This is a genomic window from Mesorhizobium maamorense (assembly GCF_044998965.1).
GTDB lineage: Bacteria > Pseudomonadota > Alphaproteobacteria > Rhizobiales > Rhizobiaceae > Mesorhizobium.
Genome location: NZ_CP173356.1, coordinates 57,672 through 288,357, shown reverse-complemented (window position 1 = coordinate 288,357; position 230,686 = coordinate 57,672). Strand labels below are relative to the sequence as shown.

Genomic DNA, 230,686 nt, shown 5'->3' with positions numbered 1-230,686 from the left:
CCCCGAGGCCAAGGGTTACATTGATTGGCTCGACCCCAACACGCTTCTGCTTTCCAGTGCGCTTGGTGATGGCATGGCCACCCGCTCCGGTTACGCGCGCACCGTGCGACTGTGGAAGCGTGGCGCGGATCCCCTCGCGGCGCCGGTAATCTTCGAGACCGGTTCCGAAACCCTGGGTGTGTCTGGCCATCTGGACCGTACCGCCGAGAGCGAGCGCCTGTGGTTCATCGAGCAGCTGGCCTGCTTCGAGCAGATAGTCCGCATTGGCGATGAAAGCGGGCCGAAGATTGAGATCGACCTTCCTAAGGACGCCAGGTGGGATACCTTCGGCGATTGGCTCGCGGTAAAGCCGCGCAAAGCATGGACGGTTGGCGGCACAACCTATTGCGCCGACGCGCTGATCGGCATCTCACTTTCCGCTTTCCTGGCCGGCGAGCGCCGTTTCAGTACCCTGTTTGAACCGGACGAGAGACGCTGTCTGCAGTCATTGTTCTGGAATGACGGGAAGCTCATTATCGCCTACTTGGCGAACCTCGTTCCGAGAGTCGAGGTGTTCACGCCGGGCCCGCAGGAATGGACGCGCCGAGCCCTGGACACCGTTCCCGTGCAAGGGACTGTTCACCTCCGGTCACTCGATGCGGCAGTTCACGAGACCAATGGAGAGGTCCTAGTTTCCGCTCAGGACCCGATCACGCCGCGGCAGCTTATCCTGTTCGATCTCAATGCCGCGCCGCCGCTCGGTGCTCCAGTGATCCTGAAGCGCAACCCGGAGACTTTCGACGCATCCGGACTGGTGGTCACGCGCCACGAGGCAGTCTCGATTGATCATGAGATGATCCCCTATACGCAGGTTGGTCCGGCGAAGGGGAACGGAGATGCCCCGGTTCACCTTTCCGCCTATGGCGGGTTCGGCAAATCGCTCCTGCCCTACTACTACCCCTCGCGCGGCAAGCTGTGGCTCGAGCGCGGCGGCACGTGTGGGTGGCGAACATCCGCGGGGGCGGCGAGTTCGGCACCCGCTGGCACGATGCCGGGCGGAGGGAGGGCAAGCGTCTCGCCCATGACGATTTCGCCGCCGTTGCCGCCGACCTCGTGCGAAGGGGCATTACGCTGCCGAGGCGGATTGCCGCCCAGGGCGGCTCAAATGGCGGCCTGCTGATCGCCAACATGCTTACCCGCTATCCTGAGCGTTTCGGCGCGCTGTTCTGCATGGTTCCGCTTATCGACATGCGCCGCTACACCAAACTCCTGGCGGGCGCGAGCTGGACCGACGAATATGGCGATCCCGACAGGGCTGACGATTGGGCTTTCCTGAAGGAAATCTCCGCCTACCACGCTGCAAGACCGGGACAGCCCTACCCGCCTATCCTGTTCGCGAGCATGAGACGCGACGACCGCGTACACCCTGGCCACGCGCGCAAGATGGCCGCAAAACTGCAGGCTCTTGGCTATCCCGCTTACTTCTTCGAACTCAGCTCGGGCGGACACGGCTGCGGCAAGGACAAGAGCGAGCGAGCCGCATTCATCGCCCTAAGCAACAATTTCCTTCGCAGCGCGATCGGCTGGCGAGCGGAGAGCGTTCATTGATGACTGGGACCCGCGACAAAGCAACCACAAACCAATGAGTATAGGTTTTGGCTGGGGCAAAGATGCAGATGCAAACACCACTGCTAACCAGAGGCAATACTCGCAACAATTCACGATTTCTGACGAGCCGAGGAGAGAATAATGGCGACAAAGCTAACCAACGTGGCGCGCGGCGTAATAGCGGCGATCACCCTAATCATGATCGGACAGCAGGCGGTCGCGGCTGACGTTCCAGAGGTCCCGTGCGACCCCGACGAGGGTGCCTGGGTGCGGGAATGGGCTAGCCCCTGGCAGATCCGCCTGCGCGCCTTGGGAGTCATCACTGAGAATTCGGGCTACGTTGATGCGGTGCCCGGCTCCGGTCTTTCCTATTCGAACACCGTGACGCCGGAACTCGACATCTCGTACTTCTTCACCGACAACGTCGCCGCCGAGCTTATCCTCGGCACCACCTATGCCAATATAACGGGCCAGGGTTCGATCAGTGGGTTGCGCAATATCGGCAAGGTTTGGCTGCTGCCGCCGACGCTGACATTGCAGTACCATTTTACCGATTTCGGGGCCTTCAAGCCCTATGTCGGCGCGGGCGTGAATTACACAGTCTTCTATAACCAGGACGCCGGCGGCGCCGACGCTCTCAAGGTGAAGAACACGTTCGGCACCGCGCTGCAGGTCGGGTTCGACTACATGGTGGACCAACACTGGGGCGTCAACTTCGACGTGAAGAAGTTATTTCTCAAGGCGGACTTCGACGTCACGGTGGCCGGCGCGAAGCTGACCGGGAAAGCCGAGCTTGATCCCTGGCTGATCGGCGCAGGTGTCACGTACCGATTCTGATAACGCGGCCTCGTGAGCGCGCTTTGAGCCAACGGGCGCCCTCAGGCGCCCGTTGGCGTTCCCCCTTCCTCGGGTTAGTTTCAGTTTCCCGTGGCGACTTCTGCAAGAACGCCCAGCACAAGGACGCCTGTCGAGGTACGCGATCAGCATGCGTCGCGCCCACCTTTGATCAGAACGTCGTAACCTCGACTGCAACGTCGTAGCGCTGGTTCTCTCAGTTACCTTGCCCGCGAGCCCCGCCGAACACTCATCGGCAATGGGATGGCGACGATAGCTGGTCGCCCCGGGGAAGATCGGACCTCCAGTGAGAGCCAGTGAGCGCCGTCAGGCGCTGGCGCCTAGTAATTACATGAACGGCCACTTCAGGCCTGTTTGTCGGGCCGTACCAGATCCACGTGGCTGACGCCGAGCGCCAACGCCAGTTCATAGATCGTGATGATCGTCGGATTTCTTCGGCCCTTCTCCAAACCGCTGATGTACTGCTGGCTGAAGCCGGAAATGTCGGCAAGCTGCTCCTGGGTCAGACGCTTCCTTTGCCTGATCCGCTGCACATTCCGTCCGATCAACTTGCGCATATCCATGCACGCAAGCCACCGGATCAGGCGACTTGAGTTTATCAACTATAATATGTAATCCACATTTTGCCGGGAGAGGGCTTCGCGGAGGCGATCATCTGGAGCTAGGATCAGCAATGTTACAGCCTAAATCGGACTTGGCGATTGCCGACGAAGTGCCCTGGTCAGACGGCATCACAGCCTACGACAAGGAGCACTTTACAACCTACATGAGGCTCCTCGATGCATCCGGCGACGATGCTACTGAAGAGGAAATGGCAGATCTGATCCTCGGCATTGATCCGAGACGAGAACCGGAGCGTGCGAGGAAGGCTGTTCGCAGTCATCTTGACCGTGCAAACTGGGTGATGACAAGCGGGTACAAGGAATTGTTCGACAGCTGAGAAATTGCGCAGTGCTCGCGCCGTGGCCGCCACTGCTTTGGCTACAGCCCCCTCCTCGGCGCCTGACCAGGCATCCAGGAACTGCCAACGGCAACCTCAATTCGGTTCATAGGCATCGGTTTTGGCCGGTCGGGGGTCTGATGCGACAAAAGGAATCGCGTGCCGTTAGGGTGGGCAGTAGCCAGAGCAGCACGTCATCGAGTGCCGCTCCCCACCCACGAGTAACAAGTGTGTAGGTTTTCGGTGAAGCTGGATATTCAAATAGCCGGCGCCCGCCACGGTTGACGCTCGACGTCAGCAGTATGGGGCGAGCTATCCTCATAACCATGCAACGCGGACTAGCGTCGGAACGAGACGCCGACTGAGCCCTTTGAGTGCAAACTGTGACGGGAATATACGACTGCATCGCGCCTGACCACGCCGGGCGGAACAAAGGGTCTCAGCATCCCTTCGCCGCTGTTAAAATGCTGCGACCGATGGCCCGAGCACAGCGGATCAAAGAGCTACTCAGAGGATCGAGCTCCCTTGGGACCCCAAAAGGGCTATGGCCTGATTTTGCGTGCGCACGCCCAGCTTCTTCTTGGCGTTCTCCAAATGGAATGCGATGGTGCGCGGCTTAATGCCCAAGATGCGGCCGGTTACCCAGGCTGAATTGCCGCGCGCTGCCGACCGCAGGCACACATATTCGCGCGATGTCAGCAAGATCCCATCCACGGTTCGATCGCCCGGCAGTTTGCGGCGAACGCAACGATGAAAGCAGGTGGCCATCAGCTGAAGAGCTTGTTCGTACCGCTCGATGACCCGAAGAAATACTGGACGAGGCTCATCGGCGGCGAAAGTAACCGCGGCAATGCGGCCTCGTAGATCGACGATTGGGATCGTCAATCCGCAGCGGATGCTGAATTGGGCCGCCTCATCAAATAGCTGCTGTTGAGCCGGCGACATCTTACCGCCCCACAAATCCGATCCCCATTGAAACGGGCGGCCGCCCTTTCGAGCACGCAAGATGACAGGATCGAGCTTCTCATACTGATTTTCCAGATACTGCATGGCCCAGCGAGGTGGGTAATTCGAAATTAGCCTTGGCTTGCCGGAAGGCAGTGATGGCAAAGACAGGTACGCAAAAGAGAGTAGGTCAAATCTTGCGGCCGCCTCAGCCAAGGCTTCCCGGAAATCTGCCTCATCGAGACTCCGTGACAGTCTTTCAAGGAATGTCTCGAAAACAAGTGGCATGTCCCTCGTCATAGTCGCGCTCGCTTCTTCCCTTTCTGCACGCCTCCCGGCCGCCGCGTGCATGGCCGGACAACTGTCATTGACTTCGCAGGCCTCGCGGAGCTGATCAGCAGATATGGCCACACTGGGCTTGAGATGTGAGAATTCACCGCCGCGATTGTTCTGCTCCAATAGATGATGGAGGACGATATCTTCGGCGTGGCCGCTCCGTGGAACGGTGGTGATGGCGCGCTGCAATGGCGTAAAGTCGCGTCTAAGTTCGATCTGCATCCCAATACGCAAATCATCTTTGAACGCCCGATTCCCGACGGCCCATTGTGATCCTGATGGGGTGAATCAAAAGCGCGCCCTGCCGGCGGGGAGGTACACCGGCAGGGCGCGCCGCACAAAGGCCCTGGTTGTTGGGGGACAGGACAGTGGCGGCAGAACTGGTTCGGTTACAACTTGCGGGTAAAGTGGTCCGGAGCATGCTCAGGATCAGAAATTCAACTGTTTGGGTTTGCTCGGCGCAACAGAATACAGTCAAGCCCAGCATCACCCAAGGACGGCCTCTGACGCAGCCAGATCTTTACGACTGGTCCGTGCAGAGTTTTTCATGGGATAATATGACAGCATTCTGGCACATGGTCACGCCAGTGCTCACTCCCGCCGAATTTGGAAGTTCATACGGCACCCTCGGTCTTCAGCGCGCGATATGTGGCATCGACCGATTTCGCGGTCGCATCTACAATGATGTCGATCTCTTTTCGGGTAATGATCAGAGGTGGCGCATAGCCGAGGATGTCGCCATGCGGCATGGCCCGTCCGATCACACCATTTTCAAACAGAGCAGCTGCAGTGCGCACCCCGACCTGAAGGTCGGCTTCAAATGGTATCCTTTGCTTTGGGTCCCGCATCATCTCTACTGCGCACAGAATACCCACTCCGCGAACTTCACCGACGATGGGATGTCCCGCCAGCTCAGCCTTCATCCGGTCTTGCCAATACGGTCCAACATCGCGAACATGCTCCAAAACATTTTTTTCTTTAAGCAGTCGAATGTTGGCGAGCGCGGCCGCAGCACACAGCGTGTGCCCCGAATATGTCCAGCCGTGCCCGAGTGCGCCATGCTTTTCAGTCCCTTGTTCCAAAACCGACCAAACACGATCGCCAATGATTGACCCGGATATAGGGAGGTAGGCGGAACTCAACCCCTTGGCGATCGTCACGAAATCCGGGCGCATGTCGTACAGGTGGGAACCGAACTTCTCGCCGGTTCGCGCGAAGCCGCAGACCACTTCATCGGCAATGAGAAGGATATCGTATTTGTCGAGCACCACTTGAATGGCCGTCCAGTACCCTGTAGGGGGCGGGACAATACCTCCTGTCCCAAGTACCGGCTCTCCGATAAAAGCCGCAACCGTCTCGGGACCTTCGGCCAGGATCAACGCTTCAAGCTCATCAGCACAGCGCCGGGAGAACGTTTCCTCGCTCTCCCCGGTATGCGCCTGGCGGTAATGGTGCGGGGTGGTCGTATGGCGCACCAAATCCAGAGGCAAGTCGAAGAAATTGTGAAAGAAGGGAAGCCCCGTCAGGCTACCGGTGACCAATCCAGATCCGTGATAGCCGCGATTTCGTGAGATGATCTTTTTCTTTTCGGGCCGACCGAGGATGTTATTATAGTACCAGACCAGCTTTATGTTGGTTTCGTTGGCATCGGAACCGGATAGGCCGAAATAGACCCGTCGCATGTTCCGTCCGAAATACTCAACTACCGCCTCTGCCAAAAGGGCGACCGGCTCCGTCCCCTGGCTGGCATAGACGTGTGCGAACGGCAGCTCATGCGCTTGCCGGGCGATGGCCTCGGCAATTTCCGTGCATCCATATCCCATATTGACGCAGTAGAGCCCTCCGAAACCGTCGAGGCTCTTCCTGCCTTCGGTGTCCCAGATGTAGACGCCTTCTGCACCGGCCATAATCCGATTTGGCGTCTCGCCTCGGCTGTGCTTGGCCAGATGGGTAGACGGATGAAAGACGAAGCTTCGATCCTTCTCCCGGAGTTGCTCGGTTCCCAGATTGCTCAAGCGCATGTTCCCTCTCCTCCCAACACAATGGCGGAGGCACTCGGCCGGCCAGCTCATTGGCAAGCAGTATACCGGAAAGAGGGCTCGAGTTTCGCGGGAATGGACGTTTTTCGCCGACGATTTCGCGGAATCGGGATCCGATGTCGTGGAAATCAGGCCTGAACGTGACTTTGCCAATCAGCGGACGCCGAGCCACCTTGAAGGTGATCACAGACCTTTCGCGTAGGTCAGTAATGCGTGCGCACGTTCACGAGGTTTTGCACCTGCTGCCCGCCTTAAGAAGATAGCCGCCCCACGGTTCCGGGCCATTCGGTATCAACCGCTCGGTCGCTCGAAACGCGCTGATGTGATATCTTTATGCCGGACCACCGAGCCAAATGATGAAGCTTCATACGCATCCCTGGATCAAATGGTCGACGGCAGCGTCCACGCGCAGTATCTTGAGCCGAGAACAGCGGAGGCGGCTTTCAATTGTGTTGTCGTAACTACATGCGGTGATTCGGAGCATCAACGTGGGACCACGGCAACGGCCGTCGTCACACGCAAAAGCGTCGTTGAGTGCAGGACGTGGTCTAGAGTTTCCTGGCATAAATGTCTGGTCGAGCTCGCCAAGGCTCAACGCCGGTGTCTTCACACCAGTAGACTCTCCCGTCGTCAAGCCAGAAATGGCTTAGGCATCCTTTGGTTCTCCAAATCGAGGGATGCAACGTTGGCCGACCCTCCAGGCTGACCTCGATGCGCCACCTGGGGTTATGTGGCGGATGCGTGGGTAACGAAACCACATCGCCACACCCACAGGGGCACCTAAAGATCGCCCAGTATGGTCGGCCTTTGTGCACAACACTGATGAACTGTCCTGGCGGAACCATGTCATTCGAAGGCGTCTTTTCCACTTCCGCGCAATGGGGGAAAAATACGTCCGCTGACCGTTCCTCGGGAGGACTTTGGGACCTCGGTGTTTTCTGACTGTCTGGACCGAGAATGAGCCGAAGCAGGAGTGATCGCAGCCAAATCCACACGTGATTCAACACGGCTTGCCGAGTGACGGCATGCTGAGCCGGTACCCATTCTCATGCGCTAGCAACAAGCCATCTGGACCGCAGCAAAAACAATCAGCGTTGTCTTTTGGCATATTGCTGTAAATTGCCATGTGCACGAAGTCCCACCATATGTTGTCACGGCGGATATCGCTCGGAAGCCCCCGATAGGGGCGCACCAGATCAAACAATGTCGCTACGGCCATGTCCGCCGTCGCACTGGTGAAGGGCCCGACTCCGGGTGCCCGCTCCCCGCCACCGACCAGATAGTACTCCGCTCGGAGTGTTTCTGGATCCAGCTCTGCCAGTTCCGGACGCGCCTTCAGTGCACTCTCGTAACTGAGCTTTTCCTCCGTAACCACGCCTTGGCATCTTAGGCACCCGCCAGATTCGGGAAGAACAGTGCTAACCCGACCTCTATGGTCACGTAGGTACGGCTGGCGCTCCTGGTCAAGACCAATGTTGCCGGTGAGCCCGCAATCGATAAGCCCTTGACAATAATAGTACACTGCCTGATTGAGAACTTCTCTTCCAGCGACATCGTCGGTGCAGCCGAAAACCAGATCAGCGCTGGAAATGGCATCGACCGCCTCTCCAGATTCATTAACATAAGCCTCAATGGCAGCGACAGTAACCCCCACCCCCAGATCTCGTATGTACTGGGCTAACGTGGCAGCTTTGCTCTCCCCCACATCGGAACGGCGATATCCGCGGACTCGGTTGAGATTGCTGTCTTCGAGCAAATCGCCATCGATGATGATGAGTTCGCCTACCCCCGCACGTGCGATGAGTGTGGCAACTGAAGACCCGGTTCCGCCTCCTCCGACGACTGCCACGCGCAACGATCCGAGCTTCTCGTTGAACGGTTCGCCAAAGGCTGCCTCTTGGCGCCTTAGCACTTCCGGGGGTGCAGCATCGCCGGTCTTGGTCAAATGAACTGCCAGATTCGTCCCGAGCACACAGACGTGCCGGGCGTCAGTCACGCGGTGAGCGGCCGCACCCGGCCGAACTCTCGCACGCCAATGACCGTCGGCCAAAATCAGAGCCACAAGAGATACCTGAGGGCCGTTGCAGCCAGCGTATCCCCTTAGAATGCTGTGTTCGTTCTGATCATCCTTGATCGAGAAATCCAGAACGCCACTTGGGTGACTATGGGCGAATCCCAATTCGAGCCGCTCCTGCTCGCAGCGAAAGTAGACGTCTTGGAACTTGCGCAGATTAATGCGCAAGTGCGCAGGGAGCTTTCCAGCACCCAGTCGCCATCCATCTCAATCACGTCAACAGCCAGGAAACGCGCCGACGGCGGCAGACCCAGTACAGTTCTCTCCATTTTGCGGAAGAGAACCAGCGCGCCGCGCTCGTAACCGTCAGGGTGCCCGGTCAGCCAGCTCTTCAGCCTACCCTCGAGAGAACCTGCAATCGAAATGCGATGTCCGTTCATGAGCGCCTCGCGTCGGGGTATTTCAACGCCCACGAAACCCGGTCCATAATGGTCTGGACGTCGTCGACCTTTGGCTTCCACGGATTATTACCCCAGTGTCTGGACCACCGGCAAAACACCATCCCTTTATGAGTACGGGTATCCTCATTGGGACCAGGACCGCCGGCATTTGGGATCGCCTTACCGTCAGCCCGATGGAGGCGTGGGTGAACCCAGAACATGTCACCCCCCGAACTATTGTAGTTCTGCGGAATGACGTACAAAATATCGGCCGCGTCGACCGGCTTCCCATCGGCCAGATAGATGTCTCTCGGCAGCGGAAAGTTTTTGAAAATAAGAAAGCGGGCCGCCCCTTCTTCTTCAAAGTCGACACCGGCTTTCTTAAGTATCTCGTAGTCAGAATCAACCAATAGGGGGGACATTACCGATTACCCGCCTCCGAACTTGCATCCTGGGCGTAAAACTTTTCGATCCCCGGCTGTCGCAAATCGATTGAGTCGTCACGCCCCACCAGTCGGCCGGGCTGGCCCGGTATTTTCACATACAAGTCCATGCTATCTGGGATGCCAGGACCTACGCCTCTTACCTCAGCGCCGGTTATGGACTGGTTGCCCCACTCGTAATTTTCGTTCTCGATTTTGAATTTGAACTTCTCTTTCGGAGCCACAGGCTTCTATCCTTCTTTCACAATTGCTCGATTTTCGGCTTGATCAGGCGCATCATCCTGTCTCTCCATGTTTGGCTGATGGGAGACATGGTTCAGCTCCCCCTTATAAGGGAGCCGTTCTTTTGTGTTTCACGGGAATGCGCGTGTTTGACCACGGAATTCGCGGAATGGAGATCCAATCCCGCGGAAAACAAGGCTGGGGAGATTAGCGCTGCCGTAGTGAAGACAAGGGAATCGGCCCGTTGGATTTCACAGGTTTCGTAACGACAAGGCTATAGTATTGATCGATCCCCAGGCCCGCCTGCAGCAGCCCCTCCATGAAATCCTGATAGGTAGCCATGGAAAGAGTTGCAACGCGCATCAGATAATCGATCCTCCCGCCGATCGCCCAGCAATCCAGGATTTCCGGGAATTCTTGGATGGCAGTCTCAAAGTGTCTTTGGTCCTCGAGACGATGACGGTCCAGCACGACCTCCACCATCACAAAGACCATGCCACCGATCAGGGCTGGACTGAGCCGCGCGTAGAATCCCTCAATGATTCCTCCAGCTTCGAGTGCACGGAGCCGATCCGAGCACGCCGACGCCGACAGATGGACGCGCTTTGCAAGCTCGCTTTTTGAAATTCTACCGTCTGACTGAATCGCTGAAAGAATCCGGATATCCCACGCGTCGAGGCGCACAGGATTGGGTTTTACCTTCATGACCTCTGCTCTAGTGCTGTTGTCGACGTGGAAGTGATGCGACCTCTCGCCATCGGGCTGGGAAAGGCTCAAACGCCAATATTTCGTGCGATGCTGTCCGCTGCCATGCGCTTACGCCATTCAAGAGGCCCCGAATTGTGAATGGAGTTTCCTTCGACATCGACAGCCATGATGACCGGCATATCTTGCACCTCGAATTCATAGACTGCTTCCATGCCGAGGTCTTCGAAGGAAACGATCCGCGCCGCCTTGATCGATTTTGAAATGAGGTAAGCAGCGCCACCCACTGCAGCAAGATAGGGCGTCTTGTGTCTTACAATCGACTCGATGGCAGCAGGGCCCCTCTCCGCTTTGCCCACCATCGCGAACAGGCCGGTTTCGGCGAGCACCCTTTCCGTAAAATCGTCCAAGCGGCTGGCGGTAGTTGGACCAGCGGGTCCGACGACCTCATTCCTCACTGCCCGAACGGGGCCGACGTAGTAGATCACTCGTCCACGCAAATCGACCGGAAGCGGCTTGCCGGCATCGATCAGCTCGACCATTCGTTTGTGGGCGGCGTCACGGCCCGTCAGCATCTTTCCGGATAAAAGGAGGGTTTCCCCGCAGCGCCACGATGCCGTTTCTTGCTTCGTCAGCGTATCGAGGTTGATCCTTCGTATGCCGGCTGGACTCAATTCGTCGGTTCCAATGTCGGGCCATTCGCGCAAATCGGGCGGCTCCAGCCTGATTGGTCCAGAGCCATCCAAGGTAAACTTCAGGTGCCGGTTCGCGGCGCATTGCGGAATGAGCGCCACGGGCTTGGAAGCGGCATGGGTAGGATAGGTCGCAACCTTGACGTCGACGACTGTCGTTAGGCCGCCAAGGCCCTGGGCGCCGATACCCAGCGCGTTAATCCGTTCATAAAGCTCAATCCGCAGTGCCTCCTCCGCGCCTGAAGGCCCTCTGGTGATCAATTCCGCCATATCGATGGGCTGGTTCATGGCCTCCTTAGCCAGAAGCATCGCCTTTTCAGCGCTACCACCGATGCCAACGGAGATCAGTCCGGGCGGACACCACCCACTGCCAAGCGTCGATACTGTGTCAATCACCCAGTCGGAAACGGAGGCGCTGGGGTTCAAGGTGGTAAAACGTGCCTTGTTTTTCCGACCCGCCGCCTTTTGCGGCAATGGTGATCTCAATCTGGTTACCTTGCACGAGGTCGACGTGGACGACTGCCGGCGTGTTATCACGGGTGTTGACCCGTCCGGCAAGCGGATCGGCAACGATCGATGCCCGAAGGGGGTTGTCCGGGTCGAGATAGGCCTGACGGACGCCCTCATTCACGAGGTCTGCGAAACTGACCGTTGATTTGATGCGGGCGTCCATTCCAACCTTCGCGAAGACCACCACAAGTCCAGTGTCCTGGCAGATCGGCCGCCGCCCAAATGCCGCCATGCGGGAGTTCAGCAGAATCTGCCCGATGGCATTCTTCGCCGCAGGACTCTGTTCGCGCGTGTATGCGTGAGAAAGAGACCGGATATAATCTGGAGGGTGATAGTATGAGATATACTGAAGAGCGTCGGCGACGCTCCTTGTGATGTCCTTGCCAGCAATGGTCCGTGTGCTATTTCCCACCGGATTTCATCCAAATGAACCGAGGCCGTTCACCATTTTCAGGATTTGGAAGCTTCGCACCCCCTGCTCGCCTCCTTCATAGCCATAGCCGCTCTGTTTGACGCCCCCATAAGGCGCGTCCGCGGAAACCCCTTTCAGGTAATTCACACTGACAGCTCCTGCGGAAAGACTGTTGGTCAGCTTTTTTTGCGTATCGGCAGCGCCCGTGAAGAAGTAAGCGGCCAACCCATACTCGGTGGCGTTGGCTTCCTCGATCGCCTCCTCGAGCGTGTCGAACGGCGCCACCGTGAGGATCGGCCCGAACGGCTCTTCATGAAGCACTCTCGCTTCCTTCGGTACGCCCGTCAGGATGGTTGGCGGCCAGTAGAAGCCCGGTCGGTCGAGGCGGGCACCACCGGTCTCGATGCGAGCGCCGCGTTCGACCGCATCCGTGGTCAGGCGTTCCATGGCCTCAATCCGCCGTGCGTTTGCCATCGGCCCCATTTCCGTTACAGGGTCGTCTGGTAGCCCGATCTTGATCTTGCGAGCCGCATCCGTCATCCGGGACAGTAATTCCTCATAGAGAGACCGAGCGACAAGAATCCTGCTCGGCGCATTGCAGCTCTGCCCAGCGCATTCGAACTTGTATTCCGAAATAGCCGGGATGGTCCTTGCCAAGTCGGCATCCTCGCAAACAACAACCGGCGAGTGTCCACCGAGTTCAAGGATGCAACGCTGCAAGTTATTCGCGGCGAGCGTGGCCAGTTGTTTTCCAACCGCGGTTGAGCCCGTGAAAGTCAAGACCTTCACGATTGGTGAACTGAGCAAATGCCGCGATATATTCACTGGCACACCGAAGACCAGATTGACCACGCCGTCGGGGATGCCTGCTTGGCGCAATGATTCAACGATATGGACCGCAACGCTCGGGGTCTCTTCAGCCCCTTTGAGGATCACCGGGCAGCCTGCCGCAAGCGCGGGGGCGAGCTTGCGGGCGATGAGAACGGCTGGATAGTTCCACGGCGTAAAGGCAGCAACGACACCGAGCGGCTCCGGGACGACCATCCGGTTCGGCCCCATCGAAATCGGGGCCGACAGCTCGTCGGCATGCCTGCCGTTCCATTCCAGCGTTTCGACGGCGCGTGCGTATTCACCTTTCGCTTCGGCAATCGTCTTTCCTTGTTCGGCCGACAGGTCTCTGGCTGCCGCTTCAATCTTCGTTGCCAAGATTCTTGCGGCTGCTACCAGGATTTCGGCTCGTTCTTTTGCAGGCCGTGAAGACCAAGCCTTGCGGCTGCGTTCTGCCGAAGCGAGAGCCTCATCCAGATCCGGCACCGTCGCCGAGGCCACCGAGGCAAATACCTCCTCCGTGGCTGGATTAATCACCGGCAATGTGGCTTTGCTACCACCGGCTCGCCATTTGCCGTTTATAAAGAGCTCGTTGCTCCTAGTGTCGGACATGCGCGCTCCACTGCACTGAATTGCCAGGCGAGCACCGTTCGATGTCGAAACCGCTGAACTGTCGCCTGAGCTAGTTTCATCGTGACGGTCGGGCGGGTCAAATATCGATTAGTGCCAAAATCCATCTGGAATCCAGATCGATCTGATCCGATGGCAAAAAAAGGCCGCGTTTTATAAGAACGACGGCCGTCAGGCCGCGTCAGGAACGGATGCTGCCCAGCGGCGGCTCTCTATCAACTCTCTGGCGACCTTCGGAATGAGCTTGCGTATCGCGGAAACGGCCGCAGAACGCTCGTCTTTCGGATTTACCGCAAGCACAACGGAGCGGGGGATCACCGGATCGACAATCTTGACCGTCCGAACCAGCCCTTGAGAAGCCTCTTTCTGAACCGCAGACGGGGCGAGAATAGAATGGGCTTTCCCCTCCATCACCATGTTGATGATCGTTGAAAGCGAATCCACTTCAAACTTGACGTCCAGCGCGCAACCGTGTTGTGCGACGACGTCAGCCACAGAACGCCTGACATTGTTGTTGCGCATGGGAACAGCCAGCGGGAATGCATGCAGGTCAGCCAGAGATATCGCATCTTCGAAAGGCGGCTCACCGGACGGGACCACCAAACAAAGGTTTTCGCGCGCTAGCACCGTCATTCGCCCTACACTGTCTGCGGTGCGGTAGAGAACCGCCAGATTGAAGCGCCCGGCAGCCATCCACTCCTCTAGCGGTCCAGTCATACCCTCGACCATCTTGAGGGACACCTTGGGCAGTTCGTTTCTTACCGACTCAAGCAGCGGACCGCTTAGGACTCGAGCAGCTCCAGACGGAATGCCAATAGTCACCTCCCCTGCCGGGGAAGCAGTTGTGTTGGTCAATTCCACCTCGGTAAGTCGAATTTCCCTGAGAATCGCCCGCGCCCGCTCGAGGAGCTTGGCTCCCGACACCGTGACACTCACGCCGGTCCTATCGCGTATTAGCAACTGGGTACCGAAACCTTCCTCCAGTTGACGCACATGTAGGCTCAGCGCACTCTGGGCGACATTGAGGAAGCCTGCGGCCTTCGTAAAACTGCCTGCTTCAACCACGCCGACGAAATATCTTAACTGCCTGATTTCCACCGGTACTCTTCCGAGGGCCAACTCCAATTTATATAATCTATCTCGAAATGCGATGGCGCGATAGCAATAATTGTGCCACGCCGCAGAGACCCGCTGGCGACGCAATTGGAGGCCCGCGACTTTCTTGTGATGTCTCGTCCGGTCTCATCAGTTGGCGAAGGTCTCAAAGTTCCAGCTCAGCTTGCGCGTCCAGGGCAAGGATTTCACGGGCCCTTCGAATGATCGGTGCATCGACCATCTTTCCATCCAAGGCGAAAGCACCTCTGCCCAGCGCCGAGGAATCGTTTTCCGCCGCGACGACACGATGAGCCCACGCGAGTTCTTGTACGCTTGGCGAGAAAGCCTCATTGAATATGGCCACTTGTGTCGGATGGATCGCCAATGCTCCAACAAAGCCAAGCCGCCGCGCACGCGTCGCGGCTTCACGAAGTTTATCACCATCGGAGAACTCGCCGATGCTCCCGACGAAGCCCAGTGGGAGCAAGCCGGCCGCACGGGCGGCAAACAAAACGGAAAGGTTCGGAGCCAACAGAAGGTCGAACTCAGGAGAGCCGCCGACAGCGGCACTGAAGTCTTCGGGACCGAGCGCCATTGCGACCATCCTAGGATGGGCCGACGCAATGGCCGCCAGCCTTTGCAAGGCACCCGGGGTCTCGATCTGGGCAAGGAACCGGATGCGTCCCAGCGGAAGATTTCTTTCCCGTTCAAGGTCTGAAACGGCATTCGCGATCTCTAGAACCCACTCCGCCGAATCCGTCTTCGGAAGTACAAGCGCATGGACGCCTGCCATGACGGCTGCATCGAGATCGGCCGCCAGCGCGCGGAAACCACGATTCACGCGGACTAAAACAGATGCGCCCTTGCGGGACACTTTTGCCACGGAATCACGAAGCTGCCGCCGTGCCTCTCCCTTCTGATCTTGCGGAACGGAATCCTCAAGGTCGAGTATGACGCCATCCGCACCCCGCTCATGGGCCATCTCCACGAAGCGCGGTACGTGAGCGGGTACGAAAAGCAGCGATCTCCAGCGCGGTACAGATTTCTCGCTTCCAATGGCCGCGCAGGTGTCTTTGATCATGAAGTCCCCTCTGCGCCCGGTTAAGCGAGGGCGGTGGCAGTGAGTGTTCTTGGCGGCCGATACGCTGAGATGACCGGAGGGACACAGGCTCTTTGGAAATCGCCTGCGCACTCACCTTGCCGGGACACGCTCTCACGCTGATGCGGCTCTGTCGCGCAGAAGCCGCAGGACCTCCCCGCGGACAGCCTGGGTATGAGCGCCAAGAGCCGGAACTGGGCGTAGCGAGGGCTGCTCATAGTTGAAAATTGCCGCCGGCGCGATCGTCTCGACGGTCCCTTCAGGCGTGCCAATCTCCACTCTGCGGACATGTGGGTGTTTTGAAACATCCGCCACTTCGCTCAGTCGGCCATATGCCAAGCCGGCCGCCTCAAGCTCCTGCATTGCTCCCTGGCAGGATAATTCAGAGAACCGCCTTTCAATGATCTTATCAAGCTGCGCACGGTGACTGAGGCGCTCCATATTATCGGCAAAACCAACTGCGCGTGTAAGTTCCGGCTGCTTTAGAAACTTCTCGCAAAAATTCACCCATTCGCGGTCATTCTGAACCGAAAAGATGACGTCCTTGCCATCGGCACAACGATAGGCGCCATATGGCGCCAGTGACGGGTGTTTCACACCGGCGCGTTCCGTGTGGTAGTCGCTATAGTCGTTTTGCAGAACCGGAACATTCATCCAGTCAGCGACAGCATCGAACAATGACACCTGAATGCTGGTCCCTTCGCCGGTGACCTCGCGGTGATACATCGCCTGAAGAATGGCGCTGTGCGCTGTCATGCCCGCTGAGATGTCACAGACCGAGACCCCGACACGCGCGGGCCCTTGTTGGTTGCCGGTGATTGCACATAGACCTGTTTCGGCCTGGACGATGAGATCATAGGCCTTCAGGTGTGAATAAGGCCCTTTGTCACCGAAACCCGAGATGTCACAGGTTATCAGGCGCGGAAATCGGCGACGCAGGTCAGCAGACCCGAAACCTAGCTTTTCGATGCTGCCCGGCTTCAGATTCTGGATAAAGACGTCAGCAGCGGCAATGAGCGTGTCGAGGATCTCGCGGTCTGCCTCCAACCTCAGGTCCAGACACACCGATTCCTTACCCCGATTAAGCCAGACGAAATAAGCACTCTGCCCCCGGACCAACTTGTCGTAGCTTCGGGCAAAGTCACCTTCGGGCCGTTCGATCTTGATCACCCGGGCGCCGGCATCCGCGAGCCTAGACGACGCGTAAGGCGCGGCCACGGCCTGCTCCACGGCTACGACAGTGATCCCCGCAAGAGAGTTCTGCATGCGACACCGCGCCTTTCATCAACGTTCTTGGCTCAAACTCGACGCCGGTTCAGCATAGCCATCAATCGGTTCTGCTCGTTCCCAACGATGGAATATGCCTCGTCGACACCCATTCCGGGCTTCGCAAGCATCATGTCGGCCTGGGTTGCCACCGACACGTGGACAGAAGCCTGGGCGGAGAGATCCGTCTCGGTACAGCTTCCCCCGACATAGGCCCCTACCCCATTCTGCTTGCAGATGAGAACGGCGCGCGCCGTATCGGCGATTGAGCCGACATCGGGTGTCTTGATCTGGACCAGATGGGTCGCTTTGGCTTCGGCAAACAGCCGAATATCCTCAAGCGTATTGCATCTCTCATCCACAACAATGCGTGCGCTGGAACCCCGATTGTCCAAAATCGATACGATCTTGGCATAGCTCTCAACCTGCGCTTGCGTCGACCCAAAATCCGCCGGGGACTCGATGTTGAGCAGAAAATCGGGCACGGTATCTGCAACCTTGCAGATAAAATCGGCAATGCTTTGCGGCTCCAGGCCGATTTCCTTGCCGATCCAGCCGTACACATCGAAATGCAGCACCGGATGATACCCCGGGCGGCCAAGTTGGCGCGTGCGCATTGCAACCCACTTGACGAACTCCATGAAAAGCTGGCCTTCGACGCCGAATTTCTGCCGCGAGTTGATTAGGCCGTGCGGAAGCACATCCACTGCCTTCAGGATCATTTTGTCGACGTTGATTTCGCGAGCGTCACCGCTCTGGCAGTAGATCGGCACTCTGCGCGTCGGCAGCGGTAAGTTAAATTCACTGCATATGATATCCGCCATGGTCGTACGGTGAAGTTGAGCCGCTGCGCGAAGGAGCGCCTGGCTGACGCCATACTCAACCGCGAGAGGTAGCCGCTTGTGTTCGTGGGACTCGAAAACCTTCGCGCAGGCATCAAGGTAGCGAGACGCATCGATATCGAGGAGACGCGGGACTACAACCCGTGACGTCAAATCCGAGATTCGATTGATGTCGAACAGAGGATCGCGTCCGCCAGCTCCGGAGTACTGCACGCCCATCATGTCGCCCCATGCGACTGTTTCGTCCTCAAGGACAAGCCCGACGCTGAGAGACGCCGCTGGAGTTCGGATGGCCGAAAACCCCAATATTAGCGGTCTACCAACGTAAGTGAAACCATCCTGGACGGCGCCAGAGCGGATAGCGTCCTGGTCGTCATAGAAAAACGCGCCGTTGCCCGGCACGAGAATGACATCCTTGATCCGCACTTTCGGTTCGCTCAATTCAATCGCACCACAGTCAGGTCTGTGCAGCCCAATTGCTGCGCACATGTTTATGACCCACCCAGCACCGAGTTCACCAATATAAAGTCCCGTACTGTACCATCGCGTTTTGAGATGGGTCTGCCGCTACGCAACCCAGGTGTCCGGCGGCTTGCCAAGCTTCATCACTGCCCTCAACCGATCGCGCTCAATGACGTGCTTCATCCAAGTCTGAACGGCCTCCCCAACGGGGTCACCTCCTCGCCAGCCGGGACGTATAGACCAGATCGAATAGCGCACACGGTACCTGCGGCTGGCGCGCGAACATCAACGGTTGAAGCCAAGAGAGATTTCAATTGAATATACGGTACCCACCAGCTCTTCCGCCTGAACTTTCATCCAGCAGCGAGCACCGAGGTTCGAAAATCCCTCGTGTGGGAGAGTTCAACCTGTCAGAGACCCGAGTTTCAAGCGCACGGACGGCGCTACCACTACTTGAGGGTGAAGTTCCATGTACGCTTTGGACGAGCCCGAGCGCGTTGATGGCGCTGCGCACGCCAGCTTCGTATACTTCCAAGCCTTGGTAGCTGACTGCCCCTCCTCAGTAAACGCGATACCGCCTCAGCGATGCGTTCGGTTATCGATCCTTCCACGCTACCCGGAAAGCTGCGCTTGAGATTCAATCCATCTATCGGAGTATGGCGACGCCAAGCCCGAATGGAAGGCGGGTTCACCCGATAGAACGATGGTTCTTCCACATGTCTGCTCTTGGCAGCCAGTCGATGAGTCATCGGGCTACGATCGGACCTTCTAGTTCGTCAGAGCCACTAAAGTCTAACTAGTCGGCCGTGAACATTGAGGCTTTTCAGGCCGGGATGGGTTTTGGCCGGCTTTGGAGGGGCGGCGACTGCTGATCCCGCGCATAATCTCGAAGCTCTCCCAACCTCATGCGTGCATGCCGACACGTATAGAGCGGCGCGGGTGCTCGGCACTGGACTCTCCTGCGCTATCTTCGCAATGGACAGAGACATTCCGCAACCCAAACTGGACGACAGCATCGGTTTCAGGAGCCAAGTTGCTCGATGAAGCGGCTGTCACGCGGGGCGGGACGACGACTGATAGTAGGAGCGCCTCTGGTGCCGCACAGATCAGCCGGATTTTCAGTACCATATGTCTTCCTTTCGATGATGGCTCTTCAGGCCGGCGATCTATTCCGGAAACGCAAGTACGGCTCGCCGCAGAGGGTGGTTGGGCGGAAGGGGTGTAGCACCGAGTCTTTTCGCTACCCTCTGGGACGGCAGATCCTCGGGATGGATGAAGCTCATGAGCGGCGGCAGACCGAGGTCAAACGCGGTCCAGACCTGCACGCGCCGCGCGGCTTCCACCGCGGCCATCGAAACCGGCGTAGAGCCTCCAGGCGAGCTCCGGCTCGTCGATGGAGTACGGGTGCCACAGGCCTGCAAGGCCGACGACGGAACCGGTTTCCTTCAGTTGGACGGCAAACATGCCGTAACCGCTCAGCACCCATTCGCCAAGCATGGCGACGAAAGCGTCCACCCCTCCCATTCGCTTTTCGGCCCGCCCATGTCGCGTATGCGTTCCTCGTCGGCGAAGTGGGCCGCTTGGGCGGCGAAGTCCTCCTTCCGCCAGCCACGCAGCACTAGGCGCTCGCTTTCAAGCCTTGGGATCATGCCTGCGCGCCTTGCCCTGGAGTGCTCCACTGCCGTTCTGGGCGACGATCGCCTCTTGAGCGGACAACCTCGCGGATGATGGATTGAGAAACTTCTCCGCGAAATCGAGGTCCGGATGCGTATCGGCCAGCCGTCGAAGGCGGGCGATCTGCGAGCGCTCGCGCTCGACGTCGGCCGGCAGGTTGTGCTCGGCCTGATCTGCTCCATCGCTTTCGTGCAGCGGAAGCGCTCGGCCAGCATGAGGATGAGCGTTGCGTCGATGTTGTCGATAGAAGCGCGCAGCTCCTTCAGCTGTGCCTGAATCGGAAAAGTGGCGGCGCTCATCCCCTCCCCATATTTCTCCGCGGCAGGCCGCCACCGCTCGGCATTCCGGAGCAGCGTCGCCAGGGCGCAAGCGCGACAAGGTCGACGTGCTGAGCAGCCAAGGTGGATTGCCACGGATAAAGAAGCTTGCGTCGGCCGGTCCCGTGGGCGGCCGCCCTACGGCGAACTGCCGACATAAGCCGGTCAGACGCTACGACATTGACGTTAAGTCCACCAGAGAACGAGATCCGGCCGCGCGAACCCGAAAAAGCTGTTCAGCACCAGGCGGCGTTTTCCATTGCCTGATTGACCGGTGACCCCGTGAACGAAACCGCCATCGATCAGGCAGATATCCCCGGGGTTGAGCTGGAACTCGCGACAAGGAACGGCCTCGAGATAAGCTGCCGAGTAGGGATAGCCCGTGGCCTCAACACTCTGCGACTTTCGGTCGGCGACCGTCGGCTTATGGCTCCAGAGCCGCAGATTGCCACCTTCCTCGGGCACGCTGGGATATAAGTTGAGTGCTGCAACGATGTTGTGGGCCACCGCAGAAAGCTCGTAGTCGTTGCCAGCACACAGGACTTGAGCGACGTCGTCGTGGGGGTCTAAGGAAAATGTGCCGCTGCCAGACCAACTGAGAGCGCGACAAACATTAGCCTGACCGTGTTCTGATCGGGCCAGCCGCAATTCAATACCCTGGTTGTGAAGCTCGCGCTTCAATGCGTCGAATATTCCTCGGACCGGATCAACCAAATTCTCAAAAAGGGCGTCGACGAACGGTTTCGCATTTTTCGACTCCGCGAAATAGGTGGCTGCATCCTTCCTGTAGTGGGATGCGCCCACATATTGTCCGGGGACGCCGTCTTTGCGCTCCTTGAGACCGGGACTGCCAACAAAGTTCGTGGTGATCTCCTCGGCCAATTCGGTGCTGAAAGCTGGGCTGATGTGCAGAGCCGTGATCTCGCCTTTCAGGACCGAGATGATCTCCGCAGTGCTGATCGAGCCTGTTCGTTCTTTGATCGTAAGAGGCGAGATTGCCGGTATTTGAGCTACTTGGTTAGTCGCCATTGGTTTTCTCCTGTAGTAGTGCCTGATCGAGGATGGCAATGCCGTGATCGAGTTCGTCATCTGAGATGGTTATCGGCGGAAGGACTTTGATGACGTCGCGATTTGGCCCCGAGGATTCGATCAGGAGGCCGCTTTCGAACGCGACATCGTGCACACGGCCAACAACGGCCTGTGACCGGCACTTGAGGCCGACCATCAGACCACGGCCGCGCTTTTGTTCGATGCACTTGGGGAATTTCGCAACGAGGCGATCAAGGTGTTCTTGCAGTTTGACAGCCGTCCGCTCGACGGCTGTAGTAAACTGCCTATCGGACCACATTGCGCACATAGCCGCGGAAGTCACGAAGGCGAGATTATTGCCTCTGAAGGTCCCGCTATGTTCTCCCGGATTCCATATGTCCATGTCGGGGCGAATCAGAACTATGGACAACGGATTACCTGAACCGCTCAGCGATTTCGAAAGACACACGATGTCTGGCTCGATTTTCGCGAACTCGAACGAGAAGAAATCGCCCGTTCGTCCCGAACCTGCCTGAATGTCATCGACGATGAAAACCACGTCGTGCTTACGGCAAATGCGCTGAATTTCTGAGAGCCAAGGTGCGGATGCGGTGTTCATGCCGCCTTCTGCCTGGATGGGCTCCAGTATGATTGCGGCCGGCTTTTCTATCCCGCTGCCTGGGTCGCCCAACACGTGATCAATGTAACTCGCGGAATCGAAACTTTGGTGCGGATAGTTCTCATAAGGGATACGGATCACATCGTGGCGAGCAACGCCGCCAAGCTGTCTGGTTGACGCTGAACCCGACACCGCCAAGGAGCCGAGCGACATGCCATGGTACGAATTTGTGAAGGCCATGACACTCGAGCGGCCGGTATATTTTCGCGCCAGCGCCAACGCCGCTTCGTTAGCGTTTGTCCCGGTTGGCCCAGGAAACTGTATCTTATAAGACAGGCCCCGAGGCTTCAGGATCGACTCGACAAACACTTCGATGAAATCACGCTTTGCGGCTGTATACATATCAAGAGACAAGACAATATTTTTATCCGTGAGATATTGAATTGCCGGTGCCATAATATCTGGATTGTTATGACCGTAGTTGAGCGCGCCGGACCCTACAAGGAAGTCAATATAGGGTTTGCCGGACTCGTCCCAGATTGTCGCCCCAAGGGACTTGGTAAAGACTGCTGGAAACGACCGTCCATAGCGACGAACGTTAGACTCGTAAGCTGCGAAGATGTCGATATCCATTAAAGGGCCTCTCTGTATGCGGCTCGCGATCAACGCTGCCGGTTCTATGTTCACGCATTCCAAACCATTGAGTTATACAATTAGCTACGGCCAATCTCGGACTTAAACGAACATATCATGGTCAGCAATTTGCATTCGCAAAGAGTCCGTAAATTTGTTTGACAAATCCGTTGCACGCTTTGGGTATCGACAGCGTGGCAGTCAGTACCCGGCTTTGCTAGCAACGCTATCGCGGCGTTGTTGGCGAGGGCGACCGACACAACCGCACCGCTATTTTCCAGCATGACTGCAACCACGATGCTTGGTTATTTCTCTAGGTCGGCCGTGACGGGATCCTTGCCGACGAGTAGCTGGGGCAGATAGCGATTTCTCTCCTCGATGTGTCGGCGAGACCGGTGCTCGCTTGGGGTTTGTTTTGGAACGGAGCGCGCCAGACCGCGAATTGACGACAGAACTGGAACTGAGCGCGGCCTCTAATCGTGGCTGCGGTGGCGGTGATTGCGCTGCTCCCCGGGCGGCGCGGTGGTCCACCTCCTGGCTTCACGGCATATACAATGCCTCAGTCGGCCCTCGCGAGGTGATGGCCGCACTGCAGGCCACGGGCCTAGCACGCGAGTGGTGTTCGGCACCCACGAGCCGACGCAGAATCGACGGCACCTGCTTCGAAAAGGGGCGACGATGCGGCTGTCGACCATCCGGTGTTCGCCATCGCACCGTGTGGTGACGATGGCGCGGCTCTTGGAGCGCAGCACGACTAAGAGACCGTTTTGAAAATCGGTGGCTATGGGTTCCGTCTGAGGCTTGGTTGTGATTCAAGCTTTAGATGTGGACAAAGCAGAGCCGTGGCCGGATGGCCCAGATCGCCAAGAAGACCAAGCCCCCCGTCTGATTTGACGGACGAGGAGTGGGAGCAGTTCGCGCCACCGATGCCCAGGCCTGGGCGTCGCGGCCGTCCGCGCGAGGTTGATTTCCGAGAGATGGTGAACGCCGTGCGCTACCTGGTCCGCTCCGATTGCGGTTGGCGGATGCTGCCGATCCATTTCGGGCCCTGACAAACGGTCTACGGCTGGTTCCGCGGGTTGGCGCGGCGTTTTCTGTTCCAGACCATCCACGAGTGGCGATGATGCTGGATCGCGAGCGCGCCGGGCGCGAGGGCAGTCCCACGGCTGGCGTGATCGACAGCCAGTCGGTCAAAGCTCCGCAAGCTGAACAAGGGGTTACGACGCCGGCAAGAAGATTGTCGGCCGAAAGCGACACATTGCCGTCGATACGATGGGCGGCTCTTGATGGTCAACCTCACCACCGCCGATATCTCCGACAGTGCCGGCGCTCAGGCGATCCTGGACGGCATCCACAAGCGTTGGCCTTGGGTGAAGCATCTGTTCGCCGACGGCCCCTATGACAGGCTGAAACTCATGGACAAAGCCGCATATGTCGACCTCGTGGTCGAGATCATCCGTCGAGCCGACGACCAGAAGGGCTTCCAGATCCGGCCCCGCCGCTGGGTCGTCGAGCGGACCTTCGGCTGGATGACAAGATGGCGCCGCCTCGTGCGCGACTACGAGCAGCGCATCGACGTCTCGCAAGCCATGATCCTTGTCGCAATGGGCGGCAATCTCACCCGCCGAAATGCTCATCCATTTCAAAGCGGACTCTTAGTTCACTGCGATCGAAGTCGCGGTTGTACAGCCCAAAATCAGGCGGCGCTTCGTGGCCAGCAGCGACAGGGATCATGATGGCCCGATCTTCCCCAACCTGACCAGGGACATCGTTCAAACCGGTCCGAACCAGCTCTGGGTCTCCGACATAATTTATGTCGCGCTGCCGGTCCGCTTCGTCTAGTCGCAGTCATTCTCAGCGCCGGTCGCGCTGGATCGTCGGCTGCGCAAATTGGCCGATCGATCCATGCGCGGCTGACGATGGCAGCCTTGAAGGCGGCCGAACGGCGCCACCCGCCGTCCGGCTCCATTCACAATGCGATCGGGGCTCCCAATAGGCCGCGCAGATTTACCGCGAAGCGCTGGAAACAAACGGCTGACGAGCTCGATGGGTCGCAGAGAGCTATCCTTACGACAACGACCAAGGCGGAGAGCTTCATGAAGATGTTGAACGTGGAGGCGGTCCACCCGATGGCCTTCTAAACCGTCGACGACGTCATTGACCACTCTCCCCCGCTTCATCGAGGGGGTCTACAACAAAAACAGGCTCCATTCGGGTGCTTGGAAAGCTGAGCCCGCAGCAGGTCGAGGATCAACACATCCGGCAGACTGGCAAATCAGCAGCCCTGATATCTGTCCACCCCAGGGGTGCACTCCATCAGCCGGAGAATCGGCTCCCAATTTTGACCCACCCTGATGCTTTTTGCGACGGCCTGCACATGCGGCATTCGACAATATGAGACAGCGGAGGAGACGGCGTTTCGTCGGCAAAGACTGGCAATACAATCGCGGCCTCTGCAGATGTGCAGCCACCGTGTCTGCAGCCGGTCGCCTGCACGCCGGCGGTTTAGAAGGGTCAGATCGAGGACCGGTCGGGCTGGTGCGCGAACACTTCTTCACGCCCAGGCTGCGCTTCAAGACCTATGAGGAATTGAACGCATGGCTGCAGAATAAATCTCGTGGCCTACCCCAAGGCGCACGTCGAACAGCCACAACGCTCGACTAGCAAGTGTTCGAGGAAGGCGCGGCAAGCTGGTGGAGTATCGCGGTCCCTTTGACGGCTTCCGCACGGTGCCGGCCTCGATGTCGAAGACCTGCACGGTGCGCTTTGACAACAACAAATACTATGTGCTGAATCCCTGGCATTGGGTTGCGGTGCTCGTCAGTAGCTTGGCACATTGCGCAATGGCACGCCGTGCGAAGGGTGGGTTCTTCCCTCGGCCATGGAGCGGGGTGCGGCGCAAACTCAAGAGCGCACATCACGGAGACCACCAGATGGTGGCGATCCTTAGGGCCGTTCTCAGCGACGGGCTCGATGCCGTCGAGGCGGCGCGCCAGGAGGCGCTCGACCAGAACGTCTGCTCATCCGCCGCCATCATCAACATTCTCGCCCCCGACGTGATCCGGCTCCGGCGGTGACCATCCTTAGCGACCATCATCCCTTGCCTGGCGCTGACTGCGCTGATGCGGTCAGTGAGTAACCGCCGATGCTCCTACTCGCCAAGCGACGGAAATGGTGTAATCGACCAGCTAATTAAGTCGACCGCACGCTGAAGTATCCTCTCGGTCTGAGCGAGGTTGGGTGACGCGGCGGTGACGTATCCCATTTTCTCGCGGTAATCGCCTTTCCTGACGATCGGCGTCTTGGGTTTAATATACATTTTGACCTCGGCAACACCTGGCACAGCAGCCGCCCGACTGACGCCATCAATCCAATCGAGGATGCCGTCGCGATCAGGAAGCAGGGACCTCGTGGCCGCAGTTTGCCAATGCTTTCTGCGCAAATCACATTCATCGCCGGTGGCAAGCTTGATGTGCTCGGTGATGAGATCCACGCCGTAGGCTAGTTGAACCAATTGAGGATCGGGTGCGCCAACAAGACGCGGATTGACTTCAATGACGACTGGGCCACGCTTGGTCCACCGGAGTTCAACGTTGGTTGGCCCCCAGCCAAGGCCGAGAGCTCGCAAACAGCTCCTCGAAACCTCAGCGATATGTTTATGCTCTTCATCGGTTAGCTCGGCCGGATAGGCGACCCCACGAAATACGAAATGCGGTGGAAGGCCGGAGTCACCGGTGGCAATCCCAATAACCTCACTTCCCATTGTGTGGACGGTATAGTAGGGGCCTTCTGCGAATTCTTCAACCAAGATCCTCGGAGACGACCGCCATATGTGCTTCCCGCCCAACAAATAGGCCGTATGTTCGGCTAACTCATCGACGTTGCGGCACAATCGGACCCCGCTGCTGCCGCTGCCGACGGCTGGCTTAAGAACTACTGGAAGCCCGATCTCCGCGGCGGAACTTTCTACGTCCGTCGCATTCGCTGCCAAGCGATAAGCAGGTATTGGAACCCCCTCCCCCGCGAGGAGCTGACGTTGAGTGAATTTGTCGCAGCATTGTTCAACCGCCGCGGGGTTTGGTCCAGGTAGATCGAAATGCCGGCAGAGCTTGCCAACTGTCGCATAGACCGACTCGTCGTCGCCCGAAAAGCCCGTAATGCCAGCAATGTCATAGGTCGCGTGCAGCCGGGAACATTCGTCGATCAGCGCATCGAGATTGTCTGTATCGAGACGGATTGCCTCAACCCCTTCCGCCGCAAGATAGTCGTACTGAGTTGGATCTGCCGACAGGGTAATTGGATGAAGACCAAGACGCTTAGCCCCTTGGACGTATCGCAGACCACTACCCCTATGGCCTTCAACCAGGATAAGCGCTCTTCTTGTCATTGCGTCGACCTCAATTGCGTGTTTTGTGCGGTGGTTTGAGCGGGAACAGGCATCACCTTTTTTCGTGCCCAACCTCAGGCTAGCCGTGACGATATAGCAGTGTTAGCGATTGTGCGGTCGCAAAGGTTCTGTAAACTTGTTTGACGGATCTGTTTCAATCGTTTTGGCTAGCGCCGGTGCGGCAGCTAGCGGCGCGAGGAACTTGAATGGTTGTCGGTGTCGGTCACGCCATCAGCGCGTTTCCTTTATCTTCAGGACGCCGAGGTCGGTGACGATTTGATCGACCACGCGCTGGCCGGTCAGCGGCAGGGTGCACGCGTTTTCGATTCGCCTGCCTTATGATTCATGACGACCACCACCACCCGCTTCACATCGCGACGAGTATCGGTATCCCTAATACGTAGTCCGCCATAGATATGTCTCCAGTGCAGGTGAGTCGTAAGACCGTATGTCCGTCTCTGTCGGTGAGGTGGCTCGCCCTACACTGCGCGTCCGAGGATTGCTCGGACGGGCCGAATGCATTGTGGTCGCCCCGTCGCGCTGATCCCGAGGAAGCCTGGCGATCGTGTGAAGACAAACCGGCGGGATGCCCTTGCGTTGGCTCGACTGCTGCGCGCCGGCGAACTGACGGCGGTATGGGTTCCCGATGAAGGTCATGAAGCCATGCGGGATCTCGTCCGCTCTCGGCGGCCGCGGTCGAGACACTTCGCGTCCACCGGCAGCATGTGAGCGCCTTCATGCTCAAGCACGGACGAGTCTATCCCCGCAAAAAGGGCTGGACGATGCGCTATCTGCGCTGGTTGCAAGAGCAACCGTTCGATCACCCCGCGCACCAGATCGCGCTCCAGGAAATGGTCGAAGCGGTCCGCATCTCGAAAGAACGGGTCGAGCGGCTGGAGCATGTGATCAAGGAGTTCGTTCCGACCTGGTCGCTGGCGCCGGTCGTGAGTGCACTGCAGACATTGCGCGGCGTAGAACTGATCGTCGCCGTAACATTCGCCACCGAAATCGGCGACGTGCAAAGGTTCGAGAGTCCGCGCCAACTCATGGGATATCTCGGTCTCGTTCCCGGCGAACGATCGACCGGCGAGACAGTCAAACGGGGCGGCATCACCAAGGCGGGGAACGGACGCGTTCGCCACATGCTGGTCGAGAGCGCCTGGACCTACAGACATCCGCCGAGGGTCGGTGCGAAAAAGCTCTACCGTCTGGAACAAGCATCGCCAAAGGTGCGAGAGATTGCCTGGAAGGCGCAGACCCGGCTGACGGCCCGCTATCGAATGTTGAGCGGACGAGGCAAGAAGACAACGGTGGTCTGCACAGCGATCGCCCGGGAGCTGGCCGGCTTCATGTGGGCCGTTGCAAGGGAGGCGCAACCAGCCTGATCGGTCGCCGCCGCGGCGACATACATCTTTCGCACATGGGCGGAGGCGGGACCACGGCAGGGGAACGCCCGTCAGACGCTTTGTGGCCGGCAAATCGACCGACGCCCGCAGTAAGATAGGAACAGCCCCGGACGCACAATCGGCAATGCGGTAGCCAACCCGCGCATCAGAGCTTGATCACCGACGTCCTTCAGTTCCGCCTCCACCCATGTGCGATTATCAGAATGAGCAGCCGTTCCTTGGATCGGACGGTCTCCTGCGCTCCAAACCTTGACAGCTGTTCCGGCACCACCTTTCGGGAGTGGTCGCGATCTGTGAGGTTGCCGGTTCTGCATTGGGATCGGAGATCGGCTTGTGTCTGGACTTGACCTTACGTTTGACCCGGAGCGGCAACCTCGACGTTTCGAGGTGATCAACGGTGCTGGCGGTCGGCGGCAGTGGTCGATGGATGACAAGGCGCGGATCATCGCGGAGACGCTGGAGCCGAACGCAATCATTTCCGAGGTCGCCCGCCGGTATGGCCTCAGGCCGCAGCAGGTCTTCGCCTGGCGCCGCGAAGCGCGCAAACAGGTTGCTCGGCGCAGCAAGATTCTCCTGCCTTCGTGCCGGCGGTTGTGGCGGCGCCGGAACCTGTAGCCAGGCATCCATCGAAGCAGCGGAAACGGCAAGCCACCCGAGACGCCGGCGTGATCGAGCTTGAGATCGACGGCATCGCCATGCGCGTTGGCCGGGGTGCGGATGCGAAGACCGTGACCGCAGTGATCCGCGCGCTGAAGGCGACGACGTGATTGGGCCGACAGGTGCGGTCAAGGTCATGGTGGCGACGAAGCCGCTGGACTTCCGAAAGGGCGCGGAGGGGCTGGCGGCGCTGGTGCGCGAGACGATGGGCGCCGATCCGTTCAGCGGCGCGATCTACGTCTTCCGGGCGAAGCGGACTGACCGGATCAAGCTGATCTTCTGGGACGGCACCGGAGTCTGCCTCTATGCCAAGCGTCTGGAGGACGGCGAGTTCCGCTGGCCGAAAGTGCATGACGGCATGATGCGGCTGACGGCCGCGCAGCTCTCGGCGCTATTGGAAGGTCTGGACTGGCGGCGGGTCCACGAGGCGCGCCGGACCCGCGTTCCGGTTCAGGCGGGCTGACCCGCGACGAAGTGAATCAGCCTGGATTCCGCTGTCGCGGGCTGTCGGCGAATATGGTCTGATCCGGTCATGGCGATGACTGCTGACCAGCTTCCCGACGATCCGGACGCGCTGAAGGCGATGGTCCTGGCACGCGACGTCGAGAATGCCCGTCTGGTCCAGATCATCAAGGAATTGCAACGTCACCGCTTCGGCCGAAGAGCTGAGACGCTTCCCGAGGATCAGTTGCTGCTGGGGCTCGAAGAGGCCGAGCAGATCGAGGCCGCCGACGAGGAAGAGAACGAACAAGCATCTCCCGCAGGGCGCCTGGAGCGCGCCAGGAAGCGTCGGACGAACCGCGGCGCGTTGCCACCCCATCTGCCGCGGGTGGAAATGATCGTCGACATCGAGGACCATGCCTGCCCATGCTGCCGCAATGGCTTGCATCGGATCGGCGAGGACGTGAGCGAGCGGCTCGACATCGTGCCAGTGCAGCTGCGTGTAATCGTCGTGCGCCGGCCCAAATATGCCTGCCGCGCCTGCGAGGACGTCGTGGTTCAGGCTCCGGCGCCGGCCCGGCTGATCGAGGGTGGTCTTCCGACCGAGGCGACGGTCGCCCAGATGCTGGTCTCCAAATATGCCGATCATCTGCCGCTCTATGGTCAGGCGCAGATCTACGCCCGGCAGGGCATCAATCTCGATCGCTCCACGCTCGCCGACTGGGTCGGCCGCGCCGCCTGGCATCTGCGTCCGGTACATGAGCGGCTGCTTGGCAAGCTGAAGGCTTCGCCGAAGCTCTTTGCCGACGAAACCACCGCGCCGGTGCTCGATCCCGGCCGCGGCAAGACGAAGACAGGCCAACTCTGGGCCTATGCCCGCGATGACCGACCATGGAATGGCGGCGACCCGCCGGGCGTCGCCTATGTCTATGCGCCGGATCGAAAGGCCGAGCGTCCGATCGCTCATCTCGCAGGCTTCACCGGGATCTTGCAGGTCGACGGCTACGGCGGCTATCGCGTGCTGGCCGAAAAGAGTGGCGTCACGCTCGCCTTCTGCTGGGCACACGTGCGCCGACGCTTTTATGAACTGGCAGCAGCTGGTCCCGCGCCAATTGCCAGCGAGGCGCTGAGACGGATTGCCGAGCTCTACAAGATCGAGGACGCCATCCGCGGCCGATCGGCTGACGAACGCCTCGCCATGCGCCAGGAAAAGAGCGCTTCAGTTATCGCCGACCTCAAACCTTGGCTGCGAGAGAAGCTCGGCCTGATCAGCCAGAAGACAAAGCTCGCTGAGGCGGTCCGCTATACACTCTCGCGCTGGGAAGGTCTCTCGCGCTTCCTTGGCGACGGCCGCATCGAGATCGACAGCAACACCGTCGAACGCTCGACCCGTCCGATCGCGCTCAACCGCGAGAACGCGCTCTTCGCAGGCTCTGACGGCGGCGCCGAGCACTGGGCCTTCATCGCGTCATTGATCGAGACCTGCAAGCTCAATGGTGGCGAACCGCTCCGCTATCTCACTGACGTCCTCACCAGGATCGTCGATGGTCATCCGAACAGCCGGATCGACGACCTGTTGCCTTGGGCCTACATCAACAAGCTCGAGCTCATGGCCGTGGCCTGAGAACAGCGCTTCCGATGAGTCGCTCAAATTCGCAAAAGCAAGCATCCCTTCCTGCTTGGCGGGGACCGAAATTGCGCTCGGGGATAGTCGAGGCCGCGTGCGCATCATTTCCTGAAGGTTTTGGCTCACCCGTTATCAACGGACTCGAACGTCATCCGGAAGACAGTTGCCGTGTCGTAGATTGGCAGCCCCGTCAGACGGCGAATGGCCGGCGTGACCATTGGGAACCCCGTGCATTCGAACAGGATCGCCGCAATATCTGGATGCGCGTTGCGGAGACGCGTCACACAAGTGGCGACATCCGCCTCTATCTCTGGAACAGAGGTATTCTTGTACGGACGCTTCGTCGCGTTCTGCCACATCACGCCGCCTTCAACGCCGCCGATCACCACCCTTGCCCGCTGGGCTGGGTCATCGACCCCGAAAAGATCTTCGCTGCAGTTGGTCGAATCGGCGGTCAGGATAGCCAGCTTGCCCTTGGGTGGAAGTTGACGGAGCAGCATCGGCACCAGGAGCAAGCTCGACATCGCCACCGGGACGTCGACAGCCGCGGCAATCGCTGCCTGATAGCGGATGGTGAAGCCACAGTCGCCGACTATGGCGATGGCCCCTCGGTCGACCAATCGTCGGGCGGCGGCAACATAGGCAGATTCCAGCAAGGGATCGCCGGAGATGACCCTGTCCGCCCACGCTCCCGCTGCCGTTTCCAGAATCAGGGGAAAATCGAAGGTTGCCGGGTTGAAGAGCGAACCCGGTCGAGGATCGGGCGGAAATTCGATAGGCGACCCGCCATATTCTAGGGCCAGTATGCCGAGGGATGGTCGAGGCTTACTGGTCATGAGTGCACCTGTCTCGGTATTCGATGAAGGGGTCGCCTGATCTCCGCAGCGCTCCATTATCATTCAGCGATGTCATCTCGGGCGAGCGGTCAAGCATAGCGTGCGCCTAACTCGCCGCGATTGAAAAGGCATCGAGCGCTCGGCGGTTTGCGCGAATACCAGATGCCACGACCGATATCTGTTTGACGTCAGCATGTCACGCTCGAAACAACGCGCGTGGCGTTTTGCTAAGTATTTCGGCTCCCTTTTCAGTCAACACAAAGCTGTCACTGCAACCAATCTGGCGTCCGACTTCGTCGAAAAGGATCAATGGAATATGAAAACTCATGCCTGTTTCCAGAATGTCTTCGACCTCTGGTTCCAGGCTCAAATCGCCGCGCTCGACCCAATGGATGCCGATTTGATAGCCGGTCCTGGCGCGAAGCGCTTCCGAGCGCCCGTGTCGCTCGAGCACCTTGCGTGCCGCAGCATTCACCGCCCCAGCCGTTGTGCCCGGCTTGATCGCATCGAGCGCCGCCTCCAACGCTTCTTCGGCGATAGCGTGCAAGGATTCGAGACCAGGATGGCGACCTAGGACGGCGGATCGACACAACGGCGAATGATAGGCGTGCTTGGTCCCACTGAGTTCGGTGAATGCCGCTTCATTCATCCCGAGGGGATTTCTCGCCGGCATTCCATGTGGCAGCCGCAGACGATCCCCAAACAGCAAGTTGATAGACCAGCTCAACTCCCCACCAGCAGCTGCAACTGCGCTTCTGATCGCTGCAGCCACCTCGACCTCGGTGACATCTTCCCGGATTGACCCATGAAATGCGGCTATAGCCAAGTCCGTCGTGGCGGCTGCCGCCCTTAACGCTTCGACTTCCAGCTCGCTTTTTACCGCTGCGACTCTTGTGACGAGGGCTGTCGCATCAAAAATCTTCAGTTCAGGCAGCTTGGCTTGAAGAACTGCCACGTCATTTGGCGCGAGACTCCAGCGCCCCAGTTCCAAACCGACTCGTTTGTCATGCAGAGCATTGCGTCGCAGAACATCGGCACAAATTTCAAGCGCGTCATGCTGATGAAGGAAAGGAATGATTTCGTCGATATGACTACAGGCTCTGGCGGCTTCCTCGTCGAATGCCCGAACGATAAACGTGGGCGCCCGTCCTGGTGAAAGGATGAACGGACATGGCGCGAAGTAAACTCCCGAATAGCCTGTCAAGTATTGAAGATGGCTCTGCGAGGCAACCAGAACGGCGTCGAGTCCCATAGCTTCCATCGCATGGAGTACGCGCCGATATCGTTTCACATACTCAAACTTCGGAAAAGATGGTTTCGTAAAGGGAATCCGCTCTCGGGTCGCATTCATTGATGTTCCACCATGGGTGTCGCCCCTTCGCTGATAAGGAAATCAGCATCCAGATTGCAAGGCTGAGCAGCTCCAGGAAAGGAACAGCTATTATGAGCGGCCACTTGTCGTTATGCGCGACCGCCGACTCGGCTGCCCTAGCGAAGTGAGCCGGAACTTAAGAGCCAGTCACTTGAACGCGGCGGACCTTGGCACTCCAAAAGGCAAAGTCTTCGATCTCCATCATTCGGGGCAATGTCTACTCCGACCTCATTCTCTCGACCTTTTACCCTGATTTCTAGCCCTGGGAGCTAAAGGACGAGTTTTCTTTCATGTCGGACCAAGATGTAGTTTCAGCTGTGGCCCTGGATCTCTATATCGCAACCAAGAATTCAGAGCCGCGGCTTGCGGCAATGCGACACTTGACGGACAAAGACTCAGTTACCCAGTCAAGCTTCGAGAAAAGATCGGATCTGAAGATCCTCTTGTCATCTCTGCAACGGTCACCTCGGCATCCGTGTCGGCCCGGAAGTCTTTACCATCGCCACCTTCTGCGATCGATGTACCTGCACCTTCTTCGCAAACTCTGCATCGCAGTTGCCGTCATCTTTTGGCTCTGGTGACTGAATCCTCAGCCTTGGGGATGCCGATTCCGAAGTACCGGGTGTGGGTGACATCGAGGATGCGATTGATCAAGCTCGAGTAGCTGTGCCCGGCGGTGGCTGCGGCAAAGGCATAAGAGGAGCCCATACGGAGCCCCGGCATCGGATTGATCTCCAGGACAAAGGGCTGGCCTGCGCGGTCGATCCGGAGGTCGACGCGGGCATAGTCCCGGCATCGGCAGGCACGGAAGGTCGCAACCGAAATGTCCCGCAGCAAAGTCGCAAGGGTGCTCCCGATTTGCGCCGGGCAAATCCGCGGTAGCCCTGCGCTCGGCAAGTACTTCGCCTCCCAAGTCAAAAGACGCGTTTCGCGGCCGCCGAAGTCGTACTCGAGCAGAGGCAACACCTCAGGCTCTCCATTTCCAAGCAACGGGACTCCGATTTCTCGCCCCTCGATGTATTCTTCCACGAGCGCATCCTGTGCATACTGGGTGACGATCACTTCGACGGCATGCCTCAACTGAGCTGGTTCATGTACCAGCTGCAATCCGAGGCTGTCGTCGACGTGACGCGGCTTCACTACCACCGGGAATCGGAGGTCGCCGGTACTTTCGGTGCCGCGACGCATCACGCGAAAGTTCGGCGTCGGCACGCCGCAATCGCGGATGAGCCTCTTGGTTATGACCTTATCATCTCCCAGCCCATGCCCGAGTGGGCTCGATCCGGTGTACGGAACGCCGGCCATCTCGAGCATGGCCGGAACGTGGGTGGTAGGGCACTCGCCCTGAATGCCAAGCGCCATGTTGAAGACGATTCCTGAAGGGCCGGCCAGCGGATCGGGTGGCATGAACCGCTCGAGCGTGGTGAGCAATCCTTTGTCGCCTTCGCACAGCAGCGTCTCGTGACCACCCTCTTGCAGGGCGGCCGCCACGCCCTCGGCTGTCTCGTTGACTGCCTGTGGCCAAGGCTGCGGCGGCTGAGGATATGAGTGACCGAACCGATTGATCACGCCCGTTAAATCACTGTTCTTCACGACTGCTACCCGCATGAGCTACTCCTTGGATGTTCGCCTGCTGTCACGTTCGTTCGCTCTGCTTGAGGGGAACAGCTCGTCTGGACCCTGCGCGCTTACACGGACTACCAAGCAATCGGCGTGCCACCCAAGGGGTTGTGCGAACAAGGGGGAAACTCCATGTCTTTGGCGCGGCGCCGGCGAAAATACTTGTGCCTCGGTGCGTCGGGTTTCGCACATGGACGTCTTCAATTGGACACACATGAACACGAAAGCGTAGTGTAGCTGCCTTTGATGTTCAGCAGTTCATTTTGGCAACTTAGCGTGCCGCCTTGGGGCGGCCTGTTAGATGTTTGATCCCAGGTTTTGATGGTTCATCATTGTCGTCCGAATCAAAGGATGCGCTATGGGCCAGGTTCTGCATGGGAGCGCCACAACGACAGAGGCGATCCGTCGAGCGATACAGCATAGTCATGTCTGGACGGCGCCCGCTGATCAAGGGTTGTTTTTGGGGATGGGATAGTCGCGGGTGCGGTCATGTCTCCGGCCTGTTGTTGCGGTCTTGTGATCGCTGGCCCTGATGGTATCCGCTGAGCCTTTGGCCTGATCAAGAGAGCGAGCTCGAAGCTCCGACTATGCTGCAGGCTTTCAGGATCTATTCTCGTCTGTTCCCATCACGTCATCGTCACCCTCGATTCCGGTCCCGGCCTAGCCGGTGCTGTGGTTACGCGGGTGTGCCGGCATAGTGTGTCACGTCGCGCATGATTGCGAAGACGATACGGGCGAGCTTGTTGGCCGTTGCCACGGCGACAAGCTTAAAGGGTTTGGCCTCCAAGAGGCGATCTGCCCAGCTTCTCAAAGCATCACTGCTGCGTCTGCGATGGAAGAGGACGGCGTGCGCGCCGACCACGAGCAGCTTGCGTAGATATCGGTTTCCCATCTTGGAGACGCGCCCCAGCCGTTCCTTTCCGCCGGAGGAGTTCTGCCTTGGCGTGAGCCCTAAAAAGGCGGCGAATTCGCGCGGACCCGAGAAGGCGGAGATATCCTGGACACTCGCCACAAGGGCAGACGCAGTGACGGGACCGATGCCAGGAACTGTCATCAGACGGCGGGCTGTCGCATCGGTTTTTGCGAGAGCCAGAATAGCCTGATCGCTTTTCCCGATCTCATGATCGAGTTCATTCAGCCGCCGCACCAGCGGCAACAGCGCCGAACGCACGATCGCTGGGATCATGTCGTTGCCTTCCACGATGAGAACCGCCAACGCGCGGGCATTGCTAGGTCCTTGGGCGGCGATGATCCCGATTTCGGCTAGATGGCTGCGCAGCGCGTTGAGCAGTTGGGTGCGTTGGGCCACCAGAAGTTCGCGTACCTTGTGACGCATGAGCGCCGCCTGGTTCTCGACCGATCGCACCGGCACAAAGCGCATGGAAGGCCGCGTCACCGCCTCGCAGATGGCTGCTGCATCGGCAGCGTCGTTCTTCTGGCGGCGAACGTAAGCCTTCACATATGCTGGCGCCATCAACCTCACATCATGGCCGAACTTCGTCAGCTCCCGAGCCCAGTGGTGGGCCGAACCGCATGCTTCCAAGCCAATGAGGCAGCATGGTAGGGATTCGAAGAATGCCAGAACATCCTTGCGCCGAAGGGCCCGGTTCGTGACGATGTGGCCGGCGACATCGACTGCGTGAACTTGGAAGACGTGCTTAGCCAGATCGAGGCCAACGGTAGCGACAGTGCTGAGGTCGGTGGTAGTGCCCATGGACGGTGCTCCTTCAGATGGGTGCTCGACAGCAGTCATCTTGGCACGCCTCTCGCGAGGATGATGCCGTTGCGGGCGCCGTCCACCCCCTCAAGGAGAGCCTGAGGACGCTGGCCAAGCGCTACGGCATCAATCAGAAGACAGTCGCGAATCGAAGAGGCGCGCTTCGGTTGCCGATCTGCCAACTGGTCCGAAGGAACCGAGATCGACGGTGCTCTCGATTGAGGAGGAGGCGGTCATTGTCGCTTTCCGGCGCTATACGCTGCTGCCGCTCGACGACTGCCTCTATGCCTTACAACCGACGATCCCACACCTCACGCGCTCGGCACTGCATGCCGGCGTTTATGGCTAGGGTCTTCAATTAGGACCTCATTGCGAACCTTGGCGATATCGATCGCTACCAGCACCGCGGCGGCGGGTGTAGAATCTGAAGTGGTCATGATCGGTCTCTCCGGAATGGGTTGTGAACATTCACATTCTAGAGAAACTTGACCGGCCATGGCCGCCTCCAGCGGTGCGCGCCTGCAGCGAAAAGCTGCGCGCACCGCTGTCTCAGCTGCCGCCGCTCCTTCATTCCGTAGGTGCTACGGTATCCAGTTCACGACGCCGGCGCCGGTGGTTCTGCCGTGCCATTGATCAAGGAGGCCATCGCAAACGGCGAACGCTTCTGGGCCCATGCTTTCGAATACGCCTGCACCACGAACGACATCGAGCACCGGACGACCAAGGCAAGACATCCGTGGTCTGATGTGATCGACAAGAGCTTTTTGATCGGATTTGCGATATTCTCCTGTTGCGCATGGGTGACCGCGTGGCGAAGAGCAGGGTCCGAGGTGAGAGCCCTGCCGCGCAGCCTCTACAGTCGCTTCTCATTTGCGGCGCCCGTGCGCACCCTCTTCGGACCTCGTGGGTTCCAGCCGAAGACAAAGCGGGCATAGGCGGTTTCGGCCTGTTCCACCCAGCGCCTCTCCTCGTCCCGGTGACTCTTGATATTGTAGGCGTGCGCGGCCCCTTTTTGGCCGCACACAGCCTTGCTCCCGGCCTTGAGTTCCACATCGCGCAGCTTCTTGGCATGCAGGGAAGGCCGAGCCCAGGCGTAGCTCTCCCCTTCGTCAACAGATGCCAGATCACGACAGCGAGCTTGCGTGCGGTCGCGACGGCCGCGACATGCTGCCCGCGCCTGGCACGTACTCGTAGAAAGAAAGCCCGCAGCGGTCCGGGTGCGCGTGCCGCTGCCCAGGCAGCTTCGACGAGCATACCGCGGGCATGTCCGCGTCCCTGCTTGGTGATCCGTCCGTGGTAGGCAGGCCCTGGCCCTGATTGCCGGACACTCGGGTTCAGGCCAAGATAGCTCACAAGCTTCTGCGGCTCCTCGAAGCGCGACACGTCGCCGATCGCTGCCTTCATTGCAAGCGCGACGGTCATGTCGACGCCGGGAATGGTCATCAGACGCTTCACGCCTTCATCTCCAAGGGTCGAGCGGGCAAGATCGCGCTCGATGATCTGGAGGTCGTCGCCCAATCGGTCGAACTCGCGCAGATGCCGATCGATCGCGAGGCGCTCGTCTTCCGGCACGACCTGTTCGCTCAACCACGACCGGCCCTTGGCGCCGCACAGATCGGCATGCGGGCAGGACGGGATGAGGTGGCTATGAAGGATCGACTGGATAACATTCTTCAAGCGCGATCTTTGCCGAACGATCTGATTGCGCCGCGTCACCTGCCGGCGCAGTGCCTGTGTAGGTTCGTCCGGAATCCAGACTTCCGGCAGGAAGCCGCTGGCATAGAGCTGCGCCAGAACGCCGGCATCAATCGTGTCCGTCTTGATCTTGGCATAGGCAATGATGCGCACCTGCTTCGGGTTTGCGATCACCACTTTCTTCACGTGCGGCGCGACAACTGCGGCGGCCGAGGACGCGTTGCCAGTGGCCTCGATCACGACGATATCGCTCGGCGACAGCTTCGCGGCGAAGGCGTCCAGCAGATCGCGCCGCATGTCGACACGACCCAGCCGCCTGAGCTTGCCGTCCTCCCATGCCACCGCCTCGGCGAAGGCGCGATGGATATCCAGTCCGATGATACGCATGCGTATTCCCTCCTTCCTGGCTCGGTGAAAGACGGGAGCTGACGGGCAACACGACACTTACTGATCCGCGCTCGCAGCGCATCCGGGAAAGTCGCGAGGGGCGGCCATGTAACTAGCTCGGGCTCTCAGCCCACGGTCTAAAGACGGCCTGCCCGCACTTTCGTGCTCCCGGTGCCCCACGTCCCGGATGGGCTCACCATAAGGCCGTTCCAAAACAAGAACAGCAGGACGAAAAGGCACCACCGATCACATACCGGATAACGGTCAGGTCGAGAGAATGAACCGGACCATCAAGGACGCAACCGTCAAGCGCTTTCATTACGACGATCACGACCAACTGCGTCGGCATCTTGCCGACTTCGTTGCGGCCTTCAACTTCGGCCGCAGGCTCAAGACTCTCAACGGCCTCACGCCCTACGAGTTCATCTGCAAGGCATGGGCTTCCCAGCCCGAGCGCTTCAAGCTTAATCCGTTCAGCAAATGTCGGGACTTCTCTATTCGGCGTGTTGAAATCAATCGCTTTCAAGCTTCCTCTAGCACGGGCATTTGATGTCTTCGCGAGGCCTTGGTTCTCTTCGGGATCGGCGCGTTGGCCTCCCAGCATGGGATCAGTAGGAGTGAAGGGGACAATCTAAACAGCGCTGTCACCATGTTGCGGCGGTGGAAACGAGTCCCGGCATATTCTCTCTTCATCCTCCGTCCCGCGAAGGACATTCATCCGCCCCTGGCGGATCTCGTTATCGGATGTTCTCCCTTTCGTTTGGTGGACCCGGCTATATCAACGCCGTCGCTTCCTCTCGCGCCCAGCGGAACTCACCGCCATCGGACCATATTCTGTGAATGATGACAGCTAATCTGCGAGCAAGGGCAACGGTCGCTCTTTGTCGGCCCCGGCGCTTAGCGACGTTCATCGCCCAAGCTTTCAGCCATGACCACTTTTTCACCACCGTCAGCAAGACTTGCGCGGTTTCATAAAGTAGCGTTCGCATCATGGCTTCACCGCACAGGGAAACACGTCCGACGCGATTGTCCTCGCCTGATTGATGCAAGCGCGGCGTCAACCCGAGAGCTGGCCCCACGGCCTTAGAATTCTTGAAGCGGGCAGGAATGTCGACCGTAGTCTGGGAAGCCAGCGCAATGACAGGGCCGACACCAGGGACGGTCATCAACCGCCTGCAAACCGTGTCAGCCTTCACGATCGATAACAGCCTTTCATGCAATACCGTGAACTGCTCCGCGAAGTTTCTGCCGGGCGGCGAGCAACACCTCCATGATGTCACGTAGCTCCGGAATATCGTTGGAAAGGTCCTGGATGCGATCCGCAAATTTGGCAGCGCCGACAATGCCAACCTTGAGACCGAAGTTACGCAACAGGCTCGAATGTCGTTCTCAATTGCGATGGCCTTTTCCTGGAGCAACTTGCGGGCTATCAACAGCGCCCCGAAGTTTCTGGCTCATCAGCGTCTTGACGTGCACCGGCCGGAACAAATTAACCCGCATCAATTGCAGGTAGTCCGGCTCCCGCCAGACCACTGAACAACCATTGTGATAAGGGACCAGCTTCAAGCCCGATCCGGGCCAAATTCCAGGTCGGGTTCTTCAACGCCTCAACAAGATCGTCCGGATGCCTCGCAACCTTCATCTCTCGGCAAATGCGACCTCCTTCATCCACGATGCAAACGGTCGTCTCTTTCACGGAGACGTCCAGCCCGGCATAATGCTTCATGCTGCGCTTCCTTTCCTGATGGTTGTGGCTGTTCACGCAGACCACGTTTTATCATCAGCTCGAAGCGCAGCACCTCAAACATCGTTCAAGACGTGGGGCAAAGCCGAATACCTCATCTAAAAAGGCAAAAAAACCGGTCAGCCTTCACTTGGCCAGCACGCGGACATGTGTCCGGCCTATATTGCTGGGCTGATGATTGACCTTGGGCATCGCAAGAGCGGTGGCGGCGCGCGACGAGGGCGTCAAATATGACCAGCTGCACCACTTGATCGCGAGGGCGTGTGGATACTGCGCCGCTGGAGAAGGTGTTGCTCGCGGAGGCCGACAGCAAGTTGGCGAGGACGGTGCATGGCTGATCGTGGACAACGCGCTGCCCAAGAAGGGGCGCCGCTCGGTCGGCATCGCGCCGCAATATGCCTCGTCGCTTGGCAAGGACGCCAACTGCCAGATGCTGGCGTCGCTGACGCTAGCCGCTGGCGAAGTGCCGGTCACGGCTTAAGCGCCCCCTTCCGGCAGGCGCTCACCGAGCGCGGCCTGATCGTCGGCATCCCGTTCAAGCAGAAGGGCTATGCCGCCGATGTGGCGATGATCTTCCTCGTTGCCGGACGCGGCCGCCGGCGATGCTGGAAAAAGCCCAATGGCGAACGGTCAGTTGGCGGCGTGGCACCAAAGGCCCCCTCTCGGCGCGCTTCGCGGCTGTCCGTGTCCTGGTTGCAGATTGGCCCACCCAACGTATTGCGACATGGGCGCTCGCTAAAAATTCTGCCAAAGTAGTTCTAGTGATCAGGATGGTGGTGAACGGCACCACCGGTGGCCAGTTTGCGCCCGCACATCCTGCGCGTTGAAGGTGAGGCCAGCGAGCGAGATCTTGACACGACAGCGGTGGCCTTGAGCGATTCAATGGCGTTATTGCGGAAGGTAGGCAGCATCACCAAGAAATTCTAGCTAGTTCGACCTCATTTAGCCAGCCAGCACGCGCACATTTGCTGTGGCCCGACTTCGATGGCTGGCGGCTCTTCTTCCCGGCAACGGTCGAAGGCCAGCGGGCAACGCGGATGGAACGGACAGCCCTTCGGCACCCGTGCGAGGCTTGGAACCTCGCCCTGCAGGGCCGGCAGTTCGGCGCGACCTGCGTTGCCCCTAATCTGCGGGGTCGCGTCAAGCAAGGCGACGGTATACGGATGGCGAGGGTTGAATGTGATCTCGTCAGCGGTGCCGATCTCGACCAATCGTCCAAGGTATAAGACTGCGATCCGGTCGGCGATCAACCAGGCGAGCGGCAGATCGTGGGTAATGAACAGCAGCGCCACATTGTGCTCGTCGCGCAGGTCGACCAGGACCTGCAGAATCTGAGCGCGGATCGAGACATCGAGCATCGACACAGGTTCGTCAGCAACGATGAGCTCCGGCCTCACGGCGAGCGCTCCGGCAATCACAGCCCGCTGGCGCTGTCCGCCAGACAGTTCGTGTGGGAAGCGGGCGAAGAAATCACCGGGAGGATTGAGCCCGGCCGCCGCAAGCGCTTCGCTCACCCGCTCGGCGAGTTGGGTGCCGTTCTTGACCAGCCGCAGTGAACGTAGCGGCTCCGCCACAATATCGAACACAGTGTGTCGCGGATTGAGGGCCTGATAAGCGTCTTGGAAGATCATCTGCACGCGATGCCGGTAAGGACGCAGGGCTGAGGTCCCTTGAACTGACGTCATATCGCGGCGTTCGAACAGCATTCTCCCGCCGGTCGGCTGGGTAAGCTTGGCAATGACGCGGCCCACAGTGGTTTTGCCGCTCCCCGATTCCCCGACCAGCGCGACGATCTCACCCCGTCGGACGTTGAGGTCGATCCCGTCTACCGCGCGCACGGCGCCGGCAGGTCGGCCCAGGACACGGTCGAACAGCCCGCCCTGGATAGGAAAATGGACCTGCAGGCTCTCCAGACACAGGAAGTCGGCGGTGTCAAGCATGAGCTGCGACCTTGTCTTCTTGAGAGGACCGGTGGAGGTGACAAGCAACGCGTCCCCGCCCGAACTTATCGAGGCTGGGGACCTCGGTCGCACAAATCTCCATGGCCGACGGGCAACGCGGATGGAAAGCGCAGCCCGAGGGTCGATTCACCAAGTTGGGAGGATCACCGGGTATTGGCCGGATCATCTTTTTACCGTTCGCTGGGTTCGGAATCGATTCGATCAGCAGGCGGGTGTAGGGATGTTTAGGCTGGGCGAAGATCTCGGCGACAGTGCCATCCTCGACGATCCGGCCAGCGTACATGATCATCACGCGATCACAAGTCTCGGCAACAACGGAAAGATCGTGGGTGATCAAAATAAGGGCAAGGTTAAGCTGCGATCGCAACTCACCCAGCAGCTTAAGGATCTGAGCCTGTGTGATAACGTCCAGCGCCGTCGTGGGCTCATCGCCGATGATGAGTGAGGGGCGACACGCTAGCGCCATTGCGATCATAACCCTTTGTCGCATTCCGCCTGACAATTCGTGAGGATAGGCGCCGCCGCGATCCGCCGGAATGCCGACGAGTTCGAGCAGCTCCTTTGCCCGCGCGGTCGCCTCGCCACGCGACATGCCGAGCTTCAGCATACACGGCTCGGCGATCTGCTTGATGATGCGTTGCACAGGATTAAGCGCATTCATCGCGCCCTGAAAGACTACGGAGGTTTCGCTCCAGCGATGTGGCCGCATAGCCGCATCATTGTCGATCGGCAGTCGGTTACCGCGATAGCGGACCTCGCCGCTGCTGACCCGCGCGTTGGGCGACAGCAGACCCGCAATCGCCATTGCAGTCGTGGTCTTCCCGCTGCCCGATTCTCCGACGAGGCCAACGGCCTCTCCGCCCCGGAGCGCGAAGCTTACTCTGTCGATCGCACGCGATGAAACGCCCTTTAGCCCGTAGTCGACAGTGAGCCCGTCAACCTCCAAAAGCGATGCTCTGCCTTGAGAGGAGTCTATCATGGTATCACCCGCCGCCGTGGATTGAACGTGTCGTCGAGTGCATTGCCAATCAGGACGAAGCTAAGCGAAACCGTGAGGACGCACACTCCGGGGGCACCGAGATACCACCACGCTCCAGCACTGGCCGCCCCGGCGCGTTGAGCGAGCGAAAGCAAAGTGCCCCATGAAGGCTGCAACGGATCGCCAAGCCCGAGGAACGAGAGCGACGTTTCGATATAGATTGCGCCGGCGACGACCAGGGCACCATTCGCTGCGATTTGCGGCACGAGATTGGGCAGGATGTGCCGCACCATAATGCTGAAATCACTGCTGCCCACAACACGCGCACGATCAACAAATGTTCGCTCCTTAAGCGAGAGTGTCTGACTGCGAACGATACGCGCGACAAACGCCCAGCTTGTCATCCCGATAACGACAAGGATCACAAAAAGAGAAGGCCGGAAGCCGAGGATTTCTCTGCCCCGCCCCATCACCTCGAGAACTACGGGGGTGATGACCAGCGCCAGCACGAAGGACGGCATGACAAAAAAGAAGTCCGTTAAGCGCATCAGCCAGACGTCCGCCCAGCCACCAAAATAGCCCGCGGTCATTCCGACCGTGGTGCCGACGATGAGGCTGATCACGGTCGCCAGTAGCGCGATTATGAGCGAGATCCGGGCGCCGTGGACGACCAGATTGAGGACGTCGCGCCCCACCTCATCGGTCCCTAGCAGATGCTGGCCTGAGGGTGGCGCGAGGAAATCACCGGTTGCATTGATCGCGGTCTGAAGCGGCCCCACCAGGACATTGGGCATCGCTGCCATAACAAGAAACAATACCAGACACAACAGGCCAAGCTGAGCCCCGCCATAGCCAAGAAACTGGCCTAGAAAGGTTTTGATAGCACGCGCCCAGCCACGCGGAGAATATTGAACATTACTCATTGACGGACCCTCGGGTCAAGAATTCCGTAAGCAATATCAGCTACCAGGTTGGCGACGACAATCGAGGCACCGAGCAACAGAAATACTCCTTGAAGGACTGGATAATCCCGGGCGTTGAGCGCCTGTACCGTCAAACCGCCGATCCCCGGCCAGGCGAAGATGGCCTCGACGGTAATGGCACCCGCCACCACGTAGCCGAGATTGAGGGCAACCAAGGTCACGACCGGGAGCATTGCATTACGAAAGGCATGTTGCATGAGCATCTGTCGCCCAGTTAGCCCCTTGGCTCGCGCTGTCACCATGTAGTCTTCCGTGATGACGTCGCTCATTGCAGCACGGGAGACCACGACGTATTGTCCGATCAGGCCAAGCGCTATCGCAGTCACCGGGAGCACGAGATGGCGGGCGCGGTCCATCAACCAAGCGAAGGGAGCGGTGTCCCCCGCAGTCGGCGAATATGCGCCGTAGCCGGGCAGCAACCCTAATCCTGTGCTGAAGATCGCCATCAGGATCATGCCAAGCCAAAACGATGGTGTGGAATAGAGCGCTAAAGAGGCACCCATAATGATATTATCGACGGCTCTTCCACGACGCCAGCCCGCGTACATGCCAAGCATGACCCCAAAGATTATCGCGACAAGCTGTGCCAGGCCGACCAAAGCAATAGTGGATGGAAGCCGCTCCACGATCAGGTCAGCGACGCGCCTGCCCCTAAACTTGAAACTATACCCCAAATCACCCCGGAGTGTTGTCGATAGGTAGTCGAGAACCTGATCCGGGAATAACGGCCGATCAAGGCCCCAGCTCTCGCGCTGCGCCTCGATTTGCTCAGCGGTCACGCTGATACGTGCTCCGCTAAGCAGAAGTGATGCAGGATCACCCGGAATGACCCTGAACAGGATGAAGTTCAGGCCAGTCACCATTAGAAGCGTGACGACCGCCCTGAGGAGGATTCGCCCGAAGCGCCGGCTCATTTGGTCTCGCTTTCCATCGGGATCCTTTCAGACCGGCTTCAAGCGATCGAATGGAAAGTAGCTCCACATTGACGTAATGTCTTGCGCCCCCCAGCCTTCGAAGCAATCCTTGCGACGGGCGTCGAGCGCGAGGGGGTAAGACAGCATGATGTATGGCGCTTCTGTGTAGATAAGGCGCACCGCTTGATCGACCAGCTCCCGGCTCTTTTTGAGGTCGACGGTAACGTCGATTTCGGACAGGAGCTTCTCGAATTTGTCGTTCTTCCAATACGAGTAGTTCCGCGCACTGCCGCCCATGCCGAGCAGGCCGGGGTTGGGAGACGGCCAGTTTGAGGCAACCAGCAGATCCCACCCTCCGCCGCCCTTCTCCGGCGCTGCCGTGCGGGCGCCGAGCGCACCGGCATCCAGTCGTGTCACCGATACAGGAATGCCGACTTGTCCGAGCCAGCCAGCGATGAGCTGCAGGGCCGCGATCGGTATCTCGAGCATACTCGAAAATGTTCCGGTGATCAGCTCGAGTTGGAAGCTGTTTCCTTCCTTGTCCTCCCGGACGCCGTCGCCGTTCGCATCCCGATAACCGGCGGCATCGAGCCGGCGGCCGGCCTCGGCGAGATCGAAGTGGCGCCTGATGTCGCTCAGGTCCGAGTAATAGTCAGTTACCACCGGCGGGACCAGCCCGACGCCAGGGTCGGCGAGTCCGCGCATAGCTCGATCGACGATGGCCTTCTGGTTGATCGCATAGCCGATCGCATCGCGAAATGCTGAATCCTGCAGGGCCTTGGTGCTGCCCGCCCCCTTCCCGGCGAGAGTGTTGAAGGCCAGGTAATCCCGCTGCTCGATACGCTGCTGGCCAACCGTGATGTTGGGTTCCTTCGAGAGATCCGCCCACTGGGCGGCCGTCAGGTTCATGCCATAATCGAGGCCGCCGCTCTTCAGAGCCTGGGCAATAGGATCGGCCGTGTTAAAGAAGTGGAAAATCATGCCGGCCGTCGCCGGCCGCCCAGCGCGGAAGTACTCGTTCGGCGTGAAGCGCGCAAATTGGCCCTGCTGAAACTCCGAAACGATCATCGGCCCCGTACCCACCAGCGGCGGATCGTTGTGGAAGGTGCTGCGCGCATCGGCATAGCTAACGTTCTTCCAGATGTGTTCGGGAACAATGTGAATGTAATTGTCAATCGGCCAGCGAGTGGGGACCTTGGTCACGATCTGCAAGGTCTCGTCATCGAGGGCCGTGATGGATTCGACGAACTCCAAACCGCTAGTGTTATTGTAGCCGATGTTCAGCTCGTCGGGCTTGCCGATGGAGCCGCGAAGGTAATTATAGTTGAACACGGCGTCCCTGGCCGTGGCGGGCTGGCCGTCCGACCACTTCATGCCGGGCCAGATGTTGAAGGTCCAGGTGAGCCCGTCGTCGGCAACCGACCATTCCTTGGCAAAGCCCTTTCGATCGGAGTGGCGTTGCGCGTCCACGCAAACCAAGTAGTCATAGGTGAAGACCAGCGGCCAGTACGAACTCCAAGTGGCAAAGGGGTTCATCGTGTCGGGGGCAACGATTCCACCGAGGCGCACGACATGATCGTCACATGAGGAGGCGAGCGCCCTTGAGTGCATGACCAAAGGTGCAGCCGACCCCACCAGCATCGCCTTCATGAGCGCACGGCGACTGAGTGGCAAAACGTTCATTCTCTCCTCCCTTCAAGCCTGATCCCGTTCGGCCGGCAACCTATGCTATGTGTACAGCCGATGGGATATTCTCAGATCCATACTTCACTCAAACGGAGGTTCTTGTTAGGCTCGATGTGTTATGCCCGAGCTTCAATTGTTATGACGCGAGCCTCGGTTCCGGCAAAACGATTCTCCTTAGCTTCCGATTCGCATCAAAGCCTCGGACATCGGTGCCCTGGCTGACCTGGTCATTCATGGGCTCCACGGAAAAACTATGTGCTTGATATTTCACATTTTTTCTCGTATTTTCAGGGTGTTAGAACGTGCACACGTTCGCCGTTTGTACGCCACAATATCCCTCGGTTTTCGCGTTTTGTACCGCGCACTGTGCACACAGCGTGCACGAAGATGAGACCAGCATGGCATCCATCAATAAATTGGCTTCCGGCAAGTGGCGTGTCCAGGTCCGCTGCAAGGGCCACTACCTCAGCAACAGCTTCTCGCTCGCAAGGACGCTGAAATGTGGGCGCGTCGAATTGAGCGAGAGATCGACTTGGGCCAGAAGCCCGCCCCTAAGCATATGGACGGGATCAAGACGGTTTCCGACCTCATCGACCTGCATATCGCGGATATGGTGGAAGTTGGCAAGGAAATCGGTCGTTCCAAAGGGGTTCAGCCTCGATTTGCTAAGAGCAAGGCTCGGGAAGCTAAACATAGCGGACCTCAATCGCGAGCAGGTCATCAAGTTTGGCAAGGAACGAGCCGAGGACGACGCTGGGCCGGTTACCGTTGGAATAGACATCGGATACATCCGTACATTGCTTGTGCATGGTGCGGCTGTGCACGGGCTGCCGTATTCGGCGGAGCCGGTGGAACTTGGCCGCGTTGCCCTCTTCCGTCTCGGTCTCGTGGGTAAAGGCAACGAACGGGATCGGCGACCCACTGACGACGAGATCGAGGCGCTCGTTCGCTATTTCATGGGAGCGACGGCTCGATAATGGGGAAGAGTGGTGCTTTGCTTCGGCCATACCTTCCGTGCTCAAGAGTTTGTCCGCAATGCCGCCCAGCCTGTCCGGCGTTGCTACGGGATTGGTGAGAGCTATTGCGACAGCCAACGGCCTCGGTGCTAGCCGACCGTGAACAATCCGGGTCCTAAGGCGTAAGCTGGCTCGGCCGGATGTGAAGTGCAGCGGCGAGAGCCATGAAAATTGCTTCAGCCAAGTGAGAAGGAGGGAGATGTTGTAGCCGGCGGCCGCCAGGATGGCGTTGATCGCGTCTCCCTGCGTATGGGCGAGGTAATTGCGACCCATTTTATGTCGCTCTTGATATAGCCGATCACCGGCTCGACAGCCGATCATCGGCGCATCACCATTACGCTCGACGCGCGCCTTGTACCATTTTGCCAATGCCGGTGTTGGCACCATAGCCAGGACAGTTCAATGAGCGTGGTGCGCAATCTTGGACTGTCAGCCTTCGACACATCTTGTTCTCGGTTGATCGAGCCGCTCTGCCAAGGCGTAGGCGCCAGCGTGGTATAGTCGGCGACCTGACGACGGTTATCAAAATGCCGGAACAACCCTTCGGCCCAGAGGATATTGGCAAATTCCGCGCCGAGCCCTTGATCTCCAGTAACACCGCGTGACCGGCGATGGCTTCGCCTTCTCGGTGCTCTGCGCCGCGATGAGCGCATCGCGTTCACCTTCGATCGCCTTGATCTGCCCCATCACCAGTTCCAGCCGGTCTAGCAGGCTGTTGAAAAAAAAATGGCTCGCAGCGGGACTGTGAGCGTGATTCAGTGTCTCCGGAGAGATTCGGATGCGGATTCCGACGATTTACGGGACGGCATTCCGATCAAAAACCGGACAGTTTTGAAGCCTGGATAGTGCCTTTGGGTCAGCAACCTTGGCATGCATTTCCTCGACGGTAGAGGAGAGATGCATGCCGAAGAGAAGAAGGCTGACCATGAGACAATTGAGACAACTGCTTCGCCTAAACGCGGACGGCATAAGCGTTCGCGACATTGCTACCATGCTTGGGAATGCCCGCAGTACGGTGCAGGACAACATAGAGCGAGCGACTGCCGCCGACCTTTCCTGGCCGTTGCCGGCGGAACTGACTGACGATGTTCTCGAACATCGGCTCTTCTCCCGTCAGGGCGTCAAACAAGGGATACGCCGACGCACCGAGCCTGACTGGGGAAGGCTGGCGGTCGAACTGAAGAAGCCGGGCGTGACGCTGTCGATCCTGTGGGAGGAGTATCGGGCCGTTCATCCCGATGGTTACGCTTACAGCAGATTCTGTGATCTCTTTAGAGGCTTCGAGCGGCGGCTGACGCCGACGATGCGCCAGGTGCATGTCGCCGGAGACAAGGTGTTCGTCGACTATTCCGGCAAGAAGCTGCCGATCGTAGACCGCAAGACCGGCGAGATCCGCGAGGCCGAGATCTTTCTCGGGGTCCTCGGCGCGTCGAGCTATACCTTTGCCGAGGCGACATGGAGCCAGACCCTGCCGGACTGGATTGGCTCGCATGTGCGCATGTTCCGCTTTTTTGGGGCGTCCCGCGCCTGATTGTTCCCGACAACCTGAAGTCCGGTGTGAACCGCGCAAGCTTTTACGATCCGGGGATCAACCGCAGCTTCGGCATGATGGCTTCGCACTACGGTGTCGGCGTTCTGCCGGCGCGACCGAAGCGACCGAAGGATAAAGCCAAGGTCGAAAGTGGAGTCCGTTTTGCGCAGAGCTGCATTCTAGGCCGGCTGCGGAACCAGACCTTCTTTTCCCTGGACGAAGCCAATGCCGCTATCCGGGAGGCTGTCGAGCGGATCAACACCCACGTCATGCGCCGACTGGACCAGTGCCGTCGCGACCTGTTCGAGACGATGGAACGGCCAGCGCTCGCCGCACTACCAGCCGAGGAATACGAGTTCGCCGAGTGGCGGCTGGCGCGGGTATCGACGGACTATCATGTCGAGTTCGAACGCTATTTCTACTCCGTGCCGCACAGCCTCATTCGCCAGCAGGTGGATGTCCGGGCGACGAGCCGAACGATCGAGATCTTCTTCAAGGGCAAGCGCGTCGCTGCCCATCAGCGCCGCTATGGCGGGGCCCGTTTCGGAACCGAGCCGGACCACATGCCCAGTTCGCACCGCCGCTACGCGGAATGGTCGCCGGAGCGCTCCGGCGCTGGGCTCGTTCGATCGGTCCACAGACCGAGGGGCTCGTTCATCGCCATTCTTGCCAGCCGGCCGCATCCGGAACAGGGATTCAGAACATGCCTCGGCGTTCTCAAGCTCTACCAGGCGATCGACACGGCGCAGGCCGAAGCCGTTTCGGGCCCGTGCGCTCGAGATCGGCGGCCTGAACTGCAAAAGCATCAGCGCCCTCATCAAATCCCACAAAGCCTCCAGGCACACCGCCGAACCTGCCGCCGTCGGCGAGCACGCTAATCTTCGCGGCCCAGGCTACTTTCATTAAGGAGATAATCAACAAATGCTGACCAATCCCACCATCGACATGCTGCGCGAACTCGGCCTTTCCGGCATGGCAAACGCGTTCCACGAACTGGAGACGCAGCCGGAGGCAAGAGCCCTCACGCATGGCGAATGGCTTGCCATCCTGCTCGAACGGGAGGCGACAACGCGCCGTCAGAAGCGCTTCGAAGCCAGAGCGGGCCAGATTACGTCATGACGCCCAGATCGAGAACGCCGATTTCCGGGCAACCCGCGGTCTTGATCGCAATCTCTTCATGAGGCTGGCGACATGCGACTGGATCAGACAGCGCCATAGCCTGCTCCTGATCGGACCAGCCGGCGTCGGGAAGAGCTGGCTGGCCTGCGCGCTCGCCTAACTGTGCTTTATGGGACATCGCTTGATGGAGAACCGCCACGGCCTGTTGGTCGACGCCTGCCCGACACTGGCCGACGGACATGTTGAACGGATGGCCGCACTGCACATGATCGAACCTCCAGCGGAGCGGCCCAGGCGATCACGCTTCGCTCCGACAAGGTATATGACGCGGAAGACTTCGTCAATGAGCTGCGCTCGATGAGAGTGACGCCGCATGTAGCGCAGAACACGAGCGGCCGCAGTTCCGCGATCGACGAGCGCACGACGCGACATGGCGGCTATGCCGTCAGCCAGAGCATCAGGAAGCGCATCGAAGAGGCGTTCGGTTCAGGTTCCGCGGCCGCGACCGTATCGGATGGGCCTTCACCTTCGCAGCCGCTGCCTACAATCTGGTGCCACTGCCAAAGCTCATGGCGGAGACCGGCTGATGGCCAAGGTTCCCGACTTCGCCAAGGCCTTCGCCGGCCGCTGGCGCATTATCGAGATGGATGTTTGGGATAACGACTTCCTCGATCTCGTCGAGGAAGCCCATCTGACATTCAAAGGCTCGGCGGATGGCGAGATCGCCTTCGGCGCACTCAAGGGCTTCCTCGATGCCCGCTATGGCACCCGCGATGGTTCAGATGCGCGGCATTCTCGTGGGAGGGGCATCATGAGAACGACCCAGCCTGTGGCCGCGGCTAGGTTGTCTTTGGCACTGCAGGTCGCCTCGTCGGCCACTTCTACATCCACAACGCCGATGATTCCGGCTTCGTTTGCGAAAGAGCCTGACTTCTTCAACGGCCTGCTAGTTCTCGACCGATCTGGGCCCTGAGATGCTTTGGCAGTGTGTGCCCGTCTCCATTCGCAGTTCTTCGAGCCGCTGTCGCCGATCTTTATGAACCGGCTCATAGTCAGTGGTTGCGCTAGGAGAACAGCAGCCCTTGATGCAGTTGACATGGCAGAAACGCTCGACCATCCGCGCTTGCGTTCCCCGGCCGATCCGCCGGCGATCTTCCTCTTCATGAGAAATGGCCTTGCCTGTACCATCGAACATACGCGGTTCACGCCTCTTGAAGGCCAACAAAACCGAAGCAGTACCTCACCATCGACGCGATCGGGCTTTACGTGCCTACGCTGCAGGATCGCAATTGACGCCCCCTCGACGATATGGCTTCGATGCCCTCTTTCGTAAGCACGCGGTGGATTCAGAAGCCGTCGAGACCAGCCTCCTTGGATCGTGATGATCGGATGGGGTCTGCCCGGTCTTGGCTTGGCTTCTCTCCCGCAGCTTCGAAAAGAGAGCGAACAGATCGGCGATGTTACCTGGCAGCCATCGGACACTTCGACATCTTCTCACCGATCCTCGGCAACAGCGACGTAAACAACCCAGATCGAACGGGAGACTTCCATCGACACGTAAGCAGGGCTCCAAATCTTGCGGCGGTCTTGACGGCGACCGCCAAACTTTTCCTGCAACTGGGCTGCAATCCACTCCTCGCCCATGCGGCTCCGCGAGTGCGTCATCGAGGAGCGGGCGAACGGCCGGAAGAACTCCTCGCCGCACGGGTACTGCAAGACAGGTTCTCGATCCAGCGCGCATACGGCACCTCGTGCGACAGGTTGAAGGTGTGCTTGAGGATGGCGAGCCCGGCCATCAGCGGGTCGGCAGCGGCGGCATTCCGGGCCCGTCGCAATAGACGTCGCCGAAGCGCGCTTCCAGCACCGGCCAACCGATGATGCGGGCCCGCCGCACCAACTCGTGGTTCATGTGAGATCTTGATCAAGGCGGGCGCGAAACAGATCCTGTTCTCCCGCCTCGCGCCGTTCACGTGGTCGGCCCATCGTCTGGCGCCGATTCACTGCGATGAAAACAGTGAATCACGCTTCGCCAGGCAGGGAATCGCAAGAAACCGCCCGTTTCCTGCAATTCCGAAATCAGTAATCGGGCGATTCCTAAAGAATATCAGCAGCTCCCCGAGTTCTTTACGGTCGACGGGCTAGCCATTCAACGGGCCGCGCACACATCCCTGATGGCATGGATCGCCGTCACCGCCTCGAGCGTGCGACCCGAGTAGCTGCCGTCATCTGGATAGTACGACAGTTTCACCGCCGCAAAGTCGGTTTGCGGATCCATATAGATCAGCTGGCCGCCCTGCCCAGTGCACACATAGGCGCGCCGCTCAGGGTCCTCGATCCAGAACGTGTTGTGGTAAGCGCCTTTCGGCAAGTATTGTCTGGCGTGCCCGAATATCCGGAATAGATCCCGATTAGCCCTTCGTGTCTTCTCGATCCATTCCGATGGGATGATCTGCTTCCCATATAGCTTTCCGCCGCGCAGGTGCAACAGCGCAAACCGGGCATAGTCACGCAGGGTCGCATTGAAACCGCCATCCGTGCAGGCAAAGCCGCCTTGGTCAATGGTGATATAGGCGTCTTCCTCGGCCCCCATGGGCGCCCACAGCTCGCTGCTGAAAAGCTCCGGAATCCGCTTCCCGGTGACCCGCTGCATGATGAAGCCCAACACATTGTTCTCGGGCGAACGATACTCGAAGCGTGCGCCATGCGGCGCCTCCTGCTCGGTCAGCCTCAGGACGGCCTGCCAAGTGTTCTTGGGGTAGTCGGGATACTTGGCATATTCCAGCGGACTCCATCCCGTAGCCAGCTGGAACATGTGGGCGGGCGTATGAGGCTCAGTGTAGGGTTCCGCGATCTTCACCCCAGCCGTCATGTCCAGCACATGCTGTATCTTGGCACCGCGATAGGCGGTCGCCTCCAGTTCGGGCAGATAGTGTGTCACAAGCCTGTCCGTGTCGATGACGCCCTTGTGGACGAGTATGCCTAACAATGTTCCCGTAAACGACTTCGATACCGACATGGCGACATGGGCAGTGTGGGGCTCCATGCCATTCATGTACTTTTCGGCCGCGACATTGCCGCGAGACAGAACAAGGAATCCGTCAGTATAGCTGCGGTCCAGAAACTCGCGAATGGTATAACGCCGCCCGTTAACCTCGAACTCGATGCCATCGATGTCCGTGAGTCGCTGCGGAAGCGGCAGGACAGGTCCGGGGCCGCGCCGGATCGACGCGGTCGGCGTCCACTCGCAACTATGCTGATATGTCCAACGGTTGTACGGCGACAGCTCCCACCATGTTCGCGGAATCATGGGCGCGTCGGGCCTCATCGGATCCGGCAGCCACTCGGGGTTGGCCTCATTCATGATTTCCTCCTCCATTCCTGTTACGGATCGCGCGGGCCATTCTGATTTCCGCGATCGGCCCGGAGGGCAAGTGCGCTGTACCGGCACGGCGACTGAGTGCCACAGCATTCATTCTGTCCTCCTCAAACTTCTGGTTCCATTCCCGCCGCAATCCCATACCGTTTGTTTAATCCTTCGGTTGTTGCTTTTTCAGATCTAGTTTCAGCGAAACGGAACCTGTCGGTTAGTCGAGATTTGTTATGCCCAGCCTTCGACTGTTATGATTGCGGGAGCAGCAATTGAAAGACTCATCCGCGTAAGCGTCTAGCCGCGGCCGTTCAGTCGAATGGTAGGAGTTGGCCGAGATCGCGGTTCGGCCAGCCGGGAGTGATGCACTAAGGGTCTGGGTGAGCCAGGCGAACTGATCGACCCCGTTGACCTTTGTGTTTTATGCTGCCCGCCGAACCATACCGAATGGGCTCGTTTTCCCAGGGATTCATCGTGAGCGGCATAATCGGCTCGGCATAATATGTCTCCCGCCTCCGCTTTCAACAGCGCAGAACATGACGGAAGAGTATCTGGCAGGAGCCGGCGTTGCGACCCTGAGGAGGGACACCACGGACATTTCGTCGAGCTCTACGCAGCACGGTTAGTGAAGGACGAACTCGTCGGTGGGTGGTGACGTCCCTAAACGTGGTGGAGGCCGCGGGCGCGGAGCTGCCGGCATAACGCTGGCGGTCATCGCCGGTCTTCGAGAAGGTTCGGGTAGCAACACCTGGAACCTCAACTGAGACCACGATGACTGATGGGAATGGCCCTGATCGAGCTGATTGAGAAGCAGGCCGACAGCGACGTCGTGCGCGCTCAAGCCCGCCGATCTGGTCTGCAAGCAACTCGATCTGGTCGGCGAGTTGCGTCAAGGCGAATCGTGCGGCGCGGGGTAGGCGTTCGTCAGTTTCGTCACGCAAGATTTCGACGAGAGCCGCTACTTTGGCAGTGCTGACACCGGTTACAATGTCCATTTCCGATAGATGGGGCACCAAGCGCATTGATCGCCTGCGTTTGTTGCCGGACCAGAAGAACGCGCGGCTTCAAGATCATCGCCGATGTCTGCTGTTCAGTGGTTTTGAACGGGACGAAACGCATGGTCCTGCGGGTGGCGGCTTCGCTGATCGGCTCCTCATCGGCGGCACCACTCTTGCCGCGCTTTACGAATGGCTTGACATAGATCGGCGGGATCAGCCGTACGTCGTGCCCGAATGCCGCGATCCCGCGGGCGCAATGATGAGATCCGCCACAGGCCCGGCCTCGATCGCAACCAGACACGGTGGCGTCTTGTCGAAGAGCCGCAGCACCTCAGCGCGCCGGAGACTCTTGTTTAAGATCGATTTCCTTCCGGGATCGGCGCCATGATACACGAAAAACATTCTCGGCCAAATCCAGTCCTTCTGCTTCACTGAACGGCTCTCCCTTTGTGGCTGCAACAACGGCCACCTTTAGCACTCCGATGCTGTCGGAGGAGCCGTTCTATACCATCAATCTGGATGAGGATCTTCTGTCGCGGCGTTGGTGTGTCGCGCTGGTGGCGCCTATGATGCCGGCCGGCCGGCCCTCGCTTTCGCTCGATCGCCTCGCGGCGCCGATAGATCCCGACATTCAGCTCAAAGAATTGTGGCGTGGTGGACAAAGGCGGTCGACCGCGGCGAGCGTCATGCGGGGTCACCGAAGTTGTTATGGCGCCTCCTTCTTTAATCGCGGGTGCGCGCGATCCGTGTCCACAGGGTGTTGATCTGGTCGTCTGAGAGTTCGATTTGCCATGGCTGCCCCTTGGTGAGCTGTCGCCCCTTGAGCCAGCTCACGTGCGAGACAGTCGAACACAGTTTGTGGTGTGACGCTCAAAGCGGCCGCCGATCCTTGAACAGAGTAGGTTCATCTGGCCGGCGGTCGGGATTGGCGCTGGTCCCGTTGATCTTGACAGGGGGAATGCCCGAACGTGCCCGCCGAAGCCAGACATTCTCACGTCTGAACGCGCAGCCGCGTCCTGGGACAAAGCCTTCCGCCGCGATCCCCTTGTCCATTTTACCCGCGGCGTTAAGTTCAATCTTTCGGGTCCGCAGCCGCTTCAGATCAATATAGTCACGATAGATGTGGACCCGCCTTTGGAGAGAGTGCTCGCTTGTCGCTCCCGTCTGCCACAGGAACTTGAACCAGACCTGGCCTTGGAAGCGCTTCTGGCGAGGATAACCTCGGCCGATGATGAGGCGCAGGATATCTCACTTTGCATCCTTAATACGCGGTGGCCTCTTACAGGACGTCGCGCTCTGACGGCCCATCGATAATTTGCTTCACCCGAGCTTAGTTCCCGGGTTTCCACGACGGATCTAGTGTTTCACGGCACACGTTTCTTTGATCCTGAATAGTTTCGAGGTCAGATCTTTCGCTCTATGTACTGAAAATTACGATGCGAGCGATTATATGCTGCCCCTTCGCATCATGGTCACGGGTAGAAGCACATGCCGCAAGACTTCCCACACACCGCTGTCGAATCCCGGCAATCCGGAAACCGGCATTGACCCCAAATACACACCGAACGTGAATATCAGCACATAGCCGATCAGAAAGGCAGTATCGCTGCCCTCGCAACTCCGAAGAGCGATACGATCGATCGGCGACGTCTCCCGTTCTTTGTGCTGCCAACGGTCCCAACGGCAGCGAGACCATGTCAGGCGAAAGTCCCACTCCCCGCAGGAGGTCGGCGACCTATCGCGTGCTTCCGAACGGCTGGTGAGATTATTGATTAGCAGCGGTTCGATGATCGCCGTGCCGATATCCATGCCCGATTGAGCGATGCGAACGGATCTTAGAAGATCATCTGCATGCGATTACGCTGCTTGCGCAACTCGGATTGGCCAAGTTTGACAAGGTCAACGCCGTCGAGCAAATTCGAACCCGAGACGGGCTCATTCAACCGCATCGCCGTCCGGCCGGTCCTAGATTTACCACAGCTGACTCGCCGACCAGTGCCAAAGTTTCGCCGCTCTTGACGCTGAAGGATACATTCTCGACCGCGTAGACCCGGCCTTTGACTGAAGAAAACATACCCGACCGGATTTCGAAGCGCTTCGTCAAGCCCGCAACCTCCAGCACCGATCGCTCCGCCTCCTTGACAGTGTCCGGTACCTCGGCCGACACGCCGGTTGGCCAGTCGTGCGATCGACGATCGGGAAACGCATCGTCTCCTTCGCCCCTTCATCGAGCCGAGCTTTGGAACGGCTGAAAGCAGCGATCGCGTGTAGGAGTGATCGCGGCGTTTGAAGAGTCCTCGGTTGGCGCAGCCTCGACCACCTTGCCGTTATACATGACCACCGTGCGGTCGGCCATCTCGGCGATGACGCCCATGTCGTGCGTGATGAGAGGACGGACATGCCTTCCTCTTGCTGCAGCTCCTTGATCAGCTCAAGGATTTGCGTCTGGATCGTTACGTCCAGCGCCGTCGTCGGCTCGTCGGCAATCAACAGCTTTGGCTTGCTGGCCAACGCCATTGCGATCATCACGCGTTGGCCCATGCCCCCGAGAAGTGTGTGGATATTCGTGGAAGCGCGATTTCGCCGCCGGGATCCGTACCTTTTCCAACAGCCTAATCGTTTCCGACTCAGCCTCGGATCGCGACAGGCTGCGGTGGAGAATCAGCGATTCGGCGAACTTTTGGGTTGTCGGGATAGTTGGGCAAATCGCAATCTGGTTCAACGATCGTGAGGACGGCTTTCAACGCACCGCCTACGAACGCTCCGGCGAGATCACCGAATATGGCTCACTACAGTTCAAACTCGAAGAGATCATGCAGCACCTGCTGAATGAGCTTGAAACCGGCGGACGCACCTTACCCCGCTCGTCCGCACCACTTCTGGGCGTGTTTCGTCAGAGGCGCTGAGTGTAGATGTCTTCTATAGGGTCGCTTTGCGACTCCGGCTTTCCTATCGCGGGCGAAACCTGATTCAGACTCCGCATGAGCCGATATGACCTGACCGACTTCGAATGGCGCGTAATCGAGCCGCTGTTGCCCAACAAACCGCGAGGGGTGCCACGTGTCGATGATCGGCGCGTCCTGAACGGCATCTTCTGGGTGCTGCGATCCGGTGCGCCTTGGCGCGATCTGCCAGAGCGATACGGCCCACGAACCACCTGCTACAATCGCCTCGTCCGATGGCGAAAAGCACGCGTGTGGGACCGCCTCATGGACGCCATCACCAAAGGCCATGACGGCAAGGTGCAGATGACCGACACCTCCATTGTTCGCGTCCATCAGCAGGGCGCGACGGCAAAAAGGGGGATCGAGATCATTTTCTCGGTCGTTCCCGAGGCGGGCTGACAACCAAAATCCATGCTCTTGTCGACGCCCAAGGCAGGCCGATCAAGCTGTCGCTCACGGCAGGCCATAAGAGCGACATCGCCTCCGCAGCGGACTTGATCAAGGATCTGCCTGAGGGTGCCATGCTACTCGCCGACAAGGGCTACGATGCAAACGCATTGCGCACTGCTGTCACCGAGCGAAAGGCATGGGCCAACATCCCACCCAAAGGCAACCGCAAGGACGCGATCTGCTTCAGCCCTTTCTTGTATAAAGCCCGTAACCTGATCGAGCGCTTCTTCAACAAAGCCAAGCAGTTCCGCCGCATCGCGACCCGCTACGATAAACTGGCTGAGAACTATCCGGCCGCCCTCAAACTCGTCGCAGTCCGCATCTGGCTACGCGCTTATGAGTCTACGTCCTAGCACTACTTTGGCAGATTTTTATTGGCGGGCGAGTTTTTGGAATTCCCAAGAGAGAGTTTGCGTGATTCATAGGAGGTCGGCTTGTGGAGGGCCGATCAATGGATGTGGACTGGCAAGCCGATCTCGAGCACTGGCTTCAACCGTTTTTGGCAGGTCTTTCGCATCCAGCTCGGCGCCGGATGTGTCCGCTGTACATTGCTGGTCTGATCGGGCCGGGCGACCGTAAGAGCGTACAACCGATGGCCGCGCGAGCGGGCGATGTCGGCTACGATCAGCTTCATCATGTCGCGGCAGGGGTTTGGGACAGCGCTCCGCTCGACGCCGCCCTGCTGAAGGAGGCAGATCGCCTAGTCGGCGATGAGGCGGGTTTTCTCGTCATTGACGACACAGCGTTACCGAAGAACGGACAACATTCGGTTGGTGTCGCGCCTCAATACGCTTTCGCTTGGCAAGACGTCCAACTGCCAGTCGCTGGTGTCGGTGACCCTGGCCTCACGCGAAGTGCCGGTGATGGTGGGCCTTCGGCTCTTCTTGCCCGACACCTGGACGAATGATCCCGAGCGGATGATGCGGGCGCGCGTCCCGAAGGATCGACAGGTCGCTCTGACAAAGCCGGAGATCGCCATCGAAGAGATCGATCGTGTCATCGCCTCCGGCGCGCGTTTCGGCTGCGTGCTTGCCGACGCGGGCTACGGGTCGTGACGTTGCCCCTTTGGCTTAATCCGGTTTGAAGTTCGCTCTGGCCCAACGCGAGGACCAGAGAATGAAGCGCAGCCGTTTCAGTGAAGAGCAGATCATCGGGATTTTGAAGGAGCATGAGGCCGGAGTTTCGGTGGCCGATCTGTGCCGCAAGCACGGGGTCAGCGACGCCAGCATCTACAAATGGAAGGCGAAGTATAGCGGCATGGACGTGTCGGAAGCGAAGCGGCTGAAGACGCTGGAGGATGAGAACGCTCGTCTGAAGCGGCTCCTGGCGGACGCCATGCTCGACAATGCCGCTTTGAAAGATCTTCTCGGAAAAAAATGGTGACGCCCGCTGCCGAGCGAGAGGCTGTCGCGCATCTTCGAACGGCATTCGAGATGAGCGAGCGGCGGGCGTGCAAGACCATCGGCTGCTGTCGGATGACGGTTCGCCACAAGGCGAGCCGTGGCGACGATGGTGACCTGCGGGAGCGGATGAAGGCGATCGCGCATGAGCGCCGGCGCTTCGGCTATCGCCGCCTGCACGTGCTGCTGCGGCGGGAAGGTTATGTGGTCAATCACAAGCGTCTGTTCCGGCTCTATCGCGAGGAGAGGCTTGCCGTTCGGCGCCGTGGCGGCCGCAAGCGAGCCATTGGAACGCGGGCACCGATGATGGTCCCCGTTGCACCCAACGACCGTTGGTCACTGGACTTCGTGTCGGATCAGCTGACCGATGGCCGTCGCTTCCGGATATTGACCGTCGTCGACGACTGCACGCGCGAGTGCCTGGGGTTGGTCGCGGATACGTCTCTGTCCGGCGTGAGGGTTGCCCGCGAACTCGATCGGCTCGTGATCGAACGCGGCAAGCCGAAGATGGTGGTCAGTGACAATGGCAGCGAACTGACCAGCAATGCGATCCTTGCCTGGGCCGATGCAAGCCGCGTGGACTGGCATTATATCGCGCCGGGCAAGCCAATGCAGAACGGCTTCATCGAGAGCTTCAACGGTCGCCTCCGTGACGAACTGCTGAACGAGACGCTGTTCACCTCATTGGCACAGGCTCGCGCGGTCTTGGCCAGTTGGCGGACAGATTACAACTTCAATCGCCCACATTCGCGGCTCGGATGGCAGACCCCCTTCGAGTTCGCCCACACCTTCACCCCGCGACGGGACACAGCGCTGCGCACCGTGATCAGCTCCGCGCCTGTGCCCGTCGCTCAAACCGCCCAACAGGGCAACATAGATCGCCGGAGCGAACTCAGGATTGGATAAAACTTGGGGGCAACGTCAGTCGAGCAGCTCTTTTGGTCAGGCGTTGAGTGAGCGCAGTCTGCTGTGGGCTGTAGGACTGTCGCGACGCCAAAACGTCTATCCGGCCGATGTTGATCTGATCTTCCCGGTCGCGACCACCGGCACATCCAGCGTAACCGCTGTTCTCAGGCCACTGCCTTGAGCGGCATAGGTCTGTAGGCCCAAGGCAGCAGATCGTCGATCTGGCTTTGTGGATGGCCGGCGACGATCCGGGCGATCACGTCAGCGAGGTAGGTGTGAGGCTCGACGCCGTTGAGCTTGCATGTCTCGATCAGCGAAGCGATCGTTGCCCAATGCTCGGCGCCGCCGTCGGAGCCGGCGAAGAGCGCATTCTTGCGGTTCAGCGCAATGGGACGGATGGCGCGCTCGACGACGTTGGAGTCGATCTCGATCGTACCGTTGTCGAGGAATCGTGTCAGACCTTGCCAGCGCGAGAGCGCGTAGCGGATGGCTTCCGCCAGCTTGGTCTTCTGGCTGATAAGGGTGAGTTGCTGTCCAAGCCACGGCTCAAGGGCATTGATGACGGGACGGCTTTTCTCCTGCCGGACGGCGCGGCGTTCGTCGGCGGAACGACCGCGGATATCGCTCTCAACGTGGTAGAGTTGGGCGATGCGGGCGAGCGCCTCCGTCGCGATCGGCGCGGGGCCGGACTGCGCGAGCTCATAGAAGCGGCGACGCACGTGCGACCAGCAAAAGGCCAAGCTCACGGCGTTGCGTTCGGCCAGCGCCTTGTAACCCGCGTATCCGTCGACCTGCAGGGTTCCGACAAAGCCCTGAAGATGCCGGATCGGCTGTTCGGCCTTGCGGTCCGGAGCGTAGAGATAGGCGACGCCGGGTAGGTCCATTCCGCCCCAAGGTCGGTCGTCTCGGGCATAGGCGAACAACTGCCCCGTTTTGGTCCGCCCCCGGCCCGGATCAAGCACAGGCGCAGTGGTCTCGTCCGCGAAGAGCTTGTCTGAAGCCTTCAGCCGCTCGAACAGCCGCTCATGCACAGGGCGAAGCAGGAAAGCTGCCTTGCCCACCCAGTCGGCGAGTGTCGAACGGTCGAGATTGACGCCCTGGCGGGCGTAGATCTGGGCCTGACGATATAGGGGAAGGTGGTCGGCATACTTCGACACCAGAACATGAGCCACCGTGGCCTCTGTAGGAATGCCGCCTTCGACGAGACGTGCCGGCGCTGGCGCCTGCACGACCACCTCTTCGCAGGCCCGACAGGCATACTTCGGTCGACGGGTGACAATCACACGGAACTGGGCGGGCACGATGTCGAGACGCTCGGAGACGTCCTCGCCCATAACATGCAGCTGACCTTGGCAGCACGGGCAGATCTTGTCGGCAATGTCGATTACCTGCTCGACGCGCGACAGATGGGTGGGCAACGAGCCGCGGTTGGCGCGACGCTTACGAGCCCTGGCATCACGCTTTGAGGGGTCCGCGGCTTCCGCGCTGGCGAAGCCCTCCGCCTCTACCTGCTCGGCTTCCTCCAGCCCCAAAAGCAGCTGGTCCTCAGGCAGGCTCTCCGCCCTTCGGCCGAAGCGATAGCGCTGCAACTCCTTGATGATTTGGCGGAGCCTCTCATTCTCCGCGCGCGCGGCCAGAAGCATCGCCTGAAGCGCTTGAGGATCGTCGGGTAGGGCAGCGGCCGCGTCAGTCACGAAGCGGATTCAAGCATGGATTCCAGTGATTTGGCAATAATGCGATGGTTAGCTCGCCGTCGTTGGAACACGCATCTGGCGCGTCTCGTGCACCCGCCGCCAGTCGAGGCCTTCCAGGAGTGCCTGCAACTGTGCCGCCGTCAGTCGCACGACACCATCGGTAATGCCCGGCCAGCAGAACTTGCCATCCTCCAGCCGCTTGGCGAACAAGCATACGCCCGTGCCGTCGAAGTAGACGAGCTTGATGCGGTCGGCCCGCTTGGCCCGGAACACGTAGACCGCGCCCGAGAACGGATCCGCGCCCATAGCCTCGCGCACGAGCGCTGCCAGACCTTCCGCTCCCTTGCGGAAGTCGACCGGCTTCGTCGCCACCATGACCTTGACCGCTCCCGTTGGCCCGATCACGACGTTGCCCTCAGCGCACGGATCACCGCTGCAACCGTCTTCGAATCCGCCCCACGACCCACCCGCATTGCGATGCCGTCGATCTCGAGCTCGATCTCACCAGCGTCTCGAGCCGGCTCCCGCTTCTTTGGCTGTGGCCGATGCTTCGCCGCAGGCGTCGGAGGCGCTGCCGTCACCACCGCCGGCACGAACATGGATTCCGATATCGCTTCCTCCCCCATCGGCCGGCGAGCAGCCCGACGCCAGGTGAACAATTGCTGCGGGGAAAGTCCATACCGGCGTGCCACAGCACAAACCGTCTCGCCCGCCTCGTAGCTCTCCGCCACTATCCGGGCCTTCTCCTCCGGCGGCCACTCACGCCGCCGACCCGAACCAGTGAAGATCTCCAGCCGACGGACCGGCTCACCGTCCCTGGACTTAAGCGTAAACTCTGAAACCGTCATATGTCGAAGCCCTCAAAGGCCTCGAACATCGTCCCTTACATCCACGCGCGAAAGGTGCCGCCGGAACAGCGCTTACCATCCAGCCGCCGGTCTCTGCCGAGGTGATGCTGTCTGGTGATGGCACAAGATAAGCTGGCGGCGCGGCACTAAAGGTCGGCTGACATGCTTGTTTGCGGCTCGACGTGTCCGCGTTGCGGATGGTCATAAGCACCGGATGCTCGACAATCGCATGCAATGCCTGCCAGGCGAGGAGGTCTGGCTCGTCGGCGAACGCCGGTCGACTGGCGAGCAAAAATGCTATGTGTCGAACTTACCGGCCGATGCGAGCCTCAAGATGCTCGCCGCCACGATCAAGGCGAGGTGGGTCTGTGAGCAGGCACATCAGCAATCGAAGGAGGAAGTCGGCCTCGACCACTTCGAAGGTTGATCATTTACTGGATTACATCGACACGCCTTGATGACCATGATCGCCTACGCCTTTCTCCAAGCCCGCCGCGGGACGGAAAAAAAGAGTCGGGGGACCACCGCCACAACCGAGCATGCCAGCTGTTAGGCAAGCCATTCTTGACCTCTTCACGCGGCCGCCACCCCCGCAGATGTCCTCACTGTGAGACGCTGCTCGCAGACGCCATCAAACTTAAACTGCCAAAGTAGTGCTAGGTCGGGAGCCACGAAACCACCCCAAAAACTTACGACCGATTCTCGCTGAAGATCCCGAATAATTGTTTTCAGCTGTTCGCGTTATACGACCCGGTAAACGTTTCTGGCGGTCTCCCGAAACAACAGCGTCCTGTGTTCCTCGGATATTCGTGCCTTGAAGGCATAGCGCGGATCGTCGAAGTCCCAGTGAGGATAATCGCTTGCATACATGAGCCTGTCCCAACCGATCTGATCAAACAAATAGTTGAGATCCTCGGGATTGTCTGGCTCTTCCACCGGCTGTGTGGAAAAGTAGAAGTGCTTGCGCAGGTAGTGAGAAGGCGGGTGTTTCAGGCTTGGCACTTCCGAGCCCATGCGACGCCACAACATGTCCAGCCGGTGTCCAAGTCCGATCGACCAGGTACAGAGGCACTCGACGATGACCACCTTCAGAGATGGTAACTGGTCGCACACGCCGTCAAGAATGAGACTCATGATTTGCGACTGTGCAGCGAAGGTGAGATCCAAATGGTCCTCACAGTAGTAGGACGGCCAGCCGCTGGCAGTCCGTGCGCCGCCTCGGCCTCCGATGTGCATGCCGATGGGAAAGCCATGATGCGCCGCGGCTTCGAGGATAGGCCTGTAGCGCCGATGCCCCAATAGCTCGGTTGTCCCTGCGAATATCTCGACCTGGACAAATCGCGCATCGAGAGCCCGCTTTTCGATTTCTGCGACAGAGGAAACGGCATCGTCAGGAACGACCACAACGGATGCCTTCAGCCGATCCTCCGGCTCGACGAACTCGGTGATCTGCCAATCGTTAATCGCCGTGGACAACGCATTGCTGAGATCGAGATTGCGGCCGCCATTTGGCAGCCCTATCATGGGTTGGAGCACGCCGAAGACGACATTGTTCGGATCAAGGTGCTGCTTCCTCATAAGCGCCAGATCCGAACCGGGCGGCCCGCCGCCCGACGGCCAAGCATCGCGACGGCATGAGCCTGGGTTGGACCCGTCATAGTTGTAGCCGCTGGTAAACGACTCGAATCCCAACTCGCCATACTGATCGAGATGATCGCGCCATCGCTTTGACATATACGGATAGAGGCCAAAACGGTCTTTGAGTGCCGGGTGGATATCGCAATCGGCTATACCTGCCGAAGATGTTGTGCGCACCGACTGCTTCGGCCTGGCTATCGTATCGTTCATTACACCGTCTCCATCAGCCGTGGGTAAGTCCGCAGAGGATTTTCCCGCGCGATCTTCTGGCGAAGCCGCGCTGGAAAACCGGGTGGCATCGGATCATCTCCGTCGAACTGCCAATGCGGGTAGTCGGAAGAGAACAGCAACATGTCTTCGGTGCCGAGATGCTCTAGCAGCTTCTCGACGTGCACCGGATCCTCCGACGTGTCGAACGGCTGAATTGTAAACCGGACACGATCCCGGATTTCCATCACAGGAGAACGCTTCACCCATGGCACCTCGCCGCGGGTACCATGCCAGTCCTTCGTACTCTTCCAGATAAAACTGGGCACCCAACTGATGCCCGCCTCGATCATCACGAAGGTGAGGTCCGGAAACTTGGCAAATACGCCTTCCATGATCAGGCTCTGGAGCTGCGCCGCGAAAATGTGAGTTCCGCTGGCATAGTCCTGGAGGTAGGTCGACGGCCACCCCATACCGCCGCTCGTGGGATAGCGATACATCGTCCCTGCATGGATACCGACAGGCAGCCTGTGTTTTTGGGCTGCTTCATAGATCGGCCAAAAATGACGTCGGCCAAGGAGCATCTCATTGCCGGCCAGCAGCAGGACCTGAACAAACCTCTTGTCAGAAGCACATCTGTGGATTTCCTCTGCGGCCCGATCGGGAAGCTGCGAGGCCACGACCATCGAACCGCGCAAACGTGGCTCAGCATCCAGCCAATCCCGAGCCAACCATTTGTTGGTCGCACTGCATACCTCTGCTCCCATCAAGCCGCTTGCCGCGGCTTGACCGCCATAGAGCGGATTACAAATTGCGATCTCGCAGTTGAATTTGTCCAGCGCCTGATCCCGACAGCGATCCAGGCTGGCGCCCGGCTTTTCACCAACTTGCCGCCAGTCTGGGCGGCATGACAGCGGCGCGCTCGGCGGATAGCTAGCCAGATCCATCTCGCCGATCCCGCGGCCGGCAAATTGTTCCTGCCAATACTCGTCCATATAGGGGATCAGAGCATAGTTTCCCGGCACTGCGGGATGAATATCGCAATCGATTACTGATGTCGGGTTGTCGAGCATAAATGCCTCAGCTTCCAGAACTCTGCCATGTCGCAATAAATGGGGTCAATCGTTCACAGATCGACGACCAGATAGGAGTCTTCGACACTCACAGGGAAGGTTTCCGCTTTATACGGACCCTCAACCAACTCGTCTCCCGGAGTTATCGATACCGGAAATTGTCTCACGGATATTCGCCCTGGATCACACCATGACTGGCCAGTCCGAATATCAAATTCCCAGCCGTGCCAGGGGCAGCGGATGAACTCCCCGCGACGCGAACACTGGACATGTCCGGGCTCATCTGCCGTTGCAATGCCTGACATAAAGCCCATCGACAGTTCTGCGTTCTGGTGAGGGCAACGGTTGAGGAGGGCGAGGTAGTCGCCGTCGAGATTGAAGATGACGATAGGACGGCCACGCACCTCGAAGACCTTGCGCCTGCCCGGGCCGATATCCTCTGCCTTGCCCACCACATGCTTAGCCATTTTTCCTCCCTAGGTAAAAGCGAGACGGAACATGATCCGATATCATGATAAGCTCGCTCCATCTGTGTTGGAATAGACAGATTTGATAAAAATGCACCACCACAGGCTTGGACGAAAGCAGAACCGAAACAGACGACGACCGGCGTAGCCACCACTGCATTCAAGATCCGACTACGACACTCGACAGGCTCGAACTGCTGCTGGAGCAGATCAAGGCTGCCGAGGCCCCGCGCGTGCCATGCTTGTTGCCGTGCCGGTCGTCTCGCCGGCACCGGCTGCTCGACCTGCAGGGCACCGGGCCGGAGTTTGCCGCCGTCTTGTGGTCGGAGGGGCTGTCGCGTCACTTTGATAACGCCTGACACATGACCGCACTCGATCACATGTCCAATGTTTCAGGTTCTTCCTTGCAAAACGGCTGGCATCCACACAGGAACTTGACTTGACTAGGGGGGGCGCCCACCACTTCACGTCCTAGGGCATAACAATTGCCCACAGTCCATAATGTCTTCTTGATGGACGTGGAGTGCGCTTTGCTCTTAAGCTCGGGAGGTGAGCTTCGCCAATTGACGCGGATGCTTGCGGCCGACACCTCATGTTGCTCCAAGCACGATTAAGACGTTACTGACTAGGGCCGCGGAGCGGAAAATGAGTACAACACGCTTACATCAAATGCCACATCCGACCTGTGTGGTAAACGGTAGCCTAATTGACTTCCCGGCGGGGAGTGCAAGGATATTTACTCACATCATTTGGCTCGCCGGGATCTCGTAAAGATCGGTGTCGCTTGAACGTTGAAAGTCACGGCTCGAAATTTGAGGGCGCGAGCAAGCAATGAAGTCAGGTACGTCAGCGGTTCACCAAGGAACCTTCTCGATTATTGAGCACGAGTGGGTGCCACTTAGCGACGGTACGTGCTTGGCCGTGCGGATCTGGATGCCGGACGGCGCTGACAACGTCCCGGTGCCGGCTGTCCTCAATTTCCTTCCCTATCGTAAGCGAAATGGCACTTCAAAGCGTGACGAAGCCGACTGGCCCGTACTCGCAAGGGCCGGAATTGCGGTAGTAAGGGCAGACCTGAGAGGTACTGGGGAATCCGAAGGCCTGCACGATGACGAGTTCACCCAAGAACTTCCCGACGCGGTGGAAATCATCGCCTGGATCGCGGCTCAACCCTGGTGCAGCGGCAAAGTCGGAATGATGGGTATCTCGTGGGGCGGCGGTAACACGTTGAGAACAGCTGCTCTGCGGCCGCCGGCGCTCAAAGCTGTGATAGCGTGCAGTTGCTCAATCGATCGCTTTAGAACCGCTCTTCGATATAAAGGCGGTGCTTACACATCGCTCAATCTGTCGTGGCACACAACCATGCTAAGCGAGCAGTCTCGCGCACCTGACCCGCAGATTGTCGGCGATCGATGGCTCGACATGTGGCGGCAGCGCCTGCAGGAACAACCTTTTTACCTTAAGACCTGGTTATCTCATCAACGACGCGATGCTTACTGGCGCCATGCTTCTATCAACGAAGATTTCAATAACTTTCCCGTACCGGCGCTGTTCGCAGCTGGGTGGAGTGATGGCTATCGTGATTCAGGGTTTGATCTTATCGAGGGTCTGCCAGACAAGGGAAAAGCTTTGGTGGGGCCTTGGGCGCACCAATATCCGAATCGGGCTTTTCCAGGGCCTGGAGCCGACTTCCTGAACGAAGCCGTTGCCTGGTGGAACCATTGGCTGCGTGACGAACCAAGCGGGGTCGAGAACACCCCTCAGCTACGCGCATACATTCTTGATGGGCCACGCCCCACTTCTCAGCGTAAGCGAGTCCCAGGCTTCTGGATCTCTAAAAAGAAATGGACAAGTCCCGAGGTCCGCAAGGTAGCTCTAAATGCGAGCAGGCAACTCGTGGATCATCCACTTGAGCGCCCCAGCGACCGGTTCCTGCTGCGGTCGCCGCTTGCGACAGGTACGGCTGGTGGTGAACTATGGGGGTACGGCAATGCCGATCATATGGCCTCGGACCAGCGGCTCGACGACGAGGGCTCTTTGGTCTTGGAGAGCGCACCGCTGCACGACGAATGCATCCTGTTGGGCAAACCTTCGTTGCAGTTGACCCTATCGAGTGACAGCCCACTCGCGAATGTCGCCGCTCGCCTGATCGATGTCCACCCCGATGGCACCGCGATGCGCATCTCTTACGGTGTACTCAATCTGGCCCACCGCATGAGTGATAGCAAGCCGACGCCGCTTGTGCCGGGTAAGGATGAGACTGTCACAATCATGCTCGACGCCTCCGGCTATCGGATTGCGCCTGGTCATCGCATTCGTTTGTCTATTTCGACGGCCTATTGGCCGATGATTGCCTCACCTCCCTACGATGCTACCCTCAACATCGAACTCTCCAGTGTCAATCTATCGCTGCCGCTTCTCGGCAAGCATGAACGCACTAAGGTTGCCGAACCTTCCAACACCATTCCATTGCCAACGTACCAAACTCTGGAGGCTGGCGAAGAAAGACGGTGGTTTGAGCGCAACCTCGAGAACGGCACGACCAATTCCTATACGATCTCCGATACCGGCCTCATTCGCCATCCCGGCAACGGCTTGGCCGAACGTCTGCGTCAGGAGGAGAAATGGTCGATCACGGCGCAGGATCCCCTGTCGCAGACGGCTGAATGTCACTTCACTGCGAATCTTTCGAGAGAAGGGTGGGAGACAGTAACCAAAGGCTTTACCAAACAGTCTTGTACGAAGACAGAATGGATCATTTCGGATGGAGTAGAAGCGTTTTACAACGGCCAAAAAATTTTCTCACGAGAAAGGACTATGAGCATTCCTCGGGACTGCACCTGATTTTTTCGAACTCGCAAAGTAGCCACGTCCTGATTTCTTGCTCAATGCGTGCGCGGACAGCCAGCAACGCTGAAACAGCACCTTCCAGCCCAAGCTCTCCCGCGCAGAGCTCGCGAACAGATTCCTCGTATTTCCGTCTTGGGATCGACGGCCCATTCGCCGGGCGATTGCGGCCACGGACAGGCCCTGACGGTGTTGATTCAATATCATCAGAAGTTCTCCAAGCTGGACCACCAGCGCCGCTCCGTTTTCAATCAAATCAGGACGGACTATCGACGCCGGAGCGGAAGCCGCCAGTTCCGGGACGCATCCCGGAACTGGCGGCAGCAGCGGGAAGCCAACGGATAATGCCTTTGTCGAATCGTTTACTGGAAAGTTCCGCGCGGAATGCCTGAACGCGGCACTGGTTCCTGACCCAAGACGACGCCCGTGCCAAGATGGAGGAATGGAGTAAGGACCACAACACAGTCCGACCCCATAGCGCGTGACCTGCCACTGAGAATTTCCTCCATCTGAGATTAGAGTCCGGGCCTTGATTGAAGGACGGACTGATGAAGAGAAAGCGGTTCACGGAAGAGCAGATCATTGCGGTTCTGCGCGAGCATGAGGCGGGTGCGAAGGCGGGCGATCTGGCCCGCAAGCACGGGGTCTCGGAGGCGACGCTGTATAACTGGAAGGCCAAGTATGGCGGGATGGACGTGTCCGACGCCAAACGGCTGAAGGCACTGGAAGACGAGAACGCCAAGCTGAAGAAGCTGCTCGCCGACCAGATGCTCGAAGCCTCGGCATTGCGCGAGCTTCTGTCAAAAAAATGGTAGGGCCCGCCGCCAAGCGCGAAGCCGTAGCGCATCTGCAGGCCGTCATGGGCCTATCGGAGCGTCGGGCCTGTTCCTTCGTCGGCGCCGATCGCAAGATGGTCCGCTACCAGTCTCGCCGACCGCCAGAGACGGAGCTGCGTGGTCGGCTACGTGACCTCGCGAACGAGCGCCGACGCTTCGGCTACCGGCGGCTGTTCATCCTGCTCAGGCGCGAGGGCGAGGCATCTGGGGTCAACCGTATCTACCGTCTCTATCGCGAGGAAGGTCTGACGGTGCGCAAGCGCCGGGCAAGACGGCGAGCAGTCGGCACGCGGGCGCCGATCCTGGTCGAGGCAAAGCCGAATGCGCGCTGGTCGCTGGATTTCGTGCATGATCAGTTCGCCTGTGGCCGGAGGTTCCGCGTGCTCAACATCGTCGACGACGTGACGCGCGAATGCCTGGCCGCGATCCCGGACACCTCGATCTCCGGCCGTCGGGTTGCCCGTGAACTGACGGAACTGATCGCCCACCGCGGCAAGCCGGGCATGATCGTCTCCGACCATGGCACCGAGTTCACCTCGAACGCCATCCTCGCCTGGTCGAAGGATCACGGGATCGAATGGCACTACATCGCGCCGGGCAAGCCGATGCAGAATGGTTATGTCGAATCCTTCAACGGCCGCATGCGCGACGAGCTCTTGAACGAGAGCCTGTTCTTCGCCCTCGACCACGCCCGCAGCGCCATTGCCGAATGGCGGGAGGACTTCAACACCGCGAGGCCGCATTCCTCGCTCGGCTACCAGACCCCGGCAGCCTATGCCGAGGTCATCACCGCAACCGGCTCCGACGCTGCGCTGATCGAAGGCTCCGCGCCTCCGCCGGTTGCTCAACCCGCGCCAAGAGGCGTAACAGAAACGGCCAAGGCTCTAATCGCCACTGGATGACAGTTCAGTGGCAGGTCACGCGATCCGCAACAAGCCGCTTATGAAAGACTCATCCGCGGTCGTTCCGCGCTGAGCCATCACTCCCAGAAGTTCCTGCTCGGGCGATCCAAAGATAGAGAGCACGTCGACTTTCGCGGGAGCTCTCTTGCCGATCCTCATCAAGACCCATCCAGGACGTCGGGACCGTCGATCCGCGGCTGATCGCATCCGCGCGCAGCCTGGGGCAGCACCCACTCTGCCATGCTCCTTGGAGATAATCATCCCTGGTGCCGCGTCAACATCACTAAGTTTGAACGGCAACCCTTGCAACAAAACCTGCAACACGACTCGAAATAAAATTCACAAATACTTAACTCCTCAAAGTTGGTTGACAGTGCTAGCTTGGGGCAAGTCTGAGGTCAAAGTGCGACTGCAAAGATGCCGCCCAACCTTCAGACCCGGGCGGCACGCACAGAAGGAGTTCACAGCCAATGGCAAGAGCACTGATCCAACTTGGAGGCACGAAATTGGGCGCGAGCCTGCGCTACGTCCAGGCCGCTCAACGTCTTGGCCTCCGGCCAATTACCTTTTCGGACGAGCCAACTCGGTATGACCATTTTGGGGCGAAAGGGGCTGAGACAATCCGCGTTGATACAGACGATCTGGATGCGCTAATCCGCGAATGTTCCAGGCTCCAAGAGACCTATGGAATCGCTGGCATTACGGGCGCGGTGGACCCAGTGTATGCGACAGTTGGCAAGCTCTGCCGTCATTTCGATCTGCCGGGACCGAATCCGGACGCTGTTGAACAATGCTGCGATAAGTATACTCAGCGTCAACTTCTTGCGGCCTCAGGCGTTCCGATGCCTGCTTATCGCTTGGCGACCAATGCAGCTGAAGTGGAGGATTCTGCCGCGGAGATCGCACTGCCGGTGATTGTTAAGCCTGCGGTGGGCAGCAGCAGTGTCGGTGTCCGATTGTGCCGCAACGTCGATGAGGTGGTCGAACACACGACCTATCTGTTGGGTGGGAAGCACATATGGCGGTCCTCGCCGAGGATACTGATTGAAGAATTCGCACAAGGCCCCCATTATATCGCGCATACAATGGGAAATGAGGTAGTTGGGATTGAGGTCGCTGACTTCGGCCCCCCACCGCATTTCGTCTTGCGTGAGGGCATCTTTCCGGCCCCGCTGGCTGATGACGAGTATAAACGTATTGCCGATGTTTCGCTGAGCTGTTTGCAAGCTCTCGGCCTTGGCTGGGGGCCAGCCTGTATTGAATTCCGGTGGACGAAGCGTGGCCCAGTTGTCATTGAAGTCAATCCGCGTCTAGGCGGCTCTCAAATATTTGAGCTTGCTTACGGCTTCGATCTCATCACAGAGCACATCAAGCTGGTTATCGGCGACAAGTGCGATTTGCGCAGAAGGCACTCACACGTGGCGGCCTGGCGGTGCCTCCTTCCTGATCGCGATGGCACCCTTGATTGGATCGATGGTGTTGCTCGGGCGGCTGCTGTACCAGGTGTCGCCGAGGTCAAATTGTGTGTTGGACCCAAAACGCCGATCATCAGGAACGGCGACGAGCTAGACGCTTTGGGATGGGTCATGGCCGCTTCGCCCAGCCTTGCTCAGACCAAGGCGATACTTCAGAGTGCCGTCAACTTGATCGGTTGGTCGATCACACCATTTCCGAGCACTGACGAAGTGACCTTGACCTGAACCAAGTAAACAATAGCAATGGTCCTGTAATGTCCGATACAAATCGTAACTATTCAAGTGGCGCAGAAGGATACCAGCAGCTCTTCGGAGTTGATGGCAAGGTGGTCTGCATTTCAGGATCAAGCCGCGGTCTAGGGAAGTCGCTCGCCGCCTGCTTTGGAAGGTTGGGTGCCAAAATAGTCCTTTCCTCGCACAATATTGAGGAGCTGACCAAAGCAAAGGCCGAACTTGCGAGCCAAGGAATCAACGCGGCGGCCATCCGCGCTGATGTGCGGTCTCACGACGATTGCAAGGCACTGATCAGTGGCACCGTCGACCGGTTTGGGCAGATCGATGTAATGATCTGCAACGCAGGTACCGACATCATTAAGCCAGCGGATTCATATGAAGAGCCGGAATGGGACGAAATTGTCGATACTAATCTGCGTGGCTACTACTATTGTGCCAAGTTTGCCGCCCAAGCAATGCTGGATCAAGGCAGCGGCAACATCATCATGACTTCATCCGTCGCCAGTTCGCTCGGCATACCGGGCCTGACTGTCTATGCTGCGAGCAAGGGTGGCGTCAATCAACTGACGCGTACCATGGCCGTAGAATGGGCCAATAAGGGTATTCGTGTAAACGCCGTCGCACCTGGATTCATCAACAACTTCATGGATGGGGTGCATCCTAATCTCGATACGCCTTATCAGCGCCGCGCAATGGAACTCACTCCAGTGCGACGCCGCGGCGATCTGTCCGAGTACTTAGGCGCCTACGTTTTCCTCGCCAGCCCAGCTGCATCGTTTGTAACAGGGGAGATTCTCTATGTCGATGGCGGCTACGCCGCGAGCTGATGCAATATACTTAGAGTTGTGGCGATATTGGAGAAGGCTCGGCAATGTTAAGCGCAACAAACGCAATACCACATGAAGTGAACCTCCTAGATTGCACCTTGCGCGACGGCGGTTACTACACAGATTGGAATTTTGCGCCGGAACTGGTGACGGATTATATCGCTACCATCAACACTCTTCCAGTGCGGATGGTCGAGCTGGGGCTCGCCGGAAAGCCTGAAGGCCAGGGATATTTCGCCAGTATGACGAGTTCGAAGGCCGAACAGGTGGCTTCGGGTCTCCTGGTTAAGGCATGCGTGATGATCGATGCCAAAGATGTGCTTGTGAGCGAACTGCCTCTATCCATCGCCATGAGCCGCCTGACAGAAGGACTGGCACCGGGGCATATCTCAACCGTTCGCGTTGCGATACATTACAGCAACTTGGCTGCCTGCCGGAACATTTTCGCTGAGTTGTCTCACAGGGGCTTCTGCGTGTTTGTGAATCTCATGCAGATCGATGCGGCAAATGCTGCGGAAATTGAAATGTGCCTGAAGGAAGTAAAGCAGATCGACACCATTGACGTGCTGTATATTGCCGATTCCTTTGGCTCTATGAAGCCGACTCGCGTTCAGGAACTTATCGGCCGGTTTGCGGGTCGAATTGAGCTGGACATTGGATTCCACGGCCATGACAACCGCGGATATGCACTGGTCAACTCAGTGGCCGCCGCGATGGCGGGTGCGACCTGGATAGACTGCACCATGGGCGGCATGGGCCGCGGGGCAGGAAATACGGCTAGTGAGCAGCTCCTACCTATTCTCACTCGCCTCGAAACATCCAAGGAACGGGCACTCCTCGAGCACGTCTTGCGTCACTTCGATCCGCTTCGCAAACGATATGGCTGGGGCAGCAGTGCGGCATATCAATTCGCGGGCTCAAACCTCATCCATCCCTCGTATGTTCAAAAGCTACGTGAAGCCGGGGCATTGTCTGACGCCGCGATTATCAGCCGCCTTTCGGACCTTCGCGCCGATGAACGGATGAGGTTTGCCGATGAAAAGCTGGCGGCGCTGATGGCGCAGGACATAACCTAATCGACGATATCTCTGTTGGGATGCCCGTTCCCAATTCAACCAGTTGGGCAAGACCGTGGCTGGTTCTTTCATTACGCAGCCGATTGCCCGCGGACTCTCTGAAGTCGGCAGTTCGTGATCTACGAATGCAAGTTGTCTTGGAGGAAGCCATGGCTCTACGAAATGCGGTTGTGAAACCATCGGTCCTCCCGTCTGATCCGCGGTTTTCATCAGGCCCTTGCCGTAAACATCCTGGTTGGAGCGTCCAGCCAACTATGCTGCGCTATTTGGGACGAAGTCACCGGAGTTCCGAGGGAGCAGAAAGGCTGAGACAGGTCATTAGGCGCATGTCTTCTTTGCTTGAACTGCCTGATAGCTGGTTGTCCGGGATCGTGCCCGGTTCAGGCACTGGGGCCTGCAGCATGGCCTTGCACAATCTACTCGGCCCTTTTCCAGTCGAGACATTCTTGTCAGATAGCTTCTCACAGTATTGGGCAAATGAGATCGATAGGTCGGTGCTTGCACCCCAACGCCGGCACACTTGTGCTTACGGCAGTTTTCCGCGCCCTAGCAGGATCGACGCGAATCACGACATCGTTCTAGTGCTAAACGGCACCAGCAGCGGCGTTTGTCCGCCGGATCTTGAGTGGATTCTTCCTGATCGTGCCGGGCTTGTGATCGCGGATGCCGTTTCGGCAGCTTTTACGAGCAATATCGACTTCGACCGGACCGATGTTCTGTGCTGGTCGTGGCAGAAGGCGCTTGGCGGCGAAGGCGGCCACGGCATGATCGCGCTCTCGCCTCGAGCCCAGGCACGGCTGAAAGCCAGCGGACGTAAGCCTGTACCCAGGCTCATGAGGCTGCACAACCCCGACGGATCTGTAAACAACGCGTTCTTTAGCGGCCGGACGATCTCGACCCCCAGCATGTTCGCTGTCGAGGATATCCATTCTGCGCTCGACTGGGCCGAAGCGTGCGGGGGACTACCTGCACTTCTGAACAGGGTTGCCAATAACTACGCTGTGTTGGCCGACTGGGTGAACTCTACTCCTTGGATCGATTGGACTTGCACCAATTCGGCAGCACGCTCCACCTGTTCAATTACTCTTCGGCTTGTACGAGAGCAGCTCGCTGCCGGTGAGAAGGGGGACGTCGCTGATATCGCTGCGAGGATGATCCGTTTACTGGAAGCCGAAGGCGCGGCTTTTGACATCTGGAGCTACGGTGACGGGCCGCCAGGATTCCGAATATGGGCAGGGCCTACCGTCGAGGCAGATGACTTGGCGATTTTGTGCGAATGGCTTGCTTGGGCTTATAGCGAAACGTGTGAGGCCAGCATACTACCCGAAGCGATGGTCGTGCGTCACGGCTACTTTCCGCCCTCTAAGCCGCGCGCGGTTCAGCCAAGGACGGAGTCGGCTTGTCCTCAAACCGCCGACCTCGAGAACCCACCTCCTCAGACACTGGCAGATTGCTATGATGGGATTCTTTTCGACGCGGCGGGGGTCCTGATCAGAGAAAATGAAGCCCTGCCCGGCGCTGCTGATATCTTGGCCCGACTTAACGTGTCCGGTCAGCCATACTACATCGTGACGAACATCAGCAGTGGATCGGAGACGGCAATATTCGCACGTCTCCGCCGCGCGGGACTTCCGATTCCGGCGGTCGACCGTATTGTGTCCGCGGGAGGTGTTGCGCGACATTGCGTACTCGAAGAGCTGGCGGCCGGGCGGCTAGTTTCGTATGTAGGTAGTGCACACGCTGCGCATGAGATCTTCGGCAAGCACCCAAACCTTTATGGCGCCGATACGGTTCCGACATTCGACACACTCGTAGTGCTCGATGACGAAGGTTTCGATTTCAAACGGGCTGCTGATAACATCCTGTCGACCTTTCACCGTAGACTAGTCCAAGCGGGTGAGATGCCCCGTTTGATAGCGGCAAACGCGGACATCATTTATCCTAAAAAGAACGGCTCACTCGTCTTTGGACCGGGAATAATAGGGCCTATGCTTCAGGCAGGGCTCTCGTCCTTCGGAGCTCCTCCAATTTCAGTAGAGTTTGTCGGCAAGCCAGGAAGAGCGATTTTCGATGAGTGCATCGCTCGGGCCGGTACCAACCGGCTTTTGATGGTCGGCGATCAGGTTGATACTGACATCAAGGGCGCAAAGGCTGCAGGGCTCGACTCACTTCTCCTAAGGACTGGCCTCAGTAACTGCCGCGAGTTACGTCAAGACGAGAACGGTACACCCGAATATGTTGCAAAGAACCTCGGTCAGATCTTCGACGACAGTTTATTCCCATACCAACGGTCGGCGAAGCATTTTAATATAACCAATTAGTTTTGGGCAACTTGGAGCGAGAGCCTGAAGATGTCGAGAGCAGTTCCATATGGCAATCGCTCATGCGGGCAAGACTTCCTATCTCGCCTCGCTCTACGAACGGCTGCTCAATCAAGGCCAGCGCATGCCGAATCTGCACTTCGAATATCTCGAGCGTTCGGGCGACGGTTATCGTCTTACGACGAGCGTTACCTGATGCTTGAAGCGATCCGCGCCAAAGATGTCGAACTGGCTCATGCCCATATGCGGCAGTTCAAGGATGACTTTATGCAGTTCCTGCGCGAAAACTACACGACCCACGTTTTCCTTGGTTCCCAAGTTGCAGCGGAGTGACCATGCCTCTGCCCGAGAACATCGGCTTCATCGGAACCGGCGCCATCACCGACGCCTTGGTGCGGGGCTTGCTCGCCGAGCCCGCGGCAGTGCCGCGCGTCATGGTTTCCCACCGTAGCGCGGGCGTTTCGGCGAAGCTCGCCGCAGATTTCCCGCAGGTACTCGTCTCCAAGGACAACCAGGCGATCGTCGAGGACTGCGATACCCTCGTGCTGGCGATCCGCCCGCTAGTCGCGGAAGAGGTCGTCCGACCCTTGCGGTTCCACGACGGACAGAGGGTGATCAGCGTCGTCGCTGCGACGAGCCGACCTTGCCTTCTGGAATGGACCGGAGCGGATGTGCGCCTCACTCAGGCCATCCCCCTACCCTTCGTCGCGCGTCGCAAGGGCGTCACCGCCGTCTATCCACCGGACGCCGACACCGCGGCGATCTTCACTGTGCTCGGCGGCGCCGTCGAATGCGAGACGAAGACGGAATACGACCTCCTCGCCGCCGCAAGCGCGCTGATGGCGACGTATGTCGGCATCATGCACCGTACGACGGCATGGCTCGCGGAACACGGTCTGCCGGAAGAGAAGGGCCGCGCCTATCTTGCGCACCTCTTCGCCGGTATTTCCGAGACGGCGTTCGTTGCTGGGAAGGATGTTGATTTAATCAACCTCAGTGGCGAATTTGCCACCAAAGGCGGCCTGAACGAGCTGGTGTTTCAGGACTTCAACGGCAACGGGGGTTCGAACGCACTAAAGCGGGCGCTTGACCGTGTATTAGAACGGATCACGCGAGGGGGGGGGGGGTTCTACGGCTGGATGGGAGTGCAGATAGGTCTGACACAAGGCCAAATCACGCGGCAAGGATTTGGAAGTGATCGGCCAAGGATGGATTGGGATTGAAGGCGAACGCCGCCTGCCGTGTTCCCTTCTGCTTGAAAGCACCGAGGCAACAGCTGGTCTGGGCATTTGGGACTGTCACGAATTCCGTTTGCAGGTGGGCATGATATGAGTCATCATTAGGTGGCTTGTGCCACATTTGCGGTGCGAGCTACCACGTTTTTCGGGTTCTCGCTCTGATCGGCAAACGGTTCGCGTCTCGGCTGCGCAATCTCAGAGATCGAAATTTCATACATTCGAAGAAGGCGAAGCATAGGCAGTAACAGGCGCAGGAACATGCCGCCGATTATGCCAAATCCGCTGGCCGTCCATATGTGCTTTCCTGACATTTGCGGTCGTAGGCGCTCTTCATGTAGGCGTCCAATTGCGTCCGGCGCGCGATTCGGACGCCCGCCGCTCGAGCTGTTCAACGGGGTGCGAATCAGCCCGTCGGCGCAGCATCATGCGCGGCATCAAAAGCGGATTCGATTTTTGTGTTGACTGCTGTAGATCGCTTGTCTGAGATCGAATCTCACGCAGCAAATCGAAGTCAGCCGAGGCGTTGAGCAAAGCAGTTTACACGAACGCTGCCTAAGGTGGGCTGGCTAATCCTTCCGTTTGACTGCGCAGCCCCAAACCCTTGAATCCGATGGTCCTTACCTCCCGACCGACCTGTGCATCATCTCACCCAGTTTCGCCAGAGAAGTTTCGTTCTGAGCGGTCCATGGGAACGAGAAGTTAAGCGCAACGAAGTTTCGGAAGGAGGCCTCGATCGAGAAAATAGGACCTGGGAGAAAACTGAAGTTGGATTCGACCGCTTGAAGCAAAGCGCTAGTAGCATCGAAGCCGACTGGCCCTCGTATCCAGCACATAAACCCGCCAGCGGGAGGCGATACAACACATCCACTGGGAAAATGTTCTGCGATTAGCTCGAGGCCCCTTTGCATCCTCGCGGCCAGTGTGCCGCGCAATCGCCTCAAATGTCGGTCCTGACTACGGATTCCCAGAAACGTGGCGATCGCGCGCTGGACAATTCCGTCACCGCTGTTCAGTCCGTGTGTATACTGGTGGGTCATCAAACGCCGTGTGTGAGTGCCGGCAATGATCCATCCCAATCCATACGCTGGCGGGAGCGAGGCCATGAAACTCCCGAATTGCACCACGATATCGGACGGATCGTGTTGTTTGAACGAAGGCTGTCTGCTGCCACGGTAGTTCAGGTCGCTGAACATGTCGTTTTCGAGGATAAGCACTTGGTGTTGGCGAGCAATTTCCACAACACGGCGCATAGTTTGCTCGGAATAGGTCACGCCTGTGGGATAGTGATGAGAGCCCATAAGCAATGCCACGCGAACGGAATTCGAGCGGACAAGATGCAGGAATTGTTCGGGATTGATGCCAGAGCGCGGATGCGAATAAATTTCCACCGCGGAGAGGCTCTTGCGGTTCAATCCGGCCAGCATTGGAAAATAAGAAGGACTTTCGACGAGAACGGTGTCTCCCGGCTTGGTGAATGCATTGAGGCACATGTCGAAGCACGACATGCCGGTGTTGCCGACAATCACTTCCCCGTGTGCTACAACGCATCCTCGCTTCGATACGCGGCGCGAAATTTCATGTCGCAACTGCATGTCGCCTTGTGGAGAATCGCACCCAACAAGTCGGGTTTCCCCTTGGCGCAAGATTTGGCGCAATAGCCGATCTATGTCGCTGCGGTCGAATAAGTCCGGACTTGGGTAGAAGCTGCCGAATGCGCCAAGCTCATTTGAATAACAAATATGTAGCAGAGCCTCAGGCAGATTTCTAACAGTTTCTCCATCGCCATCGTGGCTTCCTGAGCCTGTCGTTGGCGCCGGCAGACCGATGACATAGAAGCCCGACCGGGGCCGGGCCTCGCAAACACCGTCAGCCTCCAAGAGCTCGTATGCATGATGCACTGTCATCGGGCTGTAACCGGTATCTTCGCTTAACTGCCGGACGGACGGCAGGCGATCACCGACCCTCAGTGTCCCTGTGCGAATGCGGCGCTTGATGAGGTCAACGACAAATTCGTAGCGGCGCATAGCGGATGTGTTGGGGGCATGGGTCATAGGATTGGAGTTCCGATCGTAACTGGCACCTGCTGTGTCTGTCACAAGAAAGCCGCTCCACCTTTACACGAACATGGGTCACAGTCGGATCCGTTGCAGTGCTTGAGCCTTCTGCACCCCTTGCCGGCGGCCGAACAATATTGATCCTTTCTGACCGGTGAAATGCACAAAAGCGACCAATTCCGCGGAGCACAGTTTCTGGCGAGGAGGCGCTTCGAGGTTTGGAAACTGGGCCGTCTGTGCTGAACGAATTCGCAGGAATTTGATACTAGCGCGTCTCCATATTTTTGTTTCTTTTTGTCATGTTGGTAACGTTCAAAGTCGCCAGGCGCTGAGGAAGGTTTATGGAAACGGTCGTTATTATCGGAGGAGGACTGGCAGGACATCGTGCTGCCACGACGCTCGCCGAGCTGTGTCCTGAGCAGCGCACGGTCCTGATTCATCGCGAAAGCGGGACACCCTATGACAGACCGCCGCTGTCAAAGGACTTTCTCTTCGGGGGCAAGAGGCCGACTCTGAAAGGCTCTGAGCTGTATGGAGACCGCGTAGTTTTGCGCGATGGAACGAAGGCCACCCTCATCGACCCTCTTCGACGCATCATCCATACTGATACCGGTGAACCGGAACGCTACGACAAGCTGTTAATCGCGACGGGATCTCGAGCCCGGCAGTTCGAAAGCTCCAGCGTGGACCCAGCACAAGTTCATTATTTGCGTACTGAATCAGACGCTTTGCGGTTACGCGCGGCTCTTGCGCCTGCCCGGCGGCTGGCAGTTGTAGGCGGCGGTTTTGTAGGGCTGGAGGTGTCGTCGATGGCTCGCCGCTTGGGCTGTCAAACGACGGTCATCGAGCTAGCGCCGCGACTGCTGCCGCGTAGCGCCTCACTCTCTTTGTCAGAATGGGTCGCGACGCGTCACACGAGCGAAGGTGGTGAGTTCTGTTTGAACTGTGCGAATCTGCGTATGTCAAACGATTCAAAGGGCGAGGTCGTTCTGACTTGGAATGGAGGGTCGGTCGTTGCTGACATGGTTCTTATTGGCATCGGGATTGCGCCTAATGCGGAAATCGCCGCTGACGCCGGCATCGACACCGCGGACGGGATCGTTGTGAACACACGCTGCGAAACGTCCGTTGCGGGAATATATGCTGCCGGAGAAGTGACGAACTATCCTTTGCCCGCGCTTGGCCGGCGGCTACGCAGTGAGAGCTGGACTGTGGCCGGCGATCAGGCCGTCGTGGCCGCACAAGTTATGTGCGGTCTGGATGCCGAGTATGAGGACCTACCTTGGTTCTGGTCCGATCAGTGCGGCGTAACTATCCAGTCACTCGGGCTGCCAGCCCTCGCGACACGCTTGTATCGCATAGGAGACGTCGCGAGCGAACGGTGGCTGGAGATTGGCGCCGATGACCATGGACGTTTTGTCAGTGCCGTGGGAGTCAACCCTGGTCGCGACATGATGCAGATCCGGCGAGGCGCAAAAGCTGGCAAGCCAATATCGCCAGATATTATGAGCCGGGCCGAGGAAGTCGATCCGTCCGATATATACCTGGCCATTGGCTAATTGTGGCAATCGGAGTTAATTGTGACAACAGCAGAAAAGAACATCGATACGGTGCCGAAGCAGTTTGAATGGATAATCCTTTGCGAGTTTTCAGATCTTCAAGAGGATACCGTAACTCCGTTCGAACTCGATGATAACAGAATCGCCATCTACTTGGTCGACAGCAACGTGTATGCGACCGACAATGTGTGTTCACATGCGTTCGCTCTCCTTTCCGACGGCTGGCTCGAGGGGACGCTTATCGAATGCCCTTTACATGGTGCTCAATTTGAAATTACCTCCGGGGAAGTGGTTCAAGGCCCGGCTGATCGCCCAATCACCGTGTTCAAGACAAAGGTGGAAGACGGCCAGGTCCTGGTGCGACTTCCCGTAGAGTGAACAAAGCAGTTTTTGTAGCGTTGTCACGTTATCTGATGTTGGACGTGAAGGGATCGCTGACAGGGATCTCAGTGTGGGCTCGGGTCACGGCGTTCCATTCCGCCATAGCGTTGAGGCGATGGAGATGGATCTGAAATGCGGAGCGTTTGAGCGGACTGGGACGAAGAGATACGGAAAGCTGAGAAGATCGAGACGAAGCGCTGCAGGCTTCCCGGCCAACGGAAGCCCTGCATCGTCCGCTCCCGCTTTCGCAGCGGCAAGTGGGAATTCTCGGCCTGTTGTTGAGGCTTGTGCGCGCGGTGCTCGACATCCGGCATGACCTGCCGTTTCGCCGATCCATAGGAACGCAGCTTGGCGGTGGGCATGCGCTTTGGTACGAGGCCCTGTTTCTTCAGCAGTCTGGCGAGCAGGCGCTTGGCGGCCTTGGTATTGCGGCGGTTCTGGACGGTCTCATCGAGAACATGAACGCAATGCCGCGCATCGCTTGGTAGGCGTCATGTCGGTTGGAATTGAGTGCGTATTCCAATGATACCGGACAGTGATTCTGAGACGAAACCGGACACCTATTCCGATAGAATACCGGACGCGATTCCTAGGCGAAGCCGGACGGCTTAGAGCGCCTCTGGGTCTTTTTCGATGTTTGTCGAGGAACTCGTTTTCGGTCAAGCGGGAGTTGCGTCTGTGACTGGCAGGACCTTGTGTTTGCGCATGCTTTCGCCGGAAAGTTCGATGCGATAGGCGTTATGAACAAGGCGGTCGAGAACGGCATCGGCGATGGTCGGATTGCCGATCATGTCATACCAGTGCTCCACCGGAATTTGACTTGTGACGATGGTGGAGCGCTTCTCGTAGCGATCCTCGACGATTTCCAGGAGATCGCGGCGTTGTTCGTCGTTGAGCTTCTCCGGCCCCCAATCGTCTAAAATTAGCAAAGTCCGTTTTGGCCAGGCTCTTGAACAGCTTCGCGTAACGGCCGTCTCCGCGGGCAAGGGCGAGCGAGGCGAAGAGGCGCGGCACACGGTGGTACGCGACCGAGAGATCCTCGCGGCATGCCTTGTGGCCGAGCGCGCAGGCCAGCCAGCTCTTCCCGACGCCGGCTGGTCCGATCAGGAGCAGGCTATGGCGCTGTCTGATCCAGTCGCATGTCGCCAGCCTCATGAAGAGATTGCGATCAAGACCGCGGGTTGCCCGGAAATCGGCGTTCTCGATCTGGGCGTCATGACGTAATCTGGCCCGCTCTGGCTTCGAAGCGCTTCTGACGGCGCGTTGTCGCCTCCCGTTCGAGCAGGATGGCAAGCCATTCGCCATGCGTGAGGGCTCTTGCCTCCGGCTGCGTCTCCAGTTCGTGGAACGCGTTTGCCATGCCGGAAAGGCCGAGTTCGCGCAGCATGTCGATGGTGGGATTGGTCAGCATTTGTTGATTATCTCCTTAATGAAAGTAGCCTGGGCCGCGAAGATTAGCGTGCTCGCCGACGGCGGCAGGTTCGGCGGTGTGCCTGGAGGCTTTGTGGGATTTGATGAGGGCGCTGATGCTTTTGCAGTTCAGGCCGCCGATCTCGAGCGCACGGGCCCGAAACGGCTTCGGCCTGCGCCGTGTCGATCGCCTGGTAGAGCTTGAGAACGCCGAGGCATGTTCTGAATCCCTGTTCCGGATGCGGCCGGCTGGCAAGAATGGCGATGAACGAGCCCCTCGGTCTGTGGACCGATCGAACGAGCCCAGCGCCGGAGCGCTCCGGCGACCATTCCGCGTAGCGGCGGTGCGAACTGGGCATGTGGTCCGGCTCGGTTCCGAAACGGGCCCCGCCATAGCGGCGCTGATGGGCAGCGACGCGCTTGCCCTTGAAGAAGATCTCGATCGTTCGGCTCGTCGCCCGGACATCCACCTGCTGGCGAATGAGGCTGTGCGGCACGGAGTAGAAATAGCGTTCGAACTCGACATGATAGTCCGTCGATACCCGCGCCAGCCGCCACTCGGCGAACTCGTATTCCTCGGCTGGTAGTGCGGCGAGCGCTGGCCGTTCCATCGTCTCGAACAGGTCGCGACGGCACTGGTCCAGTCGGCGCATGACGTGGGTGTTGATCCGCTCGACAGCCTCCCGGATAGCGGCATTGGCTTCGTCCAGGGAAAAGAAGGTCTGGTTCCGCAGCCGGCCTAGAATGCAGCTCTGCGCAAAACGGACTCCACTTTCGACCTTGGCTTTATCCTTCGGTCGCTTCGGTCGCGCCGGCAGAACGCCGACACCGTAGTGCGAAGCCATCATGCCGAAGCTGCGGTTGATCCCCGGATCGTAAAAGCTTGCGCGGTTCACACCGGACTTCAGGTTGTCGGGAACAATCAGGCGCGGGACGCCCCAAAAAAGCGGAACATGCGCACATGCGAGCCAATCCAGTCCGGCAGGGTCTGGCTCCATGTCGCCTCGGCAAAGGTATAGCTCGACGCGCCGAGGACCCCGAGAAAGATCTCGGCCTCGCGGATCTCGCCGGTCTTGCGGTCTACGATCGGCAGCTTCTTGCCGGAATAGTCGACGAACACCTTGTCTCCGGCGACATGCACCTGGCGCATCGTCGGCGTCAGCCGCCGCTCGAAGCCTCTAAAGAGATCACAGAATCTGCTGTAAGCGTAACCATCGGGATGAACGGCCCGATACTCCTCCCACAGGATCGACAGCGTCACGCCCGGCTTCTTCAGTTCGACCGCCAGCCTTCCCCAGTCAGGCTCGGTGCGTCGGCGTATCCCTTGTTTGACGCCCTGACGGGAGAAGAGCCGATGTTCGAGAACATCGTCAGTCAGTTCCGCCGGCAACGGCCAGGAAAGGTCGGCGGCAGTCGCTCGCTCTATGTTGTCCTGCACCGTACTGCGGGCATTCCCAAGCATGGTAGCAATGTCGCGAACGCTTATGCCGTCCGCGTTTAGGCGAAGCAGTTGTCTCAATTGTCTCATGGTCAGCCTTCTTCTCTTCGGCATGCATCTCTCCTCTACCGTCGAGGAAATGCATGCCAAGGTTGCTGACCCAAAGGCACTATCCAGGCTTCAAAACTGTCCGGTTTTTGATCGGAATGCCGTCCCGTAAATCGTCGGAATCCGCAAATTGAGGGGGCGACCGTGACTGAGGTTGCCGAGCGGCATGATGTGACGCGGCAGCAGATTTACATCTGGCCGCGAGAGCTGAGGAGGAAGGGGCTCCTGTTGCCGTCGGCGGGATCCCATGTTCCCGTGGACATGCCCGTGGCGCAGAGCGAACCCCCTATGGGCAAAGGCACTGCCAGATTGTCAGCGCTGGTTGATTTGCAACTATGCTGTGGCGGAACCTGCGCTTCGACAGAGAGAGCGATACCGCCACTCTGACCGGCTTATCCAGGCGGTTGAGGCAGCATGATCGGACCGGGAACTGGGGTTCGGTGTACCTTGCCTGTGGGTTCACGGAAAGGCCCATTGGCGACGCGATTTCCATGATATCTGGCCCTCGAACAAATCCGAGATCGCACGCGAGGCTCTCGACCGTATCGGTGCGCTTTATGATATCGAGCACGGCATTGCGGGTCAGCCTGCCGGTGCCCGCCTTGCCGCACGTCAGAAGCATAGCAAACCAAAGAGCGGAGCATTTCGTCTCTGGATCGAAACGCAACTGACCCGCATTCCGGGCAAGAGCGATTTGGCAAAAGCCTTCCGTTATGGCCTGAGCCGCTGGCCATCATTCTGCCTGTTCCTCGAAGACGGCCGCGTCGCCATGGACAACAATGCCCCCGCGCGAGCCCTGCGCCCGATTGGAATGGGAAAAAAACTGGCTATTTGCCGGCGCCGACCCGGCGCGGAGACCCTGGCTCGCGCCATGACAATCATCGAGACGGCCAAGATGACGGCATCGATCCGCAGGCATATCTCGCAGACGTGCTCGACCACATCCACGATCACAAGATCAATCGCCTCGACGAGCTGCTTCACTGGAATTGGTCACCTGTCACCGCCATCTCCTCCGAGGCTACCTGATGGCAACGGTGACCCATTTGTTCAGCATCGACTATGTCGCCAAATGCTCGATGAAGATGCCGAACTCCTTCAGGCGATCGTCAGTAACGATGGCAACCTGAGCTACGGCAGCATCATCAGCGTCTACACCGGACAGGACGAGGCAATAACTTCGCTTACCCGCGACGGAATGGAAGAGCTGGAGCAAATGCTTGCCCATGCGCGCCGCACCGCTGACGAATGGAATGACTTCCTCAAGCCTTCGTCGATGGCCAAGAACTCATCGCTCGCATTAAAGCGAAATCTCCGCGGTAATAACCGGGCGGTTACGAACGAGTTCGGGCGACAAGGATTCTGGCATAGGATTAATGCGGTAATCAGTCATATAGATTTCCTATTGCAGGCAGTGTGCGGGCGAGCCTTTAAGGATAGTTGGACAGAGAGGCGTTCGCTGAACCGAAACGCCGACAGCGACCGGGTCACCCAACGTACTTTATCGGGTTCAATGAGCATTTTACTTACCGAGAAAGACGTCATGGAAATCTTTCGCCACAGCGCGGCCGCTCTGCAAAACAAAATCGGCGTCCGACCCGTGGGTGAACAAGCTGAGACCCATTTGTTGGAGTCGCGGCAAATACCCTATGGATGCGATGTCTATACCCGATGCGATACCATATTTCTTAGCGGCATTCGCAACTGCCTGACAGGCATCCAGTAACTCCGCCGTAAGGCCTCCCGATTTCATGCCGAAGGAAAGGGCAAGGTCTGCTGGACCAATAAAGAGCGCGTCAACACCAGGCGTTGAGGCTATGTCATCAAGATTGTTGAGCGCCTCTCGTGTCTCAATCTGGAGTATGACAGCCAGGCTGGAGTTCGCATTCTTCCGATACTCTGCATCCCTTTGGTAATAATTCGATGCTCTCCAGGCTCCTGATCCGCGCCTTCCTGCAGGCGGATATTTTGCAGACGACACAGCATCAATGGCTTCCGCACCGGAATTTACCATTGGTACCATAATGCCGTTCGCGCCATGATCTAGCGCCGCTTTTATAAGTTCAATCCTGTTCCAGGCGACCCTATACAGTACAGGCATTCCGTATCGTTCGGTCGCAGGAAGGATATCTAAAAGTGAGTTGGGTGGAATGGGTGAATGCTCTCCGTCGACCAATAGAAAGTCTACGTTTGTCTGCGCCAGTATCTCTGCGACCATCACGTGCGGAATCTGCATCCAGGCTCCGATTTGTGGTCTTTTCGACCTGATCGTTTCAGCGAGTGGGTGTCCTGCCAATTCAACAATCCTTTTCGTAGCCTGACTCGTACAAGGAGGGAACTTGCCCCAGAGTTGACGGGAGCCATAAAATTGCGCTGCCGCGCAAGCAACTGACTTATTCTTAAGTGACGATGGCAGGTTTCTCAGGTTACCAAAATACACAGTTTGCCAAGAAATTGGCTATCACACCATTCGACGCGCGCCATATAGCGTCCGCTCGGGGGTCGACAAACAGTCACGGGCGCGCTGAGAATGTGCCTCTCGTGTCGCCCAGGAATGACAGTGGCACGGCAACGCCACTAGAGTCTGTTGATTTCCACTGACCTGAGACCTTGAACTTCCTCCAGATTCGGCAGAGTCAGTCGATCACGGAGACGGGGAATGCGACCTCGCGGTTCACGGAAGCGATGGGGTATTCGGTTCAGTTCGCGAATGCCCGACCCCTTTCAGAAAGACGGCGTTCGCCTGATGCTCTGAGCCGACCTGGCAAGAGGAGATCGGCATGGGCGTGTATGCAGGACTGGATGTCTCTCTCGACGCGGTATCCATTTGCGTCGTTGGTGAGACTGGTGAGATACTTTGGCAGGGAAAGGTGCTCGGGGAACCTGAGGCAGTGAGGGGTGCTCTTGACCGATGGCGAGATGATCTTGCTCGCGTGGGTCTGGAGGCCGGTGCAACGTCGGAATGGATCGGCGGGCATCTTGTTGACGAGGGCTTCCCCGTCGTTTGCCTGGAGAGCCGGCATGTTAAAGCGGCGCTGAGCGCCATGACGGTTAAGACTGACCGGAATGACGCCCACGGCATTGCGCAAATCGTCCGCACGGGTTGGTTCAAGACCGTCCATCTGAAGTCCGCGGCTGGGCAGCGGCTGCGCACCCTGACGGCGGCGCGGAAGGCGGCCGTGCGAGCATTAACCGGCAACGAGCAGGTCATCCGCGGGCTACTGCGGCCGTTGGGGCTCAAGATCGGTGCGGTGACGCGCGTTCGCTTTGAGGCCAGGGTTCGCCAGCTGGTTGGAACAGACAGGCTGTTGCTGTCCATTTTTGAGCCCTTGTTGCGGCTGCACAAGAGCTTGCGCGAGAATCTGGCCGATCTGTACCTGGTTCTTAGGGCAGTTCGTGCGGATCCAGTCTGCAGACGCCTGATGACCATGCCTGGCGTTGGGCCTGTGACGGCACTCACATATAGGGCGACGATCGATGACCCCACGCGCTTCCGACGATCCAGATCCGTTGGAGTCTATCTCGGCCTCACGGCGACATCGGGATGTGCGTCATGCGCACGCCCGCGGCGTTCGACACCGCATTGGCGATCGCCGCCAGCGGCGGCACGATCGACGTCTCGCCGACGCCGCGCACCCCGTAAGGGTGGTTGGGGTTGGGGATTTCGAGGATCTGGGTGTCGATCATCGGCAGGTCCGAGCAGACCGGGATGCGGTAGTCGAGGAAGCCGGCGTTCTGCAGCCGCCCGTCCTTGCCGTAGATATACTCCTCGTTGAGCGCCCAGCCGATGCCTTGCGCGGCGCCCCCTGGTACTGTCCCTCGACATAGGTCGGGTGCACCGCCTTGCCGGCATCCTGTACGACCGTGTAGCGGATGACCCTGGCGGCGCCGGTATCGGGATCGACCTCGATATCGCAGATATGGGTGGCGAAGGAGACGCCGGCGCCATCGGCGACGAGCTCGCTGTGGCCGGCGATCGGCCCGCCGGTCTTGCCCGATTCGACCGCGATCTCCTTCAGCGACAGCTTGCCGAGATTGCCGTGCTTCTCGCCCTTGGCGATCGCGTGGCCCTTTTCCCAGACCACGTCGTCGACGGCAATGTCCCACATCTGCGCGGCGCGCTCGCGCAGGATCTTGATCGCGTTGCGAGCGGCCGAGATCGTTGCCATGGAAGAGGAGAAGGTGCCGCGGCTGCCGTCCGTCATGTCGTTGTAGCCGAGGCTGGACGTGTCGGCGACGATCGCCTTGACCTGGGAATAGTCGATGCCCAGTTCCTCCGCCGCCACCAGCGACAGCGACGCGCGCGAACCACCGACGTCGACCGTGCCGACGGCAAGCGAGACCGAGCCGTCCATGCCGATGTTGAGGTCGGTGCAGGTCTGGCCGCCGAAGTTGAACCAGAAGCCGCAAGCCATGCCGCGGCCCTGGTTCTTGCCCATCGGCGCCTTCATGTGCGGATGGCTCTTCACCGCCTCGAGCGTCGGGCCGATGCCGATCGGTCCGTAGACCGGACCGTAGGAGGACCGTGTGCCTTCCTGTGCGGCGTTCCTGATGCGGAAGTCGACCGGGTCCATGCCGATCTTCTTGGCCAGCTCGTCGACCGCGCTTTCCACCGCGAAGGCTGCCATGGGTGCGGAAGGCGCGCGATAGGCCGCGGTCTTCGGCCGGTTGACCAGCACTTCGTAGCCGACCGTCTTGACGTTATCGAGCTTGTAGCAGGCGAACGCGGTCATGGCGCCGATCTCGGCCCAGGTGCCGGCATAGGGGCCGCTGGTGTAGCGCAGCGTCGCTTCGGCGGCGGTGATCGTGCCGTCCTTGCGGGCGCCGATCTTGACGTCGATCGAGGTGGCGCTGGTCGGGCCCGAGGCGCGGAACACCTCGTCGCGGGTCATCACCAGCTTCACCGGCCGTCCTGCCTTGCGCGACAGCGCCAGCGCCACCGGCTCGGCCCAGACATGGGTCTTGCCGCCGAAGCCGCCGCCGATCTCCGACGAGGTGACGCGCAGCTTCGAGGCTTCCATGCCCAGCAGCTGGGCGCAATGCTGGCGATAGACGAAATGCCCTTGAGTGCACACCCACAGGTCCGCCGTGCCGTCGGAGCTGACGTTGGCCACGCAGGCATGCGGCTCGATATAGCCCTGGTGCGTCTGCTCGGTCTTGAAGGAGCGCTCGACGATGAAGTCGGCCTGCCCGAAACCCTGATGGACATCGCCATGGCCAAACTGGCTGCGCTTGGTGACGTTGGAGGGTTTGACCGGCTTTTCCTCAAGGCCCTCGGTGAAGATGGCATCATTGATCAAGGGCGCCGTGTGCTTCGCCGCCTCGTCGACATCGGTGACGTGCGGCAGCAGTTCGTATTTAATCTCGATGAGCTTCAGCGCCTGCCTGGCGGTGCGGGCGTCGATCGCGGCGACCGCGGCCACCGCATGGCCGTCATAGAGCGCCTTGGTGCGCGCCCTGCAATTGTCGAGGATGTCGTACATGGCGGCATCGCCATCGGTGAGGTCGGGCAGGTCGGCCGCGGTGATCACCGCCTTCACGCCGGCGAGCTTTTCCGCCTTCGAAGTGTCGATGTTCCTGATTTTGGCGTGCGCGTGCGGGCTGCGCAGCACACGCCCGACCAGCTGGCCGGCCATGTTGAAGTCGGCGCCGTAGCGGGCGCGGCCGGTCACCTTGTCGACGCCATCGGGACGGATGGGACGCGTGCCGACCGAAGCGAAATTGCGATTGGAAAAACGCGGATCGAAATTCATCGTCAGGCTCCCTTCATCACGCTTGCCGCGTCCTGGACGGCGCGCACGATCTTGTCATAGCCGGTGCAACGGCACAGGTTCCCGGCCAGCCCGAAGCGGATCTCCTCCTCGGTCGGGTCGGGATTCTTGGCCAAAAGGTCCTTCGCCGCGATCAGGAAGCCCGGCGTGCAAACGCCGCATTGCAGCGCGGCGTGCTCCAGGAACTTCTGCTGCAGCGGATGCAACCGGTCGCCATGCGCCATGCCCTCGACGGTCTCCACGCGGCGCCCTTGCGCCTCCGCGCCCAGCACCAGGCACGAGCACACCAGCCGGTCGTCGAGGATGACGCTGCAGGCGCCGCAGTCGCCGGTGCCGCAGCCTTCCTTGGCGCCGGTCAGCCCGAGCCGGTCGCGCAGCACGTCGAGCAGCGTCTCGTCGGGCTGGCAGAGATATTCGACGCTGTCGCCGTTGATTGTGGTTGAAACTGCTACACCGGCCATCACTTGCCTCCTGCACGCTTGTAGGCTGACGTCGCGGCCCGCCTGGCCAGCACGCCCGCGACTTTCCGTCTGAACTCGATCGTGCCCCGCTTGTCGTCGATCGGCCGGCAGGCCCCGGAGCAGACCTTGGCGAGCCGCTCGAGCGCGGCTTCGTCCAGCGTCCTGCCGATGAGGGCCTCGGCCGCCTCCTGCACCAGAAGCACCGTGGGCGCGGCGGCACCCAGCGCCACGCGGGCCGCCTTGACGACACCTTGCTCGTCGAGCGTCAGGTTCACGCCGGCGCTGACCACCGCGATATCCATCTCGGTACGGGGAATGAACCTGAGATACGCGTCGCCCGAGCGCGGCGCTTGGCTGTCGAGCAGGATCGCCTCGATGATCTCGCCCTTGGCGAGCGACGTCTTGCCCGGTCCGGTCGGCACCGCTTCCACGGCGATAGTGCGCCGGCCCGCGGGCCCGACGATCACCGCCCTGGCTCCGGCCGCCACCAGCGCCGGCACGCTGTCGGCCGCCGGCGAGGCGTTGCATTGCCAACGATGGTGCAGCGTCCCTGCACCTGCTTCGAGCCGATCAGCCTGGCCGCCTCGACGACGCCGGGCCAGGCCTTCTTCAGGGCCGCGTTCTCTCCCAGCACCGCGCAAGGAACCGCCGCACCGATGCTGAAGCCGTCGGCCGTCTCCCTGATTTCGCTCAAGGCCGCGATCGCCTTGATGTCGACGATCAGTTCGGGTTCGATGAAGCCGCCCTTCATCCTCACCAGCAGGTCGCTGCCTCCGGCGAGAATGGCTGCCGTTCCGGCCGATCCGGCCAACTGGCCAACGGCATCTTCGATTGAAAGTGGACGTATGTAGCGCATCGTCTCCCCTTGGCTATTCGAAAATCTCGGTGACCGCTGTGAATCTCGGGACCGTTATAAAAGCTATTAGCCGTCATTCGGCGGCTATAGCCGCCGCTTTGAGCCCACGCTCGATATCGGCCTTGAGATCCCCGACATCCCCCAGCCCGATCCGCAGGCGGGTCAGCGGGCCTGCGTTATCGCCCTTGGCGACGGTGCGGTCGGCGAGGAAGAGCCCCACGGCAAGGCTCTCATAGCCGCCCAACGAATAGCCGCCAACGCGTCGAGGAAGGCGTGCTGCTGTTTCTGACCGCCGCCGTTCAGCACGATTAAGGACCTTAACCCCTGCCAAAACACTTGGTAGCGTCTTTCACTTCGATTTGGGCAGACTTAGACATGAGCGGCTGCAAACTGTGGGCTGAACCGGCGACATTGGACAGAGGAATCCTTGCATCCAGGCTCCAAATTGCGGTTTTCCCGACTGATCGTTTCAGCGAACGGATGTCTTCCCATTTTCACGATCCTCTGCGCACCAAGTGAGTTTTTCTCGGGGGACGATGGCAGGTTTCTCGGCTTATTCACATATCCAGTTTGTCCAGAATTTGGCTATCACACTAATCATAGGCCACCTTATGGTGTTGCGATGCACCGACACCGACATAATATCCCGATCCTCGCCGCATATATTTCATCCACAAACTCTTATGACTGTGGTAAAGAATGATGGATGATCTTTTCGCCCTATGTTTTTTGCCGCAGATTTTGTTTGCCATTGATGAGGGCAGCACGGAGACGGAATGGGCCTCACATGATTCACATGAGGAGAGTCAATATACGGAACTGTCATCGGGGTGGCATTTTTGCACTGCATCGGTCGTTGCGGCTGAGCCCGATTGCATGACGCGGCTCGTGTCGGTAGCTAATCAAGTTGTCCGGTTTGGTAGCACATGATCTGTCCGCTTCTGTTTTGGCGTCGAAGCGGTTCACGCGGCTTGCCTGATGGGGCAAGTGTCTTCGATTGCGGCGCCGTCAGAGCTGTAGCGAGCGATGCGGCGCGGCCCGTGAAAGATCGCCAGGGTTCCATCCGGGTAGTGCCTGACCTTGACGGTGGCTTTGACGAAGTGATGCCGGATCGGGCTCTGCGGCAGCTGCAATCGCAGCCGCGCGAAGGCGACCGTGTTGTCGCGGGCAACGACGCGCTCCTCCTCGATGCACAGGATCTGGGCCAGTTGTTGCGGGTCTGCGGCGACAAAGGCGCTGTCCTCGACCGCGGCCGGCCTGGCGAAGCGGGCATTGTGAGCTGGTAGGTAGGTCTATGCGATGAACCGGTTGGCGGCCTCGATGTCGGCAATTCCGGCCAGCGCCAGCTCTCTCGGTAGCCGATCCTGCAAGGTGGAGAACATCCGCTCCGAGCGGCCTCGCGCTTCAGGGGAATAGGCTGGAATATGTTCGATACCCAGCCGCTCGAGTGCCCGGCCGACCTGGGTCAGCCGGCTTTTGTCAACCGCCTCGCCGGCCTTCAGCGTCACGAAATAGTGGCTGCCGCGATCGCTGTAGAGGCTCGATGGCAATCCCTTGGCGACGAATGTCTTCAGAAGGCCCTGAAAGCTCGACGCCGTGCCTTCCTCCTCGATTGACCTGCCACTGAACTGTCATCCAGTGGCGATTAGAGCCTCGGCAGTTTCTGTTACGCCATGGGGCGCGGGGGAAGCAACCGGCGGAGGCGCGGAGCCTTCGATCAGCGCAGCGTCGGAGCCGGTTGCGGTGATGACCCCGGCATAGGCCGCCGGGGTCTGGTAGCCGAGCGAGGGATGCGGCCTCGCGGTGTTGAAGTCCTCCCGCCATTCGGCGATGGCGTTTCGGGCGTGGTCGAGGCCGAAGAACAGGCTCTCGTTCAACAGCTCGTCGCGCATCCGGCCGTTGAAACTCTCGACATAACCGTTCTGCATCGGCTTGCCCGGCGCGATGTAGTGCCATTCCACCCGATGATCCTTCGACCATGCGAGGATGGCGTTCGAGGTGAACTCCGTGCCGTGGTCGGAAACGATCATTGCCGGCTTGCCGCGTCGGCCGACCAGATCGGTCAGTTGGCGAGCGACGCGGCGGCCGGAGATCGATGTGTCGGGGATCGCCGCCAGGCATTCGCGCGTCACGTCGTCGACGATGTTGAGCACGCGGAAGCGCCGCCCGCTGGCGAACTGGTCATGGACGAAATCCACCGACCAGCGCGCGTTCGGCTTTGCCTCGACCAGGATCGGCGCCCGCGTGCCGACCGCTCGCCGTCTTGCCCGACGCTTGCGCACCGTCAGGCTCTCCTCGCGGTAGAGCCGGTAGATGCGGTTGACCCCAGATGCCTCGCCCTCGCGCCTGAGCAAGATGAACAGCCGCCGGTAGCCGAAGCGCCGGCGCTCGTTGGCAAGGTCACGCAACCTGGTGCGCAACTCCGTCTCGGGCGGACGCCGAGACCGGTAACGGACCATCTTGCGATCAGCGCCCACAAAGGAACAGGCCCGACGCTCCGATAGGCCCATAACGGCCCGCAGATGCGCTACGGCTTCGCGCTTGGCGGCGGCCCTTACCATTTTTTTTGACAGAAGCTCGCGCAATGCCGAGGCTTCCAGCATCTGGTCGGCGAGCAGCTTCTTCAGCTTGGCATTCTCGTCTTCCAGAGCCTTCAGCCGCTTGGCGTCGGAGACGTCCATCCCGCCATACTTGGCCTTCCAGTTATACAGCGTCGCCTCCGAGACCCCGTGCTTGCGGGCCAGATCGCCCGCCTTCGCACCTGCTTCATGCTCGCGCAAAACCGCGAGGATCTGTTCTTCCGTAAACCGCTTTCTCTTCATCAGTCCGTCCTTCGATCAAGGGCCGGACTCTAATCTCAGATGGAGGAAAAACTCAGTGGCAGGTCACGATCAGGAAGGCCGAATAGATCGTGCTCGTCGCATCGTCCATCGTCACGATCAGGTCCAGCATCGGCTCACCCGCCAGCCATCGATGACGGCTGCCATCCTGATGCAGCATCATCCCCTCGCAAGGCTTCCTCTCCCGCTTGCGCCGGTGAGCACCGCGCCGCTTGGCCCGTCCACAAGGCCCGCCGCGTGGAGCTGCGTCTTGATGAAGGTGTAACCCCAGCTGAAATGGTGATCGCGCAGCAGGTGCTCGTGGAAATGCTTCACATTCCAGCCGAGGTAGCGATGACGGTAAAGCTCCAGCATCTCCTCAATCGCTTCCACCGGCACCCGACGCGTCGAAAGCTTGCCCAAGCGCCGATCCAGCAACCCTGCTTCCCCAGCCTCTTGCCATGCTGTCCGCTTCATCCCCCAGCCTCCATCCGCTGGCGATAAAACCGGACAACTCACGTGCTACCTAATCCGGACAACTCATCTGCTTACGACAGTGCATGACGCGGCTCGTTGCCAAGCCAGATCCAAACTTATATACGGTCACTGTTTGAGACAAAATGGCACCAGCATTCCGCTTGCGGAGGACAAGGGCTCAGGAGGACGAGGCTTACGGCCATTTCAGGGCCATGCATATTCTCGGCTCGTCCCATCTGGATTCCGCTAGATGATTGGGTCCTGGAAGATTTGCAGAATTGGGTTCGGGTGACGATCAGGCGGTCTCTATGACCGCTCTCTCGACGACGACGTCGGCGCGCTGACGTATTTCCACAGCGCGACGAGCAGCTTAAAAGCGAGCGCCACAATCGTCGCCTTCATCAGACGGCGTTGTGTTTGAGCCGGTCCTGGCACCACAAGGTGAGCGCCGATCTCGGTTGATGGCGAGCCACAGCCAGGCCGTCTGGTCAGCGTCGTTCGCAGCCTGGATTGCCGGCTTTCGATACCCCCTGATCGTGATCGACCAAGCCGTTCTGCCGCGGTGTCCGCATAGCGGCAACCTGAAGTCGGCTGATTTGCGGCCGTTCCATATGCCGCCGGCCGGTATGGTGATGCGCGGATCAGGTCCAAATCAGCAAAGCGAGGCTGAGCAGCTTGATGCTATGCCAAGCGGCTGTCGGCGTGGCGAGGACCGAGACGAACAGGCCGCGCAAGCTGAAGCGCACGATCAAGCAGTTGCACTCGGGCCTGATGAGCCTCGGCTATGAGCTTACGGCCGCGTTGCCGCCCTTGCGCGTGCCTGGAAGGCGGATCGCCTGTGGCAGATGTAAAACGAGCGGGCGCGGCACCTTCGTGCCTCTGGAGTTCGCGGCGAAGCCTTCCAGTTCGACTGGTTGGAAGACTGGGCGATCGGCGGCGAGCGATCGGTCGCGTGACCGCCTTGGCCAGACCATCTACGACCGGCGTCACTATCTGGCGATCATCCAGCGCAAACCCGGAGCCTTGCGCAAAGGCGCGCCCTTCACCGAACTGCCCAATGCCTTCAAACGGTTGCAGCAGCATCTTCTCAGGAAGGCTGGCGGCGACCGTGAGATGGTCTAGATTCCGTCACTTGTCGTGCAGCATGGCGAATGGGCCGTGCTGTCCGCAGTAGAGATGGCGTTGCAGACCGGCGCCCCAACCAAGGTCCATATCCTCAATCTCCTGCACAGGCTGGTCGACGGCAAGCCGGGTCACCATCGAACTCGTCAACGCGCTCGAGCAGGAGAAGACCCAGGGAAAGGCACGACAGATCGCAAACCGGCTCGCCCATTCCGATCTTCATCCTTGATGAGCTTGGATACACTGCCGTTCAGTGCGTCAGGCGGTGCGCTGCTGTTCCATCTGCTAAGGAAGCTCTACGTTGTCATCACCACCAACCTGAGCTTCAGCGAATGGGCCAGCGTCTACAGCGCCGCCAAGATGACCACGGCGCTGCTCGACCGGCTTACCCATCGTTGCCACATCCTGGAAACCGGAAACGACAGGTTCCGCTTGAAGAACAGCTCAGCCCAGACCACAACCACAAAGGGAGGAGAATGCCGCGCCCTTGACCAAATCCTGAAACCCGAAACATACTTGGAAGCGGGTCACTTCTCGGCGAAAATCCCGGTTCAGCTCTCAATGGAAATCAACACCGGGTGATCAGCGTGCGTCCGTAATGGCCCGACCGATAGCCGAGCCGCTCCGGCGTGCACTCGCCCTTCGACGCGCCAAGCGCGTCATCCATCTCGGCTTCGAGCACTCCCTGCAGCACTGCGCGGATCACCTCGCGCAGCCCATCCCCACTCTGAAGCAGAATGTCTTTAACGGCGGCGATGGCAGACTTACCTTCTGTCTTGCTGTCTTGGTCATGGTAGCGTTCCTCGCGAGAATCAGGTGACGTTGAACATCACCAGTCTGCGATGACCGCGTCTCCTAGCGAATTTGCAGAACTCTCAGCACATTACCACCTCTGCTATTATACGGCGCTCTTCTGCAGCCACGGCGATGATCTGCCTCGTCGCGGCGAGCCCCTTCTTTTGTGAGCAACCACAGTCAACGGAAGCCCAACACCTGCCTACATCGCACCGGACAGCGGCCCCCGCCGAAATTACTCCATCTGCCGTCTCCGTTTCTAGGAATGGAGCGGCGCAAAGCCGCTTCATTTTCGCGGGAATGGCAGGCGAACCGCATATCTTTCGCGTTCGAAGTGCCCTCAACCCTGCGCAACGCCCCAAATCTCAACGGCAATCTCAGGGGAGTACATGAGCATCGGTACGAGCGTCATGGGCGGAAGCACTCCACCCAGCCAATCAGCGACGGTCTTGGTGAAAGCGATGGTTTCGGCTTCTGTGCCAGTCGAAGTGAAATAGCAGACCAGAAGCTTCAAGTCCGCAGGCGCTCGGCCAAAGGGGCGCAGGAGGTCCTCGATATAGGTCATGGTGAAGCGGGTCTGGGGCATGAGCTGGCCTTCCATCACGGCCAACCATTTGTTGTCGTAGGGACGCCCGGGCCACTGGCCGCCGAGCCACACCGTATCGCGCAGTCGGATGGCTTGGCGGTAGGGTAGAGGGATCGGCCAATCCCACACGCGCCAGGGCCAGTGGTCCTCGCGCGGGATATATTTGTCGAAGCCGTTCCTCAATTCACGCATAGCTAAAACCTCGATCTTCGCCAATGCTCCCTGTGGGTTGAGGCGGTGGCAGGGCACTACAGTTCCGACCGGCCCCGGCTCCCGGAAATGACTCGCCCTCGCCTTCGCGAGTGGCTCCCATCGGTCGTGCGTACTGCCGGAGGAGCCGTAGAGGGAATAACCCTCGAACTTGATGCAGTCCTGTAAGGAGGCGCCGAGCGCCGCCAGCGTCTCCGTATGTTTCTCCATGATGAAATGGGTCTGAGCCACGCCGTCGTCGGGATGTTGCACTGCCCCATCCGCGTCCTCTGCCGTGCGATTGGCCAGCGCGATGAACTCCCCCGCTCGCAGACCCCCCGTGACCGTCCGATCGCCGAAGAGAGCCCGCCTCTCGGGCGGCATTGGGCGCGGCACCGCTCGGACGTCGGAGTGCATCCGCCAACCGCGTTGGGCGATGGCTTGGATCTGGATCGTCTGGCCGGAGAAAGGCTGCAAGGGCTCTGGCACCGTGCTGATCACCGGCGATGGGTCCGCCTTGAAGAAGCGGGCCAGCGCCGCGATCACCTCCCAGTCGTCGCGCTCGGCGGTGTAATGCACCTTGAGCCGTATCACATCGTCGAGGGCACAGGATTCCGTGGCGAGCGCGTCCGCCACGTTAGCCATCGCACCCTCGATCTGTCTGTCGAGGTCGCCCGGATTGCGAATCCGTCCCGCTGCGTCGAAATCACCAGCACCACCGACAAAACTCAATGCGCCTGAACTGGCGCATAAGTGATGGATGACCGGAATCGGCAGATTCCACAGCGTAGGCGTTGTCATTGTTCTTATCTTCTTCCTGAGTTACCAGTTAGCTGGGGCGAGATTTGCTCCCCGTTTCTCTCCGTTAGTCGAGGAGCTGGTCGTGTGCGTCGGTCGGCATGCAGGCCTTCGGGTACGGCAGTATGTCCCACGGACACGCCGACATCGCGACGATACAGTCCATTTCCGCCCGAAGCACCACATAGTCTCCGGGCTTCGATAACGGTTCGGCCCAGCTCGTCGTCCCATCAGGCCCAACCGGAAAGTTCATCCAGAGATTCAGCGGATTCGGCACGGCCGGTATTGCAAGCCCGATCTGGCGCATCGCGGCCTTCAGATTATCGGCGCAATTGTCGTGGAGTTCTTTGCAGCCGAGTTGGCCATAGCGATGGTCGTCGCAGGCTGCCATGATGGTGTCGTGCCGGCCCGGCGAAGTATCCTCCACCATCGTCAGGAACGGCCGTCGCCTATTCCGATTAGTGTAAGCGGATCACCTTTCTGCGGCCAGAGCCGCCGGAGCGCTGGGCGCACGTGCTCCATGCACATAAACTCGGTCAGATCCTCGGCGCTGAAACACCAAGTGTCGATCACATGGCTGCCGTGCGCCCGATAATTTTGATTGAATGGCCCTCGGTCAGCCGCTGTGCTTGGCCCCGACGCGCGCAGGGCTGTCCGGGGAGAGTTATTCATTCAAAAGCCATTTGATTGGGAGAGGCTCGGTCTTTTGGTCGGCTTGGATTGACCGGTAGCGGCTTATGGATGGTGTGCATTTTCCGCCGCCCGAACAAACATTGAGCGACCAGTTCTGTGACCATCAAGATTGGGATAAGGACGCGGCGGGTGCGCGCGACAATGCGCAGCAGCGCAGGCGGATCGGCAGCTTGGAATCGCCCTTGCTGGCCACCCACTTCACTGTCTTCCAGGATCAGGAAGCCGTCGCCCTGCGGCTCGGCTATAGGGCGATCGCACCCCAGCGCCAGCCCCATGTTGGATTTGGGCCGCGTCACGAAGATCGATCCGGCTTCGGCGATCGCCGTCCACCAGCCATAATGGCAGTAGTCCTTGTCGAACACGTAGGTCGCTCCAGCTTCGATCGTGATCTGGCGGCCGACCTGAGCGTCGTTGACCTTGGCGTCGGTGATGTCGAGGACGCGCGGACAGTCGGTCTTCGGGTCATAGACGACATGCACCTTCCTGCCGCGGATGCGCCCGTTCGACTTGGCCCAATCGCACAGTTTGCCGAGCGGAATGGGGGTCGAGTCGATCAGCCGCAGCATTTCTTCGCCCTCGCGCCGCGTTTGCCTGTCGAGCAGGTTCGCGACCAGACCGAACGCCTCGGCAAAGATGGCGACCGGACACCGTCTGTTGGCGTCCGACAAGGTCGAACGCGTCATGGGACCGCTGCCCAGGTGATAGTGATGCTGGCTGTTGGCGTTCCAGCCGGCTTCCAGACCACGCAAGCCGCTGCTGCCGCAGAACTGGGCATAGATCAGCGCCACCAGATGATCCCAGCTTCTGAACGATTTGTCGTACGCATCCCCGTCGTGGCGATCCACAATTGCTTGGAATTGACGCCGATCGATGGGTTCAAGAAGCTGCCCGAAGCTGCTAGGTGCAAAGCGCATGCCCCGTTCCTTTTCTGAGTCTCGACAACCAGAGAGAATACGGACAAAACCCGTTTTGCGGGGCATGCACATGTGGCATTTCGATTCACTCAAAACTTTCCCCGGACAGCCCTGCGACGCGCGGGAATGGTCATGAGTTCGCTGGTTGTCATTGCGGTGCACTCGTCTGGTAGGCATCAGATGGTTTCGGTTTGCAGACGTCCTACCCAGGAAAGCACTGCATATTCAGGAATGAAGGCAAGATGCATTATGTGTGGTCATCTATTCATTATGCGGCGGTGCTCTTGACGGGCTCTTTTCGGGGTGTTGGACTCGACTCAGAGCCGGCGCCGCTGTTTGAGAGCGATGCAGAACCTATAACTAATGGCCTTTCGTCAGCTGCCAATCCTCCAGTCGATTTTGGATCAATCAGTGGTCGAAAGCGATGCGCGACCAACAGAGCACAACTAACCGCTGCCTACTCCAGGGCGGTATTGATGTTCTTAAGCGGTCAGGGCCCACGCGGTCGGCTATTGCCCCGGACATCGTTCCGGCTGTGGCTATCGGCGAACGACTCGGACCCCAAACCGCTCATCAGGTTCACGTGGCCGAGCGTCATTCTCTCATTAAGCGAGCAGCCAGTGCGGCCGCGCAGCGCACCATATGCCTTGCCTCTCGATGTGTGCGTCCTGCAATGCGCAAGACCTTGGTGCTGAGCCTCGCCTGCCTTCGGAGACCAGCTGTATGACGCATCAGCTCATCCGTCTTTTGGCCTTCGTGACACCAGGCCGTACGAAGGGACGGACACTCAGCTTTTCCCTGCTTGGACAGTTGGCCGCCGGTCCCTCCATGGTCTCGCCTCCTCCAGATCTCGTGCCACACGGATCAGCGTGGCCTCGTGGCCAAAACGGCCCACGATTTGAATTCCGATCGGCAGCCCATCGGCACTTTGTGCCAAAGGCAGGGACACCGAAGGTTGTCCGGTCACATTGAAAACGCCAGTGTACTGGCAAAGCGCGGCATCCGCTTCCTTGTATTCTTCTGCGGAGAGCGTCGCGTTGGTCGTGCAATAGCTGCCGCCATGCGGTAGAGCCACATGCGGCATCGTGGGTGTCAGCACAATGTCATAAGCGTGGATCGCTTCGCCCACATGGAAACGCATTCTTCGGATGGCCTCAAGTACGTCCCCCGCGTGGAATGCCTTTAGATTCCGACCATACTCATAAAGCTTGAGATTGAGCGGCTCCAATGAGTCCGCGTTGATAGTGCGTCCGATGGCGCGCGCCTCATCTTCAAGTGAACTCGCGATGAGATTTGACCAGGCGCGCGATATTCCGCTGTACTCAACGGACTCATATGGCGGCTCGATGTCCATCACGACGTGCCCCATTTGCTCGAGAAGCATGGCCGTCGACTCGACGGCCTGCAGGACTTCCGGCTCGAGATTGATCGCGCCCCAACTCGTTCTCGCGACTCCGACCCGCAGGCGACCCGTAGACCGTGAGAGCTCCTCCACATAAGCACGGCTCGGCTGGACGATGACAAATGGATCGCCGGGATGGGGACCGGAAAATACGTCCAGCGCAGCGGCCATATCGCGCACGGTCCGGCAAAGCACAAACGTACGACTAAGTCCAAACGATGCGTCCTGGCTGTTCGGGCCGCCTGAAATGCGTCCGCGGGACGGGTTCAGCCCGACAAGGCCGCACCAGCACGCCGGGATGCGAATTGACCCGCCGCCGTCGCCGCCATGTGCAATGGGTGTGATTCCGGCGGCCACTGCTGCGGCGGCACCCGCTGAAGAGCCCCCCGCAGCGCGTTGCAAATCCCATGGATTGCCGGTGGTGCCGTTGAGGATGGATTCGCTCATTACGGAATTCGCAAGCTCCGGCGTCGTTGTTCTTCCAAGAGTTCGGAGCCCAGCATTCCGGGCGCGACGGAAAAAGAAGCTTTCGGTGTTGGGGCGATAGCCTTTGAACAGACGGCTTCCTTTTTCCTGCAGGCGGCCAGCCTCGGTGGCTCCACTATCCTTGCGAAGGAATGGTACGCCGTTGAACAGTCCAGCGTCCGCGCCTGGTACGGTCTCAGCATCTTCATAGAACTCGATGACAGCGTTGATGCGAGGATTGACCTCGTCGTAAGCCTCGCGGGCTAATCGCGCCAGTTCCAAAGCAGTTACTTCGCCAGCATTTACGAGAGATGCTAACCCGGTGGCATCGTATTGTACGTATTCACTGAGCTTCATTTTTCGGTGATCCTTCATTTGCTCCACCGCGTGTCGGGCAAGGGACGCAAGTGAATCGTAGTTATAGTCTGATCTTTGCTTTGGAGCACCTTCGATCAGCGATTAACGTCTTCAGTTCAGCCGTGGTGCCGTAACGATGCATGTGTCGCGCTGCCATCAACGTGCAATTCAGATCGGCCACGATAATCGCGAGGGGAGCCTCGGACTGGTCCAGTTAGGGATCTGGCCGGTCCGAGGCGATCGGGCGGGAGCGCAGGCTGCCATGACAGATGGAAGCACCGCTCCACCGGACGTACTGATGTCACCCACTAATCCACGTCGTCCAGCGCTGAAGCACGGCGTCACGGTTGGCGCCGAGCCAATCGGGATCCATTTTGATGACCTTTGAGAAATTATCCGGCGCGGTGACGAGCGTTGATGCGGCGTCGGGATCAAGAAGTGCGGCGGCATTCTTGTTTGGGAGGGCATAATGCATCTTCTCGATAAATGCAGCATGCGCTTCGGGGCGGGCGTACATGAAATTAAGCAGCGATTTGGCGGCCAATGGATTTGCTGCCCCCTTCAACACACCGTAAACATCAGCGACAAACATCGCCCCGTCCCATACGAAACGGATCGGGACTCCCTCCGCTTTCAAGCTAGAAGCACGACCACTCCAAAGCATCGAGGCAGCCACTTCCCCCGTCCGGAACAGTTGTTGGCTTTGATCCCCGCTTGTCCACCAAGCAGAGATGTGTGGCCGCAGCTGATCCAACTTTGCAAACGCGCGATCAAGATCCAGCGGGAAAATTTTGTCACGTGCGACGCCGTCAGCAACAAGCGCCGCTATCAAAACCTCCCAAGGAGTACCCACATTCGGCAGAGATCGCGGTCCCGGGAACCTGTCGACATCCCAGAATTCAGACCAGTTGGTTGGCCCCCCATTGGGGAACTCGCGCTCGACGTAGGTCAGGACCGAGCCGCCCGGATCCCAGAGGACAGCGGTTCCGAAGCAGGATCCCTCAATGCCATGCATGCCGACGGCCGGCAATTCCTCGCAGGTTTTTCCGAAGTCTTCGAAATACGGCTTGAAATCAGACGACAACGCGAGCTCGAAGGGGAGGGACATAGTGTCCCATTCTATGTTGTTTACCTGCGCCATTGCCTTGAGGCGCGGGATAGCTTCGCCATATCCGATTTGGACCGTGGTGACTTCTATCCCAGTCTCCTTTGTAAAGGGCTGGAAGAACAGCTCGTTCATCAACTTGCCGTAAGCGCCAGCCCCGCCGCCAATCATCACCACCCTACTTTGGCCCGCTGCTTTGGCGGCCTCCACAAGCGTAGAAGTGGCTTGGGCGAGCGCATTGCGTGGCACGAGCGAGTTCGTCGCGGCTGCAGCACCCAAAATTAGTAAATCACGCCTACTGATCATGTACTTCTCCCATTGACTTATGAAGCTGCAGCTTCAGTCGGATCGTAGCCGCGGTCATGTCAGATTCATTATGCCTAGCTCCCGATCTATTATGATCGGGAGCGGCAATTGACCTCCTCCAAACATAACGAATGGGGTTGGATATAAACTGCGCCAGCTCAGGACTTTACACCCCCAGCAACTCCGCCTTTTTCAACATGGGTAATGGGCAGCAGCTCTTCTGCGGAGGCCGGTCGAATCGGCTCCGTTGTTGGAAGAGGAGACCGACCATGCAACATTTTGCATGTTTGGATGTTCTCGATGGAAGAGACGCATGTCTGCATTCTCGACCGTCAGGTGAGTGTTCACAAAGCGAGGACGCTGTCGACGGCTGAGGCGATTTTTGCTTCGCTGGCAGGCGCCCAGCAGCATGGCTGTATGATCGTCATGGCCGCAGGCGTGCATCTGGCCCGGTACTAGGCTGTGAACCCATAAACGTCACCGGCTGAGGTGCCACAGCTTGCCGCCGAGCGACCAATCGGCCAAGTTTCGATGATGGACCATGAACGCTCGGACTTTCTTGCCGATGAGGTAAGAGCTGTTAATCTCAGCGGGTGGGCAGACATTCTGCCAGCGCGGTACAGCGTGTTGGGCGGCAACCTGTTTGCCGAAATATTCTTGGCTGACGAAACTGGCGCGGTTCACATGCTGGAAGTGCCCGCCGCTTCGATCGCAAGATCGCCGCATCTGAGGACGAATTTCGTCAGCGATGCATCGGTGACGAAGATGGTTGGCTGCCTCGGTCGCTGGTTCGTCAGTGCCGGTCGGCGGGGATCAATCCCAGCGATACTCAATGTTACGCCTTCACCACGCTCCCCCTGTTCGGCGGAGAGTATAAGCCCGACAATGTCTGGCTATGCTCATGGAGCGAATGGATCAGCTACAGGGCATCGATCTACGCGCAGACCAAAGATTTGCCAGACGGCTCGACAGTGTCGATCAAGATTGTTGACTGAAGGGCTTCTCAAATCAGCAAGAGCTGATTCAGGCCTGGCATGAGCCGATATGACCTGACGGACTTCGAGTGGCGCGTGATTGAGCCGCTTCTGCCCAACAAAACCGAGAGGCGTACCGCGCGTTGATGATCGCCGCGTGCTGAACGGCATCTTCTGGGTACTGCGATCCGGCGCGCCATGGCGCGATCTACCGGAGCGCTACGGACCGCGCACTACCTGCTACAACCGCTTCGTGCGATGGCGGAAGGCCGGTGTCTGGGACCGAATTATGGATGCCATCGCCGCGCATGATGGCAATATCCAGATGATCGACAGCACCTCCGTTCGCGCTCACCAGCAGGCCGCGACCGCAAAAAAGGGGATCAAGATCATTGTCTCGGTCGCTCCAGAGGCGGGCTTACGACCAAAATCCACGCGGTCGTTGACGCGCAAGGGCTTCCGATTCGGCTCGGCTTGACGGCAGGGCAAGCACACGACGGGCAGATCGCCCACGCATTGCTCGACCGTCTCGGTCCGCGCATGATCGTGCTGGCCGACAAGGTCTACGACGCCGACCGCATCCGCGAGTTGATCCAGGACCAAGGCGCCACGCTCAACATCCCGCCGAAGAGCAATCGCCGCTGGAAGTCCTGCTTCAGCAAGCGACTGCCCAAGCTCGCAATCATCATGGACGACGCCGAGCCCGACGTGCGCGCCTACATGACCTTCCCGAAGGAACATCGTGCCAAGCTCCACTCGACGGATGACATCGACAAGCCTGATTTCGGCTTTTTCGACTCCTGGCGTTTCTTTGTTCGGCTTCAGATGAGCCTGTTTCTTCGTCCCGGCCCACAGGATTTTCCGTGCGAGCGTGTCGAGACGCAGTCAAGGCTGGCCGGTGCGGTGGCGCCACGGCCGGCTGCGAGGTTTCCAGGCCACGCCTTGACTGCGTCGAGCACGGCGCCAGTCTGGAGCGGACCGAGACGGCGGTCGTGCCGGCACATTCCCTATGCTATATTTGTCCGGCACGGACGACCACGTGGCAAAGAGTGGTGTAGGGGATGAGAGTGCCGCCACGCAGCCTTATAGTCGTTCCTCCTTTGTGGCGTCCGTGCGCCGCTTCGGCCCGCGTGACCGCCAATGCCGAACCATCAGCTCGTAGGCACGCTCGGCATTCTCGGCCGCGGCCTTCTCGCTGTTTCGCAACTCCTTCACGTTGTAGGCGTAAGCCGAACCGCGGCGACCGACGCCGCGCTCGCCCGGCGCGCCAGCCTTAAGAGCGAGCTGCCTCTGCTTTGCCGCCACCAGCGCCGGGCGAGCCCAGAAGTAGTCCTGCTCCTTTGTCAGCAGATGCCAGATCAACACCGCGAGCTTGCGGGCGACCGCCACGGCTGCGACCTGATGGCCACGCTTGTTGCGGATGCGCAGGAAGAAGGCCCTGAGCGGTCCGGGCGCCTTCGCCGCTGCCCAGGCGGCCTCGACCAGCATGGCGCGGGCATGGGAACGCCCATGTTTGCTGATCCGGCCATATTGCGCCAAGCCAAGACCGGATTGGCGCACACGCGGATTGAGGCCGAAGTAGCTCACCAGCCTCTGCGGCTCGCGGAACCGCCGGATGTCGCCGACGGCGGCGATGATACCGCTCGCGACGATGGCATTGACGCCGGTGATCGTCTGAAGCCGCCGGACTTGCACATCATCAACTGCTTCCCGGGCGATGTCGCGATCGAGGTCAGCCAAATCCTCGGCCAGGCGATCGATCTCGCGGATGTGGCGGGCGATAGCGGCCCGCTCGTCGTCGGGAAGCACCTGCTGCTCGAGCCAGGCGCGACCCCGACGGTTGAACAGATCGGCATGCGGGCACTTCGGCACGAGGTGCGCCTGCAGGATGCCATGCACCTCGTTCTTCACGCGCGTGCGATGCCGCACGACCTGATTGCGCCGCGCGACGAGGCGGCGAAGCCGCTCAGTCCGCTCATCGGGAACCCAGACCTCCGGCAGAAAGCCGCTGGCATGGAGCTGCGCCAGAACGCCGGCATCGATCTTGTCGGTCTTGATCCTGGCATGGGCGATCGCCTTCACCTGCATCGGGTTGGCGACAATCACCCGGCCGACATAGGGCGACAGAACCCGCACCACCGCCATGGCGTTGCCCGTAGCCTCGACGACAACCTCATCCGTCCGTCGCAAACTGCGGCCGAACCCTTCCAGTCCCGAGCGGGTCATGTCGACCCGTCCGTGATGGCGCAGCCGGCCGTCTTCCCAAACCACCACCTCCGCAAAGGTGCGGTGGATGTCCATTCCAATCACACGTCTCATCGGCTCCCTCTCCTCAAACAGTCGGGAGCGGCGGGCGACGCGACACCTACGGATCCGCGCTCTCGGCGCAACCGGGCAGGTCGCAGGGGCGGCCAGCTACTAACGCGAGCTCGCAGCTCATCGAATACATCGGCCTGCCCGCACTTGGCGTGCTCCCGGTGCCCCTGTCCCGGATGGTCGCACCATACGCCGAAAATCGCTCATCTCCAGCGGGGATCGGATGGCACCGTCATGATCATACCGGTTACCAATCCCATCGAGCGCCTCAACGGCGAGATCAACCGCAGGACCGAGGTCGTCGGCATCTTCCCCAATGACGACGCCATCGTCCGTCTCGTCGGCGCCTTGCTGCTCGAACAGAACGATGAATGGGCCGTGCAGCGGGCCCGCTACATGACCTTGAGACCATCAGCCAGATGAGCGATGATCCACTCATCAGCCTGCCGGCAGTGGCGCGCTGATCAGTCCGGCCCATTGCCGGAGAGCACGGCGACCAATGCCGTCAGCTACACCACGCCAGTGGGCACGATCTCGGCCCTCTCCGCCCTCGCCCTGAATCAACGCGACGATACCGGTTTCAGCTATTCCCGTTTCGATGTGATTCATACCGAAGGAAACTAGCTTCTCGGCCACGAAGCTCGCTGAGTTCTGGTAGTCGGTGGTCGAGCTCTGGGTTTTGGTGGAGGGTGTGGCGGCGCCACTCTGTTACCCTCCGTCTGCAGTTCCATAACAAATGGGTTTAGATCATAATCTCCGCGGCTTGCGCTGAGCTTCCCGGAGCCTATCGTGACCGGATAAAATGGCAGAGACCGTTCGATCGGACCGGCGTGAACCTTGCTTGCCACCGTCCGATTTGCATTAAACTAGACATAAATGGAAAACGTAATGAACGGTGAAAGAGTCACGGTCAGTGAAATCGTGAAACGCTATGGATCTGTCACGGCGGTTGAGGCTGTGTCTGTCGATGTGAAAGCGGGAGAATTTCTCTCGCTCCTGGGGCCTTCGGGTTCAGGCAAAACGACCCTCTTGATGATGATCGCGGGCTTTGAGCTGCCGACTTCGGGTCTCATCGAGATCGGGGCGACCGATGTGACGCATGTTGCTCCCAACAAACGCAATGTCGGCATGGTGTTCCAGAAATATGCCCTCTTCCCCCACATGTCGGTGAAAGACAACGTCTCCTTCCCCCTGCGTATGCGCAAGATCGATCGCGCGCAGATCGCGCGGCGGGTCGGCGAAGCTCTCGCCATGGTCCAGCTCGACGCCTACGGCAGCCGGATGCCCACCCAATTGTCGGGGGGACAGCAGCAGCGTGTTGCCCTCGCGCGGGCGCTGGTCTTCGAGCCCCCGTGCTCCTGATGGACGAGCCCCTCGGCGCGCTCGATAAGAAACTGCGCGAACAGCTGCAGATCGAGATCAAGACTCTTCAGCAGCGTCTTGGCGTTACCGTCATCTATGTGACCCACGATCAGGAGGAAGCATTGACTATGTCGGACCGCATCGCGGTCATGAACGATGGTCAAATTGCCCAGATCGGCAGCCCCGCCAGCCTCTACAGCGAGCCCGCCTCTCCGTTCGTCGCGGATTTCATCGGCAAGATGAACTTTCTGCCGGTCGAATATCTGGGATCCGAGAAGGCCGGCCACCAGATCAGGTTCACCAACGACTCGACGCTCAGCGTGACGCGCTCGCTCAACGGACACGCCTTTGAGCTTTCTCCCGGACTGTTACTGCAGGCCGCGATCCGGCCGGAGAACATCTCCCTTGCCGCACGCGGATCCGGCGGACCGCACGCCATCGCCGGAACCGTCGACACCTCGATCTATCTCGGCACGCACCAGATTCTTCTGGTTAACATCGATGGACGCAACGGTCCCCCACTGCATATCCAGACATCGGCAATCCGAAACCTGTCGGAATTCGCGCGCGGCGATGCGGTCGACGTCCTGTTCCAAGCCGATTCCATTCACCTGTTTACAGGCAAGGGCGGCGGCCAATGAGCAGTCTGGACGCGTCTTCCGTGAGTCCCGCCCCCGCGCCACGTTTTGGGCGGCTCTTCGTGGTCACCGGAACCGGTGGTAGATATCCCCCGCTCTTGACGGCTGTGCTGCTGCTGCCCCTCCTTCTGCTTTTATTCTTTAGCTTTCTATACCCGGTGGGCCGCATGCTGGTCGGCAGCCTGTTCGACCCAGGCTTCACCCTCGACAACTATGTCCGCATGTTCATCGAACCGCTTTATCTGAAGGTTCTGCTGCGTACGCTCTGGATTGCATTTGTGACGACGCTCGGTGCCTTCGTCCTTGGATATCCGGTTGCCTTCGCCATGGCGCGGACGGGCGGCAAGCTCACCCTCTGGATTGCAGCCTGCGTCCTGATCCCGTTATGGACCTCAGTTCTTGTGCGCTCATATGCCTGGATCATTCTGTTGCAGCGCAAGGGCGTCCTCAACGACATCCTCATCGGAACCGGCATCATCGAAGAACCGCTCAGGATGATCTATACCGAAAGCGCGGTGATCGTCGCGATGGTACATGTGATGCTGCCGTTCATGGTCCTGCCGATCTACGGCGCCCTGCGGACCATTCCAAAGGAACTGACCCAGGCCGCCGCGAACCTCGGCGCCGGCGTCTTCACCACTTTTTTCAAGGTGACCTTGCCGCTCAGTCTGCCCGGCGTCTTCGCCGGCACGCTGATGACCTTCATCCTTGCCCTCGGTTTCTACGTTACGCCGGCCATGGTGGGCGGCCCTCAGACGCTGATGATGGCGACATTGATCGGACAGCAGACGACGGTCTTGCTCAACTGGTCGTTTGCTGGCGCACTGGCGACGGTACTTCTTGTCGTCACCTTGGTACTCACGTTCATGTTCCGCAGGGTCTTGGCCACGTCTAGAGGATTCGCCAATGTCTGAGACGATCGCCTTGAGCCAGACGCGCCCGTTTCGTCCCCTCGTGCTCGGCAAACTCGCCGCAGGCGCTGTTATTGGGCTCATCCTGTTCTTCCTGATTTTGCCCACGCTGATCGTCATACCGATCTCGTTCGGGAGTGCCCCCTACATTGAGTTCCCGCCCTCCGGGCTGACGTTGAAATGGTACGGGGAATTTTTCAGCGATCCCGACTGGATCGCGGCGACGCTCTTCAGCTTGCGCATCGCCTTCTTCACCACCATTTCAGCGACGCTCATCGGAACCCTTGCTGCGGTCGGTTTGGTGCGAGGCGATCTGCCGGGGAAATCACTTGTCCTCGGTTTAGCGCTCAGCCCACTGATTGTTCCGCATATCATCATGGCGATCGCACTTTATCTTTTTCTTCGCGCCGCTTCAGCTAACGGGAAACTTTTTCGGCTTTCTGTTGGCGCACACCATGCTGACCGTCCCCTATGTGGTCATTGCCGTCTCGGCATCGCTGCAGCGCTTCGATCCCATTCTCGAAATGGCTGCCCTTAATTGCGGGGCGGGGCGCGGACGCGCCTTCTTCGAAATCGTCCTGCCACAAATCACCCCTGGCGTGATCACCGGCGCGGTTTTCGCCTTCGTCTCCTCGTTCGATGAGGCAACCGTCGCCTTTTTCATCTCCGGCATTGAGGGCAAGACGATAACCAGGAAGCTGTTCGAGGACATCGACTTCAATCTCACCCCGGTCATCGCAGTCGTCTCCACGATCATCGTGGCCGTCACAATCCTGCTGATGGGCACGATACGCCTATTCCAGAACAGAGCGAATTCCTGAATTCCTGATCCCGTTCCCGCCCAGCCTGCGCTTCAGGTGACATCAACAGCGGCTGGCGAGGCCCTCGCCGGCGCTGCGCAGCAAGCTGACGCTTGCGCGACCGTTGTCACCTGCGCGGTTTCCGGGGTCAGACGTCGGTTAACCCGAATAACGAAAAACGCCGCGCTCATAACTCATGTAAAATGCCAAGAAACCCCAAAGTTCTTAGACTGCAGTTGTTGAGCCACAAAAGGACCAGCGGTGCTCCTTGGGCACCGGAGTGATCAGATCAACGAAGCGTGAGTGTGTAAGGTGACCTCGATGCCATTTTGTGTCCATGATCGACCACTGGAACGCCTGGATCGAGAACTAACCACCCTCCCACCGCGGGGCCGCAGCCACAGGTCTACCTGAATTTTACTTTACATTTCCTCACTAGGATTCGAACACATGTCGCTGACACGAGACGTCGCCAATACGATCGCCAGCCTCACCTATGACGAGCTGCCGGCACACGTACGTGGCAAGGCGAAGCTTCTCGTCCTCGATCATGTTGGTTGCATGATTGCGGGAAGCACGACGCGCGGGGCTCATCAGATGACACCCTACCTGGCGCGCATCGATTCCGGTGGCCCCAGCACCGTTTTCGGCACATCACTGCGCTTCCATCCCGCTAATGCGGCCCATGCCAACGCGCTCAGCGCCAGCATGCTCAGCCTCGACGATTCCTACATCCTCTTCGGCCATCCAGGCGCGTCGATTATCCCAGCCGCTCTCGCCGTCGCCGAAGACGTCGGCAGCTCCGGCAAGGAGCTGATTACAGCGATTGTCGGCGGCTACGAAATGTCGCTGCGCCTTGGCACGGCCATGCGTCCCAGTGAGGATCGCGACCGCCAAGTCAAGGGCTACGCCACCTGGCAAATCTTTGGCGCCTGCACCGCGGCAAGCTTGTTGTACCGGTTTACCGCCACGCAGATCGCGGACGCCTACGGCCTGACCCCAATGCATGCCCCGCTCCCCTTCTTGCGCAAGTTCCACTCGCGGCCGATGAGCCTGCTGAAGAACAATTACGGATGGGCGAATAAGGGCGCGATCACCGCGGTCGACCTTGTACGCGCCGGTTTCCATGGCAATCGCACCATCTTTGACGGCGATGACGGGTTCTGGGCTATGGCCGGGTCCGACCGCTTTGAAGCCGGAGACATGCTCGATCGGTGGGGTGAGCGCTACTTCATCCTCGAGACCGGTTTCAAGCCGTTTGGCGTCTGCCGCTGGATCCACACGGCGGTTGACTGCTTGCGCGCGTTGCTGAGCCGCCACCGTCTCGGCCGCGCCGACATCAAGGGCATTCACGTTGAAACGGTGAGCGAGTTCGTCCGCGACTTCAACGGCCCGTGGCCGCAATCGACTGTCGAGGCCGCGTTCCATATCCCGTATGCGCTCGCTCTCGAACTGCACGACAAGTCCTCCGCGACGGGCCTGCGCGAAGACGACTTGGCGGACAAAGATCTCCAAGAAACAGCGTCCCGAATAAGTCTCGCAACACTCGCCGGCGCTGATGAGAAGTTCTATGCGAAAAAGCTGCTGCCTGCCCGCGTCAACGTGATCCTCTGGAATGGCGAAACTCTTTGCGAAGAGGCCGAGATACCGACCGGCGCCCCCGGCGGGCCCGCTTTTGGGCCGGTGGAGGTGGAAGCCAAGTTCCTCACTCTTACAAGTCCCATTATCGGCGAGGCGAATGCGGTGCGCCTGAAGGAAGCTCTCCTCGAATTGGAGTCTCTTTCCGTCCGCGAGGCACTTGAATCATGCGCCGTGATGTGACGTCGCGCACCGGGGCGGTCGGTAAAGAGTCCCCCTCCCCTTTCCGAAACCAATTAACAGGAACCAACTGCAAGATGTCCACACTGAGCACACAGAGCACGCAGTCCAAACCCGTTCAAAAGGAGTCTACCGGAGGGGCGTTCTACGCCGGGCGCGGCGTTGCCAAAATGCCCATGATCTCCCACGCCAAAGGCATCTTCTTTTGGGACACCGACGGCAAGCGCTATCTCGACGGGTCGTCAGGCGCCGTCGCCGCCAATATCGGCCATGGCAACGAGCGCGTATGCGACGCCATGATCGAACAAGCGAAGCGCTTTAGCTACGTCGTCCGTACGGCGTTCACCAGCGAAGCAACCGAAACGCTGTGCGGGATGATCTCGGAGCTTGCGGGCCCGGGATTCGATCAGACCTTTCTTGTCTCTGGCGGTTCGGAGGCGATCGAATCCACCCTCAAACTTGCACGTCAATACGCCGTGGTCACGGGTCAACCGAAGCGCTCGAAGATCCTTGCGCGCATGCCAGGCTACCATGGTTCGACGCTCGGCGCCGCTGCGGTCACCGGTGATCCGGATCGCGACCAGATGTTCGGCCCGATTATGCGGGTAATGCCCAAGATCCCGGCACCATTGAGCTATCGCATCCCCGAGGGCTACGACGTTCACTCCTATGCCGACCACTGCGCGGACGAGCTCGAAAGACAGATCCTCGCGGAAGGTGAGGACACGGTACTCGCTTTCATCATGGAGCCAGTCGGGGGCGTCGCCACCGGCGCCTTGGCCGCGCCGAACAGTTACTATACCAAGGTCCGGAAGATTTGCGACCGCTACGGCGTTCTGTTGATCTTTGATGAGGTCATGTGTGGCGCCGGCCGGACCGGAACCTTTTTGGCCGCCCATCACTGGCCCGACGCGTTGCCGGACCTTGTCGCCTGCGCCAAGGGCTTGAGCGCCGGATACACGCCACTCGGCGCCATGATTGCCCCCAACAGGATCGTCGACAAGGTTGTCGAAGCTGGTGGCTTCTTGCATGGCCACACCTATTCCGGCAATCCCCTCTCCTCGGCGATCGGGGTCGCGGTTCTCACCGAGCTGGTGAAGCAGAATCTGATGGAAAATGCCCAGCGCATGGGAGTGATCCTTCGTCAAAAGCTAAACGCATTGAAGGATAGCAGCACAACAATTGGCGACATGCGCGGCATGGGGCTTTTGAACGCTGTGGAAATCGTCGAGGACAAAGCCACCAAGGCTATTTTCCCCGCCGCTAAGCAGGCGTCTTACCGCGTCTCGGAGATCGCCCGCGAACTTGGCCTCCATATTTATTCGCGCCGCGCCGCGAGCGGAAAATTCGGGGAGTGGTTCATGGCAGCTCCACCGCTCATCATAACCGAGTCGGAAATCGACCTGTTCATCGAGCTTCTCACAGAGACGTTCCGTACGTTTGAGAGCGAAATCCGATGAAGCCCGCTTGTCTTCATCCTGACCCGACGCAATCCACGTTGGATGCTTTTGATGTGCAGGGCCCCCTACCTCTGCCGCCACAGGCTCGCATCGCCGGGATGACGCCGGACAAGGAGCTCATAACTGCTGCAACGGCTTGGCGCCACGAGTTCCATCGCTATCCCGAGCTTCTGTTTGACGTCGACCGCACGGCCGCACGCGTCGCCGACCTCCTCCGCAGCTTTGGGTGCGACGAGGTAGCGACCGGCATCGGTCGAAGCGGGGTCGTTGCTGTGATCCGGGGCGGAACCGCACCGTCCAGTCGCACCATCGGCATCCGTGCTGACATGGACGCTCTGCCCATCCTTGAGGCGACCGGATTGCCCTACGCCTCGGCTGCGCACGGACAAATGCATGCCTGTGGGCATGACGGGCATATGGCGATCCTGCTTGGCGCCGTGAGATACCTTGCCGCGGCGCGTGCCTTTTCGGGCACCGTGGTAGCGATCTTCCAGCCCGCGGAGGAGGGAGGTGGCGGTGCCAAGGTGATGCTCGAAGACGGCCTCTTCGAACGGTTCGGCATCGAGGAGGTTTACGCACTCCACAATATGCCCGGAATGGAGGTCGGTACATTCGCCCTGTCGGGCGACGTCATGCTCGCCGCATCCGACCGCTTCGATATCAAGGTCCTAGGCAAGGGCGGACATGCGGCCCGGCCGCATGAAACCATCGATCCGATCATGATTGCCAACCACGTGGTCAGCGCACTGCAGACGATCGTCGCAAGGAGCGTCGACCCAAATGACCCGGTCGTGCTCTCGGTCACATCCATCCACGCGGGCGAGGCATACAACGTCATCCCGTCCGAGGTTGTACTGAAGGGCACCGCCCGCACCTTGTCGGAGACCAGCCGCGACAAGGTCGAAAGCCGCGTCCGGGCCATAGCCAACTACGTTGCCAAGGCGTTCGGCGCTGAGGTCGAACTCGATTATCGCATTGGCTACCCACCGACGGTCAATCATCCCGTCCAGGCCCGTATTCTTGGCGACGCCGCGGCACGCGTTGTTGGAGATGCCGCGGTGCAGCGCGACATGGCACCCATAATGGCCGCGGAAGATTTCTCCTACATGCTAAAGGCCCGCCCCGGCGCCTTCATCTTTATGGGCAACGGCATGACCGTCCCCCTTCATCATCCCGAATATGATTTCAACGACCGCGCTCTGCCCCTCGGCATCGCGCTATGGGTCGACCTGGTGACGAGAGAACAGAACTAGAATCACCTTAAACGCGCGGTAGACAAAAAAGATTGGAACAAGGAGCTACGGAGTGAGCAACCCCGACGATAGATATGCCTCCACGGGCTGCGCGACGGAAGGTTTGTTGGCACAGCCTGTGCCGACCCATGCGCAGGAAGTTAACAGACGCACGTTCATAGTCATCGAGAACCAATGAATTCCGCTCAATGACGGAACTCGACGGATCTGGATGCCGGACGGCACTAAAATCGCGCTTCCTCCCCTATCGTAACGCAAGGCCCGGCGTGATGACGTGGACTTTCCGCTGTTCGCAGCGGCCGGAATTGCGGTAGTTAGGGTTGACATGGGTGGCTCCGGAAGGCTTGCACGAAGACGAGTTTACAAAAGAACTTCCCGATATGCGGTGGAAATCATCGCTTGGATCGCCGCGCAGGCGTGGTCCAATGGTGAAGTAGGCATGGTGGGAAGCTCGTGGGGCGGTGGCAACTCCACGAGGGTAGCCGCACTGAAGCCGCCCGCGCTCACGGCCGTCATAGCGGCCAGTTGCTCGATCGACCGATGTAGCGACGCCCTTCGCTACAAGGGCGGCGCTCACTGTTCGACCAATTTGTCGCGTGCCGCGAGCATGCTCGGTGGTATATCTCTCCTGCCGGACCCGCAGATCGTCAGTGAGCGCTGGCGCGATATGTGGCGGTAGCGCCTGGAGAATGAACCCTCCTTCATGATATTCCACCAGAGTCGCGGATTACTGGCGCCACGCGTCGATAAATTACGACTTCGATCATTTCACTGCCCAGTGCTGTTCGCTTCGGGATGGAGCGACGGCTATCGAAATTCGCCTTACGAGCTTGTCGAGGGCGTACCAGGCAAGGCGAAGGTGCAGATCAGACCTTGGTGGTACTGTTACGCTCGCCGCTTGATACAGGTACGGCCGCCGGCGGGAGACGGCCACCCATGGCTTCGCCGCCCTATCCTGCAGGACAACCGACTGCATCCTCATCAGAGGCTATCGAAGGGCACGATAACGGCCAAGAGTTCTTCTCGCGGACGGGAAGCAAGAGCATTCCTCGAGGTTGACCGTTGCATGGACAGGGCCTGTTATCCGAGCAGCGAGTATCCGTCGACCAGATGGCGCGTGCGGCCTCTTTCTTGGCCTTGCTCGGCGACAAGTTGTTTGAGCCTCTCGGTCTGATCGGGCCGCAAGGCATCAACGGCGGGTAAATGGTGAGGGCGACCATCCCGGCAACAGAGATAGAAGGTCCTCGACATTGCAGAGATTGGGACGTGCTGGGCATAGCCGCCGAGCGCTGCAAGCTCGGGATCGAAGTGCCGAGCGATCTCGGGCGGACAGACGAGATATTGGTTCTCGAAGCTGCGAAGCCAGCCGAGGCAATGGTTAACTATGATGCTGCGGCGCACCCTCGTGCTGCGGTTCTCGGATGTCAATGACCACGGAATCGGGACCCTGTTTTTTCGCGCAAAAGGGACCCCGGCTTTCGGTGTTGAGAGGCACGCCGGTAAGCGCCCGATCAGGCGAAGCTGGTCGGGGTTGCACAGCCTGATCGGGCGCGACTGATTGGCTTTCGAACTTCAGCTTTGAGAGCGGCTCTTGAAGCGCCAGGATTCGTTGCCAGTCTCGGCGATCTCGCAGTGATGGGTGAGGCGGTCGAGCAGCGCGGTTGTCATCTTGGCGTCGCCGAAGACGCTCGGCCATTCCCCGAAGGCGAGATTGGTGGTGATGATGACGCTGGTGCGTTCGTAAAGCTTCGAGACCAGATGGAAGAGCAACTGCCCGCCGGCCTGGGCGAAGGGAAGATAGCCGAGTTCATCGAAGACGACGAAGTCGAGCCGGGTAAGATGATCGGCAATGCGGCCCTGCCGGCCGGCACGGGTCTCGGTCTCGAGCCTGTTGACGAGGTCGACAACGTTGAAGAAGCGCCCGCGTGCGCCGTTGCGGATGAGAGAACGGGCAATGGCGATCGCCAGATGCGACTTGCCGGTGCCTGTCCCGCCGACCAGGACGACATTGCGCTGATCGGCGACGAAGGCGCCGGCGGCGAGGTCGCGGATCAGGCTCTCGTTGACCGGCGTGCCGGCAAAATCGAAGTCCTCGATATCCTTGGCCAGCGGAAGCTTGGCGACGTGAGCTGGTACTTGATGGAACGGGCCTGCTTCTCCGATATCTCGGCCTGCAACAGATCGCCGACGATCTTCGGCGGTTCGTGCTGCCGCTTAATGGCGACGCCCATGATCTCGTCATAGGCCGCGCGCATCCCGAAGAGTTTCAGCGCCCCCATCAGTTCCAGTACTTCGGTGCGTTCCATGGCTGTTCGTCCTCCTGAGGCTGTCATAGCGGGCGCAGTCGGCGACCGGCTCGTGAGCCAGCTTCAGCGCCTGGGGAATGGAAAGGATCGTGCCCGGCGCCGGATCGCGGCTGCGGGCCAGGATGTTGAGGATCACCGCGGCCGACGAGACGCCGTGCTCGATGGCTTCCTGGCAGGCGGCCTCGACCGCGCTCAATCCGTCGGTCAGCACGCAGGTGAGGATCGACACCATCTGCCGGTCGCCGTCATCAACCGCCTTGAGCTTGCGGCGCACCTTCTCCATTGCCGACGGCAGGACCCAGCCAAGGAACGGCGCGCCGTTGCGCAATCCGCCCGGCTTGCGGGCCAGCACCGGCACGTAGTGCCAGGGATCGTAGATGACCTCGTTGCGGCCGAAGCAGCGGGCATGCTCGCCCACGACCACGCCGTCCTGGCGGATAATGATCCGGTCGGCATAAGCATGGATCTCGACGGGCCGGCCGACGGCACTCGACAGCACCGAGTATTTGTTGTTGTCGAAGCGCACCGTGCAGGTCTTCGACACCGACGCGGGAATGCAATGGAAGCCGTCAAAGCGCCCGGCATAGGGAATGAAGCTGGCGCGCTCTTCTTCGAATACGTCCCAGATCGTGCGCTCGCCCTGTTCGGGATGCCGATGCGCCTTGGCATAGGCAACGCATTTGTCGGCCAGCCAGCCGTTGAGATCCTCCAACGTCTTGAAGCGCAGCCTCGGTGTGAAGAAGCGCTCGCGCACCAGCCCGACCTGGTTCTCGACTTGCCCCTTCTCCCAGCCGGCCGCCGGCGTGCAGGCCTCCGGCTCGACAAGGTAATGCCCGCACATCTGCGCAAAGCGGCGGTTGTAGCGGCGATCCCTGCCGATGAAGATCGCGTCCACCGCCGTCTTCATGTTGTCGTAGATGCCGCGCGTGCAGGCGCCGCGGAAGAAGCTGAACGCCCGGTCATGGGCGTCGAACACCATCTCCTGCGTTTCGCGCGGATAGGCCCGCACGAAGAACATACGGCTGTGGCAAAGCCGCATGTGCGCCACCTTCACCGTTACCGTCACGCCGTCGAGCAGAACGATCTCGTGGCTCCAGTCGAACTGGTAGGCCTCGCCCGGCGCAAAGCTCAACGGAATGTAGGCTTCGGCCGCGGCGCTGCCGCGATCCGCCGCCCAGCTCTGAGCATGCCGCCACACCGAACTGTAGCTGCCGTCATAGCCGAGGCCGCGAAGCTCCTCAAAGATGCGGATCAGTGTCAGCCGCTCCCGCTGAGACTTGGCCGCATTCGCCGATAGCAGCCGATCCAGCTCGTCACGCCAGGCGCCCATCCGGGGATAAGGCTGATGCTTGCGCTCGTAGCGGAACTCTGTCTCCTCGGAACGCAAAACCTTGCGCACCACCTTCCGGGAGATCTTCAGCTCCCGGCAGATCGCCTTGATCGACTTCCCCTGCACCAGCGACAGCCGGCGTATCTTCGCAATCGTCTCCACAACCAACATCCAAAACACAAATGCCTCCGATCAAACCGGAGGCATCTTGATGACCCCATCGTTAAGGGGTCCCGTTTGGACGAAAATCACCCCTCAAACAGGGTCCTCATTCCATGAAAAATCACATTCTCGGAACCGCCATTGACGTTCTGCCCAGCAAGAGCAGCACATATCCGCAGGCTGGAAATGGAACGGCGTGGAACAGAAGCCGAAGGTCGGGAACCTGCGTGAGGCAGAGACCGCGTTGGCGAACGGCGGGACCGTCGGGACCACCTCGATGACCCCCGAGCGGTCCGCTTCGCATCCCGATATTCCACGCAGTCCCGATCGCTAGCTGTGCCTTAAACTAGCTGCTAGCCAGGCCGCCCAGGGCTCCTGATTGCCGATCCAACTCCTGCTGCACAGGAACGCATGCATTACTTAGGTCTTGACGCCAAGCGAGACCCTGATCTGAAGTGGTCAGGCTTTGGCATCGATGTGGATCTGCGTCTGCCAGACATATGCGCAGATCTTCCCGTTTTCATCCCGCACAACCGTTTGCCATACCGATGTCTGCCGGCCCAAGTGAAGCGGTCGGCATTCGGCGGTAACTCTCGCCCCAGCGCAGGGGCGTACAAAATTCGTCTTCGATTCGAGCGTCGCCGTTCTCTGCGTCGCTCCGAGATTTTGCAGCGCCCCCATCGCGCCAAGGCTGTCCGCAAGTGACATAAGTATCCCGCCATGCACCGCGCCGACAGAATTGATGTGTCGGGTCTCGATGTCGATATGCGCGGTGATGCATTCCGGGGAGATCTCGTCGAGCTCAATCCCAAGAGTCTTCTGAAACCCTCTGGTCGGCATGCACCTGATGTCCTCGTCGCTCCAAGGCCCTGGTCCAGTCCGGATGAGATTGAAAGTCGGTTTCTCGGTCATTGGCCCTCACATAAGCGCTCAGCATCAATTGCCGTGGCAAAGTCAGCCATAGTTAGCGCTCGGCAGACGCTCCGAACGCGTCGACCAAAGCTTCACAGTTTACGGCCGTGCTCTGGTCTGAAGGGAAGATTGATCGTTCCCGTCAATAAACAGGAGGAAAGGGTAGCCGGAGGCCGATAGGAATCGGCTGCGGCTCTTGGGAGTCTTGGCCGTGTTTGGTGCCTCAGGGACTTCAACTGCATTCGTGACCGTCGCGCACTCTACCACCTTTCGCGTCTCAACCATCGGCACGCCCCTGCCTTTGGAGTCCGAGCATCTCCCGGGCCTCGTCCGGTGTTGCGATATCGAAGGACAAAAGGGTCAGGATGTCCCGCATCCGCGCCACCTGCTCCGCATTCGACCGGGCGAGCTTGCCTTTCTCAAGGTAGAGGTTGTCTTCCATCCCCACCCGCACGTTCGAGCCCATGGTTGCCCCCATGGTGCACAGCCGGAACTGATGCTTTCCAGGCGCAAGGACAGACCAGTGATAATCGGAGCCGAACAGTCGGTCGGCGACGTTGCGCATGTGAGTCATGTTGTCGGCATCGAGGCCGATTCCGCCGCTGAACCCGAATACTGTTTGAATGATGAAGGGCGGCGTCAGCAGGCCGATATCCACGAAGTAGGCGACGTTGTACAAATGCCCCACGTCGTAGCATTCGCATTCGAGGCGTGTGCCGCCAGCACCGACCTCCTTGATTGTCCGTGTGATGATGTCCTCAGTATTCGGATAGACCCGGGACGGCGCTGCGGCGAACAGTTCCTGCTCCCAAGAGTGCTGCCAATGCTCGAATTTTTCGAGAATCCTTTGCCGTCCGTAGGGAGAAATCGATCCCATATTCAGTGAGGCCATCTCCGGTTTGAATCGCAGGGCTGCCGTGATCCTGTCTTCGACGGTAGCCTTTGGCCCGCCACTCGTCGTGATGTTGACGATCACGTTAGACTCGCGGCGCACTCGATCGATTGCCGGCGCATATACGTCCGGATCCGGTGTCGGACGGCCATCCTCAGGATTGCGGGCGTGGAAATGGACGATGGCCGCGCCCGCCTCCGCCGCTCCGATCGCCTCCTCGGCGATCTGCTCCGGAGTGATCGGTAGATATGGTGACATTGTTGGCGTATGCGCCGCGCCTGTCACCGCGCACGTGATGATGACTTTGCGTCCAGCGGACATGAAATCGCTCCAGTGGTCTAACTGGATGATCTAATCGGAATGCGATTCAGTGCGCGAGCCGCGAGAGTTATTCCAAGGGGCGAAGATTTATGATCAGGATGCGACCGCCCAAATCATCAATGTTCCGCAGTATATGGAGTAGCATGTTTGGCCACCAAGCTCGCCGGTCAAAGGCCAGAATCGCAACAAAATTTGGGGGCGCCCGCGTTTGCCCCCCGGAGATATGGCTTTCACTATGATGCCCTCGGGCCCGAGCCTATGAGCAACGCTCTGTCGACCGGCCGGCGCTGCGGAAAAACTTTAGAGACTCGGTGCTGATTCGCTTCAATGCACGGCACTGCCTCGATCATGTCATCCTCCAAATGAGCCACGCCGCGCCACGCGCGTCATGGCCAGCCCCGGCCGACTCTTGCGCTCGATCGACGAACAGGGCGGCCCACACCATCCCGCGTGGAATCTTAGACGTTCTTATGTCTAGCGCCCGCGTGCGCCTTTTGGCGTGGTAGCAAATTGTCGCTTGAAGGCGGTGCAGAAATTTGAGGCGTGAGCGTAGCCGACCTCGTAGGCGACCCGTTTGAGGGGGGTATCGCCGCCCTCCAGTAGCAATCTTGCCCGCTTCATTCTGCGCTCGGTGATGTATTGGGCGTAACTGATACCCGTTTCTTTGCGCAACTCATCCGACAGGTCCTGGGTGGACACGCCGAGTGTAGTGGCGAGCTCCGCCAGAGAGGGCGGGTTGTTCAGGTTTGCGTCGACTATGGTCTTGACGTGTTCGACGCGATTCAAGGTCAGGTCGGAACGGGACAGGAGTTCGCCATCGGACAGGAGCGTGCTCAGACTGAGGCAGAGTAGCTCTTGGGACTTGATCGAAATATGGCTTTTGGAGAGCAATGGATGAATGCTACGGTTCAGCAATTCCTCGGCCGCCGACATAAGCGCATACGGGAGTGGTCGTGAATACCAGAATGCCTCGGCCTTGTCACCGTCAACGCCTGAAAAATTCGGAAAGCAGATCGGATAAAAACCGAACAGCGAGGACAGTTTATCTGGCCAAATGCCGACGGACAGTGACAACTCGTTGGCGCCGCGGGTCCAGACACTTCGCTTGTTAAATCCCGGCGGCTGGTAAAAAACGGCGAGCGTCGGCGTAGTCAACTCATGCTGATGCGCGCTGCCAAGCTCGATCCGTCGCGATCCGGACAGGTGGAGCAGAAACACCATGCGCCCAAGGCCTAGTTCATCGTCGTGAAATTCGTCCTTGGCCTGCAGCTTGCGGATTGTGAGACAGGGCTTCTCATAGTCAAAATAGCCGACCACCTGACCCAGGGCGTGCTCCACGGGAGGCAGGAGGCGGTAGGTGCCGGTAGCTTCTCTTCCGTCGGCACGCTCGATGCGGAAACGGCTTCCGTCGTTCAGGCGGCGAACAAATTCATCCGTGTTGATCAAGTGCTGGCCTCATCGGATGACCACGGAACACTGCGACGGCCGCCGACTGGTTGAGGAGGGGCCGATGAAAACATCGCTCCATCCCGTTATTCTAGTTGCGATACTTCTACGGCTAAAGTGTGGGAGCGTCAACAAGGACGGCATATGCATTGTACTGGGTGGTACAGACGGCGGGGCCCTGCCGCTCGCCGAACATAGCCGAAAAGGGAAAGCGTCTCCCCTTCTTGTCAACACGACATACCGTGCGAGCGACGACCATGGTAAACGTGGTGTCGCCTGCGGATGCACCCAGCGTCGGACGGCGCGGAGCCATTCTACTTGCAGGCTGCCGACGCGGCGTGGAGTATCGGATTGGCCGAGTTGGAAACGTTGGCCGTTGACAAGTGTGCTTATCCGGGTGCGATTGACGGGAAACATCATATGTACGGACCCGGAGCGGGCCAGGCGCTGCTTGTACTCTCATCACCGATTGATCTGGTGATGAGAGCGTACCGTCGTTATGACAGGGAGGCGATTGACCAGAGTCTACCAAGCAGAGGGTTTGCATCACCCGCCGGCGCAACGACGCGAGGTCAACGAGGCGACGGCAAAGCTTCAAGCATGCCCGGCCAGTGTGTTACGACGCAAAGGCTTCGGAGCCCAAATCGTTCCCCCGCAAAATGATACGTGATGGCGCATAACAGTTCTTGCCTTCCCTGACGCTTCGTTTCCTTGGATTGTAGCCGTCAGAACAAAAACAAGGGGAGTGTCCCGATGGCTAACCGACGTCAATTTATCAAAAGCGCCGCAGGATTGGCGCTCATGTCATCAGCATCCAGCCTTTGGGCTTCGCGCGCGGCGGCCGCCTCGGTCGACGAACTGGTTGCGGCGGCCAAGGCGGCAGGACAGACGAAGGTGGTCGTCGCTATCGGCGGTGGCGTCTACCTCGATACCCTAAAGGAGTTGTTCTTCAATCCCTTCACCGCCGAGACCGGGATCGAGACGGCCTTTGTCAGCGGCAGTTATTCGGAACGAATAGCAAGTCTGCGCGCCATGAGCGAAACGAACACGATGCAGTGGGACATCGTTGCGACGACCAACGATTCCGTACGGTCGCCGGAGCTCGTGAATTATACCGAAGATTTGGGAGATTGTTCGGAGTTGTCCAAGGTTGTGTCCGAGGGGATCGACGGGTCATGTCTTGGGAACGCGGTTCTCTTCGACGCAGCGGGCTCGGTTCTCGCGTACGACGAAAGCGCGTTTCCGAACGGCGGCATGAAGAGCTGGGCCGATTTCTGGGACGTCAAGGCGTTCCCAGGACCCCGAGCGCTCCCAAACTACGGCAGCCCTTGGTACGTGCTGAGCGCCGCATTGCTCGCGGACGGCGTAAAGCCAAAGGACGTCTACCCACTCGACCTCGACCGCGCGTTCAAGAAGCTCGACGAGCTCAGGCCAAACATCGTCGCTTGGTGGACCAGCGGTGACCAGAGCCAGCAACTGTTCCGTACCAAGGAAGTGGTTGCAACAATGGTCTGGAACGGACGTGCCGTAAAGCTGCGCGAGGAAGGCTTTCCAATCTCCATCGTGTGGAACGGCGCGATGTTTGACGCGACCGCGCTCGCCGTCACCAAGGGCGCGCCACATGCGATCGCAGCCAAAGCGCTGCTGAACTACCTCTACACGCGTCCGCAGGCGCATGCGGAACACGCTAGGCGGCTAAATTACGCGCCGCCTAACAAGCATCTAGGCGAATTCCTGGACGACGATTTCGAGTCGACGCTCGTGACCGCGCATCTGCCCACGACCGTGAAGTCGGATCCGGCGTGGCTGGCGGAAAATCGACAGAAGCTCATCGAGCGCTGGACTGTGTGGATCAGCGGATAAACTCACAAATTGCGTTGGGGGGGCGCTTTTGCTCCCGCCCAGCTCGCCTTGCGGAAATGGGCATTGCTGCCGCCGAGCAATTCCCAGGCCGATATGGAACTCGGCAGCCAATGTGCGGTACCGAGAAAGAAATAGGCGCCTGGGATCACATCATCATGCACAAGAAGACCGTCGACACCCTGATCGTGAATGGGGACATCTTCACTGGAGACAGGGATCAGCCGCACTATCGACCCGGTGCGATCGCCATTAAGGATAGCGTCATTGTAGGCGTTGGTCCCGAGTCCGAAATATTGTCCTCTTACGAGAGTACCCAAAAGATAGATGCTCGCGGCGCTTTGGTGCATCCCGGCTTCATCGAGACGCACCTGCATATGACGGCCATGGCATATCACGGCGCTCCTTTTTCACCTCAGAATACCGCCGCAACAAAGGTGAATTATTCCACGCTGAAGAGTGCAACCAACCCGACAATTACCGCTGCGTATACTGCCGCCGCTGCATGTTCTATGTTGCAACGTGGATTCACACTGTTCTTCGAATCTGGCACGGTTTTCGAGACGGATGCTTTCGCCGAATCGATGACCAAGTGCGGAGTCCGCGCGATGGTCTCAGCCCCGTTCGCTTGGGACGACTTGTCGACTTATGAAGAACTCTGGCCTCATATGATGCCCGATGCACTAAAAAAGCGCGCTCCCGCCGATGCCCGCCGGGTCATTGACCAGTGGAAGCACGAGATTGCCCGAAACAAGGACGAAAACGCTCTGGTACGCGGTTATGTCGGACTTTACGGAGAAGCTACAGCCACGGACGACCTCACGCGAGAAGCCGTGAAGCTGTCATCCCAATCCAAGGTCATTTTTTGGCAGCACCAGTCATTCAATGCCGAGTTCGATGTCGAAGAAAAGAAAAAATGGGGCGACACCGGCGCAGTGCGTATGAACAGGGTAGGTGCACTGAATCCCAACACCACGCTGGCGCATATGAACGTCCTAGATGAAAATGATATCGAGCTCATTCTATCAAACAAACCCGGTCTGTCGTGGTGTCCCAACAATGCGTTAGGTTATCGAATAACGCCGCCGCATAGATGTTGGTTTCCTTACCTTTACAAGAAGGGTGTAAGTGTATCACTGGGCGTCGATACAACCGTTATCCATCCGATCGGAATCGCTGGGCTTCTCAGTCTTTATCTTTCCGCATCGTTCGGGGAGCGGCTAAACGACGCCGATCCCTTCTACATGCAAACGATCGACGCGGCGAACAATGTGGGCCTCGGCGACAGGCTTGGCAGTCTAACGGTCGGCAAGCGCGCGGACGTGGTGATCAGGGAGGCCCGCGACATCACCCACCTGTCCTGGCGTGACGACACGGGAATCTTGTTATCGCTATCCTCATCCATGATCCCTGTCGATACTGTCATAATCGACGGCAGGATTGTAATGGAGAAGGGCCGCCTTGCCACGATGGATCAGGATGCGATTCTCGCCGAGGCGGTGCACCAGCGCGATCTTTTGGCAGCCAGTCTGTCTAACTGAGCGCTCAGATCGACTATAATCGAAGAACTCAGCACTAGTGGGAGCGCCGAAACGGTCCATGTCGAAAGTTTTTGATGCAATCGTAATTGGGGCCGGCAATAACGGTCTTGCCTGCAGCTGCTATCTGGCGAAAGCCGGGCTGAAAGTGCTGGTGCTTGAGCGTCGGCATATCGTTGGTGGCGCGGCCCTGTCCGAGGAGATTATTCCCGGCTTCACCTTCTCCGTTTTCTCTTATGTCGCCGCCCAACTTCATCCTAAGGTGGTCTCCGACCTCGAACTCAAGAGATATGGACTTCGATCCTTCAAGGCAGACTATCGCATGTTCCGCCCCGTGGACCAAAAGCGCTCAATGATGGTAGGGGGCGACACTAAACAGATGCAGGCGGTCTTGGCCCGGTTTTCCAAGGCCGATGCCGCGCGGTATCCGGAGTTCCGCAAGTATCTGTCGGGCGTCTCGGAATTTGTTCACGACCTCAAGCTGCAGACGCCAATTGACATTGTGGCCACTTCGTTGAGTTCCCGGCTGAAGACGGCGAGCTTCCTGTGGGGCCACCGTAATGTAGGTGGCGATTTTTATAAACTCATAGATCTATTCACACAGAGTTCGGATGAATATCTGAGCCGTTGGTTCGAAAGCAGTGAAGTGAAGGCCGCGTTCGCGTTTGCGGTGGGCGGCAGCCTGATCGGTCCCAAGACTCCCGGATCCGCTTGGCTTGCGTTGCACGGCGGAAGCACGGGCCGCGCAGAGGAAGATGCGATCAGCGGCCAGATCGTCGGTGGAATGGGGTCCATCACCAAGGCGATGGCTCAATGCGCGCAGGATCATGGCGTCGAGATCCGCCTCAATAGCGATGTCACGAAGATCGAGACGCGCAACGGCCGAGTGCATTCCGTCGTAACCAGTCGCGGAGATGAGTACACCGCCCGAACTGTTGTGGGAAATCTGAACGCCAAGGTGTTGTTCGGAAAGCTCGTGGCGGCAACTGACCTTCCAAATGAATTCGTCTCGGACATCGCGCAGTTCAAGACGAACGGGGCCGCGTTCAAGTTGAATATTGCATGCGAGAAAGCTCCGCAGTTCTCGTCTTTCAGCAAACAGGACGCCGGCATGGACAGCCCGCCGATCGTCCAGATCGCTCCCGACATGGGATATCTCGAACAGGCCTATGAAGAGGCGAAACCCGGCTGGTATTCTTCGCGACCGTCCATGATCATGACGATCCCAACCGTCCTCGAACCCGGCCTGGCCCCGAAAGGAAAGCATATTGTTCAAATCTATGGCGGACATACATCATATGAATTGACGAACGGCTCTTGGGGACAGGAGCGCCCGAGCTTCCTGAAGTCTGTGCTCGAAACCATTGACCAGTTCGCACCCGGGTTCTCCAACGGTGTGATAGATACGCAGCTCCTCCTACCTAAGGATATCGAGGAGCAGCTCAACATCCCTAACGGCCATATCAATCACGGGGACATGTCCTTTGATCAGATGTTCTTCATGCGGCCCGTGCCTCACTATTCGGACTATCGATCGCCGATCAGAGGACTCTATCAATGCGGAGCGTCGTGCCATCCCGGAGGTGGTGTCTCTGGCGTGCCCGGCCACAACGCGGCGCGGGAAATCCTGAAGGATCTTGGGAAACGTCCGGCACGCGCGGCATAAAATGCTTAGGTGACGGTTCAGTCGTTTCCCCGCCCCAGAATGTCGCCGGTTGTCAACCAACGCAAGGGTTGCCCCGAAGCTGATCGTCATGAAACGCAAGGGTTTATTGGGAAATTCATAACTTCAGAGGGGGCAATTGCCGGTGCTGATCGAGCCCCTCCTCTCTTTCATATTGCGGGCAAAGTTTCGGCGCGCGCCGCGGAAGGTTCGAAGGGTCGATATTGATGCCTCATCAGACCTTCCCTTCCGGAACAAGTATTCTTTTTCGACCATTAGGATGGTCGCGCAAAAGTCAGCATGCGGGGCCGGAGAAAAGATGAACCTGATCCTGTCACCTGGACTCCCCGAAGAACCTCCCCATAGCCGCCGTTTTCTGATTCACTGTCGTGGTGATTTGCGGGAGGCTGCGGATGCGGGGACAAGCGGGCTTCTGGGACATTGACGAGCGCTATGTGCGGCTGAGCGAGGTCGGCGATCCGCTTGAGAAGCTGAACGCGCTGGTCCGGTGGGACGTTTTTCGCAAGCCGCTGGCCAAAGCGCTGAAGCGTTCCGATGGCGCGAAGGGTGGTGGGCCATCCTACGACCCGGGATGATGATCAAGATCATGGTCTCCAGGCGCTCTACGGCCTATCGGACGACCAGGCCGAGTTCCAGATCCAGGACCGGCTGTCGTTGATGCGTTTCCTCGGGGGCTCGGCGACAGGGTTTCGGACGCCAAGACGATCTGGCAGTTCCGGGAGCATCTCACGCAGGCAAAGGCGGCCGAGAATCTGTTCGCCCGGTTCTGTGGCGACGGCATGATGCGGACGTCGCTTCTACGAAGCCGCGGCACGTTCAGCCACCGCCGCTGTTCGCAATCCCACGGAAGAGCCTGAATAACAATTAGGAAACCTGCATAACGACCGTGAGTTTGCCGCCGGCAAGATCAAGCCGCACATCTCCGAGCGCTTTTCCCTTGCCCGCGGCGCCGACGCCATCGGCCATCTAGCCGCCCGCAAGGTCATGGGCAAAGTGGTGGTGGTGATTTAGAGCCGCGGGCGAACTGGTCCTGACCCATCAAACTGGTCCATTGGGAGGACAACTTTTTTGGCAGTTTGATCCTTAAGGAGGGTCAGTGCCATGAAGAAGACGCGCTACACGGAACAGCAGATCGCATTTGCTCTGCGCTACGTCGAGAGCGGCACGCCGGTGGCCCAGGCGATCCGCAAGATGGGCATCACCGAGCCGGCTTTTTTCAGATGTCTCTCAATCGGGAACGCATTTGGATTTACTTCGCTTTGTTTGCTCGGAGGCACAGGCGGCGTTCTGGGACATTGATGAGCGTTATGTGCGGCTGAGCGAGGCCGGCGACCCACTGGAGAAGCTGAACGCGGTGTGTCTTGGGAGGTGTGTCGACCCAAATCGGTTAACCGTATTCAAAGACACTTACATAAGGACTGGATATTCCGATCCCGTCCTTTTCGACTTTTCGCCCATAAACCTCCGCTCAATCGCCGCATTCAAACATCTCCAGCCAGTCGCCGTCAGGCGGCAGCCGGAGTCTGGTAGCCCCGCAGTTGGCCATCAAGGCCCAAGCGACACGGGCGATCTTGTTTACCAGCGCAGCCGCGACCAGCATTTTCGGCTTTCGCGCAACCAAGATCCTGCGGTCGCATCTGGCTGCGATGCCTGTTGCACCACGGCCATTGCCCCAAGGATCAAATGACGACGTAAGTCACGCTGCCCCAGCTTCGATGCTTCGATGTCTTGCCCAATCGCGTTTTTCCCCCTCGAGTTCTGTTTCGGCGTGAGCCTCAGCTAGGCAGCAAAATCACGTCCCTTCGTGAAGGTTGAGGGCGGAGCGACCGTCGCCATCGCAGCGGCGCAAATCGGACCGATGCCTGGGACGTCACCAGCCGCCGAGCGGTATCATCTGTTTTTGCAACCTCCTTGACGCGCCCGCTCAACGCAGCAATGCGGTCATCCAGTGCTGCAAGATGATCGAGAAGCTCTCTGCCGAGAGCGACGACGGCCGGCGGAAGGTCGCATCCGGGTCTTTGAGAGCCGTCGCCAACTGGCCGACATGCTGAGTGCCTTCTAGTATTGTCATGGATGCTTGGCACGGCCCTCTCACGCGGCACTGTCAGCCGATTACCTTTCGACTCCTCCCCGGCCAAGCAGTTACTGCCTGATCAGCAGGTGGCCAAATCCACGTTGCGTCTCGGTCGAGTGTTGCAACAGATCCTTCAATGAAATTCATAGACTCTTTGCGACCGAAAATCGTTGGTTGTGGTATGCCCCTATACGTCTGGGTTCTAGTGGCGACAACATCTGGTGTCGCTTCATGCTCCGACTGCTAATGCAAGAGGATCTACAGCTAATGGCAAGAAAAGCGTTCATCTTGACGGAAAGGGCCGACGCGCGGTCGAAGGGGATCGCCTGCTTGATCGTGAGATAGATCATCCTATTGGGGAGCGAAACTGCCATTAATGGTGAAAGAGTCACGGTCAGTGAAATCGTGAAACGCTATGGATCTGTCACGGCGGTTGAGGCTGTGTCTGTCGATGTGAAAGCGGGAGAATTTCTCTCGCTCCTGGGGCCTTCGGGTTCAGGCAAAACGACCCTCTTGATGATGATCGCGGGCTTTGAGCTGCCGACTTCGGGTCTCATCGAGATCGGGGCGACCGATGTGACGCATGTTGCTCCCAACAAACGCAATGTCGGCATGGTGTTCCAGAAATATGCCCTCTTCCCCCACATGTCGGTGAAAGACAACGTCTCCTTCCCCCTGCGTATGCGCAAGATCGATCGCGCGCAGATCGCGCGGCGGGTCGGCGAAGCTCTCGCCATGGTCCAGCTCGACGCCTACGGCAGCCGGATGCCCACCCAATTGTCGGGGGGACAGCAGCAGCGTGTTGCCCTCGCGCGGGCGCTGGTCTTCGAGCCCCCGTGCTCCTGATGGACGAGCCCCTCGGCGCGCTCGATAAGAAACTGCGCGAACAGCTGCAGATCGAGATCAAGACTCTTCAGCAGCGTCTTGGCGTTACCGTCATCTATGTGACCCACGATCAGGAGGAAGCATTGACTATGTCGGACCGCATCGCGGTCATGAACGATGGTCAAATTGCCCAGATCGGCAGCCCCGCCAGCCTCTACAGCGAGCCCGCCTCTCCGTTCGTCGCGGATTTCATCGGCAAGATGAACTTTCTGCCGGTCGAATATCTGGGATCCGAGAAGGCCGGCCACCAGATCAGGTTCACCAACGACTCGACGCTCAGCGTGACGCGCTCGCTCAACGGACACGCCTTTGAGCTTTCTCCCGGACTGTTACTGCAGGCCGCGATCCGGCCGGAGAACATCTCCCTTGCCGCACGCGGATCCGGCGGACCGCACGCCATCGCCGGAACCGTCGACACCTCGATCTATCTCGGCACGCACCAGATTCTTCTGGTTAACATCGATGGACGCAACGGTCCCCCACTGCATATCCAGACATCGGCAATCCGAAACCTGTCGGAATTCGCGCGCGGCGATGCGGTCGACGTCCTGTTCCAAGCCGATTCCATTCACCTGTTTACAGGCAAGGGCGGCGGCCAATGAGCAGTCTGGACGCGTCTTCCGTGAGTCCCGCCCCCGCGCCACGTTTTGGGCGGCTCTTCGTGGTCACCGGAACCGGTGGTAGATATCCCCCGCTCTTGACGGCTGTGCTGCTGCTGCCCCTCCTTCTGCTTTTATTCTTTAGCTTTCTATACCCGGTGGGCCGCATGCTGGTCGGCAGCCTGTTCGACCCAGGCTTCACCCTCGACAACTATGTCCGCATGTTCATCGAACCGCTTTATCTGAAGGTTCTGCTGCGTACGCTCTGGATTGCATTTGTGACGACGCTCGGTGCCTTCGTCCTTGGATATCCGGTTGCCTTCGCCATGGCGCGGACGGGCGGCAAGCTCACCCTCTGGATTGCAGCCTGCGTCCTGATCCCGTTATGGACCTCAGTTCTTGTGCGCTCATATGCCTGGATCATTCTGTTGCAGCGCAAGGGCGTCCTCAACGACATCCTCATCGGAACCGGCATCATCGAAGAACCGCTCAGGATGATCTATACCGAAAGCGCGGTGATCGTCGCGATGGTACATGTGATGCTGCCGTTCATGGTCCTGCCGATCTACGGCGCCCTGCGGACATTCCAAAGGAACTGACCCAGGCCGCCGCGAACCTCGGCGCCGGCGTCTTCACCACTTTTTTCAAGGTGACCTTGCCGCTCAGTCTGCCCGGCGTCTTCGCCGGCACGCTGATGACCTTCATCCTTGCCCTCGGTTTCTACGTTACGCCGGCCATGGTGGGCGGCCCTCAGACGCTGATGATGGCGACATTGATCGGACAGCAGACGACGGTCTTGCTCAACTGGTCGTTTGCTGGCGCACTGGCGACGGTACTTCTTGTCGTCACCTTGGTACTCACGTTCATGTTCCGCAGGGTCTTGGCCACGTCTAGAGGATTCGCCAATGTCTGAGACGATCGCCTTGAGCCAGACGCGCCCGTTTCGTCCCCTCGTGCTCGGCAAACTCGCCGCAGGCGCTGTTATTGGGCTCATCCTGTTCTTCCTGATTTTGCCCACGCTGATCGTCATACCGATCTCGTTCGGGAGTGCCCCCTACATTGAGTTCCCGCCCTCCGGGCTGACGTTGAAATGGTACGGGGAATTTTTCAGCGATCCCGACTGGATCGCGGCGACGCTCTTCAGCTTGCGCATCGCCTTCTTCACCACCATTTCAGCGACGCTCATCGGAACCCTTGCTGCGGTCGGTTTGGTGCGAGGCGATCTGCCGGGGAAATCACTTGTCCTCGGTTTAGCGCTCAGCCCACTGATTGTTCCGCATATCATCATGGCGATCGCACTTTATCTTTTCTTCGCGCCGCTTCAGCTAACGGGAAACTTTTTCGGCTTTCTGTTGGCGCACACCATGCTGACCGTCCCCTATGTGGTCATTGCCGTCTCGGCATCGCTGCAGCGCTTCGATCCCATTCTCGAAATGGCTGCCCTTAATTGCGGGGCGGGGCGCGGACGCGCCTTCTTCGAAATCGTCCTGCCACAAATCACCCCTGGCGTGATCACCGGCGCGGTTTTCGCCTTCGTCTCCTCGTTCGATGAGGCAACCGTCGCCTTTTTCATCTCCGGCATTGAGGGCAAGACGATAACCAGGAAGCTGTTCGAGGACATCGACTTCAATCTCACCCCGGTCATCGCAGTCGTCTCCACGATCATCGTGGCCGTCACAATCCTGCTGATGGGCACGATACGCCTATTCCAGAACAGAGCGAATTCCTGAATTCCTGATCCCGTTCCCGCCCAGCCTGCGCTTCAGGTGACATCAACAGCGGCTGGCGAGGCCCTCGCCGGCGCTGCGCAGCAAGCTGACGCTTGCGCGACCGTTGTCACCTGCGCGGTTCCGAGTGACCCGATGAGCATAAGAGAATCGCCCCGTAACCGGGGCAGATTGTCAGGCTTGAGCGGCTTGCCTAACGATGTCCGCAGGCGGCGGCTGTGCGAGTATGCGGAGGCGGTCGCCAGCGTAAGAATGAGATGTCGAGCTTGGTGCAGGTCTTCATCGGGCCGAGCAGGACGTCGCGGGCGTTTCTTGTCTGCCTCACTGACGGCTCCGCCGGAGAGGCCCGCAGTGCGGCTCCCCTTCGGGGGCATGGATTAGCTTGGTAGCTCTTCCGGACGCGATAGAACCACCAGATCAACTGGCGCATAATGTCGACGGCCTGACGTTGATCCGAATTCATGGGTATCAATTTGTGCGTGTCGATCTAGCACGGCGCTTGCCCGCCAATGCGGAACTGGCCGGCATCATCGGATACGACGACTGTATCGGCGAGAAAGCCGTGGTAGCGGATTGCCCCCCACATCGCCCCTTCAGTGGCGCTCCTGACCGGTTGGGTTCAACCGCGAGCTGGTCAAGGCCCAGCGCCGCCAAATGCGTCTCCCATGCGGCGCTGCCGGCAAATGCCTTGTGCGGCGCAGCCGCCAGCGGGTTGATCACCGGACCGGCGAGGTCGCGGCCGCGCATTAGGCCAAGGCCTCTTCATTGATGATGTAATCGCTGTGCCCGGCATGCAGCGTCGCCAGGAAGGCCTCACGTGACTTGGACCGCCCGGTACGGAACGCGGTGAAGAGATCATCGCCATCTAAGTGGTGTAGCCGTCTGATAGGCGTGGCGCACCGACGTATCATCGACCGTGATCCAGGCACTGTCGCAAGTCCGGCGCGTAGCACGTCAACGGAACTCCGCAGCGAAGTTCTCGAGGCCTTCCGAAATCAGCCGCACAGGAGCTGTTTGCCAGGGACGGTTTTGCTCGACGACCTGAAGAAGGCGCTTTCGGAGCGGATACTGAACGCCGAACTGGATGATCATCTTGATGAGGAGCAGGCCGAAGGGCTGGCGAACCGCCGCAACGGACATTCGAAGAAGACTCTGACGGGCACGTCGAAGCTCGAACTTTCGATCCCGCGTGACGGTGCCGGCTCCTTTGACCCGAAGTTGATCGCCAAGTATCAACGCCGCTTTCCCGATTTCGACGCCAAGGTCTGCGCGCGGCGTGAGCGCTCGAGGAGGTCGCCGAAATGGCAGAACAGGCCGTTGGACGCCTGCTTTCCCTTGGTCTTCTTCGACGCCATCCGGGTCAAGGTCCGCGACGAGGGCTTCGTTCGCAACAAGGCGTTCTACATTGCGCTCGGCGTCCTTCCCGACGGCTGCAAGGAGATTTGGTATCTGGATCGAGCAGATGGAAGGCGCCAAATTCTGGCTGCGCGTCATGAACGAGCTGAAAAACGAGGTGTCGCCGACATCCTGATCGCCGTCGTCGAGGGCCTGAAGGGCTTTCCAGAAGCGATCAACGCCGTGTTCCCGCAAACGGTCGTGCAGACCTGCATCGTGCATCTAATCCGCCACTCGCTGGAGAGTTCGTATGCTGGAAAGATCGCAAGCCTGTCGTGCCGGCGCTGCGGGCGATATACCGGGCCAAGGACGCTGAAGCCGGCCTGGCCGCGCTCGATGCCTTCTACGCCGGCAACTGGAGCCAACGTTATCCCGCGATCGCTCAGAGCTGGCGGCGCAACTGGCTTCATGTAGTGCCGTTCTTCGCATTTCCCGAAAGCGTGCGCCGCATCATCTACACGACGGATGACATCGACAGGCGTTTTGCCATCGACAAGCGTTTTGTCAGCTCACGTGCTAGTCACCTGATCTAAAGTTCGGCACATAGGTTTTGCGTCAGCTGGGTTCGGTGGCAGAACCGCTTGACGGGGGCGAGGATTTCGTCGGCAGATTTGATCCATCGTTAGGGCTTGGGGTTTTCGTTAGGCGGCTCGATGAAGGCGGCGATGTCGGCCTCCAGTTCGGCGGTGGAGCGGTGGACACCCCGTTGCAGTTGCTTACGCGTCAGCTCGGCGAACCAGAGTTCCATCTGATTGATCCAGCCGGCCGAGGTCGGCGTGAAATGCACGTGCCAGTGGGGGCGCCGCGCGAGCCAGGCCTTGATCTTGGGCGCCTTGTGAGTGGCGTAATTGTCCATCAACAGATGCGCCTCCGGCCCTTCCGGCATGGCCGCATCGATCTTCTTGAGAAAGTCCAGGAACTCGGTCGCCCGATGGCGCTTGTGGCATTTTCCGATCACCGCCCCTGTTGCGATGGCGAGCGCGGCAAACAGCGACGTTGTGCCGTGGCGGATGTAGGTGTGAGTTCTCCGCTCGGCCACGCCAGGTGCCATCGGCAGCACCGGCTGCTCGCGATCTAGCGCCTGGATCTGGGACTTCTCGTCCACGCACAACACGATGGCCCGGTGCGGCGGTGACATGTAGAGGCCGACGATGTCCTGCTCCTTGTCGACGAACAGCGGATCGGCCGAGAGTTTGAACGTCTCGCTCCGGTGCGGCTGCAGGCCGAAGGCGGTCCAGATCCCGCGGATGGTGGTATGCGACAGGCCTTCGCCGCAGCCATAGAACGGATCGACCAATGGGTGGCGTCCTTCGGCTTGGTGTTCAGCGTGCGCTCGATCACCTCGGCCACCTGTGTGTCCGACACAGTGCGTGCGCGCCCGGGGCGATAGGGACTGTCAGGAATTCTGTGCGCGAGGCAATGACGATGGAAGGAGAGAATCATCACATGGCTATCGAGAAGGAACTTCTGGACCAACTGCTTGCCGGCCGCGATCCCAACGAGGTGTTCGCCAAGGAAACCGGCTACTCGACGATCTGAAGAAGGCGCTTTCGGAACGGATTCTGAACGCTGAACTCGACGAGCATCTCGAAGGACGACCGCACCGACGGCAGCGCCAACCGCCGCAACGGCCATTCGAGGAAGTCGGTTTTGACGGGCAAGTCGAACATGACGCTGTCGATCTCGCCGACCGGGCCGGGACCTTCGATCCGAAGCTGATCGCCAAATACCAGCGCCGCTTTCTCGATTTCGAGGTCTCCCGGTACGCGCGCGGCATGACGGTGCGCGAGATCCGCGGCCATCTGGAGGAGCTCTACGGCATCGACGTGTCGCCGGACCTGATTTCGGCCGTCACCGACGCCGTCCTGGAGGAAGTGGGCGAGTGGCAGAACCGCCCGCTGGATGCGATCTATCCGCTCGTCTTCTTCGATGCGATCCGCGTCAAGATCAGGGACGAGGGCTTCGTGCACAACAAGGTCGTCTACATCGCGCTCGGCATCCTGCCGGACGGCACGAAGGAGATCCTCGGCATTTGGATCGAGCAGACCGAGGGCGCCAAGTTCTGGCTGCGCGTCATGAACGAACTGAAGAGCCGTGACGTCGCCGACGTCCTGATCGCCGTCGTCGACGGCCTGAAGGGCTTTCCGGAGGCGATCAACGCCGTCTTCCCCCAGACCTGGTCCGAACCTGCATCGTGCATTTGATCCGCCATTCGCTGGAGTTCGTGTCGTGAAGGATCGTAAGCCGGTCGTGCCGGCGCTGCGCGCGATCTACCGGGCAATGGATGATGAAGCCGGCGTGAAAGCCCTGGAGGAATTCGAGGCCGGCTACTGGGGCCAGCGATATCCGGCAATCACCCAGAGCTGGCGGCGCAACTGGCAACACGTGGTACCGTTCTTCGCCTTCCCCGAAAGCGTGCGCCGGATCATCTACACCACGGATGACATCGACAAGCCTGATTTCGGCTTTTTCGACTCCTGGCGTTTCTTTGTTCGGCTTCAGATGAGCCTGTTTCTTCGTCCCGGCCCACAGGATTTTCCGTGCGAGCGTGTCGAGACGCAGTCAAGGCTGGCCGGTGCGGTGGCGCCACGGCCGGCTGCGAGGTTTCCAGGCCACGCCTTGACTGCGTCGAGCACGGCGCCAGTCTGGAGCGGACCGAGACGGCGGTCGTGCCGGCACATTCCCTATGCTATATTTGTCCGGCACGGACGACCACGTGGCAAAGAGTGGTGTAGGGGATGAGAGTGCCGCCACGCAGCCTTATAGTCGTTCCTCCTTTGTGGCGTCCGTGCGCCGCTTCGGCCCGCGTGACCGCCAATGCCGAACCATCAGCTCGTAGGCACGCTCGGCATTCTCGGCCGCGGCCTTCTCGCTGTTTCGCAACTCCTTCACGTTGTAGGCGTAAGCCGAACCGCGGCGACCGACGCCGCGCTCGCCCGGCGCGCCAGCCTTAAGAGCGAGCTGCCTCTGCTTTGCCGCCACCAGCGCCGGGCGAGCCCAGAAGTAGTCCTGCTCCTTTGTCAGCAGATGCCAGATCAACACCGCGAGCTTGCGGGCGACCGCCACGGCTGCGACCTGATGGCCACGCTTGTTGCGGATGCGCAGGAAGAAGGCCCTGAGCGGTCCGGGCGCCTTCGCCGCTGCCCAGGCGGCCTCGACCAGCATGGCGCGGGCATGGGAACGCCCATGTTTGCTGATCCGGCCATATTGCGCCAAGCCAAGACCGGATTGGCGCACACGCGGATTGAGGCCGAAGTAGCTCACCAGCCTCTGCGGCTCGCGGAACCGCCGGATGTCGCCGACGGCGGCGATGATACCGCTCGCGACGATGGCATTGACGCCGGTGATCGTCTGAAGCCGCCGGACTTGCACATCATCAACTGCTTCCCGGGCGATGTCGCGATCGAGGTCAGCCAAATCCTCGGCCAGGCGATCGATCTCGCGGATGTGGCGGGCGATAGCGGCCCGCTCGTCGTCGGGAAGCACCTGCTGCTCGAGCCAGGCGCGACCCCGACGGTTGAACAGATCGGCATGCGGGCACTTCGGCACGAGGTGCGCCTGCAGGATGCCATGCACCTCGTTCTTCACGCGCGTGCGATGCCGCACGACCTGATTGCGCCGCGCGACGAGGCGGCGAAGCCGCTCAGTCCGCTCATCGGGAACCCAGACCTCCGGCAGAAAGCCGCTGGCATGGAGCTGCGCCAGAACGCCGGCATCGATCTTGTCGGTCTTGATCCTGGCATGGGCGATCGCCTTCACCTGCATCGGGTTGGCGACAATCACCCGGCCGACATAGGGCGACAGAACCCGCACCACCGCCATGGCGTTGCCCGTAGCCTCGACGACAACCTCATCCGTCCGTCGCAAACTGCGGCCGAACCCTTCCAGTCCCGAGCGGGTCATGTCGACCCGTCCGTGATGGCGCAGCCGGCCGTCTTCCCAAACCACCACCTCCGCAAAGGTGCGGTGGATGTCCATTCCAATCACACGTCTCATCGGCTCCCTCTCCTCAAACAGTCGGGAGCGGCGGGCGACGCGACACCTACGGATCCGCGCTCTCGGCGCAACCGGGCAGGTCGCAGGGGCGGCCAGCTACTAACGCGAGCTCGCAGCTCATCGAATACATCGGCCTGCCCGCACTTGGCGTGCTCCCGGTGCCCCTGTCCCGGATGGTCGCACCATACGCCGAAAATCGCTCATCTCCAGCGGGGATCGGATGGCACCGTCATGATCATACCGGTTACGAACGCGATCGAGGCGCTGAACTCGAAGCTGCGCCGCGCCGTTCGCACCCGAGGCCATTTCCCCAATGACGCGGCAATGAAACTGTTATATCTGGTCCTGAACCACGCCGCCGAGGATTGGAAAAGACCGCCGCGCGAGTGGTTCGAGGCCAGGACGCAATTCGCGTCGCCTTCGGCGAAAGGTTCGTCAGCCAATGACGACAACCGGCCCCACGCACAAGATTCCTGGCAGTCCCGCGGGGTATCTGCCTCAGGATTCCTCGATCGGGCAGAATAGGGAGCGTCAGCAGAACCAATCCGAGCAAATGGGCCAACAAAGCGGCCGCCAGCCGTTTGAGGTTCACCGCCGCGGCAGTGAGGTTGGCCTGGAATGTCATGTTGGTTCGGCCCGCCGAACCGCCCGGGCAAGGCCATGCCAGTTCTTCGCTTCGCCATGTTGGCATTCGGAGCAACACAGATGGCGCGGATAGAGCTGTTTATCCTCTTCCGACCATCGCTCGCGACGTCTGCGAGCTCTCAGCAATGCCGGATAGTCATTCCCGACAACAACGGCCTTGTTGTCCCGCTCTTTGGATAGGCTGATGAAGGCAAGGTCGCAGCCTGCGCAATCTGATCGGGAAGTGCTCCATGTCGTGGATGATCCCAAGCGGGAACCCACAAGCATTAGACGGACCGCAACCTCAGGATCTATTCCCGGGCGGCCGTTGTCGTCGCAGTAGAGTCGCCGCGCAGCCACGACAGATCAAGCACACGATCGACCTTGGCCAGGATATGATCATCAGGGATGAGCTATCGCAGCGAGCCGGTCATGAACAGTTCGAGTTGCGAGTTGATCTCGTTCTTTCCGAACCAGCATCGCGAATCCTCCACCGAATCAATGATTGATCAGTTGAATTGAGTGGGAGGACTTCTTCAACAGCCCCACGTAACAGTGCTTCCAGACCGCCTCGGGCAGCACTTCGCGGATTGCCGCCCTGAGCCGCCGGCGGTCGTCGGGGACGACAAACTCCACGCCGATGACGGAGGCGCTTGGGGCTGAGAAGAGGGAGCGGAGGGAAATGGCATTGTGATCACGAGGGAGGTCCAAGGACAAAACGACTTTCGGAATGCGGATATCTGACGCAGGCGTGACATGCTGCTTTGCTTCGTTTAGCGGGATGAACATCGCTGGTACGCTCCTGCCACCTCCGGCCGAAGTACCTTTAAAAGTCGTGTCAACTGCGCGGAAATGGCTTCAGAGGATCTTTTTTGTTGTTGGCTGGCTTACGGCGTGCAGCGGGGGAGTGAGGCCGATGACCACCGGGTCGCAGACTCGACAACCCTGATGAGGTTACAATGGCGGACAGGATTCCTAAGCGGAATCCAAGTCATTCAAGCGCGTCCCGCTATGTCGCATGTCCGACGATTGCCGGACCAGCGACATAGCCGGTGTTAGCACGACCCGCTATTTGACGTGATTTTCCCTTGGCACAAGACGTGCGTGGTCATCCGCAAACGCTTCACGGACCGAGGAGAAATCGTTCCATGACCACGCTCACTGATAACGCTGTTGCCGCTGCAAAGACTGCTCTTTACCGCGCCTGCGAGTCGCGGAAGGCTTTGCATCATGGTCCAGGCCGGCGGCTGCGCTTCAAATTACCCAATGGGCACGAGGGCGATGCGGGTCATCGAGACAGCGGGGTCAAGGTGTTCGTGGACGTAGGCTCCCCACCCCGTATCGCCCGCGTGACCATCGATTTCGTCACGGTGTCCGAATCCTCCGGGTTAATCTTCGACAATCCCAACGTCTGGGGGACGTGCGCCTGCGGCAAATCCTTCGGCTGATCGCCCGAGAGAAAGAGAAGGACCATGTGGGACTATACGACAAGGTCAAGAATACTTTATTAATCCGCGGCTGCGCTCAGCTTAACGCGCCGTCATTCTTGCGGGGTGGCAGCTTCAACGCTACTACGAAGTCAAGCTTAGGCTACGACGAGGCAATGCGCTCTTATTAGAAGAGAACAATAAAAATACAACTATTGGTTTCTTTAAGAGACACAGTTCCGTGAATTAATACAGTTAACAAATCATGAGAGAATGAGCATGGAAAATCATATGAAGTACCAGGCCATCGCCCCAATTTCGTTATCCGAGATCGAAACGTACTTCAGCGAAGATTACTTGCATTTTAGGGATTTGGTCAATCCACCGGAGAAAAGCGACCGGGAAGTAGGAGCAATTTGGGAGCTTCTTTCACTTAGGCAAGGCAGCTCAGTTCTTGAACTCGGATGTGGTTATGGGAGGATTACCAACCGATTGGCGGAAAAAGGAGCGCGGGTAACCGGATTGGATATTTCGCCGATTCTATTGAGAAAAGCCGAAGCAGATGCGGCAGAGCGCCAGGTAGATGTTGAGTATGTTCTTGGTGATATACGGTCACTTCCATGGAGAGGACACTTTGACGCGGCTTTTCTGTGGTACACGACGTTTGGCTATTTCGATGAAGCGGAGAATGAGAGAGTTCTTCGTGAAGCCGCTTCTTCGCTCCGAAAGGGCGGGCGCCTGCTAATCGATCAGCTCAATCGCTTCGCTTTGCTGCGCGACAAGTCGCCTACCTGCGAGGTCGTGCAGCGTAACGACGATCTAAGAATCGATATAATAGAATACGACGCGTTAACCGATCGTCGAAATTCCGAGAGGATCGTCGTCCGCAATGGATGCATTAGACGAACGCGTCTTTCTGTCAGACACTATGGGTTTTCGGAATATGTTCGCATGTTACGAAACGCTGGGTTCGAGACCGTTGAAGCCTATGGGCAGGAAGGCGGAGAGTTCACACCATATGGCCCGCGCCTCGTGGTTGTCGCGTATAAGTAAGTTGGCCTTCAGGGCGATAGACGCGGGGCCAGGCTAGGTTCGAGGAGGGTTGGGATCGTCATGATCATGGCGGTCGCGAAGAATACCAACCGGGTGATGCCTCTTCATAGGCCTGACCTGCCACTGAGAATTTCCTCCATCTGAGATTAGAGTCCGGGCCTTGATTGAAGGACGGACTGATGAAGAGAAAGCGGTTCACCGAAGAGCAGATCATTGCGGTTCTGCGCGAGCATGAGGCGGGTGCGAAGGCGGGCGATCTGGCCCGCAAGCACGGGGTCTCGGAGGCGACGCTGTATAACTGGAAGGCCAAGTATGGCGGGATGGACGTCTCTGACGCCAAGCGGCTGAAGGCTCTGGAAGACGAGAACGCCAAGCTGAAGAAGCTGCTCGCCGACCAGATGCTCGAAGCCTCGGCATTGCGCGAGCTTCTGTCAAAAAAATGGTAGGGCCCGCCGTCAAGCGCGAAGCCGTTGCGCATCTGCAGGCCGTCATGGGCCTGTCGGAGCGCCGGGCCTGTTCCTTTGTGGGCGCGGATCGCAAGATGATCCGCTACCAGTCCCGGCGTCCACCCGAGACGGAGTTACGCGGCAGGTTGCGTGACCTCGCCAACGAGCGCCGACGCTTTGGCTACCGGCGGCTGTTCATCCTGCTCAGGCGCGAGGGCGAGGCATCTGGGATCAACCGTATCTATCGTCTCTATCGCGAGGAGGACCTGACGGTGCGCAAGCGCCGGGCAAGGCGGCGAGCGGTCGGCACGCGGGCGCCGATCCTGGTCGAGGTAAAGCCGAACGCGCGCTGGTCGCTGGATTTCGTGCATGACCAGTTCGCCTGTGGCCGGAGGTTCCGCGTGCTCAACATCGTCGACGACGTGACGCGTGAATGCCTGGCCGCGATCCCGGACACCTCGATCTCCGGCCGTCGGGTTGCCCGTGAACTGACGGAACTGATCGCCCACCGCGGCAAGCCGGGCATGATCGTCTCCGACCATGGCACCGAGTTTACCTCGAACACCATCCTCGCCTGGTCGAAGGATCACAGGATCGAATGGCACTACATCGCGCCGGGCAAGCCGATGCAGAACGGTTATGTCGAGAGTTTCAACGGCCGGATGCGCGACGAGCTGTTGAACGAGAGCCTGTTCTTCGGCCTCGACCACGCCCGAAGCGCCATCGCCGAATGGCGAGAGGACTTCAACACCGCGAGGCCTCATTCCTCGCTCGGCTACCAGACCCCGGCAGCCTATGCCGAGGTCATCACCGCAACCGGCTCCGACGCTGCGCTGATGGAAGGCTCCGCGCCTCCGCCGGTTGCTCAACCCGCGCCAAGAGGCGTAACAGAAACGGCCAAGGCTCTAATCGCCACTGGATGACAGTTCAGTGGCAGGTCAGGCCAGTTCGAGATATCCCATGTCGGGAGCGATCTGAACGATCGGTTGGGCTGCCCATTCCCGCGTCCTGTTTGTTGAAAGATGAGAACTGCGGAGCTTTCTCACATGCAATATTCAACTTGCACGGTACCCATCCGGTGCTTCCGCCGTGCAACGCAGGCCAAGCGGATCCGGGAGTCTTGGGACCGATCAGGCTGCCGCCCACCGCAAACGCGAACGCGGCCTTCACTTCACTGCTTTCGAACCAACGGCTCAGATATTCATCCGAACTCTGTGTGAATAGATCTATGAGTTTATAAAAATCGCCACCTACATTACGGTGGCCCCACAGGAAGCTCGCCGTCTTCAGCCGGGAACTCAACGAAGTGGCCACAATGTCAATTGGCGTCTGCAGCTTGAGGTCGTGAACAAATTCCGAGACGCCCGACAGATACTTGCGGAACTCCGGATACCGCGCGGCATCGGCCTTGGAAAACCGGGCCAAGACCGCCTGCATCTGTTTAGTGTCGCCCCCTACCATCATTGAGCGCTTTTGGTCCACGGGGCGGAACATGCGATAGTCTGCCTTGAAGGATCGAAGTCCATATCTCTTGAGTTCGAGGTCGGAGACCACCTTAGGATGAAGTTGGGCGGCGACATAGAGCATCATCGACGCGGCGTGCGAGGCCTGGCCACTGGAACGATTTCATGTCCGCTGGACGCTAAGTGATCATCACGTGCGCGGTGATAGGCACGGCGCGCACCAACAACACCATATCTACCGATCACTCCGGAGCAGATCACCAAGGAGGCGATCGGTGCGCCGGAGGCGGGCGGCCATCGTCCATATCCACGCCGCGCCGACCAGAGGGTTTCAGAAGACTCTTGGGATTGAGCTCGACGAGATCTCCCCGGAATGCATCACCGCGCATGTCGACATCGAGACCCGACACATCAATTCTGTCGGCGCGGTGCATGGCGGGATACTTATGTCACTTGCGGACAGCCTTGGCGCGATGGGGCGCTGCAAAATCTCGGAGCGACGCAGAGAACGGCGACGCTCGAATCGAAGACGAATTTTGTACGCTCCTGCGCTGGGGCGAGAGTTACCGCCGAATGCCGACCGCTTCACTTGGGCCGGCAGACATAGGTATGGCAAACGGTTGTGCGGGATGAAAACGGGAAGATCTGCGCATATGTCTGGCAGACGCAGATCCACATCAGCCGAGCATCTCGCGGCACAACAAATTGGTCGAACAGTGAGCGCCATCTTGTAGCGCAGCCCATCGCTATATCGGTCGATCGAGCAGCTCGCCGGTATGACGGCCTTGAGTGCCGGCGGCTACCCTCGTGGAGTTGCCACCCCACGAAATTCCCATCATGCCTACTTTACCATTGGACCACGGCTGCGCCGCGACCTAACGGTGATTTCCACGGCGCCGGAAGTTCATGTATAAACTCGTCTTCGTGCAAGCCTTCCGAGTCACCGGATCCACGCAGGTCGACCCTACTACCGCAATTCCGGCCGCTTTGACCGCCGGCAAGACCACGTCATCACGCCGGAGTTTGCCTCCGACGTTGCCATGTTTCCTCTTCGATTTAACGGCTTCACTCGCGCCATGCCGCTTGGGCTCGGTTGATGGCACGCTCCTTAGCCCTCCAAGTGCCGCCAGTCGCCTCAGGTGATGATCTGCATCACCGAAAAGCGTGTCGATCATCACGACGTGCTTAAAGTAGTGGCCTATGCTATATTCCATCGTCATTCCAATGCCGCCATGAAGTTGGATGGACTGATGGCCTATGGCTTTGGATGATCGACCGATCTGAACCTTTGCCGCCGAAACTGCGCGCTCTCGCTTAATGGTGTTGTCTTCGCCCACCATCATTGCGGCGTATAAAGTCATCGATCGAGATTGCTCCAACTCCACAAGCATGTCGACAGCACGATGCTGCAGCACCTGAAAGCTGCCGATCTTCGTTCCGAACTGTTCACGCGTCTTAGGTAACCGAGCGTGATAGCTTGCATTTTTGTGAAGCAGCCAACTGCTTCCGCACAGAGTGCCGTGACAGCCTCATCAGCCACCCTCGAGATAACTGGGAACGCCCCTTCTGGGTCGCCAATCAAATTACTCTCGTCAACGCGTACATTCTCCAGTGCAATTTCCACCCCGCGCAAACCGTCCTGTGTCAGGAAGGGGCGGCGAGTGAGGCCCGGCGCATGAACGTCGACAAGGAAGAGCCCGATCCCATTCTTCTCGCGAGTGTCTCCGGCTGTTCGGGCCGAGACTATTATCTTATCGGCCACGTCGCCGTGTAGGACGAGAGTCTTGACCCCCCTTAGAGCCCAAAAGGTACCTTGCTTCTTTGCTTGTGTCTCCACGTGGAAAAGATCATAGCGCGACTGTGGTTCGGCATATGCAAAGGCTAGTTTGGCTCTACCATTCACAATAAGGGGGATTAGCTCTGTCTTTTGAGCTTCATTCGCACCACGACGAAGCACCCCCCGGCAAGGACCACCGTTGCGAGATAAGGCTCTAAGATCAAGCTCTTGCCGAAAGCCTCCATCACGATCACTGTTTCGATCGGACCGCCGCAGAAGCCGCCATATTCCTCCGAAAACGGCAGCGCCAGCAGACCGAGCTCAGCATAGCGTTCCCACATCGCCTCGCTGAAGCCGGGTTGCTCACCTCCGTACTTGCGGCGATCGCCGAAGCCGTAACGGTCGAGCATAAGTCGCTCGACACTCTCCGCTAGGAGCCGTTGCCCTTCCGATAGATCGAAGGTCACTGCAAATATCTCCCGAAATTTACGCGCTGCCAGTGACCACTTTGCATCAAAGGCCGAGGATCGCTTTGGCGATGATGTTCTTCTGAATTTCACTGGATCCCGAATAGATCGACGCCGCACGGCTATAGAAATAAGTGGGGGCGATCTTCGCGGCCCATCGCGGGAGGATTGTCGGCTCGTTGCGGCTACCAAGCTCGTCGTCCGGGATGTAAGGCAATGCGTTAGGTCCCATCACAGCCATTAGGAGCTCCGCGGCTGCCTGCTCAACTTCCGAGCCCCTCAGCTTTAGGATGGAACTTGCGGGATCCTGTACTCCTTGTTGCTGCTTTGACGCATTTGCGATTGCGCGGAGTTGAGTGATCTCGAGCGCTTTCAACTGAACTTCGAGTTCGGCGAACTTTTCACGAAAAGAGGGTTGATCAACAAGTCGCTCGCCGCCGACACAGGTCTGAGCCGCAAGTTCCAGCGCCCGCCGCATACGCTCCTTGGAAAGGCCTACGCCAGCATCGCCGAACCGCTCGTTACTGAGAAGATACTTCGCGTAGCTCCACCCTTTGTTCTCGTCCCCAACTAGATTCTCGATCGGGACATGGACATTATCAAAGAATACCTCACTGACTTCGTGACCGCCATCGATCAGGTGAATCGGGCGCACAGTGACGCCCCGCGACTTAATGTCAATGAGAAGGAAAGAGATGCCTTGCTGCTTCTTCGCATCTTGATCGGTCCTTGCCAGACAAAACATCCAGTCGGCCTAATGGGCCGATGATGTCCAGATCTTCTGGCCATCGACGACGTAATATTCACCATGGCGAACTGCCCGCGTCTTAAGTGATGCCAAGTCGGACCCAGCTCCCGGTTCTGAAAAGCCTTGGCACCACCAATCAGTTGCGTTAGCGATGCGGGGCAAATAGTACTCTTTCTGCACCAGATTGCCAAAGGTGTAGATGACTGGACCTACTAAGTCCTCACCCATACCGAACTTGACTAGTGCTGGAAAGGCGCGCGCCTCTTCTTCGAAGATGTACTGTTGCACGAGGGTCCACCCCGTGCCTCCATATTTCTGAGGCCAAGTTGGCACACCTTTCTTGTAAAGGTTCCGCGTCCCAGCCGCGATCTCGTTTTTTGACAATTTTAAGCCTTCGGCCAATTTTCGGCGCGTTTCCGGGATGGTACTGTGAGATAAGAACCTGCGCACTTCCTCCCGGAAAGCCAGATCATCTTCTGTGAACATAATATCCATGGGGCTATACTCCATTGCTAAACAAGAGTTGCCGTTGCCCCAAGCTGCTGCTCTTTCCCGTGGGGAAGTCGTCTGGTGATAAGTATTGCGACAATGACATTATTTTTCCTTCCAGACGGGAATACGCTTTTCGGCAAAGGCACGCGGACCTTCAAATTTGTCCTCTGACCGATGAAGATTGTCGACAGTCACGAGTTGATTGCTTTTCACGCGGTTTATCGCGTCCTGGAAGCTGAGGGTTTCCGCCACGCGGGCCGTCTCCTTGATCGCGGCGAAGACCAGCGGTGGGCCGCCGGCTAAAAGCCGCGCGATTTCCCAGACGCGGCCTTCAAGCCTCTCCTTGGGCAGCACCTCGTTGACCAGGCCCCAGCGATGCGCCTCGGCCACGTCCATCCAGCGGCCGGTGAGCAGGAGGTTCATGGTGACATGGTATGGAATGCGCTTCGGCAGCTTGATGGTGGCCGCGCCGGCTAGCATGCCAGCGCGGATTTCGGGCAGCGCGAAGGAAGAATGGTCCGAGGCATAGATGAGGTCGCAGGAGAGCGCCAGCTCGAAGCCGCCGCCCACCGCCATGCCATTGACGCAGGCGATCACCGGCTTGTTCAAGTCGCGCAATTCCTGCAGCCCGCCGAAGCCGCCGACGCCATAGTCGCAATCGGTATCGCCGCTTGCACCAAACTTAAGGTCCCAGCCGGCACAGAAGATTTTGTCGCCGGCGGTCTTTAAAATGGCGACGCGAAGTTCCGGATCGTCGCGGAACGCCATGAACGCTTCACCCATCAGGCGGGACGTTCGCGGGTCGATGGCGTTGGCCTTGGGCCGGTCGAGCGTGACTTCGAGGATCGCGCCTTCGCGGTGGGTGGTGATGATTTCAGCCATTCTTCTTTTCTCCCAGCACCAGCAGGGCATCGGCGATCCAGGCGCCCTTGCCCTCGGCGCAGACGATCAGCGGATTGATGTCGAGTTCCTCAATCTCACCGGCATTCTTCTGCACGAAGTCGGCAATGCCGGCGATCGCGTCGATGGCGGCCCCGACATCCGCCTTCGGTCGGCCGCGATAGCCCTCCAACAGTGGGTAGAACTTCAATCCACGCAGCGCCGCCTCGATGTCGTCACGCGTCGCCGGCAGCATCAGGATCACGCTGTCGCGCAAAAGCTCGACCAGCACGCCCCCGGTGCCGAGCGTCATCACCGCGCCGAACATCGGGTCACGGGTGAATCCGACGATCAACTCGGCGACACCGTCTCGCACCATGTGCTCGACATAGAGGCCAGTGCCGAGCGACAGGAGGTCCCGTGCGGCATTGCTGACAGATTCAGTATCCTTGAGGTTCAGCCGCACCGCTCCCATTTCCGACTTGTGGGCGACGCCGAGCGCCTTCAGCACCACAGGAAATCCGAGCGCCTGGGAAAAGCTAGCTGCCTCGACCGCATTGCTCGCACGCTCGCCCTTCGGTACCGGCAGGCCGGCTTGGATCAACCTCTCTTTGCCTTCAGCTTCGTCGGGTACGAAGCGCTTCGTGCCGGATCTTCCTACAGCCGTGGTGTCGACTGGCTGCGCGAGCGGTTCGAGCCAAGCGCTGCCGATGAAGGCTGCGGCCTGTGCGGCATCCAAAGCTTCCGGGATACCGAACAATGGCGCGACGCCACGAACGATCAGTCGATGTGCGTGCTCCTCCGGCAGGTTCTCGGGTATGGAAGAAACAATGGCGCCGTTCGCCTTGTTGGTCTTGTGCGCGGCTTCAAAGGAACGCAATGTTGCCAAGCCCCACTCTTCGACATTCAAACAGCGGTCGCGACGCGAAAAATCGATCACCAAAATGTTGAGGTCGAAGCCGCCGGACATCATGGCGGAGAAAGTGGCCGTCATTGCCGGTTCGTTGCTCCAGATGAAGGTATGGTAGTCGAGCGGATTGGCAACCGCCACAAGGGGTCCGAGAGTCGATTTCACACGGGCACGATGGTCAGCTGCCAGCCCGGGGAAATGCACCGAGCGCCCTTGAGCGCTGTCGGCCATTATGGAGGCCTCGCCGCCCGAGCAGCTCATAGACGACAGCCTCCAGCCTGGCAGCGGGCCGGTGATGTGTAGGAGCTTCAATGCCTCGATAAAGGCTGGAATAGAATCAACGCGCGCGATGCCGAGTCGCTTCAGGAAGGCACCAGAAGCAGCATCAGAACCGGCGAGCGAGGCGGTGTGCGACACGGTTGCCTGCCGTGCCTGTTCTGAGCGCCCAACCTTCATGGCGATGATCGGCTTCTTTAGCTCGCGGACTCTTGCCGCCAGCCTCTCGAAACCGGCGACAGAGTCGAAAGCTTCGATGTGTAGGCCAACCGCGGTAACGCGCTCGTCCTCAATCAGGTCGAGTGCTATTTCTGAAAGCCCGGTCTGCGCCTGGTTGCCGGCCGTCATCAAGAAGGCGAGCGGAAGACCGCGCTTCTGCATGGTTATGTGGATAGCTACACTAGGCCCTGTTGACAAAGTGTTTCGGCCAATGCGACCGTGGAGTCACGAGGGACACCATGGCGGCACTTAGGGTCTATGATCTCAAAGATCACGTTCTTGCGCTTGATCTCGGAGACCTGCTGCAACTTTTGGCTCCTCATTCTTTAGAAGCACGCTGGGTCGTCTCGACGATCAAGTCGTCCAAACCTGGGCACGAATGGTTTGAGGCTACCGGTGAAGGGGGCAAGCGGCTTGAGGGGTTGGCACAAGGGGTGGCCAGCTTTCGGGCTCTGATTTAGCCGCCTTGGCTGAGAATACACGGCAGGTTATCTGGGGAGAGTTCGTTGGCTCTGTACCCCCGCAGTCAGAAAAGCCGTGGGTGATAATCCGGGCGGTCGACAGCACGTTCTATGAGATCGTTTCGGAAGACGAGGCGGTACTGAACAAGATTAGCTCGACCTATAAAGACGTCCGAACCGGGGAGGCTCCGATTACGTCATGGCTCTTGGACCATGGCGACGAATGATGGCAGCCAGACGCGAACGGCAGCGAGAGCAAGGAATGCCATGAACGACTTCGCCGTTTTATCATAGCGCGTGGCTATGCGACGGAACTGCTTGAGGCGGTTGAACATCCGCTCGATGCGGTTTCGATCTTTGTATGCTCGGTAGTCGCAGGCAGGCGGGTTCTTGCGGTTGGCCTTCGGCGGAATGACTGGTCTGATCCCATGGATCAGGAGTTCTTCACGCAGGAAATCACCGTCATAGCCTTTGTCGGCAAGAAACAATCTCGGTTTGCTGACCGGTATCGCCAGTAGATCAGGAACGGCATTGTAATCCGAAGCCTCGCCACCCGTCAGGATGAAGCCGAGAGGGCGTCCTTGACCGTCTGCGCGGGCGTGGATTTTTGTCGTAAAGCCGCCGCGTGATCGACCAAAAGCCTCCTGATAAGTCCCCCTTAGCGCCCGCAGCCTGCGAGTGGCCGCGAACTGTGGTGCTGTCGATCATGTGTTGCCAGTCATCCGTCAGCCCGAGTTCGACCAGGGTCTCAAGGAGAGCGTCCCAAACGCCCTGTTCGGCCCAACGGCGAAAACGCACATAAACGGAATTCCACTTGCCGTAGCGCTCATGCATGTCACGCCAAGGACATCCGACCCGCAGAACATACAGCATGCCGTTCAGGTATCGTCGATTATCGTGCGAAGGCCGGGACTTCCTCCCCCGCTCGGTGGGCAACAGCCCCTCGATGATCCGCCATTCCATATCCGTGAGGTCGCCCCGAGCCAAAACTGCCTCCTAAAAGGCAGTCTTGAATCACGCTTCTGCTGATTTGGGAATCCACTTTGTCAACAGGGCCTAGAGGACTGCGTGACAATGGCTACACCCCTGCCATCTTTTGCCAGCTTGACACCGCCATGGTTATCAGGCCACAGAAGCGCACCGTCAGCATAGTTGATAAGACCATAGCAGTTCGGGCCGATAATCGGCATCTGGCCGGCTGCGGCAACGAGTTCGGCCTGCAGCCTCTCACCGTACTTGTCATATGCGCTGGCCTCTAGAAATCCTGCTGCATAGCAAACGGCCCCACCGGCGCCACGCTCGGCCAAAGCCTTCACCACGTCGACCGTGAGGTGACGATTGACACCCACGAAAGCAGCATCAGGAGCACCGGGCAATTCGGCGACTGAGCGGTACGCGTTGTAGCCATCAACATCAGCCTTGTTTGGATGCACAGGCCAAATTTCGCCTGAAAAACCAATCCTGCTCGACTGAGTGACGACACGAGCCGCCTCTCTGCCGCCGAATACAGCGATCGACTTCGGACGCAGAAGTCGCTCAAGTTTGTGCATGATCGTTACTTTCTTGTCTGAGCGCGTTTTCCAGAACCGATTCAAGCGTTGCGGCTCACCGCCGAAACGACCGCATTCAAGATTCCGTACCAATCATGACGGTCACCTCCGCTAGTTGTGGGCGTGTCGTCCGAGAGCTTCTAGAGTTGGCACCGCAACTGTCGTGCCATCCCGTCGACACACCTGCGGCTTGACGCTCAAGGTCCCGGCGGCCCCTTGTTCGCGCTTCCTTCCGTGTTTTTTGTCTTGGGCCAATGAGCACGAAAAGCAAACGTTTCGGCTACAGTTCGTCTGTTCGTCTCGCGACAGTTCGTCTAATGGAGACAGCGTTTTGTCTGCTATAGATCTTGAGATTGAGACATCATGCAGCGGCGCCGTTCGGTGCAACGCCTTCATATTGGTCACCGGCGAAGTCGGGCATGCCCTTGGATACGGTCCAGACTCGTGCGTTAGGGCGGAGGTGGCGCCTAGCTGTTGGCGAGGTGCGGCTCTCACCGTGCGGCGCCACTCATAGACCAGGCTGGTCGCAACATCGTACTGACGCGCTACCGCCGCCACTGTGGCCCCGGGCGCGAATACCGCGCGCAGTATCCGGCACTGATCCTCTTCGTTCCAACGGGCGACGACGCTCAGGACCGGTCAACATCGTCACATGGCTCTGCTGTGCTGCTAACTGCGCTCGTAAGGACGACCATAAGAGCGCAGCCTCGCTACCTTGCCATGCTCGCGCAAGGCGGCCCACGCCGGACCTCGCCGGAGGCGTACTTACGACTACTTGCAGCCTTCAGCCTGCCTCAGCAAGGCGGCCGTCACCGTGCGCCACCGTGGCGATACCATTTGCGATGGGGTGCCCGAAGCGGGTGTTACATCCTGCAGCAGCGCCGAACGCAGCAATATCGACATGAGGTGCGGCGCCAATCTGCCAAGCAGCACTAGCCGCCCGATCACACATCCAGGCTAGAATCTCCAGCCACCGATCGGATCATCGCGTCGATCCGTTTCATGCTTCCATGCTTCGTCGCATGGCAGCTCCGCGTCGTGCGTAACCGAGTTTCGAGTCAGGTTCTTAGGCACGCTGGTGCATCCGACTAGACAGCTGACCGGAGCGGATGCAGCCAGTCTGCGGCCGCCTAGATGTTTAGATGGGGTATTCGGCTGTCCGAGCCCCTCGTTTCCCCGTTGAGGTGCTGCGCTTCGAGCTGATGGTAAACGTGGTCTGTTTTGGAGCAGCCACAAGCATCAGATGGAGAAGCGCAGCATGTCATATTATGTTGGCCTGGACGTCTCGGTCAAAGAGACCTCGGTTTGTATCGTGAACGACGCCGGTAAGATTTGCCGTGAGACCAAGATCCCGAGCTATCCCGACGATTTGGTGAGGTTGCTCAATGATCCTGCGATGCCAGCGACTCGCATCGGTCTTGAAGCCGGGCCGCTGTCACAGTGGCTGTTCAGCGGGATGGCGGAAGCCGGGCTACCGGTGGTTTGCATCGAGACCCGGCACACGAAGGCCTACCTGAAGGCGCAGGTAAACAAGAGCGATCGCAACGACGCCCGTGGCATTGCCCAGATGATGCGGGTCAACTTGTTCCGACCCGTGCATGTGAAGACGCTCACCAGTCAAAAGCGCCGGGCTTTGCTGACTGCGCGCAAACTGTTGCAGGAAAAGGCTGTGGCAATCGAGAATGATATCCGGGGGCTGCTGCGCAACTTCGGGCTTAAGGTCGGCATTGTGAGTGTAATCAAGTTCGGCGAGCGTATCCGTGAGCTTGTCGATGGCATCTCCGACTTGGCCGAGATCATGGAACCTCTGCTGGCAGCTCGTCAGAAGCTGCGCGAACAGTTCATGGTTTTGCAGGGAAAATTATTGTCGATTGTGAAGGGTGACCCTGTTTGCAGACGATTGATGACCGTGCCCGGGGTGGGTCCCGTTGTTGCGCTGGCTTTCAAAGCCACGATCGACATTCCGGCACGCTTCAGGAATTCGAAGGCTGTGGGTCCTTCTCTCGGTTTGACGCCGCGGCTGCATCAATCAGGGGAAGACCATCGCGTCGGACGTGTCTCACTGTGCGGCGACGCTATGATGCGGACGCTGCTTTATGAAGCCGCGCAAGTCTTGTTGACCGTCGTGAAGAAGTGGTCGTGGTTGAAAGCGTGGGCGATGAATGTTGCCAAACGCCGTGGTCGACAAAGGGCTACAGTCGCTCTTGCACGCAGATTGGCGGTCATCATGCACAGGATATGGATTGACGGCAGCGAGTTCCGCTGGGCTCGAGAAGATACGCCAGCGGTGATGTAGCTGATTCATCGAAGAACAGAACGCAACGACCAATAACGGAATCCGCCTTGGGGTGGATAGATGTCCTTCGCGGGACGGAGGATGAGGAAGAGCGTGCCGGGACTCGTGTCGGCCATGGCAACATGGTGAGAACGCTGTTTAGATTGCTCCCTTCATTCCAACTGATCCCATCCTGGGAGGGCCAAAGCGCCGATCCCGAAGAGAAGCGAGGCCCCGCGAAGGCACCAAAACCCCTTGGATGAGGGAGCTCGAAAGCGCTTGACTTCAACACGCCGAATAGAGAAGTCCCGGCATTTGCTGGATCGGGTTGAGAGTGAAGCGCTCGGGCTGGGAAGCCCATGCCTTGCAGATGAACTCGTAGGGCGTGAGGCCGTTGAGGGTCTTGAGCCTGCGGCCGAAGTTGTAGGCCGCAACGAAGTCGGCAAGATGCCGACGCAGTTGGTCGTGATCGTCGTAATGAAAGCGCTTGACGGTTGCGTCCTTGATGGTCCGGTTCATTCTCTCGACCTGACCGTTATCCGGTATGTGATCGGTGGTGCCTTTTCGTCCTGCTGTTCTTGTTTTGGAACGGCCTTATGGTGAGCCCATCCGGGACGTGGGGCACCGGGAGCACGAAAGTGCGGGCAGGCCGTCTTTAGACCGTGGGCTGAGAGCCCGAGCTAGTTACATGGCCGCCCCTCGCGACTTTCCCGGATGCGCTGCGAGCGCGGATCAGTAAGTGTCGTGTTGCCCGTCAGCTCCCGTCTTTCACCGAGCCAGGAAGGAGGGAATACGCATGCGTATCATCGGACTGGATATCCATCGCGCCTTCGCCAAGATCAAGACGGACACGATTGATGCCGGCGTTCTGGCGCAGCTCTATGCCAGCGGCTTCCTGCCGGAAGTCTGGATTCCGGACGAACCTACACAGGCACTGCGCCGGCAGGTGACGCGGCGCAATCAGATCGTTCGGCAAAGATCGCGCTTGAAGAATGTTATCCAGTCGATCCTTCATAGCCACCTCATCCCGTCCTGCCCGCATGCCGATCTGTGCGGCGCCAAGGGCCGGTCGTGGTTGAGCGAACAGGTCGTGCCGGAAGACGAGCGCCTCGCGATCGATCGGCATCTGCGCGAGTTCGACCGATTGGGCGACGACCTCCAGATCATCGAGCGCGATCTTGCCCGCTCGACCCTTGGAGATGAAGGCGTGAAGCGTCTGATGACCATTCCCGGCGTCGACATGACCGTCGCGCTTGCAATGAAGGCAGCGATCGGCGACGTGTCGCGCTTCGAGGAGCCGCAGAAGCTTGTGAGCTATCTTGGCCTGAACCCGAGTGTCCGGCAATCAGGGCCAGGGCCTGCCTACCACGGACGGATCACCAAGCAGGGACGCGGACATGCCCGCGGTATGCTCGTCGAAGCTGCCTGGGCAGCGGCACGCGCACCCGGACCGCTGCGGGCTTTCTTTCTACGAGTACGTGCCAGGCGCGGGCAGCATGTCGCGGCCGTCGCGACCGCACGCAAGCTCGCTGTCGTGATCTGGCATCTGTTGACGAAGGGGGAGAGCTACGCCTGGGCTCGGCCTTCCCTGCATGCCAAGAAGCTGCGCGATGTGGAACTCAAGGCCGGGAGCAAGGCTGTGTGCGGCCAAAAAGGGGCCGCGCACGCCTACAATATCAAGAGTCACCGGGACGAGGAGAGGCGCTGGGTGGAACAGGCCGAAACCGCCTATGCCCGCTTTGTCTTCGGCTGGAACCCACGAGGTCCGAAGAGGGTGCGCACGGGCGCCGCAAATGAGAAGCGACTGTAGAGGCTGCGCGGCAGGGCTCTCACCTCGGACCCTGCTCTTCGCCACGCGGTCACCCATGCGCAACAGGAGAATATCGCAAATCCGATCAAAAAGCTCTTGTCGATCACATCAGACCACGGATGTCTTGCCTTGGTCGTCCGGTGCTCGATGTCGTTCGTGGTGCAGGCGTATTCGAAAGCATGGGCCCAGAAGCGTTCGCCGTTTGCGATGGCCTCCTTGATCAATGGCACGGCAGAACCACCGGCGCCGGCGTCGTGAACTGGATACCGTAGCACCTACGGAATGAAGGAGCGGCGGCAGCTGAGACAGCGGTGCGCGCAGCTTTTCGCTGCAGGCGCGCACCGCTGGAGGCGGCCATGGCCGGTCAAGTTTCTCTAGAATGTGAATGTTCACAACCCATTCCGGAGAGACCGATCATGACCACTTCAGATTCTACACCCGCCGCCGCGGTGCTGGTAGCGATCGATATCGCCAAGGTTCGCAATGAGGTCCTAATTGAAGACCCTAGCCATAAACGCCGGCATGCAGTGCCGAGCGCGTGAGGTGTGGGATCGTCGGTTGTAAGGCATAGAGGCAGTCGACTGCTGTCGAGCACCCATCTGAAGGAGCACCGTCCATGGGCACTACCACCGACTGTGATTTTTCATGGAATGAGGACCCTGTTTGAGGGGTGATTTTCGTCCAAACGGGACCCCTTAACGATGGGGTCATCAAGATGCCTCCGGTTTGATCGGAGGCATTTGTGTTTTGGATGTTGGTTGTGGAGACGATTGCGAAGATACGCCGGCTGTCGCTGGTGCAGGGGAAGTCGATCAAGGCGATCTGCCGGGAGCTGAAGATCTCCCGGAAGGTGGTGCGCAAGGTTTTGCGTTCCGAGGAGACAGAGTTCCGCTACGAGCGCAAGCATCAGCCTTATCCCCGGATGGGCGCCTGGCGTGACGAGCTGGATCGGCTGCTATCGGCGAATGCGGCCAAGTCTCAGCGGGAGCGGCTGACACTGATCCGCATCTTTGAGGAGCTTCGCGGCCTCGGCTATGACGGCAGCTACAGTTCGGTGTGGCGGCATGCTCAGAGCTGGGCGGCGGATCGCGGCAGCGCCGCGGCCGAAGCCTACATTCCGTTGAGCTTTGCGCCGGGCGAGGCCTACCAGTTCGACTGGAGCCACGAGATCGTTCTGCTCGACGGCGTGACGGTAACGGTGAAGGTGGCGCACATGCGGCTTTGCCACAGCCGTATGTTCTTCGTGCGGGCCTATCCGCGCGAAACGCAGGAGATGGTGTTCGACGCCCATGACCGGGCGTTCAGCTTCTTCCGCGGCGCCTGCACGCGCGGCATCTACGACAACATGAAGACGGCGGTGGACGCGATCTTCATCGGCAGGGATCGCCGCTACAACCGCCGCTTTGCGCAGATGTGCGGGCATTACCTTGTCGAGCCGGAGGCCTGCACGCCGGCGGCCGGCTGGGAGAAGGGGCAAGTCGAGAACCAGGTCGGGCTGGTGCGCGAGCGCTTCTTCACACCGAGGCTGCGCTTCAAGACGTTGGAGGATCTCAACGGCTGGCTGGCCGACAAATGCGTTGCCTATGCCAAGGCGCATCGGCATCCCGAACAGGGCGAGCGCACGATCTGGGACGTATTCGAAGAAGAGCGCGCCAGCTTCATTCCCTATGCCGGGCGCTTTGACGGCTTCCATTGCATTCCCGCGTCGGTGTCGAAGACCTGCACGGTGCGCTTCGACAACAACAAATACTCGGTGCTGTCGAGTGCCGTCGGCCGGCCCGTCGAGATCCATGCTTATGCCGACCGGATCATTATCCGCCAGGACGGCGTGGTCGTGGGCGAGCATGCCCGCTGCTTCGGCCGCAACGAGGTCATCTACGATCCCTGGCACTACGTGCCGGTGCTGGCCCGCAAGCCGGGCGGATTGCGCAACGGCGCGCCGTTCCTTGGCTGGGTCCTGCCGTCGGCAATGGAGAAGGTGCGCCGCAAGCTCAAGGCGGTTGATGACGGCGACCGGCAGATGGTGTCGATCCTCACCTGCGTGCTGACCGACGGATTGAGCGCGGTCGAGGCCGCCTGCCAGGAAGCCATCGAGCACGGCGTCTCGTCGGCCGCGGTGATCCTCAACATCCTGGCCCGCAGCCGCGATCCGGCGCCGGGCACGATCCTTTCCATTCCCCAGGCGCTGAAGCTGGCTCACGAGCCGGTCGCCGACTGCGCCCGCTATGACAGCCTCAGGAGGACGAACAGCCATGGAACGCACCGAAGTACTGGAACTGATGGGGGCGCTGAAACTCTTCGGGATGCGCGCGGCCTATGACGAGATCATGGGCGTCGCCATTAAGCGGCAGCACGAACCGCCGAAGATCGTCGGCGATCTGTTGCAGGCCGAGATATCGGAGAAGCAGGCCCGTTCCATCAAGTACCAGCTCACGTCGCCAAGCTTCCGCTGGCCAAGGATATCGAGGACTTCGATTTTGCCGGCACGCCGGTCAACGAGAGCCTGATCCGCGACCTCGCCGCCGGCGCCTTCGTCGCCGATCAGCGCAATGTCGTCCTGGTCGGCGGGACAGGCACCGGCAAGTCGCATCTGGCGATCGCCATTGCCCGTTCTCTCATCCGCAACGGCGCACGCGGGCGCTTCTTCAACGTTGTCGACCTCGTCAACAGGCTCGAGACCGAGACCCGTGCCGGCCGGCAGGGCCGCATTGCCGATCATCTTACCCGGCTCGACTTCGTCGTCTTCGATGAACTCGGCTATCTTCCCTTCGCCCAGGCCGGCGGGCAGTTGCTCTTCCATCTGGTCTCGAAGCTTTACGAACGCACCAGCGTCATCATCACCACCAATCTCGCCTTCGGGGAATGGCCGAGCGTCTTCGGCGACGCCAAGATGACAACCGCGCTGCTCGACCGCCTCACCCATCACTGCGAGATCGCCGAGACTGGCAACGAATCCTGGCGCTTCAAGAGCCGCTCTCAAAGCTGAAGTTCGAAAGCCAATCAGTCGCGCCCGATCAGGCTGTGCAACCCCGACCAGCTTCGCCTGATCGGGCGCTTACCGGCGTGCCTCTCAACACCGAAAGCCGGGGTCCCTTTTGCGCGAAAAAACAGGGTCCCGATTCCGTGGTCATTGACAACCGACCTCAGCACTGTCGCTACCGTTGGCCTCGATCTGGCTAAGCACGTCTTCCAAGTTCACGCAGTCGATGTCGCCGGCCACATCGTCACGAGCCGGGCCCTTCGGCGCAAGGATGTTCTGGCATTCTTCGAATCCCTACCATGCTGCCTCATTGGCTTGGAAGCATGCGGTTCGGCCCACCACTGGGCTCGGGAGCTGACGAAGTTCGGCCATGATCTGAGATTGATGGCGCCAGCATATGTGAAGGCTTAGTTTGCCGCCAGAAGAACGACGCTGCCGATGCAGCAGCCATCTGCGAGGCGGTGACGCGGCTTCCATGCGCTTTGTGCCGGTGCGATCGGTCGAGAACCAGGCGGCGCTCATGCATCACAAGGTACGCGAACTTCTGGTGGCCCCAACGCACCCAACTGCTCAACGCGCTGCGCAGCCATCTAGCCGAGATCGGGATCATCGCCGCCCAAGGACCTAGCAATGCCCGCGCGTTGGCGGTTCTCATCGTGGAAGGCAACGACATGATCCCAGCGATCGTGCGTTCGGCGCTGTTGCCGCTGGTGCGGCGGCTGAATGAACTCGATCATGAGATCGGGAAAAGCGATCAGGCTATTCTGGCTCTCGCCAAAACCGATGCGACAGCCCGCCGTCTGATGACAGTTCCTGGCATCGGTCCCGGTCACTGCGTCTGCCCTTGTGGCGAGTGTCCAGGATATCTCCGCCTTCTCGGGTCCGCGCGAATTCGCCGCCTTTTTAGGGCTCACGCCAAGGCAGAACTCCTCCGGCGGAAAGGAACGGCTGGGGCGCGTCTCCAAGATGGGAAACCGATATCTACGCAAGCTGCTCGTGGTCGGCGCGCACGCCGTCCTCTTCCATCGCAGACGCAGCAGTGATGCTTTGAGAAGCTGGGCAGATCGCCTCTTGGAGGCCAAACCCTTTAAGCTTGTCGCCGTGGCAACGGCCAACAAGCTCGCCCGTATCGTCTTCGCAATCATGCGCGACGTGACACACTATGCCGGCACACCCGCGTAACCACAGCACCGGCTAGGCCGGGACCGGAATCGAGGGTGACGATGACGTGATGGGAACAGACGAGAATAGATCCTGAAAGCCTGCAGCATAGTCGGAGCTTCGAGCTCGCTCTCTTGATCAGGCCAAAGGCTCAGCGGATACCATCAGGGCCAGCGATCACAAGACCGCAACAACAGGCCGGAGACATGACCGCACCCGCGACTATCCCATCCCCAAAAACAACCCTTGATCAGCGGGCGCCGTCCAGACATGACTATGCTGTATCGCTCGACGGATCGCCTCTGTCGTTGTGGCGCTCCCATGCAGAACCTGGCCCATAGCGCATCCTTTGATTCGGACGACAATGATGAACCATCAAAACCTGGGATCAAACATCTAGTCGTTTCTGTTGAGATACTTATCAAGCTTCTTCGCCAGGACGCTCACGTGAGGCGACGCGACCATCGTGTAATGGTCACCTGGCACCTCGTGAATTTCAAGGTGGCCCTGCGTGAATTGCTTCCACCCAAGATCGCCGTCGGGTTGATTGGTGGACATGCGCAGTCCCTTCTTGGCAGCAAAAAGAACGGACCTGGCGTCGTGGGGCCGAGGCGTATAGTCATACAGCGCAATTCTGTTTGCCTCGGCAACCGTCAGAATATGGTCGAACTGCGTGTCACTTATGGCGGGCAGGTGGCCTGCTTTCCTTCCAAACTCGAGCAAGGCAGTGACCTGACGCTCACGTTTGACGGATTTCAGCTTTTGCCAATGTTTTTTCAGCGCGGGAAAAAGGATGCTCAATATGATTGGTTGCTCGCTCAGCCAGTCAGGAGCGGGACTGTCGCCGAGCAAGGAATGGCACCGGCCGCTTGCATACTCATAGTGCTTGTGAAGCGCTTTGGCATCGAGCAGCGCAAGTACTGCTATCTCGTCACCAGCATCGCGCAATTGGCAAGCCATTTCCCAAGCGATGCTGCCGCCCATGGACAAGCCGGCGAGCTGATAAGGACCGCGTGGCTGTACGCTCTTGATGGCCTCAACATACTCCCTCGCCATCTCCGGAATGCTCAGATGAGGTTTTGCCTCGCCGTTTAGTCCGCGTGCCTGCAGGCCGAAGAGCGGTTGCTCTGTCCCCAATGCTTTAGCGAGAGGCGCGTAGAAGAGGACATGTCCGCCAAAAGGGTGGGGGCAAAACAGAGGCGCGCGCGAACCGCCGGTTTGTATCGGCACCAGTGAGTTTGGGCGTGTGCTTCCACGGGTCAGGGCTGTTGCGAGCAGTGTTGGTGTCTGGTGTTCCAGGATCAGGGAGACAGCCAATCTCTCTCCCGTGATCTGCTCGATGTGATCGAGGACGCTTAAGGCGCTCAACGAATCGCCACCAAGGTCAAAGAAGCTGTCGGTCAGGGCAACGTCATCCAAGCCCAAAATATCCCGATAGACCGCCGCAATTCGGCGATCTAAAGCTGCCTCAGCAGACGCCTCGACGACAATCGGTTCGCGCGCTTCGTTCCCAACCGAGCGATCGACGGTAATGGCCGCAGTACTAAATTGATTCAGATCCTCATTTTGTCCGTGCTCATTAATCGCAACCGCATCGACCCAGTACCGTTTGCGGTCAAAGGGATAAGGCGGAAGGGGAGCACGCGGGGGGGTTGATCGTGCAGACTAGACCAATCAATGCCAACGCCGCAGGTCCAGAGCTTGCCCAGGGTCTGCAACACTCGCGCGTGATCGCCTTGCCCATGATCACCTCCCAGCAAGGCTGGAAAAGCAACGGGACCTCGAAGGCTGTCCTTTGACTTCACCTGCCTGGAAAGTGTGGTCAGGGCTGCGCCTGGCCCCATCTCGAGGAACAACTCGTGGCCCGATTGCACCAGCCGATCGAAAGCTGCATAGAATTGCACCGTCTCTCGTAGATTGCGGACCCAGTAGCCGCCGTCAAGGGGCACGTTCGCCTCAAGCCAGTCACCGAGCACTGTTGACATGAATGGTATTTGCGGCGCGTGCAACTCCACTTGTTCTGCATGCATCCTAAACTCCGACAGAATCGGATCGAGCAGAGATGAATGCACCGCATGACTTGCGCGTATTCGTTTGCTCGCAATGGATCTCGCCTTCAATCGCTCATGAAACGCTGCGATGTCGGATGCTGCACCCGAAACCACGCACTGACGCGGTCCGTTTATTGCCGCCAATGAGAGGCTTTCATTCCAATAAGGTTGGAGCTCTTCAGGCGACAGGCTGACTGCAACAATGCCGCCAGCAGGCACACGCGAGGTTATCTGTCCTCGAACCAGTGTCAGGCGAAGGGCTTCGGGTAACGAGATGATGCCCGCAATGTGAGCGGCTGCATATTCTCCGATGCTGTGGCCTGTCACAGCTGCCGGGAAAATGCCCCACGAGATGAAGAGCTTCGCCATTGCATATTGCGTAGCAAAGACGACAGGCTGTATGACGGCTTCCAGCTGAGATTCAAGCTCGCCATCAGATTTGCATTCGCTGTAAAGCAGAGGGCGGAAATCAAAATGCGCGATGTCGTTAAGCCACTTTGCGCATTCATCGATGGCGCTGCGGAATATCGGCTCTTTTTCATAAAGCTCCCGACACATTCCAATCTGCTGGCCGCCCTGGCCGGAAAACATGAATACTACGCCGTGTTCACTGCTCGATACCTCTCGCGGTGCGCCCGTCTGCAGTGCCGCCTGATCGAATTTGTCGGCCAGTTCCAAAAGATCAGATCCCACGAAGCTTGAGCGATATCGCAGAGGAGCTCGACCCCTTTGCAAGGTGTATGCGATGTTCGCTACGCTGTGTTGAATATCGCTTTGGCGCATAAAGCCGGCCAGCTGCCGGAGCATTTCGGTCACTGCCGAACTGCTCGCCCCCGATACTGGAAACAGGTGCAACCTGCGACCGCCTAGCTCTTCGCTTCGCGGCGGTGCCTCCTCGAGTATCGTGTGCGCATTCGTGCCACCAATGCCAAATGAGCTGACCCCGCCGCGCCGTGGCTCGCGGCCCTTGGGCCAAGCGGTACAAGTAGTGTTTACGAACACCGGGCTCTCCTGAAAGTCGATATTTGGGTTTGGCTTGTCGAGATGCAGGCTAGCGGGAATGACTCCCCTGTTCAGCATTGTGGCGACCTTGATCAATCCCGTTACCCCCGCAGCGGCGTCGAGATGGCCGACGTTTGTCTTTACGGAACCTATCGCACAGAATTGCTTCCTTGCGGTTTGGGGACGGAAGGCCTTGGTCAGGCCGGAGATTTCGATGGGATCTCCAAGGTAGGTTCCCGTTCCATGCGCCTCGACATATCCAATAGTGTCCGCAGATACGTCAGCATTTCTGAGGGCGGCTTGAATTACCGCAGCCTGTCCATCGGCACTGGGTGCTGTGAAGCCGACCTTGCCGGCGCCATCGTTGTTGATGGCGCTGCCCTTTATGACTGCCCAGATATAATCGCCGTCTCTGCAGGCATCGTTCAGCCGTCTGAGAACAACGACCGCAGCCCCACTGCCTCTCACCGTTCCTTGTGCTTTAGCATCGAACGCCCGGCAGTGGCCGTCAGGAGACAAGATGTGGCCTTGTTGATGGAGATAGCCTTTTCCATGGGGCAGGGAAATCGATGCAGCGCCTGCCAGCGCCATATCGCACTCGTTACTGCGCAGACTCTGGCAAGCGAGGTGGACAGCCACCAGCGAAGTGGAGCACGCCGTCTGCACTGACACGCACGGGCCGGTCAAGTTGAGCTTATAGGCGATGCGCGTCGCTGTGAAATCGCAGCCATTGAGAATGCGTATCTGCAACTTCTCTGAATCAAGTAGGTCGCGGCCTGCTCCGCGGTCAACGAGATAGTGATTGGCCCCCACGCCGGCAAAGACACCTACACGCCCTTCTTCCGTCCCGCGCGACCCGTGTCCCGCATGGTCGAGCGCCTGATACGCCGTTTCCAGTAGGATTCGCTGTTGTGGGTCCATCCACGCTGCTTCCTTAGGCGAGATGCCGAAAAACGGCGCGTCAAACAGTTCAACTCCGCTAATGACAGCTTCGCGCCTTACATAATTAGGCGAGCGGAAAGTGTCGGGATCCACGCCAGCTTCTCGCAACGTCTGTTCATCCAGATCTGCGATGGACTCTATGCCATCGACCAAATTGCTCCAGAATTGATCGACGTTCTCCGCCCCCGGGAACTTGCCCGCCATTCCGATGATCGCAACAGCATTGTGGTCCTGCTTGGGCTCGTTTTCGCTAGCGACCACAAAGCCAATTGGTTTAGTTAAATCCTGTCCGGAGCACGGAACGACTGGAATTGTGGCCAAGTGCGCTGCGAGCGTTCTTATGGTGGGGTGCTCGAACATCTCAAGAATCTTGCAACCAATACCCAAGCGATCTTGGATACGCGCCTGAACCTGAACGACGGCCAGGGAATGCCCGCCAACATCGAAGAAATTGTCGTCGACGCTGACGGTGTCCAGCTTCAGCACGTCCTTCCATATTTCGGCCAGCTCCGTCTGCAAGCCACCGGTTGGTAAGGTCGCGGCCTTTAATCTCCGGCCGTTTCTCGGCTCGGGAAGAGCACGCCGATCGATCTTCCCGCTACGATTGGTGGGTAGATGCGGGAGGAACACGAAGTGTGAGGGAATCATATGGCTAGGCAGCGCGGCGCGAAGAAAAGACTGAAGTTCATCGGGATCCTCCGAACTCTCCCGTCGCCTCACCACATAGGCTATCAGGCTCGCATTTTCATCGGGGCGGTCTGTCAGCGTGACGCAGCATGCTTTGACGTTTTCGTGCTCCATCAGGCACTGCTCGATTTCGGCAAGCTCAACCCGCATGCCGCGAATCTTGATCTGTCCGTCTTTCCGGCCCAAGAACTCAATCGTGCCGTCTGACCGATATCGGGCCAGATCCCCAGTCTTGTAGAGCCTGGATTGCGGATCATCATCGAACGGGTTTGGCCAGAAAACCTCCTTCGCGAGTTCATCGTGATTGATGTAGCCGCGGGCTATGCCGATGCCCCCGATATAGAGCTCGCCGACTGCGCCAACCGGTGCGGGATTTCCATAGCGATCGAGGATGTAAGCTTTGGTGTTGATGGCGGGGCGACCAATGGGTGGCCTTAGCACCTCGGCTTTTACCTCGGTCCTTATACAGTAAACGGTCGTTTCCGTAGGCCCATAAGAATTGAAAATGCGCCGCTTGTCACCCCATCGCTCAATGAGGCTCGAGGGCAAGGGTTCTCCACCTGACTTGATCAGGGTTAGATCGGGAAGATCTGTCGACGGCAAAGACATCCACGCTGTCGGCGTAAGACCGGCAGCGGTGATGCGCTCATGGCGCATGAACTCGACAAGCTCTGCTCCAGGCAGCGATGCTGATGGCGGTGCCAAGCACAATTGACCACCAGAAGATAAGGCCAGCATAAAATCAAACAGCGATGCATCAAATCCGCAGGAAGCGAACTGTAGTACCCGGCTATCAACACCTAACTGATATGTTCGTTTTAAATCCTCCGCCATGTTGGAAGCGCTCCGATGCTCAACGATTACGCCTTTCGGCTGACCCGTGGAACCGGATGTATAGATCACGTAAGCCAAATCTGCTGGGCCGGCCGGGCAGTGCGGAGGCGTGACTTCATGCAGAGCAATTTCAGTGTTGTCCTTGTCGAGGAGAACCACCGCGCATCCATTCGCACCTTCAATGTTTAGCCCCGACAGGGCCTTCCCGAACGTCTGTTCTTTAAGCTCCGCTTTGCTGATGACGACAGTGACGCCAGCGTCCCGCACCATGAACCGCACGCGCTCAGGTGGCAGTCTCGGATCGAGAGGAAGATAGACGGCCCCCGCCTTCAGTACCGCCAGAAAGCTGACAATGAGATCACAGGAACGCTCAACCAGGACGCCGACGACGTCTCCAAGGCGGACGCCTTTTGAAATTAGATGACGGGCAAGCCTGTTTGCCCTTTGCTCAAGCAGGGCATAGCTGAGTGCCTCCAATGGGCAGCTGACAGCCATATTGTCTGGATGAGCGGCAGCCTGCGCTTCGATCAGGTTGTGCAGGCACATGTGGGAGGGAAAACTTGCACCTGTCTCGTTAAAATCGTGCAGGAGCTGGTGCTCCTCTCCTGGCGTCAGAAGACTAAAGTCGCCTATCCGTCGCGCTGGCGCATTTGCAACCGCCTCAAGCAATAGAGAATAGTGCTTCGCCAGCCGCTCGATGGTGCTAGGATCCCACAAATCAGCATTGTATACGATGTAAAGGCGGAGACTTTCTTTGCCGGCTAAGATTCGAAAATCAAGATCAATCCAAGTATCGGTCGCGCAAAACCGAATCTGTGCAGGCAACCCGGAGAGATCCACTTCGCATGACGTGAACCCAAGAGAACTGACCGCCTCCGGGGTGTAGTTGAAAACCGCCTGCGCGAGCGGATTTCGACCGGGTGCAGCGGGCAGCTTAAGTTTCTCCAGCAGCAGCGGTAGAGGAAAATGCTCGTGGCTGCGCGCGCTGCGCATGACTTGACGCACCCGCTGCAAATGGTCGAGGAAAATGGGATTCCCGGAAAGACTCTGCCGAAGGCCCGCTAGCGTCGCAAAATAGCCGAAGGTCCCGGAAAAATTTCCTGCCGGACGCCCGAGCCGTGGCACGTAGACGGTAATGTCGTCCTGATCGCCATAACGATGCAGCAGAACATAGTAGGCAGCAAGCAGGACGGTGGAGAGCGTGACATTTTCTTTATGCGCCAGTCGCTCCAGACGCGCGGCCAGGGGCATCTCGATATCCACGGAGAAAACTGACCCGCTGTGCGTGACAAGTGCAGCACGTGGTCTGTCGGTCGGAAGGGCTAGGTTGGGCTCATGATCGACAAATTGTGTGCGCCAGTAGGACAACATGCGCTCTCCGTCGTCGCCGACAAGAAGCTGCTCCTGCCAGGCTACGAAGTCGTCGTAAGGAGCCGCCGTGGTCAGACTCGGCATGCCCACGTTGACGCGACACGCCTGGTATAGCCTCCCGAACTCGTGCAGGAAGATGTGAATGCTGTGCGCGTCGGCAATTATGTGATGGAAATTGAGGAGGAGAATCTCTTCCTTTGCCCCGCGAATGAACAGGTGAGCACGAAAGACCGGCCCATGCTCCAGATCGAAAGGCAAGCGAGCTTCCGCCGCGATCGATTGGTAGAAGCCCGCGTCGTTTGTGTTATGCAGCCGAACGACATGAAAGCTCAAGGAGCCTGTCTTATGAGTGAGCTGAACGACGTTCTCGCCTTGCTGGTGAAAGGTCGTGCGCAGCATTTCATGGCGCTCTATCAATGATTGCAGGGCGCGCCGCAAGGCGTCAATGTCGAAAGGCGCCTCTATGCGCAGCTCGACTGGCAGATTGTATTCGCTCCCGCTTGGTCTCTTTTGATGATGTAGCCAAAGGCCCAATTGGCCATGCGAGAGCGGGCGCGTGACGGAATCCATTACTTTCTCCAACGACCTCTTCGCTGAAGAAGCTACGGGATTTTTCCCCAAAGTAGTTTGAATTTTTCTTAAAAATTCTGTAACTTCCCGACAAAGTATCCGCATTATTAGATAACCATTCAAAATCGTTTCGTCTTCAGACGGGTACACCCCATTAGCAATGTGACTTTTAAAAAATACTACGCAATTGTCGCAGTGTTTTCACACATTTTTACGCGATTACAGCCGTCAACAGTATATCAATTCGGCCCCAGTCATTAACGACATCACGCGTCCAACGCAGATAGCAAGAGAAGCGTGAATCGATTTGACCGTTTCGCCGATCGGGCAAGGGCTGTGGAGCGTCTCCATGCAGTGACGAATGCACCGAATCGGCAGAGAAGCACAATGCACGTTTGGGTATTTCGGCATTCACAGCTAGCGGTCCCGATGCTGCAGATGCGAGAAGTGCTGAGCCGAGTTGAGCAGGAACGGGCTGAAAAAATTCGTCACTTTGATCAGCGTCTTTCATACCTCCAGTCAAAGTTTGCGTTTCGAACCATCCTTGCTGCGCATTTGCATGTTCCGCCCCGAGACCTCCAACTGACCGTTTCATTGTTCGGTAAGCCCCGCTTGCTGGGGCACGATATTGAAGTGAGCCAGTCTCACAGCTACGATTGGTCCGCCGTCGCCGTATCGGCCTCGGGCTTGGTTGGGATAGACATTGAGCATTGCCGCCCTTTGCCAAATTGCCGCCAGATGGCTGGCCACGTTATGACCGACCAAGAGGCAAGAAGTTTTAGAGAGATTCCCCAAGAGCTTCGTGCGCGAAAGTTCTTGGAGCTATGGACCAGGAAAGAGGCCGTACTAAAATGCGTAGGTCTTGGTCTCCACCAGGATCCGCGAAGCCTTAACACGGGCTGGCATGAGCCAGCCGTGCAATTTGGTCACCTACAATATTACCTCAACGCACTCGCCTGCGGGCGACTGATAGGGCATGTAGCATCGCATAAACCCCAACAGTTCCTTATGCACGGACTGCCACCACAACTGGCTATTTGCCGCCGTGTATGCCAGGACCACATCAAAGCCTAGGCCCTGTTGACAAAGTGTTTCGGCCAATGCGACCGTGGAGTCACGAGGGACACCATGGCGGCACTTAGGGTCTATGATCTCAAAGATCACGTTCTTGCGCTTGATCTCGGAGACCTGCTGCAACTTTTGGCTCCTCATTCTTTAGAAGCACGCTGGGTCGTCTCGACGATCAAGTCGTCCAAACCTGGGCACGAATGGTTTGAGGCTACCGGTGAAGGGGCAAGCGGCTTGAGGGGTTGGCACAAGGGGTGGCCAGCTTTCGGGCTCTGATTTAGCCGCCTTGGCTGAGAATACACGGCAGGTTATCTGGGGAGAGTTCGTTGGCTCTGTACCCCCGCAGTCAGAAAAGCCGTGGGTGATAATCCGGGCGGTCGACAGCACGTTCTATGAGATCGTTTCGGAAGACGAGGCGGTACTGAACAAGATTAGCTCGACCTATAAAGACGTCCGAACCGGGGAGGCTCCGATTACGTCATGGCTCTTGGACCATGGCGACGAATGATGGCAGCCAGACGCGAACGGCAGCGAGAGCAAGGAATGCCATGAACGACTTCGCCGTTTTATCATAGCGCGTGGCTATGCGACGGAACTGCTTGAGGCGGTTGAACATCCGCTCGATGCGGTTTCGATCTTTGTATGCTCGGTAGTCGCAGGCAGGCGGGTTCTTGCGGTTGGCCTTCGGCGGAATGACTGGTCTGATCCCATGGATCAGGAGTTCTTCACGCAGGAAATCACCGTCATAGCCTTTGTCGGCAAGAAACAATCTCGGTTTGCTGACCGGTATCGCCAGTAGATCAGGAACGGCATTGTAATCCGAAGCCTCGCCACCCGTCAGGATGAAGCCGAGAGGGCGTCCTTGACCGTCTGCGCGGGCGTGGATTTTTGTCGTAAAGCCGCCGCGTGATCGACCAAAAGCCTCCTGATAAGTCCCCCTTAGCGCCCGCAGCCTGCGAGTGGCCGCGAACTGTGGTGCTGTCGATCATGTGTTGCCAGTCATCCGTCAGCCCGAGTTCGACCAGGGTCTCAAGGAGAGCGTCCCAAACGCCCTGTTCGGCCCAACGGCGAAAACGCACATAAACGGAATTCCACTTGCCGTAGCGCTCATGCATGTCACGCCAAGGACATCCGACCCGCAGAACATACAGCATGCCGTTCAGGTATCGTCGATTATCGTGCGAAGGCCGGGACTTCCTCCCCCGCTCGGTGGGCAACAGCCCCTCGATGATCCGCCATTCCATATCCGTGAGGTCGCCCCGAGCCAAAACTGCCTCCTAAAAGGCAGTCTTGAATCACGCTTCTGCTGATTTGGGAATCCACTTTGTCAACAGGGCCTAGAGATTCAACGTCCTCCGCTTTGCTTTGCTCCCTTGTCCTGGGAGACAAAGCCGCAGGTTTCGAGCTCGTGACGAGGTCGACTGTCATGCTGAGAAATCTCACCCCCGCGGTTTAGGTGATTGCATCGCCCCCCGCGAGACGCTTTCCAGAATATTTGAACCGACGAGCCGCCGGTCTGGGCCATAAACGCGAAGCCTTCTGCCGGCTCGCCTGCGCGCGAAAGAGCGGTCTTGACGCGGCAATGGCGTTGTCGGTGAACGTAACCATGGTTCGATTTTCTCTTCAGTCCGTGACCTGTTTGCGAATCACATCTGCACGGACCGTCTCGAAACAGTGTAACGTCTCTAGCACTGCTATGACTCTTGCGCGCTATTGCTAGGAAACGTCGGGCAGCCGACACGTGCTGTTGGGTTTGTCGACTCCGTGCCACAGGGGGCGTTCGGCCCGAGTCTTTGCCGACTGGCACATAAAGCATTGCCAAATATGCAGAAGATCTTCTCAGATGCTTGGAAAAGCAATTGGCACGGCTTTTGACACTCCCTCATCGGAAGTATGCCGTCTTACCTGGCTGACTCGCTCCATAGCACTCAAGAACGAAGGCAATCTAGCGGCTGGTCCTATTACGGCGCGCTTCGGGTGGGCGATCGTTACGCCGCTGTGAAGGGAGCACCTCACGAGGCGGAAGGGCTCGAACTGCTGAAATTCTACGTGGCTTCGCCTGAAGTGCAGGGAGGGATTTGTGAGGCATTGGCCTGTACGCGGCCGAGTAGGAGGCGCTCAGTACATGAGTGCGGAAGTGCCACTGCGTCAGGGGAGCGGATCAAATCCGAATGGTGATTCCAGACTCTAAGTGGATCAACGACTACACGACAATGCTGATGAAGCGTCCGGCAAGATCTACGCCACTGATATCTGGCCGATGCAATCTATCGCATCGATGGCGTTCTGAACGTCTGCATCCAAAAATAGACAGCCGCAACGAGGCCGCGGCAGGTCGCCTTCATTTACTTTGCCTCCTTACCGAAGGTTGAAACATGTCGCTGACACGAGACGTCGCCAATACGATCGCCAGCCTCACCTATGACGAGCTGCCGGCACACGTACGTGGCAAGGCGAAGCTTCTCGTCCTCGATCATGTTGGTTGCATGATTGCGGGAAGCACGACGCGCGGGGCTCATCAGATGACACCCTACCTGGCGCGCATCGATTCCGGTGGCCCCAGCACCGTTTTCGGCACATCACTGCGCTTCCATCCCGCTAATGCGGCCCATGCCAACGCGCTCAGCGCCAGCATGCTCAGCCTCGACGATTCCTACATCCTCTTCGGCCATCCAGGCGCGTCGATTATCCCAGCCGCTCTCGCCGTCGCCGAAGACGTCGGCAGCTCCGGCAAGGAGCTGATTACAGCGATTGTCGGCGGCTACGAAATGTCGCTGCGCCTTGGCACGGCCATGCGTCCCAGTGAGGATCGCGACCGCCAAGTCAAGGGCTACGCCACCTGGCAAATCTTTGGCGCCTGCACCGCGGCAAGCTTGTTGTACCGGTTTACCGCCACGCAGATCGCGGACGCCTACGGCCTGACCCCAATGCATGCCCCGCTCCCCTTCTTGCGCAAGTTCCACTCGCGGCCGATGAGCCTGCTGAAGAACAATTACGGATGGGCGAATAAGGGCGCGATCACCGCGGTCGACCTTGTACGCGCCGGTTTCCATGGCAATCGCACCATCTTTGACGGCGATGACGGGTTCTGGGCTATGGCCGGGTCCGACCGCTTTGAAGCCGGAGACATGCTCGATCGGTGGGGTGAGCGCTACTTCATCCTCGAGACCGGTTTCAAGCCGTTTGGCGTCTGCCGCTGGATCCACACGGCGGTTGACTGCTTGCGCGCGTTGCTGAGCCGCCACCGTCTCGGCCGCGCCGACATCAAGGGCATTCACGTTGAAACGGTGAGCGAGTTCGTCCGCGACTTCAACGGCCCGTGGCCGCAATCGACTGTCGAGGCCGCGTTCCATATCCCGTATGCGCTCGCTCTCGAACTGCACGACAAGTCCTCCGCGACGGGCCTGCGCGAAGACGACTTGGCGGACAAAGATCTCCAAGAAACAGCGTCCCGAATAAGTCTCGCAACACTCGCCGGCGCTGATGAGAAGTTCTATGCGAAAAAGCTGCTGCCTGCCCGCGTCAACGTGATCCTCTGGAATGGCGAAACTCTTTGCGAAGAGGCCGAGATACCGACCGGCGCCCCCGGCGGGCCCGCTTTTGGGCCGGTGGAGGTGGAAGCCAAGTTCCTCACTCTTACAAGTCCCATTATCGGCGAGGCGAATGCGGTGCGCCTGAAGGAAGCTCTCCTCGAATTGGAGTCTCTTTCCGTCCGCGAGGCACTTGAATCATGCGCCGTGATGTGACGTCGCGCACCGGGGCGGTCGGTAAAGAGTCCCCCTCCCCTTTCCGAAACCAATTAACAGGAACCAACTGCAAGATGTCCACACTGAGCACACAGAGCACGCAGTCCAAACCCGTTCAAAAGGAGTCTACCGGAGGGGCGTTCTACGCCGGGCGCGGCGTTGCCAAAATGCCCATGATCTCCCACGCCAAAGGCATCTTCTTTTGGGACACCGACGGCAAGCGCTATCTCGACGGGTCGTCAGGCGCCGTCGCCGCCAATATCGGCCATGGCAACGAGCGCGTATGCGACGCCATGATCGAACAAGCGAAGCGCTTTAGCTACGTCGTCCGTACGGCGTTCACCAGCGAAGCAACCGAAACGCTGTGCGGGATGATCTCGGAGCTTGCGGGCCCGGGATTCGATCAGACCTTTCTTGTCTCTGGCGGTTCGGAGGCGATCGAATCCACCCTCAAACTTGCACGTCAATACGCCGTGGTCACGGGTCAACCGAAGCGCTCGAAGATCCTTGCGCGCATGCCAGGCTACCATGGTTCGACGCTCGGCGCCGCTGCGGTCACCGGTGATCCGGATCGCGACCAGATGTTCGGCCCGATTATGCGGGTAATGCCCAAGATCCCGGCACCATTGAGCTATCGCATCCCCGAGGGCTACGACGTTCACTCCTATGCCGACCACTGCGCGGACGAGCTCGAAAGACAGATCCTCGCGGAAGGTGAGGACACGGTACTCGCTTTCATCATGGAGCCAGTCGGGGGCGTCGCCACCGGCGCCTTGGCCGCGCCGAACAGTTACTATACCAAGGTCCGGAAGATTTGCGACCGCTACGGCGTTCTGTTGATCTTTGATGAGGTCATGTGTGGCGCCGGCCGGACCGGAACCTTTTTGGCCGCCCATCACTGGCCCGACGCGTTGCCGGACCTTGTCGCCTGCGCCAAGGGCTTGAGCGCCGGATACACGCCACTCGGCGCCATGATTGCCCCCAACAGGATCGTCGACAAGGTTGTCGAAGCTGGTGGCTTCTTGCATGGCCACACCTATTCCGGCAATCCCCTCTCCTCGGCGATCGGGGTCGCGGTTCTCACCGAGCTGGTGAAGCAGAATCTGATGGAAAATGCCCAGCGCATGGGAGTGATCCTTCGTCAAAAGCTAAACGCATTGAAGGATAGCAGCACAACAATTGGCGACATGCGCGGCATGGGGCTTTTGAACGCTGTGGAAATCGTCGAGGACAAAGCCACCAAGGCTATTTTCCCCGCCGCTAAGCAGGCGTCTTACCGCGTCTCGGAGATCGCCCGCGAACTTGGCCTCCATATTTATTCGCGCCGCGCCGCGAGCGGAAAATTCGGGGAGTGGTTCATGGCAGCTCCACCGCTCATCATAACCGAGTCGGAAATCGACCTGTTCATCGAGCTTCTCACAGAGACGTTCCGTACGTTTGAGAGCGAAATCCGATGAAGCCCGCTTGTCTTCATCCTGACCCGACGCAATCCACGTTGGATGCTTTTGATGTGCAGGGCCCCCTACCTCTGCCGCCACAGGCTCGCATCGCCGGGATGACGCCGGACAAGGAGCTCATAACTGCTGCAACGGCTTGGCGCCACGAGTTCCATCGCTATCCCGAGCTTCTGGCAGAGGCGGCGCCACAATGTGATGCTCGAAGACGCTTCTTTGAACCGGTTCGGCATCGAGGAGGTCTACGGGCCCAAGAAGGCTGTCGAGGATGTGACGCGCGCTGGCTAAAAGGTTTAGGCCCTGTTGACAAAGTGGATTCCCAAATCAGCAGAAGCGTGATTCAAGACTGCCTTTTAGGAGGCAGTTTTGGCTCGGGGCGACCTCACGGATATGGAATGGCGGATCATCGAGGGGCTGTTGCCCACCGAGCGGGGGAGGAAGTCCCGGCCTTCGCACGATAATCGACGATACCTGAACGGCATGCTGTATGTTCTGCGGGTCGGATGTCCTTGGCGTGACATGCATGAGCGCTACGGCAAGTGGAATTCCGTTTATGTGCGTTTTCGCCGTTGGGCCGAACAGGGCGTTTGGGACGCTCTCCTTGAGACCCTGGTCGAACTCGGGCTGACGGATGACTGGCAACACATGATCGACAGCACCACAGTTCGCGGCCACTCGCAGGCTGCGGGCGCTAAGGGGGGACTTATCAGGAGGCTTTTGGTCGATCACGCGGCGGCTTTACGACAAAAATCCACGCCCGCGCAGACGGTCAAGGACGCCCTCTCGGCTTCATCCTGACGGGTGGCGAGGCTTCGGATTACAATGCCGTTCCTGATCTACTGGCGATACCGGTCAGCAAACCGAGATTGTTTCTTGCCGACAAAGGCTATGACGGTGATTTCCTGCGTGAAGAACTCCTGATCCATGGGATCAGACCAGTCATTCCGCCGAAGGCCAACCGCAAGAACCCGCCTGCCTGCGACTACCGAGCATACAAAGATCGAAACCGCATCGAGCGGATGTTCAACCGCCTCAAGCAGTTCCGTCGCATAGCCACGCGCTATGATAAAACGGCGAAGTCGTTCATGGCATTCCTTGCTCTCGCTGCCGTTCGCGTCTGGCTGCCATCATTCGTCGCCATGGTCCAAGAGCCATGACGTAATCGGAGCCTCCCCGGTTCGGACGTCTTTATAGGTCGAGCTAATCTTGTTCAGTACCGCCTCGTCTTCCGAAACGATCTCATAGAACGTGCTGTCGACCGCCCGGATTATCACCCACGGCTTTTCTGACTGCGGGGGTACAGAGCCAACGAACTCTCCCCAGATAACCTGCCGTGTATTCTCAGCCAAGGCGGCTAAATCAGAGCCCGAAAGCTGGCCACCCCTTGTGCCAACCCCTCAAGCCGCTTGCCCCCTTCACCGGTAGCCTCAAACCATTCGTGCCCAGGTTTGGACGACTTGATCGTCGAGACGACCCAGCGTGCTTCTAAAGAATGAGGAGCCAAAAGTTGCAGCAGGTCTCCGAGATCAAGCGCAAGAACGTGATCTTTGAGATCATAGACCCTAAGTGCCGCCATGGTGTCCCTCGTGACTCCACGGTCGCATTGGCCGAAACACTTTGTCAACAGGGCCTAGGTTAGGTTCGGATTAGGCGGCACGCGTTCACGCAGATAGCCCGACATAGGGCGCAGTCTTGTTTTTCGAACGGCGGGCCTGCTGCTCGTCAGCACCGATCGCAAGTCTGAGAAAACGCCGGGCAACCGACACCTGCTGTCGTGTCTGTCGAGACCGCGACACATTGTTTTCGGTCTGGCTGCCTGCTGCATTCCGGGTCAAGCCATTGAAAAACTCCATAAAGTATTTCTAGGGCTCCCTCGGCACAATTGGCATGACTTTTGAAATTCTCTTCCTGAAGGCGAAGCGAACGTTCCCTTAGCCCCGCAACCGTTCCGGTGGTCTGCCAAGTCAAAGTTTAAATGAGGAAGCAAAGATGATTGTCCAAAGTGCGCCAGATCGTGAGGAGGAATTCGCGACGTTCCACCATCTCGAGTCTGAAGTGCGGAGCTACTCCCGTCGCGCTCCTGCAGTTTTCACAACAGCGCGGGGGGCCCAGTTATTTGCGCGCGACGGAACCGCTTATCTCGATTTTCTGATGGGGTGCTCAAGTCTAAACTATGGTCACAATCCCCCCGAGTTGAAAAACGCGCTCGCAGATTACATTGCCGGCGACGGCATCACGCACAGTCTCGACCTGTATAGTGAAGCCAAGGAGTCTTTTTTGCGGGAATTGGATGAGACGATTTTCAGACCGCGACAACTCGACTACGTAGTTCAGTTTCCCGGTCCAACCGGCGCTAACGCGGTCGAGGCTGCCCTCAAGTTAGCGCGCAAGATAACTGGTCGGTCCAACATCATTGCGTTCACCAATGGCTTTCATGGTCTGAGCCTTGGCGCTCTCTCCTGTACCGGCAACAGGTACCACCGCGCAGCCGCCGGCCAGCTGCTCGGCGGCGTCACGCGGCTACCCTATGACGGCTATCTTGGGTCCAGTGTAGACACCGCCGACTACCTTGATCACCTGCTTTCTGATCCCTCCAGCGGTGTGGACACGCCGGCTGCGGTGATTGTCGAGACAGTCCAGGGCGAAGGCGGCCTGAATGTCGCGAGCACGAAGTGGCTGCAAAAGGTGGCGGCCGTTGCGCGCAGACACGGAGCTCTGCTGATCGTCGATGACATTCAGGCGGGGGTTGGCCGGACCGATGCATTCTTCAGCTTCGAAACATCTGGGCTCCGTCCAGACATTGTCACAATGGCCAAATCGATATCGGGCTATGGTTTGCCTATGGCTGTCGTCCTGATTGATCGACTACTAGATGTGTGGCAGCCGGGAGAGCACACCGGAACCTTCCGCGGAAACTGCCATGCGTTCGTCACCGCCCGGGCAGCCCTGGAGCACTTCTGGCGAACGGACAGCTTGGCAGCGTCAGTCCGGGAGAAAGGCGATCTGCTGAAGAATCGCCTTGATCATATCGCGCAAAAGTACGACCCAGATCGAGTGTCAGCCAAAGGACGTGGTATGATGCGGGGCATCGATTTGAAGTGTGGCGAAATTGCCGGTCAGGTCGTCAGCACCGCATTTCAGAATGGCCTTGTTCTTGAGGCCGCAGGTCCCAAAGACGAGGTCGTAAAGTGTCTGCCACCTCTCGTCATTGTGGAGGATCAGCTTAACCAGGGCCTCGACATCCTCGAGGATGCTATTGACGGGGTGATGGGCAGGCGAGTGAACGGCCGCATAAGGCGTGAACCATGATCGTCAGCGATTTGATGAGGAGGAGCTGACAGCTCGGCGGGTCCAGACGACGAGCGGTTACTGCTCAAGACAATGGGATTGGCTTCACCTTCCACATCACTACGATCCATCCGGCGCCCGGCTCGAGATGCCCCATCAGAACCACCTGTAGGGGTCTACTGCATCTCTGGAGCGGGTTTGACCGGATTCGCGAGCGGATGAGGTCCATGCCGCTCGACTGGGCATCTACGCATGACGCTTATCTGCTGCGTGCCGAGACCGAATTGATGTTAGCCTGCGTCTTTATCGCTTCGCCGGCCGGCTGGGAGGTGCATGATGCGACCGGCGCATACGCCTTGAACTCCGAGGCGACCTGATGCCGTGACCGGCAGCGGCCAGACCTGTCTGGGCGGGCACAAAGTACGCTCGGCTGATCCGGGGCTGGCCCGGCAGGGCGACCGGCCCGATGCGCCATTGACGTCGGCACGCTGCGGCAAAACCGCTCAGCCCTTCATTTGCTCTATAAGCGCAGCTGGACGGCCAAGTCAGAACGAGCACGCTGCGAATAGACCACCTGGAGCAGCAGCGAATCAGACCAGCAACTTGATCCCCTCCTCGACAATCGGCTCATTTCGCACCTGCCATGTCGGGCGATTCCGAAGGGGCGATCGCATCGCCGACCGAGCAGTTTCTCATAATCAGGTAAAGCGCCAAGTTTGCAGGCGCGTTCCGCCATATGACGCGCTCCTGCCAGGCGGCGCGATCGTTACTGAGGACATCGTCTACGGCAGTCAGTTATGCGATCCACTCTGCCCGGCTTTCGGCCGCTACGCCAAGCTCTATGTCGGAGCGGCCCGTCGGCGCGGCCCGTCGGCGCGGCGTGGATCCTTTCATCGGGCGCAGGCTTGTCCGCCTGCTTGAAAGGGTCGGCACTGGATGTCGACTCAGCACTGAGGCAGCCATACGGCCGACAAAGGGACGTCAAACAGGTTCCGACGCTTACGTTCTCGGCAATTGCTGAGGCACTGACGTCATCGGGTATTGCCACCGGCGACGAGGTCGATCGCGTCACAGCCGAGCTCGACGCCTTTGCTGCGCGGGCTGATACTACAATCTCTTGCCCACGCATCTTCCAGGCTTTTGGGTCGAAAGCCCGTGGGCGCTCAGTTCCGACCGACCCAAGAGCGCGACATTCTGAGGGATCATAGCGGAGAGATATCCGCAATGAGCCCAGCCGGAGCGGCAAGCTGCCTCAGCATATGCCAGACGGCCACGCAGCCGCCTCGGAATGCTGGCACCCTCTGAGCCAGAGAGCTGGCTAAAGGACTCGAACGAACTTGAGCATCGCCGGCACCGCAGGTGGCGAAACCACTCTGTCGAGCATCAGCCATTGCGAAACGTGTAGCCATAACCGTTGAGCGCCGGCGCGCCGCCGAGATGGGGCATAGAGAACGCGCGATCCCTCTGGAAAGAAACCTTTTTGGACGAGGTCGATCATTCCTTGCATCGATTTGCCCTCATAGACGGGATCGGTAATCATACCCTCGAGCCGAGCGCCCAGGCGGATCGCCTCCTTGGTTTGCTCGGATGGAATGCCATAACACGGATATGCATAGTCTTCGAGCAACACCACGTCGTCCTCGACGAGGTCCGTACCGAGCTCAACGAGCATCGCTGTATGTTGGGCGATACGAAGCACCTGTGCCTTTGTCTTTGCAGGAGTGGCAGAGGCTTCGATACCGATCACTTTGCGCCGTCGACTGTCCTCGGAGAACCCGACGATCATGCCGGCATGCGTTGAACCGGTGACAGTGCAAACGACGATGTAGTCGAAGGCAAACCCAAGCTGTTTCTCCTGGGCGCGCACTTCCTCGGCGAACCCGACATAGCCGAGGCCGCCATTCGGGTGAGCAGATGCGCCGGCTGGTATCGCGTAAGGTCTGCCGCCCCTCGCCTTGACCTCATAGAGCGCTTTTTCCCAACTGTGCCGGATACCGATGTCAAAGCTATCACGACCAGACGCACCTCCGCTCCCATAATGCGACTCAAGAGAATGTTGCCGACCCGGTCGTAGGCGACATCCTCATGTGGAACCCAGCTCTCCTGAACCAGGAGACATTTCATTCCGATCTTAGCGGCTACCGCGGCGACTATGCGCGTGTGGTTGGACTGCACGCCGCCGACGGTGACGAGCGTATCTGCATCAGACGCGATCGCGTCGGGAACAATATATTCGAGCTTGCGCAGCTTGTTTCCGCCGAATGCGAGACCAGAGTTGCAGTCCTCGCGTTTAGCGTAGATCTCGACCTTGCCGCCCAGATGCTTGCCGAGCCGGTCGAGCTTCTCGATGGATGTGGGTCCAAAGGTGAGCGGGTAACGCTCGAATTTTTGCAGCATATTCTCTCCGGCGATGATCATTCAGCTGAAATAGCCACAAAACTCATTTAATAAGCGCTGCTTGGATTGGTCCGCCGGGCTCTCCGACCACCCATCTGAGCCTTGGCGATTTCCAGCGCTTTCCTTGCGACCGAGACGAAGCGATCCACATGTCGGCGTGCGGCGATGAGGCGACCATCGCCTCGGAAACGTACGACGACACCCGATCGACATCTGCGTTGTTGCCGGCTTTGCAAGCGCAGCCAGACCGCCAAACCAACAGACTTCGATAGAACGCAATGGGCTCTTGTTTGCGATTGGATCGGCACGAACCGCGCGGTTTCTGGGGCGAATTCTGGTAGGCGATTTTTGTGGCTCTGACGCCTCACAGAAAGTTTAGCTGCTCAATCGGATGCACGTCTACCTGATCGAAACGGGTGCCAGTGCCCTCGAAAGACTGGCCTCCCCGTGACCATAAGTTGCCGCATCGTAATTGATGAGCGTATCGGTCCTGGCTGTATCCAGCAGCTGATTAGTAATCTGTGTCGGAGTTGCGGACGTGAACTTGCTGCCAAGGATAGCGGCATAGCCTGCAACCACAGATGCCGCGACAGACGTTCCGGTTAGGCCAGTCTTGTCGCTCTCGACCCCCACTGTCAGGAAGTGGTTCTGCACCTCCGAATCTGAACCGGCGTAATTCGAATAGGAGGCGAGCTTTGCCTTGTTTTCGGGAGTGCCATTGCGCTCTAGCGCACCCACAAAGATTGCCGATTGCCTCCCAATCAGGTCGAGAGCAAGGAAATCAATATCCCCATCGGCAAGGGTATCTACCGCTACGGACCCGTTGCCGGCTGCCTTTGTGAAGACCGCAGCACCAGCCCGAGCCGCATCGACAATCGACTGCTCAAGCCGGTACTCGCTCACTGGTTCGTTAAGGCCATAGCTCAGATTAATGACATTGAGGCCCTGCTTCAGCGTGAGCGGAACTTGTTCCGAATAGTCAAGCTCGGTTATGTTTGCGCCAGGCGCGACCATGCCGGCTGCTTGAGCGACCCACTGCCCATGTCGCCGCCATTGGGAGCCATGGCCGAGATCCCCCACCTGTCCCATGTTACCAGTGAAGTCATCTATGATAGTTACCGACACGCCAGACCCATTATAGCCCGAGGCCCATGCTGTGCCGACGTCCGGGCTCATCCAGCAAAATGTGCCATCGGCATTTTGTGGGCAACGCGAGCTGCTGCCCTCCATGGCTGGCCTTGCAGCCCCTCCATCGCCGGCGAGCCTGGATCGGAGGTCATCGGCGAAACCGGGTTGTGCCGACGTCGATAGGACAAGACTGGCAAGGTACGCCACCGGCAACAATCGCTTTATCTGCATTCAACTCTCCTGTTTGAACTGTTCTTCATCAAAAAGACGAAGCATTTCACCCTGGCTAGGACGACCTCTGAACCAGAGACCGATGTTCAGCGGATTCAGATGAGCGTTCGCCAGGTATTTCAACGTGTCCGCCAGCCGGAGCAGCGAAGCCACATACGGCAATTCACATCCTGGGCGCCGCGATCCACCCACGTTCGGACGCATGAGGGTAGGGAGGCAGTCTAGTGGATCGAAACGGGTGCCAGCGCCCTCGGAAGGCTGGCTTCGCCGCGGCCGTAAGTCGCCGGATTGTAGTTGACGAGCGTATCGGTCCTGGCTGTATCCAGCAGCTGATTAGTAATCTGTTTCGGAGTTGCGGACGTGAACTTGCTACCAAGGATGGCGGCATAGCCTGCAACCACAGGTGCCGCATGAGACGTGCCGTATAGGCCAGTCTTGTCACCCTCGACACCCACGGTCAGGAACTGGTTCCGCACCTCGGGGTTTGAGCCGGGATAATTCGAGTATCGGGCCAGCCGTGTCTTGTTCGCGGGAGTGCCATTATGGTCGAGCGCACCCACGAAGATTGCCGTTGGCGCCCCGATCAGCCCGAGGGTTAGCCCATCGAAATCCCCTTCGTGCGGCCTACCTACCTCGTTGCTGCGGTTGTCGGCACTCTTTGTGACGATGGCAGTGCCCGCCCAGGCGGCATCGACGATCGCCTGCTCGCGCGGATGCTGGCTCAGTGGCTCTATAATGCGGTAGCTCGCATTGATGATATTGAGGCCATCCTGCAGCCCGATCGGAGACCCCTCGAGATAGTCATACTTGAATACGTTTGCGCCAGGGGCGACCATGCCGGCAATTTCAGCGACCCAATCTCCATGTCGCTGCCTCTGCGTACCGCGACCGAGGTCTGCATCGAATGGCTGTTCCTTGAAATCATCTATGACATTTATCGATACGCCGGAACCGATAAAGCCTGATGTCCATGCTTCACCAATATCTGGGCTCATCCAGCAGAATGTGCCGTCGGCATTTTGTGGACAGCCCGAGCTACTGCTTTCCGCGGCTGGATTACCGGTCGTTCCTTTGCGGCTGATACCGGCATCGAGATCACCCGCGAAACCGGGTGCAGCCAACAGGCATGCTATAAGACCGACAACGAAACCTGCCGGGAACAATTGTGTTTTGTGCATAATCAACTTCCTGTCTGATTGTTCTTCATCAATGAAAGTTACGACCTTGCCTTTCACCATCGCTAAAATTCACCCCTGAACCGAAGGTCGAGTTTCCATCGGCTTGGCTCGAGGTTTGTCATGTATTTCAACGTGTCCGAGGGCCGCAGTTGCGAGGCGGCCAGACGGCAATTCACTGTATGGAAGCCGCCGAGGGCGCCATAGTCAGCCGTGCAAGGTCGTTCCGTCAGGTTCCCGCCCAAAATCGAACTGACGGTGAGAGAAAGCGTCGTGGACGGCGTCGGTCGCTTTTGCAGAATAAAGCCGAGTTTTACACCTGGGTCGATTCGGACCTTTTCGGCACGTTGGCCGGTGCTCGCGCCCCACAGGAGACCGAAATCATCCGACAGCTGCGTCAACATTTCAAATCGCATGTCGATCCATCTGCTGTGGTACCACTTGTCGAAAGACACTTTGGTACCACCCGACAGCTCGTATCCGCCTTGCCCCAGATGGTTGGCGGCCGCGGTTAGCTCCGAACCCTGGTAAATGCCGACAAGGCTGGTCTCCTGTCCGTTCGCAGTCATAGCGCTGACGAAGAATGCCATCACAAACAGGACGTAGCTCGCCAACCGTATGCACATCTGCAGCGCCCATTGTCGGACCCGCCAGCAAATCATGTAAACCCTCGCCGCATCTTCAAACCGCACGGAGGCTCTAGCCGCAGACGCAGGGCCGCCAGCGGGCAACGTATTCATTCGCAACAAATCTGTGATCCCCCGTCCTTCAATTTTGTCGAGCCATCTCTTCGCTCTTCCCTGGCAAGCTGCTCCCGCCCTATCGACGAAATCCAGCAAAATTCGTGCCATCTATATGACAGTGTAAGGGGAAGGGATTATACATTTGTTTTCAGCGGCTTAGCTAAAAACGTCCAAGATGCCGGCCAACCAAGGCTGTGTCGTCAAACCGACAAAGCCGACACAATTGACGGATGTCGACGAACACGCTGAGCGTGACCCCCCGCATGGGCACAGGAACACTCCCTTCGCGCTCCGGCCATACATCGGAGAGTCCTCGAACGGCCTCCATATTCGACGCAATCCTCTTCGGCCGGGCATTGCGCCGCATGATTTGAAGTTCTGAACGCGAGTACGTCTGAAAATGCATGCCCGGCAAAGACGAAGCTGCCTGCCGGGCTGGGTTCGCCTTGGGAGGTGGCGTAAGCTAGCGACTTTCGTGGCGATGGGACCACTCAATCCGCGATAGCGAGCAGGTACCGTGCCAAGCCAAAAAGCGCTAGAAAAACCCGAGCGTCAGCTTCCTCTCCGTTGCGTACCCGACATTGTCGGCTATCGGACAACGTCTAACGTGCCTCTCAGTATCAACCTACGCCTGAACCAGAGCGCACCCGCAAGGGTGTTCGTGGGTTGTGTGCGTACCTGGCGTTGAACCATGAGAATGCCGTCGCCTTCGACTTTTCCAGGGAACCATGACCTCAATAATCAACTTGAACAAAGTGACGAATCTGAGCTCTGATCTTGTTACGGCGCCTCAAGGAAGGAGCAGCGATATGCCGAGCGTTTGATTGCGCTGTGGCACATCTTGAGTTTCATTCATGTGCTCATCGTCGCGCGACTTGTACCGAACTTCCTGGGACCTATCGAAAAGCTCAGCCCCTTGCCCGGCTTTGCCAGCGCACCTGCATCGCCAAATCAGAAAGAGCACACTTGCAAAATAGCCCAGCTGAAGAACTAGCGAACAGCCCAGCGTCGTGACGAGTGCTAGACGGAAAGAATGCGAGGCGAAGTAAACCGTCACAGCGTTGCAGCACAGGACCAGCCCGAGGAGCCGACAAAAGGTGATGAAGCGCAATGCCGTTCTCCTGATTTTGTCTCGTCAAATCATGCAGCTCATGCTGCGATCTGGTCGGCCGTGACATGGGTCTGGCAGTTCTTTGGGCAGACGCGGCCGCAGGCTCCGCAGCCAATGCAGCGGCCGGCATAGTCGACAACCATGACCATGCGATTGAGCTCACCGTCGAAATCGTCGTCACCGCCGTCGCAGGCGCCGAGGATTTCACCCGCGTCATCGACGCCGTAAAGATGCATGACCTCGCGCGAGCAGACTTTGAAACAGCGCCCGCAGCCGATACAGATCTTGCCATTTATAGTCGTCAGATATTCCGGCATCCATTTGGAGCCGTCGCGGGTGATGAATGCGCTTCTCACTGTAAACTCTTCATTTTCGTGAGCTCTCTCCTGGCACCGTGCAGCTCCGCATAGACGGCGTGCGCCTTCTCGGCCACTTCCTCTATCTCAGTCCATTTCACCGGAAGACCTTCGGCCAGGTCACGCAGGTTCGTCTTAGCAATTGCTGCGCGCAGTTGAAGCTTTCGGACCTTCTTCACCATCTCATCCAAGTTCGACATGATCCTTCCTCGAAAATCGGTCTTTCACGCCCGCTCGACATTACAATAGCTGCAGTCGCATCATCGACCAGTTTGGTTCCGTCCGCGACTTCCCGGAAATGCCAACCGGCGGACGCCTCGACAGAACGAACAACTGCCGTCCGCGAAAAGCACGAGCCAGAGGCCCAAAAACTTTCAATGTTAGTTTCATCACACCTGAGCTCACCTCGATCGCTATCTATGAAAACATAATGCCTCCACATCCGGATCCGGATTGCGAATGATCGGACTTGCGGCGCAGTTCCGTGAATGATGAAGCCGGCCAGCAGCTCGGTCCCCGATCTCCTTTGCATGAGCCCTGGGACTGCTGAGCATCGGAAAAACTCCAGAATTACTCCAACAAGGGCAAGGCGCTCGTTGTTGACGGCAGGCCAGGCGCCGTGAGAAATTTCGTTTCCTCAAATTCCAGTCCTCGTCCGCAACGGAGGATTTCTGCTTTCGGGTACGCTGAGTTCGGGCACACCTGCGCAACCGGCGGCTCGCGTGGGGGACCCGATTCAGGGCAATTAAGGTCTTCATGGCCGATCTCGAACACGTCCTGGACTGAGATGCCTTCAAAGACGTGGCAAAACGGCTCGAACTTCTCTTCCACGCCGTGTCCGCTTGTTGGTCACTAATGTCTGAGCCTATTTGCAGCAAACGATCCCGCCTCTAACGCTTGGGGCATACTTCCTGCCGGCGCCGCCGCAGAAATCGACCAAGTTCAATTCACGTATTCCTTTGTGATCTTTGCTCATCAGGCGGCTGCGGTTTGGGTTTCCGGAGCCTTAGTTTGTGGAACCACGCAGAGATCCGCGTAAGAGGCGTTCTCACCCGTGTAGTTGGCCAAGGCTTGGAGCAAGGGGGTAAGGTAGTAATGTTTGATGTGGTCCGGCATTGGCTCCGGAAGGTCGAGCGATTTCAGCGCAACCTCGATCAACTCGATCGCGCGAACCTTGTTGCCACACTCATAATGGTACTCAGCGACTGGAACGTACCAAACGAATTTAAGGGGGCCGTCCTTTTCTGGAGGACTCAGTGCCAAGATTTGTTCAGACAGCTCTTTGCCCATCGCGAAGCGCTCAGCAGGGGGAAGATGGGAGTTGTTCGTCGAGGGATCGAAGAGTTGCTTCAGGGCCATCACCATCCAGGATACGGCCTCAAACTTCTTGTCGATAGCGTCTCCGACTAGGTGGCGCATAACCGGCAAGCCGGCCTCCATGTCGCGCATCTTGTGAAGCAGAAGATCCACATGAGTATGCCGCAACCCGTAATTGTCTGGCATCAAAGCGAGGCCTTCTTCGACGGCCGAGAGTGCCGCCTTCCATTCCTGCGCCTGCATCGCCGGCTGGAGCTTGGCATAAATTGGTTCGGTCAGCGCCAGTTCGCGCGCTGTGCGCTCGTTCCTATCGATCCGCCCTTTGTCGGCGGCTTTCGCTTCGTCACTGCTGCGCCAGCTTCCTCCTATAACTCTGGGTAAAACGTCATCGAGTTCCGCCGGGTGGCCGATGAAAGCGATGCGGCCGTCGCGGTCCACCAGGAACGAGGCAGGAATCCCGAGAGAAGAACTCGCCTTCATCCAAAGTCTGTTCATTTCGCCTGTGTAATCGAAGGCAATCCGATAATTTAAATTGGGGAATCTCTGAACCAGCCAAGCATCCAAGCTCGTCCGCGTCTCCTCCGCGGTCGGGCCGTCTTCGCTACCTGCGACCCGACGACCTCAAGTCCGCTGTTTTTAAATTTGTCCTGTAGCTGCATCAGATGGGGAATTGCCGCCACACAAGTTCCGCACCCGGTCGCCCAAAACTCAACAAGGTACACCTTGCCTGGTTGAAAGTTCGCGAGGGGCTTACCACGGAGCCAGTCGGTGACTTTGATCGCAGGAGCCGGGGCCTCAATACGCAACACCATGTTGTTCTCCAAAAGCTTTTCCCGGACTTCGTCGGCGTCCATAAGCGATCTGCTCTACCCTCAGGAACGGAACACACGGGAGGCCATCACTCCTGTTGCGCGGTCTCATGCGGGTAACCCACCATCGCCGCCCCTCAACGAGCAAAGGCCGTGCCAGCGCGCCTCGCGCGCTGCAAACGCTTTATTGGCTTCGTAAGTCGAACAGAGCCAAGAGGACGATTGTTTCGATCCCGACATGTTTTCTGCCGGCTGTGAGGTTTTGGACACGCATCTCTGGTGCGTAAATCGCTTAGAACAGCGAACAGCCCTCACAGACGCCGGGTTGATGAGGCCCGGCGTATCGAGTGCGAGCTGCCGGATAGTACGTATGCTGTTTTGACGGCGGATGCCGCATGCACCTTCCACTATTTTTATCACAGAGGTTGAGCAGCGTTGCAGATTCAGTGCCTCGACCCATGGCTGATTTGACCGGCACTCGGACGGCAATCCCTAATGCCGGAGCGGTTGCTCAGCGCAGAGCCCACGCCGGCATTTGCAGCAGTAAGGACTGCAAGCTCGGCGTCAACGATTCGCTGGTTCAGTTGGCCAATCTGGTCTCAAGAGTTTGGTAGCGGCTTTCGGGCGCCAGCGGCAGCGAGTAAAGACATTTGTCTTCATCGGCTTTGATTGCCGCGCACCTCCGGTCGAGGCTCGGGTAGCTCATATGCTCGCTGGTCATTTAGGATTTCTGACTTGGCATAGAACGCTAGCACGGGTCCGAGATCAAAGATCGTCCCTGGCGCAAGTCGCCGCACGGATGTGGGCCATGTTTCGGTTGAGACGCCATCGATGCCTCGCGCTAGCGTGTTGGCAAATCGGGGCATCAGCGGTGCGAGTGTATGCGCAAGGATAGCAGCGGCTGTTGTCTGAAGCGCGAGGGAAGTCCGGGTGCGGGCGGGATAGAGACGTCGCGCCACTGCATAGTCTTGCGCCTGACGATAGATTACGCAATCGCGCACGAAATCGCAGGCCTGCACGGCCGCGCGACGGACCGAGAAGCCATCGTCCGAATAGGCGCGTTCCATCCCCGCGCGATGCATCTCTATCCGAGCAAAGAAAGCGCGATCTGTGGGAGCCCAGTCGCCTGCGTCGGGTACACAGCCGCCAAAGTCTTGCTTGATTTCCCGGTGCAGCATGGCAAGCCAATTCAGCCAGATTCCCTGGAACACCTCATTCTCGGTGCGGCGTAGCGCGTCCAGCGTGAAGTTCGTCCGCTCACCTTCCGGGCGTGTCAGGCCCAAATGAAGTCGCACGACGTCGACTGTCTTTGGACCCAGAACCTCCTTACCCCAGACCGCATGGCGGCGGCTGGTCGAGAACTTCTGCCCATCGAGCAGGTAGAACTCATTCACGTGATACCGGACTTGCGGGGTCCAGTGGGAGAACACCTCGGCATAGACAGCGGGGTAGAGTAGCGCGTGGTAGAAGGAATTGTCGAAACCGAAGAAATGGACAATCTGCCAGTCATTGCTGGGCATCGCCGCATTCCAGTCGCGGCCAAGCATGCGTGCTAGCGTTTGGATGTTGTAAAGGAATCCGAAAGCCATTTCCGGCCAGACCCAGATCACCTGCCCCGGGAGCCCTTCGGCAGGCAGGCCCCAGTTCGAGGGGTGGGTAAGGGGCACGGAAAGGTCGGCGCGTTGGCGTAGACGCGCGAAGAGGTCCATGATCCGAACGGGGGCGCCCGTCGCCCTTAAATGCCGGTCTATATTGATATAGCACCGTTCCAGAGCGAGTTCAGGGCGGCGCACGGAGCCGACCAGCGGCGGCTCGGCCGAGTGCCGCGACCGGACTGCACCCAGGTCGTGGCATAGGTTCAGCCAGCCCGCGCTGCCCGAGGCTCGCGTTCTGTACGAAGATGCGTCTGTCACACGGTCCGTCCCAGCTCACCGAAAAATCGTCGCCAATGGCCAGTTCATTGTCGATCTTTTCCAGCCGGTGCGCCATCGGTTCCAGGAAGGCTGGTATCGCGTTCTCGTAACCGGTGGCCAGGATGACGATCTCGGCCGTGACTTCTTCGAACTCGTCCATGCCGTGCCGCAGGGTCAGCCTGTGAGCCGCGCCGGCATTGGTGCAGTGCAAGACCGTGCAGCCCGGCCGCAGTGCGATTGCGCATCGGTTTGGCTCAAGAAATGCGTGGCGGTACAGCGCCCGATAAACAGCGCGCAAAGTGCTTTCAGAAATGCCGTCCGAAGCAAGCATAAAACGCCGCAGGAACAGCCTGCGGTGTGACTCGCTCATAGCCGCAAAACGATCCGAAAAGCAGGGCATGAACAACTCGTTTGTGAACGGGCTGTCGTCGAGGGGCAGGTAGTTTTCGCGTTGCGAGGCCCAAGTGATTGAGGCAGGCCGCCCTTCTTCTGGCAGGCCGACAAGATGCAACAGCACCTCGGCTCCCGACTGTCCCCCGCCGACCACACAGACACGCTTTTTGTGCACCTCAGGGTGGATGTGCAGTAATTCAGATGAGTGGAACAGATTGCGTCCGGTCCACCCCTAAACTGAGGCGGAACTTTCGCCTGCTTGCCAATGCCGATCACGACGTTTCTGGCGCCGAGAGCCGCGTTATCCGTGCGCACCCGAAACTCGCCGTCAAAGCGAATTTCGCGCACCGTCTGGCCGCCCCGGACAAGCGGGTTCCTTTGGAAGGCCCAGCTCAGATATTGCTCGAACTCAGCTCTGAGCACGGCCTCGAACTGTGCATTCAGGAAATGGTAGAGACGCCCGTTCTCGTGCAGGTAGTTTATGAAAGTGTAGGCTGATCGCGGATTCACGAGCGTGACCAGATCCTTGAAGTGGCTGACCTGGAGCTCCGAGGAATCGAATGCGCTGCCTGGGTGCCAGCGGAAGTCGACTTGCCGATCCAGGAACAAGGCCCCTTGCCCAATTTGCTCGTGTATCTGACACGCAAGGCTCAAATTAGACGGCCCGGCACCCACTCCAATGCAAGAGAGCTCTACTTGCTCTGCTCGTGTAGGTGTTTCCCAATCAGGCGATGGTCGGGGCGAATATCGGCCACTTGGTTTACGCTCCACACGGGCATTCTCCTCGGCGCCGCTGGAGTTGCTAGAAGCTTTCAAGTGGTCAGTTGTGAAGCCCATGGATCCCAGCATAGTGGTGAGATCGACACTCATGTCGGCGAGGTGTGGGGCGGCGCGATCGACTGCCCGCTGCCCGCTTCGAATGATCGCGTCTCGGTCAGCGAGATGCTTTCCAAGCTTATCCCGTGTTTTAATCGGGCGCAGTCGCTCCCTCCAAGATAAGCCGCCGACGTTTGATCGGCTTGGGGATTCGCGAGGGCGCGGTCTCGAATACGGCGATAGCATTCTTCCGTGGGCCTGATCATAGGAGGCATCCTTAATGTGTTCAGAAGGAGCCTTGCATCTAGCGTGCCACAAGGGAATTATTGTGAAAGCAACGGGGTGCGGGTTTGTGATCCTGTCGGGTATCCGACATTGAAGCAATCTTGCGCCGGCCGAACGCCGCCGTTCTCTTGCCGGTGGACTAAGGCAGCTCCGCACCCGAAAAATACTCTTCGGTAGGGAAAGCTGGTTCGCTTATCCAAGGAAATCCCGTGGGGCCTTCGGGAAATTCGTCTCGCTCATTGGTTTGCTTGAAACTAGCACCCCTGCTGGTGAGGTGGGGCACCGGCGGGGCGCGCCGCGCCTAAGTCGGGACCGGATGGCGACCTAACAACGATGAGGCTGTAGGGACGTCGACACGGCCGCACAGCAACTGGCGCACACCCGACCGCGAATTGATCCTATCCCTATCCCGATCCCGCCTCTCTCACCCCCGCCTCCTCTTCGGCTAAGGCTTGAGTTTGATGACCGGCTCCATCACTGCGAAGACCGCGTCCGGTAGGTGACACTTGGTGTTATGGCTACCGGGTAGCTTTCGGATGAGCGGAACCTCGCGCTTACAAATTTCTCTGGGAACCAGATGCCTTCGCGGACAGCAGTTCTGGAGAGGCAGCCGCTCGGCGGATCCATCGCCGAGGAAATGTCGCTTTCGAGCACAATCAGTTTCTTGATGACACAGGATCGGCAACCGGGACGGTCCGACAAAGGTGCATCGGTATAGGGGCGGTGGGGCCGTGGGGCGGTGACAATATCTGGTCTGTGGTGCCCTGCACGACGATGTGGCCCCAGAGACGTGACCACCACACGGTCGGCGGTTTGGCATCTCGAATGTTCAGATGATTGGCCACCCAGTTGGGCCGCCGCAGTGCCATGCGCACTGCTCGGCGGAGAGGCGAAATACACGTGGGACCATTCATCGTGCAAATGAGAGCATAATGACAATCGATTAGAGCGATGACCCGACCACCATTATAGGAAGATGCTTCGTCGCGTGTTGGGGGAGAATTAAGATCAAAAAACTCTTCCTACAGCTGAAACGGTTTCTTAGCGGTCAACCAGCTTCCGAAACCTTCGGCAACGAGCGTCACGATGTTAGCCTGGGTTCTAGTGGCATCGATCGATCGCCGATTGCGGCGACGACCAATCTTTGGCCCGGGAAAGCGATCACGGATCCTGCGGCGAGAAGGCGTGGGACGAACTCTCCGGTGACAATGGCCGCGACGAACCGCGCATTGTCGGGAGGGACAATGACAAGCTCTGCGGATCCGGCGCAGATGTTCTCTACCTTGGAAGCAGCAAGGATTATCTGACCGCGGGCGTTGACTCACGGCTCCAGGATCGGATGAGCGGCTTCGACCCGACGTTCGGGTGGAAGTCGCACATCATCGCTCTCGTCGATATCGAACGAGATACCTTCATCTTTCATACGGTGGGGTACTACAGAGACGGTTTTGGCCCGAACTCCGTCGACAACGCCAGCGTAGTGTATCCGGCGAGCTGGTTTTGCAACGGCAAGCCACGTAGGGCCTTTGCCTCGGGCGCGCCGGACAGCGGCGCACCACTGCGCACCCCAACCATGCCGGCCGTGGCCAGAGACCAGACGCATTTGCCTCCAGCGCTACCTTGCCCTTTAAACGAGAGTGATTCCAAGCGTGACAATCGGTGTCGACCATTAGACGAGCTCATCAAAAGTCGTCTTTGGCTTCCCGTGCTTGATGGCCGCCTTAGCAGTCCTAGCCAATCGGCAGGTCCACCTCGGCCTGGACCGAAATAGCCGCTTCTATCCGGATCAGCGCCTGTCTTACTCCTGCGTTCGCGGCCTACCTCGTCAATGTTCCCCTTCCAGACGATCTCCCTCCCAATACGCCTGAAGCCAGCCTCGACGAAGCTGCGGATCGAATGCGTCCCGAGGTCGCGAGCACGATCGTCAGCTCGTGGTGGTGCAAGATGCGCCAGGAAAAGCTAGCGGTTAAATTGAGGGTTTACCCTGGGCATCTGGGAGGACTCCGTTCCACCTTTCCGCCTTGCGCATGAATGGAGAGATTTCCGGCGGGCGTCGCCTCCCGAGCAATGCTTTTCATGCTCCATGATTGTTTCGATGGAGCGCATCAACGGTATGTGTGCAGGCATCACGTTAGAGCTTCGAGCAGCATCGGTCAGCTCAGGAACCGTCATCGAGCCAAAAACAGCGGCAATGTCGGCTTTTCAAAAATCCATCTGGTCACACCCCCAAAGAGCCGCTCACGCAGCCGACGGCTGCCATAAGCGCCCATGACTATCAATTCGGCAGAAATGTCGATTGCGTGCTGCGCAAGCACCGTGGCGGCCGATTTGCCGGCACCTGGCAGTAGGTCAACCGAGACTCGAACACCGTGTCGAGTGAGATAGGCAGCGATGTCGGCTCCAGGCTCCGCGCCCTTCCCATTGTAGTTCGCCTTCGGATCTACCAGGGCGACACGAACGTCCTCAGCAACGCAGAGGAGACCGAGCGCTTCCCGAACCGCACGGGAAGCCTCGACGCGAGAATCCCAACCGACCAGGACTCGCCGTGGCCACAGCGTTGCCTCAGCCCCCTTCGGCACAACGAGCACCGGCTTTCCCGTATCGAATAAGCAGCCGTTTACTACAGGAGGCCCGAGAGTCTCGTCATTGAGAAGGCCCGGTCCGATGATTGTAAGGTCGGAACAGCGCGCCCGCTGTCGTGCCAACTCACCCAGGCTAGCCGGATCGCAGCAGTCGGTGTCGATGTCAAATGAGAGCGACATGGATCCCAGCAGCTTCTGGAGATCTTTGGAGCGTCTTTCCAGTCTCGCCACGTCCTGTGTAAATCGATCGATTTCCCGAAAACGATCGTTCAATCGGGCAATTGCCAGCCCACTTCCCACAGGCCATTCGGGGACACCATCTCCAATCGACGGATAATACGACATGATGAGCATCGGAGGCGGTAGGATCAGTACGGAAAGATGCGCGCCGACTTCGGCACACAAGCGGGCGGCAGTTCTGACGTCCTGATCGGAACCGTCAGCGCCGGTCACGCAGAGTACGCTTTTGAAACCCATTTGCCTGCTTCTTCCCGAGTATTCTTCTAGGTGTTCAAGCCGCGAACCGGCTCACAGCGAGAGGGCTGTGGGACCAGACCCGGCATTTGACTCAGCCGGCCGGCTTCTCGAGCGAGTAGCCGGCCGACCTGTCGGTGCGAATGACGCTGCCAGGCCACGCCGCCCGAAGCGCCTTTCTGAGCCGGCTGATATGGACGTCGACGGTGCGTGGACCGACATGGATGTTGGGCGGCCAGGCCGCGCCGATAAGCTCGTCCCTGCTCAAGACCTTTCCGGGAGCTTCAATCATAAGCCGCAGTATGTTGAACTGGATGCGTCCGAGGTGGATGTCGTGGCCGTTACCGCGAATCCGGTGGGCGTCGACCTTCATCTCGAGGTCGCCACAGCTGAGCCAGCCTCCGTATTCAAGACGATTTTCCCCTCGCCTGGGCAGCGCCAGCTGCGCCCGCAGACAGTCCAGCAGCTTGGCCGGCGCGTTGGGCCGCCCAAGAATCTCGTCAATGCCTGCCTTCAGGAGACTAAGGTACTGGTTCTCGGCGCCGGGCGCGATCAGGGCGATCACTGGCAGCCCGCGGGTGCGGGGCTCCTGTTTGAGCCGGGAGCAGATTGGGGAGCCAGATATGCTTGCTGGCCCGCAGTCCAGCACCACGGCCTGAAATTCCCGTTCGTCCGCCAGTGCAAGCGCTTCCTTTGCCCCGCCTGCCGACTCAGTGGCGAAGCCGTCCGCCTCCAGTATGTGGCTGAGGTACATGTAGTGCTCGGCATCTTGCGTACAGATCAGGACGAGTGGCTTCATTATCGCGGCCTCAAAAGCCACATCGGCCTGGACCGCATCGGCTGAGCAGAGGCCATCGCGCCGCTCAGGATCTGTCACGGTCCCTTTGCTCAAAACCTGCTCCATTACGCACGCGCCACCTCGGGATAGGTTTCGATGGCGGCGATTGCCTCGCCAACCAGTTTCGTGCCGGCCTCGGCGAGCTTGCGGAGCGTCTCGAACCCGAACCGGTGGACATCGCGTAGCGTCTTCGAGAGAGCGACCAACCGCCCGGCCATGAAAAGCACGCGCCCAAAGCCCTCATTGCTCAGCTCCATCATCGGCGAGGCCATCAGGCCGCAGCGCTCCTCGATCGCCAGCCCAACGGCGGTGTAGAACATATCAAGCCTCCACAGCACGTCCGGATCGGGATTGCCGACGATCGGGATTGCACGGCGCTGTTCCCTGGTGATGATGAAGGCGGCCAGCAGTTCGGCTTCCGCTTTGCCCTCCCACGCTCCGTAGGAATCCTGAGCACGGATCAGCCGCACGAGGCATTTGAGAAACGGGCTGGCAAGCGCCACCTCGTCTCCGGCGACGGCAGGGCTAACCGAAGGGTCGGTCATTTCGCCTCCTCATTCAGTCCTCGTCCTCAAAGGACGGTTTCTCTTTCGCGACGCCTGCCTCAGCCAGGACCTTGCGCAGCCAAGGTGGGGGGCAGGTCCTGAGCATGGACTGCGTCCGAGACAGCACCTCTTGAATGCTTTGAGGCTGCCGCACCTTGATCGGATGGATTTTTGCCGAAACAAGCTTGGCTGCCGAAGGTCCGCCGATCGCCAGGCAAAACAGGAGATGGCAGCCCTTCAGCGCTTCTACCTTCGGTGTGATGCGGTCATCCCTCTCGGCCCGATGTTTCCCAGTTTCGTCGGAGACGTCGTCGAACTCGACGACTTCCACGAGCTCCCACTCCTCGCGCGTCATATCGTAGATCACAAAGCGCTTGGCCGACCCGAAATGGGCATTGAGTTGCTTGACGTCCTGAGTAGCGATTGCAACGCGCAAAGCGCCTGCTTGTCGTTCACGCATCGGGCGGTGAACCTCGTCAGTGACAAGTGAGAGGCGACGCATCGGGCCCACCTGGCATTTCCCGCTTACGGAATGGATTAAGCTCCTCAGGCGTCGGTGCACGCCGGTCGGCTTGGAAGATGTTAGCAACCTCGAAGACAAGATCACGGGTCCCTTGATAGAGGATGGAGAGCTTGTGCTGGCTGCCCAGTCGGTCGAAGACGGGGAAGCCGACGCGCATGAGCGGTATGCCAAGGCGCTCCGATGTCTGGCGTCCATGTGAATGGGTGACCAGAAGATCAGCGCCGCCTGCACTCGTTTCCAAATCGCCGAGATCGCCGACCTGAATCGACTCCGCCGGTACCTTCTCCAGAATTTTCGACATATCGGTCGTCGTGACCGCCGCCGTGATATCGGCGCCCAAGTCGACGAAGAAGGTTGCCAATTGGTAGAGTTGGTCTGGTTCAGCAGCGATCGCAATTTTCTTGCCTCCGAAATGGAAATGTCCGTCGAGTAACGCATCCTGCAATTGCGCTCGCCGACGGCGGACATTTGCCGGCACAGGTTCGCCAGAAATAGCGCACAGCAGGGAAACGAACTGATCGGCGCCCTTCAATCCGGTCAGCGACTGAAACAGCACGTAAGGCACACCGGTGGCCTTGTAGAGAGCCTCGGCCGGGCGGCGCATATGCTCGCCGATGGCGATGCAGTGCCCAGCCGTTCCGAGCTCGCGGATGTCCTCTATGCTCGTACCGCCATAGGTGGTGGGGACCCAGTGATCTGGCAGGGTACCGTCAAGCGAGCCTGAGAGGTCTGGCAAGATCACCGATTTCAGGCCAAAGCTTTCGACCATGTCGCGCAAATGCTCCAGGTCAGCCACGGTGAGGTTCCAGCCGGGCAGGATTGCGATTTTCTTTGACTGGCGCGCCCGTTCGCCAGGTCGCGTAACAGCTTCGATCATCGCGGTAACAGCCTTGGCCCAACCCTCTTCGAGGGCGCCGGCGAAATCCGGCGTGTTGGCCAGCACGATCTCCGTACCCGCGAGTTCTTTCGCCCGTTTCAGCCTGATGTCGGCGACGTCGCCTGCGCAATCTTCGCCTCGGGTTTCCACCAGGGCCGTCGTGCAGACCCCAATCAGCTTTGGCGTCGTGCGGGTCTTGAGATTGAGGATCGCCTCTTCCAGATTGTCCGACCCGCCGAGGATGGTTGTTACTTCATCCATCGCGGTGGTCTGTAGGGGGATCGTTTCCTTGAAATGCCGCACGAGCAGTACGAGGGCGAAGCTGGTGCAGCCCTGGATTCCATGGAACAGCGGGACTGCGCCGTCGATGCCGAGAAAGGCCAAGGCTGCACCAAGCGGCTGTGACAATTTCAGCGGGTTGATCGCGGCTGATTTTGTCTGGTGAAGGATACGCGTCATCGGATCTCCTCAGCACTCGCGCAAATCGTCGGCGCCTTGCCGGCGGATTCCTGGACAGCATGTAGGTTCTCGGCGTGTGCCCGGCAGTTCGTCGTTCCCAGGGCCGGACCATCCCACGGAGCGCGCTCGCGGACCTGCGACCAGATCGGGTTGTGGATGGCGAGGTCGATCTGCCGTACGAGCTCCACCATGCCGTCATATCCCGCATACGGGTGCTGGCGCTCCTGGTTGATGTCGAGCCAGGGCGTCTTGGCTTTGAGCGCGACGAATTGCGTGCGACCGCCCGACAGCATGATGTCGGCCTTGCCTGCAGAGAGCATGGCGTAAAGGTCGCGTGCGGGCATCTGCTCGAACATGTGGATGTCGTCCTTGAGGACCTGCTTGATGCGCTCCTTGTCTTCGACCGTGGATTTCTTGACCGAGGTGCCGACGATCTCGATCCCGATCTCCACCAATGCGTGAACGACCGACCAGGACTTGACACCACCCGTGTTGAGCAGCACGCGCTTGCCTTGAAGGCGGACTCGATAGGCCTCAAGCTTCTTCCATGCAATTGCTTCCTGCTCGGCGATCAGCGTCTCTGTGCGGTCCAGGATCTCCGGATCGGCCCCCTTCCTCACCAGCAGCTCAGCGATGTTACGGAGTGCTTCTGAAGTGTCCGAAATCCCGTAGAAGGAGCCTTCGAAGAAAGGGATGCCCCAGCGCTCGTCCATCTTGCGGGCTAGACTGACGAGGGCCGTCGAGCACACCACCATCGCGGCGCGGGCGTGGTGCGCGGAAGCGATGTCGAGATAGCGCGCGTCGCCCGGAATGCAGGCGCGAACCCGGATCCCGAGCCGATCGAGGAGCGGCTTTATCAGCCAGAATTCGCCGGAAAGGTTGAATTCACCAAGGATGTTGATGTCGTACGGCCCGGCGTCGTCGGGTTCCACCGTGCCGATGACATGGTCGAGCAACGCCTCGGCGGCGAGCTTGTTGCCGAGGTTCTTGGAGCCGGCCAGGCCCGGCGCATTGATCGGAACCACGGCCAAGCCGAATTTTTCGGCGGCGCGTTTGCAGACGGCCTCGATGTCGTCGCCGATGAGCGCCGTCACGCAGGTCGAATAGACAAAGACTGCCGGCGGCGCATACGCTTCCTTGATTTCGCGGATCGCCTTGAAAAGCTTCCGCTCGCCTTGCCCCATCACCACCTCGAGTTCGGTAAGGTCCGTCGTGAAGCTTGTGCGCCACAAGCTCGGCCCCGACGAAGCTGCACCGCGGTTGTCCCATGAGTTGCCCTCGCAGGCGAGCGGCGCATGGACCAGGTGCGCAACGTCTGTGATCGGCTGCAGGACGATCTTGGCCCCGTCAAAGGCGCAACCGCCCGCTGCCGCTCCTGGCGTCAGCGCCCTCGCGCAGCCCTGCTTGCGCGCCTTGGCATCCTTGCCACGGTTCTTGTCGCAGGCGGGCTCGTTGAAAACATCCTGGATCTTCACACTGAGCGAGCTCATGGCGTCAGTCCGCAAAGCCAATTCGGCAATGAACCGCCTGGGCGAAAAGCCGGTCCGTGTCTTCTAGCGGGTGAGGTCATAGGAATAGTCCGTCACGCCCGTCTGGCTCGTCTCGCGATCGAGCTTGTCGAAGATCTTGTCGAGGATCGTGGTCAGCACGCGCAATCCGCCCTGGTAGCCCATGAGCGCAAAGCGATGATGATGGTGCCGGTCGAAGATCGGAAACGTCAGCCGGATCAGCGGCGTGCCGGTGTCGCGCTCCAGATACTTGCCATAGGAATTGCCGATCAGCAGGTCCACTGGCTCGGTGAAGAGCAGCGACCGCATAGCCCAGAGGTCCTTGCCCGCCCAGACCTGAGCGTCCTTGCCGAAGGGCGAGGATGCAAGCAGTTCCTTCAACTCGGCTTCCCACGCCGAGGAGCCGTTGGTGGCGAGGCAATGTGTCGGCTCGCCGCCCGTTTCCATGACGAAGCGGGCCATGGCGTACACGAAGTCCGGGTCGCCGTAGATCGCGTATTTCTTGCCGTGCAACCAGGACTGGCTGTCCGCCATGGCATCAACCAGTCGGCCGCGCTCCAGCCGGATTGCCTCGGGGATTTCCTTGCCGGAAATGGCTGACACCTTCATCAGCAATTCGTCAGTCGCCTGGACGCCGAGCGGATAATGGAATGAAGCGGTGGCCTGCCCAACATGCCCACAATAGTCCAGCGTTTTTCGCGTGTTGGAGTGCTGTAGCGAAAGCGTTGCCTCGGCGTCGAGTGCCCCCCTCACCTCTTCGATCTTCGTGCCGCCGTCATACATGCGGTATTCTCCGTCCGACGGGGTGTCGAACTGGTCAGACGCATCCTGGATGAAGGTGTAGGACACACCCATCACATCGAGCAGACGTTTGAGCTCCCGGTTGTTGCCAACGCAGAAACCGTCGAAGCCCGGAATGACGTTGATGCTCCCCTTGGTTTCCGTGCGCTGCTGGCCTTTCCAGAAGTGCTCCAGAATACCCTTGAGCATGCCGTCATAGCCGTCGACATGGCTACCGACGAAGGCTGGCGTGTGGGCAAAAGGCACGTCAAAGTCGCGCGGGACCGAGTTTTCGTCTTTGGCGCTCTGGATGAAGCTGTGCAGGTCGTCGCCTATGACCTCGGCCATACAAGTCGTCGACACTGCGATCATCTTCGGGTCGTAAAGCTGGTATGTGTTGGCGAGCCCGTCGACCAGGTTCTTCAGGCCGCCGAACACTGCCGCGTCCTCTGTCATCGAGGAGGAAACCGCCGAAGCAGGTTCCTTGAAATGGCGTGACAGGTGCGAGCGGTAATAGGCCACGCAGCCCTGGCTGCCGTGGACGAAGGACATGGTCCGCTCGAAGCCCGCTGCCGCGAATACGGCACCAAGCGGCTGGCAGGCCTTGGCGGGATTGATCACAAGCGCTTCCCGGGCGAGGTTCTTTTCGCGATATTCCCAGGTCTTGGTGAATTCGCCTTGATCGGTAACGATCTGATCCGGGTGCGGACATTCGAAGTTCTGCTTCTTCTCGGCGAGCATCTGCCTGTATTCCGGTTCGCGGAACAGGGGGGCGTGGTCGAGAATCTTTTCGGCCGATTGCGGCATTGGTGTTCCTCTTTTTAATCTCGCCGCGCGATCGGCAGCACAGATAGGTCGAGACGTCCCGGTAATCCCGGGGCTCACAGAACGCGGGCCCGTGGTGTCCCTGGGGAGACAAGGCTAGGACAGGGCGTCTATTCGGCAGCTATCGCCCGCCCACTTCGCGGGCGTTCTTTCCAAGGCGCGTGGTAGAGGTCCCAGACAGGATTGTTGATGGCAAGATCCACGTCACGGGCGAAAATGGCAAAGCCGTCATAGCCGTGATAAGGTCCCGAATAGTCCCACGAGTGCATCTGACGGAACGGAATGCCCATCTTCTGCACCGGGTATTTTTCCTTGATGCCGGAGCCCACGAGGTTGGGGCGAACTCCCTCGATGAACTTCTCCAACTCGTAGCCGGTAACGTCGTCATAGATCAGCGTGCCGTTCTTTACGTAATGAGCGGTGCGCTGGTAGTCATCGTTGTGGCCGAACTCGTAGCCGGTGCCGACGATGACCATGCCAAGGTCCTCGTAGGCTGTGATGACGTGGCGGGGGCGCAGGCCACCGACGTAGAGCATGACGGTATTGCCTTCGAGGCGCGGCCGGTACTTGGAGATGACGGCGTCGACAAGCGGCCTGTACTTGGCGATCACCTTCTCGGTTTTCTCCTCGATTTCCGGCCCGAAATGCTTGGCTATGCTGCGCAGGGAGGCTTCGATCTGGGACGGTCCGAAGAAATTGTACTCCATCCAGGCGACGCCATACTTTTCCTCCATATGCCGGCAGATGTAGTTCATCGAGCGGTAGCAGTGGATGAGATTGAGCTTGGCCTTTGGCGCGCGTTCAATCTCGGCCAGCGTTGCGTCGCCCGACCAGTTGCCGACCACGCGTAATCCTATCTCCTCAAGCAAGATGCGCGAGGCCCAGGCATCCCCGCCAATATTGTAGTCGCCGATCACGTTGACGTCGTAAGCACCGGCCTCGAAGTCGACATCCTTCTTGTCGAAGACCCAGTCGCGGATCGCGTCGTTGGCGATGTGGTGTCCGAGTGATTGCGAGACGCCGCGGAAGCCCTCGCAGCGCACCGGCACGATGGTCTTTTCGTACTCCTTGGCCTTCTTGCGAGAAACTGCCTCGGTGTCATCGCCAATGAGACCGATCGGACATTCGGATTGCACGGTGATGCCGTTGTTCAGCGGAAACAGCAGCTCGATCTCGTCGATGATTTGCTCGAGTTTCTTGTCGCCGCCGAAGACAATGTCTTTCTCCTGAAAATCGGACGTGAACTGCATTGTCCCGAACGTGTCGATGCCCGTTGTGCCCACATAGTAGTTGCGGCGCTGTGACCAGGAATATTGGCCGCAGCCGACGGGGCCGTGCGAGATATGGACCATATCCTTAACTGGACCCCAGACCACGCCCTTTGAGCCGGCATAGGCGCAGCCACGGATTGTCATCACCCCAGGGATGGACTTGATGTTCGATTTGACGTCGCATTCGGAAAGGATCTCACTTTCCCCGCCAGCCTCATCCCCGCTCTTTGCGATGCTCAGGTGTTTTTTGCGGCGCTTCGCCGCCTTGTCGGGATATTGCGATAGCACCTCCTCGATAAGCTTCGCATGGAGAGCACCATCATTCTCATATTCCAGGCTCATGGGACCCCTTTCAAGGTGTCTGATGACGCCTCACCGATGAGGCGCCGTTCTTGGCAAGGCGCCCTAACTCGAGAGGCGACCAATATCGGTCGTTACTGGGCGGCCGTCTTGGCCGCTTCCTTGGCCTGCAGCTCGGCAAGCATCTGCTCGTCGGTTTTCATGATGCCGAAGTCGAGCAGCATGTCCTCGAGCTCCTCCATGGTGATCGGTGTCGGGATGGTGCCCTGGCCAGAATTGGCATGGATCTTCTCGGCCAGCGCGCGATACTCCCCGGCCTGCTTGGAATCCGGCGCATACTGGATAACTGACATCTTCCTGAGCTCGGCGTGCTGGACGATGTTGTCGCGCGGCACAAAATGGATGAGCTTGGAGTTGAGCCTGGAAGCCAAGGCTTCAGCGAGGTCGAGCTCACGGTCGGTTTGACGTTCGTTGCAGATCAGGCCGCCGAGCCGCACGCCACCCGAATGCGCATATTTCAGGATCCCCTTGGCGATGTTGTTGGCGGCATAGAGCGCCATCATCTCCCCGGACATAACGATGTAGATTTCCTGCGCCTTGCCCTCGCGGATCGGCATCGCGAAACCGCCGCAAACCACGTCGCCAAGCACGTCATAGGAGACATAGTCGACATCATCATAGGCGCCGTTTTCCTCGAGGAAGTTGATCGATGTGATGACGCCTCGGCCGGCGCAGCCAACGCCCGGCTCCGGGCCGCCGGACTCCACGCATTTGATTCCTCTGTAGCCAATCTTGAGCACGTCCTGCAGCTCGAGATCTTCCACCGAACCTTCCTGTGCCGCCAGGTGCAGGACAGTATCCTGAGCCTTCGAGTTCAGGATCAGGCGGGTGGAGTCGGCTTTAGGGTCGCAGCCGACGATGAGGATTCTCTGGCCGAGGTCGACCAGGGCGGCGAGCGTGTTTTGGGAGGTGGTGGACTTGCCGATGCCGCCCTTTCCGTAAAAGGCGATCTGACGCAGACCTGACATTATAGATTTCCTTCCTTCGTTCCATCCGTCGCGGCTGGCCGCAATATGAATGCCGATGGGCAGCTCTTGCCGCCTCAGACCGAACGGGTCTCAAGACTCGTGCCAAGTTGACTGGTTGATAACCAACAGGGATTTTTTCGTTTGTTGGCCGCGAGTTAGCGTGAGCACCAACAAGTGTTTGCTGCCAGACAAGTGATCGTCGGAACAAGCGCTGTAGCGGACCCGACAATGCCCTACACAAGGCGTCAGCTTCGAGACCGATACCGAAAGAACTTGGCCCTTCGAGCCAGAGCCGTCTTTTGGGCTGCGTACAGACGGCGGTAAACGACCGGCTTGCGCGCCTCCCGTCGCGGGTCAACAGACGTGCGTGCTCGGTAGCTGGTTGCGCATGGCTGGTTCGAGACTGGCCCCCGCGAAGTCGGCAGGGAACATGCCTGATGCGACGACTGCCGACGACCACACCCCGTCCCGACTCGGAGAACTCGGCACTGATATTGCACGCGGCGCTGTCACAACATGTCGGTCAGCGATGACCATTCCCTTCGTGCGACGCCGCCGACAACGGCGTGCTCCTGGATGAATGCGGGTCAATGCAGCCAACCCATGTTGCCGTTGCACCCAGGCCGGCGAGCTTATTCATGACCAAATCCGCGACAGGCTTCATGGAGACTTTTCTGCACGGCCCAGAAAAGCCGGATCGACGATCTCGTCCCGCATGGGGCGCGGTCATGTCGCTTGGCCTGGGCACCTTCGGGCTGGTGGCGGCAGAGCTTTTGCCTCCCAGCGTGCTGACGCCGCTCGCGCATGATCTGCATGTCACAGAGGGTGCGGCTGGACAGACGATGACAGCGACTGCGATTGCCGCAGCAATTTCGGCGCCGACGATCGCCTTCATAACAAAGCGCCTCGACCGCAGAGTCGTCCTGTGCGCGATGATGCTGCTTCAGATCCTGTCCAACCTTCTGGCAGGGGTCGCGTGGTCGCTGCCGGCTTTCCTGGCGGCACGCGTGATGCTCGGCATTGCGCTTGGAGGCTTCTGGTCGATTTCGGCATCGCTGGCGATGCGACTGGTTCCAAATCACCTCCTGCCGCGCGCACTATCAATCATCCTCACCGGCGTGTCGGTCGCTATGGTTTGCGCGCCTCCAATCGGCGCCTATGTCGGCGACATCTGGGGATGGCGAGCCACCTTCATGATCGCCGCAGCTGTCAATGCCGTTACATTGCTGGTGCAACTCGTAACCCTTCCGACGTTGCCGCCGGTTGAAATGGCTGGATTCCGCGGCCTGCTGCATGTGGTCAAGAAGCCAACCATCAAGGTCGCGCTTTTGGTGGTGCTGCTGGTGGCTTCTGGGCACTTCGCCAGCTTCACCTATGTCCGGGCTTATCTCGAGATGATTCCCGCGCTCCGTATCGAGACGATCTCGCTGCTGTTGCTCGTTTCGGGGGTATGCGGATTCTTCGGGAATTTAGCCGGCGCGTTCCTGGCCAAACACAGCCTCAAGGCGGTCGCAGCGCTGCCGCCGCTGCTCATGGCGATAGCCGCTGTCTCGTTGCTGATGCCTGGAGCATCAGCCTTAACCTCGGCCATTGCGGTTGCTGTATGGAGTTTTGGCTTCGGTGCGGTGCCGGTGGGGGTACAGACTTGGATGGTGCTGCGCGCCGTTCCCGAGCAGGCCGAAAGCGCCGGTGTGCTGATGACCTCAACGTTCCAAATTGCCATCGCGGCCGGCGCGATCTTCGGCGGACTGCTTGTGAATAATGCGGGCGTCGCCAGTGTGTTCGCCTACAGCGCGGTTGCCACCTTCCTTGCCGCCCTCACAGTGCTCCTATTCGGCCCGCAACCTAACCTCTGACGGGGCAGGCCCACAGCTCAGCGCTTGCGATGCAGCCGCACCAGCCGCGCGGCGCGATCCTGCCCCACACTTTTTCGGTCATCTCGCCTAGGCCACATGGATCGCGGGCTACTGCCGAGGGGGCTTTGACCAGTACCGGGCGCCTCGCCGGCCATAGCCGTTCGCGGCTCCGGGCAGTGCATCAGCGTTCGCCCGGGCGGAGTTGGTCAGGTTACGCAGCCCGCGCGAGCGCGGTCGCGCTTGGCAGCGGGGGGGCGACCGGGCGCCGTTCTTGAGGTGCCGACCCTCCAGGTCTCGATTTGGAACTCCGCGCGAAACGCCGGGCCGGTCCGTAGGTCGACTTGTGCGCGCCACCATCGTACGAAACCGCCGCTGAGAGAACAGCATTCCCGGCAGCACACCTGCATGACCCTAATGTCAATTCCAACCCACACGATAGGCTGCGCGAATGCCGGCCAAAGAGAAGGCGCACGCAGAATGTCGCTCGCCAAAGGAATTTACCAAGCGTCAACTCACTGTCAGCTCGTTATTCCTCTCTTTGAGAGCGACCTGACCAGCTTGCTGTCGACGGCAAGCGAATGCGATGTACGGAATCGGTAGCCCATCAACGAGCTCTGCCAGGCCAGGGACACGGTATGGTCGACCGACAGCGACAGCTTTGGCAAGCACCTGCGCATGCCGCCGCCTCATCGCAATGCGACTTCGCTTCAGCGCCGGAACGGCGTTTTGCTGGTTTCGCAACCTGCGATCGTGGAGATCGACAGCGCTTCGTTCAGTTTGAAACTAAGGACCTTCTGCGTAAGCGCTGTTCCGGCGGCACCTTTCGCGCGTGGATGTAAGGGACGATGTTCGAGGCCTTTGAGGGCTTCGACATATGACGGTTTCAGAGTTTACGCTTAAGTCCAGGGACGGTGAGCCGGTCCGTCGGCTGGAGATCTTCACTGGTTCGGGTCGGCGGCGTGAGTGGCCGCCGGAGGAGAAGGCCCGGATAGTGGCGGAGAGCTACGAGGCGGGCGAGACGGTTTGTGCTGTGGCACGCCGGTATGGACTTTCCCCGCAGCAATTGTTCACCTGGCGTCGGGCTGCTCGCCGGCCGATGGGGGAGGAAGCGATATCGGAATCCATGTTCGTGCCGGCGGTGGTGACGGCAGCGCCTCCGACGCCTGCGGCGAAGCATCGGCCACAGCCAAAGAAGCGGGAGCCGGCTCGAGACGCTGGTGAGATCGAGCTCGAGATCGACGGCATCGCAATGCGGGTGGGTCGTGGGGCGGATTCGAAGACGGTTGCAGCGGTGATCCGTGCGCTGAGGGCAACGTCGTGATCGGGCCAACGGGAGCGGTCAAGGTCATGGTGGCGACGAAGCCGGTCGACTTCCGCAAGGGAGCGGAAGGTCTGGCAGCGCTCGTGCGCGAGGCTATGGGCGCGGATCCGTTCTCGGGCGCGGTCTACGTGTTCCGGGCCAAGCGGGCCGACCGCATCAAGCTCGTCTACTTCGACGGCACGGGCGTATGCTTGTTCGCCAAGCGGCTGGAGGATGGCAAGTTCTGCTGGCCGGGCATTACCGATGGTGTCGTGCGACTGACGGCGGCACAGTTGCAGGCACTCCTGGAAGGCCTCGACTGGCGGCGGGTGCACGAGACGCGCCAGATGCGTGTTCCAACGACGGCGAGCTAACCATCGCATTATTGCCAAATCACTGGAATCCATGCTTGAATCCGCTTCGTGACTGACGCGGCCGCTGCCCTACCCGACGATCCTCAAGCGCTTCAGGCGATGCTTCTGGCCGCGCGCGCGGAGAATGAGAGGCTCCGCCAAATCATCAAGGAGTTGCAGCGCTATCGCTTCGGCCGAAGGGCGGAGAGCCTGCCTGAGGACCAGCTGCTTTTGGGGCTGGAGGAAGCCGAGCAGGTAGAGGCGGAGGGCTTCGCCAGCGCGGAAGCCGCGGACCCCTCAAAGCGTGATGCCAGGGCTCGTAAGCGTCGCGCCAACCGCGGCTCGTTGCCCACCCATCTGTCGCGCGTCGAGCAGGTAATCGACATTGCCGACAAGATCTGCCCGTGCTGCCAAGGTCAGCTGCATGTTATGGGCGAGGACGTCTCCGAGCGTCTCGACATCGTGCCCGCCCAGTTCCGTGTGATTGTCACCCGTCGACCGAAGTATGCCTGTCGGGCCTGCGAAGAGGTGGTCGTGCAGGCGCCAGCGCCGGCACGTCTCGTCGAAGGCGGCATTCCTACAGAGGCCACGGTGGCTCATGTTCTGGTGTCGAAGTATGCCGACCACCTTCCCCTATATCGTCAGGCCCAGATCTACGCCCGCCAGGGCGTCAATCTCGACCGTTCGACACTCGCCGACTGGGTGGGCAAGGCAGCTTTCCTGCTTCGCCCTGTGCATGAGCGGCTGTTCGAGCGGCTGAAGGCTTCAGACAAGCTCTTCGCGGACGAGACCACTGCGCCTGTGCTTGATCCGGGCCGGGGGCGGACCAAAACGGGGCAGTTGTTCGCCTATGCCCGAGACGACCGACCTTGGGGCGGAATGGACCTACCCGGCGTCGCCTATCTCTACGCTCCGGACCGCAAGGCCGAACAGCCGATCCGGCATCTTCAGGGCTTTGTCGGAACCCTGCAGGTCGACGGATACGCGGGTTACAAGGCGCTGGCCGAACGCAACGCCGTGAGCTTGGCCTTTTGCTGGTCGCACGTGCGTCGCCGCTTCTATGAGCTCGCGCAGTCCGGCCCCGCGCCGATCGCGACGGAGGCGCTCGCCCGCATCGCCCAACTCTACCACGTTGAGAGCGATATCCGCGGTCGTTCCGCCGACGAACGCCGCGCCGTCCGGCAGGAGAAAAGCCGTCCCGTCATCAATGCCCTTGAGCCGTGGCTTGGACAGCAACTCACCCTTATCAGCCAGAAGACCAAGCTGGCGGAAGCCATCCGCTACGCGCTCTCGCGCTGGCAAGGTCTGACACGATTCCTCGACAACGGTACGATCGAGATCGACTCCAACGTCGTCGAGCGCGCCATCCGTCCCATTGCGCTGAACCGCAAGAATGCGCTCTTCGCCGGCTCCGACGGCGGCGCCGAGCATTGGGCAACGATCGCTTCGCTGATCGAGACATGCAAGCTCAACGGCGTCGAGCCTCACACCTACCTCGCTGACGTGATCGCCCGGATCGTCGCCGGCCATCCACAAAGCCAGATCGACGATCTGCTGCCTTGGGCCTACAGACCTATGCCGCTCAAGGCAGTGGCCTGAGAACAGCGGTTACCCTTCTGCGGCGGTGGTTAAACACATCGCGCACAATGCCGCCAGGATACTTGGTGTTTGTGTCCTCAAAAGCTGCGCGCAGGGCAACAGTTGCAAGGCTCGGCAGTAGGACCCCACGATGGTACCGAGCAGGCGCGCTATTCTGTTATCAGCTATATCGGTCCATCGGTCAGGTAACTTCCTTTGGCAAGCGTCACTGTCGATCCGAAACTCGGGCTAGCGGACGCCGCGTCGCTCGATCTGCGATCCAACCCATCAGCGCTTCCATCGGTCCTCGCGGGAATAAGCGCAGCCAAAGCACCGCGAAAGCGCTTACAACCACGATGAAGCCAAACAACGCGGACAGCGAGTGAGCTCTTCCAAGCATAAATATTCCCAGAATGTGCAGAAGATAGGCCGTCAGAGGCATCGAACCGACCGCGACTATTGGCGAGACCAGCTTTCGCACGAACGGGAGCGCATCCATAGCAAGCGAGCAAGCCGCCACGATGATCATTGCGCAACCGGCGCTGCCAAAAATCCAAAACGTCGTCTCACTATGAGGCGAGGCAATCCATAGCCAACTCGCTGTGAGCCGGTCCACATCCAGCATCCACCAGTGGTGAGGACTCACGTCATGTTCTTGCAAATTTGCCAGCTCTGCGCTTACACTAGGCATCAAATGCAGCGCAAGCCAGGATCCTCCGAAGCCCAACACGGCCAGCGCGACGCCGGCTATACCAAGGCGCAAATGCATTGCGCGCGTGCGAAGGTCTAAGCGCGCAATGGCCATGCCGGCGATCAGCAAAGGAACCCAGGTCAAGGCGGGATAAGTGCCGCTGACCAGGAGGGTGAACACCTCGGGGTCTGAGCTCCCGGAGCCAAGCATTTTGAGAAGGAGGAAACGCACCTGCGGGAGAACCAATGCTGTCACCGCCGCGAGCAACCCGAGCCGCTGTGCGCTGAGCCGATATAGCGGCAGGACCAACAGGAAGCAGACGCCGTAGTATGCCAGAATGACCGAGACAGGCGCGTTGACATAGGTGAGGATTTCGCCAAGGGCGAGCAGAATAAGGGCGCGAATTGCAATCTTGGCAATAGCCTGTCTACCGGCTAGCGTCGATTTCGGAGGGTTGCGGCCGGTAATCAGGATAAGCGAAAACCCGGTTATAACGGCAAACAGGACCGACGAGCGCCCAAAGGCGAAGTCCATCACACTCCCGACCACTCCTTCGCCGTCACGGGGACCTACGTGGACGGCATACATGCCGAAGACAGCCAAGCCGCGAGCAAGGTCGATGCCGACCAGCCGAGCTGCAGCCCACCCATCTCGTGACCCGCTCCCGAAGATGCGGTGCGGTATTGCCATGTTGGATTCCTTCGTTGGTTGCGTCCATCGCGGGACGATAGGAGGGCCGTTGACTGCTGCCGTGGTGTCGCTCCAGGCGCAAAGCTCGTGCCAGATCCGACAGATCGAGCTATAGCCTGCGGCAATCACAAACTTGGGTTCCGAACCGTGGCGCGGACCTGACAATTCCGACAACTGTGTCGCGGAGCCGACGTGTTGGACGGATGGCCGGCCCCACTGAACCGGCTGCGAGAGGCGCAGCGACAACGGATTATCCGACCAGCATGCCGCGCTGACCCCAGCCAGCTTCAGCCCGGTGGTGGACCGGTATGCGCAAAGCCCCCTGCCAGATCACCTTCAAGATCTGCCTAAACAGAAATGAAGGCCCAAACGATCAGATTTCAGGGGCTCCTGGGCCCCGCAGAGCGGCGGACGGAAGCGCTTGCGCCTCGGAGAGACCAGTGGCAAGGCCACCCGGCGGGAATTGAGGCCGACGGCTCACCGGGGCGATCCACCTGAGTCGGAATGGACTGCGGCGAGATGGAAGCGTTGCTTGGCAAGGCACGATCGCTCAGGTGGCCTGGCAGGAGAATGAGCGCCCGAAGAGGCCGGACTTATGCGGCATCTTCCGCGCCGTGCAAGAGCTCAGCATTGAAAACCAGCGCAGCAGAACACCAGCTGCAGCAGCCACTCTCATCTTCTGCTCTTTACCCCGTTGAGGTTTTCTCGCCGAGGCCGACAAGCCGCCTCTTGAGACGGCTCGACAAAGTTTCGGTGTCGCCGAAGACCATCTCCACATCCTCGCGCGAGATGACATCCCCGCCATCCCGTGCCAGGCTCCGTTGAGCCAGACGGCGGACCATTTCCTTGATATGGGCCGCGCTGCTGTTTTCCGACCGTGCGACGACATCCGCAAGCGCTCCGTCTTGGAAGACGAGCGCACGACCATACAGCGTGATCAGCCGCTCGCGGCAGCCGGCGTCGGGAAGCGGGATCTCAATTGCTTCGTCCACCCGGCCTGGGCGCGAGGCGAGCGCGTCCTCAATGTCCTCCGGCCGATTCGTCGTAAGGAGGAAGAGGATATCTGCATTTGAGGCAAGACCATCCATTTCGTTCAACAGACGGTTGAGCAGTCGTTCAGCGTTCGGGCTAGATACGTTTTCTCGCGACCGACCTACCAAGTCGACGTCCTCCAATACGACAATGCTCGGCTGAAGCGTGCGGGCCAACGCTATGTAGAACCCAATCGCCGCTGTCTGCTCAGCCGTGACCAGAATAGTAGTGCGTCCGGGCAGGGTGGCAGAAACATAGCGGATGACGTGCGTCTTGCCTGTACCAGGGGGACCATAAAGCAGAATACCCTTTTGCGCGTGCTGGCCGAGGCGCTTCAACCCCTCTCGGTGTCGATCATGGTCGAAGATGTTGGCATCAAGACGCGCCATAGTTGCTTCCGAAAGCACCACGTCGTCCCGGGGCACGGCAGGTAGGCGATGAACCCGCATCGCTCCCCGCATCCCCCAGTTGCGTGCATCGTATTCAAAAGAGAGAACCTTGCTGCGGTAGTATTGCGAGCTTTCGCCTGCCGCCTGGATTTTGCTAAGAAATCCGCGCGAGAAGGCACATGCCTGCTCGCCAGGCAGATAAGCGATTTCCACTTGAACCGTTCGGCCGCCCCAGCGGTCAAAAAACTGCGACAGGAGGACCGCTACCGGCTCTTCGCCGATAAGGAATAGCCACAGGCCATTGTGCAGTGCCGCGTAGGGCACGTCTTCGCCGATATCCATGTCCTGATATTGCAAGGGTGTCACCGCAATGACGGCTCCACCCTCGCGAATGACCATGTCGGACAGCTTCATGGCATCGGACTGGTGCCGCTGGTGGACGCCGATGAGCCTGGGAGACAAGGGCGCAATCTGCTCTTCAATGACAGTTTGAACGTCCGGCAGCAAATGGGCAGCAAATTTTCGGCGCGAGCTGGCGAGACCTGTCAAATCATCGGTTTTGAAATGGCGAATTAGTGCTTGCCAGACATAGCAATCGATATCGGTCACAGCAGAATCCTTTGCGAGTTGAGGTGAGCGGAAGCTCTGCATCGAGCGCCGGTAGGGCCGGATAGGCTCTCCTCGCATTCGCGGCCGTCCCACCGACAAGATCATTGAAGCAAATTGCGTGCCCGTGGCACTCCGTTGCGTTCTGCCGGTTCGCGCTAATCAGCGGCACTTGTTCCTGACGTTTGGGTCAGCCTTGCGACAATTCTGGTCCAGTTTCCGACACAACAAGGTTTCGATGGACGCCTACGGCGTTGGAAAGCAAACCGCGCAATGACCGTGACCGAGCCGTATTCGATCTTCATCGACTCGGGACCATGGCAATAACGAAGAGAGGCCGCCATGAACTGCCGCCACAAGCGTGCGTTCGCGTCAGTCATGCCTCTGCGAACACGGCTACGCGCACACCGTGCCCCTTCGCTGCGGTGATGCCCGCGGCCGCGCCGTGTGCATGTGCTTGCGGTCTATGGTGCATCGTTTGCCAGCCTGCGGAAGCTCAAGCGCTACACACCTGACCTCGAAACTTTGGTGCAGAAGCAGCTTCGTTGCAAATGGCATGCCTCTTGCTGCTCGTGCTCGGAGCCCATTGAACACGATGAAAGCCGATACCGAACCATGGCTGGCACGCGAAGCTCTAAACGATCGACAAAGACGCCGGCGGTTGTCCTCGCTGAGCACTGGGCATCGCCCGGTTTGGAGATCCGAGCATCTGGAGCCGGGCCGTTCCCTATACATCCGACGGGGGAAAGAGTGGGAAGCCGCGTAGGCATCGTCTCGCACTCGGCAGCACCCCAGCGCGGCAATCCGCCAGCCTCAGTAAAATCCAGTGCGCCAGTTTCTTCAAAAGGAGCAAGTTGATGACCGGTCAGAAGAAGGTTCCCTTCGTCACGTTTCTCACGCGTGTTCGCGATGATTCAGTCCAGGGGCCAAATCCATATCGTTGGGAAGAAAAAACGTCCGACGACTACTTTTCCGGCAAGCGTGTCATCCTGTTCTCGCTGCCTGGCGCTTTCACCCCGACCTGCTCGACCTACCAACTGCCCAATTTCGAAGATCTCTACGAGGACTTCAAGAAACAAGGCGTCGACGCGGTCTACTGTCTCTCGGTCAACGATGCCTTTGTGATGAATGCTTGGGGAAAGTCCTTGGGGCTGCAGAAGGTCGAGCTGATCCCGGACGGATCTGGCGAGTTCACGCGCAAAATGGGCATGCTGGTCGCCAAGGACAATCTGGGCTTCGGGATGCGCTCCTGGCGCTACGCGGCTCTGCTCAACAATGGCGTGGTGGAGCAGTGGTTTGAGGAGGAAGGTTTCTCCGATAACTGCGAGACCGACCCCTATGGCCTCACATCCCCGCAGAACGTCCTTCAATCGTTGAAGGACGCTGCGTGAGCTGGTTCGGATTGATCATCCGCAACTGCGTTTGGACGACCCAAAGGGCGAGCTCTGACGTGCGCCCCCGTGAGGTCGTTCAAACGCCACACGGCTTAGAAGCGTCGACCTGTGAGTGATCCAATTAACCACGGCCAAGTGAGCTTCTTTGACAGAAATACCGGACTGACATGAAATCGTCCTTCAGCCTCCTTCAGAAACAATCTCTTGCGGCATCGCCTCAACTGATCGAGTCGATTCGCCTGTTGCAGCTGACGCATGCCGAACTGCATCAGTTCGTGGACCAGGAGCTCGAGAAAAATCCGCTTCTGGAGCATGCGCCAAACGACGAAGGCCGGTCTGGCGAGGTTGAAGGACCGACCTGGGCAGGACCGCCGGACCTGCCCAGGCAAGGGAAATCCCAGCCCAGCACGACGAACACCACGTCGGGCGAGCGTCCTGCCTACGAGGAGTTTGTCGCCTTAGCCGAAACGTTGCACGACCATGTCGCTCGTCAGATCTCCCTCACCGCCTTCACACCGCACGAGCGGCTGATTGCTCATCACCTTGCCGGTCATCTGGATGACACTGGCTACCTTCGAGTAAGTCCTTCCGATATGGCTGAGACACTAAACATCGGGCCGACCCAAGTGGAACGGGTGCTCGGCGTCTTGCAGCGCCTCGATCCTCCAGGAATTTTCGCACGATCGCTCAGCGAATGCCTCGAGATACAGTTGCGCGAGAAAAACCGCTTCGACCCCGCGATGGCGGTTTTGGTTGCCAACCTTGAGCTGCTTGCGAGGCGCGATTTTCAGACATTGAAGCAGCGTTGCGGCGTCGATGAAGAAGATCTTCTCGAGATGCTGCAGGAAATCCGCGCGCTTGACCCTAAGCCTGGAAACGCATTTCAGTCGGGAACGCCGGAGTGCGTCATACCGGACGTATGGGTGCAGCGCTCGCCCGGAGGTGGATGGCAGATCGAACTTGATCCGAACACGCTGCCCAAGGTCCTGATCAACCAAAGCTATGTCGCGGAGGTTTCCTGCCGAGCCGCCAAAAAATCGAAGGACATGACATTTCTCAATGAATGCTTGCAAAACGCGAACTGGTTGATCCGCAGCCTCGATCAGCGCGCCAAGACGATCCTTAAGGTCGCCACGGAAATCGTGCGCCAGCAGGATGCTTTCCTGGAATATGGCGTCGCCCACCTGCGGCCGCTCAATCTGAGGACAGTCGCTGAGGCAATCAACATGCACGAGTCGACCGTGAGCCGAGTGACGTCGAACAAGTACATGGTCACTCCACGCGGCGTGTTCGAACTCAAGTATTTCTTCACTGTCGCGATCGCCTCCTGCGAGGGCGGTGACGCGCACTCCGCCGAAGCTGTGCGCCATCGGATCAAAGCGATGGTCGCTGAAGAATCGCTTGATAACATGCTTTCTGACGATGACATCGCCGACCGGCTCAAGGAATGCGGCATAGATCTCGCTCGCCGCACCGTCACCAAGTATCGCGAGGCGATGAACATCCCCTCTTCCATACAGCGGCGCCGGGAAAAGCGCTTGTGGCGGGACCGCGATCAAGGCCTCAAGGCCTCTTGACCAAGAGCGGCGCCTAAATCAAATGTAACGCGTTCTTCGCATTGTTCCTCCTCCGGGCCGAAGCAACTGTCGAAATCGCAGCATTCCCGGCAATTGGGCGCAGTGCATAGCGAAAACCCATCGGCCTCACAGAGGCTACGGTAAAAGTACTTCTTCCATTTCATATTTCGGGTGTTGCCGGCCGCAAGCATCGGAAAATGCGTGGCAAGCAGACGGTTGAGCTCGGCCCGATTGAGAAGGCCAAGATCCTGCCACAGATGGTCATCGCGCATGGCACGCCGGGCGACGATCTTGGCGAAGCGCGCGCTCGCCGGGTCGCTCGGCCGGGCATGCGCCAGTAGAAGGTCGCGCAGAAGTTCTTCCTCCATGCCCGGCTCGGGGTCGCTGACGTCTTCCAGGGCTAAGGCTGCCACAGCGGTTGCGGACAAACCCCGGGGCAGCACCTCGCGCAGCTCGGCGACGGAAAGGCCTGTTGACTCGGTCGCTGTCGCTTCGCCAGCCTCGACCTCCTTGAGCGCACAGGAGAGAACGCAGGTAAGGACATGCTCGTCGAACCCCCTCTCCGGCTCGATAGTGGGCCTTTGGCCGGCATCGACACATGCGTCTTTCTGGGCGGACATGGTCCCGTTCTCCTGGTCGTTTCGCGATCCAGCGGCCCAGCCTTGAGCAACACTGGGTCCGACTACGGGCAGGCGCCGGCGCGGGCTCAACCCCAACACAGCGGGTTGCGGGTCGACCGCATGACCACGCCTTGAGCTGGCCTTCGAAGTCACCGCGCTAGATCATGCCCCATGGCGTTGTTGATGAGGGGATGATCCGGTCTCCCAAGTTCCGTCGGTCTGGCAGCATGGTCCCTAGTCGAAGTCTCCCAACTGGATCCGTAATGCGATCTGACCCGGGTTCGGGATGATGAGGGGCTCTGCCAAGCTCCAGCAAATCGATACCACCGGCGTCCTCGGTGCGCTCACGGTTTCAGACCGGGGCGTTGTTGCTCTCACGCCGGGGTCCCTGCCGGCCATCTTTCCCTTCAGGTGTCGCGGTGGGGTTGGAAGTTTCACAGTCCGTAGTCATACTGATCCGGTTCCGAGGTTGTGAAGGCATCATCATGAGAAGCAATGCGACGCTTCCCGAGCGCATAGACCGGATCGTCCGGATACGGTGCACCAATCGGCTGTCGCGTGCCGAAGCGTTCTGCCTCCAGGACCAAGGATGGGATCTGCTCCTCCAGCCAGTCATAGACAACGGTCCGTTCGGCAATCCGCCACTCCCCTTCCCGCTTTTGAAACAGATCGCAGTAGCGCCCGCATAGAAAGATCTGACGCACTTCTCCGTCTTTGTCCGGTCCCCGTTGCAGCGCGGTGAAATAGCTCTCGACCGTGGCCTCCGCCGCGTTGATGAATTCGATCAGGATGTTCGTGATCTGATGGATATTGCGCGGTCCGGTCTTGAAGACATCGAGCGCATACCGAAAGAAGCCCTCGGCCGAGCCGCGATACGCCCCGTGGCTGTCATGCGCGTCGGGCCAGTACGCGCTGCGCAGCACCGCCTCATCGGCGCGGTCTGTCCCGCGGCAATACCGATAAAGGCAGTCGCGGATCGACTCGCGGTCGAGCAGTTCGACGATTTTCCCTTGGCCCGTCGGGTCTGTCGCAAATTCGGCGGTTCCGACGTGTTCCGGGACCTCTGTCTTCGGTTTGAGGGGGGCATCCGAAACAATTCGCGCAGCGGGTGGATAGTCGATTTCCAGTGCAAGTTCGGGGCAGGATCGCACCCCATCCGACGCAAGCACTTGCTCACCGTCCGCAACCTCGATGTCCCCGGGGAGGATGTAACCTGCGTCGTCCAGCTTGAAGACGGCCGGCGCTCGCGCCGAACATTGCGCATGCCCCTGACATCTGGCTTGGTGAACGATGATGCGCAAGGCGACCTCCAACGTCTGTGCCACGGCTCAGGCCGGGCTAGGTTTAGCCCCACTCCAGGATCAGATTTTCAATCCCGAACAGTTGGCCGCCATGGGTGATGGGTGCCGTTCCCTCCTTGATCCGAAAGGACGGCAGGCGCGCCAGCCACTCCTCCAGGCCAATGACAATTTCTCGCCGGGCAAGATGTGAGCCAAGGCAACGGTGGGGACCATAGCCAAAGGCGGCGTGGCGGATGCCATCTCGTGTCAGATCGACTGTGTTGGGGTCTTCGAATTCCGCCGGGTCACGATTCGCAATCATGGTGGCGCAGGAAACAAAGTCCCCCTTGCGGATCGGCGCGCCTTCGAAGTCGATATCCTTCCGTGCGACGCGGATTAAATGGACGGTCGGAAAGGCGCGCAGCAGTTCTTCGGCTGCGCGCACGATCCGGTCCGGTTCTTTTCGGAGCAATTCCTGATCTTCCAGGTTCCGCGCGAGATAGGCCAAGTCAAAGCCTATGGCTGTAGCGACCGTGTCGAGCCCCGCCACCAAAACGAGCACGCCGATGCCACGGACCTCCTGGTCCGTCAGCCCGCGGCCCTCGACCTGCGCCTGCACAATGAAGCTCATGAAATCATCGACGGGCTTTTTGCGGCGCATCGCCGCCAGCTCGTCTATGAACGCTACAATCGTCCGTGCCGCCGCCGGCCGTCTCACCTCATCGCCGTGGAGCAGATCTCTCGCCCAGGCAACAAATGTCTCAAGACGGTGCTCCGGCAGTCCGATGAAGCGAAGGAAGATGCTGACCGCGAAAGGAAAGGCGAAATCCTTCATGACATCGCAGCTTGTCCCCGACGAGGCGATCCTCGTGATAAGCGCTATCGCTTGCTCGCGGATGGTGGGCTCCAGTTCCGTTACGCGCTTGGGCGAAAAGAGCGGATTGAGCAATGAGCGAAAGACGGCATGCGAAGGGGGATCGAGTTCGAGCGGGATCGTCGGCCAGTCTTCGCCCAGCGCGGATGCGAAGATGTTGCGATGACTGGAAAAGTTTTCGGTCTCCTGCAGCACCCGGCGCTGATCTGCGGCACGAGTGATGACCCAAGCACCCTGCCCGGTACGCGTGTTCCAGGGCGAATAGAAAATTCGCGGTCCGTCATGCACGCATGCGACTGCTGCGTGCGGGTCGCCATTAGACGTCGGTGACATGCCTGGCGACGAAAATAGGCTGAAGTCGCCTACCATTTCCGGCGGGACATGATCTGGAACCGGGTGGGTCGTCATTTGGTTCTCCTGGGTCAGGCGCTTGCGCGCTCGACTGAGTTCGCTAAGCTGTTCGTCACCACTGGGGCTCCGCAACGCACGGTCGACATCGCCTTAGATGACAAAATCGAGCAAGTTGCGTGCCGGGTAAGCGCATCATTGGCACCGCTCATTTCGGCATTGTAGCGTCCGCATGAGGTCAGCCTTTTTGGTAGGCCTCAGACATCGTGTCCGTTCCAGACACGACAACACTGCATTAAGATCGAGCGGGGAGCCTAGCACGGAGGCCAAGTATGGGACCGAGGTCACCTGCCACTCCGGACACAGCTCGGCGGCAGCAAAGCCGCTCGCTGCGCGCTCTCCACAAGCGCCGTAGCGAGCGAGCGGCTTTGCGCTCCTCATCGGCACTTGCTCGTAAAGTCGGATCGCTGAGACCAATCCGAGGGAGCCTATATGACCAACGACATAGTGAACCTGTGCGCCCATGGAAAAAGCCTCCTGATGGCCATCGCTTGTGCGAGGTGATTGCCTTTGCCGTCGTGCGGCTTGGCGAGCCGGAGATCAGAGCTGCGACCGGAAGCGGCTACGGCAAGAAGAAGACCTGGGTCAGGCCGCGCCTACGCCATCAGGCGCTGCAAACAGCTCAACCCGGGGATCGGCAGCCCCATACTGGTCCGCGTACATGAGCACCATTGGCCTGCGATGGCGATCGCCCTCGCCGAGATCTGCTGGTAATCGGAGAAATCTTCGACCCGCCCTGGTCGCACCATCAGCCCGATCTTTGCTCGTGCTGCTGTTCGTGGCAAGAATGTAGCCGTGCTGCGGATAGCGCCGAACAGCATGCGATAGGGTCATTGATGCGCCTTGGGCCGCGACAGCGCTTTACATTCAAGTAGCACGCGAGCTTCCTTGGTATTAGACGGCGGGCGCCCGCCCCCGGTGGAGAATTCGAGGATGCCTTTGTGGAGCCCGTCCTCTGGAATTTTTACGGTGCCGCCAATCGACTTCACCTGGACCAATTTTTCCCGCCAGCAGCCGTATGGCGGTAATCTCGGACGATTGACTGACACCAAACCCGCCGGCGGCCAACGGACGCGTTTGCCTGCATTGAGCAACTTTACTGCCGGGTTCGGGTTGGGACTCACCGCAACAATGGCGGCGATCCTCGATAAGCGCGGAAGCGCTCCTGGGGAGTCTACGCTCGAGGCGGTCGGCGGTGGGGCGCAGATAGCAGCTGTGCCCTGGTTGGCCTCCGCGGGCACAGCTATGGTCAGCAAAGTCCAAAGGAGCGGCCCGCACGCCGCCCGAGAACGGAAAGCAACATGCATCGGTGTTGCCTCAAGCAGCGGTTGAACGGGAAACGCGCGGCAGGTTCTCGGCCAGTAACCGCCAGTCGTCGCGCTCGGGTGCGCCTTCCTCGCGCATCCCGAAGAACTGGATGATCATCTTGCCGTCGGCGTCATAAGCTTCAAGTGACGTGAGGTGGCCGTCCCTGGTTGGCTTGCGCACGGCCCATACCTCGCGGATGTGGTGGGTCTTGAGATGCAGGCGGAAGGTCTTGTCGAGCACATTGATCCAAGGCCCGATCTGCTTGATCGTCTTGATTGGGCCGGAATGGATCTGGATGCAGCCACGATTGCCGACGAAGCACAGGATGGGCATCTCGTCTTCGGCCGCACGATGCAACATGGAGGCAAGCGCAGCATGGTCGAGCAGCCAGGCGTAGTCGTCGCCGACCATGCGCACCGCCTGGCGGCGGCTGAGGTTGAGCGCCTTCAGCATGCCGAAGAACTGGTGCACGTCGCTCAGTTGACTCCAGTGCTCGCGTAGGTCATCGACCGTAGCGGCTTGGTCCGGATTCTTTGCGTCCTTTTCCGCCGACTTCGTCTTAACCGAGATGATCGGCTCCTGGTTGGGGGATTCGAGCTCGTCTATCAGTTTTCGATAGGCATGGAGGTTTGAGGACGGTCTCAGATTCACCTTGTGCACGGCCTCGCCTGCCGCATCGAAGAACAGCAGCCCGCGGCGAATTTCCTCGGCTTCGCGTGTCTCCACCGCAAAGCCATGCGTCCACACCTTCGGGAAGATGCGCAAATCAATGTCATTGCCGAGCACCATGGCGCGATGGTTGCCGGTGAACACCTTGTCGTAGACGCCAATCTTCTCATGCACGGCGCTGTCATTGCGGGTCAGCGCCATCACCTCGCCGACGGCCTCAAGACCGGTAAGCACATCATTGACGCGCGGCTCGATGCGCAGCGCGCCAAAACCGCAATGTGCCGCGTAGAGCTCCGCTTCCGAAATGCCCAGTTTGGCGGCGAGATCGCGGCCACGGATGCTGGGACAGTCTTCGCGTGCACGCCGGATGGTCTCCGGGGAAGGTTCCTCGCGCTGGTGCATGTATTACCCCTGCTTTGCGCATTTGTCGGTCGGAGCCTTAGCCCTCAAAAGGCGTACCAATTCCTTGGAGCATCCCGGAAACCTGCCTTGGTTGCAGGTCGGAGGGGAATTCGGGCCCGCCCAAGTGTGGCGGACCCGACAAATCCGACAATACCTGTCGATGCTCTGCGCTTCTGCGGCATTCCGAACCGGATCCAAACCGGAATTTTTGGGCGTGTTGGGGATGTCACGCTGTTCGAAAACGGCTTTTTCCCTTTGGCACGGTCCATGCACGATAATCCGCAATTCGTCCGCATCGAGGAAGCGAGCCATGATCACGCTCACTGACAAGGCCGTTGCCGCCGTCAAGACCGCTCTGTCCGCCGCTAGCGAGCCCGCAGAAGGCTTCCGGATCATGGTCGAGGCCGGCGGCTGCTCCGGCTTCAAATATTCATTGGGTCTGGAGAGCGTCCCGCGCCAGGGCGACGCCATTGTCGAGACAGATGGCATCAAGGTGTTCGTGGACGCCGGCTCCCAACCGCATGTCGCCGGCATGGCCGTCGACTTCGTCACGGGTATCGAATCCTCCGGCTTTGTTTTCGACAATCCTAACGCGCGAGAAAAGTGCTCCTGCGGTAAGTCGTTCGGCTGATCGCGAAGGAGGAGAGAGGACGCCGCGAGCGAGCTTTGCTGGCCGTCACCCGGTGCGGGCCAACCTGTGGAGCACTTGCGCCACTCGGGATCGTCGCGCTCTCAACGACGCAGGCTCGATGAGACCAAGTCCCGCTTAACATCGTCCCGCTCGATTGGAGACCACCCATGACAGTCTATCTCGACAACAACGCAACGACCCGGGTCGACCCCGCGGTCGTCAAGGCGATGTTGCCGTTCCTTACCGATCAATTCGGCAACCCTTCGTCGGCCCACGGGTTTGGTGCCTTTGCCGGCGCTGCGTTGGCAAAGGCGCGGCGTCAGTTACAGGCGCTGATCGGCGCGGAGTTCGATGATGAGATCACCTTCACCTCGGGTGGAACGGAAAGCGACAATGCGGCCATACTTTCGGCGCTCGAGGTCATGCCTTGTCGAACTGAGATCGTGACGTCCGCTGTCGAACATCCGGCTGTGCTGACCCTGTGCGCTCATCTTGAGGAGACGCGCCGCGCTAAGGTGCACCGCATCCCGGTGGACCGCCATGGCCGGCTGAACGTCGACGCTTACCGGGCGGCGCTCACCCCAAACGTGGCGGTCGTCTCGATCATGTGGGCCAACAACGAAACTGGTACGATCTTCCCCGTCGCCAAGCTCGCCGAATTGGCTAAGGAAGTCGGCGCGATTTTCCACACTGATGCCGTGCAGGCAGTCGGCAAACTCTCGATCGACCTGAAATCAACCGCTATCGACATGCTGTCGCTCTCCAGCCATAAATTTCACGGGCCAAAAGGGGTCGGCGCACTTTTCGTCAAGCGCGGCGTGCCGTTCCAACCGCTGATCAAGGGGGGGCACCAAGAGAGCGATCGGCGCGCCGGCACCGAAAACACGCCCGGCATAGTCGGGCTCGGCGTAGCCGCCGAACTCGCCTTGAAATCAATGGATGACGAGACCGCGAGGATAAAGTGGCTCCGCGACACGCTGGAGAACGGGCTTGTCCAGCGTGTCCCAAACAGCGTCGTCAACGGCGATCCTCTGGAGCGCTTGCCCAACACCGCAAACATCGCCTTCGAGGACATTGAGGGCGGCCATGGGATCCTGCATCTCCTGGATCGCGAGGGTGTCGTCTGTTCCTCGGGGTCCGCGTGCACATCGGGCAGTGCGGAGCCAAGCCATGTGCTGAGGGCGATGAAAATGCCACATGGGGCGGTCCGCTTCTCTTTCGCGCGTGACAACGGACAAGGAGACGTGGACCGGGTGCTCGAGGTCTTGCCTTCGATCGTGGAGAGGCTGCGGCACGCCCACAGTTCCGGGTCGAATGGATGGAGCGCCGAAGATCTCCAAGGCATTCCAGGTCTCAGCGGCGGAAGAACCGGCGTCCATTCGTGAGCAGTCAATTCTTTCTCAAGAACATCCCCCTGCGCGACGGCGATCAGGCACCCGGCGGGCAGGGACGACACTGCGGTGGGTTCTCCCACACGGTGACCGAAGGCGCGCTGACGGCGGCCGGTGTGCCTGACACGAGGTTGGCGCTCCGGTCATGGGAACTGAAGAGGTCGAGCAATTTTCTCCGTGGTCGCTGGGATGTCCCGGTGCGGCTCACGGCATGGTAGCCGGATGAGCTCACAGGATCGCCATGGATCGGTCGAGAGCGGCGTCAGCGCCTCAATCGTCGTCCATCGATGTCAGCTTGCCACCAGGCTCGGGCTCGGCCGAGGGAGCGCTGCAGCTGATCGAGCATACGCTCGGAAGCGCGGCCACCAGGGCGACGAGAGCAGCGCCACCAGCTCCTCTTCGCACGGGTCCTCGCGCGACCTCGGTCGGGCCGAGCGCCAGGCGCCGAACGCCAGCTGTATCGACGAGGCGATTGTCGCGCTGGCTGAGCTGCATCGTTCATCAACCGCGGGCTTCGGGGCTGCATGTCCAATGCGCGACGAACGCGCCAAAACCCGTTTCCGACAAGGGAGATTGTAATGAACTGTTCCGCTGACAGCAGACCCATTGACGTCACCAACATCCTCACGCGCCTGAAAGGCCTGTCGTCCGCGGAGGAGTTCTTCGTTGTACTTTGCGTTTCGTATGACCCGAAGGTGCTCAATGTCTCACGGCTGCATATCCTCAAGCGTATGGGCCAATACCTTGCCGAGGAAGACTTCTCCGGGCTGCCCGACCAGGTGATTGCCGCGCGCGTGCGCGCCATGCTGGTACGCGCCTACGAGGAGTTCGCGGCTTCCTCGCCGCTCACGCACCGGGTTTTCAAGGTGCTCAAAGACCACGATCCGAGCAAACCTCACAAGCCAGGCCGCACATTCGTTCCGTTCGACTCCATCCTGAAGCGTTTCGGCGAATAACGACATAGTTGCGACGCGACAATGTCGACAAGCCGACAATTCGGACATCGAAGCCGGGGCCCTCAGAAATGATCAACGGAACTTACAAGGAATAGGCGCCCGCAAAAGACTTGGCACGAATGATGCAATCAAGAACTGGCACCGCCTGCCCACATCGGGATAACAGCTAGAGAACGCCAATGCACATCGTGGTCAGCATCAAGCAGGTGCCGGACTCGGCACAGATACGGGTCCATCCGGTGACGAACACCATCATGCGCCAGGGTGTGCCGACCATCATCAACCCTTACGACCTGTTCGCCCTGGAAGAAGCACTCAGGCTGCGCGACGCCTATGGCGGGGAGGTCACCGTGCTCACCATGGGCCCACCCATGGCCGAGGACTCCCTGCGCAAGGCGCTCGGCTACGGCGCCGATCGCGCGGTGCTTTTGACCGACCGCTATTTTGCCGGTTCCGACACGCTGGCCACCTCCTTTGCTCTTTCCCAGGCAATCGCGAAGATCGGCGAGACGTTCGGCACGCCGGACGTGGTCTTCACGGGCAAACAGACGATCGACGGCGACACCGCCCAAGTCGGACCCGGCATCGCCAAGCGTCTCGATCTCATTCAACTCACCTATGTCGCGAAAATCGTCTCCATTGATTTTGCTGCAGGCGAGATCACGGTCGAGCGTCGATGCGAGGGCGGCACCCAGAAGCTGAAGAGCAGGCTGCCTTGCCTCATCACCATGCTGGAAGGCACAAACGAGATGCGCCGGGGCTCGATCGAAGACGCGCTTTGCGCCGCACGCAGCCCGATTGTGAAATGGAGCGCGGCCGAGGCCGGCATTGAAGATCTCACCAAATGCGGCTTGCGTGGCTCGCCGACGGTCGTCAAACGCGTTTTTGCCCCTGTCGCCCATTCGGAAAGGGCCGCGCAAATTGAGATCGCCGAGAAGACGCCGCGGGAAGTCGCCGACGAACTGATCGCTGCAATCTTCACCCGCCAGCCGGCCCTGGAACCGGAACTCGCCTTCGAGAGCGCGTGAGGCAAGGAGCAGACCATATGTCGAGCACGAACTCAGACGCCCCTCGCCAGCCCCCCGGCCGTGCCGGGATGAAGAAGGAGCTTCCTGAGCGTTTCAGGGATTATCGGCACGTCTGGGTTTTTATCGAGCTCGAACGAGGGCAGGTCCATCCAGTATCTTTCGAACTGCTTGGCGAGGGCCGCAAGCTGGCGGACAAACTTGGCGTGCAGCTCGCGGGTGCTGTGTTCGGACCGCCGGGAGAAGCTACCGGGAACGCACTCGCCGAGGCATTCGCCTATGGCGCCGACCTCGTCTACTTCGTTGAGGCGCCGCTGCTCGCCGATTATCGCAATGAGCCATTCACCAAGGCGATGACCGATCTGGTTGCTACTTACAAACCCGAGATCCTGCTTCTCGGTGCCACGACCCTCGGCAGGGATCTCGCCGGGTCCGTCGCAACCACCTTGCTGACAGGGCTAACGGCCGACTGCACAGCACTTGACGTGGATGCTGACGGGTCCCTCGCCGCGACCCGCCCGACTTTTGGCGGTTCCTTGCTGTGCACGATCTACACACTCAACTACAGGCCGCAGATGGCGACGGTGCGACCGAGGGTCATGGCCATGCCGCAGCGGGCGGACAGACCGATCGGGCGCGTCATCCAGCACAAGCTGTCGCTAGCCGAGGATGAAATCGTCACCAAGGTGCTGGGATTCCTTCCCGATAGCCAGTCGGGCATCGCCAATCTCGGCTATGCGGATGTGGTGGTTGCCGGAGGGCTCGGTCTCGGCGGAGCGGAGAACCTGCAGCTTGTGAAGAGTCTCGCGCGAGTAATAGGCGCCGAATTCGGCTGTTCGCGGCCGCTGGTCCAAAAGGGCTGGATGTCGGCAGATCGGCAGATCGGACAAACAGGCAAGACAATCCGGCCGAAGCTCTACATAGCCGCCGGCATTTCCGGCGCCATTCAGCACCGCGTTGGAGTTGAGGGGGCCGATCTCATTGTGGCCATCAACACCGACCCGAACGCGCCGATTTTCGATTTCGCTCACCTCGGGATCGTCACCGATGCGGTGCGCTTCCTACCGGCTTTGACCGAAGCCTTCACCCGTCGGCTGTCACCGCACAGTCGCGACAAGCTTGCGAGCTAACGCATTATGCAGATGATCAAGGAAGAGTTCGACGCCATTGTCATCGGCGCCGGAATGTCCGGGAACGCAGCTGCCTATACTTTGGCAAGCGACGGCTTGAAGGTGCTCCAGTTGGAGCGAGGTGAATATCCGGGCTCTAAGAATGTCCAGGGCGCCATCATGTATGCGAGCATGTTGGAGAAGATCATCCCGGATTTCCGCGATGATGCACCTCTCGAACGGCATCTGGTTGAACAGCGATTGTGGGTTATGGATGACACCTCCCACACCGGGATTCACTATCGATCGGACGACTTCAACGAGGTAAAGCCCAATCGCTATACGATCATCCGCGCCCAGTTCGACAAATGGTTTTCGCGCAGGGTGCGGGAGGCAGGCGCGACGGTTCTGTGCGAGACCACGGTGACGGACCTCGTCCGCGACACGAAGGGCAAGGTGATCGAGTCCGAACGGATCGGGCCGGTGGAGTGATCTACGCGGACGTGGTTGTCCTTGCAGAAGGTGTCTGCGGGCTGCTCGGCACACGGGGCGGCCTGCGCAAGATCCTGAAGCCGGAATCCGTTGCGCTGGCAGTTAAGGAAATGCATTTCCTGCCCGAAGAGGTCATTGAGCAGCGATTCGGCGTCAAAGGAGGTGAAGGCTGTGTCATTGAGTCGGTCGGCACGATCTCCCGCGGCATGGCCGGGCTCGGGTTCCTTTACACCAACAAGGAATCGATCTCACTGGGCATCGGCTGCCTCGTCTCGGATTTCGCCGCGAAGGTGGAGAGCCCGTATGCCCTCCTCGACGCATTCAAAAACCATCCTTCGGTCCGGCCGCTGATTGCCGGTTCGGAGGTGAAAGAATATGCGGCGCACCTCATTCCCGAAGGTGGTTACAAAGCTATGCCGCAGCTCTTTGGCGACGGTTGGGTCGTTGTCGGCGATGCCGCGCAATTGAACAACGCCGTTCACCGCGAGGGCTCCAATCTCGCCATGACATCGGGCCGCATCGCGGCAGAGGCTATCATCCAGGTCAAGAGACGCAACAACCCTATGACCAAACGCAACCTCGCCCTTTACAAGGCAATGCTGGACAAATCGTTCGTGGTCAAAGACCTTCGAAAATACAAAGACATGCCGGCTTTGCTCCACACCAACGCCTCCACTTTCTTCACGACGTACCCGAGGTTGATGTCGCAAGCTGCGCAGAATTTCATGCGCGTCGACGGCACACCAAAGATCGAGAAGGAAAAGGCGACCACGGCAGCCTTCATCAAGGCGCGCTCGCGTTGGGGACTGGTCAGCGACGCGCTTCGCTTAGCGTTGGCGTGGCGGTGAGGCACTGACGACATGACCAACCCGGTGACGAAGTTACGTGTCGAAGACAAGCTTTACCAGAACCGTTATTTGGTGGACCCCGGCCGCCCGCATATAAAGGTGCGAGCGCACGAACAACCGAGCTCAAGCCTGCTCGCGCTGACCCACGTCTGTCCCGCGAAATGCTATGAGCTGAACGACAAAGGCCAGGTTGAAATAACGCCCGATGGCTGCATGGAGTGCGGCACCTGCCGCGTTTTGTGCGAGGCCAGCGGCGAGATCGAATGGAACTATCCGCGTGGTGGCTTTGGCGTCCTCTTCAAATTCGGATGATCGGCCTTGGCACCGGCTCAGTGGGTGTGCAGCTGTGCACTCCCGAAGTCGCGACAAAGCGCGCATTTTTGCCGGTACCATCTCGCCAAAGTGCGACCGGGTGATTCCCTGAATTGATGAAAAGGCGCTTGGGAGGAGCACCCGGACCACAACCGCTGAGGTCTTTCCATGGCTCAAATATCCCCGGATCGGGTCAACGAAGCAGGACGTCGAGACACCTTCCGCAAACCAGCCAGTGATCGGATTTTCGAAGCAGATGACTGGCTCAGGGGGATCTACGAGGTATCAAAGGCGCTGACGGCTCCCGCCCGACTGGAGGTTACGCTGGCCAATGTCGCGAACACTCTCGCGTCCTTTGTGCAAATGCGTCATGGAGCAATCTTCGTCCTCGACTCTGAAGGTGAGCCGGAGATCGCCGCGAGTGCCGGCAGCGCCCCATCAGGCACTCACCCCATCATACCAAAGGCCGCAATAAATCAAATCGTCGCAACGGGCACGCGGCTCGTCATCGCGGACCTTAGCACGTCCGAGTTGTTTCAAACCGACCTTCAAACACGTCATGGTGTCAATTCATTCCCGATGGCCTTTATCGGCGTCCCGGTTAAGGCTGAGGACAGGGTCCTTGGGACGCTGGCGATCGTAAGAGACAGCGCGAACGGGTCCCGCTACGATGAGGATATCTGCTTCCTGACGATGGTGGCCAACCTCGTCGGCCGCACCATTCGCCTCCATCGCGGCTTGACTAAGGATCGTGAGCGGCGCGTCGATGAGAACTGGCCAGCGGAGAATTCGTCCAATGAGGACCGGACCGACCTCGTCCCGCATGCGCCCGTCAAGATAGATGGGATCATCGGGGAGAGCCCCGCACTCAAGCAGGTGCTCGAAACCGTCTCCATTGTAGCAAGGACGAATTCCACTGTGCTTCTGAGGGGCGAGAGCGGCACCGGCAAGGAGTTTTTCGCTCAAGCCATACATAGGCTCTCGCGCCGGCGGACGAAGTCTTTCGTCAAGTTGAACTGCGCCGCACTGTCGGAAAGCGTTCTGGAGTCGGAGCTGTTCGGGCATGAAAAAGGTGCCTTCACAGGGGCAATTTCCCAGCGCGCCGGCCGTTTTGAATTGGCAAACGGGGGAACGCTGCTACTCGACGAAATCGGCGAGATATCGCCTGCCTTCCAAGCCAAGCTGTTACGCGTCTTGCAGGAAGGCGAACTGGAGCGTGTTGGCGGCACCAAGACGCTGCAGGTGGACGTGCGACTCATATGCGCCACCAACAGGGATCTTGAGTCGGCTGTTGTAAACGGGGATTTCAGGGCCGACCTTTATTATCGCATCAATGTGGTACCAATCATCCTGCCTCCGCTCAGAGAGCGCCTGGGGGATATCCCTCGGCTTGCGAACGCCTTCCTCGAACGATTCAACAAGGAGAACCATCTCGAACTCGCCTTCGCGCCGTCGGCGCTCGAGTTTATCTCGCAATGCTACTTCCCGGGTAACGTCCGCGAATTGGAGAACTGCGTGCAAAGGACGGCAACGCTGGCGCGTTCAAGGACAATCGCTCCATCGGATTTTGCCTGCAACAACAACCAATGCCTATCTTGGCTCCTCTGGAAAAGAGCTGATCATTCGCACAGCGGCAATACCGGCACCCAGCACTTTCAAACCAATATGCCCGCCGGATTGCCGATGCCGGCCGGGCGCTTCGGCGCCCCGCAGGACAATTTGCGACCCAATACTGCTGCCCCTGCAAACGATCCCGCTCTCCCTAAAATAGGCCCGCGCCTGACGGAACGCGACCGGCTGATCGGCGCGATGGAGAAGGTCGGCTGGGTTCAGGCCAAGGCCGCCCGTGTCCTCGGCGTCACGCCGCGACAGGTCGGATACGCTTTGCGCCGACACGGCATCGAGGTGAAGAAATTCTAGTGTCTCATTGAGGTGGAGAACGAGAACACTGCGCCAGCTACGCCAAAATGTGTCGGAGCCCGGGCCAAAGCTGCGCGGGCGTGTGATGCTGTCGCGCCTCCAGCCACCCTTTCCGGCGTCTTGCCGATCGTAAACGGGAGTCACCGACTCTCCTTACCCGGACCAATGCAGATCCAGATGAGCAGTGGCAACTTCACAACCAAGTCGCGGTCGCTCAGAGCGACATCCTTGTCGGAGACACGTCGGGACGGTTGTGCCGAGGGCGATGACGGCTGAGCTGTCGACGCGTTATATCATCTAGACCTGATCTCCGGCCGGGGTCGTCTTCCTCACCTTCTGAGCACGCCCTGTTAGGAGTCCGACAAAGCTATGTCGCGGCAACTCCATGATGTCTGACGCGCAAAGCCAATTCGTGAGCTAGCGCCACCTTTTCAGTTGGCATTGCTCTTGCGCTTCGAACCGCGACGTTAACTCGTAACGGAGCCGTTCAATGGCCGCACCGGTGATTTCAGCTGAGAGCCTGACCGGCGCGAGGGTCTCCGAACGGTTGCTGGTGAGCGCGAAGTCGGGTGGCTGCGCATCTTCCTCCTGCGGGTCGTCGACAAGGCCGGACGATGTGGATCTGGTCACCTGGAGCAAGATCAAGGATCACCCGTGCTTTTCGGAAGAGGCGCACCACTATTTTGCGCGCATGCACGTCGCCGTCGCGCCGGCCTGCAATGTCCAGTGCAACTACTGCAATCGTAAATATGACTGCGCCAACGAAAGCCGGCCCGGGGTTGTCTCGGAAAAGCTGACGCCCGATCAGGCGGTACGAAAGGTGATCGCGGTTGCCAATGAAGTGCCGCAGCTTTCCGTGCTTGGCATCGCCGGACCGGGCGATGCCTGCTACGATTGGAAGAAGACAAAGGCCACGTTCGAACGCGTCGTCAGGGAAATCCCCGACCTCAGGCTTTGCGTCTCCACGAACGGGCTCGCACTGCCGGACCATGTCGACGAGCTTGCCGACATGAATGTCGATCACGTGACGATCACGATCAACATGGTCGATCCGGAAATAGGCGCAAAAATCTATCCCTGGATCTTTTACGGTCACCGCCGCTACTACGGGATCGAAGCCGCCAGAATTCTGCACGAGCGGCAGATGCTGGGCCTGGAGATGCTCAGCGCACGCGGCATCCTCACCAAAATCAATTCGGTGATGATCCCTGGAGTGAATGACCAGCACCTGATTGAGGTGAACAAGTCGGTCAAGCAGCGTGGCGCGTTCCTGCACAACGTCATGCCTCTCATCTCGGACCCGGCGCACGGCACGCACTTCGGGTTGATCGGGCAGCGTGGCCCAAATGCAATGGAGATGAAGGCTCTTCAGGATCGTCTCGAAGGCGGCGCCAAGTTGATGCGCCACTGCCGGCAGTGCCGGGCAGATGCCGTCGGCCTGCTAGGTGAGGATCGTGGCCAGGAATTCATGTTGGGCCAAATCCCCGGTGAGCTCACCTACGATGCCGGCAAGCGTGAAGCCTATCGGGAGCTGGTCGCCGAGGAACGCCGTGATCACCTGGCGGCCAGAAGCGAAGCGGCCGGAGCGGTGAAGACAGCGAGTTCCGGGAAGTCCCTTCTCATCGGGGTGGCGACTAAAGGCGGCGGCCGCGTCAACGAACACTTCGGCCATGCCAAGGAATTCCAAGTGTATGAAGCCTCGACGCGGGGGATCAACTTTGTCGGGCACCGTACGGTTGAGCAGTATTGCCTCGGGGGTTGGGGCGAGAAGGCCACTCTCGACCGGATCACCGCTGCGCTGGAAGGCATAGACGTCGTGCTTTGCGTCAAAATTGGAGATCGCCCCAAGGAGCAGCTCGCGGCCGCCGGTATCCGAGCAACGGACGCTTACGGCCATGACTACATCGAAACGGCAATCGCGGCGGTTTACGCCGCCGAGTTCGGCGTCCAGGCACTCGCGGCGACAGCCTGAACCCATCTTATTAATCGAATCAGGAATCAAAATGGCTTTCAAGATCATCGCATCCCAATGCACACAATGCGGCGCCTGCGAATTCGAATGCCCGTCGGGTGCGATCAAGTTCAAAGGCGAGAGCTACGTGGTCGAGCTGCAGAAGTGCACCGAATGCGAGGGGGCTTTCGACACGCAGCAATGTGCATCGGTGTGTCCTGTGCCGAATACCTGCATTCCTGCCTGAGTCCACTGGGTACCCCACAAGTGGCTGCCCCAGATGCCTGCGCGTCATCAATCACAGTAGCCTCAGAGAACCAAGGAACCGCTAATGTGGCTCGCACGCGAACAGGAGGTGGAAATCCGCAGACCTCCGCAATTTCAGCCGGGAGAGCGGGTCCGTGCCACTCGTCACATCAAGAATGACGGCACCTACCCTGGCAGGGAAATCGGCGAAAATCTCGTGCGCAAGGGCGAAGAGGGTTATGTGCGCGACATTGGCACGTTTCTCCAGCAGTTCTTCATCTACGCGGTCGAATGGATCGACCGTGGGACGGTGGTCGGCATGCGGGCGCGTGAATTGACAAGCCTCGACAAACCCGCCCCTCCCCTCAGAGCGGAAGCAAACGCCAAACAAGGAACGGTCGGATGAAAGTAATGATCCGCAGGACTGATTCCGGGTTGTCGGCGTATGTCCCCAAAAAGGATCTCGAAGAGCCGATCATCAAGTTCGAGAACCAAGACCTCTGGGGCGGGGTCGTAACGCTCAGGAACGGGTGGCGGCTCCTGCTACCCGATCTTCCGCCGCATACGCGCCTGCCAATCACCGTCGAGGCAAGAAAGCTTCCGGGCGGGGACTAATGCTGTCCCTCAATGAGAGGTGTCAAGAGGAAAAGAGCATGAACACGATCCCGACCTCGGGCCACCTCGTCGTCGTGCGGGACAGTTTCGCCCGAAAGCTGCTTGAGCTGGCCAGACAAGCGCTCGTTGCCGATCACGTGATCCCATATCTCGGTCCGGGTCTGCTGCGGCTAAGCTCAGCGGAGCCGCCAGTACCGTGCACCCCGGAGGCCGTCGCCGCCGCACTCACGACGCGAGCGCCGGCTCCCTCGAAGATCCGCAC

At 59.2% G+C, this 230,686-nt stretch carries 172 protein-coding genes and 56 pseudogenes (2 of these 228 only partly in view); 102 read left to right on the top strand and 126 right to left on the bottom strand.

Features of this window, described 5'->3' with window-relative positions; all coding sequences use genetic code 11:
- Both ACIU1A_RS01995 and ACIU1A_RS01990 read left to right on the top strand, forming a co-directional pair.
- Positions 1–1,587 (top strand): annotated as a pseudogene (locus ACIU1A_RS01995) (prolyl oligopeptidase family protein) (it extends 503 nt beyond the left edge of the window).
- 198 nt (positions 1,588–1,785) lie between these two features.
- Positions 1,786–2,424, top strand: a complete 639-nt coding sequence (locus ACIU1A_RS01990; protein ID WP_404928084.1) for an OmpW/AlkL family protein — start codon at positions 1,786–1,788, stop codon at positions 2,422–2,424.
- 362 nt (positions 2,425–2,786) lie between these two features.
- On the opposite strand, the gene ACIU1A_RS01985 is transcribed toward ACIU1A_RS01990, so the two are convergent.
- Positions 2,787–3,005, bottom strand: a complete 219-nt coding sequence (locus ACIU1A_RS01985; protein WP_404926430.1) for a helix-turn-helix transcriptional regulator — start codon at positions 3,003–3,005, stop codon at positions 2,787–2,789.
- Positions 3,006–3,115: 110 nt separating this feature from the next.
- Between ACIU1A_RS01985 and ACIU1A_RS01980 the strand changes: the two genes are divergently transcribed.
- Positions 3,116–3,382: a DNA -binding domain-containing protein gene (locus tag ACIU1A_RS01980; RefSeq protein ID WP_404926429.1), complete on the top strand. Its 267-nt coding sequence runs from the start codon at positions 3,116–3,118 to the stop codon at positions 3,380–3,382.
- Positions 3,383–3,889: 507 nt separating this feature from the next.
- Here the strand turns inward: ACIU1A_RS01980 and ACIU1A_RS01975 are convergent.
- The 17 genes and pseudogenes from ACIU1A_RS01975 to ectB (ACIU1A_RS01895) form a co-directional block, all read right to left on the bottom strand.
- Positions 3,890–4,627 (bottom strand): LuxR family transcriptional regulator, encoded by a 738-nt coding sequence (locus tag ACIU1A_RS01975; RefSeq protein WP_404928083.1) that lies wholly within the window; start codon positions 4,625–4,627, stop codon positions 3,890–3,892.
- A 650-nt stretch (positions 4,628–5,277) separates the two neighbouring features.
- Positions 5,278–6,684: an aminotransferase gene (locus ACIU1A_RS01970; RefSeq protein WP_404926428.1), complete on the bottom strand. Its 1,407-nt coding sequence runs from the start codon at positions 6,682–6,684 to the stop codon at positions 5,278–5,280.
- A 566-nt stretch (positions 6,685–7,250) separates the two neighbouring features.
- On the bottom strand, positions 7,251–7,547 hold the full coding sequence (locus ACIU1A_RS01965) for a DUF6527 family protein (RefSeq protein WP_404928082.1): 297 nt from the start codon (positions 7,545–7,547) through the stop codon (positions 7,251–7,253).
- A gap of 155 nt (positions 7,548–7,702) precedes the next feature.
- Entirely contained in the window at positions 7,703–8,944 is a 1,242-nt protein-coding gene (locus ACIU1A_RS01960; RefSeq protein ID WP_404926427.1) for a HesA/MoeB/ThiF family protein, read from the bottom strand.
- A gap of 208 nt (positions 8,945–9,152) precedes the next feature.
- Entirely contained in the window at positions 9,153–9,578 is a 426-nt protein-coding gene (locus ACIU1A_RS01955; protein WP_404926426.1) for an E2/UBC family protein, read from the bottom strand.
- Positions 9,578–9,823: a multiubiquitin domain-containing protein gene (locus ACIU1A_RS01950; protein ID WP_404926425.1), complete on the bottom strand. Its 246-nt coding sequence runs from the start codon at positions 9,821–9,823 to the stop codon at positions 9,578–9,580. Before ACIU1A_RS01950 ends, ACIU1A_RS01955 begins: the two co-directional genes overlap by 1 nt.
- Positions 9,824–10,028: 205 nt before the next feature.
- Complete coding sequence (locus ACIU1A_RS01945; RefSeq protein ID WP_404926424.1) at positions 10,029–10,526, bottom strand: Lrp/AsnC family transcriptional regulator; 498 nt, start codon at positions 10,524–10,526, stop codon at positions 10,029–10,031.
- A 68-nt stretch (positions 10,527–10,594) separates the two neighbouring features.
- Positions 10,595–12,140 (bottom strand): annotated as a pseudogene (locus ACIU1A_RS01940) (fumarate hydratase).
- A gap of 6 nt (positions 12,141–12,146) precedes the next feature.
- Complete coding sequence (locus tag ACIU1A_RS01935; protein ID WP_404926423.1) at positions 12,147–13,580, bottom strand: NAD-dependent succinate-semialdehyde dehydrogenase; 1,434 nt, start codon at positions 13,578–13,580, stop codon at positions 12,147–12,149.
- A 189-nt stretch (positions 13,581–13,769) separates the two neighbouring features.
- Entirely contained in the window at positions 13,770–14,696 is a 927-nt protein-coding gene (locus ACIU1A_RS01930; protein ID WP_404926422.1) for a LysR family transcriptional regulator, read from the bottom strand.
- 163 nt (positions 14,697–14,859) lie between these two features.
- On the bottom strand, positions 14,860–15,774 hold the full coding sequence (locus tag ACIU1A_RS01925) for an HpcH/HpaI aldolase/citrate lyase family protein (RefSeq protein ID WP_404926421.1): 915 nt from the start codon (positions 15,772–15,774) through the stop codon (positions 14,860–14,862).
- Positions 15,775–15,906: 132 nt separating this feature from the next.
- On the bottom strand, positions 15,907–17,058 hold the full coding sequence (locus ACIU1A_RS01920; RefSeq protein ID WP_404926420.1) for a CaiB/BaiF CoA transferase family protein: 1,152 nt from the start codon (positions 17,056–17,058) through the stop codon (positions 15,907–15,909).
- A gap of 32 nt (positions 17,059–17,090) precedes the next feature.
- On the bottom strand, positions 17,091–18,326 hold the full coding sequence (locus tag ACIU1A_RS01915) for a methylaspartate ammonia-lyase (protein ID WP_404928081.1): 1,236 nt from the start codon (positions 18,324–18,326) through the stop codon (positions 17,091–17,093).
- 1,338 nt (positions 18,327–19,664) lie between these two features.
- The gene (locus tag ACIU1A_RS01910; protein ID WP_404926419.1) at positions 19,665–19,886 is read right to left on the bottom strand and encodes a GNAT family N-acetyltransferase; all 222 of its coding nucleotides are present in this window, start codon (positions 19,884–19,886) and stop codon (positions 19,665–19,667) included.
- Positions 19,887–20,007: 121 nt separating this feature from the next.
- Positions 20,008–20,335 (bottom strand): annotated as a pseudogene (locus tag ACIU1A_RS01905) (chorismate mutase).
- A 204-nt stretch (positions 20,336–20,539) separates the two neighbouring features.
- Positions 20,540–21,382: a hypothetical protein gene (locus ACIU1A_RS01900; protein WP_404926418.1), complete on the bottom strand. Its 843-nt coding sequence runs from the start codon at positions 21,380–21,382 to the stop codon at positions 20,540–20,542.
- Entirely contained in the window at positions 21,372–22,634 is a 1,263-nt protein-coding gene (gene ectB / locus ACIU1A_RS01895; RefSeq protein ID WP_404926417.1) for a diaminobutyrate--2-oxoglutarate transaminase, read from the bottom strand. The genes ACIU1A_RS01900 and ectB (ACIU1A_RS01895) overlap by 11 nt, the downstream gene beginning before the upstream one ends.
- Before the next feature lie 823 nt (positions 22,635–23,457).
- On the opposite strand from ectB (ACIU1A_RS01895), the pseudogene ACIU1A_RS01890 reads away from it, so the two are divergent.
- The 3 genes and pseudogenes from ACIU1A_RS01890 to ACIU1A_RS01880 form a co-directional block, all read left to right on the top strand.
- Positions 23,458–24,274, top strand: a pseudogene (locus ACIU1A_RS01890) (IS5 family transposase); the annotation flags it as partial.
- Between the two features lie 70 nt (positions 24,275–24,344).
- Positions 24,345–24,476 carry a hypothetical protein gene (locus ACIU1A_RS01885; RefSeq protein WP_404926416.1) on the top strand — a complete coding sequence of 44 codons (132 nt, stop codon included), beginning with the start codon at positions 24,345–24,347 and terminating at the stop codon, positions 24,474–24,476.
- Between the two features lie 851 nt (positions 24,477–25,327).
- Positions 25,328–25,711 carry a hypothetical protein gene (locus ACIU1A_RS01880; RefSeq protein ID WP_404926415.1) on the top strand — a complete coding sequence of 128 codons (384 nt, stop codon included), beginning with the start codon at positions 25,328–25,330 and terminating at the stop codon, positions 25,709–25,711.
- A 74-nt stretch (positions 25,712–25,785) separates the two neighbouring features.
- Here the strand turns inward: ACIU1A_RS01880 and ACIU1A_RS01875 are convergent, their stop codons facing one another.
- On the bottom strand, positions 25,786–27,021 hold the full coding sequence (locus ACIU1A_RS01875) for an ATP-grasp domain-containing protein (protein ID WP_404928080.1): 1,236 nt from the start codon (positions 27,019–27,021) through the stop codon (positions 25,786–25,788).
- Between the two features lie 517 nt (positions 27,022–27,538).
- On the opposite strand from ACIU1A_RS01875, the pseudogene ACIU1A_RS01870 reads away from it, so the two are divergent.
- The 4 genes and pseudogenes from ACIU1A_RS01870 to tnpC (ACIU1A_RS01855) form a co-directional block, all read left to right on the top strand.
- Positions 27,539–28,406 (top strand): annotated as a pseudogene (locus ACIU1A_RS01870) (IS110 family transposase); the annotation flags it as partial.
- A 354-nt stretch (positions 28,407–28,760) separates the two neighbouring features.
- Positions 28,761–29,042, top strand: coding sequence for a transposase (locus ACIU1A_RS01865; protein WP_404926414.1), 282 nt, complete (start codon positions 28,761–28,763; stop codon positions 29,040–29,042).
- A gap of 148 nt (positions 29,043–29,190) precedes the next feature.
- Entirely contained in the window at positions 29,191–29,547 is a 357-nt protein-coding gene (gene tnpB / locus ACIU1A_RS01860; RefSeq protein ID WP_404926413.1) for an IS66 family insertion sequence element accessory protein TnpB, read from the top strand.
- A 69-nt stretch (positions 29,548–29,616) separates the two neighbouring features.
- Positions 29,617–31,149, top strand: a complete 1,533-nt coding sequence (tnpC, locus tag ACIU1A_RS01855; RefSeq protein ID WP_404926412.1) for an IS66 family transposase — start codon at positions 29,617–29,619, stop codon at positions 31,147–31,149.
- A 125-nt stretch (positions 31,150–31,274) separates the two neighbouring features.
- On the opposite strand, the gene ACIU1A_RS01850 is transcribed toward tnpC (ACIU1A_RS01855), so the two are convergent.
- The 4 genes from ACIU1A_RS01850 to ACIU1A_RS01835 all read right to left on the bottom strand — a co-directional run bounded on the left by ACIU1A_RS01850 (position 31,275) and on the right by ACIU1A_RS01835 (position 36,694).
- Complete coding sequence (locus ACIU1A_RS01850; protein ID WP_404926411.1) at positions 31,275–31,988, bottom strand: hypothetical protein; 714 nt, start codon at positions 31,986–31,988, stop codon at positions 31,275–31,277.
- Positions 31,989–32,184: 196 nt separating this feature from the next.
- Positions 32,185–33,339, bottom strand: a complete 1,155-nt coding sequence (locus ACIU1A_RS01845) for a M24 family metallopeptidase (RefSeq protein ID WP_404926410.1) — start codon at positions 33,337–33,339, stop codon at positions 32,185–32,187.
- Positions 33,340–33,921: 582 nt separating this feature from the next.
- Positions 33,922–34,968 carry an ATP-grasp domain-containing protein gene (locus tag ACIU1A_RS01840; RefSeq protein WP_404926409.1) on the bottom strand — a complete coding sequence of 349 codons (1,047 nt, stop codon included), beginning with the start codon at positions 34,966–34,968 and terminating at the stop codon, positions 33,922–33,924.
- 688 nt (positions 34,969–35,656) lie between these two features.
- A complete protein-coding gene (locus tag ACIU1A_RS01835) occupies positions 35,657–36,694 on the bottom strand; it encodes an IS110 family transposase (protein WP_404926408.1) in 1,038 nt (345 codons plus the stop codon).
- Positions 36,695–36,711: 17 nt separating this feature from the next.
- On the opposite strand from ACIU1A_RS01835, the pseudogene ACIU1A_RS01830 reads away from it, so the two are divergent.
- Positions 36,712–37,028, top strand: a pseudogene (locus ACIU1A_RS01830) (IS481 family transposase); the annotation flags it as partial.
- Between the two features lie 522 nt (positions 37,029–37,550).
- Here ACIU1A_RS01830 and ACIU1A_RS01825 read toward each other — a convergent pair.
- Positions 37,551–38,764 (bottom strand): annotated as a pseudogene (locus ACIU1A_RS01825) (IS110 family transposase).
- 274 nt (positions 38,765–39,038) lie between these two features.
- Here ACIU1A_RS01825 and ACIU1A_RS01820 point away from each other — a divergent pair.
- Positions 39,039–39,329: pseudogene (locus ACIU1A_RS01820) on the top strand (integrase core domain-containing protein); the annotation flags it as partial.
- 223 nt (positions 39,330–39,552) lie between these two features.
- On the opposite strand, the pseudogene ACIU1A_RS01815 reads toward ACIU1A_RS01820, so the two are convergent.
- Positions 39,553–40,505: pseudogene (locus ACIU1A_RS01815) on the bottom strand (IS110 family transposase).
- Between the two features lie 202 nt (positions 40,506–40,707).
- On the opposite strand from ACIU1A_RS01815, the gene ACIU1A_RS01810 reads away from it, so the two are divergent.
- Positions 40,708–41,004 (top strand): transposase, encoded by a 297-nt coding sequence (locus ACIU1A_RS01810; RefSeq protein ID WP_404926407.1) that lies wholly within the window; start codon positions 40,708–40,710, stop codon positions 41,002–41,004.
- A 264-nt stretch (positions 41,005–41,268) separates the two neighbouring features.
- Here the strand turns inward: ACIU1A_RS01810 and ACIU1A_RS01805 are convergent.
- From ACIU1A_RS01805 to ACIU1A_RS01770, 8 genes and pseudogenes are all read right to left on the bottom strand, one after another.
- Positions 41,269–41,443, bottom strand: a pseudogene (locus ACIU1A_RS01805) (ectoine/hydroxyectoine ABC transporter permease subunit EhuC); the annotation flags it as partial.
- A gap of 18 nt (positions 41,444–41,461) precedes the next feature.
- Positions 41,462–42,463: an ABC transporter ATP-binding protein gene (locus tag ACIU1A_RS01800; RefSeq protein ID WP_404926406.1), complete on the bottom strand. Its 1,002-nt coding sequence runs from the start codon at positions 42,461–42,463 to the stop codon at positions 41,462–41,464.
- The gene (locus ACIU1A_RS01795) at positions 42,456–43,463 is read right to left on the bottom strand and encodes an ABC transporter ATP-binding protein (RefSeq protein WP_404926405.1); all 1,008 of its coding nucleotides are present in this window, start codon (positions 43,461–43,463) and stop codon (positions 42,456–42,458) included. Before ACIU1A_RS01795 ends, ACIU1A_RS01800 begins: the two co-directional genes overlap by 8 nt.
- The gene (locus ACIU1A_RS01790) at positions 43,460–44,386 is read right to left on the bottom strand and encodes an ABC transporter permease (RefSeq protein ID WP_404926404.1); all 927 of its coding nucleotides are present in this window, start codon (positions 44,384–44,386) and stop codon (positions 43,460–43,462) included. The genes ACIU1A_RS01795 and ACIU1A_RS01790 overlap by 4 nt, the downstream gene beginning before the upstream one ends.
- Positions 44,383–45,360: an ABC transporter permease gene (locus ACIU1A_RS01785; protein ID WP_404926403.1), complete on the bottom strand. Its 978-nt coding sequence runs from the start codon at positions 45,358–45,360 to the stop codon at positions 44,383–44,385. Before ACIU1A_RS01785 ends, ACIU1A_RS01790 begins: the two co-directional genes overlap by 4 nt.
- Before the next feature lie 27 nt (positions 45,361–45,387).
- Positions 45,388–47,043, bottom strand: coding sequence for an ABC transporter substrate-binding protein (locus tag ACIU1A_RS01780; protein ID WP_404926402.1), 1,656 nt, complete (start codon positions 47,041–47,043; stop codon positions 45,388–45,390).
- 1,178 nt (positions 47,044–48,221) lie between these two features.
- Positions 48,222–48,379, bottom strand: a pseudogene (locus ACIU1A_RS01775) (IS5/IS1182 family transposase); the annotation flags it as partial.
- The gene (locus tag ACIU1A_RS01770; protein WP_404928079.1) at positions 48,380–48,715 is read right to left on the bottom strand and encodes a transposase; all 336 of its coding nucleotides are present in this window, start codon (positions 48,713–48,715) and stop codon (positions 48,380–48,382) included.
- 248 nt (positions 48,716–48,963) lie between these two features.
- On the opposite strand from ACIU1A_RS01770, the gene ACIU1A_RS01765 reads away from it, so the two are divergent.
- From ACIU1A_RS01765 to ACIU1A_RS01745, 5 genes and pseudogenes are all read left to right on the top strand, one after another.
- Positions 48,964–49,593, top strand: coding sequence for a hypothetical protein (locus ACIU1A_RS01765; RefSeq protein WP_404926384.1), 630 nt, complete (start codon positions 48,964–48,966; stop codon positions 49,591–49,593).
- A gap of 26 nt (positions 49,594–49,619) precedes the next feature.
- Entirely contained in the window at positions 49,620–50,471 is an 852-nt protein-coding gene (locus ACIU1A_RS01760; protein ID WP_404926385.1) for a Mu transposase domain-containing protein, read from the top strand.
- A gap of 43 nt (positions 50,472–50,514) precedes the next feature.
- Positions 50,515–50,866 (top strand): annotated as a pseudogene (locus tag ACIU1A_RS01755) (ATP-binding protein); the annotation flags it as partial.
- A gap of 6 nt (positions 50,867–50,872) precedes the next feature.
- Positions 50,873–51,299 (top strand): annotated as a pseudogene (locus ACIU1A_RS01750) (IS5/IS1182 family transposase); the annotation flags it as partial.
- Positions 51,299–51,642, top strand: a pseudogene (locus ACIU1A_RS01745) (hypothetical protein). The pseudogenes ACIU1A_RS01750 and ACIU1A_RS01745, both read left to right, overlap by 1 nt.
- A 647-nt stretch (positions 51,643–52,289) precedes the next feature.
- On the opposite strand, the pseudogene ACIU1A_RS01740 reads toward ACIU1A_RS01745, so the two are convergent.
- Positions 52,290–52,695, bottom strand: a pseudogene (locus tag ACIU1A_RS01740) (transposase); the annotation flags it as partial.
- Positions 52,696–52,858: 163 nt separating this feature from the next.
- Positions 52,859–54,073, bottom strand: coding sequence for a serine hydrolase domain-containing protein (locus tag ACIU1A_RS01735; RefSeq protein WP_404926401.1), 1,215 nt, complete (start codon positions 54,071–54,073; stop codon positions 52,859–52,861).
- 993 nt (positions 54,074–55,066) lie between these two features.
- Between ACIU1A_RS01735 and ACIU1A_RS01730 the strand changes: the two genes are divergently transcribed.
- Positions 55,067–55,465: a hypothetical protein gene (locus ACIU1A_RS01730; protein ID WP_404926400.1), complete on the top strand. Its 399-nt coding sequence runs from the start codon at positions 55,067–55,069 to the stop codon at positions 55,463–55,465.
- 1,302 nt (positions 55,466–56,767) lie between these two features.
- Here the strand turns inward: ACIU1A_RS01730 and ACIU1A_RS01725 are convergent.
- Positions 56,768–57,778 (bottom strand): annotated as a pseudogene (locus tag ACIU1A_RS01725) (ATP-binding cassette domain-containing protein); the annotation flags it as partial.
- A 280-nt stretch (positions 57,779–58,058) separates the two neighbouring features.
- On the opposite strand from ACIU1A_RS01725, the gene ACIU1A_RS01720 reads away from it, so the two are divergent.
- From ACIU1A_RS01720 to ACIU1A_RS01710, 3 genes and pseudogenes are all read left to right on the top strand, one after another.
- Positions 58,059–58,825 (top strand): IS5 family transposase gene (locus ACIU1A_RS01720; RefSeq protein WP_404926399.1). Its coding sequence is split into 2 segments (ribosomal slippage): positions 58,059–58,371 and positions 58,371–58,825, totalling 768 coding nucleotides; the frame shifts between segments, so codons are not numbered across the junction.
- A 61-nt stretch (positions 58,826–58,886) separates the two neighbouring features.
- Positions 58,887–59,521: pseudogene (locus ACIU1A_RS01715) on the top strand (IS701 family transposase); the annotation flags it as partial.
- Between the two features lie 67 nt (positions 59,522–59,588).
- Positions 59,589–60,778, top strand: a protein-coding gene (locus ACIU1A_RS01710) for an IS3 family transposase (protein WP_404924977.1) whose coding sequence is annotated in 2 segments (ribosomal slippage) — positions 59,589–59,847 and positions 59,847–60,778 — 1,191 coding nt in all. Because the reading frame shifts where the segments join, the coding sequence is not laid out codon by codon here.
- A gap of 164 nt (positions 60,779–60,942) precedes the next feature.
- On the opposite strand, the gene tnpC (ACIU1A_RS01705) is transcribed toward ACIU1A_RS01710, so the two are convergent.
- From tnpC (ACIU1A_RS01705) to tnpA (ACIU1A_RS01695), 3 genes are read right to left on the bottom strand one after another with little or no spacing between them, the layout of a single operon-like run.
- Positions 60,943–62,472 carry an IS66 family transposase gene (gene tnpC, locus ACIU1A_RS01705; protein ID WP_404924841.1) on the bottom strand — a complete coding sequence of 510 codons (1,530 nt, stop codon included), beginning with the start codon at positions 62,470–62,472 and terminating at the stop codon, positions 60,943–60,945.
- 48 nt (positions 62,473–62,520) lie between these two features.
- On the bottom strand, positions 62,521–62,877 hold the full coding sequence (tnpB, locus tag ACIU1A_RS01700) for an IS66 family insertion sequence element accessory protein TnpB (protein WP_404924842.1): 357 nt from the start codon (positions 62,875–62,877) through the stop codon (positions 62,521–62,523).
- Positions 62,874–63,320 (bottom strand): IS66-like element accessory protein TnpA, encoded by a 447-nt coding sequence (gene tnpA / locus ACIU1A_RS01695; protein WP_404924843.1) that lies wholly within the window; start codon positions 63,318–63,320, stop codon positions 62,874–62,876. Before tnpA (ACIU1A_RS01695) ends, tnpB (ACIU1A_RS01700) begins: the two co-directional genes overlap by 4 nt.
- 118 nt (positions 63,321–63,438) lie before the next feature.
- Here tnpA (ACIU1A_RS01695) and ACIU1A_RS01690 point away from each other — a divergent pair.
- Positions 63,439–63,864 (top strand): annotated as a pseudogene (locus tag ACIU1A_RS01690) (IS701 family transposase); the annotation flags it as partial.
- A 197-nt stretch (positions 63,865–64,061) separates the two neighbouring features.
- Here the strand turns inward: ACIU1A_RS01690 and ACIU1A_RS01685 are convergent.
- The 3 genes from ACIU1A_RS01685 to ACIU1A_RS01675 are packed head-to-tail and all read right to left on the bottom strand — an operon-like array spanning position 64,062 to position 66,705.
- A complete protein-coding gene (locus ACIU1A_RS01685) occupies positions 64,062–65,168 on the bottom strand; it encodes an amidohydrolase family protein (RefSeq protein ID WP_404926398.1) in 1,107 nt (368 codons plus the stop codon).
- Positions 65,168–66,238 carry an amidohydrolase family protein gene (locus ACIU1A_RS01680; protein WP_404926397.1) on the bottom strand — a complete coding sequence of 357 codons (1,071 nt, stop codon included), beginning with the start codon at positions 66,236–66,238 and terminating at the stop codon, positions 65,168–65,170. The genes ACIU1A_RS01685 and ACIU1A_RS01680 overlap by 1 nt, the downstream gene beginning before the upstream one ends.
- Positions 66,239–66,291: 53 nt before the next feature.
- On the bottom strand, positions 66,292–66,705 hold the full coding sequence (locus ACIU1A_RS01675) for a Rieske (2Fe-2S) protein (protein ID WP_404926396.1): 414 nt from the start codon (positions 66,703–66,705) through the stop codon (positions 66,292–66,294).
- 107 nt (positions 66,706–66,812) lie between these two features.
- Here ACIU1A_RS01675 and ACIU1A_RS01670 point away from each other — a divergent pair, with 107 nt between their 5' ends.
- A complete protein-coding gene (locus ACIU1A_RS01670; protein ID WP_404928094.1) occupies positions 66,813–67,064 on the top strand; it encodes a hypothetical protein in 252 nt (83 codons plus the stop codon).
- 472 nt (positions 67,065–67,536) lie between these two features.
- The gene (locus ACIU1A_RS01665; RefSeq protein WP_404926395.1) at positions 67,537–69,549 is read left to right on the top strand and encodes a CocE/NonD family hydrolase; all 2,013 of its coding nucleotides are present in this window, start codon (positions 67,537–67,539) and stop codon (positions 69,547–69,549) included.
- Between the two features lie 80 nt (positions 69,550–69,629).
- On the opposite strand, the pseudogene ACIU1A_RS01660 reads toward ACIU1A_RS01665, so the two are convergent.
- Positions 69,630–69,783: pseudogene (locus ACIU1A_RS01660) on the bottom strand (IS21 family transposase); the annotation flags it as partial.
- Positions 69,784–69,880: 97 nt separating this feature from the next.
- Between ACIU1A_RS01660 and ACIU1A_RS01655 the strand changes: the two are divergent.
- The 9 genes and pseudogenes from ACIU1A_RS01655 to ACIU1A_RS01615 form a co-directional block, all read left to right on the top strand.
- Positions 69,881–70,037: pseudogene (locus tag ACIU1A_RS01655) on the top strand (transposase); the annotation flags it as partial.
- A 63-nt stretch (positions 70,038–70,100) separates the two neighbouring features.
- Positions 70,101–70,367, top strand: coding sequence for a transposase (locus tag ACIU1A_RS01650; protein WP_003603283.1), 267 nt, complete (start codon positions 70,101–70,103; stop codon positions 70,365–70,367).
- Entirely contained in the window at positions 70,337–71,290 is a 954-nt protein-coding gene (locus ACIU1A_RS01645; RefSeq protein WP_404928078.1) for an IS3 family transposase, read from the top strand. Before ACIU1A_RS01650 ends, ACIU1A_RS01645 begins: the two co-directional genes overlap by 31 nt.
- A 470-nt stretch (positions 71,291–71,760) precedes the next feature.
- Positions 71,761–72,990, top strand: a complete 1,230-nt coding sequence (locus ACIU1A_RS01640) for an ATP-grasp domain-containing protein (RefSeq protein ID WP_404926394.1) — start codon at positions 71,761–71,763, stop codon at positions 72,988–72,990.
- Positions 72,991–73,019: 29 nt separating this feature from the next.
- Positions 73,020–73,826, top strand: a complete 807-nt coding sequence (locus tag ACIU1A_RS01635; protein WP_404926393.1) for an SDR family NAD(P)-dependent oxidoreductase — start codon at positions 73,020–73,022, stop codon at positions 73,824–73,826.
- 44 nt (positions 73,827–73,870) lie between these two features.
- The gene (locus ACIU1A_RS01630) at positions 73,871–74,902 is read left to right on the top strand and encodes a hypothetical protein (protein WP_404926392.1); all 1,032 of its coding nucleotides are present in this window, start codon (positions 73,871–73,873) and stop codon (positions 74,900–74,902) included.
- 401 nt (positions 74,903–75,303) lie between these two features.
- Complete coding sequence (locus tag ACIU1A_RS01625; RefSeq protein ID WP_404926391.1) at positions 75,304–77,223, top strand: HAD-IA family hydrolase; 1,920 nt, start codon at positions 75,304–75,306, stop codon at positions 77,221–77,223.
- 37 nt (positions 77,224–77,260) lie between these two features.
- Positions 77,261–77,556, top strand: a pseudogene (locus ACIU1A_RS01620) (FCD domain-containing protein); the annotation flags it as partial.
- Positions 77,557–77,558: 2 nt separating this feature from the next.
- Entirely contained in the window at positions 77,559–78,446 is an 888-nt protein-coding gene (locus ACIU1A_RS01615; RefSeq protein WP_404926390.1) for a pyrroline-5-carboxylate reductase, read from the top strand.
- Between the two features lie 632 nt (positions 78,447–79,078).
- On the opposite strand, the gene ACIU1A_RS01610 is transcribed toward ACIU1A_RS01615, so the two are convergent.
- Positions 79,079–80,512, bottom strand: a complete 1,434-nt coding sequence (locus tag ACIU1A_RS01610) for a PLP-dependent aminotransferase family protein (RefSeq protein ID WP_404926389.1) — start codon at positions 80,510–80,512, stop codon at positions 79,079–79,081.
- Between the two features lie 344 nt (positions 80,513–80,856).
- Here ACIU1A_RS01610 and ACIU1A_RS01605 point away from each other — a divergent pair, with 344 nt between their 5' ends.
- Both ACIU1A_RS01605 and ACIU1A_RS01600 read left to right on the top strand, forming a co-directional pair.
- Positions 80,857–82,074: an NAD(P)/FAD-dependent oxidoreductase gene (locus ACIU1A_RS01605; protein WP_404926388.1), complete on the top strand. Its 1,218-nt coding sequence runs from the start codon at positions 80,857–80,859 to the stop codon at positions 82,072–82,074.
- 21 nt (positions 82,075–82,095) lie between these two features.
- Positions 82,096–82,452 (top strand): non-heme iron oxygenase ferredoxin subunit, encoded by a 357-nt coding sequence (locus tag ACIU1A_RS01600; protein ID WP_404926387.1) that lies wholly within the window; start codon positions 82,096–82,098, stop codon positions 82,450–82,452.
- A gap of 28 nt (positions 82,453–82,480) precedes the next feature.
- On the opposite strand, the pseudogene ACIU1A_RS01595 reads toward ACIU1A_RS01600, so the two are convergent.
- From ACIU1A_RS01595 to ACIU1A_RS01575, 5 genes and pseudogenes are all read right to left on the bottom strand, one after another.
- Positions 82,481–82,916, bottom strand: a pseudogene (locus ACIU1A_RS01595) (DDE-type integrase/transposase/recombinase); the annotation flags it as partial.
- Positions 82,917–83,114: 198 nt separating this feature from the next.
- Complete coding sequence (locus tag ACIU1A_RS01590; protein WP_404926386.1) at positions 83,115–83,441, bottom strand: ATP-binding protein; 327 nt, start codon at positions 83,439–83,441, stop codon at positions 83,115–83,117.
- A gap of 19 nt (positions 83,442–83,460) precedes the next feature.
- Positions 83,461–83,815: pseudogene (locus ACIU1A_RS01585) on the bottom strand (ATP-binding protein); the annotation flags it as partial.
- Between the two features lie 94 nt (positions 83,816–83,909).
- Positions 83,910–84,761, bottom strand: coding sequence for a Mu transposase domain-containing protein (locus tag ACIU1A_RS01580; RefSeq protein ID WP_404926385.1), 852 nt, complete (start codon positions 84,759–84,761; stop codon positions 83,910–83,912).
- A 26-nt stretch (positions 84,762–84,787) separates the two neighbouring features.
- Complete coding sequence (locus ACIU1A_RS01575) at positions 84,788–85,417, bottom strand: hypothetical protein (RefSeq protein WP_404926384.1); 630 nt, start codon at positions 85,415–85,417, stop codon at positions 84,788–84,790.
- Positions 85,418–85,880: 463 nt separating this feature from the next.
- Here ACIU1A_RS01575 and ACIU1A_RS01570 point away from each other — a divergent pair.
- Positions 85,881–86,440 (top strand): annotated as a pseudogene (locus ACIU1A_RS01570) (transposase); the annotation flags it as partial.
- Positions 86,441–86,471: 31 nt separating this feature from the next.
- Here ACIU1A_RS01570 and ACIU1A_RS01565 read toward each other — a convergent pair.
- Together ACIU1A_RS01565 and ACIU1A_RS01560 are read right to left on the bottom strand one after the other, a co-directional pair.
- Positions 86,472–86,639 (bottom strand): hypothetical protein, encoded by a 168-nt coding sequence (locus ACIU1A_RS01565; protein ID WP_404926383.1) that lies wholly within the window; start codon positions 86,637–86,639, stop codon positions 86,472–86,474.
- Between the two features lie 294 nt (positions 86,640–86,933).
- Positions 86,934–87,629: an HpcH/HpaI aldolase/citrate lyase family protein gene (locus ACIU1A_RS01560; protein ID WP_404928077.1), complete on the bottom strand. Its 696-nt coding sequence runs from the start codon at positions 87,627–87,629 to the stop codon at positions 86,934–86,936.
- Between the two features lie 562 nt (positions 87,630–88,191).
- On the opposite strand from ACIU1A_RS01560, the pseudogene ACIU1A_RS01555 reads away from it, so the two are divergent.
- Positions 88,192–88,887: pseudogene (locus ACIU1A_RS01555) on the top strand (transposase); the annotation flags it as partial.
- Positions 88,888–88,939: 52 nt separating this feature from the next.
- Here ACIU1A_RS01555 and ACIU1A_RS01550 read toward each other — a convergent pair.
- The 6 genes and pseudogenes from ACIU1A_RS01550 to ACIU1A_RS01525 all read right to left on the bottom strand — a co-directional run.
- The gene (locus ACIU1A_RS01550; RefSeq protein WP_404928093.1) at positions 88,940–89,098 is read right to left on the bottom strand and encodes a hypothetical protein; all 159 of its coding nucleotides are present in this window, start codon (positions 89,096–89,098) and stop codon (positions 88,940–88,942) included.
- Positions 89,099–89,158: 60 nt separating this feature from the next.
- A pseudogene (locus ACIU1A_RS01545) lies at positions 89,159–91,047 on the bottom strand (xanthine dehydrogenase family protein molybdopterin-binding subunit); the annotation flags it as partial.
- Between the two features lie 119 nt (positions 91,048–91,166).
- Positions 91,167–91,643 carry a (2Fe-2S)-binding protein gene (locus ACIU1A_RS01540; protein WP_140517305.1) on the bottom strand — a complete coding sequence of 159 codons (477 nt, stop codon included), beginning with the start codon at positions 91,641–91,643 and terminating at the stop codon, positions 91,167–91,169.
- Positions 91,643–91,945 (bottom strand): hypothetical protein, encoded by a 303-nt coding sequence (locus tag ACIU1A_RS01535; RefSeq protein ID WP_404928076.1) that lies wholly within the window; start codon positions 91,943–91,945, stop codon positions 91,643–91,645. Before ACIU1A_RS01535 ends, ACIU1A_RS01540 begins: the two co-directional genes overlap by 1 nt.
- 120 nt (positions 91,946–92,065) lie before the next feature.
- A pseudogene (locus ACIU1A_RS01530) lies at positions 92,066–92,499 on the bottom strand (FAD binding domain-containing protein); the annotation flags it as partial.
- Positions 92,500–92,572: 73 nt separating this feature from the next.
- A pseudogene (locus ACIU1A_RS01525) lies at positions 92,573–92,808 on the bottom strand (cystathionine beta-lyase); the annotation flags it as partial.
- Positions 92,809–93,539: 731 nt separating this feature from the next.
- Between ACIU1A_RS01525 and ACIU1A_RS01520 the strand changes: the two are divergent.
- Entirely contained in the window at positions 93,540–93,785 is a 246-nt protein-coding gene (locus ACIU1A_RS01520; RefSeq protein WP_404926381.1) for a hypothetical protein, read from the top strand.
- 6 nt (positions 93,786–93,791) lie between these two features.
- Here ACIU1A_RS01520 and ACIU1A_RS01515 read toward each other — a convergent pair whose 3' ends face one another.
- From ACIU1A_RS01515 to ACIU1A_RS01495, 5 genes and pseudogenes are all read right to left on the bottom strand, one after another.
- Positions 93,792–94,049 carry a hypothetical protein gene (locus ACIU1A_RS01515; RefSeq protein ID WP_404926380.1) on the bottom strand — a complete coding sequence of 86 codons (258 nt, stop codon included), beginning with the start codon at positions 94,047–94,049 and terminating at the stop codon, positions 93,792–93,794.
- Between the two features lie 81 nt (positions 94,050–94,130).
- Positions 94,131–95,321, bottom strand: a complete 1,191-nt coding sequence (locus tag ACIU1A_RS01510) for an IS3 family transposase (protein WP_404926379.1) — start codon at positions 95,319–95,321, stop codon at positions 94,131–94,133.
- A 52-nt stretch (positions 95,322–95,373) separates the two neighbouring features.
- A complete protein-coding gene (locus ACIU1A_RS01505; RefSeq protein WP_404926378.1) occupies positions 95,374–95,502 on the bottom strand; it encodes a hypothetical protein in 129 nt (42 codons plus the stop codon).
- Entirely contained in the window at positions 95,499–95,741 is a 243-nt protein-coding gene (locus tag ACIU1A_RS01500) for a hypothetical protein (RefSeq protein ID WP_404926377.1), read from the bottom strand. The genes ACIU1A_RS01505 and ACIU1A_RS01500 overlap by 4 nt, the downstream gene beginning before the upstream one ends.
- A gap of 349 nt (positions 95,742–96,090) precedes the next feature.
- Positions 96,091–96,388 (bottom strand): annotated as a pseudogene (locus ACIU1A_RS01495) (IS110 family transposase); the annotation flags it as partial.
- A gap of 364 nt (positions 96,389–96,752) precedes the next feature.
- Between ACIU1A_RS01495 and ACIU1A_RS01490 the strand changes: the two are divergent.
- Positions 96,753–97,043, top strand: a pseudogene (locus ACIU1A_RS01490) (IS21 family transposase); the annotation flags it as partial.
- A gap of 7 nt (positions 97,044–97,050) precedes the next feature.
- Positions 97,051–97,370 (top strand): annotated as a pseudogene (locus ACIU1A_RS01485) (ATP-binding protein); the annotation flags it as partial.
- 121 nt (positions 97,371–97,491) lie between these two features.
- Here the strand turns inward: ACIU1A_RS01485 and ACIU1A_RS01480 are convergent.
- The 8 genes and pseudogenes from ACIU1A_RS01480 to ACIU1A_RS01445 all read right to left on the bottom strand — a co-directional run.
- Positions 97,492–97,674, bottom strand: a pseudogene (locus ACIU1A_RS01480) (transposase); the annotation flags it as partial.
- Between the two features lie 378 nt (positions 97,675–98,052).
- Positions 98,053–99,288 (bottom strand): hypothetical protein, encoded by a 1,236-nt coding sequence (locus ACIU1A_RS01475; protein ID WP_404926376.1) that lies wholly within the window; start codon positions 99,286–99,288, stop codon positions 98,053–98,055.
- Between the two features lie 64 nt (positions 99,289–99,352).
- Positions 99,353–99,715 carry a DUF1989 domain-containing protein gene (locus tag ACIU1A_RS01470; protein WP_404926375.1) on the bottom strand — a complete coding sequence of 121 codons (363 nt, stop codon included), beginning with the start codon at positions 99,713–99,715 and terminating at the stop codon, positions 99,353–99,355.
- 238 nt (positions 99,716–99,953) lie between these two features.
- A pseudogene (locus ACIU1A_RS01465) lies at positions 99,954–100,892 on the bottom strand (DUF4372 domain-containing protein).
- 787 nt (positions 100,893–101,679) lie between these two features.
- Entirely contained in the window at positions 101,680–103,116 is a 1,437-nt protein-coding gene (locus tag ACIU1A_RS01460; protein ID WP_404926374.1) for an amidase, read from the bottom strand.
- A 301-nt stretch (positions 103,117–103,417) separates the two neighbouring features.
- On the bottom strand, positions 103,418–104,527 hold the full coding sequence (locus tag ACIU1A_RS01455; RefSeq protein ID WP_404926373.1) for an extracellular solute-binding protein: 1,110 nt from the start codon (positions 104,525–104,527) through the stop codon (positions 103,418–103,420).
- Between the two features lie 192 nt (positions 104,528–104,719).
- The gene (locus tag ACIU1A_RS01450) at positions 104,720–104,971 is read right to left on the bottom strand and encodes a hypothetical protein (protein WP_404926372.1); all 252 of its coding nucleotides are present in this window, start codon (positions 104,969–104,971) and stop codon (positions 104,720–104,722) included.
- 33 nt (positions 104,972–105,004) lie between these two features.
- Positions 105,005–105,211, bottom strand: a complete 207-nt coding sequence (locus ACIU1A_RS01445; protein WP_404926371.1) for a hypothetical protein — start codon at positions 105,209–105,211, stop codon at positions 105,005–105,007.
- 32 nt (positions 105,212–105,243) lie between these two features.
- Here ACIU1A_RS01445 and ACIU1A_RS01440 point away from each other — a divergent pair, with 32 nt between their 5' ends.
- Positions 105,244–105,522: a T6SS immunity protein Tdi1 domain-containing protein gene (locus ACIU1A_RS01440; RefSeq protein ID WP_404928075.1), complete on the top strand. Its 279-nt coding sequence runs from the start codon at positions 105,244–105,246 to the stop codon at positions 105,520–105,522.
- Between the two features lie 39 nt (positions 105,523–105,561).
- A pseudogene (locus tag ACIU1A_RS01435) lies at positions 105,562–106,161 on the top strand (IS5 family transposase); the annotation flags it as partial.
- A 423-nt stretch (positions 106,162–106,584) separates the two neighbouring features.
- Here the strand turns inward: ACIU1A_RS01435 and ACIU1A_RS01430 are convergent.
- Positions 106,585–107,802: an IS110 family transposase gene (locus tag ACIU1A_RS01430; protein WP_404924724.1), complete on the bottom strand. Its 1,218-nt coding sequence runs from the start codon at positions 107,800–107,802 to the stop codon at positions 106,585–106,587.
- Positions 107,803–108,066: 264 nt separating this feature from the next.
- Between ACIU1A_RS01430 and ACIU1A_RS01425 the strand changes: the two are divergent.
- From ACIU1A_RS01425 to ACIU1A_RS01390, 8 genes and pseudogenes are all read left to right on the top strand, one after another.
- A pseudogene (locus ACIU1A_RS01425) lies at positions 108,067–108,281 on the top strand (transposase); the annotation flags it as partial.
- A gap of 424 nt (positions 108,282–108,705) precedes the next feature.
- Positions 108,706–109,820 (top strand): annotated as a pseudogene (locus ACIU1A_RS01420) (ABC transporter ATP-binding protein).
- Complete coding sequence (locus ACIU1A_RS01415; protein ID WP_404926370.1) at positions 109,817–110,731, top strand: ABC transporter permease; 915 nt, start codon at positions 109,817–109,819, stop codon at positions 110,729–110,731. The pseudogene ACIU1A_RS01420 and the gene ACIU1A_RS01415 overlap by 4 nt, the downstream one beginning before the upstream one ends.
- Positions 110,724–111,549, top strand: a pseudogene (locus ACIU1A_RS01410) (ABC transporter permease). Before ACIU1A_RS01415 ends, ACIU1A_RS01410 begins: the two are co-directional and overlap by 8 nt.
- A gap of 429 nt (positions 111,550–111,978) precedes the next feature.
- On the top strand, positions 111,979–113,349 hold the full coding sequence (locus ACIU1A_RS01405; protein WP_404926346.1) for an MmgE/PrpD family protein: 1,371 nt from the start codon (positions 111,979–111,981) through the stop codon (positions 113,347–113,349).
- A 74-nt stretch (positions 113,350–113,423) separates the two neighbouring features.
- On the top strand, positions 113,424–114,806 hold the full coding sequence (locus ACIU1A_RS01400; protein WP_404926345.1) for an aspartate aminotransferase family protein: 1,383 nt from the start codon (positions 113,424–113,426) through the stop codon (positions 114,804–114,806).
- Positions 114,807–114,877: 71 nt separating this feature from the next.
- Entirely contained in the window at positions 114,878–116,059 is a 1,182-nt protein-coding gene (locus tag ACIU1A_RS01395) for a M20 aminoacylase family protein (protein ID WP_404928074.1), read from the top strand.
- Positions 116,060–116,333: 274 nt separating this feature from the next.
- Positions 116,334–116,738, top strand: coding sequence for an alpha/beta fold hydrolase (locus ACIU1A_RS01390; protein WP_404926369.1), 405 nt, complete (start codon positions 116,334–116,336; stop codon positions 116,736–116,738).
- Positions 116,739–117,631: 893 nt separating this feature from the next.
- Here ACIU1A_RS01390 and istB (ACIU1A_RS01385) read toward each other — a convergent pair.
- The 5 genes and pseudogenes from istB (ACIU1A_RS01385) to ACIU1A_RS01365 all read right to left on the bottom strand — a co-directional run bounded on the left by istB (ACIU1A_RS01385) (position 117,632) and on the right by ACIU1A_RS01365 (position 123,428).
- Positions 117,632–118,365 (bottom strand): annotated as a pseudogene (istB, locus tag ACIU1A_RS01385) (IS21-like element helper ATPase IstB).
- Positions 118,298–119,866 carry an IS21 family transposase gene (istA, locus tag ACIU1A_RS01380; protein ID WP_404928068.1) on the bottom strand — a complete coding sequence of 523 codons (1,569 nt, stop codon included), beginning with the start codon at positions 119,864–119,866 and terminating at the stop codon, positions 118,298–118,300. Before istA (ACIU1A_RS01380) ends, istB (ACIU1A_RS01385) begins: the two are co-directional and overlap by 68 nt.
- Before the next feature lie 450 nt (positions 119,867–120,316).
- A complete protein-coding gene (locus ACIU1A_RS01375; protein ID WP_404926368.1) occupies positions 120,317–120,697 on the bottom strand; it encodes a PaaI family thioesterase in 381 nt (126 codons plus the stop codon).
- A 349-nt stretch (positions 120,698–121,046) separates the two neighbouring features.
- Positions 121,047–121,982, bottom strand: coding sequence for a 3-keto-5-aminohexanoate cleavage protein (locus ACIU1A_RS01370; RefSeq protein WP_404926367.1), 936 nt, complete (start codon positions 121,980–121,982; stop codon positions 121,047–121,049).
- A gap of 474 nt (positions 121,983–122,456) precedes the next feature.
- Positions 122,457–123,428: a helix-turn-helix transcriptional regulator gene (locus tag ACIU1A_RS01365; protein WP_404926366.1), complete on the bottom strand. Its 972-nt coding sequence runs from the start codon at positions 123,426–123,428 to the stop codon at positions 122,457–122,459.
- A 753-nt stretch (positions 123,429–124,181) separates the two neighbouring features.
- On the opposite strand from ACIU1A_RS01365, the gene ACIU1A_RS01360 reads away from it, so the two are divergent.
- The 13 genes and pseudogenes from ACIU1A_RS01360 to ACIU1A_RS01300 all read left to right on the top strand — a co-directional run bounded on the left by ACIU1A_RS01360 (position 124,182) and on the right by ACIU1A_RS01300 (position 135,723).
- Complete coding sequence (locus ACIU1A_RS01360) at positions 124,182–125,291, top strand: ABC transporter substrate-binding protein (RefSeq protein WP_404926365.1); 1,110 nt, start codon at positions 124,182–124,184, stop codon at positions 125,289–125,291.
- A gap of 110 nt (positions 125,292–125,401) precedes the next feature.
- The gene (locus ACIU1A_RS01355) at positions 125,402–126,829 is read left to right on the top strand and encodes an amidohydrolase family protein (RefSeq protein ID WP_404926364.1); all 1,428 of its coding nucleotides are present in this window, start codon (positions 125,402–125,404) and stop codon (positions 126,827–126,829) included.
- A 58-nt stretch (positions 126,830–126,887) separates the two neighbouring features.
- Positions 126,888–128,492 (top strand): phytoene desaturase family protein, encoded by a 1,605-nt coding sequence (locus tag ACIU1A_RS01350; RefSeq protein WP_404926363.1) that lies wholly within the window; start codon positions 126,888–126,890, stop codon positions 128,490–128,492.
- A gap of 410 nt (positions 128,493–128,902) precedes the next feature.
- Positions 128,903–129,085, top strand: coding sequence for a hypothetical protein (locus ACIU1A_RS01345; protein WP_404926362.1), 183 nt, complete (start codon positions 128,903–128,905; stop codon positions 129,083–129,085).
- Positions 129,045–129,293 carry a transposase gene (locus ACIU1A_RS01340; RefSeq protein ID WP_404926361.1) on the top strand — a complete coding sequence of 83 codons (249 nt, stop codon included), beginning with the start codon at positions 129,045–129,047 and terminating at the stop codon, positions 129,291–129,293. The genes ACIU1A_RS01345 and ACIU1A_RS01340 overlap by 41 nt, the downstream gene beginning before the upstream one ends.
- Positions 129,294–129,383: 90 nt before the next feature.
- Complete coding sequence (locus ACIU1A_RS01335) at positions 129,384–129,521, top strand: zinc-binding dehydrogenase (protein ID WP_404928073.1); 138 nt, start codon at positions 129,384–129,386, stop codon at positions 129,519–129,521.
- A gap of 90 nt (positions 129,522–129,611) precedes the next feature.
- A complete protein-coding gene (locus tag ACIU1A_RS01330) occupies positions 129,612–129,809 on the top strand; it encodes a transposase (RefSeq protein WP_404926360.1) in 198 nt (65 codons plus the stop codon).
- Between the two features lie 1,147 nt (positions 129,810–130,956).
- Positions 130,957–132,071 (top strand): annotated as a pseudogene (locus ACIU1A_RS01325) (ABC transporter ATP-binding protein).
- Positions 132,068–132,667: an ABC transporter permease gene (locus ACIU1A_RS01320; protein WP_404928092.1), complete on the top strand. Its 600-nt coding sequence runs from the start codon at positions 132,068–132,070 to the stop codon at positions 132,665–132,667. The pseudogene ACIU1A_RS01325 and the gene ACIU1A_RS01320 overlap by 4 nt, the downstream one beginning before the upstream one ends.
- Complete coding sequence (locus tag ACIU1A_RS01315; RefSeq protein ID WP_404928072.1) at positions 132,652–132,981, top strand: ABC transporter permease subunit; 330 nt, start codon at positions 132,652–132,654, stop codon at positions 132,979–132,981. Before ACIU1A_RS01320 ends, ACIU1A_RS01315 begins: the two co-directional genes overlap by 16 nt.
- Positions 132,974–133,798 (top strand): ABC transporter permease, encoded by an 825-nt coding sequence (locus tag ACIU1A_RS01310; protein WP_404926359.1) that lies wholly within the window; start codon positions 132,974–132,976, stop codon positions 133,796–133,798. The genes ACIU1A_RS01315 and ACIU1A_RS01310 overlap by 8 nt, the downstream gene beginning before the upstream one ends.
- 1,007 nt (positions 133,799–134,805) lie before the next feature.
- Positions 134,806–135,376 (top strand): annotated as a pseudogene (locus tag ACIU1A_RS01305) (transposase); the annotation flags it as partial.
- Positions 135,377–135,465: 89 nt separating this feature from the next.
- Positions 135,466–135,723, top strand: a complete 258-nt coding sequence (locus tag ACIU1A_RS01300; RefSeq protein ID WP_404926358.1) for a transposase — start codon at positions 135,466–135,468, stop codon at positions 135,721–135,723.
- Here ACIU1A_RS01300 and ACIU1A_RS01295 read toward each other — a convergent pair.
- Positions 135,720–136,576, bottom strand: a pseudogene (locus ACIU1A_RS01295) (IS630 family transposase); the annotation flags it as partial. The gene ACIU1A_RS01300 and the pseudogene ACIU1A_RS01295 sit on opposite strands and share 4 nt — an antisense overlap.
- A 149-nt stretch (positions 136,577–136,725) precedes the next feature.
- On the opposite strand from ACIU1A_RS01295, the gene ACIU1A_RS01290 reads away from it, so the two are divergent.
- Together ACIU1A_RS01290 and ACIU1A_RS01285 are read left to right on the top strand one after the other, a co-directional pair.
- Positions 136,726–137,394 (top strand): transposase, encoded by a 669-nt coding sequence (locus ACIU1A_RS01290; protein ID WP_404928071.1) that lies wholly within the window; start codon positions 136,726–136,728, stop codon positions 137,392–137,394.
- Between the two features lie 25 nt (positions 137,395–137,419).
- The gene (locus tag ACIU1A_RS01285) at positions 137,420–137,932 is read left to right on the top strand and encodes a transposase (protein WP_404926357.1); all 513 of its coding nucleotides are present in this window, start codon (positions 137,420–137,422) and stop codon (positions 137,930–137,932) included.
- Between the two features lie 18 nt (positions 137,933–137,950).
- Here ACIU1A_RS01285 and ACIU1A_RS01280 read toward each other — a convergent pair whose 3' ends face one another.
- Complete coding sequence (locus ACIU1A_RS01280) at positions 137,951–139,168, bottom strand: IS110 family transposase (RefSeq protein WP_404924724.1); 1,218 nt, start codon at positions 139,166–139,168, stop codon at positions 137,951–137,953.
- Positions 139,169–139,420: 252 nt separating this feature from the next.
- Between ACIU1A_RS01280 and ACIU1A_RS01275 the strand changes: the two are divergent.
- A pseudogene (locus ACIU1A_RS01275) lies at positions 139,421–139,632 on the top strand (transposase); the annotation flags it as partial.
- Between the two features lie 92 nt (positions 139,633–139,724).
- On the opposite strand, the pseudogene ACIU1A_RS01270 reads toward ACIU1A_RS01275, so the two are convergent.
- The 3 genes and pseudogenes from ACIU1A_RS01270 to ACIU1A_RS01260 form a co-directional block, all read right to left on the bottom strand.
- Positions 139,725–140,044: pseudogene (locus ACIU1A_RS01270) on the bottom strand (transposase); the annotation flags it as partial.
- Positions 140,045–140,063: 19 nt separating this feature from the next.
- Positions 140,064–140,244 (bottom strand): annotated as a pseudogene (locus tag ACIU1A_RS01265) (IS5/IS1182 family transposase); the annotation flags it as partial.
- 64 nt (positions 140,245–140,308) lie between these two features.
- Complete coding sequence (locus ACIU1A_RS01260; RefSeq protein WP_404926356.1) at positions 140,309–140,599, bottom strand: transposase; 291 nt, start codon at positions 140,597–140,599, stop codon at positions 140,309–140,311.
- A gap of 359 nt (positions 140,600–140,958) precedes the next feature.
- Between ACIU1A_RS01260 and ACIU1A_RS01255 the strand changes: the two genes are divergently transcribed.
- The 3 genes from ACIU1A_RS01255 to ACIU1A_RS01245 all read left to right on the top strand — a co-directional run bounded on the left by ACIU1A_RS01255 (position 140,959) and on the right by ACIU1A_RS01245 (position 143,659).
- A complete protein-coding gene (locus ACIU1A_RS01255) occupies positions 140,959–141,258 on the top strand; it encodes an iron-sulfur cluster assembly accessory protein (protein WP_404926355.1) in 300 nt (99 codons plus the stop codon).
- A gap of 270 nt (positions 141,259–141,528) precedes the next feature.
- Positions 141,529–142,290, top strand: a complete 762-nt coding sequence (locus ACIU1A_RS01250; RefSeq protein ID WP_404926354.1) for a class I SAM-dependent methyltransferase — start codon at positions 141,529–141,531, stop codon at positions 142,288–142,290.
- 179 nt (positions 142,291–142,469) lie between these two features.
- Positions 142,470–143,659, top strand: a protein-coding gene (locus ACIU1A_RS01245; protein WP_404926353.1) for an IS3 family transposase whose coding sequence is annotated in 2 segments (ribosomal slippage) — positions 142,470–142,722 and positions 142,722–143,659 — 1,191 coding nt in all. Because the reading frame shifts where the segments join, the coding sequence is not laid out codon by codon here.
- A 4-nt stretch (positions 143,660–143,663) separates the two neighbouring features.
- Here ACIU1A_RS01245 and ACIU1A_RS01240 read toward each other — a convergent pair.
- The 6 genes and pseudogenes from ACIU1A_RS01240 to ACIU1A_RS01215 all read right to left on the bottom strand — a co-directional run bounded on the left by ACIU1A_RS01240 (position 143,664) and on the right by ACIU1A_RS01215 (position 150,129).
- Positions 143,664–144,326 (bottom strand): hypothetical protein, encoded by a 663-nt coding sequence (locus tag ACIU1A_RS01240; RefSeq protein WP_404926352.1) that lies wholly within the window; start codon positions 144,324–144,326, stop codon positions 143,664–143,666.
- Between the two features lie 619 nt (positions 144,327–144,945).
- A pseudogene (locus tag ACIU1A_RS01235) lies at positions 144,946–145,062 on the bottom strand (CocE/NonD family hydrolase); the annotation flags it as partial.
- Between the two features lie 243 nt (positions 145,063–145,305).
- Positions 145,306–146,443: pseudogene (locus tag ACIU1A_RS01230) on the bottom strand (acyl-CoA dehydrogenase family protein); the annotation flags it as partial.
- A gap of 46 nt (positions 146,444–146,489) precedes the next feature.
- Positions 146,490–147,686, bottom strand: a pseudogene (locus tag ACIU1A_RS01225) (acyl-CoA dehydrogenase family protein).
- Positions 147,687–147,785: 99 nt separating this feature from the next.
- Complete coding sequence (locus tag ACIU1A_RS01220) at positions 147,786–148,565, bottom strand: carnitinyl-CoA dehydratase (protein WP_404926351.1); 780 nt, start codon at positions 148,563–148,565, stop codon at positions 147,786–147,788.
- Positions 148,558–150,129 (bottom strand): acetate--CoA ligase family protein, encoded by a 1,572-nt coding sequence (locus ACIU1A_RS01215; protein WP_404926350.1) that lies wholly within the window; start codon positions 150,127–150,129, stop codon positions 148,558–148,560. Before ACIU1A_RS01215 ends, ACIU1A_RS01220 begins: the two co-directional genes overlap by 8 nt.
- 77 nt (positions 150,130–150,206) lie before the next feature.
- Here ACIU1A_RS01215 and ACIU1A_RS01210 point away from each other — a divergent pair, with 77 nt between their 5' ends.
- Positions 150,207–150,428, top strand: coding sequence for a hypothetical protein (locus tag ACIU1A_RS01210; protein WP_404926343.1), 222 nt, complete (start codon positions 150,207–150,209; stop codon positions 150,426–150,428).
- A gap of 197 nt (positions 150,429–150,625) precedes the next feature.
- Here the strand turns inward: ACIU1A_RS01210 and ACIU1A_RS01205 are convergent.
- The 3 genes and pseudogenes from ACIU1A_RS01205 to ACIU1A_RS01195 form a co-directional block, all read right to left on the bottom strand.
- Positions 150,626–151,415 (bottom strand): IS5 family transposase gene (locus ACIU1A_RS01205; protein WP_404926344.1). Its coding sequence is split into 2 segments (ribosomal slippage): positions 150,626–151,085 and positions 151,084–151,415, totalling 792 coding nucleotides; the frame shifts between segments, so codons are not numbered across the junction.
- Between the two features lie 71 nt (positions 151,416–151,486).
- Positions 151,487–151,978, bottom strand: a pseudogene (locus ACIU1A_RS01200) (CoA-binding protein); the annotation flags it as partial.
- A 111-nt stretch (positions 151,979–152,089) separates the two neighbouring features.
- Positions 152,090–152,611 carry a transposase gene (locus ACIU1A_RS01195; RefSeq protein WP_404928070.1) on the bottom strand — a complete coding sequence of 174 codons (522 nt, stop codon included), beginning with the start codon at positions 152,609–152,611 and terminating at the stop codon, positions 152,090–152,092.
- A 625-nt stretch (positions 152,612–153,236) separates the two neighbouring features.
- Here ACIU1A_RS01195 and ACIU1A_RS01190 point away from each other — a divergent pair.
- On the top strand, positions 153,237–154,274 hold the full coding sequence (locus tag ACIU1A_RS01190) for an IS110 family transposase (protein ID WP_404928069.1): 1,038 nt from the start codon (positions 153,237–153,239) through the stop codon (positions 154,272–154,274).
- 264 nt (positions 154,275–154,538) lie between these two features.
- Here ACIU1A_RS01190 and ACIU1A_RS01185 read toward each other — a convergent pair.
- Positions 154,539–154,790: pseudogene (locus ACIU1A_RS01185) on the bottom strand (integrase core domain-containing protein); the annotation flags it as partial.
- A gap of 289 nt (positions 154,791–155,079) precedes the next feature.
- Here ACIU1A_RS01185 and ACIU1A_RS01180 point away from each other — a divergent pair.
- The 5 genes and pseudogenes from ACIU1A_RS01180 to ACIU1A_RS01160 all read left to right on the top strand — a co-directional run.
- Positions 155,080–156,063 (top strand): annotated as a pseudogene (locus ACIU1A_RS01180) (IS110 family transposase); the annotation flags it as partial.
- A gap of 416 nt (positions 156,064–156,479) precedes the next feature.
- Complete coding sequence (locus tag ACIU1A_RS01175; RefSeq protein ID WP_404926349.1) at positions 156,480–156,605, top strand: hypothetical protein; 126 nt, start codon at positions 156,480–156,482, stop codon at positions 156,603–156,605.
- Between the two features lie 209 nt (positions 156,606–156,814).
- Positions 156,815–158,383: an IS21 family transposase gene (gene istA, locus ACIU1A_RS01170; RefSeq protein ID WP_404928068.1), complete on the top strand. Its 1,569-nt coding sequence runs from the start codon at positions 156,815–156,817 to the stop codon at positions 158,381–158,383.
- A pseudogene (gene istB / locus ACIU1A_RS01165) lies at positions 158,316–159,049 on the top strand (IS21-like element helper ATPase IstB). The gene istA (ACIU1A_RS01170) and the pseudogene istB (ACIU1A_RS01165) overlap by 68 nt, the downstream one beginning before the upstream one ends.
- A gap of 144 nt (positions 159,050–159,193) precedes the next feature.
- Positions 159,194–160,225, top strand: a pseudogene (locus ACIU1A_RS01160) (IS110 family transposase).
- 375 nt (positions 160,226–160,600) lie between these two features.
- Here the strand turns inward: ACIU1A_RS01160 and ACIU1A_RS01155 are convergent.
- A complete protein-coding gene (locus ACIU1A_RS01155) occupies positions 160,601–161,653 on the bottom strand; it encodes a thioesterase domain-containing protein (protein ID WP_404928067.1) in 1,053 nt (350 codons plus the stop codon).
- A gap of 104 nt (positions 161,654–161,757) precedes the next feature.
- Positions 161,758–167,673 carry an amino acid adenylation domain-containing protein gene (locus ACIU1A_RS01150; protein ID WP_404926348.1) on the bottom strand — a complete coding sequence of 1,972 codons (5,916 nt, stop codon included), beginning with the start codon at positions 167,671–167,673 and terminating at the stop codon, positions 161,758–161,760.
- A 375-nt stretch (positions 167,674–168,048) separates the two neighbouring features.
- Between ACIU1A_RS01150 and ACIU1A_RS01145 the strand changes: the two genes are divergently transcribed.
- On the top strand, positions 168,049–168,735 hold the full coding sequence (locus ACIU1A_RS01145) for a 4'-phosphopantetheinyl transferase family protein (protein ID WP_404926347.1): 687 nt from the start codon (positions 168,049–168,051) through the stop codon (positions 168,733–168,735).
- A gap of 472 nt (positions 168,736–169,207) precedes the next feature.
- Here the strand turns inward: ACIU1A_RS01145 and ACIU1A_RS01140 are convergent.
- Positions 169,208–169,997 (bottom strand): IS5 family transposase gene (locus ACIU1A_RS01140; protein ID WP_404926344.1). Its coding sequence is split into 2 segments (ribosomal slippage): positions 169,208–169,667 and positions 169,666–169,997, totalling 792 coding nucleotides; the frame shifts between segments, so codons are not numbered across the junction.
- Between the two features lie 1,107 nt (positions 169,998–171,104).
- Between ACIU1A_RS01140 and ACIU1A_RS01135 the strand changes: the two genes are divergently transcribed.
- From ACIU1A_RS01135 to ACIU1A_RS01125, 3 genes are all read left to right on the top strand, one after another.
- Entirely contained in the window at positions 171,105–172,475 is a 1,371-nt protein-coding gene (locus ACIU1A_RS01135) for an MmgE/PrpD family protein (protein ID WP_404926346.1), read from the top strand.
- Between the two features lie 74 nt (positions 172,476–172,549).
- Entirely contained in the window at positions 172,550–173,932 is a 1,383-nt protein-coding gene (locus ACIU1A_RS01130) for an aspartate aminotransferase family protein (RefSeq protein ID WP_404926345.1), read from the top strand.
- Between the two features lie 363 nt (positions 173,933–174,295).
- Positions 174,296–175,086, top strand: a protein-coding gene (locus ACIU1A_RS01125; RefSeq protein ID WP_404926344.1) for an IS5 family transposase whose coding sequence is annotated in 2 segments (ribosomal slippage) — positions 174,296–174,626 and positions 174,626–175,086 — 792 coding nt in all. Because the reading frame shifts where the segments join, the coding sequence is not laid out codon by codon here.
- A gap of 197 nt (positions 175,087–175,283) precedes the next feature.
- Here the strand turns inward: ACIU1A_RS01125 and ACIU1A_RS01120 are convergent.
- The gene (locus tag ACIU1A_RS01120) at positions 175,284–175,505 is read right to left on the bottom strand and encodes a hypothetical protein (RefSeq protein ID WP_404926343.1); all 222 of its coding nucleotides are present in this window, start codon (positions 175,503–175,505) and stop codon (positions 175,284–175,286) included.
- 413 nt (positions 175,506–175,918) lie between these two features.
- On the opposite strand from ACIU1A_RS01120, the gene ectB (ACIU1A_RS01115) reads away from it, so the two are divergent.
- Both ectB (ACIU1A_RS01115) and ACIU1A_RS01110 read left to right on the top strand, forming a co-directional pair.
- Complete coding sequence (gene ectB, locus ACIU1A_RS01115) at positions 175,919–177,238, top strand: diaminobutyrate--2-oxoglutarate transaminase (RefSeq protein ID WP_404926342.1); 1,320 nt, start codon at positions 175,919–175,921, stop codon at positions 177,236–177,238.
- Positions 177,239–177,444: 206 nt separating this feature from the next.
- Positions 177,445–177,594 (top strand): ectoine synthase, encoded by a 150-nt coding sequence (locus tag ACIU1A_RS01110; RefSeq protein WP_404926341.1) that lies wholly within the window; start codon positions 177,445–177,447, stop codon positions 177,592–177,594.
- Positions 177,595–178,535: 941 nt separating this feature from the next.
- Here ACIU1A_RS01110 and ACIU1A_RS01105 read toward each other — a convergent pair.
- The 24 genes and pseudogenes from ACIU1A_RS01105 to nifH all read right to left on the bottom strand — a co-directional run bounded on the left by ACIU1A_RS01105 (position 178,536) and on the right by nifH (position 201,901).
- Entirely contained in the window at positions 178,536–179,147 is a 612-nt protein-coding gene (locus ACIU1A_RS01105; protein ID WP_404928066.1) for a pyridoxal-phosphate dependent enzyme, read from the bottom strand.
- Positions 179,148–179,218: 71 nt separating this feature from the next.
- Positions 179,219–179,614 (bottom strand): annotated as a pseudogene (locus ACIU1A_RS01100) (pyridoxal-phosphate dependent enzyme); the annotation flags it as partial.
- Between the two features lie 399 nt (positions 179,615–180,013).
- Entirely contained in the window at positions 180,014–180,973 is a 960-nt protein-coding gene (locus tag ACIU1A_RS01095; RefSeq protein ID WP_404926340.1) for a S8/S53 family peptidase, read from the bottom strand.
- Complete coding sequence (locus tag ACIU1A_RS01090; RefSeq protein WP_404926339.1) at positions 180,974–181,126, bottom strand: hypothetical protein; 153 nt, start codon at positions 181,124–181,126, stop codon at positions 180,974–180,976.
- 68 nt (positions 181,127–181,194) lie between these two features.
- Entirely contained in the window at positions 181,195–182,211 is a 1,017-nt protein-coding gene (locus tag ACIU1A_RS01085) for a S8/S53 family peptidase (protein ID WP_404926338.1), read from the bottom strand.
- A 2-nt stretch (positions 182,212–182,213) separates the two neighbouring features.
- A complete protein-coding gene (locus ACIU1A_RS01080; protein WP_404928065.1) occupies positions 182,214–182,888 on the bottom strand; it encodes a hypothetical protein in 675 nt (224 codons plus the stop codon).
- Between the two features lie 793 nt (positions 182,889–183,681).
- Complete coding sequence (locus tag ACIU1A_RS01075; RefSeq protein WP_404926337.1) at positions 183,682–184,002, bottom strand: exopolysaccharide production repressor protein; 321 nt, start codon at positions 184,000–184,002, stop codon at positions 183,682–183,684.
- Between the two features lie 38 nt (positions 184,003–184,040).
- The gene (fdxB, locus tag ACIU1A_RS01070; protein WP_404926336.1) at positions 184,041–184,358 is read right to left on the bottom strand and encodes a ferredoxin III, nif-specific; all 318 of its coding nucleotides are present in this window, start codon (positions 184,356–184,358) and stop codon (positions 184,041–184,043) included.
- Positions 184,355–184,558 (bottom strand): CCE_0567 family metalloprotein, encoded by a 204-nt coding sequence (locus ACIU1A_RS01065; RefSeq protein WP_027162749.1) that lies wholly within the window; start codon positions 184,556–184,558, stop codon positions 184,355–184,357. Before ACIU1A_RS01065 ends, fdxB begins: the two co-directional genes overlap by 4 nt.
- Positions 184,559–184,928: 370 nt before the next feature.
- On the bottom strand, positions 184,929–185,189 hold the full coding sequence (locus tag ACIU1A_RS01060; protein WP_063171312.1) for a hypothetical protein: 261 nt from the start codon (positions 185,187–185,189) through the stop codon (positions 184,929–184,931).
- A gap of 144 nt (positions 185,190–185,333) precedes the next feature.
- Positions 185,334–186,239 (bottom strand): TlpA family protein disulfide reductase, encoded by a 906-nt coding sequence (locus ACIU1A_RS01055; protein WP_404926335.1) that lies wholly within the window; start codon positions 186,237–186,239, stop codon positions 185,334–185,336.
- Positions 186,203–186,487, bottom strand: coding sequence for a TlpA family protein disulfide reductase (locus ACIU1A_RS01050; protein WP_404928064.1), 285 nt, complete (start codon positions 186,485–186,487; stop codon positions 186,203–186,205). Before ACIU1A_RS01050 ends, ACIU1A_RS01055 begins: the two co-directional genes overlap by 37 nt.
- 653 nt (positions 186,488–187,140) lie before the next feature.
- Positions 187,141–188,193: a class I tRNA ligase family protein gene (locus tag ACIU1A_RS01045; RefSeq protein ID WP_404926334.1), complete on the bottom strand. Its 1,053-nt coding sequence runs from the start codon at positions 188,191–188,193 to the stop codon at positions 187,141–187,143.
- A gap of 70 nt (positions 188,194–188,263) precedes the next feature.
- Entirely contained in the window at positions 188,264–188,965 is a 702-nt protein-coding gene (locus tag ACIU1A_RS01040; RefSeq protein WP_404926333.1) for a SidA/IucD/PvdA family monooxygenase, read from the bottom strand.
- A gap of 107 nt (positions 188,966–189,072) precedes the next feature.
- A pseudogene (locus tag ACIU1A_RS01035) lies at positions 189,073–189,627 on the bottom strand (SidA/IucD/PvdA family monooxygenase); the annotation flags it as partial.
- Positions 189,628–192,059: 2,432 nt separating this feature from the next.
- Complete coding sequence (locus tag ACIU1A_RS01030; RefSeq protein WP_404926332.1) at positions 192,060–192,950, bottom strand: universal stress protein; 891 nt, start codon at positions 192,948–192,950, stop codon at positions 192,060–192,062.
- Positions 192,951–193,041: 91 nt separating this feature from the next.
- Positions 193,042–193,851 carry a response regulator transcription factor gene (locus ACIU1A_RS01025; RefSeq protein ID WP_404926331.1) on the bottom strand — a complete coding sequence of 270 codons (810 nt, stop codon included), beginning with the start codon at positions 193,849–193,851 and terminating at the stop codon, positions 193,042–193,044.
- Complete coding sequence (locus ACIU1A_RS01020; protein ID WP_404926330.1) at positions 193,851–194,330, bottom strand: NifX-associated nitrogen fixation protein; 480 nt, start codon at positions 194,328–194,330, stop codon at positions 193,851–193,853. Before ACIU1A_RS01020 ends, ACIU1A_RS01025 begins: the two co-directional genes overlap by 1 nt.
- A gap of 13 nt (positions 194,331–194,343) precedes the next feature.
- Positions 194,344–194,841 (bottom strand): nitrogen fixation protein NifX, encoded by a 498-nt coding sequence (nifX, locus tag ACIU1A_RS01015; protein ID WP_404926329.1) that lies wholly within the window; start codon positions 194,839–194,841, stop codon positions 194,344–194,346.
- Positions 194,807–196,189, bottom strand: coding sequence for a nitrogenase iron-molybdenum cofactor biosynthesis protein NifN (gene nifN, locus ACIU1A_RS01010; protein ID WP_404926328.1), 1,383 nt, complete (start codon positions 196,187–196,189; stop codon positions 194,807–194,809). The genes nifX and nifN overlap by 35 nt, the downstream gene beginning before the upstream one ends.
- Positions 196,186–197,679, bottom strand: coding sequence for a nitrogenase iron-molybdenum cofactor biosynthesis protein NifE (gene nifE, locus ACIU1A_RS01005; protein WP_404926327.1), 1,494 nt, complete (start codon positions 197,677–197,679; stop codon positions 196,186–196,188). Before nifE ends, nifN begins: the two co-directional genes overlap by 4 nt.
- A 63-nt stretch (positions 197,680–197,742) precedes the next feature.
- On the bottom strand, positions 197,743–199,284 hold the full coding sequence (gene nifK / locus ACIU1A_RS01000) for a nitrogenase molybdenum-iron protein subunit beta (RefSeq protein WP_404926326.1): 1,542 nt from the start codon (positions 199,282–199,284) through the stop codon (positions 197,743–197,745).
- A gap of 128 nt (positions 199,285–199,412) precedes the next feature.
- Entirely contained in the window at positions 199,413–200,915 is a 1,503-nt protein-coding gene (nifD, locus tag ACIU1A_RS00995; protein ID WP_404926325.1) for a nitrogenase molybdenum-iron protein alpha chain, read from the bottom strand.
- A 92-nt stretch (positions 200,916–201,007) separates the two neighbouring features.
- Positions 201,008–201,901 (bottom strand): nitrogenase iron protein, encoded by an 894-nt coding sequence (nifH, locus tag ACIU1A_RS00990; RefSeq protein WP_404926324.1) that lies wholly within the window; start codon positions 201,899–201,901, stop codon positions 201,008–201,010.
- 638 nt (positions 201,902–202,539) lie between these two features.
- Between nifH and ACIU1A_RS00985 the strand changes: the two genes are divergently transcribed.
- From ACIU1A_RS00985 to tnpC (ACIU1A_RS00970), 4 genes are all read left to right on the top strand, one after another.
- Positions 202,540–203,757 carry an MFS transporter gene (locus ACIU1A_RS00985; RefSeq protein ID WP_404926323.1) on the top strand — a complete coding sequence of 406 codons (1,218 nt, stop codon included), beginning with the start codon at positions 202,540–202,542 and terminating at the stop codon, positions 203,755–203,757.
- An 874-nt stretch (positions 203,758–204,631) separates the two neighbouring features.
- Positions 204,632–205,078, top strand: coding sequence for an IS66-like element accessory protein TnpA (tnpA, locus tag ACIU1A_RS00980; RefSeq protein WP_404924843.1), 447 nt, complete (start codon positions 204,632–204,634; stop codon positions 205,076–205,078).
- A complete protein-coding gene (gene tnpB, locus ACIU1A_RS00975; protein WP_404924842.1) occupies positions 205,075–205,431 on the top strand; it encodes an IS66 family insertion sequence element accessory protein TnpB in 357 nt (118 codons plus the stop codon). The genes tnpA (ACIU1A_RS00980) and tnpB (ACIU1A_RS00975) overlap by 4 nt, the downstream gene beginning before the upstream one ends.
- A gap of 48 nt (positions 205,432–205,479) precedes the next feature.
- Positions 205,480–207,009 (top strand): IS66 family transposase, encoded by a 1,530-nt coding sequence (gene tnpC / locus ACIU1A_RS00970; RefSeq protein WP_404924841.1) that lies wholly within the window; start codon positions 205,480–205,482, stop codon positions 207,007–207,009.
- A gap of 205 nt (positions 207,010–207,214) precedes the next feature.
- Here tnpC (ACIU1A_RS00970) and ACIU1A_RS00965 read toward each other — a convergent pair whose 3' ends face one another.
- Positions 207,215–208,369, bottom strand: coding sequence for a DUF418 domain-containing protein (locus tag ACIU1A_RS00965; RefSeq protein ID WP_404926322.1), 1,155 nt, complete (start codon positions 208,367–208,369; stop codon positions 207,215–207,217).
- A 686-nt stretch (positions 208,370–209,055) separates the two neighbouring features.
- Complete coding sequence (locus ACIU1A_RS00960; RefSeq protein WP_404926321.1) at positions 209,056–210,399, bottom strand: AAA family ATPase; 1,344 nt, start codon at positions 210,397–210,399, stop codon at positions 209,056–209,058.
- A gap of 854 nt (positions 210,400–211,253) precedes the next feature.
- Here ACIU1A_RS00960 and ACIU1A_RS00955 point away from each other — a divergent pair.
- Positions 211,254–211,787 (top strand): peroxiredoxin, encoded by a 534-nt coding sequence (locus tag ACIU1A_RS00955; protein WP_404926320.1) that lies wholly within the window; start codon positions 211,254–211,256, stop codon positions 211,785–211,787.
- A gap of 170 nt (positions 211,788–211,957) precedes the next feature.
- On the top strand, positions 211,958–213,367 hold the full coding sequence (rpoN, locus tag ACIU1A_RS00950) for an RNA polymerase factor sigma-54 (RefSeq protein ID WP_404926319.1): 1,410 nt from the start codon (positions 211,958–211,960) through the stop codon (positions 213,365–213,367).
- Here the strand turns inward: rpoN and ACIU1A_RS00945 are convergent.
- The 5 genes and pseudogenes from ACIU1A_RS00945 to ACIU1A_RS00925 form a co-directional block, all read right to left on the bottom strand.
- On the bottom strand, positions 213,346–213,987 hold the full coding sequence (locus tag ACIU1A_RS00945) for a nitrogen fixation protein NifQ (RefSeq protein WP_404926318.1): 642 nt from the start codon (positions 213,985–213,987) through the stop codon (positions 213,346–213,348). The genes rpoN and ACIU1A_RS00945 overlap by 22 nt on opposite strands.
- A 434-nt stretch (positions 213,988–214,421) precedes the next feature.
- Positions 214,422–214,991, bottom strand: a complete 570-nt coding sequence (locus ACIU1A_RS00940) for a nuclear transport factor 2 family protein (protein WP_404928063.1) — start codon at positions 214,989–214,991, stop codon at positions 214,422–214,424.
- A 126-nt stretch (positions 214,992–215,117) separates the two neighbouring features.
- Positions 215,118–215,312 (bottom strand): annotated as a pseudogene (locus ACIU1A_RS00935) (ferredoxin); the annotation flags it as partial.
- Between the two features lie 19 nt (positions 215,313–215,331).
- On the bottom strand, positions 215,332–216,549 hold the full coding sequence (locus ACIU1A_RS00930) for a cytochrome P450 (protein ID WP_404926317.1): 1,218 nt from the start codon (positions 216,547–216,549) through the stop codon (positions 215,332–215,334).
- A 1,317-nt stretch (positions 216,550–217,866) separates the two neighbouring features.
- Complete coding sequence (locus ACIU1A_RS00925; protein WP_404926316.1) at positions 217,867–218,928, bottom strand: hemin-degrading factor; 1,062 nt, start codon at positions 218,926–218,928, stop codon at positions 217,867–217,869.
- 310 nt (positions 218,929–219,238) lie between these two features.
- Here ACIU1A_RS00925 and ACIU1A_RS00920 point away from each other — a divergent pair, with 310 nt between their 5' ends.
- From ACIU1A_RS00920 to ACIU1A_RS00860, 13 genes and pseudogenes are all read left to right on the top strand, one after another.
- Complete coding sequence (locus ACIU1A_RS00920; protein ID WP_404926315.1) at positions 219,239–219,559, top strand: iron-sulfur cluster assembly accessory protein; 321 nt, start codon at positions 219,239–219,241, stop codon at positions 219,557–219,559.
- A 167-nt stretch (positions 219,560–219,726) separates the two neighbouring features.
- Complete coding sequence (gene nifS / locus ACIU1A_RS00915; protein ID WP_404926314.1) at positions 219,727–220,944, top strand: cysteine desulfurase NifS; 1,218 nt, start codon at positions 219,727–219,729, stop codon at positions 220,942–220,944.
- 584 nt (positions 220,945–221,528) lie between these two features.
- Positions 221,529–221,906: a nitrogenase stabilizing/protective protein NifW gene (gene nifW, locus ACIU1A_RS00910; RefSeq protein WP_404926313.1), complete on the top strand. Its 378-nt coding sequence runs from the start codon at positions 221,529–221,531 to the stop codon at positions 221,904–221,906.
- Positions 221,907–222,085: 179 nt separating this feature from the next.
- Positions 222,086–222,934, top strand: a complete 849-nt coding sequence (locus ACIU1A_RS00905) for an electron transfer flavoprotein subunit beta/FixA family protein (protein ID WP_404926312.1) — start codon at positions 222,086–222,088, stop codon at positions 222,932–222,934.
- Between the two features lie 17 nt (positions 222,935–222,951).
- Complete coding sequence (locus ACIU1A_RS00900; RefSeq protein ID WP_404926311.1) at positions 222,952–224,061, top strand: electron transfer flavoprotein subunit alpha/FixB family protein; 1,110 nt, start codon at positions 222,952–222,954, stop codon at positions 224,059–224,061.
- A 12-nt stretch (positions 224,062–224,073) separates the two neighbouring features.
- Positions 224,074–225,380 (top strand): annotated as a pseudogene (locus ACIU1A_RS00895) (FAD-dependent oxidoreductase).
- A 12-nt stretch (positions 225,381–225,392) separates the two neighbouring features.
- Positions 225,393–225,692, top strand: a complete 300-nt coding sequence (locus ACIU1A_RS00890) for a ferredoxin family protein (protein WP_404926310.1) — start codon at positions 225,393–225,395, stop codon at positions 225,690–225,692.
- Between the two features lie 168 nt (positions 225,693–225,860).
- Entirely contained in the window at positions 225,861–227,612 is a 1,752-nt protein-coding gene (nifA, locus tag ACIU1A_RS00885; RefSeq protein ID WP_404926309.1) for a nif-specific transcriptional activator NifA, read from the top strand.
- A gap of 490 nt (positions 227,613–228,102) precedes the next feature.
- Positions 228,103–229,584 (top strand): nitrogenase cofactor biosynthesis protein NifB, encoded by a 1,482-nt coding sequence (nifB, locus tag ACIU1A_RS00880; protein ID WP_404926308.1) that lies wholly within the window; start codon positions 228,103–228,105, stop codon positions 229,582–229,584.
- Between the two features lie 31 nt (positions 229,585–229,615).
- Positions 229,616–229,810 (top strand): 4Fe-4S dicluster domain-containing protein, encoded by a 195-nt coding sequence (locus ACIU1A_RS00875; protein WP_404926307.1) that lies wholly within the window; start codon positions 229,616–229,618, stop codon positions 229,808–229,810.
- 84 nt (positions 229,811–229,894) lie between these two features.
- A complete protein-coding gene (locus tag ACIU1A_RS00870; protein ID WP_404926306.1) occupies positions 229,895–230,215 on the top strand; it encodes a nitrogen fixation protein NifZ in 321 nt (106 codons plus the stop codon).
- The gene (gene nifT / locus ACIU1A_RS00865; protein ID WP_404926305.1) at positions 230,212–230,424 is read left to right on the top strand and encodes a putative nitrogen fixation protein NifT; all 213 of its coding nucleotides are present in this window, start codon (positions 230,212–230,214) and stop codon (positions 230,422–230,424) included. The genes ACIU1A_RS00870 and nifT overlap by 4 nt, the downstream gene beginning before the upstream one ends.
- A gap of 38 nt (positions 230,425–230,462) precedes the next feature.
- A protein-coding gene (locus tag ACIU1A_RS00860) for an SIR2 family NAD-dependent protein deacylase (protein ID WP_404926304.1) crosses the window boundary here: on the top strand, positions 230,463–230,686 show its 5' portion. The gene runs 661 nt beyond the window's last position; 224 of the gene's 885 nt are visible here — the first part of the coding sequence; its start codon is at positions 230,463–230,465; its stop codon lies beyond the right edge, outside the window.

Coding starts and splice junctions, on each gene's coding strand:
- ACIU1A_RS00925 (WP_404926316.1), bottom strand. CDS start 218,928: ATGCACCAGCGCGAGGAACCTTCCCCGGAGACCATCCGGCGTGCACGC.
- tnpC (WP_404926412.1), top strand. CDS start 29,617: ATGGCGATGACTGCTGACCAGCTTCCCGACGATCCGGACGCGCTGAAG.
- ACIU1A_RS01510 (WP_404926379.1), bottom strand. CDS start 95,321: ATGAAGAGAAAGCGGTTTACGGAAGAACAGATCCTCGCGGTTTTGCGC.
- ACIU1A_RS01925 (WP_404926421.1), bottom strand. CDS start 15,774: ATGATCAAAGACACCTGCGCGGCCATTGGAAGCGAGAAATCTGTACCG.
- ACIU1A_RS01095 (WP_404926340.1), bottom strand. CDS start 180,973: ATGCAGATAAAGCGATTGTTGCCGGTGGCGTACCTTGCCAGTCTTGTC.
- nifN (WP_404926328.1), bottom strand. CDS start 196,189: ATGACGCGTATCCTTCACCAGACAAAATCAGCCGCGATCAACCCGCTG.
- ACIU1A_RS01540 (WP_140517305.1), bottom strand. CDS start 91,643: ATGGCCGGTGTAGCAGTTTCAACCACAATCAACGGCGACAGCGTCGAA.
- ACIU1A_RS00930 (WP_404926317.1), bottom strand. CDS start 216,549: ATGACGACCCACCCGGTTCCAGATCATGTCCCGCCGGAAATGGTAGGC.
- ACIU1A_RS01560 (WP_404928077.1), bottom strand. CDS start 87,629: ATGGTCGCAGAGATACTGGCGCAGACAAACGTAGACTTTCTATTGGTC.
- ACIU1A_RS01455 (WP_404926373.1), bottom strand. CDS start 104,527: ATGATCAGTAGGCGTGATTTACTAATTTTGGGTGCTGCAGCCGCGACG.
- ACIU1A_RS01550 (WP_404928093.1), bottom strand. CDS start 89,098: ATGATCGACACCCAGATCCTCGAAATCCCCAACCCCAACCACCCTTAC.
- ACIU1A_RS01470 (WP_404926375.1), bottom strand. CDS start 99,715: ATGGTGGAGGATACTTCGCCGGGCCGGCACGACACCATCATGGCAGCC.
- ACIU1A_RS01120 (WP_404926343.1), bottom strand. CDS start 175,505: ATGGCGGCACTTAGGGTCTATGATCTCAAAGATCACGTTCTTGCGCTT.
- nifE (WP_404926327.1), bottom strand. CDS start 197,679: ATGAGCTCGCTCAGTGTGAAGATCCAGGATGTTTTCAACGAGCCCGCC.
- ACIU1A_RS01085 (WP_404926338.1), bottom strand. CDS start 182,211: ATGGTGAAAGGCAAGGTCGTAACTTTCATTGATGAAGAACAATCAGAC.
- nifW (WP_404926313.1), top strand. CDS start 221,529: ATGAACTGTTCCGCTGACAGCAGACCCATTGACGTCACCAACATCCTC.
- ACIU1A_RS01130 (WP_404926345.1), top strand. CDS start 172,550: ATGTCCACACTGAGCACACAGAGCACGCAGTCCAAACCCGTTCAAAAG.
- ACIU1A_RS01240 (WP_404926352.1), bottom strand. CDS start 144,326: ATGATGCTCTATGTCGCCGCCCAACTTCATCCTAAGGTGGTCTCCGAC.
- ACIU1A_RS01330 (WP_404926360.1), top strand. CDS start 129,612: ATGAAGAAGACGCGCTACACGGAACAGCAGATCGCATTTGCTCTGCGC.
- ACIU1A_RS00890 (WP_404926310.1), top strand. CDS start 225,393: ATGACCAACCCGGTGACGAAGTTACGTGTCGAAGACAAGCTTTACCAG.
- ACIU1A_RS01415 (WP_404926370.1), top strand. CDS start 109,817: ATGAGCAGTCTGGACGCGTCTTCCGTGAGTCCCGCCCCCGCGCCACGT.
- istA (WP_404928068.1), bottom strand. CDS start 119,866: ATGTTGGTTGTGGAGACGATTGCGAAGATACGCCGGCTGTCGCTGGTG.
- ACIU1A_RS01030 (WP_404926332.1), bottom strand. CDS start 192,950: ATGGGTTTCAAAAGCGTACTCTGCGTGACCGGCGCTGACGGTTCCGAT.
- ACIU1A_RS01795 (WP_404926405.1), bottom strand. CDS start 43,463: ATGATAGACTCCTCTCAAGGCAGAGCATCGCTTTTGGAGGTTGACGGG.
- ACIU1A_RS01565 (WP_404926383.1), bottom strand. CDS start 86,639: ATGGGCAAGCATTTGCTCCAGCTCTTCCATTCCGTCGCGGGTAAGCGA.
- ACIU1A_RS01430 (WP_404924724.1), bottom strand. CDS start 107,802: ATGGACATCCACCGCACCTTTGCGGAGGTGGTGGTTTGGGAAGACGGC.
- ACIU1A_RS01840 (WP_404926409.1), bottom strand. CDS start 34,968: ATGCGGGTAGCAGTCGTGAAGAACAGTGATTTAACGGGCGTGATCAAT.
- ACIU1A_RS00905 (WP_404926312.1), top strand. CDS start 222,086: ATGCACATCGTGGTCAGCATCAAGCAGGTGCCGGACTCGGCACAGATA.
- ACIU1A_RS01900 (WP_404926418.1), bottom strand. CDS start 21,382: ATGGCGACTAACCAAGTAGCTCAAATACCGGCAATCTCGCCTCTTACG.
- ACIU1A_RS01400 (WP_404926345.1), top strand. CDS start 113,424: ATGTCCACACTGAGCACACAGAGCACGCAGTCCAAACCCGTTCAAAAG.
- ACIU1A_RS01680 (WP_404926397.1), bottom strand. CDS start 66,238: ATGCTCGACAACCCGACATCAGTAATCGATTGCGATATTCATCCCGCA.
- ACIU1A_RS01965 (WP_404928082.1), bottom strand. CDS start 7,547: ATGGTTCCGCCAGGACAGTTCATCAGTGTTGTGCACAAAGGCCGACCA.
- tnpA (WP_404924843.1), top strand. CDS start 204,632: ATGACGGTTTCAGAGTTTACGCTTAAGTCCAGGGACGGTGAGCCGGTC.
- ACIU1A_RS00955 (WP_404926320.1), top strand. CDS start 211,254: ATGACCGGTCAGAAGAAGGTTCCCTTCGTCACGTTTCTCACGCGTGTT.
- ACIU1A_RS01990 (WP_404928084.1), top strand. CDS start 1,786: ATGATCGGACAGCAGGCGGTCGCGGCTGACGTTCCAGAGGTCCCGTGC.
- ACIU1A_RS01575 (WP_404926384.1), bottom strand. CDS start 85,417: ATGCCGAAGAGAAGAAGGCTGACCATGAGACAATTGAGACAACTGCTT.
- ACIU1A_RS01355 (WP_404926364.1), top strand. CDS start 125,402: ATGTGCGGTACCGAGAAAGAAATAGGCGCCTGGGATCACATCATCATG.
- ACIU1A_RS01280 (WP_404924724.1), bottom strand. CDS start 139,168: ATGGACATCCACCGCACCTTTGCGGAGGTGGTGGTTTGGGAAGACGGC.
- ACIU1A_RS01770 (WP_404928079.1), bottom strand. CDS start 48,715: ATGCGCTCATCGCGGCGCAGAGCACCGAGAAGGCGAAGCCATCGCCGG.
- ACIU1A_RS01220 (WP_404926351.1), bottom strand. CDS start 148,565: ATGGCTGAAATCATCACCACCCACCGCGAAGGCGCGATCCTCGAAGTC.
- istA (WP_404928068.1), top strand. CDS start 156,815: ATGTTGGTTGTGGAGACGATTGCGAAGATACGCCGGCTGTCGCTGGTG.
- nifB (WP_404926308.1), top strand. CDS start 228,103: ATGGCCGCACCGGTGATTTCAGCTGAGAGCCTGACCGGCGCGAGGGTC.
- ACIU1A_RS00870 (WP_404926306.1), top strand. CDS start 229,895: ATGTGGCTCGCACGCGAACAGGAGGTGGAAATCCGCAGACCTCCGCAA.
- ACIU1A_RS01665 (WP_404926395.1), top strand. CDS start 67,537: ATGAAGTCAGGTACGTCAGCGGTTCACCAAGGAACCTTCTCGATTATT.
- ACIU1A_RS01615 (WP_404926390.1), top strand. CDS start 77,559: ATGCCTCTGCCCGAGAACATCGGCTTCATCGGAACCGGCGCCATCACC.
- ACIU1A_RS00900 (WP_404926311.1), top strand. CDS start 222,952: ATGTCGAGCACGAACTCAGACGCCCCTCGCCAGCCCCCCGGCCGTGCC.
- ACIU1A_RS01605 (WP_404926388.1), top strand. CDS start 80,857: ATGGAAACGGTCGTTATTATCGGAGGAGGACTGGCAGGACATCGTGCT.
- ACIU1A_RS01255 (WP_404926355.1), top strand. CDS start 140,959: ATGACCACGCTCACTGATAACGCTGTTGCCGCTGCAAAGACTGCTCTT.
- ACIU1A_RS00920 (WP_404926315.1), top strand. CDS start 219,239: ATGATCACGCTCACTGACAAGGCCGTTGCCGCCGTCAAGACCGCTCTG.
- ACIU1A_RS01370 (WP_404926367.1), bottom strand. CDS start 121,982: ATGTCCGCTGGACGCAAAGTCATCATCACGTGCGCGGTGACAGGCGCG.
- ACIU1A_RS01790 (WP_404926404.1), bottom strand. CDS start 44,386: ATGAGTAATGTTCAATATTCTCCGCGTGGCTGGGCGCGTGCTATCAAA.
- nifS (WP_404926314.1), top strand. CDS start 219,727: ATGACAGTCTATCTCGACAACAACGCAACGACCCGGGTCGACCCCGCG.
- ACIU1A_RS01505 (WP_404926378.1), bottom strand. CDS start 95,502: ATGATGCTGCATCAGGATGGCAGCCGTCATCGATGGCTGGCGGGTGAG.
- nifA (WP_404926309.1), top strand. CDS start 225,861: ATGGCTCAAATATCCCCGGATCGGGTCAACGAAGCAGGACGTCGAGAC.
- ACIU1A_RS01685 (WP_404926398.1), bottom strand. CDS start 65,168: ATGAACGATACGATAGCCAGGCCGAAGCAGTCGGTGCGCACAACATCT.
- ACIU1A_RS01020 (WP_404926330.1), bottom strand. CDS start 194,330: ATGACCGACCCTTCGGTTAGCCCTGCCGTCGCCGGAGACGAGGTGGCG.
- ACIU1A_RS01650 (WP_003603283.1), top strand. CDS start 70,101: ATGAAGAGAAAGCGGTTCACGGAAGAGCAGATCATTGCGGTTCTGCGC.
- nifK (WP_404926326.1), bottom strand. CDS start 199,284: ATGCCGCAATCGGCCGAAAAGATTCTCGACCACGCCCCCCTGTTCCGC.
- ACIU1A_RS01135 (WP_404926346.1), top strand. CDS start 171,105: ATGTCGCTGACACGAGACGTCGCCAATACGATCGCCAGCCTCACCTAT.
- ACIU1A_RS00965 (WP_404926322.1), bottom strand. CDS start 208,369: ATGGCAATACCGCACCGCATCTTCGGGAGCGGGTCACGAGATGGGTGG.
- ACIU1A_RS01985 (WP_404926430.1), bottom strand. CDS start 3,005: ATGGATATGCGCAAGTTGATCGGACGGAATGTGCAGCGGATCAGGCAA.
- ACIU1A_RS01780 (WP_404926402.1), bottom strand. CDS start 47,043: ATGAACGTTTTGCCACTCAGTCGCCGTGCGCTCATGAAGGCGATGCTG.
- ACIU1A_RS00985 (WP_404926323.1), top strand. CDS start 202,540: ATGACCAAATCCGCGACAGGCTTCATGGAGACTTTTCTGCACGGCCCA.
- ACIU1A_RS01475 (WP_404926376.1), bottom strand. CDS start 99,288: ATGACAACGCCTACGCTGTGGAATCTGCCGATTCCGGTCATCCATCAC.
- ACIU1A_RS01450 (WP_404926372.1), bottom strand. CDS start 104,971: ATGCACGCCTGCGGCCATGACGATCATACAGCCATGCTGCTGGGCGCC.
- ectB (WP_404926342.1), top strand. CDS start 175,919: ATGATTGTCCAAAGTGCGCCAGATCGTGAGGAGGAATTCGCGACGTTC.
- ACIU1A_RS01460 (WP_404926374.1), bottom strand. CDS start 103,116: ATGAAGCTCAGTGAATACGTACAATACGATGCCACCGGGTTAGCATCT.
- ACIU1A_RS01630 (WP_404926392.1), top strand. CDS start 73,871: ATGTTAAGCGCAACAAACGCAATACCACATGAAGTGAACCTCCTAGAT.
- ACIU1A_RS01785 (WP_404926403.1), bottom strand. CDS start 45,360: ATGAGCCGGCGCTTCGGGCGAATCCTCCTCAGGGCGGTCGTCACGCTT.
- ACIU1A_RS01935 (WP_404926423.1), bottom strand. CDS start 13,580: ATGTCCGACACTAGGAGCAACGAGCTCTTTATAAACGGCAAATGGCGA.
- ACIU1A_RS01375 (WP_404926368.1), bottom strand. CDS start 120,697: ATGCCGACCAGAGGGTTTCAGAAGACTCTTGGGATTGAGCTCGACGAG.
- ACIU1A_RS01045 (WP_404926334.1), bottom strand. CDS start 188,193: ATGGACCTCTTCGCGCGTCTACGCCAACGCGCCGACCTTTCCGTGCCC.
- nifD (WP_404926325.1), bottom strand. CDS start 200,915: ATGAGCCTGGAATATGAGAATGATGGTGCTCTCCATGCGAAGCTTATC.
- ACIU1A_RS01360 (WP_404926365.1), top strand. CDS start 124,182: ATGGCTAACCGACGTCAATTTATCAAAAGCGCCGCAGGATTGGCGCTC.
- ACIU1A_RS01980 (WP_404926429.1), top strand. CDS start 3,116: ATGTTACAGCCTAAATCGGACTTGGCGATTGCCGACGAAGTGCCCTGG.
- rpoN (WP_404926319.1), top strand. CDS start 211,958: ATGAAATCGTCCTTCAGCCTCCTTCAGAAACAATCTCTTGCGGCATCG.
- ACIU1A_RS01640 (WP_404926394.1), top strand. CDS start 71,761: ATGGCAAGAGCACTGATCCAACTTGGAGGCACGAAATTGGGCGCGAGC.
- ACIU1A_RS01845 (WP_404926410.1), bottom strand. CDS start 33,339: ATGAATGCGACCCGAGAGCGGATTCCCTTTACGAAACCATCTTTTCCG.
- ACIU1A_RS00945 (WP_404926318.1), bottom strand. CDS start 213,987: ATGTCCGCCCAGAAAGACGCATGTGTCGATGCCGGCCAAAGGCCCACT.
- ACIU1A_RS01080 (WP_404928065.1), bottom strand. CDS start 182,888: ATGAATACGTTGCCCGCTGGCGGCCCTGCGTCTGCGGCTAGAGCCTCC.
- ACIU1A_RS01800 (WP_404926406.1), bottom strand. CDS start 42,463: ATGCTTGACACCGCCGACTTCCTGTGTCTGGAGAGCCTGCAGGTCCAT.
- ACIU1A_RS01535 (WP_404928076.1), bottom strand. CDS start 91,945: ATGGATATCGCGGTGGTCAGCGCCGGCGTGAACCTGACGCTCGACGAG.
- ACIU1A_RS01320 (WP_404928092.1), top strand. CDS start 132,068: ATGAGCAGTCTGGACGCGTCTTCCGTGAGTCCCGCCCCCGCGCCACGT.
- ACIU1A_RS01340 (WP_404926361.1), top strand. CDS start 129,045: ATGGCGCGAAGGGTGGTGGGCCATCCTACGACCCGGGATGATGATCAA.
- ACIU1A_RS01110 (WP_404926341.1), top strand. CDS start 177,445: ATGCCGCTCGACTGGGCATCTACGCATGACGCTTATCTGCTGCGTGCC.
- ACIU1A_RS01210 (WP_404926343.1), top strand. CDS start 150,207: ATGGCGGCACTTAGGGTCTATGATCTCAAAGATCACGTTCTTGCGCTT.
- ACIU1A_RS01345 (WP_404926362.1), top strand. CDS start 128,903: ATGCGGGGACAAGCGGGCTTCTGGGACATTGACGAGCGCTATGTGCGG.
- ACIU1A_RS01875 (WP_404928080.1), bottom strand. CDS start 27,021: ATGACAAGAAGAGCGCTTATCCTGGTTGAAGGCCATAGGGGTAGTGGT.
- ACIU1A_RS01735 (WP_404926401.1), bottom strand. CDS start 54,073: ATGAATGAGGCCAACCCCGAGTGGCTGCCGGATCCGATGAGGCCCGAC.
- ACIU1A_RS01310 (WP_404926359.1), top strand. CDS start 132,974: ATGTCTGAGACGATCGCCTTGAGCCAGACGCGCCCGTTTCGTCCCCTC.
- ACIU1A_RS01610 (WP_404926389.1), bottom strand. CDS start 80,512: ATGACCCATGCCCCCAACACATCCGCTATGCGCCGCTACGAATTTGTC.
- ACIU1A_RS00875 (WP_404926307.1), top strand. CDS start 229,616: ATGGCTTTCAAGATCATCGCATCCCAATGCACACAATGCGGCGCCTGC.
- ACIU1A_RS01175 (WP_404926349.1), top strand. CDS start 156,480: ATGACCACTTCAGATTCTACACCCGCCGCCGCGGTGCTGGTAGCGATC.
- ACIU1A_RS01955 (WP_404926426.1), bottom strand. CDS start 9,578: ATGTCCCCCCTATTGGTTGATTCTGACTACGAGATACTTAAGAAAGCC.
- ACIU1A_RS01215 (WP_404926350.1), bottom strand. CDS start 150,129: ATGCAGAAGCGCGGTCTTCCGCTCGCCTTCTTGATGACGGCCGGCAAC.
- tnpA (WP_404924843.1), bottom strand. CDS start 63,320: ATGACGGTTTCAGAGTTTACGCTTAAGTCCAGGGACGGTGAGCCGGTC.
- ACIU1A_RS01250 (WP_404926354.1), top strand. CDS start 141,529: ATGAAGTACCAGGCCATCGCCCCAATTTCGTTATCCGAGATCGAAACG.
- ACIU1A_RS01975 (WP_404928083.1), bottom strand. CDS start 4,627: ATGACGAGGGACATGCCACTTGTTTTCGAGACATTCCTTGAAAGACTG.
- ACIU1A_RS01025 (WP_404926331.1), bottom strand. CDS start 193,851: ATGGAGCAGGTTTTGAGCAAAGGGACCGTGACAGATCCTGAGCGGCGC.
- ACIU1A_RS01970 (WP_404926428.1), bottom strand. CDS start 6,684: ATGCGCTTGAGCAATCTGGGAACCGAGCAACTCCGGGAGAAGGATCGA.
- ACIU1A_RS01145 (WP_404926347.1), top strand. CDS start 168,049: ATGCACGTTTGGGTATTTCGGCATTCACAGCTAGCGGTCCCGATGCTG.
- ACIU1A_RS01835 (WP_404926408.1), bottom strand. CDS start 36,694: ATGGGCACTACCACCGACCTCAGCACTGTCGCTACCGTTGGCCTCGAT.
- nifH (WP_404926324.1), bottom strand. CDS start 201,901: ATGTCAGGTCTGCGTCAGATCGCCTTTTACGGAAAGGGCGGCATCGGC.
- ACIU1A_RS01910 (WP_404926419.1), bottom strand. CDS start 19,886: ATGGGAGGGGTGGACGCTTTCGTCGCCATGCTTGGCGAATGGGTGCTG.
- ectB (WP_404926417.1), bottom strand. CDS start 22,634: ATGGATATCGACATCTTCGCAGCTTACGAGTCTAACGTTCGTCGCTAT.
- ACIU1A_RS01625 (WP_404926391.1), top strand. CDS start 75,304: ATGGCCTTGCACAATCTACTCGGCCCTTTTCCAGTCGAGACATTCTTG.
- ACIU1A_RS01765 (WP_404926384.1), top strand. CDS start 48,964: ATGCCGAAGAGAAGAAGGCTGACCATGAGACAATTGAGACAACTGCTT.
- ACIU1A_RS01675 (WP_404926396.1), bottom strand. CDS start 66,705: ATGGCTAAGCATGTGGTGGGCAAGGCAGAGGATATCGGCCCGGGCAGG.
- ACIU1A_RS01405 (WP_404926346.1), top strand. CDS start 111,979: ATGTCGCTGACACGAGACGTCGCCAATACGATCGCCAGCCTCACCTAT.
- ACIU1A_RS01635 (WP_404926393.1), top strand. CDS start 73,020: ATGTCCGATACAAATCGTAACTATTCAAGTGGCGCAGAAGGATACCAG.
- ACIU1A_RS01945 (WP_404926424.1), bottom strand. CDS start 10,526: ATGAAGGTAAAACCCAATCCTGTGCGCCTCGACGCGTGGGATATCCGG.
- ACIU1A_RS01050 (WP_404928064.1), bottom strand. CDS start 186,487: ATGGTGTTGCGTATTGAGGCCCCGGCTCCTGCGATCAAAGTCACCGAC.
- ACIU1A_RS01850 (WP_404926411.1), bottom strand. CDS start 31,988: ATGACCAGTAAGCCTCGACCATCCCTCGGCATACTGGCCCTAGAATAT.
- ACIU1A_RS01350 (WP_404926363.1), top strand. CDS start 126,888: ATGTCGAAAGTTTTTGATGCAATCGTAATTGGGGCCGGCAATAACGGT.
- ACIU1A_RS01920 (WP_404926420.1), bottom strand. CDS start 17,058: ATGCAGAACTCTCTTGCGGGGATCACTGTCGTAGCCGTGGAGCAGGCC.
- ACIU1A_RS01260 (WP_404926356.1), bottom strand. CDS start 140,599: ATGTTCATCCCGCTAAACGAAGCAAAGCAGCATGTCACGCCTGCGTCA.
- ACIU1A_RS01065 (WP_027162749.1), bottom strand. CDS start 184,558: ATGTCGAACTTGGATGAGATGGTGAAGAAGGTCCGAAAGCTTCAACTG.
- ACIU1A_RS01730 (WP_404926400.1), top strand. CDS start 55,067: ATGTCCATTTCCGATAGATGGGGCACCAAGCGCATTGATCGCCTGCGT.
- ACIU1A_RS01190 (WP_404928069.1), top strand. CDS start 153,237: ATGTCATATTATGTTGGCCTGGACGTCTCGGTCAAAGAGACCTCGGTT.
- nifT (WP_404926305.1), top strand. CDS start 230,212: ATGAAAGTAATGATCCGCAGGACTGATTCCGGGTTGTCGGCGTATGTC.